At 67.9% G+C, this 230686-nt stretch carries 208 protein-coding genes, 6 tRNA genes and 4 riboswitches (2 of these 218 only partly in view); of the genes, 80 read left to right on the forward strand and 134 right to left on the reverse strand.

All coding sequences use genetic code 11. The annotated features are described in order from the left end of the window. Nucleotides 1-258 carry the 5' portion of a DUF3052 domain-containing protein gene (locus BM394_RS06355; protein ID WP_092975326.1) on the reverse strand. The gene continues 180 nt to the left of window position 1, outside the view, so 258 of the gene's 438 nt are visible here — the first part of the coding sequence; the start codon lies at nucleotides 256-258; the stop codon falls past the left edge of the window. 419 nt (nucleotides 259-677) lie between these two features. Here BM394_RS06355 and aceE point away from each other — a divergent pair, with 419 nt between their 5' ends. Continuing rightward, the gene (aceE, locus tag BM394_RS06360; RefSeq protein ID WP_217643388.1) at nucleotides 678-3455 is read left to right on the forward strand and encodes a pyruvate dehydrogenase (acetyl-transferring), homodimeric type; all 2778 of its coding nucleotides are present in this window, start codon (nucleotides 678-680) and stop codon (nucleotides 3453-3455) included. A gap of 67 nt (nucleotides 3456-3522) precedes the next feature. Here aceE and BM394_RS06365 read toward each other — a convergent pair whose 3' ends face one another. After that, the gene (locus BM394_RS06365; protein WP_092975332.1) at nucleotides 3523-4206 is read right to left on the reverse strand and encodes a nicotinamide mononucleotide transporter family protein; all 684 of its coding nucleotides are present in this window, start codon (nucleotides 4204-4206) and stop codon (nucleotides 3523-3525) included. A gap of 85 nt (nucleotides 4207-4291) precedes the next feature. Then, nucleotides 4292-4423, reverse strand: a riboswitch (FMN riboswitch). A gap of 265 nt (nucleotides 4424-4688) precedes the next feature. On the opposite strand from BM394_RS06365, the gene BM394_RS06370 reads away from it, so the two are divergent. The 7 genes from BM394_RS06370 to BM394_RS06400 all read left to right on the forward strand — a co-directional run bounded on the left by BM394_RS06370 (nucleotide 4689) and on the right by BM394_RS06400 (nucleotide 11503). Further along, nucleotides 4689-4952: a DUF3263 domain-containing protein gene (locus BM394_RS06370; protein ID WP_092975335.1), complete on the forward strand. Its 264-nt coding sequence runs from the start codon at nucleotides 4689-4691 to the stop codon at nucleotides 4950-4952. 78 nt (nucleotides 4953-5030) lie between these two features. Beyond that, nucleotides 5031-6260, forward strand: coding sequence for a PucR family transcriptional regulator (locus tag BM394_RS06375; RefSeq protein ID WP_175529993.1), 1230 nt, complete (start codon nucleotides 5031-5033; stop codon nucleotides 6258-6260). A gap of 212 nt (nucleotides 6261-6472) precedes the next feature. Then, nucleotides 6473-7420: an ACP S-malonyltransferase gene (locus BM394_RS06380; protein WP_165400577.1), complete on the forward strand. Its 948-nt coding sequence runs from the start codon at nucleotides 6473-6475 to the stop codon at nucleotides 7418-7420. After that, entirely contained in the window at nucleotides 7417-8400 is a 984-nt protein-coding gene (locus BM394_RS06385) for a beta-ketoacyl-ACP synthase III (RefSeq protein ID WP_092975341.1), read from the forward strand. Before BM394_RS06380 ends, BM394_RS06385 begins: the two co-directional genes overlap by 4 nt. A gap of 70 nt (nucleotides 8401-8470) precedes the next feature. After that, nucleotides 8471-8710 carry an acyl carrier protein gene (locus BM394_RS06390; RefSeq protein WP_092630548.1) on the forward strand — a complete coding sequence of 80 codons (240 nt, stop codon included), beginning with the start codon at nucleotides 8471-8473 and terminating at the stop codon, nucleotides 8708-8710. Next, on the forward strand, nucleotides 8707-9954 hold the full coding sequence (locus BM394_RS06395) for a beta-ketoacyl-[acyl-carrier-protein] synthase family protein (protein WP_092975344.1): 1248 nt from the start codon (nucleotides 8707-8709) through the stop codon (nucleotides 9952-9954). The genes BM394_RS06390 and BM394_RS06395 overlap by 4 nt, the downstream gene beginning before the upstream one ends. 109 nt (nucleotides 9955-10063) lie before the next feature. Beyond that, entirely contained in the window at nucleotides 10064-11503 is a 1440-nt protein-coding gene (locus BM394_RS06400) for an acyl-CoA carboxylase subunit beta (protein WP_092975347.1), read from the forward strand. A 203-nt stretch (nucleotides 11504-11706) separates the two neighbouring features. On the opposite strand, the gene BM394_RS06405 is transcribed toward BM394_RS06400, so the two are convergent. The 3 genes from BM394_RS06405 to BM394_RS06415 all read right to left on the reverse strand — a co-directional run bounded on the left by BM394_RS06405 (nucleotide 11707) and on the right by BM394_RS06415 (nucleotide 14340). Next, nucleotides 11707-12309 (reverse strand): hypothetical protein, encoded by a 603-nt coding sequence (locus BM394_RS06405; protein ID WP_092975350.1) that lies wholly within the window; start codon nucleotides 12307-12309, stop codon nucleotides 11707-11709. Nucleotides 12310-12481: 172 nt separating this feature from the next. Beyond that, on the reverse strand, nucleotides 12482-13120 hold the full coding sequence (locus BM394_RS06410; protein ID WP_092975353.1) for a response regulator: 639 nt from the start codon (nucleotides 13118-13120) through the stop codon (nucleotides 12482-12484). Beyond that, nucleotides 13117-14340, reverse strand: coding sequence for a sensor histidine kinase (locus BM394_RS06415; RefSeq protein ID WP_245780016.1), 1224 nt, complete (start codon nucleotides 14338-14340; stop codon nucleotides 13117-13119). The genes BM394_RS06410 and BM394_RS06415 overlap by 4 nt, the downstream gene beginning before the upstream one ends. Before the next feature lie 286 nt (nucleotides 14341-14626). Between BM394_RS06415 and BM394_RS06420 the strand changes: the two genes are divergently transcribed. Next, complete coding sequence (locus tag BM394_RS06420) at nucleotides 14627-15715, forward strand: ABC transporter permease (protein WP_092975356.1); 1089 nt, start codon at nucleotides 14627-14629, stop codon at nucleotides 15713-15715. Next, the gene (locus BM394_RS06425) at nucleotides 15712-16380 is read left to right on the forward strand and encodes an ABC transporter ATP-binding protein (protein ID WP_092929322.1); all 669 of its coding nucleotides are present in this window, start codon (nucleotides 15712-15714) and stop codon (nucleotides 16378-16380) included. Before BM394_RS06420 ends, BM394_RS06425 begins: the two co-directional genes overlap by 4 nt. Nucleotides 16381-16423: 43 nt before the next feature. Here the strand turns inward: BM394_RS06425 and BM394_RS06430 are convergent, their stop codons facing one another. The 5 genes from BM394_RS06430 to BM394_RS06450 all read right to left on the reverse strand — a co-directional run bounded on the left by BM394_RS06430 (nucleotide 16424) and on the right by BM394_RS06450 (nucleotide 21324). Beyond that, nucleotides 16424-16927: a DUF3145 domain-containing protein gene (locus BM394_RS06430; RefSeq protein ID WP_092975359.1), complete on the reverse strand. Its 504-nt coding sequence runs from the start codon at nucleotides 16925-16927 to the stop codon at nucleotides 16424-16426. 349 nt (nucleotides 16928-17276) lie between these two features. After that, nucleotides 17277-18740: a dihydrolipoyl dehydrogenase family protein gene (locus tag BM394_RS06435; RefSeq protein ID WP_092975362.1), complete on the reverse strand. Its 1464-nt coding sequence runs from the start codon at nucleotides 18738-18740 to the stop codon at nucleotides 17277-17279. 177 nt (nucleotides 18741-18917) lie between these two features. Continuing rightward, entirely contained in the window at nucleotides 18918-19526 is a 609-nt protein-coding gene (locus BM394_RS06440) for a hypothetical protein (protein WP_175529994.1), read from the reverse strand. 266 nt (nucleotides 19527-19792) lie between these two features. Then, nucleotides 19793-20836 (reverse strand): hypothetical protein, encoded by a 1044-nt coding sequence (locus BM394_RS06445; protein WP_092975365.1) that lies wholly within the window; start codon nucleotides 20834-20836, stop codon nucleotides 19793-19795. Further along, nucleotides 20833-21324: a SigE family RNA polymerase sigma factor gene (locus tag BM394_RS06450; protein ID WP_092975368.1), complete on the reverse strand. Its 492-nt coding sequence runs from the start codon at nucleotides 21322-21324 to the stop codon at nucleotides 20833-20835. The genes BM394_RS06445 and BM394_RS06450 overlap by 4 nt, the downstream gene beginning before the upstream one ends. Nucleotides 21325-21653: 329 nt before the next feature. Between BM394_RS06450 and BM394_RS06455 the strand changes: the two genes are divergently transcribed. From BM394_RS06455 to BM394_RS06475, 5 genes are all read left to right on the forward strand, one after another. After that, entirely contained in the window at nucleotides 21654-22481 is an 828-nt protein-coding gene (locus BM394_RS06455) for an LLM class F420-dependent oxidoreductase (protein ID WP_092975371.1), read from the forward strand. A gap of 446 nt (nucleotides 22482-22927) precedes the next feature. Beyond that, the gene (pobA, locus tag BM394_RS06460; RefSeq protein WP_092975374.1) at nucleotides 22928-24106 is read left to right on the forward strand and encodes a 4-hydroxybenzoate 3-monooxygenase; all 1179 of its coding nucleotides are present in this window, start codon (nucleotides 22928-22930) and stop codon (nucleotides 24104-24106) included. 768 nt (nucleotides 24107-24874) lie between these two features. Next, complete coding sequence (locus BM394_RS06465) at nucleotides 24875-25672, forward strand: sensor domain-containing protein (RefSeq protein ID WP_165400576.1); 798 nt, start codon at nucleotides 24875-24877, stop codon at nucleotides 25670-25672. A 112-nt stretch (nucleotides 25673-25784) separates the two neighbouring features. Next, complete coding sequence (locus BM394_RS06470; protein ID WP_207227181.1) at nucleotides 25785-26060, forward strand: ArsR/SmtB family transcription factor; 276 nt, start codon at nucleotides 25785-25787, stop codon at nucleotides 26058-26060. A 12-nt stretch (nucleotides 26061-26072) separates the two neighbouring features. Next, nucleotides 26073-26306 carry a hypothetical protein gene (locus tag BM394_RS06475; RefSeq protein ID WP_092929338.1) on the forward strand — a complete coding sequence of 78 codons (234 nt, stop codon included), beginning with the start codon at nucleotides 26073-26075 and terminating at the stop codon, nucleotides 26304-26306. A 149-nt stretch (nucleotides 26307-26455) separates the two neighbouring features. Here the strand turns inward: BM394_RS06475 and BM394_RS06480 are convergent. From BM394_RS06480 to dnaG, 6 genes are all read right to left on the reverse strand, one after another. Beyond that, nucleotides 26456-26533, reverse strand: a tRNA-Ile gene (locus BM394_RS06480). Nucleotides 26534-26685: 152 nt separating this feature from the next. Further along, complete coding sequence (locus BM394_RS06485) at nucleotides 26686-26898, reverse strand: hypothetical protein (RefSeq protein ID WP_092975383.1); 213 nt, start codon at nucleotides 26896-26898, stop codon at nucleotides 26686-26688. A gap of 593 nt (nucleotides 26899-27491) precedes the next feature. After that, nucleotides 27492-27563: transfer RNA gene (locus BM394_RS06490), tRNA-Asn, on the reverse strand. A 108-nt stretch (nucleotides 27564-27671) separates the two neighbouring features. Then, nucleotides 27672-28433, reverse strand: coding sequence for a trans-aconitate 2-methyltransferase (locus tag BM394_RS06495; RefSeq protein ID WP_092975387.1), 762 nt, complete (start codon nucleotides 28431-28433; stop codon nucleotides 27672-27674). An 81-nt stretch (nucleotides 28434-28514) separates the two neighbouring features. Further along, nucleotides 28515-29063, reverse strand: a complete 549-nt coding sequence (locus tag BM394_RS06500; protein WP_092975391.1) for a hypothetical protein — start codon at nucleotides 29061-29063, stop codon at nucleotides 28515-28517. Then, a complete protein-coding gene (gene dnaG, locus BM394_RS06505) occupies nucleotides 29060-30961 on the reverse strand; it encodes a DNA primase (RefSeq protein WP_092975394.1) in 1902 nt (633 codons plus the stop codon). The genes BM394_RS06500 and dnaG overlap by 4 nt, the downstream gene beginning before the upstream one ends. A 177-nt stretch (nucleotides 30962-31138) precedes the next feature. Between dnaG and sigJ the strand changes: the two genes are divergently transcribed. Further along, nucleotides 31139-32083, forward strand: a complete 945-nt coding sequence (gene sigJ / locus BM394_RS06510; protein WP_092976211.1) for an RNA polymerase sigma factor SigJ — start codon at nucleotides 31139-31141, stop codon at nucleotides 32081-32083. Between the two features lie 65 nt (nucleotides 32084-32148). Here sigJ and BM394_RS06515 read toward each other — a convergent pair whose 3' ends face one another. From BM394_RS06515 to BM394_RS06535, 5 genes are all read right to left on the reverse strand, one after another. Continuing rightward, complete coding sequence (locus tag BM394_RS06515) at nucleotides 32149-33285, reverse strand: serpin family protein (protein ID WP_092976213.1); 1137 nt, start codon at nucleotides 33283-33285, stop codon at nucleotides 32149-32151. A 146-nt stretch (nucleotides 33286-33431) separates the two neighbouring features. After that, on the reverse strand, nucleotides 33432-33626 hold the full coding sequence (locus tag BM394_RS06520; RefSeq protein ID WP_092923398.1) for a hypothetical protein: 195 nt from the start codon (nucleotides 33624-33626) through the stop codon (nucleotides 33432-33434). A 132-nt stretch (nucleotides 33627-33758) separates the two neighbouring features. Next, on the reverse strand, nucleotides 33759-35051 hold the full coding sequence (locus tag BM394_RS06525; protein ID WP_092975398.1) for a deoxyguanosinetriphosphate triphosphohydrolase: 1293 nt from the start codon (nucleotides 35049-35051) through the stop codon (nucleotides 33759-33761). Between the two features lie 81 nt (nucleotides 35052-35132). Beyond that, entirely contained in the window at nucleotides 35133-35798 is a 666-nt protein-coding gene (locus BM394_RS06530; protein WP_092975401.1) for a YdcF family protein, read from the reverse strand. Nucleotides 35799-35837: 39 nt separating this feature from the next. Continuing rightward, nucleotides 35838-37223 (reverse strand): glycine--tRNA ligase, encoded by a 1386-nt coding sequence (locus tag BM394_RS06535; protein ID WP_092976217.1) that lies wholly within the window; start codon nucleotides 37221-37223, stop codon nucleotides 35838-35840. Between the two features lie 353 nt (nucleotides 37224-37576). Between BM394_RS06535 and BM394_RS06540 the strand changes: the two genes are divergently transcribed. Continuing rightward, on the forward strand, nucleotides 37577-37954 hold the full coding sequence (locus tag BM394_RS06540; protein ID WP_092975404.1) for an ArsR/SmtB family transcription factor: 378 nt from the start codon (nucleotides 37577-37579) through the stop codon (nucleotides 37952-37954). A gap of 116 nt (nucleotides 37955-38070) precedes the next feature. Then, nucleotides 38071-38487: a Fur family transcriptional regulator gene (locus tag BM394_RS06545; protein WP_092975407.1), complete on the forward strand. Its 417-nt coding sequence runs from the start codon at nucleotides 38071-38073 to the stop codon at nucleotides 38485-38487. Nucleotides 38488-38638: 151 nt separating this feature from the next. On the opposite strand, the gene BM394_RS06550 is transcribed toward BM394_RS06545, so the two are convergent. The 5 genes from BM394_RS06550 to BM394_RS06570 form a co-directional block, all read right to left on the reverse strand. Further along, nucleotides 38639-39088 (reverse strand): hypothetical protein, encoded by a 450-nt coding sequence (locus tag BM394_RS06550; protein ID WP_092975410.1) that lies wholly within the window; start codon nucleotides 39086-39088, stop codon nucleotides 38639-38641. Next, a complete protein-coding gene (locus BM394_RS06555) occupies nucleotides 39088-39933 on the reverse strand; it encodes an isoprenyl transferase (RefSeq protein WP_092975413.1) in 846 nt (281 codons plus the stop codon). The genes BM394_RS06550 and BM394_RS06555 overlap by 1 nt, the downstream gene beginning before the upstream one ends. A gap of 73 nt (nucleotides 39934-40006) precedes the next feature. After that, nucleotides 40007-40615: a GNAT family N-acetyltransferase gene (locus BM394_RS06560; protein ID WP_245780018.1), complete on the reverse strand. Its 609-nt coding sequence runs from the start codon at nucleotides 40613-40615 to the stop codon at nucleotides 40007-40009. After that, a complete protein-coding gene (gene recO / locus BM394_RS06565) occupies nucleotides 40612-41520 on the reverse strand; it encodes a DNA repair protein RecO (RefSeq protein ID WP_092975416.1) in 909 nt (302 codons plus the stop codon). The genes BM394_RS06560 and recO overlap by 4 nt, the downstream gene beginning before the upstream one ends. Nucleotides 41521-41546: 26 nt before the next feature. Continuing rightward, nucleotides 41547-41909, reverse strand: coding sequence for a DUF2752 domain-containing protein (locus tag BM394_RS06570; protein ID WP_245780019.1), 363 nt, complete (start codon nucleotides 41907-41909; stop codon nucleotides 41547-41549). A 407-nt stretch (nucleotides 41910-42316) separates the two neighbouring features. On the opposite strand from BM394_RS06570, the gene BM394_RS06575 reads away from it, so the two are divergent. Next, nucleotides 42317-42817 carry a DUF4190 domain-containing protein gene (locus BM394_RS06575; RefSeq protein ID WP_092975419.1) on the forward strand — a complete coding sequence of 167 codons (501 nt, stop codon included), beginning with the start codon at nucleotides 42317-42319 and terminating at the stop codon, nucleotides 42815-42817. Nucleotides 42818-43144: 327 nt separating this feature from the next. Here the strand turns inward: BM394_RS06575 and era are convergent, their stop codons facing one another. Next, nucleotides 43145-44053: a GTPase Era gene (gene era / locus BM394_RS06580; protein ID WP_092975422.1), complete on the reverse strand. Its 909-nt coding sequence runs from the start codon at nucleotides 44051-44053 to the stop codon at nucleotides 43145-43147. Nucleotides 44054-44171: 118 nt separating this feature from the next. After that, nucleotides 44172-45947 carry a chloride channel protein gene (locus tag BM394_RS06585; RefSeq protein ID WP_092975425.1) on the reverse strand — a complete coding sequence of 592 codons (1776 nt, stop codon included), beginning with the start codon at nucleotides 45945-45947 and terminating at the stop codon, nucleotides 44172-44174. A gap of 54 nt (nucleotides 45948-46001) precedes the next feature. Between BM394_RS06585 and BM394_RS06590 the strand changes: the two genes are divergently transcribed. Next, nucleotides 46002-46502 (forward strand): MarR family winged helix-turn-helix transcriptional regulator, encoded by a 501-nt coding sequence (locus BM394_RS06590; protein ID WP_092923428.1) that lies wholly within the window; start codon nucleotides 46002-46004, stop codon nucleotides 46500-46502. A gap of 27 nt (nucleotides 46503-46529) precedes the next feature. On the opposite strand, the gene BM394_RS06595 is transcribed toward BM394_RS06590, so the two are convergent. The 9 genes from BM394_RS06595 to hemW all read right to left on the reverse strand — a co-directional run bounded on the left by BM394_RS06595 (nucleotide 46530) and on the right by hemW (nucleotide 55165). Further along, entirely contained in the window at nucleotides 46530-46895 is a 366-nt protein-coding gene (locus tag BM394_RS06595) for a cytidine deaminase (RefSeq protein WP_092975428.1), read from the reverse strand. Further along, nucleotides 46888-48204 (reverse strand): hemolysin family protein, encoded by a 1317-nt coding sequence (locus BM394_RS06600; RefSeq protein ID WP_175530014.1) that lies wholly within the window; start codon nucleotides 48202-48204, stop codon nucleotides 46888-46890. The genes BM394_RS06595 and BM394_RS06600 overlap by 8 nt, the downstream gene beginning before the upstream one ends. Nucleotides 48205-48233: 29 nt before the next feature. Next, nucleotides 48234-48800 carry an rRNA maturation RNase YbeY gene (ybeY, locus tag BM394_RS06605; protein WP_092923436.1) on the reverse strand — a complete coding sequence of 189 codons (567 nt, stop codon included), beginning with the start codon at nucleotides 48798-48800 and terminating at the stop codon, nucleotides 48234-48236. Next, the gene (locus BM394_RS06610; protein ID WP_092975434.1) at nucleotides 48797-49876 is read right to left on the reverse strand and encodes a PhoH family protein; all 1080 of its coding nucleotides are present in this window, start codon (nucleotides 49874-49876) and stop codon (nucleotides 48797-48799) included. Before BM394_RS06610 ends, ybeY begins: the two co-directional genes overlap by 4 nt. A gap of 155 nt (nucleotides 49877-50031) precedes the next feature. Next, nucleotides 50032-50382, reverse strand: coding sequence for a histidine triad nucleotide-binding protein (locus BM394_RS06615; protein WP_092975437.1), 351 nt, complete (start codon nucleotides 50380-50382; stop codon nucleotides 50032-50034). A 73-nt stretch (nucleotides 50383-50455) separates the two neighbouring features. Further along, a complete protein-coding gene (locus tag BM394_RS06620) occupies nucleotides 50456-51196 on the reverse strand; it encodes a 16S rRNA (uracil(1498)-N(3))-methyltransferase (RefSeq protein ID WP_092975440.1) in 741 nt (246 codons plus the stop codon). A 119-nt stretch (nucleotides 51197-51315) separates the two neighbouring features. Beyond that, nucleotides 51316-52494, reverse strand: a complete 1179-nt coding sequence (dnaJ, locus tag BM394_RS06625; protein ID WP_092975443.1) for a molecular chaperone DnaJ — start codon at nucleotides 52492-52494, stop codon at nucleotides 51316-51318. 91 nt (nucleotides 52495-52585) lie between these two features. Continuing rightward, complete coding sequence (gene hrcA, locus BM394_RS06630; protein WP_165400776.1) at nucleotides 52586-53611, reverse strand: heat-inducible transcriptional repressor HrcA; 1026 nt, start codon at nucleotides 53609-53611, stop codon at nucleotides 52586-52588. Between the two features lie 315 nt (nucleotides 53612-53926). Next, the gene (gene hemW, locus BM394_RS06635; protein ID WP_092975446.1) at nucleotides 53927-55165 is read right to left on the reverse strand and encodes a radical SAM family heme chaperone HemW; all 1239 of its coding nucleotides are present in this window, start codon (nucleotides 55163-55165) and stop codon (nucleotides 53927-53929) included. A 380-nt stretch (nucleotides 55166-55545) separates the two neighbouring features. Between hemW and BM394_RS23665 the strand changes: the two genes are divergently transcribed. The 7 genes from BM394_RS23665 to BM394_RS06665 all read left to right on the forward strand — a co-directional run bounded on the left by BM394_RS23665 (nucleotide 55546) and on the right by BM394_RS06665 (nucleotide 61709). Continuing rightward, nucleotides 55546-55641 (forward strand): putative leader peptide, encoded by a 96-nt coding sequence (locus BM394_RS23665; RefSeq protein WP_342752520.1) that lies wholly within the window; start codon nucleotides 55546-55548, stop codon nucleotides 55639-55641. A 235-nt stretch (nucleotides 55642-55876) separates the two neighbouring features. Further along, on the forward strand, nucleotides 55877-57589 hold the full coding sequence (locus BM394_RS06640; RefSeq protein WP_092975449.1) for a nitrite/sulfite reductase: 1713 nt from the start codon (nucleotides 55877-55879) through the stop codon (nucleotides 57587-57589). Then, nucleotides 57586-57777 (forward strand): eL43 family ribosomal protein, encoded by a 192-nt coding sequence (locus BM394_RS23670; RefSeq protein WP_092630667.1) that lies wholly within the window; start codon nucleotides 57586-57588, stop codon nucleotides 57775-57777. Before BM394_RS06640 ends, BM394_RS23670 begins: the two co-directional genes overlap by 4 nt. Further along, nucleotides 57774-58499 (forward strand): phosphoadenylyl-sulfate reductase, encoded by a 726-nt coding sequence (locus BM394_RS06650; protein WP_092923458.1) that lies wholly within the window; start codon nucleotides 57774-57776, stop codon nucleotides 58497-58499. The genes BM394_RS23670 and BM394_RS06650 overlap by 4 nt, the downstream gene beginning before the upstream one ends. Before the next feature lie 115 nt (nucleotides 58500-58614). Further along, on the forward strand, nucleotides 58615-59559 hold the full coding sequence (gene cysD / locus BM394_RS06655; RefSeq protein ID WP_175530015.1) for a sulfate adenylyltransferase subunit CysD: 945 nt from the start codon (nucleotides 58615-58617) through the stop codon (nucleotides 59557-59559). Beyond that, nucleotides 59559-60914: a sulfate adenylyltransferase subunit 1 gene (locus tag BM394_RS06660; protein ID WP_092975455.1), complete on the forward strand. Its 1356-nt coding sequence runs from the start codon at nucleotides 59559-59561 to the stop codon at nucleotides 60912-60914. The genes cysD and BM394_RS06660 overlap by 1 nt, the downstream gene beginning before the upstream one ends. Nucleotides 60915-60950: 36 nt before the next feature. Then, nucleotides 60951-61709: a sirohydrochlorin chelatase gene (locus tag BM394_RS06665; RefSeq protein ID WP_092975458.1), complete on the forward strand. Its 759-nt coding sequence runs from the start codon at nucleotides 60951-60953 to the stop codon at nucleotides 61707-61709. A 76-nt stretch (nucleotides 61710-61785) separates the two neighbouring features. Here the strand turns inward: BM394_RS06665 and BM394_RS06670 are convergent, their stop codons facing one another. Together BM394_RS06670 and BM394_RS06675 are read right to left on the reverse strand one after the other, a co-directional pair. After that, on the reverse strand, nucleotides 61786-62580 hold the full coding sequence (locus BM394_RS06670) for an FkbM family methyltransferase (RefSeq protein ID WP_245780021.1): 795 nt from the start codon (nucleotides 62578-62580) through the stop codon (nucleotides 61786-61788). A gap of 273 nt (nucleotides 62581-62853) precedes the next feature. Continuing rightward, a complete protein-coding gene (locus BM394_RS06675) occupies nucleotides 62854-63780 on the reverse strand; it encodes a DUF5818 domain-containing protein (RefSeq protein ID WP_092975461.1) in 927 nt (308 codons plus the stop codon). 699 nt (nucleotides 63781-64479) lie between these two features. On the opposite strand from BM394_RS06675, the gene BM394_RS06680 reads away from it, so the two are divergent. The 3 genes from BM394_RS06680 to BM394_RS22725 all read left to right on the forward strand — a co-directional run bounded on the left by BM394_RS06680 (nucleotide 64480) and on the right by BM394_RS22725 (nucleotide 72482). After that, nucleotides 64480-69723, forward strand: coding sequence for a type VII secretion system-associated protein (locus BM394_RS06680; protein ID WP_139235157.1), 5244 nt, complete (start codon nucleotides 64480-64482; stop codon nucleotides 69721-69723). Between the two features lie 24 nt (nucleotides 69724-69747). Further along, nucleotides 69748-72192 carry an ADP-ribosylglycohydrolase family protein gene (locus BM394_RS06685; protein ID WP_092975466.1) on the forward strand — a complete coding sequence of 815 codons (2445 nt, stop codon included), beginning with the start codon at nucleotides 69748-69750 and terminating at the stop codon, nucleotides 72190-72192. 146 nt (nucleotides 72193-72338) lie between these two features. Then, nucleotides 72339-72482: a hypothetical protein gene (locus BM394_RS22725; RefSeq protein WP_175529995.1), complete on the forward strand. Its 144-nt coding sequence runs from the start codon at nucleotides 72339-72341 to the stop codon at nucleotides 72480-72482. A 401-nt stretch (nucleotides 72483-72883) separates the two neighbouring features. On the opposite strand, the gene BM394_RS06690 is transcribed toward BM394_RS22725, so the two are convergent. Genes BM394_RS06690 through BM394_RS06700 form a run of 3 tightly spaced genes read right to left on the reverse strand, consistent with a single transcriptional unit; the run spans nucleotide 72884 to nucleotide 75191 of the window. Continuing rightward, nucleotides 72884-73780: an RHS repeat-associated core domain-containing protein gene (locus BM394_RS06690; protein ID WP_175529996.1), complete on the reverse strand. Its 897-nt coding sequence runs from the start codon at nucleotides 73778-73780 to the stop codon at nucleotides 72884-72886. Next, nucleotides 73777-74556: a nucleotidyl transferase AbiEii/AbiGii toxin family protein gene (locus BM394_RS06695; protein WP_092975472.1), complete on the reverse strand. Its 780-nt coding sequence runs from the start codon at nucleotides 74554-74556 to the stop codon at nucleotides 73777-73779. Before BM394_RS06695 ends, BM394_RS06690 begins: the two co-directional genes overlap by 4 nt. Before the next feature lie 2 nt (nucleotides 74557-74558). After that, nucleotides 74559-75191 carry a type IV toxin-antitoxin system AbiEi family antitoxin domain-containing protein gene (locus BM394_RS06700; RefSeq protein WP_245780022.1) on the reverse strand — a complete coding sequence of 211 codons (633 nt, stop codon included), beginning with the start codon at nucleotides 75189-75191 and terminating at the stop codon, nucleotides 74559-74561. 376 nt (nucleotides 75192-75567) lie between these two features. Between BM394_RS06700 and BM394_RS06710 the strand changes: the two genes are divergently transcribed. Continuing rightward, nucleotides 75568-75810, forward strand: coding sequence for a hypothetical protein (locus BM394_RS06710; protein ID WP_092975478.1), 243 nt, complete (start codon nucleotides 75568-75570; stop codon nucleotides 75808-75810). A gap of 48 nt (nucleotides 75811-75858) precedes the next feature. Here BM394_RS06710 and BM394_RS06715 read toward each other — a convergent pair whose 3' ends face one another. Further along, entirely contained in the window at nucleotides 75859-77088 is a 1230-nt protein-coding gene (locus tag BM394_RS06715; protein ID WP_092975481.1) for an RNA polymerase sigma factor, read from the reverse strand. Continuing rightward, a complete protein-coding gene (locus BM394_RS06720; RefSeq protein ID WP_092976232.1) occupies nucleotides 77085-77453 on the reverse strand; it encodes a YciI family protein in 369 nt (122 codons plus the stop codon). Before BM394_RS06720 ends, BM394_RS06715 begins: the two co-directional genes overlap by 4 nt. Before the next feature lie 241 nt (nucleotides 77454-77694). On the opposite strand from BM394_RS06720, the gene BM394_RS06725 reads away from it, so the two are divergent. Next, complete coding sequence (locus BM394_RS06725; RefSeq protein ID WP_092975484.1) at nucleotides 77695-78471, forward strand: enoyl-CoA hydratase-related protein; 777 nt, start codon at nucleotides 77695-77697, stop codon at nucleotides 78469-78471. A gap of 220 nt (nucleotides 78472-78691) precedes the next feature. Here BM394_RS06725 and BM394_RS06730 read toward each other — a convergent pair whose 3' ends face one another. The 6 genes from BM394_RS06730 to BM394_RS06765 form a co-directional block, all read right to left on the reverse strand. Further along, a complete protein-coding gene (locus BM394_RS06730) occupies nucleotides 78692-79030 on the reverse strand; it encodes a barstar family protein (protein WP_425427649.1) in 339 nt (112 codons plus the stop codon). Nucleotides 79031-79280: 250 nt separating this feature from the next. Then, a complete protein-coding gene (locus BM394_RS06735; protein WP_217643391.1) occupies nucleotides 79281-79559 on the reverse strand; it encodes a hypothetical protein in 279 nt (92 codons plus the stop codon). 439 nt (nucleotides 79560-79998) lie between these two features. Next, on the reverse strand, nucleotides 79999-80886 hold the full coding sequence (gene mmsB, locus BM394_RS06745) for a 3-hydroxyisobutyrate dehydrogenase (protein ID WP_092975490.1): 888 nt from the start codon (nucleotides 80884-80886) through the stop codon (nucleotides 79999-80001). 56 nt (nucleotides 80887-80942) lie between these two features. Next, a complete protein-coding gene (locus BM394_RS06750; protein ID WP_092975493.1) occupies nucleotides 80943-82001 on the reverse strand; it encodes an enoyl-CoA hydratase/isomerase family protein in 1059 nt (352 codons plus the stop codon). Continuing rightward, nucleotides 81998-83179, reverse strand: coding sequence for an acyl-CoA dehydrogenase family protein (locus BM394_RS06755; RefSeq protein ID WP_092975496.1), 1182 nt, complete (start codon nucleotides 83177-83179; stop codon nucleotides 81998-82000). Before BM394_RS06755 ends, BM394_RS06750 begins: the two co-directional genes overlap by 4 nt. A gap of 175 nt (nucleotides 83180-83354) precedes the next feature. Then, nucleotides 83355-84854 carry a CoA-acylating methylmalonate-semialdehyde dehydrogenase gene (locus BM394_RS06765; protein ID WP_092975502.1) on the reverse strand — a complete coding sequence of 500 codons (1500 nt, stop codon included), beginning with the start codon at nucleotides 84852-84854 and terminating at the stop codon, nucleotides 83355-83357. 307 nt (nucleotides 84855-85161) lie between these two features. Between BM394_RS06765 and BM394_RS06775 the strand changes: the two genes are divergently transcribed. Then, nucleotides 85162-85503: a type II toxin-antitoxin system PemK/MazF family toxin gene (locus BM394_RS06775; RefSeq protein ID WP_092975508.1), complete on the forward strand. Its 342-nt coding sequence runs from the start codon at nucleotides 85162-85164 to the stop codon at nucleotides 85501-85503. A gap of 40 nt (nucleotides 85504-85543) precedes the next feature. On the opposite strand, the gene BM394_RS06780 is transcribed toward BM394_RS06775, so the two are convergent. Together BM394_RS06780 and aceA are read right to left on the reverse strand one after the other, a co-directional pair. Beyond that, nucleotides 85544-86170 carry an MOSC domain-containing protein gene (locus tag BM394_RS06780; RefSeq protein ID WP_217643392.1) on the reverse strand — a complete coding sequence of 209 codons (627 nt, stop codon included), beginning with the start codon at nucleotides 86168-86170 and terminating at the stop codon, nucleotides 85544-85546. 461 nt (nucleotides 86171-86631) lie between these two features. Next, nucleotides 86632-87954, reverse strand: coding sequence for an isocitrate lyase (gene aceA / locus BM394_RS06785; protein ID WP_092630723.1), 1323 nt, complete (start codon nucleotides 87952-87954; stop codon nucleotides 86632-86634). A gap of 115 nt (nucleotides 87955-88069) precedes the next feature. Between aceA and BM394_RS06790 the strand changes: the two genes are divergently transcribed. Beyond that, complete coding sequence (locus tag BM394_RS06790; RefSeq protein WP_092923505.1) at nucleotides 88070-89545, forward strand: XRE family transcriptional regulator; 1476 nt, start codon at nucleotides 88070-88072, stop codon at nucleotides 89543-89545. A 332-nt stretch (nucleotides 89546-89877) separates the two neighbouring features. On the opposite strand, the gene BM394_RS06795 is transcribed toward BM394_RS06790, so the two are convergent. From BM394_RS06795 to BM394_RS06825, 7 genes are all read right to left on the reverse strand, one after another. After that, complete coding sequence (locus BM394_RS06795; protein WP_092975514.1) at nucleotides 89878-91527, reverse strand: BCCT family transporter; 1650 nt, start codon at nucleotides 91525-91527, stop codon at nucleotides 89878-89880. Between the two features lie 443 nt (nucleotides 91528-91970). After that, nucleotides 91971-92876 (reverse strand): LysR family transcriptional regulator, encoded by a 906-nt coding sequence (locus tag BM394_RS06800; RefSeq protein WP_092975517.1) that lies wholly within the window; start codon nucleotides 92874-92876, stop codon nucleotides 91971-91973. After that, nucleotides 92846-93853, reverse strand: a complete 1008-nt coding sequence (locus BM394_RS06805) for a formylglycine-generating enzyme family protein (protein WP_092975520.1) — start codon at nucleotides 93851-93853, stop codon at nucleotides 92846-92848. Before BM394_RS06805 ends, BM394_RS06800 begins: the two co-directional genes overlap by 31 nt. Then, a complete protein-coding gene (locus BM394_RS06810; RefSeq protein ID WP_092975523.1) occupies nucleotides 93846-96209 on the reverse strand; it encodes an arylsulfatase in 2364 nt (787 codons plus the stop codon). The genes BM394_RS06805 and BM394_RS06810 overlap by 8 nt, the downstream gene beginning before the upstream one ends. Nucleotides 96210-96736: 527 nt before the next feature. Next, complete coding sequence (locus BM394_RS06815; protein ID WP_092975526.1) at nucleotides 96737-97210, reverse strand: OsmC family protein; 474 nt, start codon at nucleotides 97208-97210, stop codon at nucleotides 96737-96739. Between the two features lie 223 nt (nucleotides 97211-97433). Then, the gene (lepA, locus tag BM394_RS06820) at nucleotides 97434-99296 is read right to left on the reverse strand and encodes a translation elongation factor 4 (protein ID WP_092923523.1); all 1863 of its coding nucleotides are present in this window, start codon (nucleotides 99294-99296) and stop codon (nucleotides 97434-97436) included. 176 nt (nucleotides 99297-99472) lie between these two features. Next, nucleotides 99473-99856 carry a VOC family protein gene (locus BM394_RS06825; RefSeq protein WP_092975529.1) on the reverse strand — a complete coding sequence of 128 codons (384 nt, stop codon included), beginning with the start codon at nucleotides 99854-99856 and terminating at the stop codon, nucleotides 99473-99475. Between the two features lie 208 nt (nucleotides 99857-100064). Here BM394_RS06825 and BM394_RS06830 point away from each other — a divergent pair, with 208 nt between their 5' ends. The 3 genes from BM394_RS06830 to rpsT all read left to right on the forward strand — a co-directional run bounded on the left by BM394_RS06830 (nucleotide 100065) and on the right by rpsT (nucleotide 101767). Beyond that, on the forward strand, nucleotides 100065-100982 hold the full coding sequence (locus BM394_RS06830) for an SPFH domain-containing protein (RefSeq protein WP_092975532.1): 918 nt from the start codon (nucleotides 100065-100067) through the stop codon (nucleotides 100980-100982). 9 nt (nucleotides 100983-100991) lie between these two features. Continuing rightward, nucleotides 100992-101198: a type II toxin-antitoxin system antitoxin gene (locus BM394_RS06835; RefSeq protein ID WP_092975536.1), complete on the forward strand. Its 207-nt coding sequence runs from the start codon at nucleotides 100992-100994 to the stop codon at nucleotides 101196-101198. Nucleotides 101199-101506: 308 nt separating this feature from the next. Then, a complete protein-coding gene (gene rpsT / locus BM394_RS06840) occupies nucleotides 101507-101767 on the forward strand; it encodes a 30S ribosomal protein S20 (RefSeq protein ID WP_092924347.1) in 261 nt (86 codons plus the stop codon). Between the two features lie 135 nt (nucleotides 101768-101902). Here rpsT and holA read toward each other — a convergent pair whose 3' ends face one another. Next, entirely contained in the window at nucleotides 101903-102883 is a 981-nt protein-coding gene (holA, locus tag BM394_RS06845; RefSeq protein WP_092976239.1) for a DNA polymerase III subunit delta, read from the reverse strand. Nucleotides 102884-102989: 106 nt separating this feature from the next. Next, a riboswitch (SAM riboswitch) is annotated at nucleotides 102990-103120 on the forward strand. Nucleotides 103121-103133: 13 nt separating this feature from the next. Here holA and thrC point away from each other — a divergent pair. Next, nucleotides 103134-104405, forward strand: a complete 1272-nt coding sequence (thrC, locus tag BM394_RS06850; RefSeq protein WP_092975539.1) for a threonine synthase — start codon at nucleotides 103134-103136, stop codon at nucleotides 104403-104405. Between the two features lie 272 nt (nucleotides 104406-104677). Here thrC and BM394_RS06855 read toward each other — a convergent pair whose 3' ends face one another. From BM394_RS06855 to BM394_RS06900, 9 genes are all read right to left on the reverse strand, one after another. Continuing rightward, nucleotides 104678-107059 carry a DNA internalization-related competence protein ComEC/Rec2 gene (locus BM394_RS06855; RefSeq protein WP_092976242.1) on the reverse strand — a complete coding sequence of 794 codons (2382 nt, stop codon included), beginning with the start codon at nucleotides 107057-107059 and terminating at the stop codon, nucleotides 104678-104680. Nucleotides 107060-107066: 7 nt separating this feature from the next. Then, nucleotides 107067-107918: a ComEA family DNA-binding protein gene (locus tag BM394_RS06860; protein ID WP_245780024.1), complete on the reverse strand. Its 852-nt coding sequence runs from the start codon at nucleotides 107916-107918 to the stop codon at nucleotides 107067-107069. Nucleotides 107919-108161: 243 nt separating this feature from the next. After that, nucleotides 108162-109076: a DegV family protein gene (locus tag BM394_RS06870; RefSeq protein WP_092975545.1), complete on the reverse strand. Its 915-nt coding sequence runs from the start codon at nucleotides 109074-109076 to the stop codon at nucleotides 108162-108164. Nucleotides 109077-109116: 40 nt separating this feature from the next. Beyond that, nucleotides 109117-109731 (reverse strand): histidine phosphatase family protein, encoded by a 615-nt coding sequence (locus BM394_RS06875; protein ID WP_092975548.1) that lies wholly within the window; start codon nucleotides 109729-109731, stop codon nucleotides 109117-109119. Further along, on the reverse strand, nucleotides 109728-110138 hold the full coding sequence (rsfS, locus tag BM394_RS06880) for a ribosome silencing factor (protein WP_092924353.1): 411 nt from the start codon (nucleotides 110136-110138) through the stop codon (nucleotides 109728-109730). Before rsfS ends, BM394_RS06875 begins: the two co-directional genes overlap by 4 nt. 175 nt (nucleotides 110139-110313) lie before the next feature. Continuing rightward, nucleotides 110314-110937: a nicotinate-nucleotide adenylyltransferase gene (nadD, locus tag BM394_RS06885; RefSeq protein ID WP_092975551.1), complete on the reverse strand. Its 624-nt coding sequence runs from the start codon at nucleotides 110935-110937 to the stop codon at nucleotides 110314-110316. A gap of 129 nt (nucleotides 110938-111066) precedes the next feature. Further along, nucleotides 111067-111288, reverse strand: coding sequence for a ferredoxin (locus BM394_RS06890; RefSeq protein WP_092976248.1), 222 nt, complete (start codon nucleotides 111286-111288; stop codon nucleotides 111067-111069). A gap of 128 nt (nucleotides 111289-111416) precedes the next feature. Beyond that, nucleotides 111417-112616: a cytochrome P450 gene (locus BM394_RS06895; protein ID WP_092975554.1), complete on the reverse strand. Its 1200-nt coding sequence runs from the start codon at nucleotides 112614-112616 to the stop codon at nucleotides 111417-111419. Between the two features lie 163 nt (nucleotides 112617-112779). Beyond that, nucleotides 112780-113403 carry a TetR/AcrR family transcriptional regulator gene (locus BM394_RS06900; protein ID WP_092975557.1) on the reverse strand — a complete coding sequence of 208 codons (624 nt, stop codon included), beginning with the start codon at nucleotides 113401-113403 and terminating at the stop codon, nucleotides 112780-112782. A gap of 300 nt (nucleotides 113404-113703) precedes the next feature. On the opposite strand from BM394_RS06900, the gene BM394_RS06905 reads away from it, so the two are divergent. Continuing rightward, on the forward strand, nucleotides 113704-115818 hold the full coding sequence (locus BM394_RS06905; protein ID WP_245780025.1) for a RecQ family ATP-dependent DNA helicase: 2115 nt from the start codon (nucleotides 113704-113706) through the stop codon (nucleotides 115816-115818). A 377-nt stretch (nucleotides 115819-116195) separates the two neighbouring features. Here BM394_RS06905 and proB read toward each other — a convergent pair whose 3' ends face one another. From proB to ndk, 11 genes are all read right to left on the reverse strand, one after another. Continuing rightward, nucleotides 116196-117332 (reverse strand): glutamate 5-kinase, encoded by a 1137-nt coding sequence (gene proB / locus BM394_RS06910; protein WP_092975564.1) that lies wholly within the window; start codon nucleotides 117330-117332, stop codon nucleotides 116196-116198. Continuing rightward, nucleotides 117329-118837, reverse strand: a complete 1509-nt coding sequence (obgE, locus tag BM394_RS06915; protein WP_092976252.1) for a GTPase ObgE — start codon at nucleotides 118835-118837, stop codon at nucleotides 117329-117331. The genes proB and obgE overlap by 4 nt, the downstream gene beginning before the upstream one ends. Nucleotides 118838-119004: 167 nt before the next feature. Next, on the reverse strand, nucleotides 119005-119262 hold the full coding sequence (gene rpmA, locus BM394_RS06920) for a 50S ribosomal protein L27 (protein ID WP_092923565.1): 258 nt from the start codon (nucleotides 119260-119262) through the stop codon (nucleotides 119005-119007). Nucleotides 119263-119276: 14 nt separating this feature from the next. Beyond that, nucleotides 119277-119585, reverse strand: coding sequence for a 50S ribosomal protein L21 (rplU, locus tag BM394_RS06925; RefSeq protein ID WP_092630791.1), 309 nt, complete (start codon nucleotides 119583-119585; stop codon nucleotides 119277-119279). A 291-nt stretch (nucleotides 119586-119876) separates the two neighbouring features. Continuing rightward, nucleotides 119877-120737, reverse strand: coding sequence for a hypothetical protein (locus BM394_RS22980; RefSeq protein ID WP_217643394.1), 861 nt, complete (start codon nucleotides 120735-120737; stop codon nucleotides 119877-119879). Next, on the reverse strand, nucleotides 120734-121297 hold the full coding sequence (locus tag BM394_RS06935; RefSeq protein ID WP_245780026.1) for a DUF6114 domain-containing protein: 564 nt from the start codon (nucleotides 121295-121297) through the stop codon (nucleotides 120734-120736). The genes BM394_RS22980 and BM394_RS06935 overlap by 4 nt, the downstream gene beginning before the upstream one ends. Before the next feature lie 103 nt (nucleotides 121298-121400). After that, complete coding sequence (locus tag BM394_RS06940; RefSeq protein ID WP_092975567.1) at nucleotides 121401-122033, reverse strand: DUF6230 family protein; 633 nt, start codon at nucleotides 122031-122033, stop codon at nucleotides 121401-121403. Nucleotides 122034-122291: 258 nt separating this feature from the next. Further along, nucleotides 122292-122483: a hypothetical protein gene (locus tag BM394_RS22340; protein WP_139235158.1), complete on the reverse strand. Its 192-nt coding sequence runs from the start codon at nucleotides 122481-122483 to the stop codon at nucleotides 122292-122294. A gap of 458 nt (nucleotides 122484-122941) precedes the next feature. Further along, nucleotides 122942-126229 (reverse strand): translation initiation factor IF-2 N-terminal domain-containing protein, encoded by a 3288-nt coding sequence (locus BM394_RS06945; RefSeq protein ID WP_092975569.1) that lies wholly within the window; start codon nucleotides 126227-126229, stop codon nucleotides 122942-122944. A 1004-nt stretch (nucleotides 126230-127233) separates the two neighbouring features. Continuing rightward, nucleotides 127234-127770, reverse strand: coding sequence for a GNAT family N-acetyltransferase (locus BM394_RS06955; protein ID WP_092975572.1), 537 nt, complete (start codon nucleotides 127768-127770; stop codon nucleotides 127234-127236). Continuing rightward, on the reverse strand, nucleotides 127767-128183 hold the full coding sequence (ndk, locus tag BM394_RS06960; RefSeq protein ID WP_092975575.1) for a nucleoside-diphosphate kinase: 417 nt from the start codon (nucleotides 128181-128183) through the stop codon (nucleotides 127767-127769). The genes BM394_RS06955 and ndk overlap by 4 nt, the downstream gene beginning before the upstream one ends. Nucleotides 128184-128393: 210 nt before the next feature. Between ndk and BM394_RS06965 the strand changes: the two genes are divergently transcribed. Beyond that, complete coding sequence (locus tag BM394_RS06965) at nucleotides 128394-129494, forward strand: zinc-binding dehydrogenase (RefSeq protein WP_092975578.1); 1101 nt, start codon at nucleotides 128394-128396, stop codon at nucleotides 129492-129494. Nucleotides 129495-129640: 146 nt separating this feature from the next. Here the strand turns inward: BM394_RS06965 and BM394_RS06970 are convergent, their stop codons facing one another. The 5 genes from BM394_RS06970 to BM394_RS06990 all read right to left on the reverse strand — a co-directional run bounded on the left by BM394_RS06970 (nucleotide 129641) and on the right by BM394_RS06990 (nucleotide 134963). After that, a complete protein-coding gene (locus BM394_RS06970; protein WP_092975581.1) occupies nucleotides 129641-130069 on the reverse strand; it encodes a type II toxin-antitoxin system VapC family toxin in 429 nt (142 codons plus the stop codon). Continuing rightward, complete coding sequence (locus BM394_RS06975; RefSeq protein WP_092975584.1) at nucleotides 130066-130323, reverse strand: ribbon-helix-helix protein, CopG family; 258 nt, start codon at nucleotides 130321-130323, stop codon at nucleotides 130066-130068. The genes BM394_RS06970 and BM394_RS06975 overlap by 4 nt, the downstream gene beginning before the upstream one ends. A 106-nt stretch (nucleotides 130324-130429) precedes the next feature. Further along, nucleotides 130430-130894, reverse strand: coding sequence for a DUF4233 domain-containing protein (locus BM394_RS06980; protein ID WP_245780027.1), 465 nt, complete (start codon nucleotides 130892-130894; stop codon nucleotides 130430-130432). After that, nucleotides 130891-132258: a bifunctional tetrahydrofolate synthase/dihydrofolate synthase gene (gene folC / locus BM394_RS06985; protein WP_092976260.1), complete on the reverse strand. Its 1368-nt coding sequence runs from the start codon at nucleotides 132256-132258 to the stop codon at nucleotides 130891-130893. Before folC ends, BM394_RS06980 begins: the two co-directional genes overlap by 4 nt. A gap of 56 nt (nucleotides 132259-132314) precedes the next feature. Then, complete coding sequence (locus BM394_RS06990) at nucleotides 132315-134963, reverse strand: valine--tRNA ligase (RefSeq protein WP_092975587.1); 2649 nt, start codon at nucleotides 134961-134963, stop codon at nucleotides 132315-132317. Between the two features lie 88 nt (nucleotides 134964-135051). On the opposite strand from BM394_RS06990, the gene BM394_RS06995 reads away from it, so the two are divergent. The 3 genes from BM394_RS06995 (at nucleotide 135052) to BM394_RS07005 (ending at nucleotide 136688) form a co-directional block, all read left to right on the forward strand. Beyond that, nucleotides 135052-135729: a maleylpyruvate isomerase family mycothiol-dependent enzyme gene (locus BM394_RS06995; protein ID WP_092975590.1), complete on the forward strand. Its 678-nt coding sequence runs from the start codon at nucleotides 135052-135054 to the stop codon at nucleotides 135727-135729. A gap of 144 nt (nucleotides 135730-135873) precedes the next feature. Then, a complete protein-coding gene (locus BM394_RS07000; protein ID WP_092975593.1) occupies nucleotides 135874-136335 on the forward strand; it encodes a DUF6247 family protein in 462 nt (153 codons plus the stop codon). Next, the gene (locus BM394_RS07005; RefSeq protein WP_092975596.1) at nucleotides 136335-136688 is read left to right on the forward strand and encodes a hypothetical protein; all 354 of its coding nucleotides are present in this window, start codon (nucleotides 136335-136337) and stop codon (nucleotides 136686-136688) included. Before BM394_RS07000 ends, BM394_RS07005 begins: the two co-directional genes overlap by 1 nt. Before the next feature lie 113 nt (nucleotides 136689-136801). On the opposite strand, the gene ribD is transcribed toward BM394_RS07005, so the two are convergent. From ribD to BM394_RS07030, 5 genes are all read right to left on the reverse strand, one after another. Continuing rightward, a complete protein-coding gene (gene ribD / locus BM394_RS07010) occupies nucleotides 136802-137620 on the reverse strand; it encodes a bifunctional diaminohydroxyphosphoribosylaminopyrimidine deaminase/5-amino-6-(5-phosphoribosylamino)uracil reductase RibD (protein WP_092976263.1) in 819 nt (272 codons plus the stop codon). Nucleotides 137621-138048: 428 nt separating this feature from the next. Then, the gene (locus BM394_RS07015) at nucleotides 138049-138258 is read right to left on the reverse strand and encodes a DUF397 domain-containing protein (protein WP_092975599.1); all 210 of its coding nucleotides are present in this window, start codon (nucleotides 138256-138258) and stop codon (nucleotides 138049-138051) included. Nucleotides 138259-138269: 11 nt separating this feature from the next. After that, entirely contained in the window at nucleotides 138270-138500 is a 231-nt protein-coding gene (locus tag BM394_RS07020; protein WP_342752651.1) for a DUF397 domain-containing protein, read from the reverse strand. Between the two features lie 3 nt (nucleotides 138501-138503). Then, a complete protein-coding gene (locus BM394_RS07025; protein ID WP_092975602.1) occupies nucleotides 138504-138728 on the reverse strand; it encodes a DUF397 domain-containing protein in 225 nt (74 codons plus the stop codon). Further along, nucleotides 138725-139630 (reverse strand): helix-turn-helix domain-containing protein, encoded by a 906-nt coding sequence (locus BM394_RS07030; protein ID WP_092975605.1) that lies wholly within the window; start codon nucleotides 139628-139630, stop codon nucleotides 138725-138727. Before BM394_RS07030 ends, BM394_RS07025 begins: the two co-directional genes overlap by 4 nt. Before the next feature lie 131 nt (nucleotides 139631-139761). On the opposite strand from BM394_RS07030, the gene BM394_RS07035 reads away from it, so the two are divergent. Together BM394_RS07035 and BM394_RS23915 are read left to right on the forward strand one after the other, a co-directional pair. After that, nucleotides 139762-140082 (forward strand): hypothetical protein, encoded by a 321-nt coding sequence (locus tag BM394_RS07035; protein WP_092975608.1) that lies wholly within the window; start codon nucleotides 139762-139764, stop codon nucleotides 140080-140082. Nucleotides 140083-140268: 186 nt separating this feature from the next. Beyond that, on the forward strand, nucleotides 140269-140586 hold the full coding sequence (locus tag BM394_RS23915; protein ID WP_092975611.1) for an Imm1 family immunity protein: 318 nt from the start codon (nucleotides 140269-140271) through the stop codon (nucleotides 140584-140586). Nucleotides 140587-140858: 272 nt separating this feature from the next. On the opposite strand, the gene BM394_RS07045 is transcribed toward BM394_RS23915, so the two are convergent. Beyond that, nucleotides 140859-141545, reverse strand: coding sequence for an AMIN-like domain-containing (lipo)protein (locus tag BM394_RS07045; RefSeq protein WP_139235159.1), 687 nt, complete (start codon nucleotides 141543-141545; stop codon nucleotides 140859-140861). A gap of 254 nt (nucleotides 141546-141799) precedes the next feature. Between BM394_RS07045 and BM394_RS07050 the strand changes: the two genes are divergently transcribed. From BM394_RS07050 to fdhD, 3 genes are all read left to right on the forward strand, one after another. Then, the gene (locus tag BM394_RS07050; RefSeq protein WP_092975617.1) at nucleotides 141800-142156 is read left to right on the forward strand and encodes a peptidoglycan-binding domain-containing protein; all 357 of its coding nucleotides are present in this window, start codon (nucleotides 141800-141802) and stop codon (nucleotides 142154-142156) included. Between the two features lie 280 nt (nucleotides 142157-142436). Next, complete coding sequence (locus tag BM394_RS22730) at nucleotides 142437-142796, forward strand: peptidoglycan-binding domain-containing protein (RefSeq protein ID WP_175529998.1); 360 nt, start codon at nucleotides 142437-142439, stop codon at nucleotides 142794-142796. Nucleotides 142797-142955: 159 nt separating this feature from the next. Beyond that, complete coding sequence (gene fdhD, locus BM394_RS07060; protein WP_092975620.1) at nucleotides 142956-143798, forward strand: formate dehydrogenase accessory sulfurtransferase FdhD; 843 nt, start codon at nucleotides 142956-142958, stop codon at nucleotides 143796-143798. A gap of 27 nt (nucleotides 143799-143825) precedes the next feature. Here fdhD and BM394_RS07065 read toward each other — a convergent pair whose 3' ends face one another. From BM394_RS07065 to tig, 5 genes are all read right to left on the reverse strand, one after another. Beyond that, nucleotides 143826-144455, reverse strand: coding sequence for an RBBP9/YdeN family alpha/beta hydrolase (locus BM394_RS07065; RefSeq protein ID WP_092976272.1), 630 nt, complete (start codon nucleotides 144453-144455; stop codon nucleotides 143826-143828). Nucleotides 144456-144884: 429 nt separating this feature from the next. After that, nucleotides 144885-146171 carry an ATP-dependent Clp protease ATP-binding subunit ClpX gene (gene clpX, locus BM394_RS07070; protein WP_092975623.1) on the reverse strand — a complete coding sequence of 429 codons (1287 nt, stop codon included), beginning with the start codon at nucleotides 146169-146171 and terminating at the stop codon, nucleotides 144885-144887. A 422-nt stretch (nucleotides 146172-146593) separates the two neighbouring features. Beyond that, nucleotides 146594-147226, reverse strand: coding sequence for an ATP-dependent Clp protease proteolytic subunit (locus BM394_RS07075; protein ID WP_092975626.1), 633 nt, complete (start codon nucleotides 147224-147226; stop codon nucleotides 146594-146596). A gap of 52 nt (nucleotides 147227-147278) precedes the next feature. Continuing rightward, a complete protein-coding gene (locus BM394_RS07080) occupies nucleotides 147279-147905 on the reverse strand; it encodes an ATP-dependent Clp protease proteolytic subunit (RefSeq protein ID WP_092630845.1) in 627 nt (208 codons plus the stop codon). A gap of 224 nt (nucleotides 147906-148129) precedes the next feature. Next, nucleotides 148130-149524 (reverse strand): trigger factor, encoded by a 1395-nt coding sequence (tig, locus tag BM394_RS07085; protein ID WP_092975629.1) that lies wholly within the window; start codon nucleotides 149522-149524, stop codon nucleotides 148130-148132. 189 nt (nucleotides 149525-149713) lie between these two features. On the opposite strand from tig, the gene BM394_RS07090 reads away from it, so the two are divergent. Next, nucleotides 149714-150646: a ferredoxin family protein gene (locus BM394_RS07090; RefSeq protein ID WP_092975632.1), complete on the forward strand. Its 933-nt coding sequence runs from the start codon at nucleotides 149714-149716 to the stop codon at nucleotides 150644-150646. A gap of 97 nt (nucleotides 150647-150743) precedes the next feature. Here the strand turns inward: BM394_RS07090 and BM394_RS07095 are convergent. Beyond that, nucleotides 150744-150817: transfer RNA gene (locus tag BM394_RS07095), tRNA-Pro, on the reverse strand. 164 nt (nucleotides 150818-150981) lie between these two features. Here BM394_RS07095 and BM394_RS07100 point away from each other — a divergent pair. The 3 genes from BM394_RS07100 to BM394_RS07110 all read left to right on the forward strand — a co-directional run bounded on the left by BM394_RS07100 (nucleotide 150982) and on the right by BM394_RS07110 (nucleotide 153568). Continuing rightward, nucleotides 150982-151053 (forward strand) — tRNA-Gly (locus tag BM394_RS07100). 323 nt (nucleotides 151054-151376) lie between these two features. After that, nucleotides 151377-152831: a DHA2 family efflux MFS transporter permease subunit gene (locus BM394_RS07105; protein ID WP_092975635.1), complete on the forward strand. Its 1455-nt coding sequence runs from the start codon at nucleotides 151377-151379 to the stop codon at nucleotides 152829-152831. A gap of 113 nt (nucleotides 152832-152944) precedes the next feature. Next, nucleotides 152945-153568 carry a 2'-5' RNA ligase family protein gene (locus BM394_RS07110; protein ID WP_092975638.1) on the forward strand — a complete coding sequence of 208 codons (624 nt, stop codon included), beginning with the start codon at nucleotides 152945-152947 and terminating at the stop codon, nucleotides 153566-153568. Between the two features lie 117 nt (nucleotides 153569-153685). Here the strand turns inward: BM394_RS07110 and BM394_RS07115 are convergent, their stop codons facing one another. Continuing rightward, on the reverse strand, nucleotides 153686-154492 hold the full coding sequence (locus BM394_RS07115) for an Fpg/Nei family DNA glycosylase (RefSeq protein WP_092976275.1): 807 nt from the start codon (nucleotides 154490-154492) through the stop codon (nucleotides 153686-153688). A 111-nt stretch (nucleotides 154493-154603) separates the two neighbouring features. Continuing rightward, the gene (locus tag BM394_RS07120) at nucleotides 154604-155074 is read right to left on the reverse strand and encodes a ribose-5-phosphate isomerase (RefSeq protein ID WP_092975641.1); all 471 of its coding nucleotides are present in this window, start codon (nucleotides 155072-155074) and stop codon (nucleotides 154604-154606) included. Nucleotides 155075-155178: 104 nt separating this feature from the next. Here BM394_RS07120 and BM394_RS07125 point away from each other — a divergent pair, with 104 nt between their 5' ends. Then, entirely contained in the window at nucleotides 155179-155880 is a 702-nt protein-coding gene (locus BM394_RS07125; RefSeq protein WP_245780028.1) for a 2-phosphosulfolactate phosphatase, read from the forward strand. 127 nt (nucleotides 155881-156007) lie between these two features. Here the strand turns inward: BM394_RS07125 and BM394_RS07130 are convergent, their stop codons facing one another. Beyond that, nucleotides 156008-156628 (reverse strand): mycothiol-dependent nitroreductase Rv2466c family protein, encoded by a 621-nt coding sequence (locus BM394_RS07130; protein ID WP_092976278.1) that lies wholly within the window; start codon nucleotides 156626-156628, stop codon nucleotides 156008-156010. A 320-nt stretch (nucleotides 156629-156948) separates the two neighbouring features. Between BM394_RS07130 and pepN the strand changes: the two genes are divergently transcribed. Together pepN and BM394_RS07140 are read left to right on the forward strand one after the other, a co-directional pair. Beyond that, nucleotides 156949-159522, forward strand: a complete 2574-nt coding sequence (gene pepN / locus BM394_RS07135; protein WP_092975647.1) for an aminopeptidase N — start codon at nucleotides 156949-156951, stop codon at nucleotides 159520-159522. A gap of 216 nt (nucleotides 159523-159738) precedes the next feature. After that, nucleotides 159739-160485, forward strand: coding sequence for a response regulator (locus BM394_RS07140; protein WP_092975650.1), 747 nt, complete (start codon nucleotides 159739-159741; stop codon nucleotides 160483-160485). Nucleotides 160486-160628: 143 nt separating this feature from the next. Here the strand turns inward: BM394_RS07140 and BM394_RS07145 are convergent, their stop codons facing one another. From BM394_RS07145 to BM394_RS07160, 3 genes are all read right to left on the reverse strand, one after another. Continuing rightward, complete coding sequence (locus tag BM394_RS07145) at nucleotides 160629-161135, reverse strand: DUF5130 family protein (RefSeq protein WP_092975653.1); 507 nt, start codon at nucleotides 161133-161135, stop codon at nucleotides 160629-160631. Next, on the reverse strand, nucleotides 161122-161370 hold the full coding sequence (gene ctaJ, locus BM394_RS07150) for an aa3-type cytochrome oxidase subunit CtaJ (RefSeq protein WP_092976281.1): 249 nt from the start codon (nucleotides 161368-161370) through the stop codon (nucleotides 161122-161124). Before ctaJ ends, BM394_RS07145 begins: the two co-directional genes overlap by 14 nt. A gap of 891 nt (nucleotides 161371-162261) precedes the next feature. Further along, nucleotides 162262-162912, reverse strand: coding sequence for an HNH endonuclease (locus BM394_RS07160; protein ID WP_342752652.1), 651 nt, complete (start codon nucleotides 162910-162912; stop codon nucleotides 162262-162264). A gap of 249 nt (nucleotides 162913-163161) precedes the next feature. Here BM394_RS07160 and BM394_RS07165 point away from each other — a divergent pair, with 249 nt between their 5' ends. The 5 genes from BM394_RS07165 (at nucleotide 163162) to BM394_RS07185 (ending at nucleotide 170085) form a co-directional block, all read left to right on the forward strand. Next, nucleotides 163162-165279, forward strand: coding sequence for a prolyl oligopeptidase family serine peptidase (locus tag BM394_RS07165; protein WP_245780030.1), 2118 nt, complete (start codon nucleotides 163162-163164; stop codon nucleotides 165277-165279). A 190-nt stretch (nucleotides 165280-165469) separates the two neighbouring features. Then, nucleotides 165470-166450: a mechanosensitive ion channel family protein gene (locus tag BM394_RS07170; protein WP_092975664.1), complete on the forward strand. Its 981-nt coding sequence runs from the start codon at nucleotides 165470-165472 to the stop codon at nucleotides 166448-166450. A 25-nt stretch (nucleotides 166451-166475) separates the two neighbouring features. Beyond that, nucleotides 166476-166859 carry a globin gene (locus tag BM394_RS07175; RefSeq protein ID WP_092975668.1) on the forward strand — a complete coding sequence of 128 codons (384 nt, stop codon included), beginning with the start codon at nucleotides 166476-166478 and terminating at the stop codon, nucleotides 166857-166859. Nucleotides 166860-167249: 390 nt separating this feature from the next. Continuing rightward, nucleotides 167250-168548: an alpha-amylase family glycosyl hydrolase gene (locus tag BM394_RS07180; protein ID WP_245780031.1), complete on the forward strand. Its 1299-nt coding sequence runs from the start codon at nucleotides 167250-167252 to the stop codon at nucleotides 168546-168548. A 292-nt stretch (nucleotides 168549-168840) separates the two neighbouring features. Further along, the gene (locus tag BM394_RS07185) at nucleotides 168841-170085 is read left to right on the forward strand and encodes an alpha-amylase family glycosyl hydrolase (protein ID WP_092975674.1); all 1245 of its coding nucleotides are present in this window, start codon (nucleotides 168841-168843) and stop codon (nucleotides 170083-170085) included. Nucleotides 170086-170141: 56 nt separating this feature from the next. Here the strand turns inward: BM394_RS07185 and BM394_RS07190 are convergent, their stop codons facing one another. The 6 genes from BM394_RS07190 to ssb all read right to left on the reverse strand — a co-directional run bounded on the left by BM394_RS07190 (nucleotide 170142) and on the right by ssb (nucleotide 181898). Next, entirely contained in the window at nucleotides 170142-170783 is a 642-nt protein-coding gene (locus tag BM394_RS07190; protein WP_092975677.1) for a DUF8185 domain-containing protein, read from the reverse strand. Beyond that, on the reverse strand, nucleotides 170776-171216 hold the full coding sequence (locus BM394_RS07195) for an acyl-CoA thioesterase (protein ID WP_092975680.1): 441 nt from the start codon (nucleotides 171214-171216) through the stop codon (nucleotides 170776-170778). The genes BM394_RS07190 and BM394_RS07195 overlap by 8 nt, the downstream gene beginning before the upstream one ends. A 191-nt stretch (nucleotides 171217-171407) precedes the next feature. Beyond that, nucleotides 171408-176399, reverse strand: coding sequence for an NAD-glutamate dehydrogenase (locus tag BM394_RS07200; RefSeq protein ID WP_092975683.1), 4992 nt, complete (start codon nucleotides 176397-176399; stop codon nucleotides 171408-171410). A gap of 169 nt (nucleotides 176400-176568) precedes the next feature. Then, nucleotides 176569-179382, reverse strand: a complete 2814-nt coding sequence (locus BM394_RS07205) for a hypothetical protein (RefSeq protein WP_092975686.1) — start codon at nucleotides 179380-179382, stop codon at nucleotides 176569-176571. 16 nt (nucleotides 179383-179398) lie between these two features. Next, nucleotides 179399-181075, reverse strand: coding sequence for an energy-dependent translational throttle protein EttA (ettA, locus tag BM394_RS07210; RefSeq protein WP_092975689.1), 1677 nt, complete (start codon nucleotides 181073-181075; stop codon nucleotides 179399-179401). A 253-nt stretch (nucleotides 181076-181328) separates the two neighbouring features. Next, the gene (ssb, locus tag BM394_RS07215; protein ID WP_245780033.1) at nucleotides 181329-181898 is read right to left on the reverse strand and encodes a single-stranded DNA-binding protein; all 570 of its coding nucleotides are present in this window, start codon (nucleotides 181896-181898) and stop codon (nucleotides 181329-181331) included. Between the two features lie 420 nt (nucleotides 181899-182318). Here ssb and BM394_RS07220 point away from each other — a divergent pair. Continuing rightward, nucleotides 182319-182392: transfer RNA gene (locus tag BM394_RS07220), tRNA-Arg, on the forward strand. Nucleotides 182393-183123: 731 nt separating this feature from the next. After that, entirely contained in the window at nucleotides 183124-183525 is a 402-nt protein-coding gene (locus tag BM394_RS07225; RefSeq protein WP_245780034.1) for a GNAT family N-acetyltransferase, read from the forward strand. 113 nt (nucleotides 183526-183638) lie between these two features. Here the strand turns inward: BM394_RS07225 and BM394_RS07230 are convergent, their stop codons facing one another. Both BM394_RS07230 and BM394_RS07235 read right to left on the reverse strand, forming a co-directional pair. After that, nucleotides 183639-184691, reverse strand: a complete 1053-nt coding sequence (locus BM394_RS07230; RefSeq protein ID WP_092975692.1) for a hypothetical protein — start codon at nucleotides 184689-184691, stop codon at nucleotides 183639-183641. Continuing rightward, the gene (locus BM394_RS07235) at nucleotides 184688-185038 is read right to left on the reverse strand and encodes a PadR family transcriptional regulator (protein WP_207227168.1); all 351 of its coding nucleotides are present in this window, start codon (nucleotides 185036-185038) and stop codon (nucleotides 184688-184690) included. Before BM394_RS07235 ends, BM394_RS07230 begins: the two co-directional genes overlap by 4 nt. Nucleotides 185039-185235: 197 nt before the next feature. Here BM394_RS07235 and BM394_RS07240 point away from each other — a divergent pair, with 197 nt between their 5' ends. Beyond that, entirely contained in the window at nucleotides 185236-185736 is a 501-nt protein-coding gene (locus BM394_RS07240) for a methylated-DNA--[protein]-cysteine S-methyltransferase (protein ID WP_092975698.1), read from the forward strand. Nucleotides 185737-185835: 99 nt separating this feature from the next. On the opposite strand, the gene BM394_RS07245 is transcribed toward BM394_RS07240, so the two are convergent. The 3 genes from BM394_RS07245 to BM394_RS07255 all read right to left on the reverse strand — a co-directional run bounded on the left by BM394_RS07245 (nucleotide 185836) and on the right by BM394_RS07255 (nucleotide 189134). Further along, entirely contained in the window at nucleotides 185836-186585 is a 750-nt protein-coding gene (locus tag BM394_RS07245; protein ID WP_217643396.1) for a GNAT family N-acetyltransferase, read from the reverse strand. 132 nt (nucleotides 186586-186717) lie between these two features. Beyond that, nucleotides 186718-187419, reverse strand: a complete 702-nt coding sequence (locus tag BM394_RS07250; protein ID WP_092975701.1) for a response regulator — start codon at nucleotides 187417-187419, stop codon at nucleotides 186718-186720. Next, on the reverse strand, nucleotides 187416-189134 hold the full coding sequence (locus BM394_RS07255; RefSeq protein ID WP_217643397.1) for an ATP-binding protein: 1719 nt from the start codon (nucleotides 189132-189134) through the stop codon (nucleotides 187416-187418). Before BM394_RS07255 ends, BM394_RS07250 begins: the two co-directional genes overlap by 4 nt. A 301-nt stretch (nucleotides 189135-189435) precedes the next feature. On the opposite strand from BM394_RS07255, the gene BM394_RS07260 reads away from it, so the two are divergent. The 3 genes from BM394_RS07260 to BM394_RS07270 are packed head-to-tail and all read left to right on the forward strand — an operon-like array spanning nucleotide 189436 to nucleotide 192493. Beyond that, complete coding sequence (locus tag BM394_RS07260) at nucleotides 189436-190425, forward strand: Bug family tripartite tricarboxylate transporter substrate binding protein (protein ID WP_092975704.1); 990 nt, start codon at nucleotides 189436-189438, stop codon at nucleotides 190423-190425. Continuing rightward, complete coding sequence (locus BM394_RS07265; RefSeq protein WP_092975707.1) at nucleotides 190422-190997, forward strand: tripartite tricarboxylate transporter TctB family protein; 576 nt, start codon at nucleotides 190422-190424, stop codon at nucleotides 190995-190997. Before BM394_RS07260 ends, BM394_RS07265 begins: the two co-directional genes overlap by 4 nt. After that, on the forward strand, nucleotides 190997-192493 hold the full coding sequence (locus BM394_RS07270; protein WP_092975710.1) for a tripartite tricarboxylate transporter permease: 1497 nt from the start codon (nucleotides 190997-190999) through the stop codon (nucleotides 192491-192493). Before BM394_RS07265 ends, BM394_RS07270 begins: the two co-directional genes overlap by 1 nt. A gap of 92 nt (nucleotides 192494-192585) precedes the next feature. On the opposite strand, the gene BM394_RS07275 is transcribed toward BM394_RS07270, so the two are convergent. Continuing rightward, nucleotides 192586-193578: an NAD-dependent epimerase/dehydratase family protein gene (locus tag BM394_RS07275; RefSeq protein ID WP_092975713.1), complete on the reverse strand. Its 993-nt coding sequence runs from the start codon at nucleotides 193576-193578 to the stop codon at nucleotides 192586-192588. A gap of 248 nt (nucleotides 193579-193826) precedes the next feature. Between BM394_RS07275 and BM394_RS07280 the strand changes: the two genes are divergently transcribed. After that, on the forward strand, nucleotides 193827-194456 hold the full coding sequence (locus BM394_RS07280; protein ID WP_092975716.1) for an HNH endonuclease family protein: 630 nt from the start codon (nucleotides 193827-193829) through the stop codon (nucleotides 194454-194456). A 145-nt stretch (nucleotides 194457-194601) separates the two neighbouring features. Here the strand turns inward: BM394_RS07280 and BM394_RS07285 are convergent, their stop codons facing one another. Then, the gene (locus BM394_RS07285; RefSeq protein WP_092975719.1) at nucleotides 194602-195693 is read right to left on the reverse strand and encodes a ribonucleotide-diphosphate reductase subunit beta; all 1092 of its coding nucleotides are present in this window, start codon (nucleotides 195691-195693) and stop codon (nucleotides 194602-194604) included. 167 nt (nucleotides 195694-195860) lie between these two features. Beyond that, nucleotides 195861-198356 (reverse strand): ribonucleoside-diphosphate reductase subunit alpha, encoded by a 2496-nt coding sequence (locus BM394_RS07290; RefSeq protein ID WP_217643398.1) that lies wholly within the window; start codon nucleotides 198354-198356, stop codon nucleotides 195861-195863. A 143-nt stretch (nucleotides 198357-198499) separates the two neighbouring features. After that, nucleotides 198500-198731, reverse strand: a riboswitch (cobalamin riboswitch). Nucleotides 198732-199042: 311 nt separating this feature from the next. Here BM394_RS07290 and BM394_RS07295 point away from each other — a divergent pair. Together BM394_RS07295 and BM394_RS22735 are read left to right on the forward strand one after the other, a co-directional pair. Beyond that, the gene (locus tag BM394_RS07295; RefSeq protein ID WP_175529999.1) at nucleotides 199043-199750 is read left to right on the forward strand and encodes an orotidine 5'-phosphate decarboxylase / HUMPS family protein; all 708 of its coding nucleotides are present in this window, start codon (nucleotides 199043-199045) and stop codon (nucleotides 199748-199750) included. A 28-nt stretch (nucleotides 199751-199778) separates the two neighbouring features. After that, nucleotides 199779-199925 (forward strand): hypothetical protein, encoded by a 147-nt coding sequence (locus BM394_RS22735; RefSeq protein WP_175530000.1) that lies wholly within the window; start codon nucleotides 199779-199781, stop codon nucleotides 199923-199925. Between the two features lie 121 nt (nucleotides 199926-200046). On the opposite strand, the gene BM394_RS07300 is transcribed toward BM394_RS22735, so the two are convergent. After that, nucleotides 200047-200829 carry a helix-turn-helix domain-containing protein gene (locus tag BM394_RS07300; RefSeq protein ID WP_092975725.1) on the reverse strand — a complete coding sequence of 261 codons (783 nt, stop codon included), beginning with the start codon at nucleotides 200827-200829 and terminating at the stop codon, nucleotides 200047-200049. Between the two features lie 208 nt (nucleotides 200830-201037). Between BM394_RS07300 and BM394_RS07305 the strand changes: the two genes are divergently transcribed. Continuing rightward, on the forward strand, nucleotides 201038-201874 hold the full coding sequence (locus BM394_RS07305) for an SAM-dependent methyltransferase (protein ID WP_245780035.1): 837 nt from the start codon (nucleotides 201038-201040) through the stop codon (nucleotides 201872-201874). A gap of 39 nt (nucleotides 201875-201913) precedes the next feature. Here BM394_RS07305 and BM394_RS07310 read toward each other — a convergent pair whose 3' ends face one another. From BM394_RS07310 to BM394_RS07325, 3 genes are all read right to left on the reverse strand, one after another. After that, nucleotides 201914-202915 carry an Acg family FMN-binding oxidoreductase gene (locus tag BM394_RS07310; protein ID WP_092975728.1) on the reverse strand — a complete coding sequence of 334 codons (1002 nt, stop codon included), beginning with the start codon at nucleotides 202913-202915 and terminating at the stop codon, nucleotides 201914-201916. 297 nt (nucleotides 202916-203212) lie between these two features. Then, nucleotides 203213-204151 (reverse strand): heme o synthase, encoded by a 939-nt coding sequence (locus tag BM394_RS07320; protein ID WP_092975734.1) that lies wholly within the window; start codon nucleotides 204149-204151, stop codon nucleotides 203213-203215. Continuing rightward, nucleotides 204148-204531, reverse strand: a complete 384-nt coding sequence (locus BM394_RS07325; protein ID WP_092975737.1) for a DUF3817 domain-containing protein — start codon at nucleotides 204529-204531, stop codon at nucleotides 204148-204150. Before BM394_RS07325 ends, BM394_RS07320 begins: the two co-directional genes overlap by 4 nt. 909 nt (nucleotides 204532-205440) lie before the next feature. Here BM394_RS07325 and BM394_RS07330 point away from each other — a divergent pair. The 5 genes from BM394_RS07330 (at nucleotide 205441) to BM394_RS07350 (ending at nucleotide 210305) form a co-directional block, all read left to right on the forward strand. Further along, nucleotides 205441-206520, forward strand: a complete 1080-nt coding sequence (locus BM394_RS07330) for a hypothetical protein (RefSeq protein ID WP_092975740.1) — start codon at nucleotides 205441-205443, stop codon at nucleotides 206518-206520. A 4-nt stretch (nucleotides 206521-206524) separates the two neighbouring features. After that, nucleotides 206525-207154 carry a hypothetical protein gene (locus BM394_RS07335; protein WP_092975743.1) on the forward strand — a complete coding sequence of 210 codons (630 nt, stop codon included), beginning with the start codon at nucleotides 206525-206527 and terminating at the stop codon, nucleotides 207152-207154. Nucleotides 207155-207326: 172 nt separating this feature from the next. After that, nucleotides 207327-208493: a hypothetical protein gene (locus BM394_RS07340; protein WP_175530001.1), complete on the forward strand. Its 1167-nt coding sequence runs from the start codon at nucleotides 207327-207329 to the stop codon at nucleotides 208491-208493. 116 nt (nucleotides 208494-208609) lie between these two features. Continuing rightward, nucleotides 208610-209092 (forward strand): hypothetical protein, encoded by a 483-nt coding sequence (locus BM394_RS07345; RefSeq protein ID WP_092975746.1) that lies wholly within the window; start codon nucleotides 208610-208612, stop codon nucleotides 209090-209092. Between the two features lie 73 nt (nucleotides 209093-209165). Then, the gene (locus tag BM394_RS07350) at nucleotides 209166-210305 is read left to right on the forward strand and encodes a polysaccharide pyruvyl transferase family protein (RefSeq protein WP_092975749.1); all 1140 of its coding nucleotides are present in this window, start codon (nucleotides 209166-209168) and stop codon (nucleotides 210303-210305) included. A gap of 312 nt (nucleotides 210306-210617) precedes the next feature. Here the strand turns inward: BM394_RS07350 and tenA are convergent, their stop codons facing one another. The 3 genes from tenA to BM394_RS07365 form a co-directional block, all read right to left on the reverse strand. Next, nucleotides 210618-211343 carry a thiaminase II gene (gene tenA / locus BM394_RS07355; protein ID WP_092975752.1) on the reverse strand — a complete coding sequence of 242 codons (726 nt, stop codon included), beginning with the start codon at nucleotides 211341-211343 and terminating at the stop codon, nucleotides 210618-210620. A gap of 46 nt (nucleotides 211344-211389) precedes the next feature. Further along, nucleotides 211390-212211, reverse strand: coding sequence for a bifunctional hydroxymethylpyrimidine kinase/phosphomethylpyrimidine kinase (gene thiD, locus BM394_RS07360; protein WP_092975755.1), 822 nt, complete (start codon nucleotides 212209-212211; stop codon nucleotides 211390-211392). Nucleotides 212212-212343: 132 nt separating this feature from the next. After that, nucleotides 212344-212442: riboswitch (TPP riboswitch) on the reverse strand. 93 nt (nucleotides 212443-212535) lie between these two features. Further along, nucleotides 212536-212778, reverse strand: a complete 243-nt coding sequence (locus BM394_RS07365) for a biotin/lipoyl attachment domain-containing protein (protein WP_092975759.1) — start codon at nucleotides 212776-212778, stop codon at nucleotides 212536-212538. Nucleotides 212779-213097: 319 nt separating this feature from the next. Here BM394_RS07365 and BM394_RS07370 point away from each other — a divergent pair, with 319 nt between their 5' ends. Further along, nucleotides 213098-213838, forward strand: a complete 741-nt coding sequence (locus BM394_RS07370; protein WP_092923760.1) for a hypothetical protein — start codon at nucleotides 213098-213100, stop codon at nucleotides 213836-213838. Between the two features lie 108 nt (nucleotides 213839-213946). Here BM394_RS07370 and BM394_RS07375 read toward each other — a convergent pair whose 3' ends face one another. After that, entirely contained in the window at nucleotides 213947-214351 is a 405-nt protein-coding gene (locus BM394_RS07375) for a hypothetical protein (RefSeq protein WP_092975763.1), read from the reverse strand. A 289-nt stretch (nucleotides 214352-214640) separates the two neighbouring features. Between BM394_RS07375 and BM394_RS07380 the strand changes: the two genes are divergently transcribed. The 3 genes from BM394_RS07380 to BM394_RS07390 all read left to right on the forward strand — a co-directional run bounded on the left by BM394_RS07380 (nucleotide 214641) and on the right by BM394_RS07390 (nucleotide 217220). After that, a complete protein-coding gene (locus tag BM394_RS07380) occupies nucleotides 214641-216182 on the forward strand; it encodes an AMP-binding protein (protein ID WP_217643415.1) in 1542 nt (513 codons plus the stop codon). A gap of 189 nt (nucleotides 216183-216371) precedes the next feature. Beyond that, a complete protein-coding gene (orn, locus tag BM394_RS07385; RefSeq protein WP_092975768.1) occupies nucleotides 216372-217019 on the forward strand; it encodes an oligoribonuclease in 648 nt (215 codons plus the stop codon). A 128-nt stretch (nucleotides 217020-217147) separates the two neighbouring features. After that, nucleotides 217148-217220, forward strand: a tRNA-His gene (locus tag BM394_RS07390). A gap of 209 nt (nucleotides 217221-217429) precedes the next feature. Here the strand turns inward: BM394_RS07390 and BM394_RS07395 are convergent. From BM394_RS07395 to BM394_RS07430, 8 genes are all read right to left on the reverse strand, one after another. Further along, nucleotides 217430-218467 (reverse strand): methionine synthase, encoded by a 1038-nt coding sequence (locus BM394_RS07395; RefSeq protein ID WP_092975771.1) that lies wholly within the window; start codon nucleotides 218465-218467, stop codon nucleotides 217430-217432. 305 nt (nucleotides 218468-218772) lie between these two features. After that, the gene (mnmA, locus tag BM394_RS07400; RefSeq protein WP_092975774.1) at nucleotides 218773-219861 is read right to left on the reverse strand and encodes a tRNA 2-thiouridine(34) synthase MnmA; all 1089 of its coding nucleotides are present in this window, start codon (nucleotides 219859-219861) and stop codon (nucleotides 218773-218775) included. Between the two features lie 2 nt (nucleotides 219862-219863). Further along, complete coding sequence (locus BM394_RS07405) at nucleotides 219864-221087, reverse strand: cysteine desulfurase family protein (protein WP_092975777.1); 1224 nt, start codon at nucleotides 221085-221087, stop codon at nucleotides 219864-219866. After that, nucleotides 221084-222487 (reverse strand): MFS transporter, encoded by a 1404-nt coding sequence (locus tag BM394_RS07410; protein ID WP_139235162.1) that lies wholly within the window; start codon nucleotides 222485-222487, stop codon nucleotides 221084-221086. The genes BM394_RS07405 and BM394_RS07410 overlap by 4 nt, the downstream gene beginning before the upstream one ends. Then, nucleotides 222402-223478 carry a lysophospholipid acyltransferase family protein gene (locus BM394_RS07415; protein ID WP_217643399.1) on the reverse strand — a complete coding sequence of 359 codons (1077 nt, stop codon included), beginning with the start codon at nucleotides 223476-223478 and terminating at the stop codon, nucleotides 222402-222404. The genes BM394_RS07410 and BM394_RS07415 overlap by 86 nt, the downstream gene beginning before the upstream one ends. Further along, on the reverse strand, nucleotides 223475-224260 hold the full coding sequence (locus tag BM394_RS07420; RefSeq protein ID WP_092975780.1) for a GNAT family N-acetyltransferase: 786 nt from the start codon (nucleotides 224258-224260) through the stop codon (nucleotides 223475-223477). The genes BM394_RS07415 and BM394_RS07420 overlap by 4 nt, the downstream gene beginning before the upstream one ends. A 184-nt stretch (nucleotides 224261-224444) precedes the next feature. Next, the gene (locus BM394_RS07425; protein ID WP_092923786.1) at nucleotides 224445-225404 is read right to left on the reverse strand and encodes an electron transfer flavoprotein subunit alpha/FixB family protein; all 960 of its coding nucleotides are present in this window, start codon (nucleotides 225402-225404) and stop codon (nucleotides 224445-224447) included. Between the two features lie 169 nt (nucleotides 225405-225573). Continuing rightward, nucleotides 225574-226356 carry an electron transfer flavoprotein subunit beta/FixA family protein gene (locus BM394_RS07430; protein ID WP_165400570.1) on the reverse strand — a complete coding sequence of 261 codons (783 nt, stop codon included), beginning with the start codon at nucleotides 226354-226356 and terminating at the stop codon, nucleotides 225574-225576. A 291-nt stretch (nucleotides 226357-226647) separates the two neighbouring features. Between BM394_RS07430 and BM394_RS07435 the strand changes: the two genes are divergently transcribed. Next, entirely contained in the window at nucleotides 226648-227487 is an 840-nt protein-coding gene (locus tag BM394_RS07435) for a DegV family protein (RefSeq protein WP_092975786.1), read from the forward strand. Nucleotides 227488-227665: 178 nt separating this feature from the next. On the opposite strand, the gene hrpA is transcribed toward BM394_RS07435, so the two are convergent. Further along, nucleotides 227666-230686 carry the 3' portion of an ATP-dependent RNA helicase HrpA gene (gene hrpA, locus BM394_RS07440; protein WP_092975789.1) on the reverse strand. The gene runs 939 nt beyond the window's last position, so only the last 3021 of its 3960 coding nucleotides appear in the window; its start codon lies beyond the right edge, outside the window — the gene reads right to left on this strand; its stop codon occupies nucleotides 227666-227668.

A 230686-nucleotide genomic window follows, 5' to 3' on the forward strand; every position in this document is an offset into this window, starting at 1 on the left:
GGCCAGCGGCGCCATGATGTCGAGAAGTGTGTCCGTGAGATCGCCGTCTTCGTCACGCCACCACAGCAAGACGACATCGACCACTTCGTCGGCATCCTCGTCGAGCAGTTCGCCTCCGCAACGCTGCTCGATCGCTTCTCGGACGGTGTCATCGACATCCTCGTCCCAGCCGATCTCCTGCACCACCATGTCTGGCTCGATATCGAGCTTCTCGGCGACGTCGGTTTCGTTCTTACCGGCGTCTTCCGCGGCGACCACGGCTTTCTCACTCCTCCAATTCTCATGTGCGCGGGTGGTTCACCCGACGCACGAGACAAGTTTGCACGATCTTGCCGTAAGCGAACACCGTCGACGGGCATCAACGCAACCGCAGATCGCACGATACGACGTATCAACACTGACAGTGACCGAACAGCGAACAGCATCCGCCCCCGCTTTCGGGGACGACACCGGCTTCCCGCGCGAGCGCGCGCCCGCGAAATCGAAGCGGTGTTCGCGTTGTCCGTTACGAGCCACGCCACGAGACTGACGGTACTACGGCCACCACACAACCCGGGTCGTGTTCGTACCGAGTGGTAACTGTGTCGGTTCGCATCCGTGCAGCACGATGGGAGACGATGAGGCTGCCGGATCGCGAGCCTCCGGCGAGCACGCGCACGACGTCCCCAGGAGACCCCTTGACCCCGCACAACAACGAGACCGGTGGCGCGAACTCCCCACAACGTGTGCGGGTGATTCGAAACGGTCTGGCTTCGCACATCCCGGACATCGCTCCGGAGGAGACCGAGGAATGGCTGGAGTCGTTCAACTCGGTGCTGTCCGTCGCGGGTAAGGAGCGTGCCCGGTACCTGATGCTGCGGCTGCTCCAGCGCGCGGGCGAGACCGGCGTGGGCGTGCCCTCGCTGACCGGTACCGACTACGTCAACACGATCCCGACCGAGCTGGAACCCTGGTTCCCCGGTGACGAGGAGACCGAGCGCCGCTACCGGGCCTGGATGCGCTGGAACGCCGCCATGATGGTGCATCGGGCCCAGCGCCCCGGCATCGGCGTGGGCGGGCACATCTCCTCCTTCGCCTCCTCCGCGAGTCTCTACGAGGTCGGGTTCAACTGGTTCTTCCGGGGCAAGGACGCTCCCGGCGGCGGTGACCACCTCTACATCCAGGGGCACGCCTCCCCCGGCATCTACGCGCGGGCCTTCCTGGAGGGACGTCTGTCCGCCGACCAGCTCGACGGGTTCCGCCAGGAGTACTCCCACGCCGGCCCGGGAGGCGGGCTGCCCTCCTACCCCCATCCGCGCCTGATGCCGGGGTTCTGGGAGTTCCCCACGGTGTCGATGGGCCTCTCGCCTATGAACGCGATCTTCCAGGCGAGGTTCGACCGGTATCTGCGCGACCGCGGCATCAAGGACACCAGCGACCAGCACGTCTGGGCGTTCCTGGGCGACGGCGAGATGAACGAGCCGGAGTCACGCGGCATGCTGCAGGTGGCGGCGAACGAGGGGCTGGACAACCTGACGTTCGTGGTCAACTGCAACCTCCAGCAGCTGGACGGCCCGGTCCGGGGCAACGGCAAGATCATCCAGGAGCTGGAGGCGTTCTTCCGCGGCGCCGGCTGGAACGTGATCAAGGTCGTCTGGGGACGCGAGTGGGACTCCCTGCTGCACGCCGACCGGGACGGCGCGCTGATCAACCTGATGAACACCACCCCGGACGGGGACTACCAGACCTACAAGGCCAACGACGGCGCGTTCGTGCGCGAGCACTTCTTCGGGCGGGACCCGCGCACCAAGGAGATGGTCAAGAACTTCACGGACGACCAGATCTGGGGCCTGCGCCGGGGTGGGCACGACTACCGCAAGCTCTACGCGGCCTACAAGGCGGCGATGGAGCACCACGGTCAGCCCACGGTCATCCTGGCCAAGACCATCAAGGGATACGGGCTCGGAGCCCACTTCGAGGGACGCAACGCCACGCACCAGATGAAGAAGCTGGCGTTGGACGACCTGAAGCTGTTCCGGGACAGCCTGCGCATCCCGATCTCGGACGCCCAGCTCGAGCAGGATCCCTACCTGCCGCCCTACTACCACCCCGGGGAGGACGCCCCGGAGATCCAGTACCTGCGACAGCGCCGGAGCAGGCTGGGCGGCTACCTGCCGGAACGCCGCACACCGGCCAAACCGCTGGTGCTGCCCGGCGACAAGGTCTACGACGTGGTGCGCCAGGGCTCGGGCAAGCAGGAAGTGGCGACCACGATGGCGTTCGTGCGGTTGCTCAAGGACCTCGCCAAGGATCCCGAGGTCGGACCGCGGCTGGTGCCGATCATTCCGGACGAGGCGCGCACCTTCGGGATGGACTCGATGTTCCCCTCCCAGAAGATCTACAACCCGGCGGGCCAGACCTACACCCCGGTGGATTACCAGCTGATGCTGGCCTACCGGGAGAGCGACCAGGGCCAGATCCTGCACGAGGGGATCAACGAGGCGGGCTCGGTCGCCTCGTTCACCGCGGCCGGAACGAGCTACGCCACCCACGGCGAACCGATGATCCCGGTCTACATCTTCTACTCGATGTTCGGGTTCCAGCGCACCGGCGACGGCCTCTGGGCGGCGGGCGATCAGATGGCGCGGGGTTTCCTGCTCGGAGCCACCGCGGGACGTACCACCCTGGTCGGCGAGGGGCTGCAGCACGCTGACGGCCACTCGCAGCTGCTGGCGGCCACCAATCCGGGAGTGGTCTCCTACGACCCCGCCTGGGCGTTCGAGCTCGCCCACATCGTCCGCGACGGACTGCGCCGGATGTACGGGGAACAGCCGGAGAACGTCTTCTACTACCTCACCGTCTACAACGAGCCCTACCAGCAGCCCGCCGAACCGGAGGGGATCGACGTCGACGGCCTGCTGCGCGGCCTGTACCGCTACAAGCGGGCCGAGAACGAGCAAGGCCCGAGGGCCCAGCTGCTGACCTCCGGGGTGGCCATGCCGGAGGTGCTGCGCGCACAGGAGATGCTCGCCACCGAGTGGGAGGTGGCGGCCGACGTGTGGTCGGCGACGTCCTGGACGGAACTCCGTCGTGAGGCGGAGGCGGTGGACCGGGACAACCTGCTTCATCCGGACGCCGAGCGGCGCGAGCCGTACGTCACCCGCGCACTGCGCCCCGCGGCGGGCCCGGTGGTGGCGGTCAGCGACTGGATGCGTGCGGTGCCGGATCTGATCCGCCCGTGGGTGCCGGGTGAGATGACCACGCTCGGCGCGGACGGCTTCGGCTTCTCCGACACTCGTCCGGCCGCGCGACGGGTCTTCCTGGTCGATGCCGAGTCCACCGTGGTGGCCACGCTCGCGGCACTGGCACGCCGCGGCGAGATCGACCAGTCGAGGGTGAGTGAGGCGGCCGCCCGCTACCGGATCGACGACGTGCGGGCGGCCGGTCCGCAGACCTCGGAGTCCGGCGACGCTTGAGCCGCGTGTGCACGGGCGGCGGTGCGGATCCGACCGCCGCCCGTGGTACCCACCGGAGCACGACGATTCACCCGACCTCGTGGCGGCCGACTCCACCCGCGGGCAGGGCTCCGTGCTCGGTTTCCGATCGGTCGCGATGCCGCCGGGCGGTGCGCCGCCAGCTGAACCAGCCGTGCAGCACCAGCGCCGCGAACACCAGGTAGATCGCCGCGCTGAACCAGAGACCCGACGCCAGCTGCAACGGCACGCTGACCGCGTCCACGGCCAGCCAGATCAGCCAGAACTCCAGCAGTCCCCGTCCCTGGGCCCAGAAGGCCACCACGGTGCCGACGAAGATCCAGGCATCCGGCCAGGGCGCCCAGGAGGCGTCCAGCACCCGCAGCAACGCGCCGAACACGGTGGACCCCAGCAGCAGCGCCGCCAGGAGGCTCCACCGCTCACCGGTCGTGCCACGGCGCACGATCACGCCGTGCACCGCGTCGCGGTGGCGGTACCAGGCAACCCAGCCGTACACCGAGATCAACATGATCACGACCTGCCGGAAGGCCATACCACCCAGCTCCGCGGCGGCGTAGACCGCGAACAGCAGCAGGGTGGCCAGGATCTGCACCGGCCACGTGGCCAGGGTGCGTCGCCGCGCGAGAAAGACCACCGCCAACGCACATATCTGACCGACCAGCTCCGCCCAGGAAATCGACTGCCCGAGAACGACGACACCGTTGCTGAGCAACCACTCGGCGATCGCCCGCACTGCCCACTCCTTCCGAGACGTCCTTCGGGGACGCGAAGGGCAGCGACACCGAGCCGCGCGGCGCCAGCGGCCGAACGCGGTCGGCGTGCGCTTCCTCCCATCCGGACTTTCACCGTCGGTTCCGGAGTTTCACCGGATCGGCCGGTCCACCAGGAGTGGAACACGGTTCGCGGACTCTCACCGCCGGTTCGGACTTTCACCGAGCCCCGGAGCGCACGTTTTGCTCTTCGCGATCAACAACAGCACTCCCGGGTCACTTCCACGATCGGACTGTGCGGTGGAACACGGCGAATCATTCGCGCTGTCGAGGTCACGTGCCCCCACGCGTAGACTGACGGCGGACCGGTGCACCGCGCCCACCCGGTGATCCGTCGTGGCGACGGCACGTGAGCCGCCGGAGAAGACCCCCACGCTTCACTCCGCCCGTGGAACTCACCGGGCCCGTGGAGCTCGCCCGCGTCTCGTCTCCAGGGAGAGTCAGGTTGAACGACACCGACCGAGCGATTCTCGCCTTCGAGAACGAGTGGTGGCGGCACTCGGGAACCAAGGAACGGCTCATCCAGGAGCGGTTCGGGCTCTCCGCCATCCGCTACTACCAACGGCTGAATCGGCTGCTGGACGACCCCGAGGCACTGGCCGCCTCCCCCGCCCTGGTCAACAGGTTGTTACGGGTGCGGGAGGGCCGAGCCTGGCAGCGGGAAGGGGCCGGCGGGACCGGCACGAGAGGCTCCGAAGCCCCTTCCTGACCGCTCTCCCGCGTCCGCCCCGGGAACGGGCCCACCTGACCACGTCGTGCGAACCGAGCGGTGTGCGAAGCTGGCGACATGGCGGGTGGCAGCGAACCGGAAGCCCACGACACGAACGTGTCGAGGACCGAACGCACCGAATTGTCGGGCAGGACCCTGCGCAAGCTGGAGCGTGCCTCCGGGGGTCTGGCCACCGCGAGTATCACCGCCATGGAGGATCGGCTGACGTGGTTCTCCCGGCTTCCCGCCGATCAGCGCTCCAACATACTGCTGGTGACCCAGACCGGGGTGTCCAACTTCGTCTCCTGGCTGCAGGACCCTTCCGAGTCCATCAGGCTCACCGCCGAGGCGTTCCGGGCGGCCCCAAGGGATCTGTCCCGGTGGATCAGCCTGCGCCAGACGCTGGAGATGGTGCGCACCGCCATCGACGTCTTCGAACAACAGCTTCCCGACCTGGCCGAGGACGAGCGGGAACGGATCCTGCTCACGGAGTCGATCCTGCGCTACACCCGGGAGATCGCGTTCGCCGCCGCGACCTCGTACGCGGCCGCGGCGGAAGCCCGCGGCGCCTGGGACGCGCGACTGGAAGCACTGGTGGTGGACGGGATCGTCCGGGGCGACACGGAGGAGTCGCTGCTCTCCCGCGCGGCGGCGCTGGGCTGGGAACCGTCCTCGGAGGCCACGGTGATGGTCGGTAGCGCGCCGTCGGACGACCCGCCGACGATCGTCTACCAGGTACGCAGCAGAGCCGCCCGCGCGGGCAGGTCGGTACTGCTCGTCGTGCAGGGCAGCAGACTGGTGGTGGTTTTCGGCGAGGCATCGGACGGACGCGCCGTGCGGGATCCGGCGAGCACCATCGCCGAGGCTTTCGAGGAGGGCCCGGTGGTGGTCGGGCCGACCGTGCCCAGTCTGGCCGAGGCGCACAGGTCGGCGGAGGACGCCATGTCGGGGCTGCGTGCCGTGGTCGCCTGGCCGGAGGCACCTCGACCGGTGGCTTCGGAGGATCTGCTTCCGGAGCGGGCGCTGGCGGGTGACCCGGAGGCGGAACGGCTGTTGGTGGAAACGATCGTGTCACCGCTGAACGAGGCGGGCGGCACGCTGCTGGAAACGCTGGACACCTACCTGGAGGTGGGAGGTGTGCTGGAGAGCTGCGCGCGGAAGCTGTACGTGCACCCCAACACGGTTCGCTACCGGTTGCGCCGGATATCCGAGGTGACCGGGCGCAGCCCGTCCAATCCGCGCGGGGCGCACACCCTGCGGGTGGCGCTCGGGGTGGGCAGACTGGCCAGGTCGCGCGGGGTGGGATGAGCCGCGCGGCGACGGGACCGGGGCCGCATTCGCCGCCGGGCGGAACGCACGGTTGATCCGGTTGTCACTCACCGGTCACAATCAACAAGGGGTGCCGTGACTGGTTAGCACCACCGATGGACACCCTTTGTAGGGTTTCCACAAAAAATCGACATTGACTTAGTTGATGTCAGCATCACGTCACCCCGGCTGCGACGTGTTCAGTGAAGAGTGTGATCGCGCTGCTAGCCCCCGGCCAGGGCGCCCAGACGCCCGGCATGCTCCAACCGTGGCTGGAACTGGACGGAACCGAGCGACGGCTGACCGAGTGGTCCGAGGCCACCGGTCTCGACCTCGTACGACTCGGCACCACGGCCGACGCCGAAGAGATCAAGGACACCGCTGTCACCCAACCACTCGTGGTGGCGAGCACGTTGCTCGCGGCGGAGGAGATGTGGCGACGCCACCCCGAGCTGCCACTCGACGCACCGGTGGCCGGGCACTCGGTGGGCGAGCTCGCGGCCGCGGCCATCGCGGGCGTGCTCAGCTTCGAGGACGCGATGTCGTTGGCGGCGATACGAGGCAGGGAAATGGCCGCCGCCTGCGCCGCGGAGCCGACCTCGATGTCGGCGGTTCTCGGTGGCGATCAGGACGAGGTGCTGGACCGGCTGGACCGGCTCGGACTGCGACCGGCCAACCGCAACGGCGCGGGCCAGATCGTCGCCGCGGGCCGCGAAGAGGCGCTGGCGGAGCTGGCCGAGAACCCGCCGGAGAACAGCAGGGTACGACCGCTGGCCGTGGCCGGTGCGTTCCACACCGAGTTCATGGCGCCCGCCCGGGAGGCGCTGCGGGTGCACGGGGACAAGCTTTCCGTATCGAACGCCGGACGTGCGATGCTGTCGAATGCCGACGGCATCGCGGTCACCGACGGGGACGAGATCCTGCACCGACTGGTCGAACAGGTCGTCCGGCCCGTGCGGTGGGACTCCTGCATGGCCACTCTCGGCGAGCTCGGCGTCACCGCCACGATCGAGTTCCCGCCGGCGGGAACCCTGTCGGGCATGATTCGCCGTGACCTCAAGGGCACCAAGACGGTGTCACTGAAAACCCCCGCCGACCTGGACAAGGTCGCGGAAGTACTGGCCGAACACGGCCGGGCCTACTCCGGGAGCGATTCGTGAGCAAACCTTCGACGTTGCGCCAGACCAGTGGCCCCGCGGCCACCCGGGTCCTCGGCTTCGGCAGCGCGCAGGGCAACCGGGTCGTCACGAACGACGACCTGACCCAGTACGTGGAGACCAACGACGAGTGGATCCAGCAACGGGTGGGGATCGTCAGCCGCAGGCTCGGCGAGGACGACCAGACGGTCGTGAGCATGGCGGTGGAGGCGGGTTCGAAGGCCGTCGCCGACGCGGGACTCTCCCCCACCGATGTGGATCAGGTCATCATCGCGACCTGCACCATGCCCGGCCCCATCCCGAACGCCGCGGCCCAGGTGGCCGACCGGATCGGGATAACGGCTCCCGGCGCGTTCGATCTCAACGCGGCCTGTGCGGGATTCTGCTACGCCCTCAGCACCGCCTCCGACTTCATCCGTGGTGGTTCGGCGCGCCGCGTGCTGGTGATCGGCGCCGAACGATTCCAGGAATGGCTGGACTGGGAGGACAGGGCCAACTGCATCATCTTCGCCGACGGCGCGGGCGCAGCGGTCGTGGGACCGGCCGAGGACCCGGCCATCGGCCCGGCCGCACTGGGCAGTGCCGGTGACATGGTCGACACCATCTACCTGCGGGAGAACCGCTACATCTACCAGGAGGGGCAGACCGTCTTCCGCTGGGCCACCTCGGAGGTGGCTCCGGTAGCCGCGCGAGCGGTGGAACAGGCGGGACTGCGGCTGTCCGATGTGGATGCCCTGGTCGCGCACCAGGCCAACCTGCGAATCGTCGAGGCCGTGGCGAAGAAACTGCGGCAACAGGGAGCCCGTGACGATCTCGTCGTGGCTCGTGACATCGTGCATTCCGGTAACACGTCGGCCGCCTCGATCCCACTTGCGATCGATCACATGCGATCGACAGGAGAGATCAACAGTGGTGACGTGCTGCTACTGGTCGGCTTCGGGGCGGGACTGTCCTACGGCGGCCAGGTGATCATTTGTCCGTGACCGGACGAAGAACCGGTCGGCACGCGCCGGCCGACGACGTCGAGCGAATCGAAGCAGGAAGGAAACGAACGTGACGAACGAGGAAATCACTTCAGGCCTGGCGAGCATCGTCGAAGAGGTCGCAGGGGTCGACGCTGAGGAAGTGTCCGTCGAGAAGTCCTTCGTCGACGACCTGGACATCGACTCGCTGTCCATGGTGGAGATCGCCGTCCAGGCCGAGGACAAGTTCGGGGTCAAGATCCCCGACGACGAACTGGCCAACCTCAAGACCGTGGGCGATGCGGTTGACTACATCGTCAAGAACGCATGACGACCAAGGACGTTGTGATCACCGGGATGGGCGCGACGACTCCGCTCGGCGGGGACGTCGCGTCCACCTGGGACGGTTTGCTGAACGGCGCCAGCGGTACCCGCACGATCGAAGCCGACTGGGTGGACACCTACGAGCTGCCCAGCCGGATCGCCGCTCCGCTGGCGGTGGAGCCCAACGAGGTGCTGCCCCGGGTCCGGCTGCGGCGCATGGACCGCTGCGAACAGATCGCTCTGATCGCGGCACACCAGGCGTGGAGTGACGCGGGTTTCGAGCTGCCCTCCGAGGAGGATCAGCCCGTCGATCCCGAGCGGCTCGGCGTCGCCATCGGGACCGGCATCGGCGGTCCCCTGACCCTGCTGGATCAGCACGAGACGTTGAAGTCCCAGGGGCTGCGCAAGGTCTCACCACTGACGGTTCCGATGCTCATGCCCAACGGGCCGGCCGCGCACGTGAGCCTGGAACTCAGGGCACGCGCCGGGGTGCACACCCCGGCCGCGGCGTGCGCCTCGGGTTCGGAGGGGCTGGCCACCGGGATGGACATGATCCGCTCCGGACGGGCCGACGTGGTCGTCGCGGGCGGAGCGGAAGCGTGCATCCACCCGATCACGGTGGCGGGCTTCGCGCAGTCGCGCACGCTGAGCACCCGCAACGACGAGCCGGAGCGGGCCTCCCGCCCGTTCGACGTCGACCGGGACGGTTTCGTCATGGGCGAGGGTGCCGGTGTCGTGGTGCTGGAGAGCGCCGAGCACGCGGCGGCGCGCGGGGCCCGGATCTACGGGCGGCTGGCCGGGGCGGGCATCACCGCCGACGCCTACCACATCACGGGCAGCCACCCCGACGGTCTCGGGCAGATCAACGCGATCAACACCGCCATCGGAACCGCCGGACTGTCGACCACGGACATCGGGCACGTCAACGCGCACGCCACCTCCACGGTGGTCGGCGACGTGGGTGAGGCCACCGCCGTCCGCAAGGCGTTGGGCGACGACGTGGTGCTGACAGCCCCGAAGGGTGCCCTGGGGCATCTCGTCGGCGGAGCGGGCGCGGTGGAGAGCATCGTCACGATCCTGTCGCTGTATCACGGCGTGGTTCCGGCGACCCGAAATCTGGAGAGCCCCGACCCCAAGGTCGAACTCGAAGTGATCTCGGGCGAACCACGCGAGTCGAACGCGGCGGCCGCGGTCAACGATTCCTTCGGGTTCGGTGGCCACAACGTCGCACTGGCATTCACCAGGAGTTGATGCCACCACGAGCGTGGCGGCCGACACTCCACCGACCACGTCACCGGCAACCAGGGTGACGACGATTCCCGAACCTGACACCGCCCCACTTTCGACATCGGAGAATCCCGTGACAGCAGTGGCGTCTCATTCCGAAACATCGGGGACAGACTGGGATCCCCGCGACCCCGAGCTGCGGTTGTCGCAGTTGCTGGACACCGATTCGATCGTCGCGCTGTACGAGCGGGACGACAGCGGAGTGTTGGCGGTGCGCGGCCGTATCGGCGGCTCACCCGTCATCGCCTACTGCACCGACGGAACGGTCAAGGGTGGGGCGATGGGCAGTGCGGGTTGTTCCCGCATCGTCGCCGCGATCGACACCGCCGTGGCCGAGGGATGCCCGGTGCTGGGCGTGTGGCACTCGGGGGGCGCGCGCCTGCCCGAGGGCGCCGAGGCACTGGACGCGGTCGGCCAGGTGTTCGCGGCGATGATCCGGGCCTCGGGACGCGTGCCCCAGATATCGGTGGTGCTGGGGCCCGCGGCGGGTGGTGCGGCCTACGGTCCGGCGCTGACGGACGTGGTCATCATGGCGCCGTCCGGACGGGTCTTCGTCACCGGTCCGGACGTGGTGCGCAGCGTGACCGGTGAGCAGATCGACCAGGAGGGGCTCGGTGGTGTGGATGCCCACGGCACCAAGTCGGGCGTGGTGCACGTGGTCGCCTCGGACGAGCCGGACGCTTACGAGCGTGCCCGTCGGGTGACCGGTCTGCTGGCCGACCAGGGCGATTTCGATCTCGACGCCGTCGAGGCCCGCGGTGAGGATCCGGGGGCGCTGCTGCCCGAGACGGCACGGCGGGCCTACGACGTCAAACCGGTGATCCGGCGAATTCTCGACACCGACGTCTCCGGGGGAGCCGTCTTCGAGGAACTGCAGGCCGAATGGGCACCGAACATGGTCACCGGCCTGGGCAGGCTCGGTGGACGGGCAGTGGGCGTACTGGCCAACAACCCGATCCGCAAGGGCGGCTGCCTGGACTCGCTGTCCGCCGAGAAAGCGGCCCGTTTCGTGCGGATGTGCGACGCGTTCGGTGTTCCCCTGGTCGTGTTGGTCGATGTTCCCGGCTATCTGCCGGGCGTGGACCAGGAATGGGGCGGGGTGGTGCGCCGGGGCGCCAAGCTGCTGCACGCCTTCGGCGAGGCGGTGGTTCCGAGTGTCACCCTGATAATGCGCAAGTCCTACGGCGGTGCCTACATCGCCATGAACGCCCGCTCGCTGGGAGCGGGCACCGTGCTGGCCTGGCCGGAGGCCGAGATCGCGGTGATGGGAGCCCGTGCTGCGGTGGGCGTGCTGCACCGCAAGGAGATCGCGGCCGCTCCCGAGGAGGAGCGGGAGGCGCTGCAGGACCGGCTGGCCGAGGAGCACCAGCGGGTCTCGGGCGGTGTCGACCGTGCCAAGGCGATCGGGGTGGTCGACGAGGTGATCGATCCCGTTGACACCCGAGCACGGCTGGCCGAGGCGCTGAACGAGGCCGAACCGCGACGCGGCGCCCACGGCAACATCCCACTGTGAGTTCTCGCCGAAGTTTTCCGGTCGGGTCGTCGAGCTACTCGCGCGGCGGGCTACCCCGCCGGCTCTCGTTCCGGGTTTCCCACCTCGGGAGGTAGCGACGACCCGCGCGGCGAACGGTGCGGATCAGTTCTCGGCACAGCGCTTCGACAGCGAACGGTGCGGATCAGTTCTCGGCACAGCGCTTCGACAGCGAACGGTGCGGATCAGTTCTCGGCACAGCGCTTCGACAGCGAACTGTCCGGCAGTCCCTGCCCCAGCCGTAATCCTTCCGAGTTGGGAACGATCCGGTAGACGACCCGCCAGCGCAGACACCCCGCGGGCATCGACTTCGGCGCGTCGGCGGGATCCTGCGTACTGATGAAGGACATGACCACCCGCATCGTGGCATCGGGGCCCGGCACGATCCGGTGGATCACGACCGTGCCGTCCTCGGTGCTGTGGTACTCGTCCTGCCACTGCTCATAGGGCTGGTTGATCCGCTTGGCGCGTACCACGGTGCTGCGCCACAGGTAGTACTTGTCCTTGTTGATCGAGTTGAAGTGACGTTGCAGCAGTCGCTGCACGGCCTCGGCGTCCGGATGCCGCCGGGCACCCTCGCTCAGGGCGACCCTTCGAGTTCCGGGAGGCTCGCCCTCCGGAGTGGGCGACGCGGAACTCTCGGGAGCCGATTCGACACGTTGCGCCACGCCACCGTAGACGTTCCGCGCGAACAAACCGGCGACGACCGCGCCGACCAGGGCCACCGCGGTCACGGGGAGCGCCCACAGCAACAGCCCTCGCTCGGAGGACACGGATTTCGACGGCACACCACGAGCGTGCCATACGGGGAAATCACCGCTCGATCCACACCGACACCGGCGGGAGCCTCCCGTGCGGAGAACCCCGCCCACGAAACGTCGAGCGGAACCACCGGGCGGCTCCGAGGTGGTGTCGATTTCTCGCGAAATCGCCGCGCCGCTTCGGCCCGGGAAAATCCGGTTACGGGGTGGGGCGGATGATGCCTCGCTGGATGGCGGTGGTGATCGCCGCGGTGCGGTTGTCCACCCCGAGCTTGTCGAAGATGTGCACCAGGTGTGTCTTGACGGTCGCCTCACTGATGAACAGCTCCCGGGAGAGCGCTCGGTTGGACAGTCCCTGTCCGAGCATCCGGAGTATCTCCACCTCGCGTGGACTCAACGCCTCCTCGGGACCGCGCAGCCTCTCGAACAGCCGGGCAGCGACGTTCGGGCCGAGTGCGGTTTCACCCCGCGCCGCCGAACGGACCGCCTGGGCCAGCTGCTCCGGCGGGGAGTCCTTGAGCATGTACCCTGTCGCCCCGGCCTCCACCGCGGCCAGAATGTCGGCGTCGGTGTCGTAGACGGTGAGCACCAGCACCGCGGGCGGCTCGGGCAGGGCCGTTATCCGCCCCGTGGCGGTGACGCCGTCCGTGCCACTCCCCATGCGCAGGTCCATCAGCACCACGTCCACGCTGGTGTCCGCGAGCACGTCCAGCGCCGCACGACCGTCGCCCGCTTCGGCCACCACCAGCATGTCGGAACGTTCGTCGAACATGGCGCGAAGACCGCGGCGGACGACGGGGTGGTCGTCGACCAGCAGCAACCGCAGCGGCTCGTTCACCGGCTCACCTCCTCGCGCAACGGAAGCCTGATCGCCACGACGGTTCCGCTGCCGGTGCTCTCCAGTTCGAACACACCGCCCAACCGCTCGATCCGCTCACGCAGCGATCGCAGTCCGAAGCCGCTGCCGTCCGGACGCGGAGCACGCGGAGACGCCGGGTCGAAACCGGCACCGTCGTCGTAGACGTCCAGCGTGACCTCGGTCCGCAGGTATCCGAGCGTGACGGTCGCCGAGTCGGCCCCGGCATGCTGCACCACGTTGGCCAGGCTCGCCTGAGCGGCGCGCAGCAGGGCCACCTCGTAGCCGGCAGGCAGGCCGAGAGCGGTTCCGTCGAGCCGCAACCGGCAACGCAGTCCGGACTCACGCTCGACGCGCTCGCACAGCCTGCGCAGCGCATCGGCGAGCCCGGCTTCGTTCAACGCGGGCGGGCCGAGCTCGCTGACCAGTCCGCGCGCCTCGGCGAGATTCTCGGAAGCGGTGTCGCGAGCCTCCACGAGATGACCGCGTGCGGTGTCGGCTCCGGCGGGCAACGCGGCCTCGGCGGCGCGCAGCAGCAGCACGACGCTGGAAAGTCCCTGCGCGATCGTGTCGTGGATCTCGCCCGCGAGACGTTCCCGCTCGGCGGCGACGCCCGCTTCGTGCTGGGAGACGGCCAGTTGGGAGCGTGTCCGTCGCAGGTCCTCGATCAGCAGACGACGTTGCTGACTCTCGCGGTGGACGGCCGCGTATCCCCAGGCCACGAGGACCGCGAATCCGGCCCCCAGGCTCGGCCCCAAGACCACGGCGACACTGAACTCGTCGGCGTGTGCCAGCTGGGTGGCGATCACGAGCCCGGTCACGACGACCACGGCCACGACGGCGTGCGGACCGCGCAACAGATGCATGTGCAGGAAGAACAGCGGGAAGGCTATCCAGGAGAAGTCCGGGCTGACAGCCAGCAGGGCGGCCCAGAGCGCCGTCACGCAGGCCAACCAGAGCAGGGCGGTCCGCCGGTTGTGGGCAACGCGACGAGGTAGCGCTCCCACGGCGTAGAGCACCGCCAGCGCGAGCGCCCCGAACAGCGCGAACATCATGACGCCCCGGGACTGGGCGGTGGCGAACAACCGGGCGACGGCGACCGCGAGAAGCAGGTAGAAACCCGCGTGCAGCGCCGTGCGAAGTACACGCAGCACCACGGAGTCACTGGGGTCGTGCCCGGTCAACGACTCGTTCCCTCCCACTCCGGCAGCTTAGCGGTTCGGTGCCCGACCCTGCCGGTTCGCGGGCGGCGGAGCACCGCTCGGGTGTGCCCCGGAAACCGCCCGGGGACTCCCGGAACCAGTCTCCACACGGCTGTCCGGCCGGGGCATCAATCGTTCGATTGACTTTCGCCTCGACCGAACGACACCCGGATATCGATCCCGATGTCGATGGCGGCGCGGGGCGGGTCGGCGAGAGTGGGTGACAGTCCCCGGCCCCGAGCGCCGGGGAGCGGTTCAGACACAACCACCAGGAGAGAAGTGACCCGTGTTCGTCGCCATCCGAGACATCCGCTTCGCCAAGGGGCGATTCGCGCTGATGGGTTCGGTCGTAGCGCTGATCACCCTGCTGATCGTGCTGCTCTCCGGACTCACTTCGGGGCTGGCCGATCGGTCGGTATCGGCCGTCAGGAACCTCCCCGCCACACATCTGGTGTTCGGTGGCGTGGGAGACGAACAACCGGAGAAGTCCTTCGCGGACAGCACCGTGACACCGCGACAACGCGCTGTCTGGGAGAACACGGCGGGCGTGCGGCGAGTGAGCCCGCTGGGAATAACGACCACCCGTATGGGAACCCCGAACGGCTCCGAGGCGAGCGCCACCGTGTTCGGGCTGCCACCGGACGCGCCCTCCGCACCGACAGGAACATCCGACTCGGCCGTGGTGATCAGCCGTTCCCTCGCCGAGGAACAGCGGTTGCACACCGGTGATCGACTGTCCACCGCCGCGGGTGATCTGCCGGTGAGGGCGATCACCTCGGACGAGTTCCACAGCCACACCCCGGTAATTTGGACCACATTGGACACTTGGCGGGAGCTGCGTACCGCGCGGAGCGCGGGAGCGGAAACGCCGCTCGCCACGGTCCTGAGCGTGGAGGCGGAACCGGACGCACGGCTGTCCGAGGCCGATTCGACCGCGAACACGCTCTCGGCGACCGTCGGGGACAGCCTGGAAGCCGTCGGATCGTTCTCGTCCGAGAACGGCTCGCTGCTGACGATGCGGCTGCTGCTGTACGCCATCTCGGCACTGGTGATCGGCGCGTTCCTGACCGTGTGGACGATTCAGCGCAGCGGTGACGTCGCGGTGCTCAAGGCACTCGGCGGTTCCACCGGGTACCTGCTGCGCGACGCGCTGGCCCAGTCGCTGATCGTGCTGCTGGCCGGGGCCGGTCTCGGCGGAGCGGCGGGTGTCGCGCTGGGCAGCGCGGCGGACGAGGTGGTGCCGTTCGAACTGACCGCGCGCACGACGCTGGTGCCGGTGCTGGTGATGATCGCGCTCGGCATGGTCGGAGCGGCGCTGGCAGTACGCCGCATAACTTCCGTGGAACCGCTGACAGCGTTGGGAGCTGGACGATGAGTCTGAGACTGCACGGGATCGGGCTGACCTATCCCGACGGGGAACGAACGGTGCACGCGCTGGACGAGGTCTCGTTGCGAGTCGACCCCGGCGAACTGCTGGCGGTGACCGGGCCTTCGGGCTCGGGCAAGTCGAGCCTGCTCGCCGTGGCTGCGGGTCTCGTCCGGCCCACGGCGGGTTCGGTCCACGTGGGCGAAACGGATATCACAGGTTTGAACGGTGCGGCGCTGAGCAGGCTGCGGCTGAACCGGATCGGAATCGTGTTCCAACAGCACAACCTCGTGGCATCGCTGACGGCGGTCGAACAGCTGCAGGTCACCGAGCACATGCGGGGACGTTCCGCGCGGAAGGCACGGGACAAGGCGGTTCAGCTGCTGGCCACGGTAGGGCTGTCGGGGAAGCAACACCGCAGGCCGAGCAGGCTCTCCGGCGGGGAGCGACAACGGGTCAACATCGCACGGGCGTTGACGGCCCGTCCCGAGGTGCTGCTGGTGGACGAGCCGACCGCCGCCCTGGATCAGGAGCGCGGCGCGCGAATCGTGGAACTGCTCCGGGACGTGACCCGGCAGTACGGTGTCGCCACCGTGCTGGTCACGCACGACACCCAGCACCTGGCGCAGACGGACCGGACCGTGGCGATACACGACGGAAAACTGTCGGGGTAAGGAGTTTCGCGCCCGGGCGTGGAACCGGGAGGACGCGACGACGTCAGCCGACACTGTGCAACCACTCGACGGGCGGCCCCTCACCCGCCCCCCGATACGGCTCCAACGCCTCGTCCCAGTTGGTCCCCAACAGCTCGGTCACACGATGTCGCATGCTGTCCACGTCCTGACAGTCGGCGACCAGGGTGCGCAGTTGGTCCTCGGCGACCACGATGTCGCCGTTCGCGCCGGTTCGGGCCCGCCACAGCCCCAGCTCCGGGACGTGGCAGAACCGTTCGCCGTCCGTCCCGGGTCCGGGATCCTCGGTGATTTCGAAACGCAGTATCGGCCAGGTGCACAACACCCCGGCCAACCGTGCGGCGGTTCCGGGCTCGGCGTACCAGATGTGCTCGGCGCGAAGCTCTCCGGGAGCGGCGGGCTGGGCGGTCCAGCGGAACCCGAGACGGGTATCGAGCACGCTCGCGATCGCCCACTCGACGTGCGGGCAGACCGCCCCGGGTGACGAGTGGATGTAGACGACACCGCTTGTATGGTCACACGTGCTCACTGCTGCCCTCCGCTTGTGCCACGAGGGACGTTCTTCCGCCACGACCTCGAAGCGAAGTACGACTCCGTCAGTCGATCACAAACGAGGGGCTTACGCACGCTTCGCCAAGAGGTACCTTCCCGCACGCAGATCCGTCCGCAGTGGACCTTCCTGGGTGCTCCTCCCCACCGGACGGAGTCGAAATCGCAGTTCGGAAGGCATCAACACGGTTTCGATCCGAGGTCTCGGAACCGGCGTAGCCGAGGATGCCCCGGACTGCCCGCGAAAGTCGATACCACTCGAAAGGGGACACTCGTGGCAAGTGTCGCTGCGCGGGCGGAATCCCGCGGTCCGCTCGGGGCGGTACGGTTCAGAGCCCGTAGCTCTCCAACAGCCGCAGCCAGACCTCGCTGAGGGTGGGAAACGCCGGTACCGCGTGCCACAGTCGTGCGAGCGGAACCTCGCCGACGATCGCGATCGTCGCAGCGTGCAGCAGCTCGGCGACGTCCTGGCCGACGAACACGGCACCCAACAGCACCTGGTGTCGTTCGTCGATCACGAATCGAGCCCTGCCCCGATAACCGTCGGCACGGAGCTCCGCGCCTGCCGAGGCCATGTCCAGTTCGATGGTTCGTACCCGGTGACCGTCCTGTTCGGCCCGCTCCGGGCTGTAGCCGATCTGGGCCACCGCGGGATCGGTGAAGATCACGGTGGGGACGGCGTGCCTGTTGGCCGAGGTCATGTAACGACCGAACGCATCGGTGGTGACGTGTCTGCCCGTGGCCCTGGCGACGACGACGTCCGCGACCACCCGCGCCGCGTACTTGGCCTGGTGCGTGAGCTGGGCCTGCCCGGTGACGTCCCCCGCGGCGTAGAGCCACCCCCCGGGAACCCCCCTGACCTCGCCGTGTTCGTTGACGTCCACGGCGCCTTCCTCGTGGAGCCCCACCGACTCCAGCCCGAGATGCCCGGTGGCGGCGCGACGACCGGTGGCGACCAACAACCGCTCGGCCGAGACCTCGGTACCGTCGGCGAGTTCCAGCGTCACGCTCCCCTCCGTACTCGACACCCCGTTGACCACGGCATCGGAGTACAGTCGCACCCCGTCGGCACGCAGCGCCGCCTCCAGCAGGTCCCCGGCGAAATCCGGGGCCGAAGGCAGCGGACGGGGACCGCTCTCGATCATCCGCACGTGCGTTCCCAACCGGGCCCAGGCCTGCGCGAGCTCCACCCCCACCACTCCGGCCCCCAGCACGGCCAGGCTCTCCGGAGCTCGCTCGGCGGAGGTGGCAGCACGCGAATCCCAGAAGTCGACCTGGTCGAGACCGGGAATCGGAGGACGGACGGGCACGCTCCCGGTCGCGAGCACGACCGCGTTGCCCGCGTAGAGCGAAAAGGTCGTGCCGTCCGGATCGCGCACCATGACCTCCCTGCTGCCCGCGAGCCACGCCGAACCGCGGAACAGGGCCACCCCGGCGTCGTGGACCCAGTCGACTTGTCTCCGGTCGTCCCACTGATCGACGAACGAATCGCGCCTGCGCAGGGTGCCGGAAACATCGATATCACCCGTGACGGCCTGCCGGGCCCCATCCACCCGACGAGCGGCGGTCACGGCGTGTCCGGAACGCAGCAGTGCCTTGCTGGGCATGCAGGCCCAGAAGGAGCACTCCCCGCCGACCCGTTCCCGCTCCACGAGAGCCACCGAGAGGCCACCCGCGGCGACCCGGCCCGCCACGTTCTCCCCGGCGGGACCGCCACCCACGACCACGACGTCGTACTCGTATCCACCGGACTCGGCAACGGCCTCACCGGACTCGGCACCTGTAGCAGCCATACTGGTCAGGGCAATACATCACGAGGACAACGGCAACCGGAAAGCCGTCCGGCCGGTCTGTCGTGGGCGCCTCCGACCGGTTCCGCCCCGGCTGCCGGAGCGGAACCACCGGGAGGAGCCGGGGCGGGACGAGAACCGATCGCCCGTCACGGACCGATCGTTGCCGCCCGTCGGCCCTCAACGGGACACCCTGCTCCACCCACCGACACCGGGAGTGTGGCCGCTGTCGTACTCGGTGGTCAGTATCCGAGGGGTGCGGGTCAGGTAGGGGTGGAACAACCGGAAGACCACGACAGCGGGCGCGTAGAGCGGCACGACCGCGGACAACGTGGCCGCCGTGACTCCGGCGCGGAACACGTCGGCAGGCAGCAACCGCGGATAGCGATCCACGAACCGACCGTTGGCGAGCGAGACCGCCCACAGCACGAACACGAAACCGGCCATGGCCCCCACCGCGATGATCACGGAGGGCTGGTAACCCAGCCGCTGCGATCCCAGCATGACAGCGATCCACCCCAACAACGCGGGCATCTGGCCACGCTCGGTGGTGGCCGCCCACAGCAGTCCACCGAAGACCGCGAGTACCACCCCGGCGTTCTCCCAGGCCCGTACCACCCGGCCACTCCAGGCGACGTCCGGGACACCGATCCGTTCCAACAGACCACGCCACACCTCCACGGCCGAGGGAGCGGCCTCCGGCGCCAAGAACTGTCCGCCGATCCAGCACAACGTCCACACCGAGACCACGAACGCGGCCAGACGTTGCCAGTACGGTCTGCTGCCCACGACACTGCACAACCTGAGTACTTCCCACCAGTGCGCCCACACGAGGGTGACACCTCCGCCGATCGAATTCGCTGCACCACGCTGATCGTCACCGCCCGCGGGGCGTCGGGTCCATTGCCCGATCGGCGGCGTGTCCGAACGCGTTGGGTAATCGGAACGGCCGTCTCATCGTCCGGCCGAGCATGCCGGGGTGCACCGGCACGACCAGCCGCGCTCACCCACCGCGCTGATCCACGCCCCGCCCGGTCACATCACCGAAGAACCCGTCACATCACCGAGGGAATCGGGGCACAGCCCCGGTGCGACGCACAACGCCCGGTGACGGAATCGACTCCCGTACCGTCGACCAGCCACATGTTCCCGGTAGTGGTCGACACCAACATCCGATCGGCGGCGTCCGTGGAGACACGTACGTCCTCGGTGGCACCGATCGGGTGATCGAGCCTGAAGTGGACTCCACCACCGATCCGACTGCCCGTCGTCGGGTCGATCGTGGTGATGCGGATGGCCTCGGTCACGGCACACTCGTCGGGCCGAAGCACGGCGAGTCCGGTCGACGTCCACGCCGTCCGGAGCGGTCCGCACCCCACCTCGAAGGTGTCGAGCCGAGCGGCGCTGTCGCCACCCGCGGGAATCACCCGCAGCGCCGGCGGCTCGCTGCTCGCCCGATCGCGCACGACGAGCGCCAGGCGTCCCGACCGGTCGAGTGCCAGATCCCGCACCACCAGGTCGGTCGGCAACGTGATCCGCCGAGTGGTGTTCCCCGAAACCAGCGAGACCCGATTTCCGCTCGCCACCGCGAGCCTGCCGTCGGCAGCGTCGATGGCGGTCACCTCGTCGCCGGGCACCACCCCACGCATCCGCCGAACCGTGCCGTCCGGGCCCACCCGCGACACCCCGCCGTCGGCGGTGGCCGCGTAGACGTGCTCCTCGCCCCTGGCCAGCGCCGCGACCTCGGTGCCCGGTCTGCCGAACTCGTGGTGCACCTCGCCGGTTTCCAGCATCACGGAAACGAGTGTTCCGTCGGCGAGCTGAGTGACGTAGCTGTCCGGGGCCGTCCCGGTCGGTACCGTCGGGGGACTCCGGTCGACGACGAACACGAGTGTCAGCAACAACGCGGCGGTGGTGGCGGCAACGGCTCCGGTCACCCCGAGGACCGTCCGCACTCCGGAACGCCTGCGACGTCCGGCCAGTACACGCGGCAGGGCCGTGGCGGACGGTTCCACATCGGCGACGAGCGCGTGCAGCCCATTACGCACCAGCTGCTCGTCGGAACTCCCGTCTGGGGCTGCGGTGTCCGACTCCGTCACACGCGCTCCCTCAGCAAACTCGACAATCGCGAGACCCCTCGGGAACAGTAGGCCTTGACCGCGCCCGGGGTCACTTTCATTATCTTCGCGGTGTAGGCCTCACTGAAGTCGGCGTAGTAACGCAGCACGACCGCTTCCCGCTGTCTGGGAGGCAGTCGGGCGATCGCGTCGGCCAGCACCGTGCGGTCGACACCGTGCACGCTCTCGTCCGGTCCGGACTCACGTTGTACCAGTCGGTGCTGATACTTCCGCGACACCTGCCGCCTGCGCAGCAGCGAACGGGACTTGTTGAGCACCGTCCGACGCAGGAAGGCCAACGCCTTGTCCCGGTCGCGCAGCCGAGCGCGGGAGTCGAACACCCGCATGAACGCGTCCTGCACCACGTCCTCCGCGGCCGATCCGTCATCGACGAGCAGCACGGCCATACGCAGCAGTCCGGAGTAGTGCTCGTGGTAGAGATCGGTCAGTTCGGCGGTCGAGTCATCCATGTGGAGCGGTCCGTTCGACCGTGCGACGGGGGCGACCTCGACCGAAGGACACCGAAAGGCACGACACGCGAGTCCGCCGTGCGGGTTCAACCGCGCGTAAATCCTTCCGACCGATCACCACGACGCCCTCTACCACACTCGAAAAACGGCGAACCCGACACCACGTCGGAGTGACACTGTGATCTTACCCGTCCGGGGAATACTGTCCGACAGTTGTCAGTGTTTCCACCCGACGACAGATGATGTGAGGTATATCCACGGATGCCCATCGTCATCCGGCACGACCTCTAGTTGGGAGAAGGGCGCGATCCGAGCGCCCGGTGAATCGTATGAAGTTCGGTATCTCCACATTCGTCACGGACGAAGGAATAGACCCGGCGGAGCTTGGCGAGGCCGCCGAACTGCGTGGTTTCGACGCACTGTTCCTCGCCGAGCACAGCCACATCCCCACGAGCAGGAAAACGCCCTATCCCGGCGGCGGTGACCTGCCGAGGCACTACTACCGGACCCTGGATCCGTTCGTGTGCCTCACCGCCGCCGCGGTGAACACCAGGCACCTGCTGTTGGGAACCGGAATCGCGCTGATGATCCAGCGGGACCCGATCCACACCGCCAAGGAGACGGCCAGCCTGGACCGCGTCTCGGGAGGCAGGGCGATCCTGGGTGTGGGGGCCGGTTGGAACCGCGAGGAGATGCGCAATCACGGCACCGATCCGGCTCACCGTGGTGCGCTGATGGACGAACGCATCCGCGCCATGAGGGCGCTGTGGACACAGGAGGAGGCGGAGTTCCACGGCGATCACGTGGACATCGAGTCCTCGTACTTCCGACCGAAACCGGTCCAGTCACCGCATCCCCCCATCTACGTCGGCGGGGAGAGCGAACGGTCGGTCGAACGCGTCGCCGAGTACGGCGGGGGCTGGCTCCCCCGATCGGGAGCCGAGAACCTGGCGAAACAGATCGAGCACGTCCGCGAACGCGCGGGATGGCGGGTTCCGGTGACGCTGTACTCGGCACCCGACGATCCCGCGGCTATCGAACAACACGCCCACGCGGGCGTGGACCGGATCCTGTTCTACCTTCCCACCGAGCCCCGTGACACCACGTTGCGTTACCTGGACCAGTTCGCCGAATCGGCCAGGAAATCACAGCGGTAGCGGTGTCCGAGCACGCCGAACCGGCCCGCGCCGATCCACCGGACTCGGGCGCGGAGCACGGTTCGGCATGCCCCAACGCTCCGACGAATTCCGAACAAAAACCTCAACGAGACTAAACCTCGTTTACCGAACGCCCCTACTCGTCACACCGCCCGCACGAACCGGCACTCGCCGCAGTCCGCACAATTTTCGACTCTACCGTGAACAAAAGCATCCTCGCAGCACAGTGGACACTAACCACCTCGGGTCGAACCAGAAGGATGATCATCGGCGAGTCATGACGAATTGAACGACGGCAGGCGGCACGACGAAAAGCCACCGATCGAACACGGTACGACGTAACGAGCTCACGCCACCCACGCTTCCACTGGACGGAAGCCCGCTGCCTCAATTCACCAACCGGGCTGAGAGGCTGAATCGAACGCAGCCTAGAAGGGGAGGTTGGAATGCGTACCCAGGTCGCGATCGTGGGAGCGGGTCCAGCGGGCATGCTGCTGTCTCATCTGTTGCACCTACGGGGAATCGAATCGATCGTGTTGGAGCGGCGCAGCCGCGAATACGTACAGCAACGGGTGCGTGCGGGAGTACTGGAACAGGGCACCGTCGACGTACTGCGGGAAGCGGACGTGGCCGAACGGCTGGACCGGCAGGGCCATCCGCACCACGGAGTGAACGTGCAGTTCGACGGGGAACGGTTGCGTATTCCGCTGTCCGAACTCACCGATGGGCGGAGCATCACCGTCTACGGTCAGCAGGAGGTCGTCAAGGATCTGGCTGATCGGCGTGAGCGTGACGGGGGCCAGGTCCACTACGAGGTCTCGGACGTCTCGATCGAGGGGCCCGACACCGAGCGACCGCTCGTGCGGTTCACGGCGAACGACGGGACGAACCACGAGATCCGGTGTGACTTCGTGGTCGGTTGCGACGGTTTCCACGGCGTCTCCCGGAACACGATTCCGCGCACGGTCCGTACCGACTACGAGCGTGTCTACCCGTTCGGTTGGCTCGGGATCCTCGCGGAAGTCGCGCCCTCCAGCGAGGAGCTGATCTACTCCAACCACGTCAACGGATTCGCCCTGCAGAGCCTGCGCTCACCGGAGCTGAGCAGGATGTACCTGCAGTGCGATCCCGACGATTCGATCGAGAACTGGTCCGACGAGCGGATCTGGGCCGAACTGCAGAACAGGCTGGGAGCGCCCGGTTGGGAACTGCGGGAAGGCCCCATCATCGACAAGAGCATCAGCGCGTTGCGCAGTTTCGTCACAGAGCCGATGAACTACGGCAGGCTGTTCCTGGCGGGCGACTCGGCACACATCGTGCCCCCGACCGGCGCGAAGGGACTGAACCTCGCCGTGGCCGACGTGGCACGGCTGGCGCGGGCCATGACCGACTTCTACAGCGGCAACGGCACCACCGGGCTCGACACCTACTCCGAGGACTGCCTGCGGCGCGTGTGGCGCGTGCAGCACTTCTCCTGGTGGATGACCTCGATGACCCACCGGTTCGACGGGCCGGACTCGGCCTTCGACCGGCGGCTGCAACGCTCGCAGTTCGACTATCTGCGGACCTCGAAAGCCGCGGCCACCACACTGGCGGAGAACTACGTGGGGCTTGCCTCGGTCTGACGGCCACGGCGACGACCGCGGCCACCCGACGCCGGGCCGCGGTCACCGCTCGGCGGAAACGCCCCGACCGAGCGGCTTCATCGGTCCCGCGACCACGCACCACTACCCGCACTTCGGACATTCGGGTGGTCCGCCCCCTTGCGGCGGGATGGTGGGACCACCGCACGTCGGACACATCGGTGACATAGCTCCTGCTCCCGACACACCTCCACACGGTTCACGACCACGAAGCTCCCGGTAAGGAACTCGATTTCGCGCCACCCCGATCCCGGGGAGGCGAGTACCGCGTCGCCCCGTGAAGCCGCGTGCCCGACGACATCCCGCCCGACACTGGACACGGGTGTACCGCCGGTGGCCGACGCGCCTCGGACCACTCCGCTCGACACACCGTGCTTCGCACGGGCTTTCCCCCTCACCGCTTCCTGCCGCACCCGGGCCACCGCTGTCGATCGACGACGTCCGCGTGGCAGGAGTGATATCGGTCGCCGGGACGGAAACCGTTCTCGGTTGAATCGGTACAGCATCCCGAAACGACGCCGACCATCGGGTATGTCACGCACAACACTCGCGGCGTGTTCACACCGCTCCCCCCGTTTCGATCTTATCCCCACCGCGACCTTTGACAGTCACATCCTCCGCCTGTCAGTATTTTCTTACACCTGGCAAAAAGTTCCAGCCGCCGAGGAGTGCGGAACGAAGTCCAGGACTGGGGCCGCGGGAACGAACCGAGACCGGCTGAACCTTCGATCGGAGTTCCGGGAGCTTTTCATGACCGATTCACGGGAGCATCGAGAAAGCGGCGGGCGGAGATGGCGGCCACTGCTGCTGTCCGGACGGCCGTGGGCGGCGACGGTCTACCTGTTGAGCTACTTCGTGGTCGGCACCCTGTTGTTCAGCCTGGTACTGACGAGCGTGTTGGTCGCCGCGGCCCTGAGCATCGTGGGGGTGGGACTCCCGCTGCTGGTAGCAGCGGCGGTGCTGATCCGGGGGTGCGCGGCGATCGAACGATGGCGCGCGCTGCTGGTGACGGATTTCGTGCCGGCCGTTCACCGCACGGTTCACGGCCGTGGAATCATGGCACAGCTCAGAACTAGGTGGTCGGATCCGGCCACTCTTCGCGCCTGCGGCTACCTGATCCTGATGTACGTGCCGTTGCTGATACTGGACACCGCGGTCGTGGCACTCTGGTTGTCCGTCGTCGGAATGGTGACGGTTCCACTGTGGTTCTGGGCGATTCCGCAGAACGGTGGCCACGGAGTGATGATCGGCTACCGACCGGAGGCGCCCGACACCACGAGTTTCGCCTTCGGCGACGGCTCGTTCGGACTGTGGATAGGGGATCTGCCCACCGCCCTGCTCGCGGCCGCGTTGTTCCTGGTCCTGGCCTTCGTCCTCGCACACCTGGTAGTGGCTGTCGCCGGGGCGCACGGCAGAGTGGTGCGCTCGCTGCTGGGGCCACCCACCGATCCGCTGGAGACCGCCAGGCGGGCACTGGACGAACCCGGTCCGCTCCACGGCGGGATACCTTCGGAAGCCGGAAGCCGCGGTGGTGTCGAGAACCGGTGAACGACATCCCCGTTCGGAGTACCCGCGAAGCAACGGGAAAATCGGTCCGACGCGAAACCGGCCGCGGGGGTGAAATCTGAACAGCGAGGAGCTGCTGAACTTCCTTTCCGCGGTGGGACACTCCCACCGGCTGCGCATCATCGCCGCGCTTTCCAACGGTCGGGTACACGTGAGCGAGCTCGCCCGCAATCTCGGGCTGTCCCGGCCGTTGCTGTACATGCACCTCGACCGGCTGGAGAAAGCGGGACTGGTGCGCGGCCGACTGGAACTTTCCCCCGACGGCAAGGCCATGAAGTATTTCGAACTCGTCGACTTCGGGCTACATCTGACACCGGAAACCGTCATAGCGGCTCTGGACGCCGACGAGCGGGAAACCAAGGACGAATGAAGGGATCGGAGCATGAGCGGCGCCGTGACTGCCATCCTGATCGTGCTGATCGCCGTCGGCGGACTCACGACAGGAGTCGTCACCTATTTCCGGCTGCAACGCCACCGGGCCGACGCCGTGGCCATGGCGAACTACCGCAAGCTCGCCGAGGAGGCAGTGGCTCGCCAGGAGGCGGTGGAGAACCGGCTGCGGGAACTCGACTCCAGACTCACGGAGATCGAGCGGATGCTGCGCAGCATCGACTGAGCGGATTTCGGCCGAGCGCTCCGAGCTCCCCGCGTCGAATCGCGAAATCACCGGAACAACGGAAGAGGCTCCGATCACGGATCGAAGTGTGGCAAAGATGTGGGGACGATCTCGGTTGGATCTCCCCACGTCTCGCTGCGCTGGGGTGCTGGTGGGACGGGTGGGACTTGAACCCACGACAAGACGAATTATGAGTTCGCTGCTCTGACCTGCTGAGCTACCGCCCCGTTACGGACGCTGCCGATCATACCGGCCACGTCCTCCAGTATGACCGCAGGGTCGGCCGGACGGTACCACCGGGACGAAAAGGGTCGGCGCACCACGGCGGTGCACCGACCCGGCGTTGTCGAACACTGGTCCGTTCTCAGCGAGCCCGTTCTCAGCGAGCGATGAAGGTCGCGATGTCGAATGATCCGGTCAGCTGGCCGACGACGACGATGCTGGCCAGCAGCGCCCCGACTCCAGCGACGGTCAGCACCGCGAGCATGACCAGGTAAACCATCGCTTTCAATGGTTTGGGCAGCCGCGTCACAGCCGAAAGATCCGGCATGGACAGCTGCCTAGGGTTCTTACCGATACCAGGTGCGGACATGATATCTCCCCCGTCCTCTGCGATCCCCTGTCATATTCCGCCGTCCCGGGGACGAAGAGCGGCGGAACCGCGTTGTGTATCAGCGGCAACGAATTCGATCGCGCTTTCAGCCTACCGAGGGCCGAAAATCGACCATGATCGCACGATGAAGCCTTGAGCTGCACAAACATGGAGTACGGCGTTTTCCGTACACTCCGATGATCGCCAACGGAGCATGGATCGTTACCGGAGCCTGACCTCGCCGACACCAAACCACACCTTCAGGTGAAATGTCGGTCTCGGCCATTCAGGACCACCACGCGCCGGGACGGCTCGCGGCTCCACCGGACCCGATGTGGCTCCACCGGACGCAGCGAAGCGCCCGATGGCGCACTCGACGAACGTCGGGCTTCGACTGCCGGTATCCGCTGTCATCGTACCGTGCGTGATCGGAACTATCGAGAAGATCGAACGGGTGATTCACGACAGCATTCCGAACGGACTCCCACTCCGGCCGTAATGTGTCGTGACGCACATTCGACGCGATACGCGGCAACATCCGGGACGACCGACGAAAAAAGCCCGAATCCGGTGAACGGATCGGGCTTTACCTGCTCCCCCGGCTGGACTCGAACCAGCAACCTTTCGGTTAACAGCCGAATGCTCTGCCATTGAGCTACGGAGGAATGTTTTGTTTTCCGCAACGCCGTCGCGCTGACAACGACAACTCTAGCGCATACCGCGAAGCCTTCGAACACCCCCTCCCCCTTGTACGGAAACACCTGGCCAGAAGCTCAATTTCGGTGAGCGACCAGGAAGATCCGCCGAAAGGGCAACCAGGTCGATCCGTCCGCGCGGGGCGGGTAGGCCTCCCGCAGCCGTGGGGCGAGTTCCGCGGTGAAACGCCGCCAACGGTGGTCGTCGAGCAGGGCGTGGATCGGGCGCAGCGCGGTTCCGGACAGCCAGGCCAGAACGGGGTCCTCGCCGTGGAGCCGATGGATATAGGTCGTTTCCCAGGCGTCGATCTCCACGTCGAACTCGGCCAACGCCTCCGCGTACTCGACGGGTCCGGATACCCGGTTCGGATCACGCGGAACCTCCCCGATCTCGGACCGCCACTCCGGTTCCGCGGCGAGCTGGTAGCAGATCCGGTGCGCCGGAGCGGCGAAGTTGCCGGGAAGCTGCATCCCGAAACAGGCTCCCGGTGGGAGTCGGGACAGCCATCTCTCGACCAGTTCGAGATGGCCCGGAATCCAATGCAACACCGCGTTGCAGACGACCACATCGGTATCGGATCTCGGCATCCACTCCCGGATGTCGGCGATCTCGGCGGGGACTCCGGACCGCACGGCGGCGGCGACCATCTCGGGCGAGGAGTCCAGTGCCTCCACCTCGGCGCCGGGCCAGCGCTCGGTCAGCAACGGGGTGAGGTTTCCCGCACCACACCCCAGATCGACCACGCGCCGCGCCGAGGGGGTGAGCATTCTCGCGAGCAGATCGCGCATCGGTCGCTCACGTTGCTCGGCGAAAGCCAGATACGTTCCCGGGTCCCACATTCACGACTCCGACCGAGAAGGAACAGTACGAACGTACTGTATCCACTCGCGCCGAACCGCGAAACACCGAACGGCGGGGGCTCACTCGCCGCTTTCGGCCACGCTCTCCAACCGACGTGCCACTTCCCGCGTGTACTCGACCAGAGCGGCCTCGTCCGTCCCCGGATCGGCCCTTACCTGCAGTACCGTGCCGTCCCGCCCGGGAACACCGCGACGCACGAACCGTGCCCCGCCCACATCGGGGAGTTCGCGGTACTGGGTGGATCGGATGGAGCGCGTCACCCTGCTGTGCACCACGTCCGGCAGCTTGCCCGCGGCGTTCAGTCGGAAATCACGACGAGGTCGGTCCCGGAGGAGCACCGCGCCGTCGACCCACTGCCACTCCTCGGCCTCGACGATCCCGATCACCCCGTCCTGCCAGCGCACATGGCTCAGCAGGTGCCAGCCGACCCGACGCGCACCGGACTCCTCCGGTAGCCACAGCCCGTGGTTGGTGGCCACCAGCGGCCCGTGCGTCCCGCTCGCGGTGGCCAGCACACGCTCCTCGCCCTCCAACTCGCCGTCGAACCCCGTGGGCAATTCGTGCGCACCGGTCAACAGCGCACGCACACGTCTGAGCAACGAAGTCATACGACACCGTCCGCGGCCTGTTGCTGCAACGATCTGTGATACTGCTCCAGCGCCACCAGGTCACCGAACAGCGCGTGGTACTCCTCGGCGTTCTCCAGCGGCGACAACCGCTGGACCCGCGATTTGATCTCGTCGATCTGGCGGGCCACCATCCGCTCGCGGAGCCTGGCGAGCACCCCACCCACGTAGCGGTGGTCCTGCTCGGACTTGGTGTCCGGCGTCTCCACCGCGAGCTGGGAGAGCAGCCTGGTGGACCCCTCGTCGGGGCACTGCGTCCGCACCGCTTCCACCAGGATCGAGCCGGACAGCCCCGACTGGGTGCCGCCCGCCTTGAGCAGTGCGGTGTGCAGCTTCGCATAACCGGACTCGGTGAATGCCTCCTCCGGCAGCGAGTCGTACACCGGTCCCGCCAGGGCGGGCATCTGCAGCGCTGCCTTCAGAGCCTCCCGCTGCGACCAACGCAGCTGATCGTGTCGTGGGGGACGTTCCGGCAATCGTTCCCCGGCCGGTTCCGACTCGGGGTCGGCACGCCGCTGCTTCTTCCCCCGACGGTTCCCGTTCGCGGTCTCGCCGGAGTACTCCCGCACCCGGCGCACTACCTGGTTCTCGTCGTTCCAACCGGTCCAGCCGGAGAGCTGCACGGCGTAGCCGTCCCTGCTCGCGGGATCCTTGATACGCGCCACCAGCGGTACGGTGCGCCGGAGCGCGGCGACCCGGCCGTCCACCGAGTCGAGGTCGTAGCCGTCGAGCAGGCTGCGGATGGCGAACTCGAAGAGCGGACGTCGCCGCGCGACCAGATCACGCACCGCGGCGTCCCCGCCGCGCTGTCGCAACTCGCAGGGGTCCTCCCCTCCCGGTGTGATGGCGACATAGGTCTGCGCGGCGAACCGCTGCTCGCCGTCGAACGCCTTCAGCGCCGCGTTCTGTCCCGCCTCGTCACCGTCGAAGGTGTAGATGACCTCCCCGCGGAAGGTGTCGTCGTCCATCATCAGCCGACGCAGCACGGAGATGTGCTCGTCACCGAAGGCGGTGCCGCAGGAGGCGACCGCCGTGGGAACCCCGGCGAGGTGCATCGCCATCACGTCCGTGTAGCCCTCCACCACCACGGTCTGGTGGCGCTTGGCTATCTCGCGTTTCGCGAGGTCGATGCCGAACAGCACCTGTGACTTGTTGAAGATCGGGGTGGCCGGGGTGTTGATGTACTTGGCCTCGATCGGATCGTCGTCGAAGATCCGCCGCGCCCCGAAGCCGACCACATCGCCACCGAGATCCTTCAACGGCCAGAGCAACCGGCGGTGGAACCGATCCATGGGGCCGTGCCTGCCTTCCCTGGACAGCCCCGCCTTGTAGAGTTCCTCGGCCTCGAATCCCTGGTTGAGCAGGTACTTGGTCAACCGGTCCCAGCCGCTCGGGGCGAAACCGCAGCCGAATCTGGTGGCCGCCTCCTCCCCGAACCCCCGTTCGGTGAGGAACTCGCGGGCCTGGTGCGCCTCCTCGGAACGCAGCCGCTCGGAATAGAAGGCGGCCGCGAGCCGGTTGGCCTCCACGAGCCGGGCTCTGGTGCCGGGTTCGCGACGACTCGTCGGGTTGCCGTCCTCGTAGCGCAGTCTTACGCCGGAACGGTCCGCGAGCCGCTCCACCGACTCGACGAAACCGAGGTGCTCGGTCTTCATCAGGAAGGCGATGACGTCGCCGCCCTCACCGCATCCGAAGCAGTGGAAGGTTCCGTGATTGGCGCGCACGTTGAAGGAGGGAGTCTTCTCCTCGTGGAACGGGCACAGCCCCTTGAACGCGTCCCCGCCGGAACGGCGCAACGCGACGTACTCACCGACGACATCGTCGATCCGGTTGCTCTCGCGTACTTCGGCGATGTCGCTTTCCCGGATTCGTCCCGCCACGAGCCCAGTCTAGATGCACGCGCTCACGGGAGCGGTGACGGTCGCGTCGCACCGGGGTGATGCGAGGTTCTACAGCGGCTCGAACCGTCGAGTACCGGTCGACGTCGGCAGGCACGGCGCACAACCGAAAAGGTTTCTCAGCAGGGCAACAGTGGATTGTTCGGGCACAATCGCGGTGTGCGATCGGTGGAGGAAGCTTTCACTGCGGAGTCGGGCAGTCGGCACGCGCGGCTGCTCGGTCTCGCCTATCGACTCACCGGCAGCATCACCGACGCGGAGGCGGTGCTGCGGCAGGCGCGCGTGCGGTTCGCCGGAGGCGGAGACGTGGCGGACTCGCCCGCTCACTGCCCGGACGACGGGCTGAGCGGCGCGGTGGGGGAACTGGCGGTGGATCGTGCGCTGTCGGGGGCGGCGCGCCGGGAGCACTACGTCGGCCCGTGGCTGCCCGAACCGATAGTCACACTGGAAGTACCGGCACGAACCACGGACCCGCTGGAGCGGATCACCCGCGCCGAGGACGTGCGCATGGCGGCGTTGCGGGTACTGCAGCAACTCACTCCGGAACAACGGATCGCACTGGTGCTGCACGAGAACTTCGAGGTTCCGTTCGAGGAGATAGCCGGAATGCTCGGCTGCACGGCCACGACCGCCGGGCAGTACGCCTCCCGCGCACGGCGAGTCATGAACGAGGCACGGCCACCCCGCCGCGTGCCCGCCACCGAGCAGCACGAACTCGTCGAGGCGATGCTCGCCGCGCTCGCGTCGGGGGACGAGTGGCGGCTGGCACGGTTGCTTCACCCGCACGTGAGCGTGCACGGCGACAGCGACGGCAAGGCCCGCACCGCGTTGCGACCGGTCCACGGGCGGGACAAGGTAACCCGTTTCCTGCTCAGCCTGATGCGCAAGTACCCGTCCCCCACTCCGTCGAACGTTCGATCGGTACTGGTCAACGGGGATCCGGGGTTGCTGCTTCCCGGAACCTCTAGCGGGGACGTCTTCCGCGATTCGGCGGCGGTGCGCGTGGTGGGGTTCGCGGTACGCGACGGGTGTGTCGCGGAGATCCACGACATCGTCAACCCGGACAAACTGACCAGGATCTCGTGCTCGCCCCCCTACGGCTGAGCCGCTGTCGGCGGTCGAAACCGGCGGGATGAGCGAGTCACGCCGGAGTTGGTGAGGCCCCGGGCTCAGCGAGGCCCACCGGGGTCGGTGATCCTTGCCAGGAAGTGAACGAACCCGCTCTGCCGGTGACGGAGCAGGAACAGGAACGGCCGATCCACCCGTACTCGCACGGGATCGTCGAACAACGAGGTCAACCGCATCATCACCGCGGTGGCGGCCGCTCCTTCCACACCGTGCTCGTCGACCCGTAGCACGGCCTCGTGCAGCGCGGTGGATACCCGCAGCGGCCGCGGGGTCAGGGGCGCGAAGTCCGCGGCGGGCGTGAACGCCCGGCGCACTCCCAAGGCCGCCAGCGGCTCGTCCAGCTCGCCGGAACCGGACACGGCGAAGCGCGGCAACCGGAGTTCGACCGGACACTCCTCGACCGCTTCGAGCAGCCGGAGCAGCGTGTCGTGGTCGAGCGCCGGTTCCGCGGTGGCCAGCTCCGCGTCGGGCAACAGCACGAACGCGTCGAAGCCTCCCTCCAGTCCCGCCCGAACGACCCGCCAACCGTGATGATGGGCGTAGCCGAGTCGAGCGCTCACACGCATGAGTGAGACAGGTTGTTCCCCTGCCGGAGTAAGGAACGAACCGGATCTCGTCTCGTTCGGATCGAAGACCTCCTGCCACGGCGCCTTCAGGTACAGCGCGTTGACCAGCGCCGCGACCGTGTCCGAGTTCACCGCTCCCGGTTTGACCAGCTCGGGGATCAACCGCCGGGTCACGTCCGCCACGTCCTGGTTGATCCGCTCCCGTGTCCGTTCCGGGGCGTCCCGGAACGGGGCGGTGCGAATCCCCGCGCCGAACCGCTGTTCGAGTGCCGCCGGGGAGTCCGTTTCGAGCGGTAGCCGCTCGTCGGCCCACAGCCGGTTGGCGACCGCGAGGGCGACGCTGTCCCGGGATTCGGCGCTGTCCCGGGATTCGGCGCTGTCCCGGGATTCGGCCTCGGGACGCGCTGCCGCGTTCAGCGATTCGACGAACTCCGGCTCCGCCGGATCCGTCCCCAGGGCCTCGACGACCTCGGCGCGGGTCCGTCCCCGCGTGATCTCCGCGAGCAGCCCCAGTGCCGTCGTCACCGAGTACGGGGACCAGCAGTGGTTCTCACGGGGGTCGGGGGCGAGCCGCCGGTGCAGCCACCACAGGAATCGCAACTCGGTGTTCACCACGACGCGGTACTCCGATCGGTCTCGCGAGGCGTTTACCGGAGGCGAGTCTGCCAGTGAGAGGCCGTACCGGGCGAGCTTTCGGAGGGATTCCGCCGAGTCCGACCGTCGGGCGGCCGAAGCGGCGAAGAGGCCGCGGGAGGCTACTACCCCAGCGTCTCCTCGATGTCGGCCAGCCCCATCAGGCGGAGCTCCTGGGCGATGTAGCCGGCCGCGCGTTCGGCGGCGGGATCCTGCCAGCGCAGATCCGTCACCCAGTCGGCGACATTGTCCGAGTTGATGTAGGGCTCGCCGTCGACGACGACCTTCTGGATGTGATGCCGGTTCACGTCGTTGGACATCGGGGCTCCTGGCGGCTTATCGGGGACTGCCGCAAATTTTCACACGAAAGTTGGAATCATGACCAGTTAAAATCACGCTGCGTATTAGCGTGCACCAACAAATGCGTTTTACGCTGCCTTGTCTGACATAGGTCACACTGAATAACCGGTTTTAGTCACCCAATGTGCATGCCAGGACACCGCTTGGGCGTCGGTGAACGAGGCCACCTGATCGAGCAAGGCACGCAGTCGCCCGCGGTCGTCGGAAGCGGCCTCCCAGGCGACCCGCGCCGCCGGAGTCAACGAGGCGGGAGCGGCCCGCGCCAGCACGTTGACCAACTCGGTGAGGATCCGACGCTGCGACTCCTGCAGCCGCAGCCGCTCCGGGTCGCTCATGACGTAGCGCAGTGCCATGGCCTTGAGTACCGCCACCTCGGCGGCCACCTCTTCCGGCACCACCAGCTCGGCCGCGTAACGCGTCAGCGGACCGGTCCCGAACTCCGACCTGGTGGCTCGTACCGCCGCGGCGACGAACCGCCCCACCAGCTCACTGGTCAGCCGCTTGAGCGCCACCTGCGCGGTGACCGAACCGTCGTAGTCGAGCACGGCCGCGAGAGCGGGGTTCGCCACCAGTTCGAAAGCCGCCGCCTCCAACGATCCGGTGTCCAGCGGTCGCTGCCCACGGAAGTACTTGTCCGCGATACGCAGGATCTCCCCACGCTCCTCGGGATCCAACAGAGCCCGCGGTGTGATCCGCCCGGTGTGCACCCCGTCCTCCAAGTCGTGCACCGAATAGGCGACGTCGTCGGCCCAGTCCATGATCTGGGCCTCCAGACAACGCGTCCGGGGAGGCGCTCCCCGCCGCAGCCACCGGAACACGGCCGAGTCCGACTCGTAGACCCCGAACTTGCCGTATCCGTCGTGCGACAGCGGCCACGGGTATTTCGTGGCGGCGTCCAGGCAGGCACGGGTGAGGTTGAGACCGCACTCGGTACCGTCCGGAGCCACCAGCTTGGGTTCGAGTCTGGTCAGGATCCGCAACGTCTGCGCGTTGCCCTCGAAACCACCGCAGTCCGCCGCGAGCTCCGCGAGCGCGTCTTCCCCGTTGTGGCCGAACGGCGGATGACCGATGTCGTGGGCCAACCCGGCGGTGTCCACCACGTCGGGGTCGGTTCCCAGCTCCACCGCGATGGCGCGACCGATCTGTGCGACCTCCAGGGAATGGGTGAGCCTCGTCCGGGGGACATCACCCTCACCGGGCCCCATCACCTGAGTCTTACCCGCGAGACGACGTAACGCGGCCGAGTGCAGCACGCGCGCACGATCACGTGCGAAGGGCGCACGCGGCAGCGGCTCCCCGCCGGCCGACTCGGAGACCTTGGGGGACTCGTCGACCAGCCGCTGTGAGTCGTGCTCGGTGTAGCCCGGCGGCCGGAGTGCGGACATCGACCACAGCCTACGGAACGGGTCCGACAACACGCCGCGAACGAGTCAGCGCGTCGGCGGTGGGCCGATGAACTCCTACCGCTACCCGAGTCCGTATCCGGTGACGTCCGCCGAGGCGTGCATGACGCGGTAGAACAACATCGCGGCCGCCTCGCGCAGGATGTAGGCGGTCCGCACGTCCTCGGTCGGGCCACTCCTGGTCGGCGAGACCATGGCCCGCAACCCCTGGTCCTCGGCCATGGTCCGGCACCGCCAGGAGTGCCAGGGGTCGCTGACGATCAGTGCCGAGTCCCAGTCGCGGCGCTCGGCGACCTCGGAGACGGCACGGATGCTGCGCAGCGTGTCGCTGCCGACCTCGGCCTCCACCACGGCTCCCGGCGGTACCCCTTGCTCGATCAACCACATGCTGCCCGCCTGGGCCTCCGTGTAGTTGTCACCGGCCTGGTTACCGCCGACAGTGACGATGTGCTCGGAGAGCCCACTCCGATAGAGCTCCAGCGCGTGCTCCAGCCTGCTGCGCAACACCGGGGAGGGATCCCCGTTGTACTGCGCGGCCCCGAGAACCACGATCATGTCGGCGCTGCGCCGATGATCGACGAGCGCTACCTGCCAGACCCGGAAAGCGGTGCCACCGAGCACCAGCGAGGCGACCAGCAGCGCACCGAGGAGTGCTCTGCCGATCCAGACGGTGATGCGCCCACGGCGCCGCGTCCGGCCGGTTTCGGGGTGATGGGTCACGTCACGCATCGTTGCAGATCCGCCACCGACGACGCGCGAGCCCCGGGATCAGCAACCGACCAGGCGAGCCGCCAGGTACGCCTCCAGTTTGTCGATGGCCACCCGCTCCTGCTCCATCGTGTCGCGTTCGCGCACCGTCACCGCGTGATCGGACAGCGAGTCGAAGTCGACCGTGACGCAGAACGGGGTACCGATCTCGTCGTGCCTGCGATAGCGCCTTCCGATGGCGCCCGCGTCGTCGAAGTCGATGTTCCAGTTGCGGCGCAGCGTGGCCGCGACGTCCCGCGCCTTCGGGGAGAGGTCGGCGTTCCGCGACAGCGGCAGCACCGCGACCTTGATCGGCGCCAGCCTGCGGTCGAGCTTGAGCACCACGCGCTTGTCCACCCCGCCCTTGGCGTTGGGGGCCTCGTCCTCGCGGTAGGCGTCGACCAGGAAGGCCATCATCGGCCTGCCGAGCCCGGCCGCGGGCTCGATCACGTAGGGGCGGTAGCGGGAGTTGCTGGTCTGGTCGAAGTACGACAGGTCCACGCCGGAATGATTGGAGTGGGTGGTCAGGTCGAAGTCCGTCCGGTTCGCGACGCCCTCCAGCTCACCCCACTCGCTGCCGCTGAAGCCGAAGCGGTACTCGATGTCGACGGTCCGCTTGGAGTAGTGCGAGAGCTTTTCCTTGGGGTGCTCGTAATGGCGGATGTTGTTCGGATCGATGCCGAGCCCGGTGTACCACTCGGTGCGGTTGGCGATCCAGTACTCGTGCCAGGACTCGTCCTCACCCGGCTCGACGAAGAACTCCATCTCCATCTGCTCGAACTCGCGGGTGCGGAAGATGAAGTTTCCGGGGGTCACCTCGTTGCGGAACGACTTGCCGACCTGGCCGATCCCGAACGGCGGTTTCTTGCGCGCCGTGGTCATCACGTTCAGGAAGTTGACGAAGATGCCCTGAGCCGTCTCCGGGCGCAGGTAGTGCAACCCCTCCTCCGAGTCGACAGGACCCAGGAAGGTCTTGAGCAGGCCGTTGAACATCTTCGGCTCGGTGAACTGGCCGCGGTTCCCGCAGTTCGGGCAGGGCACCTCGGAGAGGTCGCTGTCGTCGACGTCCTTGCCGGTACGCTCGGCGTACTCCTCGGCGAGCTGGTCGGAGCGGTGCCGGTGGTGACAGGCGGTGCACTCGACCAACGGATCCACGAACTCCTGCACGTGCCCGGACGCTTCCCAGACCTCGCGCGGCAGGATGACCGAGGAGTCCAGGCCGACGACGTCGTCCCGCCCCTGCACCATGCTGCGCCACCACTGGCGCTTGATGTTGTCCTTGAGCTCCACCCCGAGCGGCCCGTAATCCCATGCCGACCGGGTACCGCCGTAAATTTCGCCGCTCGGGTAGACGAAGCCACGACGCTTGCACAGATTCACGATCGTTTCGATCTGGTCGGTGGGCACGCTCACTCCACGCTTGTCGCTGGTTGCTCGGGCTCCGGCCGGAAATCGGTTCGGTACTCGACGAATCGGCCGGGCTGGTCCCGCGGATTCCCGACGGTGAGTTTCCCAGCGTACCGAGGCAGCATCGCGGGCGGCGCGGCCCCACCCCGCAGTGCCGACACCCGCGACCTCGGCTGCGCCCGCCGAAGTGGACGACGCCCGTAGGATGGACGGTGTTCCACGACCAACTCGCGACGAGGCGACGAAAGGACCCCTTCGGCCACGACACTGCGCCGCGTGTGCCTCGGAGGACTCGTACCGCCGTGACCGGCGGGCGGTCGGTCATCACGTGGTAGTGCCGCTGATCACCTCTCATGCGCAACGACGAAGAGCACTCCGGCGAACGAGCCGAACCGGCCACGGTCCCCGCCGGTGACCCGGAGACCCTTACCGAGGCGGGTGAGTTGCTGCGGGCACTGGCGGCGCCGGTGCGGATCGCCATCGTGCTGCAACTGCGCGCCGGCGAACGCTGTGTGCACGAACTCGTCGACGCGCTCGGCGTGGCCCAGCCGCTCATCAGCCAACATCTCCGGGTGCTGAAAACGGCTGGTGTGGTGCGTGGCCGCCGCAACGGGCGCGAGGTGGTCTACCGGCTGGTGGACGACCATCTGGCGCACATAGTCGTGGACGCCGTAGCCCACGCGGAAGAGGGTTCGGAGGACGAGAACGCCTCCACGGTGAACGCGCCCTAGTCGATGACACGATTCGACCGAGGGATCGTCGACCTCCCCTGAGCGGGGCTCCGCACGCCAGAACGAGAATCCACTTACAACCCCGTACACACACCCGAGCAGAAGACGGAGAAAGCGTGACCTCCAGCGAGCGTCCCTCGGCCGCGATCCCGGGTCTGCGGTCCACCAAGCAGCGGGCCGCGGTGTCGCGTCTACTCAGCGAGATCGACGATTTCCGCTCCGCGCAGGAGCTGCACGAGCAGCTGCGGAACCGCGGCGAAGGGATCGGGCTGACAACCGTCTACCGCACGCTGCAGTCGCTGGCCGACGCGGGTGAGATCGACGTGCTTCGCAGTGACTCCGGGGAAGCCGTCTACCGGAAGTGCTCCACCGACCACCACCACCATCTGGTCTGCCGGTACTGCGGCAGAACGGTCGAGGTGGCGGACCCCCCGGTGGAGGACTGGGCGGAACGGATCGCCATCGAGCACGGCTTCTCCGAGGTGGATCACACCGTCGAGATAATCGGCACCTGCTCCGAGTGCGGAGTCTGATATCCACCGGGCGGGCGACACCCGCCCGTCGCGGAACATGCCGGGAACCGGAGTCACGAACGGCCGCACACGGCCCCCGGAGAGCTCACTGGTCGGGCCCGTGCTCCCCGCCACCGGTTCGAGGGACCCCGCCACCGGATCGAGGTCCCGTTCAGCCGGGATCGCCGAACCCGGCCACCACCTCGGAGCCGAACGCCTCGGCGAGTTCCCCCCGCAGCTGCGACCCGCCGGAAATCACGAGCATCAGCAACGTGGCCAACGGCTCCTCCGCCATCCCGTCCGCGGGGAACGCATAGCGCAGCGTGAGATCCGTTCCACCCTCGGTGCGCACCACACCGAGCGTGCCGAACATGCCCTGGCCGGCGCGTTCGGCCACCCATCGAGCTATCGCGTCCTCCTGGGGCAGGTCCCAGGCGATTACGCAGGTCAGACTCAGCACGGTCAGCCCATCGGCGAGGCGCATCGCCTGCAACGCGCACGGCGTACCGGAGTGCAGGAAGGTCAGCGCGCCGTCGTCGTCGACCCGTACCTCGTAGTAGTTCTCCAGCGCGCGTTTGGCCACTGTCAGCAGATCGGCCGTCCCGGCGGCTTCACTCGACATCAATGTTGCTCCCCATCGGGCTCGGCCGAGCTCGAATCCGGCTCGGTTCGGTCCACCGCACCGCCGAATCGACGATCACGGCGCGCGTAAGCGGCACAGGCGTCCCAGAAGTGAGTGCGGTCCACGTCCGGGAACAGCGTGTCCTGAAAGACCATCTCGGCATAGGCGGACTGCCAGAGCATGAAGTTGGAGGTGCGGCGTTCCCCGGAGGGACGGATGAACAGATCCACATCCGGCATCTGGGGCTGGTACAGGTGGCGTGCCACCGTACGCTGGTCCACCTTGTCCGGATTGATCTTGCCCGCCGCGGCGAGTCTGGCGATCTCACGTGCCGAGTCACCGATCTCCGCGCGCCCGCCGTAGTTGACGCACATCGTCAGGTTCATGACCTGGTTCTCGGCGGTACGCCGCTCCGCGGCCCGCAGCTCGTCGACGACACTGCGCCAGAGTTTGGGACGCCGACCCGCCCAACGCACCCGCACACCGAGTTCGTCGAGCTCGTCCACCCTGCGGTGGATCACGTCCCGGTTGAAGCCCATCAGGAACTTGACCTCATCGGGGCTGCGTTTCCAGTTCTCGGTGGAGAAGGCGTACAGCGACAGCCACTGCACCCCCAGCTGGATCGCCCCGCGCGTCAGTTCCAGGACCACCGCCTCACCGCGTTTGTGCCCCTCGATACGCGGCAGACCGCGCTCGTTCGCCCACCTGCCGTTGCCGTCCATGACCACGGCGACGTGGTTGGGCACCAGCTCCGGTGGAAGCGAGGGGGGTTGTGCTCCGGAGGGATGCGGGTCGGGCGCCCGCACGTTCGGCGCTTCCCTGTCCCGCCCGCGGCGTCGCAGCATCGATGGGTCCCCTTCGTGGTCGCTGGGCCGAGTCCTTCCCGAACCGTCTCCCATTCTCGCGAACGCGACGGCACTACCCGCCCAGTGGTCGGCCGAACCGGATGGCGGGGCCGTCGTCCAACGGCAGGCGTGTCATCCCCATCGCACGGTAGAACGCGTGAGCGGCGGCATTGGTGGCCCGCACACCGAGCTGCACCCCCGGGGAACCGGCCTGTTCCAGCGCGGTGAACAGTGTGCGCAGCAGCACCGCACCCAGTCCGCTGCGGCGGGCTCCGGAAAGCACGTTGATGTGCAGGTGCGAAGGATAGCTCCCCGAGTCCGGCAGCAGCATTCGCAGCGGTCGATGCAGCAACAACCGCAAGTGCTCGTCGGCGTCGTCGGACCGTTCCTCGGCACCGGTGAGCGGATGACTGACCGCGAACGCCGGGCTCCACTCCCGCTGCCAGCGGTGGTAGAACTCGGTCGAGTCCAGCGCCGCCACCGCATAACCGAGCGGTTGTCCCGAGATCTCGGCCAGAAAGCACAGTCGCGGTTGCAGGGCGAGATAGGGCCCCGCGAAAACGTGGGCCATCAGCTCCGGGTCACGCAGGATGTGACGCGAGTGCTCCCCCGCGTCCCCCGTGGCCACACAGATCCGACGTACCGCCACGGCGTCCTCGGGACGACAGGGACGGACTATCACGAATCCCCCGATCCGGCGACGGAATCGTGCTGGGACGATCCGGACTGGGCCGACTGGGCAGCCCCGGTCGGAGTGTCGCGCTCGACCGAGTCCTCGACCCCGCTCGCGCGTTGCCGGATGAGCTCGGGCACGGGATTCGGCGATTCGTGCTCACGCACCTCTGGATCGGCCGCCGCGTGTCGCTCGACCAGGGGCAACGACCGCAACCGGTGCTCCAGATGCCATTGCAGGTGAGCGGCGACCAACCCGCTGGCCTCACCGCGCACGGACTCACCGGAGTCCTCCGCCACTGCCCACTCGCCGTTGAGCAGGGCGTTCAGCAGTCGGATCGTCGTGGCGGCCGGACGAACCGCGCCCGTGGGCCTGCACTCGGCGCAGACAGTGCCTCCCGCGGCCACGCTGAACGCCGGGTGTGGCCCGGCGAGACCGCAACGGGCGCATTCGCCCAACGCCGGTGACCACCCGGCGAACGCCATGGCCCGCAGCACGAAGGAGTCCAGCACCAACGAGGGATCCCGGTCTCTGCCGCTGAAGGCGCGCAGCGCCCCGACGGTGAGCAGGTACACGCGCAGCACCGGTTCGCGTTCCTCCGCGACGATGCGGTCGACGGTCTCCAACGCGGCGCAGGCCGTGGTGTAGCGCCGGTAGTCACCGACTATCCCCATCCCGAAGGCGTCCAGGGTCTGCACCTGGGTGATCACATCGAGCGTTCTTCCGGTGTGCAGCTGGACATCCACGTGTGCGAACGGTTCCAGCCTGGCGCCGAACCGGGAGCCGGTGCGACGCACCCCCTTGGCCACGGCGCGCACCTTGCCGTACCGCCGGGTCAGCAGCGTGACGATCCGGTCGGCCTCGCCGAGCTTGCCCACGCGCAGCACGACACCGACATCCCGATACAGGCTCACGTTCGCATCATCCCATCGCGGGGGACTCAGGTGGACAGCGTCGTCAGGGGCGGAACGGGAATGTTGCGGAGGATCGTCCACAGCAGCAGCCCCGCCCCCAGCAGGTACGCGCACGCCGCCCCGCCGCGGCCCGCGGGCCAGATCCGCCGTGTTCTGCCCAGCTCGAAACGTGCCGCCGCCACGAACAAGGACAGCGCCACCGGGGACAACACCAACAGTGCGAAGGCGTTGAAATCCAGGGCGAGCAACGGATCACCCGCCAGCAACGCCCGGAGCATGCGGGTGCCCCCGCACATGGGGCCGTCCAGTCCCAGCATCTTGAACGGGCACGGCGGCTCCACGGGTGAGATCAGCAACACCGCGGCGAGGACGCCGAGCCCGACGGCCACCGAAAGCGTACGGAGCGGCCCGAATCGACGGGACGCGGATCCGGTTCCCAAGAATCACCTCCGACGACTCCCCGGGCTGGGCACGCTTGTCCCACCTCGATGTCCGGCGAACGCGCGGGAGTCCGGCTCGCGGCCACGACCGTGGGGCACGAAGGGCTCCCCGCTTACGATTTCGGGGCGCTCACGGGAAAAGCGCCTCGGTACGGTTCTCGTACCGCACGATTTCTCCCACGGCGAGGAACCGCAAGGGTGGGGTGCCGCATCGAATCCGTACTACCCCGGCGGACGAGAATCCACTGCCGACGCCGACCGAGCAGGTCGTACCCACGGCTCAGCCGGTTCGGGACGGTGCGTCACTTCGGTCGTCCGGCGTGGTTGGATCTTGCCGACAACCCGGAAGGAGCAGCATGAGCGATCCGTACGACCCGAATCCGCACAATCCGCCGTCGGACAGCGGTGGCTTTCCCCATCCCTACCAGGGGTCGTACGGCGGGGGTGGTTATCCCGGTTACCAGCCGGGTCAACCGCACCCGCAGTACCAGCAGCACCCCCAATACCAGCAGTACCCCCAGTATCAGCAGTACCCGCCGGCCCAACCGGGCGGACCGGTTTATCTCACTGCGCAGCCTCCCCGGAACAACGGAATGGCGATCACCTCGATGGTGCTCTCGCTGTCGAGCATCCTGTTGACATGCATGTGGGGACTGGGGCTCATACCGGCGATCCTGGGCGTAGTGTTCGGGCACGTGGCCAAGAAACAGATCCGGCGCGACGGGACCGAGGGAGACGGCATGGCCACGGCCGGGCTGGTGGTCGGCTACTGCGTGCTCGGGCTGGCGCTCCTGGCGATCGTGCCGCTGATCTTGTTCGGCATCGCCACCATGCCGTTGATAGCGACAAACGCGTAGTGCGGAGAGCACCACTCGCGTCAGGACCAACACCATGACGGCTGGAGGCAGCACTCGCGGGACCGCTACTCGGCTGGATCATCACGACGCGCTGACCCTCGATGGCAGTGATCATCGCGAACCGGTCACCGCTACGACCCCGGACTCCGGCCCGCGAGAAACCAGTGGCGCCGGGCCTGAGTCGGACCCATCGCGAGGCGGCGGGCAGGTGGCGTATCGCCGCTGGATGTGCCCCGCCGCCCTGCTGTGGACCGGACTCACACACCGGAACGTTCCAACCCGGTCGAAGGTACGATCACGCGAGCCGAACGAGCTCGCGCCGCGACTCTAGAAGCCCAGCTTGCGCAGCTGCTTGGGATCGCGCTGCCATTCCTTGGCGACCTTCACCTGCAGATCCAGGTAAATCTTGCTGCCCAGCAGCGCCTGGATGTGCCGCCTGGCGGTCTCGCCGACCTCCTTGAGGCGTTCCCCGCTCCTACCGATCACGATGGCCTTCTGGCTGGAACGCTCCACGTACAGCGATGCGTAGATGTCCACCAGGTTGTCGTAGCCCTCCCTGGGGGCCATCTCGTCGATGGCCACCGCCAGTGAGTGCGGCAGTTCGTCACGCACCCCTTCCAGGGCCGACTCGCGGATGAGTTCGGAGATCAACGACTCCTCGGGCTCGTCGGTGATCTCGCCGTCCGGGTACAGCTGCGGTCCCTCCGGAACCTGCCGCACCAGCAGATCGGAGAGCACATCCATCTGGAACCGGTCCACCGCCGAGACCGGGACGATCTCGGTGAAGTCCATGAGTTCCTGCATGGCGACCAGTTGTTGGGCCACGCGTGGTCTGCTCACCACGTCGGTCTTGGTGACGACACCGATCACCGGGGTACGACGGGCCACCTTGGCGAGCTCCGCGGCGATGTGGCGATCGCCGGGACCGATCTTCTGGTCGGCGGGCACGCAGAAGCCGATGACATCGACCTCGGACCACGTTTCGTGCACCAGGTCGTTGAGTCGTTCTCCCAGCAGGGTCCGGGGACGGTGCAGTCCCGGCGTGTCCACGATGACCAACTGCGCGTCGGTCCGGTGCACGATCCCTCGGATCGCGTGCCGCGTGGTCTGCGGCTTGCTGGAGGTGATGGCCACCTTCGTGCCGACGAGCGCGTTGGTCAACGTCGACTTGCCGGCGTTGGGACGTCCCACGAAGCAGGCGAATCCGGATCGATGTGTTTCGCTTGAGCTGGTCACGGCTCTATTCTGACGTGCCCGCCATCCCACCGACGTGCGGGGAGCCCGGTCACCTCACCGCTACCCACGGCGGGTGGAGCCGAACGGGCCCCCGAGAGCACGTCCTTGAAAACCGTTCTCAGCCGCTGTTGGCGGTCGTCCCCATACAGCTCAACAGCGTTCGGTGGCTGATCCAACCGACCGGTTGGGTGCCCTGCTCCTCCAGCACGGGAGCGGCGGTCACCTCGACGGAGACCAGCGAGTCGAGCGCGTCGACGAGCTTGCTCCCGGAAACGATCGCCGGGGGAATCTCCAGCAGGTCGCCGACCTCGCCGTTGTCCACGGTGCCGTCCCCGAGCACTTCGGCCACGGCCCCCGCCGTGACACACCCCTTGTAGCGCCCTTCGTCGTCCAACACGGGCAGCACGGAGTCAGTGCTCTGGGCCAGCCGTCGCGCGGCTTCGGAGAGCCTGGTCCGCGTGGTCAACGTTTCCGGCAGCGGATCCATCACGTCGGCGACCGTGCGGTCCGGCAACCGACCACGCCGTTGCCTGGCGTCGAGGTCGATGCCGCGCCTGCTCAGCTTGGTGGTGTAGATCGTGTCCCTGCTGAGTGTTCTGCTGATCAACGTCGCGACCACGACGGCGAGCATCAGTGGCAGGATGATCGAGTACTGCCCGGTCAACTCGAACAGGATGATCACAGCCGTCATGGGTGCCCGTGCCGATCCGGCGAAGGCCGCCCCCATTCCGATGAGCCCGTAGGCTCCCGGCGATCCGGCGATCTCCGGGATCAGTCCGTGAGCGACCAGGCCGAACGCGGTGCCGCCCATGCCGCCGATGAACAGGGCGGGTGCGAACACGCCCCCGGATCCGCCGATACCGATGGTGAGGCTGGTGGCGATCATCTTGCCCAGCAGCAGTATCACCAGGAACCAGATGGCGTAGTTGCCGTTGATGGCGTTGCCCAGCACCGGATAGCCGACGCCGTACATCTGCGGCAGCACCAGCAACAGCAGGCCGAGGAACAACCCGCCGACGCCGGGACGCAGCCACTCCGGACCGCGCCATATTCGGTCGCAGAGGTCCTCTATGCGGTAGAGGACCTTGGAGAACAGCACCCCGGCGGCACCGATGAGCACGCCGAGCAGCGCGAACAGCAGGAATTCGCTCGGGTTCCGCAGGTGGAAGTCGGGCAGCGAGAGGAACGCCTCGTTGCCCATCACGGCACGTCCGATCACGCTGGCGGTGACACTGGACAGCACCACGGCGCCGAAGGACTCCACCGTGAAGTCGCGCAGGATGAGCTCCATCGCGAAGAACGGTCCCGCCATGGGGGCGTTGAACGTGGCGGCGATGCCGCCTGCCGCGCCGCAGGCGACCAGCACTCGCATTCTCCGCTCGGTGAGCCGCATGCCGCGTCCCATGGTCGAGCCGAGCGCGGACCCGATCTGCACGATCGGACCTTCCCTGCCGACTGATCCGCCACCACCGATGCACAGCGCCGAGGCCAGAGCCTTGACCAGACTGACCTGAGGTTTTATCCGGCCGCCGCGTTCCGATACGGCGTACATGACCTCGGGAACACCGTGTCCCTTGGCTTCGGGAGCGAACCAGTAGACCAGTGGGCCGTAGATGAGTCCCGCGATGGCGGGGACCAGCACCAGAAACCAGATTCCGAGGCCGGGCAACCAGGGGTGTGGCGCACCGGGCACGTCGGTGTATTCGGGACGTCCGGAGAACAGCTCGGTCGCGGACGTGATCAGCCACCGAAAGGCTATGGCGCCGAGCCCCGAACCGAGGCCGACCAGCAGTGCGAGGGCCATCAGGCCGCTGCCACGTTCGCGGAGCCAGATTCCGATCCGCCCACGTACCGCTACGGGCAGGGCTATCGATCGTTTTACGGCTTCCGCCATCACCGTTGCATGATGCAACTCTTGCCCTGTGCACGTCAATGTGAAAATGGCGACATGCGTAACGAAATGCCGCCGAACGGTGACGAGGTGGACGCGATCACCGAGGCGGTGCTGACCGCTTCCCGGTTACTGGTGGGAGTCTCGGCGAAATCGGTCGCCGCGGTTGCCGGGCCGATCACGCTGCCGCAGTTCCGACTGCTGGTGGCCCTCGGCTCGCGGGGCCCGTTGAAGCTGGTCTCGCTCGCGGAGATGCTGGGAGTGAATCCGTCCACGGCGACCAGAACGGTGGACAGGCTGGTCACAGCGGGGTGGGCGCAGCGCAACAGCAATCCCGAGTCCCGGCGGGAGATCACGGTCAGCCTCACCGAAGCGGGCCGCGACCTGGTGGATCGGGTTACCGAGTACCGCCGTAGCGAGATCTCGGCCATCGTCGAACGGATCCCGCACGAGGATCGCGCTGGGTTGGTGCGGGCGTTGCAGGCCTTCACCGAAGCGGGGGAGGAACCACCACCACGTGCCTCCCCCTACGACGCGGGACTGACCGAGTGGCGTTGAGCCACCGGCCGGCACCGGTCGGATTCGTCAGGTCCCTCGCGAGAGCTCGACGACCTCGCCGTCACCGCCCGCCCGGAACACCGGTGCCGTACTCGCCAGCTCCCGAACCGCCGCCACCGAGTCGGCATCCACTTCATCCGCCTCAGTGACAACGGCCGCCGCTTCCAGCTCCTCGGCCCCACTGGAGGTGGCGGCGGCCACCGCCACCTGCAACGCGGTCAGCCGCAGCGCGGTCAATCGCACGGTGCAGCCGGTGTAGGTTCTGCCGTCGGTGTCGCGCACGGCGGCGCCCTCCGCCGCGCCGATGCGCGCCCGCGCCGACCGCGCCAACGTCACGATCTTGCCGTCCTCGGGGTCGAGCCGCTCGGCCACGGTCTCGATGCGTTCAGCCATGTTGCGAATTCCTTTCGTCATCGGCGGTGTTGTGCCCGTTGGACTCACTCGCCCTGCGAACCAGCAACGCGTTGATCCGGATACGGCCGCGATGGTCCTTACCCCCTTCGGCACGCAACCGGAGTCCGGATATCTCGGCCTCGGCCCCGGGGAGGGGGACACGGCCGAGGCGCTGCGCGAGCAACCCGCCGACGGTCTCGACCTCGGAATCGTCGAGCTCCACCTCGAACAGGCTCGCGAGATCGGCCACCGGCAACCGTGAACTGACCCGAACCAGTTCCTCGTCGAGCCACTCGACCGGGCGGTGTTCCTCCCGGTCTGACTCGTCGGTGATCTCACCGACGATCTCCTCGATGATGTCCTCGATGGTCAGCAGTCCCGCCGTGCCGCCGTACTCGTCCACGGCTATAGCCATGTGACTGCGCGAGAGCTGCATCTCCTTGAGCAACTCGTCCAGCCGCTTGGAGTCCGGCACGAAACTGGCCTCCCGCATCAGCTCGGAGACCCGGACGCTCTCGGAATCGGAGGACTCGCCGCGCTCGGTGGTCATCCTGGCCAGTTCCTTGAGCGTGACGATCCCGACGATGTCGTCGACACTGTCACCGATCACGGGAATACGGGAGAAACCGGAACGCAGGGCGAGCGCCAGTGCCTGCCGGGGAGTCTTGACGCGCTCGATCCAGATCATCTCGGTGCGCGGCACCATCACCTCGCGTGCCGTGGTGTCGCCGAGCTCGAAGACCGAGTGGATCATCTCGCGCTCACCGGCGGCGACCACGCCGCGTTCCCCGGCCAGATCGACGAGTTCCCGCAGCTCCACTTCCGAGGAGAACGGCCCCTCACGGAAACCACGGCCGGGAGTGATGGCGTTTCCCACGAAAATCAGCAACCGCGTCAGCGGGTTGAGCAGACGGGCCAGCACGGCTACCGGTCCCGCCACCACGAGTCCCACCCCGTAGGGATGCTGGCGACCTATGGTTCGCGGTCCCACGCCGACGAGCACGTAGGAAACCACCAACATGATCAGCACGGCGAACAGCACCGACCAGCCGGGCGTGGCACTCACCTCGAGCACCATCACGGTTACCAGCACCGTCGCGGTGAGCTCGCAGGTCAACCGCAACAGCAGCAACAGGTTGACGTGCCTGGGGCGGTCGGCCAGCACCCTGGCGAACTGTGCCGCTCCGGCTCTTCCCTGCCGCAGTAGCTCCTCGACTCTGGCGTGCGAAGCCGTTCCGATGGCCGCGTCGGCAGCCGCGAACACACCGGCCGCCAACACCAACAACACGGCCCACACCAGCAGCGCCATGATTCCGGTGAACACTATGAGAAAGTCCGTTACCGTTCGGAATCGCCGTCGGCCGTGGCCTCCTGGGACTCGTCGAGCCCCACCACACCCAACACTCGTGAATCGGCGTCGCGTTGCTGTGCGGCGCGATCGGCCTCCGTCTTGGCCTCGCGGAACTCGGCGAGCAGCCGGTTCTGCAACGCGAACATCTCGCGTTCCTCCTCCGGCTCGGCGTGGTCGTAGCCGAGCAGATGCAGCACCCCGTGCACCGTGAGCAGGTAGAGTTCGTCCTCCATCCCGTGACCGGCCTTGCGCGCCTGATCCCTGGCGAACTCGGGACACAGCACGATGTCACCGAGCAGTCCCGGGCTGGTCTCGGTGGAGTCCTGCCCGCGTGGCGCCTCGTACTCCTCCATGGGGAACGCCATCACGTCGGTGGGACCGGACAGGTCCATCCAGCGTTCGTGCAGGTCGGCCATCACGTCGAGCTCGACCAGCACGATGGACAGCTCGGCCAACCTGCTCACACCCATGCGGTCCAGCGTGAAACGGGCAACGGAGACGATGGTGGTCTCGGGCACCCGTACGACGGACTCGTTGGCTATCTCGATACTCATGCCTGCTCGTGCGCCCGCCCCTCGGAGATTCGTGTCTTTCGGGCAGGATTGCCGCCCTCACCGTCCTGATGTTCCTGCCAACGGTCGTACGCGTTGACGATCTCACCGACCAGGCGATGCCGCACCACGTCCTGGCTGTCCAGGGTCGAGAACAGGATGTCGTCGATCCCCTCCAGGATCTCGCGGACGACCTTGAGTCCGCTGCGCTGACCACCGGGCAGGTCGATCTGCGTCACGTCACCGGTAACCACGATCTTGGAGCCGAACCCCAACCTGGTCAGAAACATCTTCATCTGTTCCGGCGTGGTGTTCTGCGCCTCGTCGAGGATGATGAAGGCGTCGTTGAGGGTACGTCCGCGCATGTAGGCCAACGGGGCGACCTCAATGGTTCCGGCCTGGGTCAGCCTGGGGACCGATTCGGGGTCGATCATGTCGTACAGCGCGTCGTAGAGCGGCCGCAGATAGGGATCGATCTTCTCGTAGAGACTTCCCGGCAGATACCCCAACCGCTCCCCGGCCTCCACGGCGGGCCGGATGAGGATGATGCGGTTGACCTCCTTGGCCTGCAGAGCCTGCACCGCCTTGGCCATCGCCAGATAGGTCTTGCCGGTTCCGGCCGGTCCGATGCCGAAGACGACCGTGTTCTCGTCGATGGCGTCGACGTACCGTTTCTGGTTGGCGGTCTTCGGACGGATACTGCGCCCGCGACGGGACAGCACGTCCATGGTCAGCACGTCACTGGGTGAGTCCCCGTTACTGGTGGAAAGCATCGTCACGCTGCGACGCACGATGTCGGGGGTGAGCTGGTTGCCCTTGGAAACCAGCTCGATGAGTTCGTCGAACACCCGCTCGGCGAACGCGACCTCGGTGGGCTCCCCGGAGATGCTCACCTCGTTGCCCCGTACGTGGACATCGGCGTCGAGTGCCTCCTCCGCGGTCCGAAGGTTCTCGTCCTTCGAGCCGAGCAGGGCGAGCACCGCCGTGTCGGGCACTGTTCGGGTGGACTGTGCCTTCTGGGGCTGGGACGACTCGTTTCCCGAACGAGCCGCCGCCCCGTCCGCTGCGGTTCCGGCCACGCTGTTACCGGCCTGCTTCCTGCGCTGAAGCGCGATTTCGGTACTGGATCCTGTCACTGTCAATGGTAGAGCAACGAACAACTGGATTAGCGCCGATGTTCGTTCTCCGGAACGCGCCGAGCACACCCCGCTGTCGGTGTGGTCAGGTCGACCGGTCAGGCCAACGGCCCCAACTGGCGTCCGCCGAGCAGGTGCAGATGCACGTGGAAGATGGTCTGCCCGGCATCGGAGTTGGTGTTGAACAGCAGGCGGTACCCCGATTCCGCGATCCCCTCGCTCTCGGCGATCCGACCCGCCACCCTGACGAGTTCGGACAACAGCTCCGGATCCGCCGCGGCCAGCTCGGCCACGTTGCGGTACCGCTCGCGGGGGACCACCAGCACGTGGACCGGCGCCTGCGGACTGATGTCGCGGATCGCGATCGTGCGCTCGTCGGTGTGCACGAAATCGGCGGGGATCTCGCCCGCGATCATCCGTTCGAACAGGGAGGGTTCGGTATCGGTCATGCCCGCGAGACTATCCATCGCCGATCACGCCGTGACCGGGTGCTCCGCTCGATCCCCGATCCCGACCCCCCGATCACCGCCAGCGGGGCGTGAGTGCGCCCAGCGCTCCGAGCGCCACGGCACCCGCGGTGGAGGCCCGCAGCACCTCGTGTCCCAGTCGGACCGGTCGGACCCCCGCCGCACGCAGTGTCGACAGCTCCTGATCGGTGATGCCGCCCTCCGGGCCGACGACCACGGCGATCTCACCGGCGGTGGGCAGCTCGACGTCGGCCAGTCCGAGCTCGGCGGACTCGTGCAGCACGAAAGCGGCCTCGCTGCCACGCAGCGTCTCCGCGACCTCCGAGGTGGAGCAGGGCTCGGTCACCGTGGGGATCCAGGCCCTGCGTGCCTGCTTGGCGGCCTGCAGCGCGGAATTGCGCCACCGCGCCAGTGCCTTGGCGCCACGAGGGCCGTCCTCCCAGCGCGCCACACAACGCTCGGCCCGCCAGGGAGTGACGAGATCGACCCCCGCCTCCGTGGCCAGTTCGACGGCGAGTTCACCACGGTCACCCTTGACCAGCGCCTGGACCAGCCGAACCCGGGGTTCGGCGGCGGGGACCCTGTCCCGCCGCACCACCTCCAGGTCCAGGGCGTCCCTGGCGACGTCGGTCACCAGACACTCGGCCACACCGCCCCGTCCGTCCGACAGCAACAGCCGGGCGCCGGAACGCATCCGGCGCACCGTGGCGGCGTGCTTGCCCTCGGGGCCGTCCAGCCGGGCGAGCTCGCCCGTGGGCAGCTCCTCGACCGAGAAGACCGGGAGGGTGGATGACATCGTGCTAACCCCTTCCGGGAGACGAGCCGAAACACGGTGGACGGCCAGGCCGCGCGGGAACCGCGTCCCGTTCCGGCCCCGCGAGAACGGGGCCGGGCGGAACCAGCGGTGTGGCGGAATCAGCGGTGACCGAAGCCTCGGAAGCGGGAGAAGATGCCGTTGCGATGCCCGTTGCCACCGGCGCTGACGGTGGGTTCGGGCTGCTCCTCCTCACGCACGGTGGCCAACTGCCGCAGCAGGTCGGCCTGGTCCTCGTCCAGTTTCGTCGGCACCCGCACATCCAGGTGAACGTGCAGGTCGCCGTGGCCGCTCACCCGTCCGTTGGAACGCAGCTTGGGCAACCCACGACCGTCGAGCACGTACTCGGTGCCCGGCTGCGTGCCGGGCTCGACCGTCAGCTCCTCCTCGTCCTCGAGGGTTCGGATGTTGACCACCGTGCCCAGCGCCGCCGCGGTCATGGGCACCTGGACGTGGCAGTGCAGATCGGCACCGTCGCGGACGAACCGCTCGTGTTGCAGTTCCTCGACCTCGACGAACAGGTCGCCGGCTGGACCACCGCCGGGGCCGACCTCGCCCTCACCGGCGAGCCGGACCCGCATCCCGTCACCGACACCGGCCGGGATCTTCACCGTGATGGTGCGCCGGGAACGCACCCGCCCGTCGCCACCGCACTGCTGGCAGGGATCCGTGATCACCTCACCGAAGCCGCGGCAGACAGGGCAGGGACGCGAGGTCATGACCTGCCCGAGGAAGGAGCGCTGCACCGACTGGATCTCGCCGCGGCCCTCACAGGTGTCACAGGTGGAGGGGGCGCTGCCCGCGCTGGAGCCGCCACCCTCACAGGTGTCACAGACGACAGCCGTGTCGACGGTGACATCGCGGTTGACTCCCTGGGCGCACTCCTCCAGCGTCAGCTCCAGCCGCAACAGGGCGTCGGATCCCTGCTGCATCCGGCTGCGCGGTCCACGTCCGGCGGCGCCGCCGGATCCGCCACCGAAGAACGCGTCCATGATGTCGCCGAGGCCGCCGAATCCGGCGAAGGGGTCACCACCGGCGCGACCGCCCGCGGCACCTCCCCCGCTGTCCATCGGGTCCCCGCCCAGGTCGACCATCTGGCGCTTCTGGGGATCCGAAAGAACTTCGTAAGCAGTGCTTACCTCTCGGAAGCGCTCCTGCGCGCCGTCCTCCTGGTTGACGTCGGGATGGAGTTCCCGCGCAAGCTTGCGGTAAGCCCGCTTGATCTGATCCTGGGTCGCGTCCTTCGATACCCCGAGGATCCCGTAGTAGTCCTTGGCCACCTTGTGCGCTCTTCCTCTGCTCGTCTAGCGGGTACATGCCGAAGAGTTCCGAAGGGCCGGTCGTGGCGCGCCACACGTGCCGACGCGGACGTCACCGCCCCGCCAGGATCTCTCCCACGTAGGACGCAACGGCACGAACCGCTGCCATCGTTCCCGGATAATCCATCCGAGTGGGGCCGACCACGCCCATCCCCCCCAGTACCGTCCCATGCGAACCGTAACCGGTGGAAACGACCGAGGTCGTCTGCATCTCCTCGGCCTCGTTCTCCATCCCGATACGAACCGTCACACCATCAGAGTCCCGTGCCGCCGCCAGCAGTCGCAGTACGACCACCTGCTCCTCGAGCGCTTCGAGCACCTGGCGCAACGACCCGGGGAAATCGGCGACGTTGCGGGTCAGATTGGGGGTTCCCCCGAGCACCATGCGCTCGTCGGGGTGTTCCACCAACGTCTCGATGAGCACCCCGCACACCCGGGACATGGTCTCCCGCAGCTCCGGGGGAGACTGCTCGGGGAGTTCGGCCACCGAAGCGGAGGCCTCGGCGAGCCGCTTGCCCGCCATCGCCGAGTTGAGCACGGTTCGCAGCCGCGACACGTCCTCCTCGCCGATGACGTCACCCAGGTCGACCATACGCTGATCGACCCGCCCGGTGTCGGTGATCAGCACCAGCATGAGCCGCGCCGAAGTGATGGTCACCACCTCGACGTGACGCACGGTGGACTGGGTCAGCGTGGGGTACTGCACCACGGCCACCTGCTGCGTGAGCTGGGCCAGCAGCCGGACACTCCGCCGCATCACGTCGTCGAGATCCAGCGCGCCCTCCAGGAAGGCGTGGATGGCACGGCGTTCCGGTGAGGTGAGCGGTTTGATCTCGTGCAGCCGGTCGACGAAGGTCCGGTACCCGTGGTCGGTGGGAATCCGTCCCGCGCTGGTGTGCGGCTGCGCGATGAGCCCTTCCTCCTCGAGCACGGCCATGTCGTTGCGTACCGTGGCACTGGACACACCCAGATTGTGCTGCTCGACGAGCGTCTTGGAACCGACCGGCTCGTTGGTGGACACGTAGTCGGCAACGATCGCGCGCAGCACCTCGAACCGGCGCTCGTCCGCATTCACCAGCGTCACCTCCTCGTTCGGCGCGCCCCGGAATGGACACGTCCGACTCGGCAGACACGCGTCCCGTGCCTGCGGTCCACCGTCCGAGTTTACGGTGTTTCGACCGCTGAGCCGAGGGCCACGAGGACGGTGGGGGCAGGCGGCGGTCGTGAGTGCCGCGAAACCCGCTCTCACCGGTGTTCGGGCCCGGACGGGCACCGTAAGCGCTCGACGTGGCCGGGCCGGTGACCGCTCCCGAGCGGCAGGCTCCCGACGGATCACCGTTCCCGGTGAACCACCGGACGCCGCACCTCCGAGACACGAGGACAGGTGTGGGTATCACCCGACGAGTCGACGGACCACCCCGTCGGCCAGCAGTCTGCCGCGATCGGTGAGCACGCAGCGTCCCGCACGCAACTCCTCGCCCCGCAGCAGGCCGTCGGTCACGGCGCGCCGGGCCTCGGCGACTCCCGCGTCGTCGAGCACCTCCGTGGCGAGTCCCTCCCGCAGCCGCAGTTCCAGCATGACGCGTTCGACGCGTCGGTCCTCCGCGTCGAGCACCTCTCGCCCCGCGGCAGGCGAGATCCCCTCTCCCAGGGCGGCCGCGTAACGGCTCGGGTACTTGAGATTCCACCACCGCACGCCACCGACGTGACTGTGCGCGCCGGGTCCCGCACCCCACCAGTCACCACCACGCCAGTAACCGATGTTGTGCGCGCAGCGTGCCGCTTCACCGGTGGCCCAGTTGGAGACCTCGTACCAGTCGAATCCGGCCTTGGAGAGAATCCCGTCGACGAGCTCGTAATCGGCGGCCAACACGTCCTCGTCCGGCATCGGCAGCTCGCCGCGGCGGACCCGCCGAGCCATGGCGGTGCCGTCCTCGACGATCAGGGAGTAGGCCGAGACGTGGTCCACCCCGGCTTCCAGCACCGCTTCCAACGACCCCCGTAGGTCGTCGGTGCTCTCGCCGGGGGTTCCGTAGATGAGGTCGAGACTGACGTGCTCGAACCCCGCCGCCATCGCCTCACCCGCGGCGGCGACGGCACGGCCCGGGGTGTGCTTGCGGTCCAGCACCCGCAGTACGTGTTCGGCCGCGGACTGCATCCCCAGTGAAACCCTGGTGTAGCCCGCCCCGAGCAGGGCGGTGAACAGCTCCGGGGAGGTGGACTCCGGATTGGCCTCGGTGGTGACCTCGGCGTTCGGGGCGAGCCCGAAGGAGGCACGTACCGCGTCGAGCACCTCGCCCAGCCCCTCGCCACCCAGCAGTGAGGGGGTCCCGCCGCCGACGAAGACGGTTTCGGCGCGGGGAACCGCACGGTTGCCCTCCCCCAGCACCCGGGCCCCGAGCTCCAGTTCGGCCTTGAGAGCTTCGAGCCAGCCGCGGAAGCTGCCACCACCGGCGAGCTCGTCGGCGGTGTAGGTGTTGAAGTCGCAGTAACCGCACCTGGTGGCGCAGAACGGCACGTGCACGTATATCCCGAACGGCCGCTGTCCCACGCCACGCAGCGCGGTAGCGGGCAGCGTGCCCTGTTGCGGTGGTTGTTCGCCGGTCGGTGGATGCGTGCTCACGACACACATTCTCCCAGCGGGCTTTCGAGGGCCGACAGGAGCGCGAACTCGGTCTCCTCGTCGCCAGCACCTCGTCGACCCGGTTCTCGGAGCCGTTTCCGCGGCTGAACCCGCCGCGGGTGGCCGGGGCACACGGAGGGGCCAGGCCGACCACCGATTCCGCCGACCCGCGGTGACCACGCGACGGCGATCGACTACAGTGCTCCGCGAGTGTGAGGTTGCTCCCACCGGAAGGGGACGGTATCCGCGACGGGCCGCGGGTATCACGCCGGGCACCCGCTGTGTGCGGGTCTGTTCGCTCACAGGACCCGCCAACGTACGGGTGACGCGCTGTCCCAGCATGCGGATGATCCTGGACCGCCCGATACGTGCGTGGCACGCTGACGACCATGGACGCGACCCCCACCGAGCTGCTGCTGGTCGCCCGGCGTTACCTGGATCTACGGCGGGTCTCCAGCGCGCTGTGCCGGAGCACGGACTGTTGAAGTTTCCCGTTCGCACCTGACGGGTGCTCGCTCGGCGAATCCGACGCGGTTTCCGCTTCCGGGGGCCCGGCGCCGAGTGGTCGCCCGCATCGGTCCGATCGGAGACTCCCGGTAGTTCCTGTCGCGTTTCGTGTCCGCATCCGATCCGATGTGTCGGCAACCGGATCGTGAGCGTTCTTTTTCCCGTAAAACTCTCGCGGCGTAGTCACGCCATGTCATCGCGGAGGTCGGACGAATGGTCCCCCCGACGGAAGCACCGAGCCCCACACAACGCCGCGCACCCGCACGTAAGGGCAAGGGCCGCGCGGAGGGCCAGTGGGCGCTCGGTTACCGCGAACCGCTGAACGGCAACGAGCAGTCCAAGAAGGACGACAACCCACTCAACGTCCGCGGTCGTATCGAGAACATCTACGCGCAGCGTGGTTTCGACTCCATCGACCCCTCCGACCTGCGCGGTCGGTTCCGCTGGTGGGGTCTCTACACGCAGCGCGCTCCCGGCATCCCGGGCGCCCGGACGGGAACCATCGAGCCGGAGCAGCTGGACGACTCGTACTTCATGCTGCGCATCAGGGTCGACGGCGGCGCGCTGACCACCGAGCAACTGCGGGTGATCGGTGAGATCTCGCAGACCTACGCCCGCGACACCGCCGACATCACCGACCGGCAGAACGTCCAGCTGCACTGGATCCGGGTGGAGGACATGCCCGCCATCTGGCAAAAGCTGGAGTCCGTCGGGCTGTACACCACCGAGGCCTGTGGTGACTGCCCCCGCGTCGTGCTCGGATCCCCGGTGGCGGGCATCGCCGCCGATGAGATCGTCGACGCCACCCCGGCGATCAGGGAGATCACCGAACGCTACATCGGTGACGAATCACTTTCGAACCTGCCGCGCAAGTTCAAGACAGCCATCTCGGGCTCCCCGCGCCAGGACGTGGTTCACGAGACGAACGACATCTCGTTGATCGGGGTCGAGCACCCCGAGCACGGCCCCGGCTTCGACCTGTGGGTCGGCGGTGGCCTGTCCACCAACCCCAAGCTCGCGGTACGCCTGGGAGCCTGGGTTCCGGTGGAGGAGGTCGCCGAGGTCTGGAACGCCGTTGTGCAGATCTTCCGCGACTACGGTTACCGCAGGCTGCGCAACCGGGCGAGGATGAAGTTCCTGGTGTCGGACTGGGGTGCCGAGAAGTTCCGCGAGGTGTTGGAGAACGAGTACCTCGGTCGCGCGCTCATCGACGGTCCGGAACCGCCGCTGCCGGACGGACCCCGTGACCACGTGGGGGTGCACGAGCAGGTCGACGGCAACTACTACGTCGGCGTGACCTCCGTGGCGGGCAGGGTCGACGGCTCCAAGCTGATCGAGGTCGCCAAGGCCGCCGAACGCGCGGGATCGCGCCGGATCCGCACCACCGTGGAGCAGAACCTGCTGGTGCTCGACGTCCCCGGCTCCGAGGTGGAGAACCTCGTCGGCGACATGGACCGGCTCGACCTGCGGGCACGGCCCTCGTCCTGGCGACGCAGCGTCATGGCGTGCACGGGAATCGAGTTCTGTAAGCTGGCGATCGTCGAGACGAAGAACCGTGCCATGGAGCTGGTCGAGGATCTGGAGCGCAGACTTGAGGACGTGCAGGGCGACATCGACAAACCCGTCACGGTCAACCTGAACGGCTGCCCTAACGCCTGCGCCCGCACCCAGGTCGCCGACATCGGCCTCAAGGGCCAGCTGGTGCAGGACGAGCAGGGCAACCAGGTCGAGGGCTTCCAGGTGCACCTGGGGGGCGGTCTCGGCAGGGACGCGGGCTTCGGACGCAAGATCCGGGGGCACAAGGTGACTTCCGCCGAGGTGGGTGACTACGTGGAACGCCTGGTGCGTCGTTACGTCGAGCAGCGCGGCGAGGACGAGACCTTCGCCGAGTGGACGAAACGCGTCGGTGACGAGGCGCTAACGTGAGTGGGGGGCGTTCGGCAGAACCGGGTCCCGAGGGCAGGGCCGTTCCGTTCTACTGCCCGTACTGCGGTGATGAGGAACTCACACCGGAGGCTGAACCCGTGGGCGCGTGGAAGTGTCAGGCGTGCCGTCGCGTGTTCACGGTGCGACTGGCCGGGTTGGCGTTGACAGAGGAGGACGAAGAACCATGACCACTGACAGCACCTCCCGAATCGGCTTTCGACGTGGTGACGACGAACTCCGCGCTCTGGCGGAGGACGCCTCCGAGCGACTCGCCGGCTCGAGCACATCGGAGGTACTCGACTGGGCCGCACGCACGTTCGGCGAGAACCTGATCATGGCCTCCAACATGGAGGACGCCTCGTTGATAGACCTGGTCTCGAAGGTCCAGCCAGGCGTGGACGTGCTGTTCCTGGAAACCGGCTACCACTTCGCCGAGACGCTCGGTACTCGCGACGCGGTCGCGCAGACCTACGACGTCAACATCATCAACGCGATGCCCGAACAGACGGTCGAACAGCAGGACGCCACCGAGGGGGCGAGGCTCTACGAACGGGACCCCGGCCGGTGCTGCCACCTGCGCAAGGTTCTTCCGCTGCGTAACACGCTGGCCCGCTACGAGGCCTGGATCACCGGTCTGCGACGCGTGGATTCGCCGAGCAGGGCCGACACTCCCCTCGTGACCTGGGACGAACGCAACAACCTCGTGAAGGTGAATCCGCTCGCGGCGTGGACCGACGAGGACATGGACAATTACATCGCCGAGCACAATGTGCTGGTGAACCCCCTGGTCCCCGCCGGCTTTCCCTCGATCGGGTGTCAGCCGTGCACCGCCAAGCCCGCACCGGGCGCGGACCGGCGCAGTGGCCGCTGGGCCGGTAGCACGAAGACGGAGTGCGGATTGCACGCCTAAGCCCGCGGACTCGGGAACTCCGGGGGAAAATGCCGGTACGACCGGCACCAGAACATCACCCGATGGGATGAACTGGTAACTGTGTAAGGGCACGCTGATGACGACGGAAGCGATCATGGATCAAAATCTCGACCTACCGGAAGATCCGGCGACATCCGAGGCACCACCACAAGTGGACAACCTCGATGCGCTGGAATCCGAGGCGATCCACATCTTCCGGGAGGTCGCTGGGGAGTTCGATCGCCCGGTGATCCTGTTCTCCGGAGGCAAGGATTCCACGGTGCTGCTGCACCTGGCACTGAAGGCGTTCCGGCCCGCCCCCGTGCCGTTCCCGCTGCTGCACGTGGACACCGGGCACAACTTCGAGGAAGTGCTGCGGTTCCGCGACGAGCTGGTCAGCCGCCACGATCTGCGACTGGTCGTGGCCAGGGTCCAGGACTGGATCGACGACGGCAGGCTCAGCGAACGGCCGGACGGTACCCGCAATCCGCTGCAGACGCAGCCACTGCTGGAGGCGATCGAGCAGAACCGCTTCGACGCCGTGTTCGGCGGCGGCAGGCGTGACGAGGAGCGTGCCCGCGCCAAGGAACGCGTCTTCAGCCTGCGCGACGCCTTCGGCCAGTGGGATCCCCGCAGGCAGCGCCCCGAGCTGTGGAACCTCTACAACGGCAAGCACCGTGCGGGCGAGCACATGCGGGTGTTCCCGCTGTCCAACTGGACCGAACTGGACGTGTGGCGCTACATCCAGCGCGAGAAGATCGAGCTCTCCAACCTCTACTACGCCCACCGCAGGGAAGTCTTCCATCGGGACGGCATGTGGCTGACCTCCGGCCCGTGGGGCGGGCCACGCGAGGGCGAGGAAGTCCACGAGAAGACGGTTCGCTACCGCACCATCGGGGACGGCTCGTGCACCGGCGCGGTGGAGTCCGAGGCGTACACGGTGGACGACGTGATCGCCGAGGTCGCCGCCAGCCACCTCACGGAGCGAGGAGCGACCCGAGCCGACGACAGGATGTCCGAGGCAGCCATGGAGGACCGTAAGCGGGAGGGCTACTTCTGATGAGCAACGAGACCGAAACCCTCACCCGGTTCGCTCCCGACAGCGGAACCGAAGTGGCACTTCCGGTGCACACCGACCTGTTGCGGCTGGCCACGGCGGGCTCGGTGGACGACGGCAAGAGCACGCTGGTGGGACGGCTGCTGCACGACACCAAATCGGTGCTGGCCGACCAGCTCGACGCGGTACACCGCGCCAGCGCCGACCGCGGACTGAGCACTCCGGACCTGTCGTTGCTGGTCGACGGGCTGCGCGCGGAGCGCGAGCAGGGCATCACCATCGATGTCGCCTACCGCTACTTCGCGACCGGCAAGCGCACTTTCGTGTTGGCCGACACCCCCGGCCACGTGCAGTACACCAGGAACACCGTCACCGGTGCCTCCACGGCGCAGCTCGCGGTGCTGCTGGTCGACGCCCGCAAGGGTGTGGTGGAGCAGACCAGGAGGCACGCCGCGGTACTGGCGTTGCTCGGCGTACCGCGACTGGTGCTGGCGATCAACAAGATCGACATGGTCGACTTCGACGAGTCGGTGCACACCGCCATAGCCCAGGACTTCGCACAGCACGCCAGGGCCCTGGGCTACTCCGACGAGGACGTGGTCACGGTCCCGGTGTCGGCACTGCACGGTGACAACGTCGTGGAACGTTCCGAGCGCACGCCCTGGTACGAGGGCCCCGCCCTGCTGGAGCACCTGGAAACGGTTCCGGTCGCTCCGGACCCGCACGACGTTCCGTTCCGGTTGCCGGTGCAGTACGTGATCCGGCCGCGTACCGCCGACCACCCGGACTACCGCGGTTACGCGGGGCAGGTCGCCGCGGGAGTGGTCAACGAGGGCGACGAGGTGGTGGTGCTCCCGAGCGGAGCGCGCAGCAGGGTCTCCATGGTGGACACCCCGGACGGCCGGGCGCAGAGCGCGGCGGCCGGACGTTCGATCACCGTGCTGCTGGAGGACGACCTGGACATCGCACGCGGCGACGTCATCGTCTCGGCCGAGGAACAGCCCCGGGTGACCGACGAGTTCGACGCCACGGTCTGCTGGCTCGCCGAGAAGCCCCTCTCGCCGAACGCGAAGGTGCTGATCAAGCACGGTGCCCGGACCGTGCAGGCCATGGCCACCGAACTGTCCACCCGCTTCGACGAGCAGGAACTGTCGAGCGTGGACGCCCCGGACAAGCTGGAGCTCAACGAGATCGGCAAGATCCGGTTCCGCACCTCGGAATCGTTGCCGATCGACGACTACGCGGACAGCAGGCGCACCGGTTCGTTCATCGTGCTCGATCCCTCCGACGGTTCCACGCTCGCGGCGGGCCTGATCGGTGTTCCGCTGGCCCCGCTGGCCTCGGCAGTGACTCGATGACGACCCCAGCGACTCGATGACGACCGGAGTTCCCGGATGAGCGCACCGTTGGTCGCGGTGGCGCACGGCAGTCGGGACCCACGTTCGGCAGCCACGATCCAGGGGCTGCTGGACGTGGTCCGCTCCGTCCGCCCCGAACTTGACGTACGAACCGCGTTCCTGGAGCTGTCCGCGCCACGGCTCGGCGACGTGCTCGACGCCGTGCACGCCGACGGCAACAGGCGGGCCGTCATCGTTCCGCTGTTGCTCGGCCACGCCTACCACGCGAGTGTGGACATCCCGAACGCGGCGCGGGAGGCCGAACGCCGCAATCCGCTGCTGCGGCTGTGCACGGCCGAAGTGCTCGGACCGGACCCCAGGTTGCGGCGGGCGGCGTGGCGGCGGCTGACCGAGAGCGGTGCCGATCCGGCCGATCCGGAACTCGGTGTCGTACTGGCCGGTGCGGGCTCGGCGCACGATTCCGCCAACGGGCTGGTCTCCGATGTGGCCGGAATCTGGCAGCGGCACAGTCGTTGGGCCGGTACCGTGGCGGCGTTCGCCGCCGCTGCCGAGCCCGACGTACCCGCCGCGCTGGAGCTGCTGCGTGCGCGGGGAGCACGGCGGTTCGCCGTCGGCTCGTGGTTCCTGGCTCCCGGCAGACTGCCCGACCGAGTGCTCGAACGGGCCACCGAACACGCCGAGCGCCCGCTGCTGGCGGACACGATGGGAGCGGCACCGGAACTGGCCGACCTGGTGATCGAGCGGTACGAGGCGGCACTGGCCGCCAGGCCCGGGTCGCTGGCACACGCCACTTGAGAGCGCACGGCGCCGCACCGCCCCACCGGCCCGGCGATTTCGCGAGAAATCGACGGCGGTGCGGTGTCGCGGGTGGTCAGACTCCCCGTCTCGTGGTGAAGAGATAGTTCCGCTTGCGAGTGGTCACCCTGTCGACAGGCACCCACCGTTCGGCGTGCCAGACGTACATGCCGTATCCCATCTCGCGGAGCCAACGGGTGACCTTGTCCGGTTCGAACCCGTATCTGGCCAGGTGGCGTTGTTCGATTTCCAGCAGCAGAGTCGGCTCGCAGTCCGCGAGCGTCCGTTCGGCGCCTTCCAGCACGAACGGTTCGTATCCCTCCACGTCGATCTTGAGGAAGTCCACGCGGTCGAGGCCGCGTGAGCGCCGCACCTGATCCACCGAGAGCACGTCGACGGTATGGGTTCGCACCCGCCGCGCCTCATCGTGCTCCCCGGCTGTGGCTCCTCGCTCGCCGATATAGGCGTGGCCGTGCACCGGGAAACCGAAGCGGTGGGGCACCACGAGCCCGCGTGGTTCCGTGCGACTCCCGAGCGCGGCACGAGTGGTCCGCAGCTGGGGCAGGTGGACGAGCCGTTGCAGCCCCGCGAGTATCCGATGTGGCTTACGCTGCGGTTCGAAGGAGTGCACCATCCCGTGCTCGCCGACCAGCGCTGCCAGTGAGAAGCTGTACATGCCGTAGGCCGCACCGACGTCGAAGCACACGTCACCGGTACCGACCACACCCGGCAGACCCCTCGTCTCGGGCTCGAACAACGATCCGGCCGAAGCCGTCCACAGCAGAGCGGCCAGCCGCGATCGACGCCGCTCCGAAGCCGCGCCTCCCTCGACAACACGTTTCCCCTCGGCCCGCTCGAACTGCCCCGACACGGAAACTCGCTTTCGGTAGGTATTCGATCACTGTCGCCGACCCGGCACGTCGCGGTTTCACTTTCCGCACCCGATCGATCACCCAACGTAGGATAATCGACGTGCCGAATCGCACCGCGAGGCGCGTGGAGCAGTAACAGGGCCGATACGGACAACCGGTCCGTATCGGCCCTCGGATCCGTCACAGCGGTACCGATCGGCTCTCCGGAGCGTGCGAACCGACGGGGAGATCCCGCCTCGTCCCGCTCTCTCGGAGCGCGCGGGAAATCTCGGTCAGGAGGCCGCGAAGGTCACCTCGCGTCCGGCGTCACGGCAGGTGTAGTCGTAGCCACCCAGCTCGCTGTCCGCCTCGGCCGCGGAGCACTCGAAACCGTTGCTGCGGTAGTCCTGCCCGAGCCGCCCTTCGGCGTCCGCCGCCACGTCACGGGCGGTGTCGCAGTCGACTCCGCTCGCCTCGATACCGAAGGCACCGTTGTCCGAGTTGGGAGTGAACGGCACGTCACCGCAGGAACGCGTGGCCGCGTACTCGGTGGAGACGGTGGTGTCACCGTTGACAACGACGATGTTGTCCCGCTGGACGACGCTCTGCGGGTGGATCGCCTCGCGGGGACCCACCACGCTGTTGCCGACGGCGATACGCGCGACGACGCGCTGACCGATTCGCAGTCCCACCGGTGCGGAGTAGACGCCGTCACCGTCCTTGTCGCGCAGCGCGACCGCACCCAGCTCGTCGATGTCGGCGACCTCGTCACGCGGGTTCGCACCGGGAGTTCCGAACAGGCCGTAGAACGTCGTGCTGCCGCTCACGGAGCCGTCGGTACGCACCCGGAAGTTCAGTCGCGTGGTACCGCGCTCGGGCAACGATTCACCGCGTGCGACCGGCTCCACCGTTCTGACCGCGAGCCGGTCGGTTTCCGAGGTCTTGCCGGAATCGCTCCCGGTCACCTTGACCCGTTCACCCGCGTAGGGCAGCAGCATCCCCGGCGCACCGGTGAGCCGGTAGCGCGTGCCGTCGCTTTCCGCCGTAAGGGCGTATCCCTGACCGCCGCGTACGAGCGTTCCGGTGGCACTGGTGAACAGCCCTGCCCCGCTCTGGCCGTTCCGGGGTGACTGCGCGTCGGATTTCTCCGCGGCGGCAGCGGTGCCCGCGCCACCCAGTACTGTCAACACGGCGGCGGCGATCGCGAAAGTCTTGCGCATCCTTGTCGAGCCACCTTTCGTTCGGGATAGCTTCGATGATCCTTTCGCCCCGGGAGACGTCGCGGTGGACTTCGGGTTGCCCCGAAACGGTCATCGATTCGTATCGAGTTGTAAGCACCCCGGGTACAGTGCCGACACCTCGGCTCTCGGGCGGGAGCGACCGACGGTCGACCCCGCCCGAGAGCCGAGGGGACCGCGACTCGGCCGATGCCCTGTGGTTCCCACCACGTGGCGAGACCGCCCAGACTGCCACTTCCGAAGAGGTTTCGCACCCGATCGGAGTAACGAAAGGCGCCCTGACTGGGCCTTTCGGAGCAATTCGGCCCCACCCGTCCCATCGACGGCGGAACCAGGAGCATGATTTCGGGAGCAGGAGTCGGAAGTGGCATCCGACGAGCGGGGAACGACAACTCCACGAAAGTCCGCTCCCCGTGAACCGGCCTCCGCCCACAGCGGAAGCGGTTAGCCGCATTACGAATCCGAACAATCACTCCTGGTGAACAGGAGATACCGAAATTCACTCCGTGAGATCATGAGACAGTAACGATTGTGCGGACACACACCGGAACCGATCGCTCAACGCGTCGCGTCCGATCGTCGTAGCCAGCCGAGTGCGCGTTCCGCCAGGTGGTCGCCGACCGGAAAATCGCAGGTCGAACCCTGCGCATCGACGAACCGGAAATGGGAAGCAGCGGGGAGATGAACAGTCAGCAACCGAGCCGACCGGTGATTACGCCCGCGATGCGGGAGCAGGCCGCGCAACAACCGAACAGCTGGCTCTACGTGGTGGATCCGATCTTCACCGATCCCAACGCGGAAGTCCCGCCCTGGGGGTTCATCGGCGGATTCCGAGTCGACGAGCACGGGGAGATCACCGCGGACTTCTCCCCGAACCCGAACTACCGCCCGTCTCCCGTGGCGTTGCGCCTTCCCGCCCCCACCAACGACGTGGAGCGGGCGCTGCAACTGACCACCACCGGCTACGCCCCCTCCCAGACGCTGCTCGGTTCCCTGCTGGAGGCCGAACTCATCCTGTTCGCCCAGCCGCAGGGGGAAGGACTGTTCACCTTCGAACACCCTTCGGGCCGCAATCAGCTGCAGGTCTTCACCTCGGAAGGTCATCTGCCGCAGAACTGGACCAGCTGGCAACGCATGACCGGCAGGTCACTCGCGGAGCTGCGTCCGCTCGGCACCGATATGCAGGTGAACCCCGCCAGCCCGAGCAAGGTGCGTGTTCCCTGCGAGGACCTGATCCAGGCGGCGGGCATCCCGCTGCGGACCAACGAGGGAGCATCGCGCAACGGTTCGGAGGCGACCACGGTGGTCACGGGGCTCGGAACCCGCCACCGGCCGGATCGGCCCGGAGGGACGACACAGTCGGCCCCGGTACAACCGTCCGCATCGCAGCGAGCCCCTGCCGCGGCAACGGCTCCCGAGGCACGACCGACCGGTGCACCGAACGTCGCGGCGGGGAGCACCGCGCCACCCGGAACCACGCCCGCACCTGCCGATACGAGTAACGGCGAAACCGGGAACGACGAAACCGGCCAACGCCTGCTCGGCAGCCTCCTCGCCGCCGCTGCCGGTGACGCGCTCGGCGCACCGGTGGAGTTCTACCCGTTGGAGCAGATCCGCAACCGGTACGGCAGCGCCGGGGTAACCGATTACGACCGGGACAACCAGCAAGGCGGCTCGTTCACCGACGACGGTCAGCTGATGCTGTTCGCGCTCGAGGGATTCGTCCGAGGTCACATCGCGGTGCGCCACGGGGTCGCGGAGACACCGCTTCCGGCCGTGCAGCTGGCATTGCAGCGCTGGCTGCACAGCCAGGGATATTCCTGGTCACGCGTGGCCGGGCCGTTCTCGGAGACCCATCCCGAACCGGACGGCTGGCTCGTGGAGCGGCCGGAGCTGTTCGCGGTGCGCTCGCCCGCCAGCGGCTCGATCAGCGCGCTGCGCGAGTTCGCGGCCTCGGGCAGGGCGGGCACGGTCGAGGAACCGCTGTACTATTCGGACACTCATGGCGCGGTGCTTCGCGGGGTCGGTGCCGCGCTGTGGTCGGACGACGCGGCGGAGATCTTCCGAACGGCCGCCTGCGCCGCCGCGCTGACCCACGGCGAGCCGGCCGGTTATCTGCCCGCGGGCACGTTCGCGCTCCTGCTGCGGGAACTGCTGTGGGAGACCCCGGTTCCGGAGGCACTCGCGCGGGCCCGGAGCGTACTCGACGAACACGCCGCTGGCTCGGCCACGGAGCGGGCGCTGGCCGCGGCGGTGAACCTGGCCGAGCACGGGCGTCCCACCCCGGAACGACTCAAGGACGTACTGGGCGGTGGCTGGACCGGCCCCGAGGCACTGTCGATCGCCGTCTGCGCCCTGCTGAGTACCGAAAGCCTCGCCGATGCCGTACTGCTGGCGGTCAACCACTCCGGCGACAGCGACTCCACGGGGGCGATCTGCGGCGCCCTGGCGGGCGCCCGGTACGGCAAGAGCGCCCTGCCGGGCACCTGGCTGCGTGACCTGCGGGGACGGGAGACGATCGAGATCCTGGGGCGGGACGCGCTGCTGGAGTTCGGCACCGAACCGCCGGACGATCCGACGTGGCGGCACCGCTATCCGGGCAGGCGGGACGGTTCCGAACTCGGATTCAGCACCGACTTTCCCGTGACGGTTCCCGACCACTCCGAACTGTCCACGGCGGAACAGCCGACCGCCGAGGACTCCCCTGTCGAGGAACCGGCAGAAAGCGCCGACGAGAACGCGGGTTCCTCGACGGAGGAGGCGAGCGAGGCCGAAGGACGTCCCGGTGCGGCGGACACGTCCCGGAAACCGGTGCTCGGCTGTCTGCTGGGTGGGGCGGTCGGTGACGCGCTGGGCTACCCGGTGGAGTTCGACTCGCTGCGCGCGATCCGTGACCGGTTCGGCCCCGAGGGGGTCACCGGCCTCGAACCGAGCGGAGCGGACACCGCTCCGATCAGTGACGACACCCAGTTGACGCTGTTCACGCTGGACGGACTCATCCGCGCCGGTCACAGCATGCGCCGTGGGTTGGCGACCGATCCGGTCGAGCTGGTGCAGCACTCCTACCAACGCTGGCTGCACACCCAGGGCTTCGAGAGTGATGAGGTCACCGGCCCCGGCTGCACCGAACCGGACGGTTGGCTGCTCACCCGGTCCGAGCTGTTCGACCGGCGAGCGCCGGGAACGACCTGCCTCGAGGCGCTGCGGGGATTCGCCGCGGGCGAGAGGCCCGGTTCGTCGCACAACCCGCTGAACGAGTCCAAGGGATGCGGCGCGGTCATGCGTGCCGCTCCGGCGGCACTGTGGTCGGCCGATGTGGACGAGGTGTTCCGGCTGGGCGCCGAGACGGGGATGCTGACCCACGGCCATCCCAGCGGGTATCTGCCCGCCGGGACGCTGGCCGTGTTGGTGCGTCGGTTGTTGGAGGGGGACACGCTGCGGCGGGCCCTCGACACCGCGTTGGCGCGACTGGCGACCTGGGACGGGCACGAGGAGACGACCGAGTGCCTGTTGCGGGCGGAGGAGCTGGTCTCGCTGGGCGAGCCAGGCCCCGAGGTGATCGAACAGCAGCTCGGCGGTGGCTGGGTGGGCGAAGAGGCACTCGCCATAGCTGTCTACGCCGCGCTGAGCCACCCCGACTCGTTCACCGACGCGGTGCTGTTGGCGGTCAACCACTCCGGCGACAGCGACTCCACCGGGGCGATCTGCGGCAATATCATGGGCAGCACGTCGCGGGTCGAGCGAATTCCCGCGGAATGGCTGGAATCGCTGGAACTGCGCGAGTCGATCGAGCGACTCGCGCGGGACGCGGAGCTCGAGTTCGGCGCTGAGACGCCACCCGAGCGGGACTGGGCGGAACGGTATCCGGTACCCGACGGTGAAAGGGTCGGTGTGGTGGCGCCGAGGTGGCCGCTGCGGGAACGGGCGCTGGCCACGGAGCCGGGAACAGGCGCGGCGGACGAGGCCGGACAGTCGAACGAGGCGGAGCACTCGAACGAGGCGGGAGCGTCGGAAGAACCCGCCGAGGAGACGGTCACGGCGGTGCCGAACGGGCACGGGAGCGAACCGGACGTGGCCGAGCAGGACGGCGGGAAACCGGACGCCGGGGAACAGCACGAGGAGGACGACCAGTCCACCGCGGACGTGGAAAGCACGGACGGACAACGGGACGCGGTCGGCTCCGAGAGCTCACCCGTGGACACGGCGGCCGTGGCGGACACGGCCGAGGAAGAGGCGGAGGGGGTGGCCACCGCGGCGGACTTCGCGAGCAGCGACCTCCCGGCCACGGACTCCGTCCCCGAACCGGAGCGGGACGCCACGCTGGAGGCCGACGCCGCATCGACGAGCGCGCGAACGGCGGAGTACCTGAACACGGCGGAGCACCACGCGGTGAACGGTGGGCCCCGCGGCACAGCGGACGACGAAACCGGGGAAGAGCACCGACAGCGGGCGGTGGGAGCGACCTCCGAGGAGACGTCCGGCCGGCCTGCCGGAGCCACCTCGGACGAACCGGTCGCGGCGTCCACTCCCTCCGAGACACCCGAGGCGCCCGGAACACCGAAGATGACGACAGCCGCACCGGCACCGGCACCGGAATCCGACGCTCCCGACGGAACCAGCTCACCGGGGGAATCGGCGGGAACGGAACTGTCCGCGGAGGAGACGCGGCTGCTGGCCGCTTGGCGCAAGCTCAGGGAGAGCCCCGAGGAGGTTCCCGACGAGCTCGCCGGGGAGCTCCGCGAACTCACCGCGCGGGCCTTCGGCGACGAACGGGCCGCGCTGCTGTTCGGTGAGCAGCCCGATGAATCCGCCGATTCCGGGGTACTGGTGCGGGAAACCCCGCTGAGCCTGGACCTCGAGGAGCGGCTGGCGGGTTGTGTGCTGGGAGCGGCCTGCGGTGACGCGTTCGGAGCGCCCTGGATGCTCGGGCGGGCGGACCGGTTGCGACGTCCGGAATCGATCGGGTTGGCCGAGGCGTTCGGGGGCAGCGGGCGTGGCACGGCGGCGACGCAGCAACTCGCCTTCGTGCTGGCGGGAACGATCCGCGCCGACCTGCTCGGACGCAAGAGCGGAACCGACTACGTGACCGACGTGCGGGAGGCGCTGCGGCACTGGGTCCGTACGCAGGGCGTGGCTATCGATCCGCCCGTCACGACCGACTGGCTCTCGCACTGTTCCGAGCTCAACGCCCAGCGCTTCCCCGATCACGCCGGGACGGCCGCGTTGGTCGAACCGCGTGACGAGGACGAGCTTCCCGGCCCGGCGGACCCGCCCAACGACTCGGCCGGATACCTGGCCACCGTGCGCGCGGCTCCGCTGGGGCTGCTGGCCGACGACACCGGCGCGGCCTTCACGCTCGGCGCGCGAACGGCCGTGCTCACCCACGGCGCTCCGGACGGCTATCTGCCGGCGGGTGCGCTCGCCGCGCTGAACCACGAGCTGCTGCGGGGAGCAACGCTGGCCGAGGCCGTGGCCGCCGTGCTGACCGAACTGGACAAGTACGACGGCTGCGAGAACACGGCGGACGCGCTCCGCTCGGCGGTTCGAGTGGCACGACGGGGAACACCGAGCGACTCGGCGCTGCGTTCGCTGGGAACGGGATGGCACGGCCCGAGTGCGCTGGGAATCGGTGTGCTGGCGGCCCTGTCGTACCCGGACTCCTGGCGCCGGGCCGTGGTGCTCGCGGCGAGTCACGCGGGTAACAGCGCCGCCACGGCGGCGGTCTGCGGTGCCGTGGTGGGGGTTTCCCGGGGGAGCAGCGCGCTGCCCGCGAAGTGGCTGGACCGGCTGGAGGTGCGCGAGATCGCGGACCGGCTGCTCGCCGACCGTCGAGGTGTCGCTGACATCGCACCGAACGGAAATCTTCCGGCCTGGGCACGCGCCTACATCACCGAAACCGAACGATCTTCATACCGTCAGCGGTAACGGCCCACGACGGGGCCCGCTAGGATGACGAACGCTTTGGACGAGAACACCCTGGAAGACGACGAGAAGCGATTACTGAACGCTCTTCGCGCACGCGAGAACTCGCGCCGGAAACGGGCGGAATCGGACGCGGCGGTTGATCCGACCACGTGGCTGGTGCGGAGCTGGCGGGAACTCGTGGCCGACCCGGCGGCAACGCCGCTCTGGGCCACCGGCCTGCGTTACCGGCTCGCCGAGGAGACCGCATCGACCGGGAAACCGGGCTCCGACGTCTCCGGGGGACTGTTCGACGTGGACGGTTTCGTGGCTCGCTCTCCCGGTCGGCTGCTGGGGATGCTCTACGGCGGCGCGCTCGGTGAGAGCGTCGCGCGGCAGGACAGCCGGGGCACGGAGCGCACCGCCGCCCTGCTGTGCGCGCTGGACGGGCTGATCCACGCCCACGCCGAACTGCGGGAACTCGGGCGGGCCGATCCGCTGCGAGCGGTGCTCGCGGGACAACAGCACTGGCTGCGCAGCCGGGGCGCCCCCGTGCATCCGTCCGCCGAGCGGCACGGATCCACGTCGCCCCGGCTGTCTCGGCCGGACGATCCGCTGCTGGTGGGGTCCGGCGGTGGCGACCCGGTGATGCTGACGGTGCTGGCTCGTCTCACGCCGGAGGAGACACCCGCGAGCCCGGAACACCCGGGCAACGACGTCGAGTCGGCGGCGGCCGTGCCGCTCGGCTCGATCGCCGCGCTGTGGGCCGAGGACGACCGGAGTGCTTTCCGGCTGGGATGCGAGATCGCCGCCGTCACGCACGGCGGGACGCGGGGTCATCTGCCCGCCGGGGTGCTCGCCGTCCTGGTGTTACGGCTGTTACGCGGCCACGGGCTCGCGGAGGCGGCGGAGCTCGCCATCGGGCTGTGCCCGGACCAGGACATCGCGGCGGAGCTGTCCGAAGCGGTGCGGCTGGCCGGTTTCCGACCGGCGGGCAGCCTGCCCAGTGCGGGGAACCTGGCGGCCGCGGCCGACGGCGGCACCGGCAGCGGGACGCTCGCGATCGCGCTGCGGGTGGCGTTGTCGGCCTCCGACGACTGCGCCGCGGCGATCGACGTCGCCGCCCGTCACGACGGGGACACCGCGACCTCGGCGATGCTGTGCGGTCAGCTGCTCGGCGCCCTGCACGGACCGGAGCGGATGAACCGCACCGGCGAGACCTCGCCGCGGATCGGGCCGCTGCTGGAACGCGTGACCGCCGCCGCCGTCGCCGAGTTCGGGCCTGCCCCGACCGATACCGCACCGCACGGGGAAGACCTTTCGGCGGAACCCTCGCTGCGGCCGGAGCTCGCCGAGCACGGTGGGAGCGGCGAGATGTCCGTCGCGGACTCGGCCGATTCGGCATGGCAACCGCGTTTCGTGCGGGCCGTGCTGGGGTGCGCCGTCGGGGAAGCACTGGGCGGGGCCGTCACGTCCGACAGCTGGCGCGAGATCAGGGACCGCTACGGCGAGGAGGGACTGCGGGAGTACGTACCGGCCGGTCATCCGTCGGGGCGGATCGGCAGTGACACCCAGCTGCTGCTGTTCACCCTGGAGGGCACGATCCGGGCAGGGGTGTCCCGCAGATCATTCGACGGGGTGCGGCGCCCCACGCGGCACGTGCAGCACGCCTATCAGCGATGGCTGCACACCCAGCACCTGAGCTGGCCCCGCGCGGCGGGCGAGTTCCTGTCCACCTCGTCCGAACCGGACGGCTGGCTGGTGGGGTTGCGCGGGCTGTTCCAGACCCGCAGCCCCGGCAGGACCATGATGCGCACGCTGATCGCCTTCGCGAAGGGGCAGCAGGCCATGGGCTCGCCGGAGGCGCCGATCAGCGACTCGGACGGCAGCAGCGCGCTGCTGCGGGCGGTCCCGGCGATGTTGTGGACGCCCCGAGCGGACGAGACCTTCCGGGTGGCCACCGAGACGGCGGCACTCACCCACGGCCACCCCACCGCCTGGCTGAGCGCGGGCACGCTGGGGGTGATCGTCTCGCGGCTGTCCCGGGGCGAGGTGCTCTCGGAATCCGTCGACGCGGCCATGACCGAGCTGGGGCGGCATCCGGAGCACGAGCCCGTGACGCGCAGGATCGATGCGGCACGCAAGCTCGCCGAGTCGGGCGTCGTCGAGCCGGAGCGGCTGGAGCGCACCCTCGGCACGGGTTTCAACGCGGCCGAGGCACTGGCGATCGGGCTGTACGCGGCGCTGGTGGCCGAGGGGGACTTCGCGGCCGGGCTGCGCACCGCCGTGAACCACTCCGGCAACAGCGGGGTTTGCGGCGCGGTGACGGGCACGCTGCTGGCGATGTCGGCGGACGAGGAGATCCCCGAGCACTGGACGCAGCAGCTCGAACTGGGTGAAACAGTCCGAGCGCTCGCCGAGGACGGCTGCCTGGAGTTCGGACCGAACCCGCCGGAGACCCCGGCGTGGTTCGAGCGTTATCCGAGTTCCTGAGCGGCGGGACTTTCCTGACTGGCAGGACTTTCCGGAGTGGACGCGGTCGCTGCCGTGTCGCGGTGGTGTCCCGCGGCTCACCGGAATCGGGCTGCCGCTCACGGGCGGATCAGTGGGAGAGCGAGACGAGAGGAGCGTTTTCAGCGATGCGACGAATGAACCGCGGAACGAACCAGATCTACTTCTTCCTGTTGTTCGCCGTAGGAGCGCTTTTCCCGCTGCTGGCGGAGTGGACGCTCGGGCTCTTCGCTTCAACCGGTGAGTGCGACACGCGGCTTGACCTGGAGTGAGGGCGCTTAGGCCGGTCCCATCGGGCAGGCACGACCTGCCAGGCAACAAGCCCGATCAGCGCCCTCATGAGAGCACCTAGTCAAGCCATTCCAAGCTGTTGCACTCACTTCTTGAGACCGCCCATTGCTATAGAAAAACTCGGAGCCTTGAAATTCTACACAAGACCCCAAGAATCTTTCTATTTGTCACTGTTTTTGTCTGCCAGCTGCATCAACCGCGAAGACACTATGAGCACTACGGAAAAAATTATGAGAATTATTTTTACTTTTCTTCCGGGGTCAGGGATATACAAAGCTACCAGGTAAGCCGCTACTCCACACAGACCGAGCCCCATCAAACAGCGACGTACGAATTTTTTCATCGAGCTCTATTATTGTTGATCTTATCTTTTCGGGAAGTTTCAACATGATTCATCTGTGGGCATGACGCTCCAATATAGGCTTATAGCGCCGAATCCTACAGTGAATGCTATTCCGGCTCCGACAGGGCCACCGGCCACAAGAGCGCCGGTTGCTATTCCTCCGAGCGTTGTCACCCTAGAACCGTAAGTCACTTGACTAGCGCAGGGCGCGAGCCCGGTGGGGTCCATCAGGTTGGTCGGATTGCATTGGGCGTAGGCGTAGAGGTTGGACTCCGACCTGCTTGGATCGGTCTGGGTGAACCGCTTGGTCTCGGTGTCGTAGTAACGATGGCCGAACATGTAGTCACCGGTGTCGAGCCGGTACCCGCCGGTGTAGCGGAACGGGTTCTCCTTGGCGGCTTCCCCCTTGGAAGTGGTCTCACCGTAGGTGCCGTACTCGTAACTACCCGCGATGGTGCCGTCCTCGGCCAGCAACGCCAGCACCGTGCCACGTTGATCGGTGATCGCGTTGTAGCGCGTGCCGTCCGACCCGACCTCGGTGATCAGTTTTCCGGAGGGGTCACGGAAGTAACCGGTGCGCTGCCCGTTGTCGGCGATGCTGGTGATCCCGACCGCGGTGTGGGTGAACACGTGTCGCACCGTGTCGCCGTCGGCGGTCTCGGTCAGGGAACGAGGCGTGGCCCGGTCCGTGGTGCCATAGCCGTACGAACCACTGCCGGATCCGTTGGAAGTGACGCGTTGCAGTGCGTCGTAGTCGTAGCTGTTGCCGGTGCCGTCGATGTTCCGGGACTGCAGCAGGGTGGTGTCCGAACCGTCCGACGCGGCGTAGGAGTAGCTCGTGTCGAACTTCGTGGCCCCGTCGGTGCCGGTGACCGTGATACCGGTCTGTCGCCCGGGTGCGGCTGGGTGTGTGACGCGTTGTCCGCGAGTGGTCACCGAGCATTTCCATCGTGGTTTTCCCGTGATGAGGCGTCGAGCCAGGCGTCGCGGACGTGGGCGAGGGCGGCGTGCGCGGTGATGTCGAGGTGGGTTTGCCCCGCGAGTTCTCGCTGCCACGTTTCCTCGTCGGGGGCGTGGGTGAAGAGTGCGTTCGACGGAGGCCTGTTGGTGGGGCCGAAGCGTGTGAACAGCTCCGCCGCCTCGGTGGTGATGGCCCCGAGACGGGCGAGCAGCCAGAGATCGTAGAGATCTCGGGAGGTGGCGCGGTGCGCCCAGGCGGTGGTTTTCCAGGCCGCGAAGGCGGCTGCGGTGGGCACACGCAGCGCGGCGGGTCCAGCGTCGCTGTAGCGCTGCACGAGCCGGCAGCGCTCGGTCGGCCAGGGCGCATAGCCGATGGAGCCCAGCAGCTGCACGCGCACGGTCGTGCCCTCGGGGGCGACGAGCACGGCGGGCGTCACATCGCGGACCGAGGTGAGTGCCGGTTGCCAGCGTAGCCCCGGAAATTCGCGCCGGGTCCCGCGAAGCAGGGTCGTCTCGAGCACGTCGGCCGTGCTGCTGCGACTGCTGCGAGCGATGAGGTCGATGTCTTCGGACAGCCGTCCCTCGGGGGCCAGCGTGCGGGAGAGTGCGGTGCCGCCGAAGAAGACGACCTCGTCGGCCAGCCGGTCACTGATGGCCGCGAGCAGGTGGGAGATGAGATGGTCCCGGCGCACCTGGGCGCGGGCCACGCCGAACTGCTCGGCGACGGCGGCTTCCTCCTGAGGATCGAGCATGGTCAGGCCGCTTCGAGTAGACGGGCAAGGCTGGCTTGGCGGCGCTGTCCGACTGCCAGTTCATCCAGCAGTCGACGATCACAACGGTCCAACAGATCGTGGGCGGCGGCACGGGCCTGCTCGGGCAGACCCCCCAGATCGGGGCGGGCGGCGAGATCGAGCACCGTCTGTTCGACCGTGGTGACCCACCCCTGGCCCAGCTCGCTGGTGTGGCGTTGCACGTCCAGGGCGGCTACGCGACGACGAACGAAACACACGGTGGCCTCGCGGTCGGCCAACCGCAACGTCGACCGGTGACGAGTGGCAGCCACGACCGCAACCCCCAGTGCCCGCGGGACGGCCCCGTGAACACGGGCGGCGGACAAGCCCATCAGCGCGACCGAGTCGATACCCACGTCAGCGACCGCGATACCCAGCGCGGCCGCCTCCAGCTCGGGAATCCAGCCCCGGTCGAGCTGATCATCGGGAACCACGGCGTAATAACCGGTCGCCAACCGGTGCAACGCTCCGGCACGGGCCAGCCGCGCGAACTCAGGACGCGGGTTGACATACACACCGGCAGCGTCGCGAGGCCGCAACACCCTGGAAGACCCCCGCAGCAGCAGTGAGGGCACGCGCGCCGTGATGTGTGCCATTACCGTCACCTCCGTAGGCTAACAGCCTACTCTCATGCCACGCACAAGTATATCTGCGCCACTGGTATCCTCGCGCTGGACCCAACCAGCGTGCGGCTTCAGCCAAAGCTCGGTGGCGCGGTCTGGCTGGTGTTGTCGCTGCGGCGGGCGAACCACACGATCGACCGGATCCCGCGTGAGGAACTCGACCAGGACCGCTCGGAAGATTCGGCGGACTCCGAGTCGTCGCTCTTCGGGGGCACGCTCCCCGTGTTCCGAACGCAGCGGTAACGCTCACCGGTTCGGAAGCGGCGCGGCGCCTCGGAACTCCCGGTCGCCGCACCGCTGTCCACGGACGGCTCGACGACAGGGCAACACGGCAGGAGCACTCCGAACGATGCGGCGAACGAATCGCGGAACGAACCAGATCCACCTCTTCCTGTTGATCGCCGTAGGAGCGCTCTTCCCGCTGCTGGCGGAGTGGACGCTCGGCCCCGTGGAAAAGGCGCCCTGGTGGTCGCTCATCGCGCTGGCGACGCTGCTGTTCGGATGCTTCTCCCTGATTTTCCTGGGCACCACCAAAGCGATCCAGCGCAAGAATCAGAGCAAGAACACAGCTCACCGGGAGAGCCGTGCATAACTCTCCGCATCGCCGAAGTACCACGACCGCCGAATCCGAGGTCAGTCCTCACTCATTCGTACCGGAGAGGCGTCGTAGCCGGTGTCTGAGGTGCTGTCGCTCGGCGAGATTGACGGTGGCGGCGATGGCTCGCCGGTAAGCGTTCGCCGCGTCCTCGGGTCTGTTGGCCTGCTCCAGTAGGTGGGCTCGTACGGCGTTGAGCCGGGGAAGGCGGGAATGCTCGGCTTCCAGCACATCGATCTGGGCGAGCGCGGTGTCGTTTCCGTCGACCATGGCCTGGGCAACGATGCGGTTGAGAGTGATCGTGGGGTTGCCGTGACCTGTCACGAGTTCGAGGACCCGGTAGAGCGCGAGGATCTCGTCCCAATCCGTTGTCGCGATGTCGGGGGCTTCGGCGTGCAGGGCCGCGATGCACGCCTGGAGCAGGTAAGGGCCTGGTTCGGCACCTGGAGCGGCTTGTTCGACGAGCTTGGTTCCCTCGTCGATCAGTTCCCGGTCCCACAACGTACGATCCTGCTCGTCGAACGGCTTGAGGTTTCCGTCCGGCCCTACTCTGGAGGGGTGGCGGGACTCGCTGAGCAGCATCAACGCGAGGAGCCCCGCGACCTCGGTGGACGCGGGGAGGCTGTGGCGAAGGAGCCGTGTCAGGTGAATCGCCTCCGCGGCGAGATCCGCGTCGCGGGGTGGTGCGCCGGTGGTTGTGTGGTGTGCCTCGGTGAACATCACGTAGAGCACGTCGAGCACGGCGGTGACGCGCTCCGCGGCGTGTTCGGGGGACGGGAGCGGCCGGCCGAGTTCGGAGACTCGCCGCTTGGCCCGTGTGATCCGTTGGGCGATGGTGCTCTCGGGGATCTGGTAGACATTGGCGATCTGTGCCGTGGTCAGTCCGGCGACGGCCCGTAGGGTCAACGCGACCTGTCCGGAGCGTGGCAGATCGGGGTGGCAGCACAACTGCAGCACCAGCAGCGAGTCGTCACGCTGGGCTGCCTCCGGCGACACGGGAGGATGCAACGACGCGGCACGCGTCTCGCGATGGCGACGCCGGGCGTCGCCGCGGGCGTGGTCGGCATAACGACGGCGGGCGGTCGCCGTGAGCCACCCCAGCGGGTCGTCCGGGAGCTGTGTCGGCCATCGCTGGTACGCGTGCAGGAGGGCCTCCTGGACGGCGTCTTCGCACAGGTCGAACCGGGCGCTGCCGTAGGTGCGCACCAACCGGGCGAGGGCCTGTCGCGTGAGTTCACGCCACAGCCCCTCGCCCGTCCGAGAATCGGCAGTCACCCGTCCCCCAGGTCGGCGAACATCACCGGACGTAGCTCGAGCGCGAGGCCGGGGATGTTCGCATCGGGGATCTGCTCGGCGAGCTCCACAGCTCGGGCCTCATCCGCGACATCGACGAGGTAGAAGCCTCCCATGAACTCCTTGCTCTCGACGAACGGCCCATCGGTCACCTCGGGCCCGTTCCCGGAGCTGCGAATGACCTTCGACTGACTGGGGTCGGCGAGGGCCTGAGTGGCGATGAACTCACCTCGCTCCTTGGCCTCGGCCATGAACGCGCCGTGTCCTTCCTGGAGCTGCCGCTGCTGCTCGTCGGTGAGCTGCTCCAGCACCGCCGGATCGACCTGCATCAGGATCAAGTACTTCACTGTTTCCTCCTCGGTAAGTGGACCACCCTTGTGGCGACTCACCAGAGGGTCGTCACCGACCCGGCGAACACGACACCACGCGATCAAAATTTTCATCCGGGAGTTTCCGCCACCGCGCACCGCCCCCGCCCGAGGGGTCGATCCCACGGTCGTGCTCCGGCTGACCCGCTCGGGAACGAGACCGGCTCGTTCGACGAGCACACCGTGGTGACACGCCACGAGTACGGCTAGGCTGCGGCGCATGGCTGACGAACTCGTGCATCACGAGGTAACCGGCGGGATCGCCACGATCACGCTGGACTCGCCGCACAACCGCAACGCGCTGTCCGCGCGGCTGCGCGGGGAGCTGCTGGCGGCGCTGCGGAACTCGATCGACGACGAGACGGTGCGGGTGATCCTGCTGACCCACACCGGCACCGTCTTCTGCGCGGGCATGGATCTCAAGGAGTCCCGTTCGGAGAGCGCGGAGAACCAGGGGATCAATGAGGTACCCGGCCTGCTGGAGTGCGTCCGGAACAGCCCGAAGCCGGTGGTGGCCAAACTGAGCGGCCCCGCGCGGGCCGGTGGCATCGGGATCGTGGCCGCCTGCGACATCGCGGTGGCCGCCGAGGACGCCACCTTCGCGTTCAGCGAGGTGCGGATCGGGGTCGTCCCCGCGGTGATCTCGGTGACCGTGCTGCCCAGACTGCACGCCAGGCAGGCCCACGAACTGTTCCTGACCGGGGAGACCTTCGACGCGAAGCGGGCCGAGGCGATCGGACTGCTCAACGCGGCGGTTCCGGAGTCGGAACTGGACAGCGCCGTGGAGCGCTACCTCGACATGCTGGCAAAGGGCGGACCGAACGCGATGGCGGCCACCAAGGCGATGCTGCGACAGCCCCGTCCGGACGACGTGGACAAGGACTTCGCCGACATGCTGCGGCTGTCCGCCGAGCACTTCGCGGGTGAGGAGGGCCAGGAGGGCATGCGGGCCTTCGCCGAGAAGCGCTCCCCCAACTGGGTCCCAAACCGGGACTGACCCCGCACGGGGACACCACAGGCCGAACTACCACCACGCCCGCGGGGCGAACCCCCCACCACTCACGCGGTCGGCACCGCCGCGGGTTCTCCCGTGCGGCTCTCGCGAGGAAGGCCCGACGTTGTGTAGGTCGCTACCCGATGTCGGGCCTCCCCGGAGCGAGAGCCGTGCCAGAGGTTCCGCCAACTGAGCACCCACGCAGCCGGAGCCGAGGAACCGGTCAGTCCGTAGTGCAGACGGCGCGGAACACTCGTTCGCCGGACTCCTGCGCCGCCGCCACCAGCACCGAACCGATACCGCGGTACGCCTTGGGATCGTGCTCGGCCAGCACCCGGTGACCGGACCAGATCAACACGTGCTCCCCGCTCGGGAGCCAGGACAGGTCGATCAGGCAGTCGTAGAGCGCGTCGAGATTGCGTCCGGCCCATTCCGGGAACGAGAGCTGGGCGGCGATCGCGCACAGCATCATGCGCTTGTTGACCAGCTCGCTGCCGTCGACCACATGGGGACAGGCCCCCGCCGAACGGACCTGCTCGACCGCCTGTGCGGTGGTGCCCACGACGGGCAGCGGGGCGGGCTCGACCACTGACGTGTCCTTCCTGGCGTGTCGCTTCAGGAAGCCTACCGCATTCATCATCATCAACCGTGCGATTCAATCCTGCCGGATCGGTGCCTGGAGTCCACGACGCTCACATTCCGTCGACGTACTGGCCCAACCAGCCGAGAACGACCAGTACGAGCAACAGCACCAGGGTGCCGGTGATCCGAGCGCGCGAACTCATCCACGCCTCCCCCGGAACGACACATGATCACGAAACACCGTGCCACTCCCGTTCGGAGCCGTCACGGTTCGAACTCGTCTCAGCGCCCGCGTGGCGCTCGTAGCTCTCCTTGCTGCGCAACGGAGGTTCGGCGTCGCGAATCCTGCTCGCCTTGGCCGAGATCTCGTCGACGATGCGGTCGACGAGTCGCGCCACCAACCAGCACAGCGGCACGAGAACCACCAGTACCAGCGCCACCTGGAACGGGTAGGGAAGCAGCACGAGCCACGACTCGACCCCGTCCCACAACGCGACCAGCTCGCCCATCACGGACCGTCAGCGTACTCCCGGGGTGGTTCCAGCGTGCGCCGGGCACCCCGGGTGACGGAACGGCCCGCGGCGCCGGGAATCACTGGACCGGTCCAGCCGGGTACTCCTGGATCGGACGTGAATCGGCTGCCGTACTCGGTCGCGTCGATTCCGACCAGACGCTCGCCCCTCACACCCGCGCCGAACTCCCACCACTCCCGTAGCCGAGCCCCGACCACCCTCGAAAGTCGCACTCCGACCACCCCCGCAGGCCGAGCTCCGGCCACTCTCACCACCGGCACCGCCGCGGGTTCTCCCGTGCGGCTCTCGCGAGGACGCCGGAGACGTTGTGTAGGTCGCTACCCGATGTCGCCGGACCCGCAGCGAGAGCCGTGCGAGAGGTTCCGCCACCCGCACCGCTATGCGGGCCGAACCGCGAACCCCGTGAGGGCCAAAGCTAGCTTTCGGAGTGGCGGCGGACGGACTCGATCACGGCGCTGAAGTCGTAACCCCCGCCGCCCTCCGAGTTGAACCGGTCGTAGATCCGCGCGGCCAACCGCCCCACCTCGGTGTCGGTGCCGCTCTGCTCGGCCGCCGAAACGGCGAGGTTGAGGTCCTTGAGCATCAGCGAGGCCGCGAAACCCGGTTCGTAGTCGTGATTCGCCCTGCTGGTCTCCACCATGCCCGGCACGGGGCAGTTGGTGGTCAGCGACCAGCTCTGTCCGGTGGACACGGAGGTCACGTCGTAGAGCGCCTGGTGCGGGAGTCCGAGTTTCTCCCCCAGCACGAACGCTTCGGCCGTGCCGAGCATGGCCGCCGCCAGCATGAGGTTGTTGCACATCTTGGTGACCTGGCCGTTGCCGTCGCCACCGCAGTGGATCACCTTCCGCGCCATGGGCTCCAGGAAGGGCTGCGCGGCCTGGTAGGCCCGCTCGGAGCCACCGACCATGAACGTCAACGTGCCCGCCTCGGCACCGGCCGTGCCACCGGAGACCGGGGCGTCTATCGCGTCCAGCCCCGCGGCCGCGGCCAGCTCGTGCGCCCTGCGCGAGTCGGCCACGTCCACGGTGGAGGAATCGACCAGCAGCGTGCCCGGCGCGACCGAGCCCAGCATCCCGTCGTAGCAGTCCAGCAGCTGCTTGCCCCCCGGCAACATCGTGATCACGGCGTCGGCGCCGGTAACCACCTCGGCCGCCGAGTCGACCGTGGTCACCCCGTTCGCCGCCGCGCGCTCGATCACTTCCGGCATCAGGTCGAAACCCCGCACGGTGTGGCCGGCGTTGACCAGGTTCGTCGACATCGGGCCGCCCATGTGCCCCAACCCGATGAATCCGATGACTGCCATGGTCGATTACCTTTCTCGCGATCCGACACTGTCACGAAAACCGGGGGACGGGGAGATCAGTCGGACAGACCGAGATCCCCGTTGGTGGGAGTGCGGAAGAACGCGGCGACGTGCTCCTCGCCCACGTCCTCCAGCTGGGCCGGGGACCAGGCCGGGTTACGGTCCTTGTCCACGAGGGTGGCGCGCACGCCCTCCAGGAAGTCGCCGCGGTGCACGCAGGCCAGCGAGACGCGGTACTCCTGGTCGAGCACTTCCTCCAGGGAGTTCAGCCGCGCGGCCGACCGCAGCGCGCGCAGCGTCACCTTCAGCGAGGTGGGCGACTTCGTGGCGATGGTCTCGGCCGCTTCGCCGGCCTCCGGCTCGCTCCGGGACCGGAGTTCGGTCAGGATTCCCTCCACGGACTCGGCCGCGTAGACCTCGTCGATCCAGCTCGCGGCGGCGCGCAGCCCGGACTCGGGAGCCACTGTGGCGTACTTGTCCAGCACGGCCGAGGCGTCTCCCTCGGTCAGGGCGTTGACCAGTTCGTCGAGTTCGGAACTGTCGACGTAGTGGTCGGCCAGCCCGCAGTGGATCGCGTCCGCACCGCTGACGGGAGCTCCGGTCAGCGCCATGTGGGTGCCGAGCTGCCCGGGGGCGCGGGAGAGCAGATAGGTGCCGCCGACGTCCGGGGCGAAGCCGATGCCGACCTCGGGCATGCCGACCTTGGAGCGCTCGGTGACCACGCGGTGCGAACCGTGTGCCGAGATGCCGACTCCGCCGCCCATGCAGATGCCGTCCATGATGCCGACGACCGGTTTGGGGTAGTGCGACAGCGCGGCGTTCATCCGGTACTCGGCTGCCCAGAACTCCTCGGTCCGTTCGGGCTCGCCCGCCTTGACCGCGTCGTACATGGCGCGGATGTCCCCGCCCGCGCACAGTCCGCGGTCCCCGGCGCCCTCGATGAGCACCGTGCGCACCCGGTCGTCGGCGCGCCACTCCTCCAGCGCGTCCAGTACCGAGGTGACCATCTCCATGGTCAGCGAGTTGAGGGCCTTCGGCCGGTTGAGCGTGATCCGGCCGAGGGATCCCTGCACGTCGAGCAGCACCTGCTGCTGTTCGGCGGCGTGAGTTGTCATTGGTCCGACTCCAACATTCCACGGGAAATGATCAATCGCATGATCTCGTTCGTGCCCTCCAGGATCTGATGCACCCGCAGGTCGCGAACGATCTTCTCCATGCCGTACTCGGCAAGGTATCCGTAACCTCCGTGGAGCTGAAGGGCTTCGTTGGCCACGTTGAATCCGCTGTCGGTGGCGAGCCGCTTGGCCATGGCGCAGAGTTTTGTCGCCTCGGGGTCCTTGGCGTCCAGCGCGGCGGCGGCGCGCCACAGCAGGGTGCGGGCGGCCTCCAGTTCGGTGGCCATGTCGGCCAGCTTGAATCGCAGCGCCTGGAAATCGCCGATCCTGCTTCCGAAGGCGGAGCGCTGCCCGACGTAGGCCAGTCCGCGTTCCAGTGCGGCGCGAGCTCCGCCGAGCGAGCAGGCACCGATGTTGAGTCTGCCGCCGTCCAGTCCGGACATGGCGATGCGGAAGCCGATGCCCTCCTCGCCGAGCCGGTTGCGCACCGGAACCCGCACGTCGGTGAACACGACCTGGCGGGTGGGTTGGGCGTTCCAGCCCATCTTGTCCTCTTCGGGGCCGAACGAGATGCCCTCGCTGGCACCGTCGACGACGAGGGCGGAGATACCGCCGGGGCCGGGCTCGCCGGTGCGGACCATCACCACGTAGACGCCGGAGTAGCCGCTTCCGGAGATGAACTGCTTGACCCCGTTGACCACGTACTCGTCGCCCTCGCGAACCGCCCTGGTGCGCAGCGCGGCCGCGTCCGAACCGGCGTCGGGTTCGGTGAGGCAGTAACTGCCCAGACTCCGCATGGCGCACAGCTCGGGCAGCCACTGTTCGCGTTGCCGCTGGTCGCCGAACGCGTCGATCATCCAGGCGACCATGTTGTGTATCGAGATGTAGGCCGCGATGGTGGGACAGCCGGTGGCCAGCTCCTCGAACACGAGGGCGGCGTCGAACCGGCTGAGCCCGGTGCCGCCGTACTGCTCGTCGACGTAGATCCCACCCATGCCGAGTTCGCCCGCCTCGGCCAGCACGTCCACGGGGAAGTGTTTCTCCCGGTCCCACCGCAGCGCGTTGGGGGCGATGCGTTCCGCGGCGAACTCGCCCGCCGTCTCCTTGAGCGCACGCTGGTCGTCGGTGAGCGCGAACGGGGATCGCGGTGTTTCGGAGGCGATCACGGAAGCGGTCATGTGGGACTCCTGCTCGATCGGGGACGCCGGATCGCGGCGTCGGGCCTCTCGCGGTGGCGGCACCACCGGTTCGCGGTCCGTGGTGGTCACACCGCCGGTGGGGTCACCACCGGCGGTGTGGACCGGTCGGCACGATGGCGCGGCGGACGGCCCACCGGCTCACCGGCGGAGCGGCTCAGTGCATGGTCGGGATCGTGAAGCTGGCCTCCTCCTTCCGACCGGAGGGCCAGCGCGAGGTCACGGTCTTGGTCCTGGTGTAGAACCGGATGGAGTCGGGGCCGTGCTGGTTGAGATCGCCGAATCCGGAACGCTTCCAGCCGCCGAAGGTGTGGTAGGCGATCGGCACCGGGATCGGCACGTTGATACCGACCATGCCGGTGTCCACGCGGCCCGCGAACTCGCGTGCGGCGTCGCCGTCCCTGGTGAAGATGGCGACACCGTTGCCGTACTGGTGTTGGCTGGGCAGCCGCAGCGCCTCCTCGTAGTCGGCGGCGCGGACCACCGAGAGCACGGGGCCGAAGATCTCCTCGTTGTAGATCCGCATGTCCGAGGTGACGTTGTCGAACAGCGAGGCACCGGTGAAGAAGCCGTTCTCGTGTTCGGGCATCCGGAAACCGCGGCCGTCCACCAGCAGGTCCGCGCCTTCCTCGACGCCGAGACCGATGTAGTCGTCGACCCGCTGCTTGGCGGCGGCCGTCACCAGCGGGCCGAAGTCGGCGGAGTCGTCGAAGCTGGTGCCGATCCGGAGTCCGTTGACTCGTTCGGTGAGCTTTTCCACCAGCGCCTCGGCCGTGGGTCGTCCGACGGGAACGGCCACCGAGATGGCCATGCAGCGCTCCCCCGCGGAGCCGTACCCGGCACCGACCAGGGCTTCCACCGCCTGGTCGAGGTCGGCGTCGGGCATGATGATCATGTGGTTCTTCGCGCCGCCGAAGCACTGCGCCCGCTTGCCGTGGGCGGTGGCCGTGGAGTGGATGTACTCGGCTATGTCGGAGGATCCGACGAAGCCGATCGCGGCCACGTCCTGGTGGGTCAGCAGCGCGTCCACCGCGGTCTTGTCGCCGTTGACCACGTTGAACACGCCGGGGGGCAGCCCCGCCTCGACGAACAGCTCGGCGAGCCGCAGCGGCACCGAGGGGTCGCGCTCGGAGGGCTTGAGCACGAAGGAGTTGCCGCAGGCGATGGCCGGGGCGGCCTTCCACAGCGGGATCATCGCCGGGAAGTTGAACGGGGTTATCCCCGCGGTCACCCCCAGTGGCTGGCGCATCGAGTAAACGTCGATGCCCGCGCCCGCGCCCTCGGTGTACTCCCCCTTGAGCAGGTGGGGAATGCCCGTGGCGAACTCGACGACCTCCAGGCCGCGCTGCACGTCGCCCTTGGCGTCGGGCACCGTCTTGCCGTGCTCGGAGGCCAGCAGCCGCGCCAGCGAGTCCAACTCCTCGCGGCACAGTTCGAGGAACCGCATCAGCACGCGTGCCCGGCGCTGGGGGTTCCAGTTCGCCCACTCGCGTTGCGCCTCGGCGGCGCCGCGCACGGCGGCGTCGACCTCTCCGGAGGAGGCCAGCGGCACCCTGGCCTGCACGCCTCCGGTGTTCGGATCGAACACGTCGTCGTGGTTACCGGAGGTCCCGGCGACGCGCTTGCCGTCGATGAAGTGCTCCAGCTCGGTGGTCATTCCGCTACGCACCCTTCCCTCGCACCGGTCGCCGACTCCCGCTATGCGCTTGGAAGCCAAACTTTTGGTAGTCCAATCATTGCCCCAATGCAACACATCACAACAGGGTGTGCTGCGTCACAACACGATTGTGTGAGGTCAACGGCCGAACCGGAAGGAAGCGCGGCACCATAGTCCCCGCACTTCGCCACGCGCACCGGCGGCACCCCGCCGACACGCGAGCAGCGGCAGCGGGGGAGGATCCGGCGGTGGAGCCGATTCACGAACCGTTCGCCACCTTGCCGAGCAAGGAGATCCGGGAGTTCACGTGACCGCCCAACCGATCAGTCCCGGTGACGTCTGGATCGTCGATCTCGATCCGGTGCACGACGAGGAACAGGCCGGGCAATGCCCGGTTCTCGTGGTCTCGTCGCGTTTCCACCTGGAATTGACCAACAGCGCGCTGGTCAACGCACTGCCGCTGACCGGCGAGGAACGGAGCGAGCGGTCGCAGCGCGTCCACGTGGCGGCCGCCGACAGCTGGGTCGCCACCGAGCGGGTACACACCGTGGCCGCGCGGAATCTCCGACGGTTCGCTCCGGAACTGGCCCCCACCGAGGAGGAACTCTCGGAGGTGCGGCGAGCACTCGCCCGCACACTCGACATCTGAGCCACGCACCAGCACAGCTAACCGCAAGCGGCGGAAACCTCTAACGAACCTTCGCCGCCCAGTACTCGGGCAGATCGGGCTCGGCCGCCGCCACGTGTTCGGCCAGTTCGGGCGTCGCGCGCCCCATCCGGAAGGCGAAGAGCTCGGCTATGGTCACACCGTGCTCCGGTCGGTACAGCACCTCGCGGGCATCGCCCGCCGTGATCTCCCCGGGCCGCTCCACCGCGAGATAGGCTCCGGGCCTGCCGTAGTCGGTGAAACGCTTGATCAGCCCCCGCATGTTCCAGAAGCCCGCGAAAACCCTGCAGGGAGTCCGCGGTCCGGTCACGCGCAGCACGGTCGTACCGATCCGCCAGCGCTCCCCGATAACCGCGTTGCCGCAGTCGCAGTCTTCCAGGGTCAGGTTCTCCCCGATATTGCCCGGTCGCAGTTCCCGCCCGGTCTCGCCGGACCAGTACCGCAGGTCCTCGATGTCGTAGGCGTAGACGGCCTGGAACCAGCGGCCGTGGTTGTCGGTGTCGCAGACCGTGTCCCCCTCGACCCCCGAGACGTCGACCCGCACCGGCCTTCGTGCCGGTCGCTTGTCGATCCCGCTGGCACCGATCCGCCCCGTCCACTCCCCCGTGCTGGCGGTGGCTGCGAGGTTGACCTCGTTCACGCGACTCACGGGGCCAGCCTATGCGTCGCACGACTCCCGATCGAGCGGAATTCGAAATCAACTCGGGATGCGGGAGACAGCCGTCGCTCGGCGAACCGACTGTCGGGCACGGAGCGCGGAGCGTATCCGGTTCCACCCGATGCCGGCGGGCACCGCGACGGGCCCGACACACAAGCATGGGCGGGAACCCACCGATCCGGGTTCCCGCCCACTCGCACCATCGCGATCATCACACCCCGCCACAGGGCCGCTGGTGCGTCTTGGTGAACGCCGCCGCAGGAGTACGGCGCTCACTGTCGTTGCCCTCCGCCGCGAGAACCGGAAGGCGCCTCACCGGGTCGCGGCGGAAGGGGTCTCGTGCCGTACCGCGGCTCACCACGGGCCGCGGCACGGCCACTCGACGTCGGGCCTGCCCGAGCGGTGGCCGGAAGGTTCGGGAAACCAGTCGACGACCGGCCCGGGAGGGCCCCTCAGAACTGCGCGGTCTCGGTGGACCCGGCCAGCGCGGTGGTCGAGGAGTCCGGGTTGACCGCCATGCTGATCTGGTCGAAGTAGCCGGTTCCGGCCTCGCGCTGGTGCTTGGTGGCCGTGTAGCCGTCCTTCTCCGCGGCGAACTCCCTGTCCTGCAGGTCGACGTAGGCCGTCATGTCCTCCGAGGCGTAGTTCTTCGCCAGGTCGAACATGCTGTAGTTCAGCGCGTGGAAACCGGCCAGCGTGATGAACTGGAACTTGTAACCCATCTGGCCGAGCTCACGCTGGAACTTGGCGATGGTGCTGTCGTCGAGGTTCTTGCGCCAGTTGAACGACGGCGAGCAGTTGTAGGCCAGCATCTTGTCGGGGTACTGGGCCTTGATGGACTCGGCGAACCGCTTGGCCACGTCCAGGTCCGGTGTGGAGGTCTCCATCCAGATCAGGTCGGAGTACGGCGCGTAGGCCAGCCCGCGGTCGATGCAGGGCTCGATGCCGTTGTTGACCTTGTAGAAGCCCTCCGAGGTGCGCTCACCGGTGACGTACTTCTGGTCACGCTCGTCGACGTCGCTGGTCAACAGGGTGGCTGCCTGCGCGTCGGTGCGGGCGACCACGAGGGAGGGAACCCCGGCGACGTCGGCGGCCAGCCGGGCGGAATTGAGGGTCTTGACGTGCTGGCTGGTGGGGATGAGCACCTTGCCACCGAGGTGGCCGCACTTCTTCTCGGAAGCGAGCTGGTCCTCCCAGTGCACACCGGCGGCGCCCGCCTGGATCATGCCCTTCATCAGCTCGTAGGCGTTGAGCACACCACCGAACCCGGCCTCGGCGTCGGCGACGATCGGGGCCAGCCAGTGCCGGTCCTCCTGCTCGACCTCGGTGGCCTCGGCGTCCAGCGCCTCGGCCCAGGCGACCTGGTCGGCGCGCTTGAGCGCGTTGTTGATCCGCCGAACCACCTGCGGGACCGAGTTGGCCGGGTACAGGCTCTGGTCCGGGTAGGTCTCACCGGCGAGGTTCGCGTCGGCGGCGACCTGCCAACCCGAGAGGTAGATGGCCTGGAGTCCGGCGCGGACCTGCTGGACGGCCTGGTTGCCGGTCAGCGCACCGAGCGCGTGGATGTAGTCGTTGTCGTGCAGCAGGTTCCAGAGCCGTTCGGCGCCCAGCCTGGCCAGGGTGTTGTCCTCCTGCACCGAGCCACGGAGTCGGATGACGTCACCAGCGGAGTAGGTGCGCTCGACGCCCTTCCAACGGGGGTTGGTCTCCCAGTCGCGCTGCAGATCCTTGGCGGCCTGCAGGGCCTGTTCACGGGTACCGGGCTGAGGGCTCATGGCTTTCACCTTCCGATCGCTTGCGGCCTGTTGATCCCAGTGTTGGTACTCGACCAAGAAAAAACGAGCCCCAATCCGGACAAAATTTTGTATTTTTTCTGCTAGGGTGAACTGCATGTCGGAGTTTACGGCTGAGTCGACGGAAGAACGCGGCACTTTTTCCAACGAGCAGGACCTGCTCGTCTTCGGGCAGCGGCTGCGCCACATGCGCAAGGCGGCCGGGTTGACCCTCTCCGAACTGGGACAACGGGTCGATCGGGCACCTTCGCAGCTCTCGCTGCTGGAGAACGGGCACCGCGAACCGAAGCTGTCGCTGCTGCGCTCGCTGGCCGTGGCGTTGAACAGCTCGGTGGACGAGCTGATGTCCAAGAAGCCGCCGAACCGGCGTGCCGAGCTGGAGATAGCCGTGGAGCAGGCACAGCTGGACCCGCTCTACCAACAGCTGGACGTGCCACCGCTGAAGATCGGCAAGCGGGTCCCCACCGAGGCGTTGGAACACGTGCTGGCGCTCTACGAGGAACTACGACGCAGGGAGACGAAGCGGGTGGCCACACCCGAGGAGGCCCGGGCCGCCAACGCGGAGCTGCGCGGCATGATGCGCGAACACGGCAACTACTTCCCCGAGATCGAGAAATCGGCGGGCGAGATCCTGCGGGGCGTCGGTTACCACGGGGGGCCGCTGTCCGAAGGGCTGATCCAGTCGATCGCCACGCATCTCGGGTACGGGCTTCGCTTCGTCACCGACCTGCCCCGTTCGGTGCGGTCGGTGACCGACCTGCGGCACAACCGGATCTTTTTGCGACGCGAATCGCTGGGAATGCACAGCCCCCGCACGATCCTGCTGCAGACCCTCGGGCACCTGAACCTGGGACACCGCCAGCCACGCGACTTCGCCGACTTCCTGCGGCAGCGTGTGGAGGCGAACTACTTCGCCGCCGCCGTGCTGATCCCCGAGAGCGCCGCGGTGAGCTACCTGCGCCAGGCCAAAGCGGACCGGGATCTGGCCGTGGAGGACCTGCGTGACGTGTTCTCGGTCTCCTACGAGATGGCCGCCCACCGGTTCACCAACCTCGCCACGCAGTACCTGGATCTGGTCTGCCACTTCGTGCGCAACGACGAGACCGGGATCATCTACAAGGCATACGCCAACGACGGGCTGGAGTTCCCCGCCGACCCCACCGGGGCGATCGAGGGGCAGCGGATGTGTCGGTACTGGGCCGGGCGGCAGGTGTTCGCCTCCGCGGACCGCTACTCCACCCACTACCAGTACACCGACAAACCCGGTGCCACCCACTGGTGTGTGGCGCACGTCGACCCGAGCAGGGGACGCGACTTCGCCATCACGCTCGGCGTTCCCTACACCGAGTCCCGGTGGTTCCGGGGGCGGGAGACCACGAACCACTCCAAGTCGGGCTGCCCGAACGGCGAGTGCTGCCAACGCCCGCCCGCGGAACTGGCCAATCGGTGGCAGGGCATGGTCTGGCCGTCGGCCCGGGCGCACTCCCACGTGCTGTCGGCGCTGCCCTCCGACACCTTTCCCGGGGTGGACGAGGCTGACGTCTACTCGTTCCTGGAAACCCACCAGGGTTGAACCCCGGTTCCGGAAACGGCGTGCCAGAAAAAGGACGCTCCTCCCGCCACCTGCGGGAGGAGCGTCCACAACGACGCGAAGCGCCGAGGGTCACGTGGCGACCCGACCGACTCGGCGTGGTGACCCATGCGTCGGAGCCGCGGGGAGGGAAATGCACGCGCCGGCTTCTGCCGACGACCTGCCCGCTGTCTCCTCGGCCCACAGCACACACGCCACCAATCCGAGCACGGTGACCCCTGGTCCGAAATACACGGTTACCGAAGGTGACGAACCGTTCCAGCTACACCGGCACCGGATCCGAACATCCGGGTAGCCGTGATCACCCGAGGTGGTCACGGAAGGTGCACTCGCTCGTCAGAATGTTCCTCGCGTTCGATCCGCCTGTTCCCGGAGTCGCTGCCCTCGGAGTCGCTGTCCCCGGGCTCGCCGCCCTCGGACTCGGTGGCTCGGCTGCACGAGGGTTCCACCGCGGGAGGAACGTGCTCCCCGGACAGGGTCTTGTAGAGGGACACGCAGATTCCGATCAGGAGGATCGCGAACGGTGTCCCGGTGAGCACCGAGGCCTTCTGCAGCGCACCGAGGCCACCGGAGACCAGCAGGACCGCCGCGACACCCGCCAGCAGGAGTCCCCAGAGAACTCGAACCCAGACCTTGGGGTTCGGGGAGCCGCCGGTGGAGAGTTCACCCAACACCACGGTGCCGGAGTCGGCACTGGCGACGAAGAACACCCACAGCACCACCAGCGTGATGATCGACAGGAGAATGGGTAGCGGGTACTGCTGGATGAAGACGAACATGCCCGCGGCCGGGCTCTGCGCCACGGTCTCGGCGATGGCGGAGGCCTGCCCGTCGCGAGCCAGCCGCAGCGCCGCTCCACCGAACACGGCGATCCAGATTATGCTGACGACACTGGGACCGAGGACGGTTGCCCCGACGAACTCGCGGATGCTTCGTCCGCGGGAGATGCGCGCCATGAACATTCCCACGTACGGGGCCCAGGCGATCCACCAGGACCAGTAGAAAACGGTCCAGCTCCCCAACCAATCCGTGTTCGGATCGAACGCGTCCAGCCGGAAGCTCATCGGGACTATGTTGGACAGGTAGTCACCGAGGCCTTCGGTGAGGACGTTGAGCTGTGTGACGGTCGGTCCGACGACGAAGTAGAAGACCAGCAGCAGCGGCGCGATGAGCATACTGATGTTGGCGAGCCACTTGATGCCGTGCTCGATCCGCGTCGTCGCCGACACCATGAACGCCGCCGTGGTGAGGCCGAGGACCACGAGGTGCACCAGCATCACAGTGGGCAACCCGAACGTCTGACCGAGCCCCGCCGTCAGCTGCAGTCCGGCCTGCCCGAGGGCCACGGCGATACCGAACACGACCGCCAGTACCGCCAGGATGTCGATCGTCTTCCCCACCGGACCGTCGACGCGGTCGCCCAACAAGGGCCGGAAAATGGCGCTTACCAGTGCCTTCTCACCTTTGCGGTGGGTGAAGTAAGCCACGGCCAGGCCGACGGTGGCGTAGATCGCCCAAGGGTGCAACGCCCAGTGGAAAAAGGAGTACTGCACTGCCACCCCGGCGGCCTCGTCCGAACCGGGCTCGGCAAGACCGAACGGCACGTTGACATAGTGCGACAGCGGTTCGGCCAGGCCCCAGAAGATGATGGAGGGACCCATGCCCGCCTGAAACATCATGGCGAACCAGGACAGCCGACCGAAATCGGGTCTGTCGTTCTTCTTCCCGAGTTTGATCCTGCCGTACCTGCTCAGCGCCAGGTAGATCACGAATACCAGGAACACGTTCGCCGCGAGCAGGAAGAACCAGCTCAGATCCGACACCACGTAGCCGAGAAGCCGATTGGTGACGGCCCCGAAGTTCTTCGGCGCCACCGCGCCCCACAGGACCACCAGCGCCGTGAGCGCGACGGAGACGAAGAAAACGACTCCGATCCCGGACCGATTCGTTTTTAACGTTTGCATGGAAACCACTATCTATAAGATTGGATACATGCGGACAAAGCGGATGACTTCAACACCTCGGAAGCAACAGCGCCCCGCGCGAGCAGTGAATTCGAGTCCGACAGAACTTCCGATCCCCGCACTGCCGACCCGGAATCCGATGTGAGCATAATCGAGCACAACCTCCCTTCCACTCCCGGTATTGCCCACCGACGAACAAACACGACCAGAATTACCGGAACATCCTTCCGCATCAGAATCGACAGTCGCTTCCCCACCGTCCAACGATTTCACCGAGCCAACCGAGACAGGTTTCGAAAAAACCCTCATTTCATCGAACCTCTCGGTTTCCGAAAGAGACGATTCCGAACCGAATCGTCTCGTCTTTCGAGGTGGGAACGATCCGTACCGCTCCGCGGTGCGCGGCGAACGAGGGCCGTTGGTCCGCGCCCCGCACCAGACCACTACTCCCGGGAGCGGTATCCCGGTCCACGTCGCACGAGTTCCTCCACCAGGCTCACGAACTCCGCCGCCGAGGGCGACAGCGGACCCCGGCGCCAGAAGAGCACCCCGCGCCGGATCACCCGGGGCCGCAGCGAGACGGTCACCGCGCCGCGCTCGGCGGCCTCCCGGGCCATCGACGCGGGCAGCAGCGTGGCCCCCGCTCCGGCCAGCACGCTGGGCACGATCATCGCCTGGTGGGCGGTCTCGACCGCCACGTGTGGACTGCTGCCCTGGGTTCCCACGGTGTTCTCGATGACCTCGCGGGGCGCGGTTCCCTTCGGAGTACTGACCCAGTCCAGCGCGGCGAGGTCGGCGGGCGTCAGCGCGGAACGTCCCGGATCGGCCGAAGCGGGCAGCACTGCCAGGAACTCCCGCCCCGGCAGCACCATGCTGCCGAGATCGTCCACCGTCTCCTCGGTCGAGTCGACCATGCCGAGCTCGCACTCGCCCGCCCGTACGGCGGCCGTGACATCGGATCCCAGCTCGGGATCCGTGATGCGCACGGCCACCTTCGGATGCACGCGCAGGAACGAACCGACCAGATCGGCCAGCGGATCCACGGCCAGGGTGGTCTGGGCGACGATGTCCAGCCTGCCGCCCGCGAGCCCCAGTACTCTGCGCACCGAGTCGGTGGCCGTGCTGAAGTCACGCATCACCTGCCGTGCCGGTTCCAGCAGCGCCTCGCCCGCCGGGGTCAGGCTCACTCCCTGTGCGAGCCGGTGGAACACCCTGCCGCCGAGCCGGTTCTCCAACGACGCGATCGCGTGCGACAGCGAGGGTTGCGCGACGCGCAGCGTCTGGGCCGCGGCCGTGAAACTGCCCTGGTCGGCAATGGTCAGGAAGTACTCGAGCTCCCTGCGTTCCATCCCGCCGCCTCCTGATCCTCGTCACTCGGCCACACGTCGCGGACGCACCGGAACCCGATGTTGCCGATGGACGAGTCAGGGGTGACTCCCTGACGCGCCGAAACCCGGTAACGCCGGCAGTAGGACTCGTGGCACAGGTAGGAACCGCCGCGCGCACTGCGCCGTTCCCCACTGTCGGGCCCCCTCGGGTTGATCCGGGTGTCCCGTGCCGGGAAGTCCGGATCGAACCGGTCGGCACACCACTCCCAAACGTTGCCGGTCGTGTTGTGCAGCCCGTAACCGTTCGGTTCGAAGGCGTCCACGGGGCAGGTTCCGTACCAGCCGTCCGAGCACTCGTTGCGCCCGGGGAACTCACCCTGCCAGACGTTCATCCGGTGCCGACCGGAAGGCTCCAGCTGTTCACCCCACGGAAAGGGGCTTCCCTCGAGCCCTCCCCTGGCCGCGTACTCCCACTCGGCCTCGGTCGGCAGCCGCAGCCCGGCCCAGTCGCAGTAGGCGAGCGCGTCCCGGAAGGACACGTGGGTGACCGGATGGTCCGGCCGGTCCCCGGCATCGGAGCCCGGCCCCTCCGGCCGCCACCAGTAGGCGCCCTCGACCTGGCGCCACCAGGGAGCGGCGGCGACTCCGCGCGTGGGTGGGAAGTCGTCCGGCAACAACCCGCCGAACACGAACGACCACCCCCAACGCTCGGCGTCGGTGCGGTAGGCGGTGGCGTCCACGAAGGCGGCGAAGTCGGCCACCGACACGGCTGTCGGGCTGATCCAGAACGGGTCGAGCCGCACCGTCCGCACCGGCCCCTCGCCGTCCTGCGGGTACGCCTCGTCCCGCTCGCTTCCCATCCGGAACTCGCCGCCGTCGAGCCGCACCAACCCCGCGGTGGAACCGGAGTGGACCCGGGTGCGTACCGTCTCCGTCCGCGGCGCACCGCTCGCGGTCCGCGTGGGTGCGCAGCAGTCTCCCGTTGTCGTGTCAGTCATGAGCCGCCCTGAACAGTTCGCGGTCACGTTCGCTGTCGCTGTCGCTGTGCAGATCGTCGCCGAGATCCACCCGCACGCTGTGCAGCGTGCCCGTGTAGGCGTTGTCCACCGGTGGGTAGTCGTCGGTGACCGGTGACGCACGGTCGACTCCGATGTCGAACGTCTCGTCGAAGGCGAAGTAGTACGGAATGGTGCCGCCCACCCGCTGCTGCCCGCGCTGCTCACCGTCGACGTGGAGGGTCGCGGTACCGCCCATGCCGACACCGCCGCCGTCGTAGGCGAAGTCCAACACGATCTCGTGCTCGCCGGTGGGGAGCGGTTCATCCGTGCTCACCCGGTAGACCTCGAGCCCGAAGTAGTTGTACGCGTAGCAGGCGCGCCCCCGGTGCACGTACAGCGACCAGCCGCCGAACCGTCCGCCCTGGGCCACCAGCACTCCGTCCGCACCGGACTCGGGGACCTCGATACGGGCGGTCAGGGTGTGCGAGCGGTTCTTGACGTTGGGCGCCGTCTCCTCGGTCAACCGCGAGGCGGAGGCGTGGAACGTGATCGACCGACGGTCGCCGTGCAGGTCGCGCCGCCCGGCCTCGCGCGGGTTCTCCCGCTCGGTCATGCGGTCGTCGAGGGGGAAGACGTTGTAACGACTGGCCTCCACCAGGAAAAGCTGTTGCAGTTCCCGGAGTTTGCCCGGGTGTTCCGCCGCGAGGTCGTGGGCCTGGCTCCAGTCCACATTGGTGTCGTAGAGCTCCCAGCGGTCGTCGTCGAAGTAGTGCCGGGTGCCGTCCTGCACCATGTCCCACGGGGTGCCGTGCCTGGTGACCGCCATCCAGCCGTCGTGGTAGATGCCCCGGTTGCCCACCATCTCGAAGTACTGGATCCGGCGGCGTTCCGCCGCCGAGGCGTCGTTGAAGCTGTAGAGCATGCTCGTGCCCTCGACCGGCTGCTGCGTGACCCCGTTGACCTCATCGGGCTGTGGGATCCCGGCCGCTTCTAGGACGGTGGGCAGCACGTCGATGACGTGGTGGAACTGGTCGCGGATACCACCGCGTTCGGCGATACCGCGTGGCCAGTGCACGATCATGCCGTCCCTGGTTCCGCCGAAGTGCGAGGCGACCTGTTTCGTCCACTGGTACGGCGTGTTCATCGCCAGCGCCCAGCCGACCGGATAGTGGGCGTGCGTGGTCGCGTCACCCAGTTCCTCCCGGTGGCGGTTGATCGTCTCGGCGTCGTCGGGGATACCGCTGGCGTGCCGGTGCTCGTTGAGCGTCCCACCGAGTCCGCCCTCCGCGGAGGCGCCGTTGTCGCCGAGGATGTAGACGAACAGGGTGTTGTCGAGTTCGCCCTGCTGCTCCAGCTCGTCGACGAGACGGCCGATCTGGTCGTCGGTGTGCTCGGCGAATCCCGCGTAGAGCTCCATCAACGAGGCGGCGGACTCCCTCTCCTGCTCGGACAGTTCGTCCCAGTGCGGCACGCCCTCGGCCCACGGGGCCAGTTCCGTTTCGGGGGGAACGACTCCCAGTTCCTTCTGTCGTTCCAGGGTGATCTCACGCTGCCGGTCCCAACCGTGGTCGAACCTGCCCCGGTACTTGTCGCGGTACTCCTTCGGAACGTGGTAGGGCGCGTGGGTCGCGCCGAAGGGGAGGTAGGCGAAGAAGGGGGTTTCGGGCTTGAGTGACTTCTGGTCGCGCACCCAGTCGATCGCACGGTCGACCAGGTCCTCGGAGAGGTGATAGCCGTCCTCCGGCCCACGGTCGGGTTCCACCGGTGTGGTGCCGTCGAACAGCACGGGGTACCAGTGGTTCATCTCCGCGCACACGAAGCCGTAGAACTTCTCGAAGCCCTCACCGGTGGGCCAGCGATCGAACGGACCCGCCACGCTGACGTCGCGCGCCGGGGTCTGGTGCCACTTGCCGAACGCCGCGGTGTTGTAGCCGTTACCCGCCAGGATCTGACCCATCGTTCCCGCGCTCAGCGGCCGTATCCCGTTGTAGCCCGGAGCGGCGCTGGCCATCTCGGTGGTGACTCCCATCCCCACCGAGTGGTGGTTGCGTCCGGTCAGCAGCGACTGCCGGGTCGGTGAGCACACCGCGGTCACGTGGAACCGCGTGTAGCGCAGCCCGCCCCCGGCCAGTCGATCGGCCGTGGGCATCTCGCACGGCCCGCCGAACGCGCTGGGAGCGCCGAAACCCATGTCGTCCAGCAGCACGACCACCACGTTGGGAGCCCCCTCGGGCGCGCTCGGCGGCTCCGGCGGGGAGAACGGTGGATCCTGCTCGCGGATGTCCAGCGATGACGCGTGCTGCCGAGTCGCTCCCCGGATCGGGAGACTCGTCCGCGACATCTCCGGATCACTCATGCCAGACCTCCTGAAATCGCAATGATCGGGACAGCGTCCGGTAGCCCACCGGTCGAAAACGAAAAACCGCGGGTGGCGGACGAGGATCGTCTTTGATCAATCACGCGCACCCGTGGGCACCAACCGACGATTTCACCGGATTACCGAACTCGTCGAAACCGCCGTTATTCGCTGGGGCATACTAGCCGACGGCGCCGGAAACGCAACCCCCGAGACACCGAAACGGCTCACCACACCGCCACGCGGAATCGAGGCCAACGAAAGATAAGCGCAGGTCACCACACAAATCAGACACTCGCCAGACAATTTTTGAATTAAAGACATAGACAGTATCTATAGGCAATAGCGAAAACGGCAGTGCGGGACAGGCGTCACACCAACCGAATATTTGTCGCCACCGGACAAGTAACCAACGAACCACGCTGAGTGCCCGAAGCGGAGTGATATCCCGCCGCTCCCGGGTGTCGATTTCGCGCGAAATCGACACCCGAGGTTCCGGGAAGAAGGCCGGATCGCCCCCGGTCCGATCAGCTCACCACGCGGATACCGGGCTCGTGACGGACCGGAAAGTTCACGGAATTGGCGATGAAGCACTTGCGGTGCGCCTGCTCGTGCAGTTTCTCGGCCCTGTCGCGCATCGACTCGCTCCGCACCGTCACCACCGGTCGCAGCACCACCTCGGTGAAACGACCTCCACCGCCCCGCTCCTCGGTCATGGTGCCGCGAGCCGCGTCGCGGTAGTCGGTGACCACGACGCCGGAGGAGGCACAGATCCCCAGATACCAGAGCATGTGGCACTGCGCGAGCGAGGCCACCAGCAGCTCCTCCGGGTTCAGCAGTTCCGGATCCCCGAGGAAGGCCGGATCGGCCGAGCCGCGCAGCGGCGCCTTGCCCACGACCTCGATCAGGTGCTCACGACCGTAGGAGTCGTACTCATCGGTACCGCTTCCACGGTTCCCGGTCCAGCGCACCACGGTCTCGTACTCGTGTCGTTCGGACATCGTTCCCTCGTTTCGACCCTCGACTGCGGCGAAGATCGATTCTAGGGAACACGGTCCGGTGTGGACTCGCCGTTTTCCCGGAACGCGCAACGGTTCGACGGGCTCCGACAGGCTGCAACGCCGGACGAGCACCGGAACCCGGGTGTGGAGAGGGCGGGAGGCTCCATCGAACGAGCCCGGCGAAAACCGGGGCGACAAGGCCCCGCCGCTACTTCCCGTCCGGCTACTTCTTGCCCTTGGAGTCTCCCTTGGAATCGTCCTTGGCGGACTCGTCGGTGGACAGCGCGGCCACGAACGCCTCCTGCGGCACCTCGACACGGCCGACCGTCTTCATCTTCTTCTTGCCTTCCTTCTGCTTCTCCAGCAGCTTGCGCTTACGGCTGATGTCACCGCCGTAGCACTTGGCGAGCACGTCCTTGCGCATGGCGCGAATCGTCTCGCGGGCGATGATCCGCGAACCCACGGCCGCCTGGATCGGCACCTCGAACTGCTGGCGTGGAATGAGCTCTCGGAGCTTGGAGGCCATCTTGGTGCCGTAGGAGTAGGCGTTGTCCTTGTGCACGATCGCGCTGAAGGCGTCCACCGCCTCGTGCTGCAGCAGGATGTCGACCTTGACCAGGTCCGAGGCCTGCGTGCCGGACTCCTCGTAGTCCATGGAAGCGTAGCCGCGGGTACGCGACTTGAGGTGGTCGAAGAAGTCGAACACGATCTCGGCCAACGGAATGGTGTAGCGGAGCTCGACGCGGCTCTCGGAGAGGTAGTCCATGCTGTCGAGCCGCCCGCGCCTGCTCTGGCACAGCTCCATGATCGCGCCGACGAACTCGGAGGGAGCGATCACGGTGCACTTCGCGATCGGCTCGCGCACTTCCTGGATCTTGCCCTCGGGCCAGTCCGAGGGGTTGGTGACCTCCAGTTCAGTGCCATCCTGCAGGGTGACGCCGTAGACCACGTTGGGAGCGGTGGAGATGAGATTGAGGTTGTACTCGCGCTCCAGTCGCGCCCTGGTGATCTCCAGGTGCAACAGCCCCAGGAAGCCGCAGCGGAAACCGAAACCGAGCGCACCGGAGGTCTCCGGTTCGTAGGTCAGCGCGGCGTCGTTGAGCAGCAGCTTGTCCAGCGCGTCACGCAGCACCGGATAGTCGGATCCCTCGATCGGGTAAAGCCCGGAGTAGACCATCGGGATCGGGTCACGGTAGCCGGGCAGTGGCTGCTCGGCACCGTTCTTGGCGAAGGTCACCGTGTCACCCACCCGGGACTGGCGGACGTCCTTGACACCGGTGATCAGGTAGCCGACCTCACCGACCCCGAGTCCCTCGGAGCGTTTCTGGTCGGGTGAGATGATGCCGACTTCGAGCAGCTCGTGGGTGGCTCCGGTCGACATCATCCGGATCTTCTCGCGCGGGGTGATGCTGCCGTCGACCACACGGATGTAGGTGATCACGCCCCGGTAGGTGTCGTAGACCGAGTCGAAGATCATCGCCCTGGCCGGCGAGTCGTGCTCGCCGACCGGCGCGGGAACGTTGAGCACCACGGCGTCGAGCACATCGGCGACACCCTCACCGCTCTTGGCCGAGACCCGCAGCACGTCGGACTCCGAGCAGCCGATGATGTGGGCCAGCTCCGCGGCGTAGTGGTCGGGGTCGGCGGCGGGAAGATCGATCTTGTTGAGCACGGGGATGATCTCCAGGTCGTGCTCCATGGCCAGGTAGAGGTTGGCCAGAGTCTGCGCCTCGATCCCCTGGGCGGCGTCCACCAGCAGGATCGCCCCCTCGCAAGCGGCGAGCGAGCGGCTGACCTCGTAGGTGAAGTCGACGTGGCCGGGGGTGTCGATCAGGTGCAGCACGTAGTCCTCACCGTCGACCTGCCACGGCAGTCGCACGTTCTGGGACTTGATCGTGATGCCGCGCTCGCGCTCCAGGTCCATCCGGTCGAGGTACTGGTCCCGGTACGCGCGCTCGTCGAGCACCTCGGTGAGCTGCAACACCCTGTCGGCCAACGTCGACTTGCCGTGGTCGATGTGGGCGATGATGCAGAAGTTCCTGATGCGTTCAGGAGACGTGAAGGTCGTGTCTGCGAAGGTGCTCACTGAAGTCTTCCTCGCGGGATGTCGACTCGCGTACGGGCAGGGCTGCGTGCCCATGGTCCCACGAAAGTGCGGAATACCCGACCCCAACCCGGAAGTACGACCGCACGGGATGCGTCGCGGCGGAGCGGGACGGGCGGCTGAACCGACCGCCCCGCCGGGGCCGCACCGACAGCGCGTCAGGGATGTTGCCGAACGTCACTGCGCAGCGGATGTTCGGGAGGCACCTCCACCAGCACGATCCGCATCCCGTCGGGGTCGGCGACGGTTCCCTCGATCAGCCCCCAGGGTTGCCGTTCCGGTTCGGCGAGCACCTCGACGCCGAGCTCGCGCAGTTCACGGACGCTCTCGGCGGCGTCGCGCACCTGCAGCCACAGCATCTGGTCCTCACTGGGGCCGCTGCTGCCGCTTCCGGACACTTCCAGCAGTCCCTGCCCGAGGAAGAACACCGTGCCACCGGGAAATTCGCGGTGGATCGCGAGCCCGAGCGTGTCGCGGTAGAACCGCACCGAGCGATCGTGGTCGCCGGGACGCAGGATCATCCTGCTGTTGAGAACCTCCATGCCCCCGTCCTACCCGATCGAGTAGGGATCCGCCGAGCAGCGACAACGCTCGCGTGGCGATTTCGCGCGAAATCCACGAGCGCCCCCCGCAGGTCTCCTACGAGCAACCGAGATCATCCGGCGATTTCGGGCTTTGCCCCCACACCGAAAAAGTGATATCACTATGATGTCTTCCAGAAATCACGAAACACGCCAGAGGAGGAACCGGATGGGCACCGAGGAAACCGGAACGGGAGTGGTGATGCCGGAGTCGGAGATCAGGGAACAGCCCGCGAGAAGAGCCCCGGGACTCCCGACGCTCGGACTGGGCGTCCTGCTGCTCCTCTTGGCCGCCGCGCTGGCAGCCCTCGGCGGAGTGACCTCCACCTGGTGGTTACTCGCGGCCGGGATCGTGTTGGAAGTCGCCACCCTGGTGAGCCTGGCCGGGCTGGTGACGGTCTCACCCGGCGAAGCACGGGTACTGCAGTTCCTCGGCCGCTACACGGGGACACTGCGCCAGGAGGGACTGCACTGGGTCAATCCGCTGACCACCGGCCGGACGCGCATCTCCACCCGGATCCGCAACCACGAGACCAGCGTGATGAAGGTCAACGACGCCGAGGGCAACCCCATCGAGATCGCCGCCGTGGTGGTCTGGCAGGTCGATGACACCGCACAGGCCTCCTTCAGCGTCGACGACTTCGTCGAGTTCGTGCAGACTCAGACGGAAACGGCCGTACGGCACATCGCGACCAACTACGCCTACGACACCAGGGGCGGACAGGAGTTCTCGCTGCGGGAGAACGCCGAGGAGATCACCGCCAAGCTCTCCAAGGAGATCGCCGACCGGGTTCACTCGGCGGGTGTGAAGGTCGTCGAGTCCAGGCTCACCCACCTCGCGTATGCTCCCGAGATCGCGCAGTCGATGCTGCAGCGCCAGCAGGCCGACGCGGTCGTGGCCGCACGGCAGCGCATCGTCGAGGGCGCGGTCGGCATGGTCGAGTCGGCGCTCGGTCAGCTGGCAGAAGACGAGATCGTGGAACTGGACGAGGAGCGCAAGGCGTCGATGGTCAGCAACCTGCTGGTCGTGCTCTGCGGTGACAAGGCGACCCAACCGGTGGTCAACACCGGCTCGCTGTACCAGTGAGGTAGTCGCGTGGCATCCCGCAAGAGCTTCCTGCTCCGCCTGGATCCGGCGGTACACGACGCGCTCGCGCGTTGGGCTGGCGACGAACTGCGCAGCACGAACGCGCAGATAGAGTTCCTGCTGCGCAAGGCGCTGCAGGATGCGGGCAGACTGCCGGGTGAGACCGGACGGCAGCGCGGCAGGGGAAGGCCCCGCAAGGACGACGACTCGGACTGAGCGACCACGACGGCACCCACCAGCGCTACTGGGTGTACGGGTGGGGACTCCTGGCCTCCTCATCGGGCGTCTCCAGCGGGCAGCGCCCTGACCAGCGGAACCGGGCGCGGCGGCGTGACGCGGTGTTGCTACGATGGTCGATCGCACCGCGCGGCATTTCCGACGTGGAGGAAGGCTGCCCGCGAACCGTCGTGCCGGAACCGCCGGTGAACCGGGAAACCCCGGTGAACCGAAGCGTTTCCCGACGGGGGCAGCGCCGTTCGAGCGCGGTCGCGACATTCGAGTCGATCAGCGAAAGAGGCGCAACAGTGGCCAACATCAAGTCCTCCAAGAAGCGAGTCCTGATCAACGAGCGCAACCGTCTTCGCAACAAGTCGGTCAAGACCTCGATGAAGACCGCGATGCGTCGGTTCCGCGAGGCCGCTGCCACCGGTGACAAGGAAAAGGCCGCCGAGATGGAGCGTGCCGCCACCCGCCTGGTCGACAAGGCCGCCAAGAAGGGCGTCATCCACCGCAACCAGGCGGCCAACAAGAAGTCCTCGATGGCCAGGCAGCTCAACCAGCTCTGATCGGACTCCCCGGACGGTCGACGGCGATCGGGAACCGTTCGGGAAACGCCGGTACACGGGCCTCTTCGCACGCCGCGGAGAGGCCCGTACGCCGTCTGCCCCCTCGCTGCCCGACGCCCCGCCCGACTTTCCAGCTCAGCCCTGGTTCCGGGAACTCCGGCTCGCGATCAACCCCAGCACCGCGCGTTCCAGGGCGTAGTCGGCATCGGCGGCCTGCCCCTTGACCTGGCCGTTGAGCGAAGCGACCAGCTGCATCGCCTCGGTCACTCCCGCAGCGTTCCAGCCCCGGGCCTGCGAGAGCGCCTTCTTGACCTTCCAGGCCGGCATACCGAGCTCCCGCGCGAGCCGGTACTGATCCCCGCCTCCGGCACTGGCCACTCGCCCGATGGTGCGCACGGCATCGGCCAACGCATCGGCGATCAGCACGTGCGGCACCCCCAGCTGCAGCGCCCAGCGCAACGCCTCCAAAGCGCCGGCCCGGTCCCCCATCACGGCCTTCTCCGCCACCACGAAGCCGGTGACCTCCGCCTTGCCCTGGTGGTAACGCCGTACCGCGGCCTCGTCGACCTTACCGTCGGTATCGGCGACCAGCTGGGACACCGAGGAGGACAACTCGCGCAGGTCGTTGCCCACCGTCTCCACGAGAGCGCTCACCGCGGCCGAGTCGATGCGTCCACCGGCCCTGGTGGCCTCCGCCCGGACGAAGCTCTCCCGCTCGGCGGGCCGCGTGATCCGGTTGCACTCGGTGACGGCGGCCCCCATACCGCGCAGCTCACCGGGGAGTTCCTTGGCGTGCTTTGCCCTGCCACCACCGTTGTGCAGCACCACGAGCACCACCCCTTCGGCCGGAGCGCGCGCGTGGCGGAGCACCGCCTCGGCGATCTCCTTGCTCGCGTCCTGCGCGCTGTCCAACGCGATCACGCGCCCCTCCGCGAACAACGAGGGACTCAGCATCTCGTCGAGTTCGGGAGGGGTGAGGTCACTCACCTTGGAACGACGTAGCTCGGCTTCGGGATCGGCCCGGCGAGCGGCGGCGAGGGATTCGGAAACAGCACGCTCGACCAGCAGTTCTTCGTCACCGAGCACGAGATGCAACGAGGCGGGAGCCGAGTTCATGGTCCGCATTCTCCCACTCGGGCCGACGGTCAACCCCGTCCCGGATGCTGGATCAAAGTGGTCGGATGACGGGTTCATGCCGTAGCGTTGCCGAAACAACTTGGATAGCTCATCCAGAGGGGCAGAGGGACCGGCCCGGCGAAGCCCCGGCAACCAGCGTCGGCACCGCGACCACGTTCGTGGCGCGGATCGACGAAAACGGTGCCAATTCCGACCCGCCAGCGGGACAGATGAGGGGAAGGACCTCGCGATGACAGCTGCCGCCCGAACACAGTCCGAGACGACCGACCGGAAGTTCGACCTCGGCCCCGCGGCCGAGCTCGTATCCAAGGAAGAGGGGCATCGGCAGCCCCTGGCTCCGGAGTTCGTCTGCCTGGAGGACTTCTCGCCGCTGGAAGTCGCCTACGACTTCGGCCGCGTGCGCAGGGAGGACATCGAGTCCGGCCCGCGCTCGATCTGGCGCTACAAGAACCTGCTGCCGGTTCCGTCCGATGTGGAGCGGCACCCGAACACCGATCCGGGCTGTACGAGGTTGGTCCGGGCCGACGCGCTCGCCAACGCGCTGGGCGTCAAACGCATCTGGATCAAGGACGACACGGGGAACCCCACCCACTCCTTCAAGGACCGGGTCGTGGCGGTGGCACTGGCGGCCGCGCGCGAGTTCGGCTTCAAGGTACTGGCGTGCCCCTCCACCGGTAACCTCGCCAACGCGGTGGGAGCGGCCGCGGCACGCGCGGGCTGGGACTCGGTGGTGCTCGTTCCCTCCTCGCTGGAACGCGCCAAGGTACTGATGACCGCCGTCTACGACGGCTCGCTGCTGGCCGTCGACGGCAACTACGACGATGTGAACCGCCTGGCCACCGAGCTGGCCGGGGAACACGAGGACTGGGCGTTCGTCAACGTCAACGTGCGGCCCTACTACTCGGAAGGGTCCAAGACCCTCGCCTTCGAGGTGGCCGAACAGCTCGGCTGGCGCATTCCGGAGCAGGTCGTGGTTCCCATCGCCTCCGGATCACAGCTCACCAAGGTCGACAAGGGCTTCCGCGAGCTCGGCGAGGTCGGGCTGGTGGAACAGAGTCCCTACCGGATCTTCGGTGCGCAGGCCACGGGCTGCTCCCCCGTCGCGGACGCCTACAAGCAGAACCACGACGTGGTGCAGCCGGTGCGGCCCGACACCATCGCGCGTTCGCTGGCGATCGGCGCCCCCGCCGACGGTCCGTACGTACTCGACACCGTGCGCCGCACCAACGGTGCGATCGAGGACGTCAGCGACGAGGAGGTCGTCGAGGGCATCCGGCTGCTGGCTCGCACGGAAGGCATCTTCGCCGAGACCGCGGGCGGCGTCACCGTGGCCACCACGAAGAAGCTGATCGAGTCCGGACAACTGGACCCGGACTCGGAGACGGTACTGATGATCACCGGCGACGGTCTCAAGACGATGGACTCGCTGCAGGAGCACGTCGGTCCGAAGGCCACCGTGGCGCCGAGTACCGAAGCAGTGGACGAGGCACTGAACCTCTGAAGGAACGGTGCCGCTGAGCGCCTTTCGCGCTCGGTCGGTTACCGGTCGCTGAGGCGGACGCTTGCCGCGTTGGGCCGCTCTTGAGTAGGCCGCTACGCGGCGAGCGGCCCTGCCTCGCAATCGAACCACCTCAGCGACCGGGGTTCTGCCGTTCCGAGCCTGCTGCCGGAGTTGTCGAAGCACTGCGTGGCGGAACCTCTCGCACCGCTCTCGCTGCGGGAGGCCCGACATCGGGTAGCGACCTCGGCCACATCCCGCCCCGGGATTGACGCTCAGTCGTCGGGGCGGAACGGGTCGCCGGTGCTGGCGGTCCGCATTCCGAGGTTTCCGCCCAGCACTGCGATGTCGCCACGACGATCGGTGCGGCGTACCACGGCCCCGAGGCCACGCAGCGTCGTGACGATCCCGTCACTGGGATGCCCGTAGTCGTTCCCGTGCCCCACGCTGATCAGCGCCACCCGTGGGGAGACCGCCCGGAGGAACTCGTCACTGGTGTACCGGGAACCGTGGTGCGGTACCTTGAGCACTTCCGCGTCCAGCCGAACACCCGCCGAGAGCAGCTCGCGCTGCCCGGCCAGTTCGATGTCGCCGGTCAGCAGTACCCGCCCTGCCGGGGTGTTCGCCCGCAGCACCACCGAGGCGTCGTTGACCCGTTCCGCCGCCACGGGCGCGGCGTCCCCTGCCGGTGCCAGCACCTCGATCGCCAGAGCGGGCCAGCGGATCAGCTGCCCCGCGGACAGCCGCACCAGGTGCGCGTCGTTGTCGCGCGCACGTCGTCGAACGTCGGTGTCCGACCAGCTGGACGGACGAGACGTTCCCGTAGCCACCGCATCGACCTCGCGTCCCACCAGCACTCCGGAGATGCCGGCGTAGTGATCGGCGTGCGGGTGGGTGAGCACCAGCAACGGCACGTGCCGCACCCCGAGGCGGTCGAGACACCGATCGACCAGGGCGGCGCTGGGACCGGTATCCACCACGACGGCGGAACCGCGTACTCCGGTGGCCAGTACCAGGCTGTCCCCCTGCCCGACGTCACAGGCCACGACGCCCCAACCGGTCACGGGCCAACCCCCGGGCCGCAGCCCGATCGTGACCAACAGCAGTAGCACGGACAGCAGCGAACCGCCCAACAACATCCTGCCGGTGCGGAACCGGAGCAGCAGCAGGATCGCGGCCACCAGGGCGACCACGAGCGGTACCCCCGGAGCCCCGGAAGGCAACGGGATCGTCGCCAGCGAGAAGCTCGCGGCACACCGGGCAACCAGCAGCACCCACTCCAGTTCCGGAACGGCCAGCAGCACCAGGAATTCCCCCAGCGGGGAGAACCAGGGAGCGAGCAGCGTCGCCATCACCCCGAGTACCGTGGCAGGCGCGATCACCGGATCGACCAGCACGTTCGCCACGACGCCGACGAGGCTGAACTCTCCGGAAAGGGCGACCACCAGCGGCGCGGTGGCCAGTTGCGCGGCGGCGGGCACCGCCAGCGCCTGGGCCAACCGGAGGGGCACCCCACGCCGCCGCAACCACCCCGACCATGTCGGGGCGAGCAGCACCAGGGCGGCCGTGGCCGCGACCGACAACGCGAACCCGGGGCTCACGGCCAGCTCGGGTTGCCACAACAGCAGCAGGATCACACAGCCCGCGAGCGCGGGCAGTGCCGTTCCGTTACGCCCCAGCGCGAGCGCGAGCAGCCCGAGCGCCCCCATGACGGCCGCCCGCAGCACACTGGGCTCGCCCCCGGCGAGAACCACGAATCCCGCCAGCGCTACCCCCGCGCAGCCCGCGGCCAAGAGCGGTGGAGCACGCATCGCGCGGAGCAGCAGCAGTACCGCACCGCAGACTATCGCCAGGTTCGCACCGGACACCGCGGTCAGATGGGTCAGCCCCGCCCTGCCGAAATCACGGCGGACCGTGTCGAGCAACCCGCTGGTGTCCCCCACCACCAGGCCGGGAAGCAGTCCTTCGGCGCGTGGGGAGAGTACGGACTCGGAAACGTCGCGCAGCCCCGCACGCAGCCGCTCGGCGAACCGTTGTGACACGGGCGGCCGAGTCACGTTCTCCGGCGGCTGGTGGACCGCGAGAACGATGACCAACAGATCGGCTCCACGCGGACGGAGCGCCGAACCGGTGGTGGTGGCTCGCTGTCCCCGCAACAGCTCGCCCCAGGATTCGGCGGGCACCAGCAACAGCACCGAACCGGACTCCGCGCGCCACCTCTCCCCCTGTCGTACCGCGCGGATCCAGGCACGCACCACCGACCGTTCCCCGAGCCCACCTCCGCCCCCGGCCGAGGCACCGCTCACGGGTGTGGGGCGTTCGGTGAGTTCGACACGCAGCCGTACGCTCTCTCCCCGGGAGGCGGTTTCCCGAAGCGGGTGATCCTCGAGGGGCCGCAATCGCACTGCCAGCCCGAAACCGGCGGTTCCCACCAGAACCGAGCACACGATCACCCCGATCGCCCATCTCCGGCCCGCGAGGAACAGGCACACCGCTGCGGTCGTGGCACAGCAGCACGCCAACAGGGCGGCGGCGACCCAACCGGTGTGCAACCCGACCAGCGTCGCGCCCCAGACTCCGAGCGCTGCCGGCACCAATCGGAGGTCCAGCGGGCGAGCCGCCGACGCGGCAGTGCCCGGGTCTGCCCGGTCGGTCATCACCACCTCACACCCGGACCAGATCGCGCAACCGCGAGAACCGCACCGTCCCGATCCCGTCGACCTCGCGAAGCTGGCTCACCGACTCGAATCCACCGTTCTCGGAACGCCAGCGCAGGATCGCCCCGGCAGTGACCGGACCGATGCCGGGCAGCTCCCGCAGCCGTTGTTCGTCGGCTCGGTTGAGATCCACCTTCGAGGACTCGTCGGCGGCGGTGGAGCCGTCCGGTGCCGGCTTCGAGGCGCGTGACGGTACCGGGACCCCGACGTAGAGCTGTTCCCCGTCGGACAGTTCCCGTGCCAGGTTCAACGCCAGGGTGTCCGTCTCGGGTAACGGACCTCCCGCAGCTCGCAGCGCGTCGGCGACACGGGATCCCGCCGCCAGTGTCACCAGACCCGGTTCGTGCACCCTGCCCACCACGCTGACCACCAGCTCGGCCTCGGAGGAGGAGGTAGCGGCCGCATCGGTCACCGCTGCCGGTCCCGGAGCGGGAATCCGAGTCGACGGAACCGCCGTGGTCCCGCCCTCGGAATCGCGGCCCACCAGCAGGACTGCGCAGCCGATCACCGCGGCGAGAACCACACCGAGGCATCCCGCTCGGCCCGGATCCAGCAGCACCTCGCGCGGTGTTCGGGGCAACCACCGCCGCGCCCGGTCCCCGGCCCCCGGCGTCTCACGGTTTTCCGTCGTCTCGGCGGTCTCCGCCGTATCGACCGCCGAGCGCGACTCGGAGGTTCCGTTCTCGGAACCCATCAGCTGCCGCAGCCGTCGACGGGCCGGGGAAAGCTCGTCAGTGGCCGCGGTGACGATTCGTTCCTCCGAAGGGGACGATCCGTCGGACCGGAAAAGATCGGGCATACCGGCGAAGCTAACCGGCGGTGCACCCGCCGGGAACACCGAAGAACGCCTTCGGTGGACAGCCGAGTGCGTTGTGGACAAACACGCACGCGGCGAGCCGCACGATACGAGGTGGAGCCGAGTGCCGCGAGGCGATGTGGAAAATCGGAACGCGCCGCGGGGCGCCGTGCCCGGATCGCTGCCCGGCCATACTTTTGGGTTCCGCCGAGCGAGCGTCCCGACAACCCGGGCGGAAAATTCCGATCAGTCGTCGAAAGGTGCGCTGCCGGTGGCAGCACTCCACCCGTCGGGCAACACGACGACCCCCACCGAGCCCGGTCCGATGTGGGCTCCGATGGTGGCTCCGACCTCGGAAACAACGCAGTCGGAGCACCCCGGCAGTCGCCCTCGGACATTTCGGGCGAGCGTCTCGGCCCGTCCCGGCGCCGCCAAGTGGTGGACGGCCAGCGCCGGTCGGCGCGGATCACCGGTGGGAGACTGCCGCGTGGACTCGGTCGTGGCCGCCTCGACGGCCAGTTGCTCCAGCCTTCGCACGGCCGCACTGGTGGTCCGCACCTTCTCGGCGGCGTCGATCACGCCGTCGTGCAGCCGCAGCAGCGGTTTGATCGCCAGCGCCGTTCCCAGCAGGGCGGAGGCGGTGCCGATGCGTCCGCCACGGCGCAGGTACTCCAGCGTCTGCACCGAGAACAGGATGGTCCCGCGTGCCGCGACGCGCTCGGCCGCTTCGGTGACCTCGTGCAATCCGGCGCCTCCCACGGCCAGCTCCGCGGCAGCCAGCACGGCGAATCCCAACCCCATGGCCACGGAGCGGGAATCGACCACGTTGATGACCGAGGGCGCCACTTCACGCGCGGCGGTACGAGCGGCATCCACCGTGCCGGAGAGTTCACCGGAGAGGTGGATCGAGAGCACACCCTCGGCTCCCGCGTCCAGCGCCGCGCGGTAGGCGGCGGCGAACTCGGCAACCGTCGCCCCCGAGGTGGTGACACGCCTGCCGCGGCGCAGCTGTTCGGTCAGGCGCCCCGGACCGAACGAGGTCTCGTCGCTGTACTGCTCGGCCTCCGTGCTCACGTGCAGCGGAACCACACGCACGCCGTAGTGCTCGACCCGTCGCGCGGGCAGGTACGCGGTCGAATCGGTGACCACGGCGACGCTCAACGCGGGCTCCGCCGAGAACCACGAGCGATCCGGGGGAGTGTCATTCGACGAACCCGCCGTTGTAGGTAGTCAGCCGCCAACCGTGCTTGCCGAGGGTGCTGCGGGAGAGCACGGCCCAACCGCAGTTGCCCACCCCGCCGAGGCTGGACCAGATCTCGGTCGGCCACCCCAGCAGTCTGGCGGTCAGCGCTGTTATCAGACCGCCGTGCGCGCACAGCAGCGCCGTGCCTTCCACGGCCTCGTCGAGTTCGCACACCACCTCGTAGGCGCGCTCGGCTACCGCCACCCTGGTTTCGCCGTCCGGTGGCGCGAAGGTCGGCTGGGTGCGCCACGTACCCATCGCCCCGGGCCACCCCTGCTCGACCTCGGCGCCGCTGAGTCCCTGCCACTGCCCGAGGTGGGTTTCGCGCAGCCGCTTGTCCAGCCGGACCTCCTGCCCGGTGACCTCGGCGAACGCCGCGGCTGTGGTGCTGGCACGACGCAGGTCCGAGCTCACCGCCGCTTCGGGCCCGAACCCCGCCACCAGCGGCGCGGTGCGTTTGGCCTGTTCCAGCCCGAGTTCGGTGAGCTCGGAATCGAGGTGCCCCTGGATACGCCCCGCCAGGTTGTAGTCCGTCTCGCCGTGCCGCCAGAGCACCAGCCGTTGCAGGGTCACGCTTGACTGCCCTCTTCGCTGTGCTGCTCGGCGGAGTCGTCGGGAGCACCGTCGTGGTCGAACTCGATGACCGGGCAGTCCTTCCAGAGCCGTTCCAGCTCGTAGAAGGCGCGCTCCTCGGAGTGCTGCACGTGCACGATGACGTCGACGAAATCGAGCAGCACCCAACGTCCTTCCCGGGTGCCCTCCCTGCGAACCGGTTTCGTCCCCGCGGCCCGCATCTTCTCCTCGATCGCTTCGACTATCGCTCCGACCTGCCGCTCGTTGGAAGCGGAGGCGATCACGAAGCAGTCGGTGATGATCAGTCGGTCGGACACGTCCAGCAGAAGCAGTTCCTCGGCCTTCTTGTCCGCAGCCGCCCGCGCGGCCACCAACGCCAAACTGCGGGCGTTCTCACTGGCTGCCACATCGCTCCTCTCGGTGGTCACGGTCTGCCACCCGTACTCCGAACGAGGATAACCGTCCCCCGCTCGACGGGCGGAATCCACCGGACCGTACCGGTCGCCGCGGGCGAGGTGCCGGACGAGTGGGAGAGGGCCGGACCGGTTGCCCGCCGCACGCGTAACGCTCGGCCCGGGCCGCCTACGGTCCCCACTCCTGCGCCGGTGACTGCCCGAAACGGCGGTAGAGACCTCGCTTGCTGATGTACTGGACTATTCCGTCCGGAACGAGGTACCAGACCGGCAGACCGGACGCGACGCGCTGCCTGCATCCGGTGGAGGAGATGGCCATGGCGGGGATCTCGACCAGGCTGACCGAACCACGCGGCAGGTGCTCGTCGTCCAGGGAGTACCCCGGACGTGTGACTCCGATGAAGTGCGCCAGATCGAACAGGTCGTCCACCCGGTGCCAGGAGAGGATCTGCTCCAGCGCGTCCGCCCCGGTTATGAAGTACAACTCCGCGTCGGGGTACTGCCGCCGCAGATCGGAGAGCGTGTCTATCGTGTAGGTCGGCCCGCTGCGGTCGATGTCGACCCTGCTGACCGAGAACCGCGGGTTGGAGGCGGTGGCGATCACCGTCATCAGGTAGCGGTCCTCGGCCGAGCTCACATCCTCGTGGCCCTTCTGCCAGGGCTGCCCGGTCGGCACGAACAGCACCTGCTCCATGCCGAACTGGGCCTGCACCTCACTCGCTGCGACGAGATGGCCGTGATGGACGGGGTCGAAGGTTCCCCCCATGACGCCGATTCGGCGAGGACGCGACATGGTGCCCCAGCATAGTCGCCACGCGACGGAAAGATCCCGGAAGGACGCCGTGCCGTGACTGACCCCACCGGGGACGGCGCACGATCACCCGCGGGTCGCGGCGTGAAACCCCTCGGCAAGGCGCCCCGGTCACGGCTCGGGTGCCAACGTGCGGCCGGACTGTGCGTCGCGAACGCGGATCGCCTCCACCGGGCAGGACTCGGCGGCGTCCACCACGTCGTCATCCGGTTCGGTGTCCGTTCGTAACGGGCGCGAGACACCGTCGACCAGCTGGAAGTGCTCCTCGGCGATGGCGGCGCACATTCCCGAGCCGATACACGTCTCGCCGTCGACCTCTACCTGCCAACTCATCCGATCACCTTTCACGTTTCCGGCGCTGACGTCACCGGTTCCGCGTGTTCGTCCCACGGCTCGTCCCCTGCCCGGAGAGTCCGACGGAAGGATCCGCCGGACTCCGGACGGCGGGCACCGTCACCGGATCACCAAGTCACCGGGAGATTTCTCGGTCCGCGCACCAGCATCCCGGTCTTCCAGGAGACATCCGGTTCGTCCACCGCGAGCCGCAGATCCTCGAAGTCCCGCAGCAACGTGCCCAACGCCACCTGCAGTTCCATCCGCGCCAACTGCGCTCCGAGGCAATGGTGCGGCCCGTGCCCGAAGCCGATGTGGGAGTTGGAGTCGCGTCGCAGGTCGAGCTGGTCGGCATCCTCGAAGACGGACTCGTCCCGATTGGCCGAAGCGAGGCTGGCCAGGACCGGCTCACCAGCGCGGATCAGTACACCACCGAGCTCGACGTCCTCCAGGGCATAACGTGGAAAGGCCGCGTTCACCCCCAGCGGGACGAACCGCATGAGTTCCTCGACGGCCGCGGGAATCCGTTCCGGATCGGCACGCAGCCAGTCGAGTTCCTCGGGATGTGTCAGCAGCACATAGACGAAGTTGGGGATCTGGGTGGCCGTGGTCTCGTGTCCGGCCACGAGCAGCCCCACCGAGAGGTCCAGCAGTTCGGTCTCGGAGAGTTTGTCCTGTTCGTCCCTCGCCTGGATCAGCGCGCTGAGCAGATCGTCGGCGGGATGCTCCCGCCGCTGCTCGACCAACCCGGCCATGTAGGCGCGCATCTGTCCGATGTAGTCGTTGACCTGCTGCTCGGACAGCTTGCTCGTGGACAGGAAGGCGTCCGACCAGACCCGGAAGTCGGTTCTGTCCTCGTAGGGAACCCCGAGGAGTTCGCAGATCACGGTGATCGGCAGCGGCAGCGCGAACTCCTCGACCAGATCCAGCGGGGGCCCGTCGCGCCGCATGGCCCGACTCAGGTCATCGGCGATCCGCTGTGCGCGGGGTCGCAGCTGCTCGACCCTGCGAGCGGTGAACGCCTTGGCCACCAGCTTGCGCAGCCTGGTGTGCTCCGGTGGATCCATGGTCAGGATGCCGGTCTGCTGCGGGATCGGGCGCGCGCGTGGCTCGTCCTTGTCCACCGTGGCCGCGCGGCTGAACCGCGGATCCGCGAAGACGGTGCGCACATCGGAGTATCTGGTGGCCAGCCATGCCGCTTCGCCGTAGGGAAGCTGCACCCGTGAGACCGGTTCCTGCTTGCGCAGTTCCGCGTAGAACGGGTCCAGGCGCAGCCTGTCGGGCGCGCTGAACGGATAGGTTCGCGGCGTCGGGTCGATGGTGGTCATGCTCGGCTCCCGCACACGAGACGACAAGTAAGCAACCGCTTACTATCCGCATAGTAAGAGCCCGGACCGTGCCACGCATTCCGCCGAACAGGTAACGGAAGCACCCATCGCCCGGAAGTACCCGCGCTCGGGAGTACACTCCGGAACGACCGGAGAACATCGGTCACTCGTCGTCGGAAGACGCGTTCCGCTCCAGGAGCAGCGGAACGGCACGCATCAGGTAGTCGACGATCACCTCGGGCGAGGCCTCGGCCAGCGGACTCTTGCGCAGTACGGATCGCATCATGCCCACACCGAAGAACCAGGCCAGCACGAGGTCGGCACGCAGCTCGGCATCGGGGGCGTCGGTGAGCGAGGCCAGCCGCTCCGAGTAGGAACCACCCAGCTCGTCGCGCAACAACGTGGCCGCCCGCTCGTCGCTGAGGGAGCGCAGCAGGGCCACCAGCGTGTGCTCGGCACCGGAACGCGTGTGCTCGGAGAGCACGCTCTCCAGGATGCGACGCGGTAACTCCGCCGCGGGGCCGTTCCGCAGCAGGGCCTCGCTGTTGTGACTGAGCACCTCGGCGAACAGTTCCTGCTTGGAACCGAAGTACCGGAACAACAGTGCCTGGTTGACCTCGGCACGCGCGGCGACCTCGCGGACCGTGGTCTGATCGAAACCGCGCTCGGCGAACAGTTCGCCCGCCGCGCGCAACAGCGCCGTCCTGGTCGCCGTCGGATCGCGCTTTCGCCGTGGCTGCCGGTCCTCGCACAAACCCGCCTCCCGAGACGGTGCCGACACGCTCATCCGATCACCGGAAGTAACTCACCGAACGCCGGAAATCGTGACACGGCCCACTACAACACAGGAGTGAGGCGAGGAACACTTCAGCAGTGTCCGATTCGTGGTCACCTCACACGGTCAGCCGTGCTTTTCGGTACCCTATCGCTCCGCTCGGTCGTCCGCCGCGTGTTCGACGGTCGTACGGCGTGCCCACGAGGCGCGTGGGTGTCGCGGGCGATCCGATGACACCCGAGAAGCCATCGGACGATGGACGGCAACCCACCCGTTAACCCGACGACAGCGGGTTTCGGTAAGAATCGGCCCGTGGACGAACAGGCGCTTCGAGAAATGGCCGAACAACACCTCCGTGCGCTGGCCGGACCGACGGCCACGCTGCGCGAGGACCAGTGGAGCGCCATCCGCGCCCTGGTGCTGGAGCGGCGTCGGGCCCTCGTGGTGCAGCGGACCGGTTGGGGCAAGTCAGCCGTCTACTTCGTGGCCACGGCCCTGCTGCGCGACCTGGGCGAAGGACCGACCGTCATCGTCTCCCCACTGCTGGCGCTGATGCGCAACCAGGTCGAGGCCGCCGCCGCTGCGGGGGTGCACGCCGCCACCATAAACTCGGCCAACCAGGAGGAGTGGGCCTCGATCGAGGAGGAAGTCGCCGTCGGCGATGTGGACGTACTGCTGGTCAGCCCGGAGCGACTGAACAACCCCGACTTCAGGGACAACGTACTGCCGGAACTCACCCGCAACACCGGTCTGGTGGTGGTCGACGAAGCCCACTGCATCTCCGACTGGGGGCACGACTTCCGGCCCGACTACCGCAGACTGCGGACCCTGCTGACCGAGCTGCCCGACGGGGTGCCGGTGCTGGCCACGACCGCCACCGCCAACGACCGGGTGGTGCACGACGTCTCCGAGCAGCTCGGGGTCACCGAGGATTCGGACGCTCCCAACACCCCGCTGGTGCTGCGCGGCTCGCTGGACCGCGAGAGCCTGCGGCTCGGCGTGGTCCCGCTGCACTCCACCCGGGAACGCCTGGCGTGGCTGGCCGACAACCTCGAACGACTTCCCGGTTCCGGGATCATCTACACCCTGACGGTGTCCACCGCTGCGGAGGTCGCGGACTTCCTGGGTGACCGCGGTTTCGCTGTCAGCTCGTACTCCGGGCGCACCGAGGCGAACGAGCGGGCCGCAGCGGAGTCGGCACTGCTGAACAACGAGGTCAAGGCACTGGTGGCGACCTCGGCACTGGGTATGGGCTTCGACAAACCGGACCTCGGTTTCGTGATACACCTGGGCGCACCCGCCTCCCCGATCGCCTACTACCAGCAGATCGGCCGCGCCGGGCGCGGTGTGGAACGAGCCGAGGTGGTGCTGCTGCCCGGTGACGAGGACCGTCGGATCTGGGACTACTTCACTTCACTGACCTTCCCCGGCGAGGACACCGTGCGCGCGGTACTGGCGACCCTGGAGAGCGCCGACAAACCGCTCGCCACCGCCGCGCTGGAACCGCACGTGGAGCTGAGCAGGTCCCGGCTGGAGATGGTGCTCAAAGTGCTCGATGTGGACGGCGCGGTGCGGCGCGTGAAGGGCGGCTGGACCAGCACCGGCGTCGAGTGGTCCTACGAGAGCGAACGTTACGAACGGATCGCGCGGCAGCGAGAGGTCGAACAACAGTCGATGCTGGAGTACCAGCGAACCACGAAGTGCCGCATGGAGTTCCTGCGTGCCGAGCTGGACGATCCCCACGCCGCACCGTGCGGACGTTGTGACAACTGCACCGGAACGGTCTACTCCACCGAGGTGAGCCCGGACACCTCCGAGTCCGCCCGGCAACGACTGGAACGCGCCGGGATCACGCTGAGCCCCCGCAAGATGTGGCCGAACGGGATGCGGGAGGTCGGGATCCCCGTCTCGGGCAAGATCCCACCGGCCGAACAGCACGAACCGGGACGTGCGCTCGGCAGGCTGAGCGACATCGGGTGGGGTGACAAGCTGCGCGAGCTGCTGCGTCCGGACACTTCCGATCGCGAGGTTCCGGAGGAGCTGGTGCAGGCCTGTGTACGGGTGCTCGCCGAATGGGAGTGGAAGGAACGACCGGTGGGGGTCGTGGCCGTGGGATCGTCCTCGCGACCGATGCTGGTTTCCGGGCTGGCGGAGCGCATCGCCACCATCGGCAGGCTACGGTTGCTCGGTCACGTGGCACACGATCCGACTCGGACACCGCGACGCAGTCACAACAGTGCACGGCGGCTGGCCGGGCTGTGGTCACGGTTCAGCCTGCCGGAGGAAGTCCCCCTCGCCGATCTCGGCGGGCCGGTGCTGCTGGTGGACGACTACGCCGACACCGGATGGACCCTCACCGTGGTGGCCCGCATGCTGCGCGAGTCCGGCGCGTCCGGGGTGCTCCCCCTGACCCTCGCCAGCACGTGAGGGGACTTTAGTCGGGCTCATCGCCGGAGATACTCAGGTAGCGGAACCTCCGACGGCGCCTTTGAGGGGCGCGGCGATTTCTCGCGAAATCGACGCCGCGGTGGTGTGGCTCCGGCTCCGTCAATTTCCCACGAAATCGCCGGGCCATCGACGCAAGGCTGAGCTCTCACCACGCCCGCAGGCCGAACCCCCTCGCAAGCCGGACTCCTACCACTTACGCAGTCGGCACCGCCGCGGGTTCTCCGGTGCGGCTCTCGCGAGGAAGGCCCGACGTTGTGTAGGCCGCTACCCGAAGTCGGGCCTCCCCGCAGCGAGAGCCGTGCCAGAGGTTCCGCCACCCGAACACGTACGCAAACCGAGATGACCGTACAAACACCTCAGGTGAGGGGGGCGAGGTCATCGGCGTGCACGACCTCACGCCGCTGTTCGAACGGCAGCTCGTGGCTGGAACGGCCGATCAGGTCGGGCAGCTCGGCGGCGTCGAAGCACACCACGCCGCGTGCCACCACCGCGCCGGAGGGTCCCGCCAGCTCGACGACGTCGCCGCCCTCGAACGCCCCCTCGACACCGGTGATACCGGCGCTCAGCAGGGAACGCCGTCGCCGCAGCACGGCGTCAACGGCTCCCTCGTCGAGGTGCAGCCTGCCCTGCGCTCCAGCTGCGTGTGCCAGCCAGAAACGTCGCGCCGACAACCGCGGTCCGGTCGCCGCGAACACGGTGCCCACGTCGGCCTTCCCGAGAGCGTCGCCGGCCAGGTCCGCCGAGGTGAGCAGGACGGGGATACCGGCCGAACAGGCCACCCGGGCGGCCTGCACCTTGGAGGCCATCCCGCCGGTCCCCAGCCCGGAGGCTCCGCTCGCCCCGACTGTGATCCCTTCCAGGTCCCGCGCCGCCGAGATCTCGCGAACCGGACCGGCCGCACCGTCACGCGGGTCGCCGTCGTAGAGCGCGTCGACGTCGGAGAGCAGCACCAGGGCGTCGGCACCGACGAGATGGGCCACCAGCGCGGCCAACCGGTCGTTGTCACCGAAGCGGATCTCGGCGGTGGCGACCGTGTCGTTCTCGTTGACCACCGGGACGGCACCGAGGTTCAACAACCGGTGCAGCGTGCGGTGCGCGTTGCGGTAGTGCGCCCTGCGGACGACGTCGTCGGCGGTCAGCAGTACCTGTCCCACGGTGAGTCGGAACCTCGCGAACGAGGCGGCGTAGGCGTGTGCCAGCGCCTGTTGCCCCACGCTGGCGGCAGCCTGCTGGGTGGCCAGATCCCTGGGCCGTTTCCCCAGCCCCAGCGGAGCGATTCCCGCCGCGATGGCTCCGGAGGAGACGAGCACGAGCTGACTGCCCTCCGCCATTCGTGCGGCGACGGTTTCCACCAGAGCCGTCAGACGGTTCTCGTCGAGACCGCCCTCGGCCGTGGTCAACGAGGAGGAACCGATCTTGACCACGACCCGGCGCGCCGCCGAGATCGCGTTCCGGGTCGGAGATGTCAGGGCGGCGAGTTCACCGGAACTCATAGCGAGTCGTCCTCGTCGTCGGAGTCCTCGATCGTGTCGTACTCGGCCATGGGGTGCCCGGACTCGTCGGTCGTCCCGGTACGTCGGGCACGTTTGGCGGCCTTGCGCTGGTCGGCCGAGGTTCGGGGCTGTCCCCCGGCACGAGTGGCACGCACGGCGGCGTTGCCCTCCGGGGTGGTTGGTTCCCAGTCGAAGGTGACCGAACCGATCGTGACCTGACTGCCGGGCTGGGCCCCCTGCCTGGCCAGTTCCTCCTCGACGCCGAGTTTGGCCAGCCTGTCGGACAGGTAGTCGACGGCCTCCTCGTTGTCGAAGCTGGTCTGCATCACCCACCGCTCGGGCTTGTCCCCCCGCACCACGTAGGCGTCGGGCTCTTCGGGATCGGCTTCCACGGTGAAACCCCCGCTGTCGACGGCCTTCGGCCGCACCGTCGGGCGGCTGGGCTCGGGGGCGGGCAGGCTCGCCCGGAACCGCTCCACTTCCTCGGCCAGGGCGAAGCGCAGTTCCCGGAGCCCGTCGTGGGTGGCGGTGGAGACCTCGAACACCGGCCAACCGCGTTCGCGCACCTGCTCGTGAACCAGATCGGCCATGGCGCGGCCGTCGGGGATGTCCATCTTGTTCAGCACGATCAGTCGCGGTCGTTCGGCGAGGTCAACCGCGCCCTGCTCCTCGCTCAGGGCAGGGGTGTAGCGATCCAGCTCGCTTTCCAGCGCGTCGATGTCGGAGAGCGGGTCGCGCTCGGGATCGAAACTCGCGCAGTCGACCACGTGGACCAGCACCGCGCACCGTTCGAGATGCCGCAGGAACTCCAGCCCGAGGCCGCGTCCCTCGCTGGCACCGGGAATGAGCCCGGGAACATCGGCGACGGTGAAGACCTTGTCGTCCGCGCTCACCACACCCAGGTTGGGGGTCAGCGTGGTGAACGGGTATTCGGCGATGCGGGGTTTGGCGGCGGAAAGCACCGACACCAGGGAGGACTTGCCGGCCGAGGGGAACCCGACCAGCCCAACGTCGGCTACCGACTTCAGCTCCAGCACCACGTCCTGCCGCTGGCCGGGCTCGCCCAGCAGCGCGAAGCCGGGAGCCTTGCGGGCCCTGGAGATGAGCGCGGCGTTGCCCAGTCCGCCTCGGCCGCCACTGGCGACCACGAACCTGGTGCCCTCACCGACGAGGTCGGCCAGTACCTCCCCGTCGGGAGTGGAGACGACGGTTCCCTCCGGAACCGGCAGTTCCAGGTCCGCACCGGCGGCGCCGTTGCGCATACTGCCGCGGCCCTGGGTACCGCGGGTCGCGGTGACGTGCGGACGGTAGTGGAAGTCCAGCAGGGTGTGCACCCCGGAGTCCACCACGAGCGTGACGTCACCACCCTTGCCCCCGTTGCCGCCGTCCGGCCCCCCCAGTGGCTTGAACTTCTCCCGGTGGATCGAGGCGCAACCATTACCTCCGTCACCTGCGGCGACATGAATCGTCACGCGATCGACGAAGCGCGACACGAAAACCTCCAGGACCGGGGAGAAACCAAGCGAGGGGCGGGTCACGGTGCACGGACCGGACCCGCCCCTCGCGGAAAACAAGTGTGTGCCCGAAAGCGGATCGCCCTACCGGAGTCGATCACCTCGTGCGAGGGAGTCCGGTCCGGGAGTTCCCGCTCGGGGCACGTGGCGAAGCCGGTTCAGGCCTCGCTCGGTACGACGTTGACAAACTTCCGGCCGCGCCTGCGCGCGAACTCCACCGAGCCGGCCGAGAGTGCGAACAGCGTGTCGTCGCCGCCGCGCCCCACGTTGCCGCCGGGGTGGAACTTGGTACCGCGCTGCCGCACCAGGATCTCGCCTGCGTTTACCTTCTGGCCGCCGAAACGCTTCACTCCCAGGAATTTGGGATTCGAGTCACGGCCGTTCCGAGAGTTGGACGCGCCCTTCTTGGTTGACATGTATTCTCACGCCCTCACTTGGTGATGCCGGTGACCTCGACGCGGGTCAGCTTCTGCCGATGTCCCAGCCGCTTGTGATAGCCGGTCTTGTTCTTGAACTTGTGGATCCGGATCTTGGGACCCTTGGTCTGCTCGACCAGCTTGCCGGTCACCGAGACCTTCCGCAGCGCTTCGGCGTCGGCGGTGACTTCGGAGCCGTCGACGACCATCAGCGCCGGGAGGGTGACCTCGGAACCCTGCTCGCCCTCGAGCTTCTCAACCTCGACGACGTCCCCGACGGCCACTTTGTACTGTTTGCCGCCGGTCTTGACGATCGCGTACATGAGTCGGAAGTCTCCTGCTGCTCGGTTTCGCTAGTTCACCAGTCTGCGACGGACGCCCTCCCCGGCTGTCCGGAGATCCCAGTACGCCGACCAGGCGGCGTCACAGGGGGTTCTCGCCACAGCGACGAAGCTGACCCTGCCGGGTGAGCCCCATTCGGATGAGCCCCGTCTCCTACAGGCGTGGAACCCCTGCCGCCCGTCCGGCGGCGAGAATTTCCCGCTTATCATACAGTCCGACATCCGGCGCCCCGCCGCAGGGGCCGAACCGTGCCGAGCCGGTGGGACAGTCGATCATTCCAGGGTTATCCCCGCACCCGGTATGAACAGTTTACCGCCACTGAGCTCGGCGTTGCGCACCACCGCGTCGCTGAACGTCAGCTCGGGCAGTTCCAGGAAGCCGAGATCCACGTCGGGCAGCAGGAACGCCTCGGGCGACATCTCCACGGGGACCAGCGGATAGCCGACCACGTTGAGCGTGCCGGTCAGTTTCTGGGTGTAGAGCTCGATGGGACCCTCGGTGATGGTCGACACCGACCCCGGGTCCGCCGCCACCCGGGCCACCTTGCCGTTGCCCAGGTCACCACGCTGCACGAGGTCGCGTATCAGCAGCTCGTCGACGGTGAAGTGCATCGTGCGCACCTGCTCACCAGCGACTTCCCGCATGACGAAACCGTGGTAGTGCACCCCGCGCAGCGTCAGGGAGCTCGCGGTCAGCGTCCAGCTGCGCCCCGGGCCCGGGCGTACGTCCGGGGATTGCTCCGAGGCGAGCGGGAGCCGGGTGTCCCCGTTCTCGGAAGGGGATGCCGTGGCACCGGTCTCCGTGGAAGCCGGGGGCGAGGAGCTCGTCCCGGTCTCCGTGGAAGATGCCTCTGATGCCGGGGGGACCGTGGATTCCGGAGACGCGGTTCCCTCCGGAGCAGCGGTGGTTTCCGGCCCTGCGGACGGTGAACCGGGTTCGCTCGGCGCCGCTTCCGAGCCCGACGGCTGCGGCTGTTGTGCCGCCACGAGAGCGGGCCGGGTCAACCCGCCCGCGCTTCCCAGCACCACCAGCCCGGCGAGCAGCGCGGCCACGGCGCCGACACGGGGATGAGGGGGCACCAGTCCCGACACTCGCCTCGGGCCGCCCCGCCGGGTTCGCTGTTCCTCCCTCACTTGTCTCCTTCGCCGATTCTCGTCGCCTCGGCCAACTCTGCCGTCTCCCCGCCGCGTGACCCGTTCTCCCGAGGAACCGGGGAGGGCTTGTACGCGGCAGGCCCCCGCCGACCACGCTCGGAGCGTTCGGAGTGGTCAGCGGTGGCTTCGCGGGTTTCGCGTCCCGGCGCGCGCCGGGGCGACCAGGCGATCGCGAGCGAGGAGCCGATCACCCCCAGCGTCGTTCCGACCAGGAAGGACCCGAGATTGACGACCACCAACGCGACCAAGGACAGCAACAGCGCCACGATGCCCGCGGACAACCGCCACTCGGGACGGATCCAGAACGACAGAGCACAGGCGATCATCACCACTCCGATCACCAGAGCGGAGATACCGGCCGTCGTACGCAGTGACACCTCGATATCGCCGAACTTCAACGAGGCGTAGGGCGGATACAACAGCAGCAGGGCCGCGAGCAGGGTGAACAGCCCACCCCAGAAGGGTCTCGTGCGACGCCAGCGCCGGAATCCGGCCAGTACGGCCGGGACACCGCCACGGTTGCCGATGGTTCCTCTCATCGTTGGTCCTCCCTCCCGGTGCGACCGAGCCGTGGGCCCGTTCCTTCTTCCCGAGCGGACGCGAGGCCGCCCGCCGCGTAATCAGAAGCGGTCCACCCCGTGATCAGAAGCAGGGGTGATGACCGGGTTTGGTCGTGATCTCGACGTCCCGGAGATTGAGCGTGGAGGCGGTGGTCGACCACGCCTGCTGCCGCAGACCGTCGATCCGCGCACCGGTGGCCTGGATACCGAACGCTCCAGGAGAACCGCCCACGCCCTCGGGGCCGAGGTCCAGCTGGGAAGCGTCCCTGCCGATCTGCACGTTGTTGAGGGTGAGGTCACCGTTGACCTTCTCCACTCCGAGCACGAGGCGCTGCGCCTCCATACCGCCGGGCGCCTCGATGCGGACAGTGGCATCACCGATCCCGGGCAGATCTTCCACCACGAAGGACTGGCAGAAATCACTCAGCTCGGCGTGCTTGAACGCGTTGACCAACACGGGGTGGTTCTTCTCGCCGGATCCCTTGTCATAGGCGCCGAATTGGGCCACTCCCTCGGCCACCAATTTGTCGGCCGACGCTTTGTAGGTGACTCCCGACACGGCGAAGTTGGCGGCCATCGCCCCCTTGGAAAGACCGGTCAGCATCAACGCGATCGCGGAAAAACTTCCGAGCAACACCAGCGCGAAGACGCGCCACCGGGTGCGCCCGTTGGACGCGTTGCCGTCATCGGTTTCGATCTCGCGATTCGCCGCCATGTATTCACCTCGGTGTGTGCGGTACTTGATCAGACAGTCCCCACCGGAGCGTTGCGACACAGAACACAGTGAGTGACCTGTATTACTCTTACCGAGGAGTAACCATAGACGGAAATCACAGCGAACACCATACCGTGACACTAAACACGAATGATTTTCGTGAAGTTAGTCACGCTCTGCCACTGTACGTGTCCAGGCGAACCGGCAAGGCCGCCACCCGAAACAACGATCTCGCTACGAGAATCTCGCACGAAAGAATCAGACGGAACCGATCAAGCTGTCCGCGCCCCACACGATTGAGTGGATATCGATCGCGAAGCGGAGGAAATCGAACACGGCGGCCGTCATCACCGAAGAGTTCGGCGAAGTCGAAGACGCGATCTCAACCGCCGCGAAAAACCGAAATCGGCCGGGACGGCGAAAGTCACGCACCGGGAGCGGTGTCGCCATGTCCCGGAAACCGTTTCCCGATTCGGGAAGAACCAACACCCGCGACGTGCCGAACGGGCAGATCGAACTCCACGCGCGATAAACGAAATATCGGACCTGCCCGAAAGGGCCGTCCGAACACCGCGGGTGTTTCCGCGGCACCGTCCAACGGCCGGTGGCTACCGGCGAACCGAACACCGGCTCGCAGACGTTCTCAGACGTGCCCGACCACCGAAGGACGCCCCTTGAGTCGGCCCATCGTCGGCCTCGGGTCGGCGCCCGGACGGTAACGGGCACGCGACGTGGTGGTGGGGCTCCCGCCTCGCCTTCTCCCGGGGAAGGACCGACGTGGTACAGCTGTCCACTCGATGTCGGTCCCACCCTGCGAGCGCGGGCGGGAAGGTCCGCCAACCGGGTGTCCCGGCGAACCGGGACGACAACACTCCGCTACGACCCGTCACGAAACGACCGGGTCGGTTTCACTCCGACTCGGAGCCCGTCCCCGCCGCCGCGGGAGGTCCGGCCGCACGTCCGGCCGCACGCCGGGACGAACGTTGTACCGGACCGGCGGAAACCGCCGTGGAACTCGTGGAGCCGGCGGGTTCGGAGACGTTGCCCTCGGTCCGCTCCGCGGGATCCAGCACGACAGGCTGTGGGGCCGTGCCGGTGATACCGGTCGGCCTGCTGGCCTTGCGTCTGCCCCGCTGAGCCGGTTCGGTTTCGTGCTGAGCGGCCTTGTCCGAAGTGGCGCCGTCCGCTCCGAGCTTGCCGGCGGCTGGCTCGGCAGCGGCGGCCCGCTGAGCCACCGGGGCCGACGAGGTCTCCGGAGCAGCCGAGGACTCCGACGAGCGCGCACTTCCGTTGGAAGCCGGTTCGGCAGCCGACTTGGCAGGCTGCTCGGCCACCACCTCCTTGGGGGCCTCGGCGGTCCGACGCACCGCCTGATCCGCGTTGCCCGAACCGTTCTGACGTCGCTGACGTCGACGGGAACGGGAGTCGGATCCGTTGTCACCGTCGGCACGGGTGGTCTCGCTCTCGGCCGCCGGGGTCTCCGCCCGAGCGGATTCCGTCACCTCACCGGTGCTCTCGGCCTGCTGACCCGACTTGTTGCGCTGCTTACCGCGGCGGGAGCCGCTCGTGGCCGTGACGTGCTGACTGTGATCGATCGGTTCCGTGGAAACAAGGACACCGCGCCCACGGCAGTGCTCACAGGTACTGCTGTAGGCCTCCAGCAGACCCGTACCGACCCGCTTGCGGGTCATCTGCACCAGACCGAGCGAGGTCACCTCGGCGACCTGATGCCGGGTCCGGTCCCGGCCGAGGCACTCGGTCAACCTGCGCAGCACCAGATCACGGTTGGCCTCCAGGACCATGTCGATGAAGTCGATGACGATGATGCCACCGATGTCGCGCAACCTGAGCTGACGCACGATCTCCTCGGCGGCCTCCAGGTTGTTGCGGGTCACCGTCTCCTCGAGATTTCCGCCGGAACCGGTGAACTTGCCGGTGTTGACGTCGATGACGGTCATCGCCTCGGTGCGGTCGACCACCAAGTATCCCCCGGAAGGCAACCAGACCTTGCGGTCGAGGGCCTTGGAGATCTGCTCGTCGATCCGGTACTCGGTGAAGACGTCCTTGGTGCCGACGTGCTTGCTCAGCCGGGTCAACAGATCCGGTGCCACGTGCTTGACGTAGGCCTCGATCGTTTCCCACGCCTGGCCGCCCTGCACCGCCAGCGAGGAGAAGTCCTCGGTGAACAGGTCCCGAACCACCTTGATCAGCAGGTCCGGTTCGGCGTAGAGCAGCTGCGGGGCCTGCGCTCCGGAGGACTCGGCCTTGTCCCGGATGTCCTCCCACTGCGCCTGCAGCCGACGGACGTCCCGGTCCAGCGCCTGCTCGCTGGTTCCTTCCGAGGCGGTGCGGATGATCACGCCCGAGTCCTCGGGGACGATCCGCTTGAGGATGTCCTTGAGCCGCTTGCGCTCGTTGTCCGGCAGTTTGCGGCTGATACCGGTGGCACCGCCGCCCGGCACGTACACCAGGAAACGTCCCGGAAGGCTGACCTGGGTGGTCAGCCTGGCGCCCTTGTGCCCCAGCGGATCCTTGGTGACCTGCACCAGCACGCTGTCTCCCGTGGAGAGGGCCTGCTCGATCCGGCGGGACTTGCCGGCCAGCCCGGCGGATTCCCAGTCGACCTCACCGGCGTAGAGCACCGCGTTACGGCCCCTGCCGATGTCGACGAACGCGGCCTCCATGCTCGGCAGCACGTTCTGCACGCGCCCCAGGTAGACGTTACCGACCAGTGAGCCACTGCCGGAGGAGGTCACGAAGTTCTCGACCAGGACGTCGTCCTCCAGGACGGCGACCTGGGTCTGTCCCTCGTTCTCACGCACGACCATCTTGCGGTCGACCGACTCCCTGCGTGCCAGGAACTCGGACTCGGACAGCACCGGAGCACGTTTGCGGCCCGCTTCCCTGCCGTCCCTGCGCCGCTGGCGCTTGGCCTCCAGCCGGGTGGAGCCCTTGACGGAGCGGACCTCGTCCTCCGCGTCCTGCCGGGAATTGTCGGGCGCGGTCTCGCGCACGTGCACGACGGTGTTCGGCGGATCGTCGTCCCGGCTGGCCACGTTCTCGGACTCACCCGAGGACTTGCGGCGCCTGCGTCGTCTGCGCTTGCTGCCGGCGCCACCACTGCCGGAGTCGGTGTCCTCGTCCACCGCATCGGAACGTTCGGCTTCCCGCTCGCTCGTCTCGGCCGGTTCCTCCGAGCCGGAGCCACGGGATCCCCCGCTCCGCTGACCGCTGGGCTTGTTCTCACCCTCCGCGGACTTGTCCTTCTTGTCCTTCTTGCTCTTCTTGTCCTTCTTGGGCCCCCGGGACGATTTCTCGACGTTGTCCGGTTCGGCCGTGGTCGCGGCTTCCGCGCCGGACTCGGAACCCGAGCCCTCGGAGTCGGCGGAACTCTCGGAGTCGCCCTCGCCGCCGCGCCCACGCCCACGACCACGCCTGCCCCGACGCCGCCGACGGCGCGTGGCGACGCTCTCGGACTGCTCCTCCTCCGAAGGCGTCCCGTCGTCGGAGTCCGAGGAGGGCTCCGCTGCCTCCGCCACGGCCTCGGTGGCGGATTCCGCGGATTCCGACCGCGATGACGAGCCCGTCTCGGACGGAGCCAGGAACATCGCCTGCGGGGCCGCGAAGGCCGGCGCGAACGCACTGTTGTCCGAAGTATCGTCGCCGGTGGCGGCGACCCCGTCGGAACCGCTGTCCCTACCCGTCCGCACCTCGTCGGAGGCGGTGCCGCTCTTCACTGCCGCATCCTCACCGCTGTCGGTTGCCGCCCCCTGGTCCGTCGTCGACGTGCCCGTGGCGGACCGCGCCTCGGACGCACTCGACTGCCGGGAACCGGAACCACCCGCCGAATGGCCGCCCCCGGCGTCCGACGTCGTGACCCGCTCGTCGGTGGCCCGCTGTTCGGACTTCCCCTCCGACTCGGACTGGATCCGGTCCGGACGCAACGAGCGCACCACGTTGAGCGCGACATCCCGGGTGATATTGGACTGCGCACTGCGCACGGACTCACCGAGTTCACCGAGTGTGGCTATGACCTCGCGGCTGGTGGCCCCCAGCATCTTGGCCAGCGCGTGTACCCGCAGCTTGGCGGGCATCTCGAAAGTCCGGTGAGCGGATTCGCCCTGTGCCCGCTCTTGCTGCTCCGATGTAGCCGAAGATCCGCTGGAGTTACCAGCGGACGTCTCCCTGTTCAACATTCAGCTCCTTCGCCCCCGGGCGCGTCCGACGCGGACGCGGCCGCACGAGGGTCTGCATACGTTCGCTGCCCTCCGCCACTGGTGGCGGTAATTCTGTTCGCTCCCCCTGCTTCCCTGGTCCGAACCCAGGAACCGCACGGTGGGTCGACGGCGCCCCCGCCGAAATCCGTCACCCTAGGGTGAGATCCACCTGTCGAGATCCGGCCGCCGCCCTGTCCTCGGACAGCGGTTCGGCGATCGCGCCTCCTCCGTCGGGCCGACCCTGCGCCAACCGTGTGGCTCGCGCAACCCCCGGCACGGGCGAGTCGGCGACGACGCGAAGGGCGTCGAGTACGTCGTCGGGTCGCACGACCGGAGTAGCATGCCGTACGACCATTACGATTATCCCATATTGTCTCGCGCGATCCGGGCAATCGTCCGTCTGTGGGGCGTCAACCGAAAAACGGTCACGCACCGCGTTCAACCGAACACCTCGCCCGGAAAAACCGTGGATCGGCAGACCACCACCGTGCCACGGGTTTCACAACACGTCGCCACTCGTGACGACATACTTCCACCGCCGCTCGGCTACCCGCTGCGACGGCCGGGAAACCGGTACCCGTGAGCGGACCGGTGGGGTACCGACCGGCGCACGGAGCCGGGTAACGCGTGCTCGAAAGTACGCGCCGGATCACGATGCGAGACGAACCGTGACTGATCACGTCCGAAGCTCCGGTCGAGAGCTATCCGCGGCGCCACGGCCGCGGCCTGGTAGTGACTCAGCGTTTCCTCCGTAGTCCGATCGAAGGTCCGCCCCGCCGAAACCGCTCGGGAGGCACCCCGCACCCTACAGCCTAGGCCGGGGGCACACGGCCGCTTCGAAAGCAGCGTTTCGGACGGTTTCCGGAGGCGTTCGAACCGCGAGGACCCGGCGGCCCCACAGCGGATCCGAAACCGACCACTCCGCCACAACCGAGGGGCCGTCCCCGCACGGTGGGACGGACCAGGTCGCTCGGAACGTCCGGTCAGAGGTCGCGAGTCAACCAGACCTCGTCCCTCGAATCACCTTCCCCCACGAGCAACGAACCGGGCCAGCGACCACGCTCGGTCCAACCCCGCTCGGTGTAGAAGCCCTCGGAGTCGGGGGCCGAACGCATCCGCAGCTGCAACCGGGTGATCCCCAGCGCACGGGCGTGCGACTCGGCGGCGTCCAGCAGCTGTGCACCGATGCCACGCTCGACCACCTGCGGATCGACCAGCAACCACTCCAGCTCGGCCCGGTGCCGCTCCACCGGGAGTTCTCCCGGCCGCAGCACCACCGCACCGGCGAGGGTGTGCTGCTTGCCCGCCGTGAGCACGTGGCGTCGTTTCGGCCTGGTGGAAGCGTCGTCGACGATCGCCTGCGCGGTCGTGGTCAGCGTCTCCAACTCGGCATCCGCGGTGAAACCGGTGGCACCGCCTGCCACGGTGACCCGCCCCAGCAGATCGGCCAGTGCCTGCGCCAGCTCGGGATGCGGCTGGTCCACCCGATGGGGGCCGCTGATGAACTCCGCTTCGGTCATGCCGACAGGTCCGGGAACCACAGCTTGAGTTCGCGCTCGGCCGACTCGGCGGAGTCGGAACCGTGCACCAGGTTGTACTGCACTTCCAGCCCGTAGTCGCCGCGCAGACTGCCCGCCTCGGCCTTCTCCACCGGGTCGGTGCCGCCCGCGAGCTGCCGGAAAGCGGCGACGGCCTTGGGGCCCTCCACAACGGCGGCCACCACGGGCCCCGACATGATGAACTCCAGCAGCGAACCGAAGAAAGGCTTGCCGTCGTGCTCGGCGTAGTGCTGCTCGGCGAGTTGTTGGTCGACCTGGCGCATTTCGAGCGCGACCAGCTTGAGCCCCTTGCGCTCGATTCGGCTGATCACCTCACCGACCAGGCCTCGCTCGACGCCATCGGGTTTGACGAGGACGAGAGTGCGCTCGCTCAACGGGTGTTCTCCTTGGTTTGCTGGGGCCGTCGCGGGCCCGGCCGACAACGGTCGATGCTTACGTTGTCAAGGGTATTCGCAACCGGTGCGCTACCGATGGGGTGGGTAGCTCCCCCCACTGTCAAGTCTGGTCCGCGATTCGTTCGCACGATAGCTTCTGGTCAAGCATACCGACCGGCTGGTCTGTCGCCGAGTGATGAGGAGCCCCGCATGCGCGCCGCCGTACACACCGCAGCGAACGAACCGCTGCGGATCGAGGAGATCGAAGCAGAGCGTCCCGCCGAGGGTGAGGTTGCCATCGACGTGACTTCCTGCGGTGCGTGCCACTCGGACCTGCACGTGCTGAAGGGCGAGTTGCCGTTTCCCACCCCCGCGGTGCTCGGCCACGAGGTCGCCGGGGTGATCAGCGAGCTGGGAAGTTCGGTCAGCGGTCTGGAGGTCGGTGACCGCGTGGTCACCAGCTTCATCATGCCGTGCGGCAGATGCGCGCAGTGCGCGGCGGGCAACGAGGAGATCTGCCTGGAGTTCTTCGCCTACAACCGCGCCAAGGGGCAGCTCTACGACGGGCGGACCAGGCTCTCGCGCGGCGACGGTGAACCTGTGTGGATGTACTCGATGGGTGGGCTGGCCCAACGCGCGGTCACCCCCGCCACCTCGGTGTACCGGGTGCCGGACGGGGTGGAGCTTACGGACGTGGCGGCTGTCGGCTGTTCGACCATGACCGCCTACGGGGCGCTGCGGCACGCCGCCGACGTGCGGGTGGGCGACACGGTGGCCGTGGTCGCTGCCGGAGGCGTGGGATCGGCGCTGATCCAGCTGGCGCGGGTCTTCGGGGCCGCCGAGATCATCGCGGTGGACGTCGCGGCGGAGAAGTTGGAGGCGGCTCGGGAGCTCGGCGCCACCAGCACGGTCAACTCGACCGAGACGGACCCGGCGACGGCGGTCCGCGAACTCACCGGTGGACGCGGTGTGGACGTCGCCTTCGAGGCGCTGGGCTCGTCCCGGACCTTCGAGGTGGCGCGGGACTCGGTGGTCGAGGGCGGTCAGGTCGTCGTGGTGGGCATCGCGCCGCCCGGTGACATGGGAGAGCTGAACCTGGGCACCATCGCCCGACGCAAACTGCAGGTCAAGGGCTCCTACGGCGCCAAACCCCGCAGGGACATGCCGGTGCTGCTGGATCTGGTGGCCCGTGGACTGCTGCGGCCGCAGGACGCGATCAGCGAGCACTACCCGCTGGAGCGGGCGGCCGAGGCATTCGCCGCGCTGGACCGGGGGGAGATCCGCGGGAGGGCCGTGATCGACGTGGCGTAATGATTACTTCGGCGTCTCGGGAGCTTGGCGGGGTGGTCGAAGTGGCGGAACCTCTCGTACGGCTCTCGCTGCGGCGAAGCCCGAGATCGAGTAGTTACTGCGGGAGGGGTTCGCCATCGAGGTCTGCGACACCCGTGAGGAGAGCTTCAGCCCAGCGGGTGGCGCCAGCGGAGTCCGGGGTAGCGGGCGAACCCGCGATCGGCGGTGATCCATTCGCAGCCGTGCTCGATGGCGATGGCTGCGAGGTAAGCGTCCGGAACGAGGTTCCCCTTGGCCTCGGCCTTGCGACACAGCTCGGTGAAGATCTCCCAGTGGCGCGGGCCGGGTTCGGCGGGGACGAAAGCGGGCGCGGAACGGATGGTGGCAACCATGTCGAGCGCCGACTCGACCGACAGTGGACGATCGAAGATCTTCTTGTTCGTCACGATCCGCACGTACCCACTGAACACCAGCGAAGGTATCGCCAGCGGTACCGGGCCGTTCAGCGCCTCCTGCAGCCAACGATAGTACTCGGGTTGCTCGGCGAATGAGACGTTCTGCGAGTTGACCAGAACGTTCACGTCACAAGCGATCAATCCTGGTTCTCCATCATTTCGAGCAGCGCGGCGTTGTCGTTCAGGTCGACGCCGGGACGCACTCCGCCGAGATCATAGGTCGGCAGCGTGAATTCGGACCCGGTGTCACTGCTCATGCGGGCGTACTGTAGCTCGGCGAAACGAAGGTCCTGTTCGATCAGCGCGCTGACCGTGGTCTGCTGCTCGAGAGCACGCGACTTGAGCTCACCGAGCAGCTGTTCGTCTATCGTGATCGTCGTCCTCGTAGTGCTCATACATCCAAGCATAACCAGCATGCACACTGATGCGCATCGCTCGAACGAGCGAGATCCGAGGAAGGCCGTCGGACGAATCCCTGGGGCGGCACGACCGCGAGCGGCCTCACTCCGGCGGCGGGTAGCCGGGCGGGTGGCCGAGCTGGTCGGCCAACCGCCCCTCCCGCATCCGCTTGGCCACGTCGTGCCGCACGTACAGGATGTAGCCCCAGATGAGCGCGAAGACCACTCCCATGATCCCCACCGCCGGGTGCACGAAGTAGCAGCCGATCAGGCACAGCTGCAGCGCCAGCGCCACACCGAGCCCCCACCGGCGGCCCTGCACCCCGCTCGCCGCCAGCAGCAGCACGGTCAGCACCGCGACCACGACGAACCCGGCGCTGCTCACTCCCGCCCCGAGCTGCCAGACCACCGGCAGCGCCAGGCCGAACACGATGAACTCCAGCACCAGCGTGCCCGCCATGATGCCGCGCAGCCCCTTCCAGGGATCGCGCACCTCGGGCGGCGCCTCGGGAAGTCCCGAGGAACGCCGCCCGGATTCCTCGCCGGGGGAATCACGCTGGTCGCTCACGTGGGCTCCTTGCCGAACAGGGCGCGGGCCTCGCCCGCGGTGACCACCGAACCGGTGATCACGATTCCCGCCCCCGAGATGGACTCGCTCGGATCGGTGGTGTGCTCGGCGAGGCTGATCGCCGAGGCGACCGCGTCGTCCAGCCTCGGCTCGGTGTGCACCCGATCCCTGCCGAACAGTTCCTCGGCCAGCACCGCCAGATCGTCCGGGTCCATGGACCGAGGCGCGGAGTTGCGGGTGACGACGAGTTCCTCGAACACCGGTTCCAGTTCCGCCAGGATACCCCTGGCGTCCTTGTCGGCCATGACACCGACCACGCCGATCAGCCGCCGGAACGAGAACTCGGAACTGACGGCGTCGGCCAGCGCACGCGCGCCGTGGGGATTGTGCGCGGCGTCGACCAGCACGCTGGGGGCGGAGCGCACCCGCTCCAGCCTGCCGGGAGTGATCACCTCGGCGAAGGCGTCCCTGACCTGCTCGATGTCGAGCTGGCGCTCCGAACCGGCGCCGAAGAACGCCTCCACGGCGGCCAGCGCCAGCGCCGCGTTGTGCGCCTGGTGCTCACCGTGCACGGGCAGGAAAACGTCCTCGTAGACGCCGCCCAGCCCCTGCAGCCGCAGCATCTGGCCGCCGACGGCCACGGAGCGCTCCAGCACGCCGAACTCGTGGCCCGCGCGGGCCACGGTGGCGTCGACCTCGGCCACCCGTCGCAGGATCGGCTCCTGCGCCTCGGGGGTCTGCGAGGCCAGCACCACCACCGAACCCTCCTTGATGATTCCCGCCTTCTCCTCGGCGATGTCCGCCACGTCGTTGCCGAGGTACTCGGCGTGGTCCAGCGAGATCGGGCACAGCACCGCGACCTGGGCGTCGGCGACGTTGGTGGCGTCCCAGCCGCCTCCCATGCCGACCTCCAGCACGGCCGTCTCCACCGGGGCCTCGGCGAAGGCGGCGAAGGCCATGCCGGTCAGCACCTCGAACTTGCTCATCGGGACCTCGCTGTTGGAGTCCACGATGGACACGTACGGCGCGATGTCGCGGTAGGCCTCGACGTAGCCGGCCGGGCTGATCGGGGCGCCGTCGATGCTGATGCGCTCGGTGACCAGCTGCAGGTGCGGGCTGCTGTAGCGCCCGACCCGCAGGCCGATGCGGCTCAGCAGCGCGTCGACCATGCGGGCGGTGGAGGATTTGCCGTTGGTCCCCCCTACGTGTACGACCGGGTAGCCACGCTGCGGCTCGGCGAGCAGATCGGTCAGCGCCCTGATCCGGTCCAGCGTGGGCTCGATCTTGGTTTCGGGCCAGCGCTCGTTGAGCTCGGACTCGACGACCCGCAGTTCCTGCAGGTTGCCGGGCTCGGAGTCGGCCACCAATTCACTCTCCTCCCAGGTGCGGCCGTCCCGCTCGACGGCCGCACCGGACACGGTCACGCCCCCGGAAGCGATTCCAGCCGGGTGTTGATTCGTTCGATCTCGGCGAGCGCGTTGGCGCGCCGCGTACGGATCTTCTCCACGACCTCGTCGGGTGCCTTCTCGGTGAACGAGGGATTGTTCAGTTTCTGCTCGGTACCGGCGAGTTCCTTCTCGGCGGCCTCGAGGTCCTTGTTCAGGCGCTTGCGCTCCGCCGCGACGTCCACCGCCCCCGACAGGTCCAGCCGCACGGCCACGTCGCCGCCGGCCAGGCCGACCTTCAGCTCCGAGGACGCGTTGAAGTTCTCCCCCGGTTCGGTGAGCTTGACCAGCGCACGGATCGCCGCCTCGTGCTCGGCGATGCCGACTTCGGACAGCCCCTCCAGTTCGGCCGCGACCTTCTGATTGGGTTTGACCCCCTGATCAGCCCGGAACCTGCGTATCTCGGTGACCAGCGAGCGAACCGCGTCGATCCGCTCGGCCGCCGCGGTGTCGGCCGGGTGCCGTGTCGGGGTGGGCCAGTCGGCGATGACGACCGACTCCCGACCGGTCAGCGCCGTCCACAGCGCCTCGGTCACGAACGGGATCGTGGGGTGCAGCAGCCGCAGCAGGACGTCGAGCACGTGGCCGAGCACCTCTCGGGTGGCCTCGGCGCGCCGCCCGCCCTCGTCCAGCTGGACCTTGGAAAGCTCCACGTACCAGTCGCAGAACTCGTCCCAGGTGAAGTGGTAGAGCGCCTCGACCGACTTGGCGAACTGGAAGTCCTCCAGCAGCTCGTCCACCTCGGTGACCAACGCGTCCGCCCGGTCCAGGATCCAGCGATCGGCGTCGGTGAGCTCGGCGCGGTCCGGCAGCCGCTCGGGGACGTGGGCGTCCTTGCCGAGGGCGAACTTGGTGGCGTTGAACAGCTTGGTAACGAAGCTGCGCGCCCCGGCGACCCACTCGTCGCTCATCGGGGCGTCGGCGCCGGGGTTGGCTCCCCTGGCGAGCGTGAACCGCACGGCGTCGGTGCCGTAGGTCTCGATCCACTGCAACGGGTCCACGGTGTTGCCGGAGGACTTCGACATCTTCTTGCCGTGCTTGTCCCGCACGATGCCGTGCAGCGCGATCCTGCGGAACGGCACGGCCTGCTCCGGCTCGCGGTCGGACATGCCGTAGAGCCCCAGCATCATCATCCGCGCCACCCAGAAGAACAGGATGTCGTAGCCGGTGACCAGCACGCTGGTGGGGTAGAACTTGCGCAGGTCGGCGGTGTCGTCCGGCCACCCCAGGGTGGAGAACGGCCACAGCCCGGAGGAGAACCAGGTGTCGAGCACGTCCTCGTCCTGGTGCCACCCCTCGCCGGTGGGCGGCTGCTCGTCCGGGCCGACGCAGACGACCTCGCCTCCCGGCCCGTACCAGATGGGGATGCGGTGGCCCCACCACATCTGCCTGGAGATGGCCCAGTCGTGCAGGTTGTCGATCCAGTCGAAGTAGCGCTTGGCCAGTTCGGGCGGGTGCACCTCGACCCGGCCGTCGCGCACCGCGTCCCCGGCGGCCTTCGCCAGCGGGCCGACCTTGACGAACCACTGCATGGAGAGCCGCGGCTCGATGGGCTCCTTGGAGCGCGAGCTGTGGCCCACGCTGTGGGTGTAGGGGCGCTTCTCCGCGACGATGCGGTCCTGCTCGCGCAGGGCCTCCCGCACGGCGACGCGGGCCTCGAACCGGTCCATGCCGTCGAACCGGGTGCCGGTTCCGGCGATGCGCCCGCGTTCGTCCATGATCGTCGGCATGGGCAGGTCGTGCCTGCGGCCGATCTCGAAGTCGTTGGGGTCGTGCGCCGGGGTCACCTTGACGGCGCCGCTGCCGAACTCCGGATCGACGTGCTCGTCGGCCACGATCGGGATCCCGCGTCCGGTCAGCGGGAGCTCGATCTCGGTACCGATCAGGTGGCGGTAGCGCTCGTCGTCGGGATGCACCGCGACCGCCGTGTCACCGAGCATGGTCTCCACCCGGGTGGTGGCCACCTCGAGCGCCGAGTCCCCGTCGCCGTAGCGCATGGTGACGAGCTCGCCCTCGACCTCGCGGTGTTCGACCTCGATGTCGGAGATGGCGGTACGCATCTCCGGCGACCAGTTGACCAGCTGTTCGGCGCGGTAGATCAGCCCGTCGTCGTAGAGCCGCTTGAACATCGTGTCGACGGCGCGGGAGAGTCCGGAGTCCATGGTGAACCGCTCGCGGGTCCAGTCCACCCCGTCACCGAGGTGACGCATCTGGGACAGGATCGAACCGCCGTGCTGTTCCTTCCACTGCCAGACCCGTTCCAGGAAGCCCTCCCGGCCGAGCTCGCGGTGGTCGATGCCCTCCTGCTGCAGCTGTCGTTCGACCAGCGCCTGCACCGCGATGCTGGCGTGGTCCATGCCGGGCAGCCAGAGAGCCTCGTAGCCCTGCATCCTGCGGCGTCGCGTGAGCAGATCCATCAGGGTGTGCTCGAACGCGTGACCGATGTGCAGGCTGCCGGTGACGTTCGGCGGGGGGATGACGATCGAGAACGGCGGGCGGTCGCTGTCCGCGTCAGCGGTGAAGTATCCGGCGTCTACCCAGCGCTGATACAGCTCGGCCTCTACGTCGGCCGGGTTCCAGGTCGACGGAAGTTCACGGGGCTGTGCTGGGCTGGTCTGTGTCACACCGGGATTCTACGAACCCCGTCGGGCATCCTTGTACGGTGCTAGGCTTCAACGGCGGAACCGAGCGTGGGAAGGCGGCCTGCGAACCATGGACGAAGCCGGTCTCGACCCGGTCCGGGAGGGTCACCACAGACTGCTTGACCTGGTCAGCGAGCTGGAGACCAGCGATCTCCGCGAACCCTCCGGGTTGCCCGGGTGGTCGCGCGCCCACGTGGTGGCGCACCTCGCCCACAACGCGATCGCACTGGCGAACATGACCAGCGCCGCCGGGCGCGGCGAGCTGGTCGACCCGTATCCGGACGGTGACCGCGACGAGGCGATCGAGCGCGACGCCGCGCAGGACGCGATCGGGCTGGTGCAGCAGACCGCAACCGCCCACGCGCAGCTGGAGATCGTCTGGGACTCGGTGTCCGAGCAGGACTGGCAGCGGCCGGTGCGGCTCCGCGACGGCACGGTGGCGGGCCTGGTGTCGTGCCGGTGGCGCGAACTGGAGATCCACATCGTGGACCTGGACCTGGGGCACACCGAGCTGGAGTGGTCGCCGGAGTTCTGCGAGCACACCATCGACTTCCTGCTGCCCCGACTGGAGGGCAGCGGGGTCGTGCTCGCTCCCAGCGACCTGGAGCGCACCTGGGAGATCGGCGACTCCCCGACACGGAAGATCGAGGGATCCGGCGCCTCACTGGCGTGCTGGCTGGCGGGCCGGACCCCGCAGCGGCTCCCGAGCGGCGACGGACCGCTGCCCGAGCTGGGTCCCTGGCCATGACCGCTCCCCTGGCCGTGAGCCGCGCGGCGATTTCGCGGGAAATTTACGCCCGGCCGCAAGCGCGACTCCCCGCCGCTCCGGACTCTCGCCGCTCGATCGTGGCCACAACTTGCCGCGAGTTCAGAATTAATTCATAATTCGAATGTGACTACCGAAGTTCAGTGGAGCGAACTGCAACGCGATCCGCGTTCCGTGGCGGAACGTGCCGAGCAGGGGGCAGTTCGAGTCCGTAGAAGAGGCCGGGCACCGTTACTGCTGTTGCAGGAGGAGGACGTGGCGGTGGCAACCGAGGGCGCGGCCACCGCGGCGCGGGCGATGCGCAGCATGCTGCACCACCTGGACTCCGCCGGGATCGCCGAGATGCTCGCCGAGACCTTTCCGTGGACCGATGTACTGCCGGAAGAGGATCGCCACCGGTTCGCCACCGAGTTCACCAGGGCGTTCGAGACGGCTGCCGAACTCGAACGCTGGAACGTGCTCGCTCAGACCATCCGCGAGTGGCGCGCCACGGCGGCCGTGCACGCCGATCCCGAGCTGCACCGCGCTCTTTCCGATCCGCTGGAGGAGGACCACGGTGCCGTTCCGCCTCCCGAGACCGAGCATTGATGCCCGCCAAACGAAACGACCGAGTCGCACCACCTGGCAGGCCAGGAGGTTGGGAACCTCGATTCGCTACCACCGACGCCGCGAAGGGTTGGGAAGAGCTGTGTCGCCAGGCCCGATCCAACACCTGGGAAGCCTGGATAGTTCTGACCGAACTCCCGACCGAACCGGAGAACCCGGCACGCCAGCACAGACTGCGGGGGGCGCTGGGACACCGCAAGATCGGACAACGAGAGCTGGCGCAGTGGCAGTACGAAGTCACCGCGAGCGGCAGAATCTGGTACTGCCTCGATCCGGAGAGCCGGATCGTATGGGTCGTCCACGCGGGAACCGGGCATCCGAGCATCACCGACTGAACTCTTCCGGGCAGTCGAACAGCGGCTTTTCGTCCGACCACGCGGCGATTTCGCGAGAAATTTACGTCCCTTCGGCCGCAGAGCTGCCGTCAACGATGCGAGAGCAGCTATGCCTAGGTCGTGTTCGCGTTGTTTCTGGTCAGGGACAGCCGAAGTCCGTCGTTCAGGCGTGAGAGCCGGGTCAGTCGGTAACCGTCGGGCAGGTTCGGAAGGTGCGCCGTCTCGTGCGGCCTGTGGGCCTCGACGTGGTCGATCAGACCGGCATCGAGATACGGCCGGACTGCCGCGCTGTCCGCAACCAGGCCGACAGCTCGGGCGCCTTCGTGATGGAGCGCGGCAAGGGCCTGATGCGGATCAGTCGGCAGCGTGGACAGCGACCTGGGGGCGAGCCATTCGGTAGCGGCCGTGGTCGTGTCGTCGTGGACGAGCGTGTCGATCTCGCCCGGCAGGACCGCGGCATCTCCTGTCAGACTTCCCTCCCGAGTGAGGCAACAGCCCCAGGTGAGCACCGGGCGCTGCCGCTCCAGCGCGGCCAACCACGGGCCGAGCACCAAGTGGGCTTCCTCGACGAGCAAGCCCTCAACCACGTCGATCCCGGCCTCGCGTAGCAGGGCGGACCCGCCGCGTCCTCGGGAGGTCGGGTCCAGGACAGCGATGACCACACGGGCGATGCCCGCCTCGATCAGCGCCCGATGACAGGGCGGGGTACGCCCGTGGTGGCAGCACGGTTCCAGCGTGACCACGGCGGTCCCACCATCGGCGGCGCTTCCCGCCTGCGCGAGGGCGTGGGCCTCGGCGTGCGACTCGCCTTTCCGACGATGCCACCCCTGCCCGACCAACCGCCCGTCACCGTCGAGCACCACGCACCCCACCGGAGGATTCGGACTGGTCGTGCCGCATCCCCACGCCGACAGCGCGATCGCGTGACGCATCGCGCGAGTCTCGACCTCAGCCGTGGTGATCCTCATGAAGCTGGTCTAGCAGATCAGTGGAGTGTTACTGGGAAATGCTGCCAGTTCATCGCCTCCAGTTGGGCGATCATGGGCAGCTCGACGGCTTCTTCCTCACTGGGCAACCCCACGATCACTGATTCACTCCACGATCGGATTCGACTTCGCGAGTGATCCTAACTCGCAACCACGACACGATGGGGTGAGACGGTGACGAAGAGTCACCCCCGATGGATCACAGGTCGCCTCGTCAGTACCGTTCCTCGTCACGCATCATTCGGACGAGTTGCCCACTGTCGTGGTCCTGCCGTGTCCGGCCACACGGTGGCGGGATCGGCCCTTCGACAGTGGACACCTCGAACTCCTCGCCTCTTCCGGGCTCCGGCAGCGACTCCGGAAAGGCGATACGTCTACGCTTCGCCACGGACACTCGCCAGGAAGGACCGCCAGTGAGCGGCAGGGACCGCGAGCACACCCGCTTCGGGCGACTTCGAATCCCGCACAGCGGTAAAACCTGCGCCAAAAGCAACTTCGACGCAGTTGCCGCCGCCAGGTCCACCGCTACCGGAGCGGCTGCTCTTGCGCCATGACAGACCGGTTGAACCCTGCACTTCGAGCATCCTCGGCTCCCTCAGCTGCCGTACTCGTAACGATCACTGTGCAATCCGCTCAAGAAAGATCGCCATTGAGCGGCGGACACCGCGAGTACTACCGCATCGGACGACTTCGAGTCCCGCACTGCGGCGAAACCTTCGCCAAAGGCAACCTCGACACAGGTGGTACCACCGTTGCTCCCACCGGTGGAGTAACTGCTCTTACGCCAAACAAGACCAGCCGAGTTCCGCGTTCTAAGCACCACCACTCCTCAGCTACCGCTTCCGTAGTGACCACTGTGCACCTTGTCCAAGAAGGATCGCCACTGCACAGCCGGAACCGCGAGCACGCCCGCATCGGGTGATTTGGAGTCCCGCACAGCGGTGAAATCTTTGCCGAAGGCGACCTCGACGCAGTTGCCGCCGCCGGTGCCTCCGCCCCCGGAACGGCTGCTCTTTCGCCATGCTGTCAACAAGGAGTTCTCGATGTCGCTCACTGGTGTGTCTCCTTCGAGTGCGGACTACAGCGAAGTATCGCCTGCTCAATCCTCTTACGTGAATCGTCCGCGGAAAGTGCCTGTTCGGTAAGGGTACCGAAGCGCAAGGTGTAAGATCTCACGTCATCACGATCCTCTATGTAGACAGCACGTCCAGGGCCTTCCGAGTAACCGATATCCGGCATCGGTGCTGGTGGCGTGAGCACCGAGAAAGGCCCTTCCAAAGCGGGACTCGCCCCGGAACTCTTCGGTAGTACCTGCAAGGTGACGTTCGTCCGCTCGGCTACCTCGTTGAGATGGACAAGTTGAGCACGCATAACGGCGAGCGGGCCTACGGGCCTGTCGAGCAGAGCTTCATCGATGATCGTGTGCAACTGCGGCGGATGGGCACGCTCCAACACACGCTGACGTGCTACGCGGGCAGTCACCCGGCGCTCTACTTCATCTTCGGTGAGGCCAGGATTGACGCTGCTAATGATGGCTCGTGCGTACTCGGGAGTCTGTAGCAAGCCGGGGACCAGCAGGGTTTCGAACTGTCGTAGGGCGACGAGTTCACCTTCCATGTTGAAGAAGGTCTGAAAGTCCTCCGGAAGGTTCTTACGAATGTCAACAGACCATCCTCGTGTACGCGCCGTAGTAGCGAGCTCAAGCAACCAGTCACGAACCGAACTGTCAGCCACCCCGTAGAGATCCAGCAGCTGTTCCACCTCACGAGCTTTGATCCCTTGCGCACTGTTTTCGATACGGGACAGCTTCGGTCGTGACCACTTACCCGGCATCTTCCGCAGTTCGGCGATCACCTGATCGTGGGTGAAGCCTGCCTCCTCACGAGCTCTGCGCAGTGTCTCGGCGAGTTGCCATCGTCGAACCATCGAGCCCGTTGCCTGAGCCTCATGTGTCATCGCAGCCTCACGTTTCAACCGCCTTCGTCCGTTCGAGTGTTCATGTGGACGTTCACTTTTAAAAACGGACGTCCACATGCACGCTAACTGTTGCACGCAGTGTTAGTACAGATACAGAGCGGGAGATTGCGATGCTATCCGGATCCGATGAGAGCACGAGGCACTCCTCGCAAGAGGTCACGGCAGAAACGGACAAAACCACATTGCTGGCGGAATCCATAGACCTCGAATGCTGCCCGAAGGTGTTCGCCCTACTGGAGAGAACTGACCCCGACTCTGGCGAGCTGGAGCTGTACGCCTGGGGTGTGGAAGTGGGTGGGAGCGCCAACGTGTTCCGGGCCGACGGCCACGTGCTTGCTCACTGCGGCTCGGCCGAAGGGGCGCGACGCATGTTCGGCATCATCCGCGACGTCGTACTGGTCTGGCCCGAGAAAACCAACCTGACCGAGTGAAAATCGGCGGGAGCGCCTTACGCACCGAGAGTCCGACCCCTACGAAGAAACCGGACCACCCGGCGGCGCTGAAACAGCGGAGACCGCCGGGTTGGTTCACCGGTAACCAGCCCCGGATTCGGCACGCGAAGCAGAACGAGCGGAACCGACGGTAATCTAGGGACATCGAGGCGACATGATCAGCGCATTCATCGAACGTGTTCCCACCCGACTCGTTGCCGATACGTCCGACGAACTCGAACGCGTAATCGAAAAACTGCTGTCGGGTCCAGACGACTGTCCGGCGCGCTCAACTACATCCGGACCGACGGAACGACGATCGAGTCCTGGGAAGCCTCCGGTTCCGAGCACAGCCCGGGGCTGCTGTACTCGACCCACAGCGGCAGCCGGTTCAACACCGACGCCGCTCTCCCGGTGGACACCATCGCACGAGCAGTCCGCGAATTCGCGGAAAGCGGCACAAGGCCAACATGCGTGACCTGGCGTCAGGGAACACTCGTCTGAAACGCGAGCCGAGAAAGACGAGTCGTTCCCGGAACGACTACCGGTCGTCGGTCCCACACCTCAACAGACAGATCGATGTCATCGGGTAGCCGCCGAGCCTACCCGGCAACAAGCCCGATGAGTGCCCTCACAAAATCCCCTGGCCAAGCACTTCCGAAGTCTTGCGCTCATCCCAGGATCGACCCCAGTAACGGATCCGGTCGGCAACGGCGTCCAGTAAGACTGCGTAGCGGACGCTTTCCGAGCACGCCGTGATCCGCGAACAGCCCCCTTCAGGAACAGTCGGCTGCGTCGATCTCCACGACGAGGGCGGTGTCGACCTCGCGGACGTCGTACTCGGGCTGGGTGGGCGCGCCGTGGCAGCTGGTGACACCGATCGCGGCTTCCTGCACCTTCTCGAAACCGCCCAGGTAACGCACCTCGGCCACAGTGGGCAGCTCGGGCTCGATCGCCTCGCGCAGCTCACCACCCGCGGTGGCGTGCGTGAACGTCACCCCGAGGAAGTTCTGCCCGGACATCTCCACCGGTTCGCCCGAGCCGGGAGCCTTCGGATAACCGTCGAGGTACTTCACCCGGTAACTCGGCAACTCGCTGCTGCCACCGACACCGCCGAAGCGGAAGACGACCCGCGCGGAAGCACCCTCTCCCTCCTGGACCTCCACACCGGTCAGCTCGGCGAAATCCCCACCGGCTCCGGAATTCGGCCCGTCACCCGAACCGCTCGAACCACCGGAGTCCGCGGCCGTGGAACGGCCGTCGGAAAAGCTGTCGACGACATCGGTGGCGGTACTTTCCGCGCTGTCACCGTCCGAGCTCACGCTGCCTGCCTCGGTGGAGCCGCTGGTCTCGGCATCCGTGACTCCTGAAGAGGACGCCGAGTCCGAGGCGCATCCGGCCAGCGGCAGCACCAGTGCCGCCGCCGCGCCCGTCAGCAGCATCCGTGCACCACGACGTCGCATCTCCCTCACCCTTCCAAGTGATCTCACCGCGTCGCTCTGACATTCCGTGGGACGCCCGATCGTTCCGACAGGTTGCGAGCGAGCCGGGAGAACTACGCCTCGACACCGAGGACTATCGGTTACGACTCGCCCCGCCCCGAACGCGTCGAATAGGCCGAACGGCGGAGCCGCTCCGACACCCCGCTCGCTAGAGTTCGAGTCCGCTCGACTGATCGTCAGTACCGAGCGGAATCTCGACTTCACTGGGAGAACCGATGAGACGAATCCTGTCGCTCGCGATCATGCTGCCGCTGTTGATTCTCGCACCCGCCACCGCCACCGCCGCCGCGCAAAGCTCCGAGGAGTCCCGGCAGAGCGCTGCTCGGATGACAGCCGTCGCGCAGTGCCCGCCCACCTTTTCACGTGGCGACAACGCCGAGATGATCGTCGCGTTGCAGCGCGCTTTGAACGACTACTCCTACGAGGTCAAGGGGCCGGACCTGTTCGTGGACGGTGCCTACGGCCCCAAGACCGAGGCAGCGGTAATCAACTTCCAGAGCTGGTACGGCCTGCAGGTCGACGGGATCACCGGCCCCGAGACCTGGGGACAGCTCGGTTTCTGCACCTGGTGATCAGTGCGCCGGGAGCGTTCCGCACGAACGCTCCCGGCGAGCTCCCCGCAGCGTCCGCCCGGCCTGCCTCGGACACGCCGGGGGAACGATGCGGGAATCGTCACGAAAACCGCGAGCACGGTTCCGGACCCCAACGGCACTGAAACCCACGTCGGGAGAAATCAGCACCCCGGTTTTAGGCCGAACGGCGGAGCCGCTCCGACACCCCGCTCGCTAGAGTTCTGGTCCGCTCGACTGATCGTCAGTACCGAGCGGAATCTCGACTTCACTGGGAGAACCGATGAGACGAATCCTGTCGCTCGCGATCATGCTGCCGCTATTACTCCTCGCCCCCGCCACCGCCACTGCGGCCACGTCCGCGCAGAGCTCCGAGACCGCCCAGCAGAGCACTGCTCGACTGGCAGTAGCGGCGCAGTGTCCAGACACCCTCTCGCGCGGTGACTACGGCGAGATGGTCGTGGCGCTGCAGAGCACGCTGAACAACTATCCGTACGAGGTCACCGGCCCGGACCTGGTCCCGGACGGTATCTACGGTCCGAAGACCGAAGCGGCGGTGATCAACTTCCAGAGCTGGTACGGACTGCAGGTCGACGGGATCACCGGCCCCGAGACCTGGGGACAACTCGGCTCCTGCTGGTGATCAGTGCGCCGGGAGCGTTCCGCACGAACGCTCCCGGTGAACTCCCCCGCAGCGTCCGCCCGGCCTGCCTCGGACACGCCGCGTGAACGACGTGGGAGTTATGCTGTGCCTCCACGACGCCGGTGACGACTCGGAGAGCTGGCTGGGAGGCCCACCCGCATGGGACGGATCACGGTACGCAGGCCGGTGCGGCGCATCGGCCCGAACGGCGAGACCACCCGCCCCGACACGTTGGCCGCCGAGGAGCCGCTGGAGATCCGGCTGGACGGCAAACCACTGACCGTGACCATGCGCACCCCCGGTCACGACGTGGAACTCACCCACGGTTTCCTGCTGACCGAGAGCGTCATCACCGCGCGGGACGACGTCACGGCGGCGCGCTACTGCGACAGCCCCGGTCCCGACGGTCGCAACACCTACAACGTGCTCGACGTCCAGCTGGCTCCCCACGTCCCCCGGCCGGACAACTCGGTGGAGCGCAACTTCTACACCACCTCGTCCTGCGGAGTCTGCGGCAAGGCCGCACTCGACGCGGTGCGGCTCCGCAGCGCGCACCCGCCGGAATCCGACGACTCCCGCGTCAGCACGGAAACGCTGGTCGAGCTGCCGGAGAAACTGCGGGCGGCGCAACGCGTGTTCGACACCACCGGTGGGCTGCACGGCTCGGGACTGTTCGACACGGGGGGCGAACTGTTGGCGGCCCGGGAGGACGTGGGCAGGCACAACGCGGTGGACAAGGTACTCGGCCGGGCACTGCTGGACGGCCGCACACCACTGCGGGGGCACGTGCTGATGCTGTCGGGCCGCGCTTCGTTCGAACTGGTGCAGAAGGCCGCGATGGCGGGCATTCCGACGATCGCGGCCGTTTCCGCACCCTCGTCGCTGGCAGCCGAGCTGGCCGAGGAACAGGGCATCACCCTGATCGGTTTCCTGCGCGGCTCCTCGATGAACGTCTACACCCGACCGGACAGGCTGTCGGGAACCGGATCACCCGAAGAGTGAGCCCGACAGCTCCGAGAGCGGGACCACTCACACCAGGCGGAACGTGCTCGGGGCCGCTCCTCCGGTCTGGGGTGGCGTCTCGAACCTGTCCGCCACCGGCGTCGTGCCGTGCGAGACCCAGCGCAGCACCGCCGGCCAGGGGCCGTAGCCCGCGTCGGTGTTGAGGTGTTCGCCGTCCGGGATCACGTCCAGCGCTACCCGCATGGTCTCGGCCAGGTAATGCCCGTCCTGCACGGACAGGTAGGGATCGCCGGAACCGACCACCAGCCGCGTGGTGCCCGCCGCCCTGCGCAAGGCGTGCGCGTCGACCGGATAGGGGGCGATGCCGTGGACATCGGGATGGCGCCAGTCCGGTCCGGGCGGTGCGACCAGCAGCACCCGGTCGGCGCGGCGCGCGGTGCCGTGGATGCTCGCGGCGTGGTGCAGCCACAGCGCCGCCCCACAGGAATGCGCGGCCACCACCAGCTCGGACTCCGCGGGAACGTCCTCCAGCCGCGAACGGAGCACGGCCAACCATTCCTGCAGCACCGGTTGGTCCTGTTTGGGCAACCGCGGCATCTCGCAGGTCACGCCCAGTTCGCCCAGCCGTCCACTGAGCCACTGCTGCCAGTGCCACGGCCCCGAACCGCCGAACCCGTGCACCAGCAGGACATGCATCTCACTCACCGTGTTCCCCTCCCGACATCGGCAATCACGATGGTCGGCACCATGATTGCCCATCGGGGGACATTACGCGCGCGGTACACGCGGAGGGGAACACCATCCGGCTAACCGGGACTTTCTTCAGCTCGGTTGCCGTAGCTGCGCGGGTGGCGGAACCTCTGGCACGGCTCTCGCTACGGGTGCCCCGACATCGAGTAGTCACTACACAACGTCGGGACCGTCCTCGCGAGAGCCGCACCGGAGACCCCGCGGCGGTGCCGACTGCGAGGGTGGTCGGAGCTCGGCATCGCGGCGAGCGGCCCGGCCTCGCGATGCATCCGACTCACGCACCGGAGTCCCATGCGCTGCTTAACCGCATGCTCCCGACTCGACAGGCGGCCCGACAATTTCGCGAGAAATTGACGCCACGCCCGGGGCGAGAACTCAGGCGGACTTCTCGCGGCGCTCGTGGCGGTTGCTCTCGCGGGCGACGATCGTGGGATTGACGTTCTCGTCGACCGTCTTCTCGGTGATGACGACCTTGGCCACGTCGGACCGGCTGGGAATGTCGTACATCACCGGCAGCAGCACCTCTTCCAGGATCGCCCGCAGTCCACGGGCGCCGGTGCCGCGCACGATCGCCAGGTCCGCGATGGACTCCAACGCGGCCTGGGTGAACTCCAGCTCCACACCGTCCAGGTCGAACAGCCGGGTGTACTGCTTGATCAGCGCGTTGCGCGGTTCGGTCAGGATCTTGACCAGCGCGTCCTTGTCCAGGTTCGAAACGCTGGCGACGGTGGGGAGCCTGCCGATGAACTCCGGAATGAGACCGTACTTGATCAGGTCCTCCGGCAGCACCTCGCCGAAGTGGTCCGCCGATTCGATCTCGGCCTTGGAACGCAGGTCCGCGCCGAAGCCCACGCTGTGCTTGCCGACCCGGTCCTCGACGATGTCCTCCAGACCACCGAACGCACCGGCGACGATGAACAGCACGTTCGTGGTGTCGATCTGGATGAACTCCTGGTGCGGATGCTTGCGGCCACCCTGCGGCGGGACGCTGGCCGTGGTCCCCTCCAGGATCTTGAGCAGCGCCTGCTGCACGCCCTCGCCGGAGACGTCCCTGGTGATCGAGGGGTTCTCGCTCTTGCGGGCGATCTTGTCGACCTCGTCGATGTAGACGATGCCCTTCTCGGCCTGCTTGACGTCGTAGTCGGCGGCCTGGATCAGCTTGAGCAGGATGTTCTCGACGTCCTCACCCACGTAGCCCGCCTCGGTCAGGGCGGTTGCGTCGGCGATGGCGAAGGGCACGTTGAGCATCTTGGCCAACGTCTGCGCCAGGTAGGTCTTGCCGCAGCCGGTGGGGCCGAGCATGAGGATGTTGGACTTGGCGAGTTCGACTTTCTCGTCCTTGCCCTCCCGGGATCCCTGCTGCTCACCGGCCTGGATGCGCTTGTAGTGGTTGTAGACGGCCACCGAGAGGTTGCGCTTGGCGCTGGACTGGCCGATCACGTACTGGTCGAGGAAGTCGTGGATCTCACCCGGCTTGGGGAGCTCGTCGAGCTTGACCTCGCCCGATTCGGCGAGCTCCTCCTCGATGATCTCGTTGCAGAGGTCGATGCACTCGTCACAGATGTACACGCCGGGGCCGGCGATGAGTTTTTTCACCTGCTTCTGGCTCTTCCCGCAGAAGGAGCACTTCAGCAGGTCGCCGCCGTCACCGATACGTGCCATGCCGCTGACCTCGTCCCCTCCGGCACGCAGCCGCGTGCGCGCCTAACCTGTTTTCACCGTCGGTTCCGCATTCGACGGTACCCGCCATTTCGACCCCGCGGGGTGGATCACGGTCCCGAATTCGTTCGTCCGTCCGAGATCGTTCCCCGTCCGGGAGGGGCACGGGGCACCGCCTGATCAACACCTTGCCTCGCCGGACCGAGCACGTCGAAAACATCGACACGCTCGGCGTGTCGGCGACTTCACACCTGGTTGACCACTCGGTCCGCCGACCGGCGCGACTCGACCTCCCGCGGAGCGCATCGGGCCGGGCCGGAACCACATCCGCCGTCCCGTGGCCCACACCGGCCCACTCGAGCGCCGAGAACACCCCGGTCGACACGGACCGACACACCAACCCGAGAAACGGGCCGGCCTCGCTCTCAGGACTTCTTCGCCGAGAGCTTGCGGTACGGCATGACCTCGTCGATCAGGCCGTACTCCTTGGCCTGGTCGGCGGTCAGGATCAGATCCCGCTCGACGTCCTTGTGGATCTGCTCCTGCGAGCGCCCGGTGTGCACCGACAGCGTGGCCTCCATCTGGTTCCGCATGCGCTGCACCTCGTTGGACTGGATCTCCAGGTCGGAGACCTGCCCGTAGATCCCCTCGGTGGCGGGCTGGTGGATCAGCGCACGCGCGTTCGGCAGCGCCATCCGCTTACCGGGAGTACCGGCGGCGAGCAGCACGGCCGCGGCCGAGGCGGCCTGGCCGAGGCAGGCCGTGCGGATGTCGGGCCGCACGTACTGCATCGTGTCGTAGATCGCCATCAGCGCGGTGAACGACCCGCCCGGCGAGTTGATGTAGAGCTGGATCTCGCGGTCGGGATCATCGGACTCCAGGTACAGCAGCTGGGCCATGATGTCGTTGGCCGAGACGTCGTCGACCTGGACCCCGAGGAAAACGATCCGTTCCTCGAACAGCTTCTGGTAGGGGTTCGACTCCTTGACCCCGTAGGCCGTGCGCTCGACGAACGACGGCACCATGTACCGGGATTGGGGGAGCTGGAATGAGCTCACTGGGGTGACTCCTCGTGACTGTGATGCCGGCAGGGCTCGGTGGTTCGTAGGATCAGCTGCTCGGCAGGTTGGCACGGTTGGCGATGTGGTCCACGAAGCCGTACTCGAGCGCCTCGTCGGCGGTGAACCAGCGGTCACGGTCGGAATCCTCGGTGATCTTCTCGACCGTCTGGCCGGTCTGCTCGGCGATGAGCTGGGCCATCTCCCGCTTCTGCCTGGAGAACACATCGGCCTGGATCGCGATGTCCGAGGCCGTACCGCCCAGACCGGCCGAGGGCTGGTGCATCAGCACCCGCGCGTGCGGCAGGGCGAACCGCTTGCCCTTGGCGCCCGCGGAGAGCAGGAACTGCCCCATCGAAGCGGCGAAGCCCATCGCCACTGTCGCCACGTCCGGCTTGATGAGCTGCATCGTGTCGTAGATGGCCATTCCGGAGGGAACCGAGCCACCGGGCGAGTTGATGTAGAGGGCGATGTCGCGTTCCGGGTCCTCGGCCGCCAACAGCAGCATCTGCGAGCAGATCTGGTTGGCGATGGTGTCCTCCACCTGGGACCCGAGGACGATGATGCGTTCCCGCAGCAGCCGCTCGTAGACCGAGTCGTTGAGTGAAAGCCCGTTGCTACCGGTCCGCATCTGCGGTGACTGCGCGTCGAACGCCGGAACAGTCTGTTGCTGGGTCACGTCTCCCTGCCTTCTTCCACAATGGACCCGGTAAGCGCTTCGTCGAACCGGGCCCGCCTGAAGTATTGCCCGTTACCGGGGTGCCGGAGTCCGGGTGATCCGTTACAACCGACCCTAACGAACGTGGGCGGCACCAGCTTCCCGGTGCCGCCCACGTTCGCTGAGAGCTTGTTAACCGAGTCGGGATCGTCGTCGGATCCGACCGGCGCTCCACCACCTGTCGCTCACTGCGCGGTGGTGCGCTCCTCCTCGTCGGCTACCGCACCCTCGACCTGCTCCGGCTGCTCCTGGTCCTCGTCCTGGGTCCCCAGCAGCTCGTCCATGTCCAGCTGCTCGCCCGCCGAGTCGGTGACCGTCGCCTGCCGAACAACGGAGAACAGGGCCTTGCTGCGCCGGATGTCGGAGTAGATGCGGCCCAGCTGCCCGGACTGCTGGATCTGCTGGACGTACTGGTCCGGGCTGATGCCGGACTGCTGCGCCTGGTAGATGATGCGCTCGGTGAGCTCGTTGTCCGAGACCGAGAGCTCTTCGCTGTCGGCGATGGTGTCCAGCACCAGCTGGGTCTTGACCGCCTCCTCGGCTTCCTCGCGCGTCTCGGCGTCGAAGTCCTCGCGGGTCTTGCCCTGCTCCCGCAGCGACTCGGCGAAGCGCTCCTCGTCGTGGTCGTAGGGGTGGACCGCGTCGTGCTCGCGGATCTCGACCTCGGACTGCACGACGCTCTCCGGCAGCGGAACCTCGACCTTCTCCAGCAGGGACTCCAGGACCTTGTCCCGGGCCTGCATGCCCTGCTGCATCCGCTTGACCCGGCCGAGCCGCTCGCGCAGATCGGCGATCAGCTCGTCGATGGTGTCGAACTCGCTGGCCATCTGGGCGAACTCGTCGTCGGCCTCGGGGAGCTGGCGCTCCTTGACCGAGTTCAGCGTGACCTCGACCTCGGCCTCGCGGTTGGCGTACTCCCCCGCCACCAGCGTGGTGGTGAAGTGCTTGGTCTCGCCCTCGCTCGCGCCGATCAACGCCTCGTCGATGCCCTCGACGAGCTCATCCGAACCGATCTCGTAGGACAGGCCACTGGTCTGGGCGTCCTCGACCTGCTCACCGTCGACGGTGGCCGAGAGGTCGATGCTGACGTAGTCACCGTTGGCGGCGGGACGATCAACCCCGGTCAACGTCCCGAAACGGGCACGCAGCTCGTCCAGCTGTTCCTGGACGTCCTGCTCGGTGACCTCCTGGTCGTCCACGCTGACCTGGATGTCGTCGTAGGCGGGAACGGTCAGTTCCGGCCGTACGTCGACCTCGGCGGAGAACTCGATCTGCTCGCCGTCGGCGATGTTGGTGACCTCGATCTCCGGGCGACCCAGTGTCTGGACCTCGTTGCTGGTGACGGCCTCCGTGTACTTGGAGGGAACGGCCTCGTTGACGACCTCGTCGAGCACGGGTCCACGGCCGATCCGGCTCTCCAGCACCTTGGCCGGAACCTTGCCGGGACGGAAGCCGGGGATCCGGACCTGCTTGGCCAGTTCCTTGTACGCGCGGTCGAAGTTCGGCTTGAGCTCGTCGAACGGCACCTCGACGTTGAGCCGTACGCGCGTCGGGCTCAGGTGCTCGACGGTGCTCTTCACGTGGTCTCCTCGTGCGAACGTGCTTGAAAGACTCCCGGCCTCCTTGGGCTTCCCACGGCTGTCACCACGGGAAACACTTTCCGTGCCGGGCTGACCTCCGATTCTATGGCCTGAGCTCACGGGGGGCCGTTCCGGGTACCGACCCGCCCGAGCGGGCGAATTACGACACCCTCGTGCTTGAGTGGAAACGTGCAGGATCCACGGGAACAAGCCGGCGCGGCGCCGCGGACGTGCGCGGCGTGGTCCGAGACCCTCTCGGAGCCCCTGGCCGGCACCGCGGCGGTGGCGGCCAGCTGGTTGTGCCTGGAACAGCCGGGACCCTGGGGCGGGGACGCGCTGGTGCGGAGCCACCTGGATCCCGACATCGGAGCCCGACTGGCCGAGCGTGCCGCCGACACCGGGGTACGGGTCCAGCTCATCCGCAAACCGGGCAGACACCCGGACACCGGGGTGGACGCGCCGCGCACCGTTTACTTCGCCCACACCCGCCCCGGGGCGAGTTGGCTGCGCCGTACGGAACTGACCGACCCGGCGGAACTGCTCGACCTCGACTTCCGGGCCTTCGCCCGCGGCGAACACTGCGGCTGGGGAGTCCCGACCACCGAGCCGGTACTGCTGGTGTGCACCAACGGACGCCGTGATCAGTGCTGCGCGCTGCGCGGGATCTCCCTGCTGCGCGAGATGGGACCGCGACACGAGGGCAAGCTGTGGGAAACCACACACACCGGCGGTCACCGGTTCGCGCCCACAGGGGTGGTGCTGCCCTCGGGCTACAACTACGGGCGCCTCACGCCGCACGGCGTGGACGCGGTGCTCTCCGCCGCCACGGCCGGCAAGATGACAACGACACACTGCAGAGGGCGCTCCGCGTTCTCACAGCGCGCCCAGGTGGCCGAACTGGCGCTGCGCGAGAACCTGGGTGAACACGCCGGGGAAGCGCTGACCGTGGCTTCGGAAGCCGACGAGGAAGTGGTGCTGCGGCACCGCGACGGGCGCCGCTGGAGCATCCGACTGCGCGAGATCACGCTGTCACCGCCGCGCCCGAACAGCTGCGGCAAGTCTCCGGCGCAGGCAGGCACCTGGACCGCCGAGCGGATCCGCCTGCTGCCGGATCCGGAGTGAGCCGGGCTCGGAAACGACGGATTCCCGCCGCTCGGGACGAACCTCGGAGTTCGAGACGAACAGGGCCGGACATCCACCCGGATATCCGGCCCGAACGTCGGGGTGGCGGGATTTGAACCCACGGCCCCTCGCACCCAAAGCGAGTGCGCTACCAAGCTGCGCCACACCCCGATGACCCCACCGGAACGACTCCACCAGGAGAATTCCCACGAAAGGGGTCCTTCGCGTGCACTCTATCGCTGTTGGCTAGAATACGGCACACGTGGTCGTCGAGATCGGCGGGACCCCCGGGGATCACCCACGGGGATCGACTGTTGTAGTATCGGTGGCGCACTGCGGGTGTAGCTCAATGGTTAGAGCCCCAGCCTTCCAAGCTGGTTATGCGGGTTCGATTCCCGTCACCCGCTCGGTCTGTCGAATCGGTGGTCATCCGCGCCGCGGGTGACCACCGATTTTCATGGCAGGCGCGGGTTTTCACGGCAGGCTCGGGCATCCTCGGATCCGGTCGCGTCCCGGTACGACCGTCGAATCATCGTGCGGCTCCGTCATCCGAGGAGCACCGCGCCGGACACGACGCCGACCCAACGGCGGCCCCCGAGGAATCGGGTTGGCCCGCGGCGCGCGGTGCGCGCATCCTGAACGTTCGCTCACGCACCCCGGTCGACGCGTCCCAGCGTTCCGCGCCGGGATGCCGCGCGTTCCACTCGACACTTACGGAGGCGATGCGCCGTTGCGACGGCTCGAGTACAAGTGGCTCGTCGGGATAACTTTCGTACTGGCACTGGTCATGCAGATCCTGGACATGACCATCCTCAACGTCGCGCTGGCGACACTGGGAAAACGGTTCGACGTCGACGCCGGAACCCTGCAGTGGGTACTGACGGCCTACATGATCAGCCTGGCGGTGTTCATCCCCTCCTCGGGCTGGATCTCCGACCGATTCGGCAGCAAACGAACATTCCAGTTCGCCGTGATCATGTTCACCGGGGCTTCCGTCGTCTGCGGCGCGGCCCCCGGGATCAAAACGCTGATCGCCGCGAGATTCCTGCAGGGAATCGGGGGCGGCATGCTGGTCCCGGTAGGGCAGGCGATGCTCTTCCGGGCGTTCCCGGCCGACGAGCGCGCCAAGGCCTCCGCGATTCTGGCCATCCCGATCACCGCCGCACCGGCGCTGGGACCGCTGCTCGGTGGGACGTTGATCGAGGTGGCCAGCTGGCGGTGGATCTTCTTCATCAACGTTCCGGTGGGCGCGCTGGCGCTGTTGTGCTCGATCCTGTTCCTGGTGGAGGAACGGGGACAGCGCCCGGGACGTTTCGACCTGCCCGGCTTCCTGCTCGCGGGCAGCGGGCTGGCCGTGCTGCTGTTCGGGCTGGACCGGGCCGCGCAGGACGGTTGGACCGACCCCGCGGTGTGGGCCTGCCTGCTGCTGGCCGTGGTACTGATCTGCGGGCTCGTGTGGCGGGAGCTCCGGGCGGCCGAACCGATGCTGGATCTGCGGCTGCTCGGCAACCGGATCTTCGGAGCCGGTAACGTACTGCTGCTGTGTCAGACGGGTGCGATGTTCGGGGTGCTGTTCCTCATCCCGCTGTACTTGCAGAACCTGCGTGGTGCCTCCGCGTTACAGGCCGGCGCGATCCTGATGCCCCAGGCACTGTCCATGCTGCTGGTCACCCAGGTGATCAGCAGGATCTACGGTCGAGTGGGGCCACGACGTCTGGTGGCGGGTGGATTCGCGATGCTGCTGATCAGCACCGCCACCCTGCAGTGGCTGAGCCTTTCCGTCTCGCTGTGGGCCGTGGTCGGTTCGCTGTTGCTGCTCGGCGCGTCGATGGGGTTGTTGATGACTCCGCTACAGACAGCCGCGTTCGCACAGATGAGCTCGGCGGCCATGGGGCAGGCGACCTCGTTGTTCAACGTGAGTCGCCAAGTGGCCACGGCACTGGCCACGGCCGTGGTAGCCAGTGCGCTGGTGATGTTCACCGAGGCGGCCACGAGTGGGTTGAGTTCACCCGATCCGGGGGAACTGGCGCGGGCGCAGCTGAGCGGTTTCCACGGTGCCTTCCTGGTACCGGTGGTCTTCGGTGCGCTCGGACTGCTGCTGACCTTGCTGGTACGCGACTCGGACGCGGTGGCCACACTCGATCAACAGGGGAAGGCGCGGCGGGAGAGATCCTCGGTGAACTGACACGGCTCCGGACCGCCCCGCGCCCGGGAGGCAGACTTGCCTCGTAGACAACCGAACGCCGTCAGAGCAGTCCCGCACCGTCGCGGACGGTGCATCGTCTGGGAGTGACCCACATGCCGCACGCAGATCAGGTCCGCAAACACGCACGCTGGCGCCAGGGGTGGTCCTCCGGCCGTAGCAGCCTGGCCTGGCTGCTACCGCTCGGTGACCAGCCGGAGCTGCGGAGACTGGCCAATCAGTACCAGTACTCGCTGCGCGATCTGCCCGGTTTCGACCCCGTACCACTGGAGTGGATGCACATCCTGCTGCAGGAGAACGGATTTCACGACGAAGCCCCGCAGGGACGTGTGGCGGCACTGCTGGAGGCGGCACGCGAGCGGCTGTCCTCCTTCGCCGCGCTCTCGTTGTCGTTCCACAGCGGGCTGGTGCTCCCGGAGGCGCTGGCGCTGCCCGCCGAGCCGCAGGCCACGCTGACGGACCTGCGGACACGGCTACGTGAGGCCACCGCGACGGTGGTGGGAGCGGATCTCGCCGGGGAGCCCGAGGAGATCGACCAGCACGTGAGCCTCGCCTTTTCCACGGCAGACGGACCAGCGGTCTTCGCGAAGGCGACGCTCGACGCGACCAGCGCCGAACCGGCCACGGTGCGGGTGCCCAGCATCTCGCTGGTACGGCTGAACCGGGATCACGCCTGCAACGAGTGGGAGGTTCTCGGCGAGGTCCAACTGTCCGGTTGACGGATCCGGCCGTACGGCTCCCCCAGCCGTACGGCCGTACCAGTGGTTCGCGACGAGCGCCCCGGCTTCGGCGCCATCGGGGATCCGGATCGGGTGGGTCGGTCGTCCTGCCAGCCGTCACTCACCCTGGCAGCCGGGGCACCAGTAGAGCTTGCGCCCGAGCAGCTCCGTCATGGCGATCGGGGTGGTGCACACCAGGCAGGGAGCGCCGGCGCGCCGGTAGACGTAGACCTCACCACCGTGACGATCGTTCCTGGGCTGTCTACCGGTCATCTCGGGCGAGTGCTGTTCCCGAACGGTGTCGATGCGCCCGGTACGGACTCCGTCGGACATCAATTCGACCAGGTCGTCCCAGAGTGCGTCCCAGCACCGCCGGGACAGCGCGTTGCCCGGCGACCGGGGTGGGATCCCCTGCCGGAACAACACCTCGGCCCGGTAGGCGTTGCCCACCCCGGCCAGCACGGACTGATCCAGCAGCAGCGCCGCGATACCGGAGCGCGAGCGCGTCACGCGCTGCCAGGCGGTCTCGGGATCGGCGTCCGAACGCAACGGATCCGGTCCCAGCCGGGCGAGCAGCTCCGTCAACTCCTCCTCGGTGAGCAGTTCGCAGGCGGTGGGACCACGCAGATCGGTTCCGTGCGTGGGACCGACCAGGCGCATGCGGACCTTGCCGCGCGGCTGTTCGAGCGGCACGGGCGCCTCGGTGAACTTGCCGTAAAGCCCCAGGTGAACATGCACCACCCGATCCGGGGCGTAGTGGTGCCAGAGGTGTTTGCCGTGGGCCCCCGCGTCACGGAAGGTGACGCCGTCGAGCACCTCGGCGGCGGTGAAACGTCCCTGCGGACTGGTCACCCGGACCGGGTTTCCCGCGAACCGACGCCGATGCAGCTCGGCGAGCCGATGCACGATGTGTCCTTCCGGCACGACACCTCCATCCACGACCACCCTGCCGGCATCCACGACCACCCTGCCGGCGCCGACCGCCGCGGGGCCGCGGAACAGGGCTGCCCGTCTGACCGGCGGTGGCGGCGGGGATCACTGCTCGGGAAGGGCTGGGGGCTCGCCGGTACGTTCGTAGTCGGCCAGCATGTCGATCCGGCGCTGGTGCCTGCCGCCCTCGAACTCGGTGGTCAGGAAGGTGTCGACTATCCCCTCGACCTCGTCGAGGCTGTGCATCCTGGCACCGATGCCCGCGAGCAGGGCGTTGTTGTGCTGCCGGGAGAGCTTCGCCGTGTCCTGGTTCCAGACCAGCGCGGCCCGCGCTCCGGGAACCTTGTTGGCCGCGATCTGCTCCCCGTTGCCGGAGCCCCCGATGACCAGACCGAGGCTGCCGGCGTCGGCGACCACGCGGCGCGCGGCCTCGACGCAGAACGGTGGGTAGTCGTCCTCGGCGTCGTAGACGGCGGGACCCACGTCGACCACCTCGTAACCGAGACGGTCGAGTCGTTCGACCAGGTGTGACTTCAATTCGAGACCGGCGTGATCGGAACCAAGATAGACGCGCACACGTGTAGTCTGCCAAACCGCTCCACGCGCATTACTCACCCGGTCAAGGGACAGAAATGCCATACGAACAAGCGACATCACCGACCGCACAGTCCGATCACACGGTGAGGTTCGAATGGGGGACGGCGGGCCTTCGCTCCCTCGGGGAGCAGTGTGCCGTGCTGCTGGTGGTGGACGTGCTCTCCTTCGCCACGACAGTGGACGTGACCACGGCCGCGGGCGCCCACGTGCTTCCGCTCCCCTACCGGGACGACCGAGCCGGTGACGCCGCGTCGGCGGCCGGAGCGGTGCTCGCCGGTGACCGGGGCGGCGGCGGGTACTCGTTGAGCCCGACCTCGCTGGTGAGCGCGCCCGCCGGCACACTCGTCGGACTGCCCTCACCCAACGGGGCCACGCTGTGTTCGGAGGCGGCCGGATTGGGCGCGGTGGTGTTCACCGGCTGCCTGCGCAATGCCGCCGCGGTCGCGGCGGCAGCGGGTTCGGCTGCCCACAACGGTCCCGTCGGCGTGATCGCCGCCGGTGAACGCCACACCGACGGTTCACCGCGCTTCGCGGCGGAGGACCTGCTCGGGGCCGGGGCGATAATCTCGGCACTGCCCGTGCCCGCGTCCGCTCGTTCGGTCGAGGCGAACCTGGCCGCGCGAGCCTACGAGACCTCCGACGACCCCGCGCGAAATGTACGGGAGTGCGTCTCCGGCCGTGAACTGGCCGAATGGGGCTACCGAGCGGACGTCGAGCTGGCACTCGCGCGGAACGCCAGCTCGACAGCGCCCCGGCTGCACGCGGGAGTGTTCAGCCACCACTGACCGTTCCGACGACACCGGAGCGGGGGCCCACCAGGAACCGCGACCGGTGGGCGAGGACCGGGAGCGCGGACAGCGGCGGAGCGTCCGGACGATCCCGCCCCGAAAACCGCGAGCAGTCGAACCGGGATCAGTCGAACCGGGGATTCTCCGTCCGGGTGCGCTTGAGCTCGAAGAAGTACGGGTAACCCGCCAACGTGCGCGCGGCGTCGAACAACTCGCCCGCCTGCTCGCCGCGCGGAATGCGGGTCGTGATCGGGCCGAAGAACGCCACGCCGTCCACGTGGATCGTCGGTGTGCCCACCTCGTCGCCCACCGGGTCCATCCCCGCGTGGTGGCTGGCACGCAGCCGCTCGTCGTACTCGTCGGTGGTCGCCGCCTTGGCGAGCGTGTCGGGCAGCCCGACCTCCGCCAGGGACTCGGCGATCACCCGGTCGAAGTCCTTGTCACCGTTGTCGTGGAACCGCGTTCCCATCGCGGTGTAGAGCGGGGACAACACCTCGTTGCCGTGGTGCTCGGCGGCGGCGATGGCGACTCGGACGGGCTTCCAGGCCCGCTGCATCATCTCGTCGTACTGGTCCCCCAGTTCACGCTCCGCGTTGAGCACGGAAAGGCTCATGACGCGGAACCGCAGGTCGATGTCACGAACCTTCTCGACCTCGAGGATCCACCGGGACGAGACCCAGGCGAACGGACAGATCGGGTCGAAGTAGAAGTGGACTTGCGGGTTCTGCGGGCTGTCGGTGCTCATCAACACGCCTTCCACGATCACGTGTGGTCACGATTCCGGTTGGTCAACCACCCGAGGGGCCATCGTGTTCCCGGCCGCCGTGGATTCGCGGATGTGGGAGCGCACACCGGACACGATTTCCGCTCGTACCTCCCTGATCGAAGTTCTCGGTCGGGTTGGTGGGTCGCCCGCTCGGCGGAACCTCTGGCCGACTCTCCGTCCGGGAGGCCCGACATCGGGTAGCGAGTGCCGGAGCGTGATTTCATTCCGGCATGATTGTTTCCGGGCAACGCGTGACCCGCGGCCCGGCTCCCATCCGACGACGATCAACGAGGTGATCCGTGGCTCCGCCGAACCTGACCCGCCAACAGGCAGAGCAGCGCGCCGAACTGCTGCGCGTGCACTCCTACGCGATCGAGCTCGACCTGTCCGACGGCGCGGGCGGGGAGAACGTGGAGGTCTTCGGATCGAAGACGACCGTGCGGTTCACCGCCCGGCAGGGCGCCACCACGTGGATCGATCTGATGGCCGCGCGGGTGCACCAGGCCTCCCTCAACGGCGTGGACCTGGATCTGTCCGACTACGACGAGGAAACGGGGATCGCGCTCCCCGACCTGGCGGAGCAGAACGAGCTGGTCGTACGCGCCGACTGCTACTACACCAACACCGGTGAGGGGCTGCACCGTTTCGTCGATCCCGTGGACGGCGGGGTGTATCTCTACAGCCAGTTCGAGACGGCCGACGCCAAACGGATGTTCGCCTGCTTCGACCAGCCCGACCTCAAGGCGAGTTTCCAGCTGACGGTGACGACGCCGAGCACGTGGCGGGTCGTTTCGAACTCCCCGGGCGCGATCACCGCTTCCAGCGAGACCCGCGTCACGCACACCTTCGAGGCCACGCCCCCGATCTCCACCTACCTGGTGGCGCTGGTGGCGGGCCCCTACGCGGAGTGGCGCGACGTCTACAGCGGCCCGGAGGGCGAGATCCCGCTCGGGCTCTACTGCCGTGCCTCGCTGGCCGAGCACCTGGACCCCGAGCGACTGTTCACCGAGACCAAGCAGGGATTCGGCTTCTACCAGCGGGCGTTCGGCGTGCCCTACCCGTTCGCCAAGTACGACCAGTGCTTCGTGCCCGAGTTCAACGCGGGTGCCATGGAGAACGCGGGCTGCGTGACCTTCCTGGAGGACTACGTCTTCAGGTCGAGGGTCACCGGGTACTTCTACGAACGCCGCGCCGAAACGGTGCTGCACGAGATGGCGCACATGTGGTTCGGCGACCTGGTCACCATGCGCTGGTGGGACGACCTCTGGCTGAACGAGTCCTTCGCGACCTGGGCCAGCGTGCTCGCGCAGTCCTCGGCCACCGAGTACACCCACGCCTGGACGACCTTCGCGAACGTGGAGAAGTCCTGGGCCTACCGGCAGGACCAGCTGCCCTCCACGCACCCGGTGGCAGCCGACATCGAGGACCTGCAGGCCGTCGAGGTCAACTTCGACGGGATCACCTACGCCAAGGGCGCCTCGGTGCTCAAACAGCTGGTGTCCTACGTGGGGCTGGAGAACTTCCTCAGCGGGTTGAAGATCTACTTCGACAGGCACGCCTGGGGCAACGCACGGCTCTCCGACCTGCTCACCGCGCTCGAGGAGGCGTCGGGGCGGGACCTGTCGTGGTGGAGCGCGCAGTGGTTGGAAACCACGGGGCTCAACACGGTGCGCCCCGAGTTCGAGACCGACGAGCGGGACCGCTTCACCGAGTTCACGGTGCTGCAGGGACCCGCGAGTCCGGGCGAGGGCGAGTACCGCACGCACCGCATCGCGGTGGGCGTCTACGACGACGACCCCACCACGGGCAAGCTGGTCCGCACGCACCGGGTCGAGCTCGACATCTCCGGTGAGCGCACCGACGCCCCCGAGCTCGTCGGAGTACCGCGCGGCAAGCTCGTGCTGGTCAACGACGACGACCTGAGCTACTGCACGATGCGGCTGGACTCACGGTCGCTGGCCACCCTGGTGGAGCGGATCGCCGACATCGACCAGTCGTTGCCGCGCGCGTTGGGCTGGTCGACCGCCTGGGAAATGACCAGGGACGCGGAGCTGCGGGCGCGCGACTTCGTCAGCCTCGTGCTCGGCAAGGACAGCGACGGCGGCATCGGAGGCGAATCCGAGATCGGCGTGGTGCAGCGGGTCCTGATGCAGGCGCGCACGGCACTGGGTGCCTATGCCGATCCCGGTTGGCAGCCGGAGGGGTGGCAGCGCTACACGGATCGGCTGCTGGAGCTGGCACGTGCCGCCCGGCCCGGTTCGGACAACCAGCTCGCCTTCGTCAACGCGTTGACGGCCGCGAAGCTCGACGAGGACAAGCTCACGTTGCTGCGCGGTTGGCTCGACGGTTCGCGGGTGCTGGAAGGATTGGTGGTGGACACCGACCTGCGCTGGCAACTGCTGCACGCCCTGGTGGCACACGGCGCTGCGGACGAGTCCGAGATCGACGCGGAGCTGGCAGCGGACTCCACCGCCACCGGCAGGCGGCGCGCGGAGCGCGCGCGTGCGCTCGTGCCCACCCCCGAGGCCAAGGAACGGGCGTGGCAGCGAGCCGTGCACGACGACGAACTGCCCAACGCCATCAACGAAGCGATCATCTCCGGGTTCCAGCATCCCGCCCAGCACGAGCTGTTGCTCCCCTACGTGCGGCGTTACTTCGACGAGATCGACGAGGTGTGGCAACGGCGCTCCAGCGAGCGGGCACAGCCGACGGTGATGGGGCTGTTCCCCTCCTGGTCCGTGGATCCCGGGACGGTCGAGGCCGCGGACACCTGGCTCGCCGGAGAACACCCCTCGGCCCTGCGTCGCCTGGTCTCGGAGGGCCGTGCCGGTTTGGTGCGCGCGCTGGCGGCGCGCGAGTTCGACCGCTCCTGAGCGGAAGCAAGCACGGGTGGCCGGGCCCGCGAAGCCTCCTTCACCGGCCCGGCCACCCGATTTCCGGTGCGAGGACACGCCGCTGCCCGCTCCCCACCGGACGGCACCGCCACGAGCACGCCCTTCCGGGTGGCATCCGGCGAAGATCACCCAGTCGCAGGATCACCGCGCGTAGGCTTGTGATCGCGCACCGTCCAACACGTCGTGGAGCGGCCGATGCCCGAGCTGATAACCGCCATCGCCACGCTGTTGTGGCCGCTGATCACCCTGCTGGTGCTGCTGCTGTTCCGACAGGCGATCGGAAGAGTGCTGCGTACCGCCGAGAAACGCGAGCTGGAGTTCGAGGTGGGCGGGCAGCGGCTCACCTTCCACGAGCTCAACGATCAACAGAACGAGATGATCCAGGACCTGCAGCGGCAACTCAGCATCCTGAGCAGTCGACTGGACGAGCGGGAAGCGGTGCCGGCGGGCACGGTCCCGGGCAGGGGCGGGGACGGGGCGAGCACGCCCGAGGAACCCTCCGGGTGGGAACTGGACGGCGATCCCGAGTCGGCCGAGCTGCCCCCGGTACAGGCACCGGTGGGTCCGGAACCGTTCGCCGTGCTGTGGGTCACCGATCGCGCCCAGAGCCACGCGCTGCTCGTGGAGCAGCTCCGCAACAACGGGGTACGGGTGACGATCACGGCCACCACGTCGGAGGCGGTGGCCGAAGTGTCCAAACGGCCCTACCGCGTGGTGGTTTCGGACATGGCCCGCAAGGAGGACGGGCAGTGGATCACGGACGCGGGCCTGGCGCTACTGCGCGAGCTGCGCGACCTGGGCATGGAGATACCGGTGATCGTCTTCGGCACGCAGCGCGGGCAGCTGCAACACGCCAACCAGGCTCGCCAGCTGGGCGCCGTGGCCACCACGTCGTCGTCCTACGAGATGTTCCGACACTTCCAGAACTTCGGACTGCTCTGAGCGTTCCCCGCCGTCACCGGGACTGGATCGTGATCGGGTGTTTCGGCACACCCCGGGTGTTCCGGCGAGTCCGCCGCCGGAACACCCGGAGCCGCGGCCCGAAGCCCTTCCAGTGGAAATCGGGGCCTTCCGTGGAAACCGGGTCAGTGATGCTCACCTTCGGTTTCGAACTCGGTTCCGGCCGCGTCGGAGAGCATCCGCAACGCGCTGATGAGTCCGTCGATCAGGTCACCCTCCTTGAAGGAGGCGACCATGTTCATCACGGCCAGGTTGCAAGTGCGGTCGGGTACCCGCCGATAGGCCTGTTCGCCGGTGACGATTTCCAGACAACGCTGGGCGGGCGAGACGGCGATGAGCACACCGCGCGATGCGCGGCCGCCCAGGCCGGCGTGGATCTGCTCGGCACGATCACGGGTCCGCTCCCCCAGCCCACCGAGGTAGATCGCGAATTCGAGCCCGGTCGTGCGGGTGGAAAGTGTCAACGCCTCATCCAACCGCGCGAGCTCTCCCGGGGAGAACGGCAGTTTCGGGCGCTCCGGCTCGATACGGCGCGCGATCGACAGCCGACCACCCGCGGTAAGAGCGTGTCCCGCCTCGAGTTCGGCCGGGTTCACGTCCGCCGCTGTTCGGGTCATCTCACCAGTTGCCACGAGCGCCTCCCCTTGCGGTACCGGTCTCCGACTCGGACTCCGCGTGTTCGGTAGGTGGGCTGCTGGGGCTCACACCGGCAGGGTTCGCCACCCACAGCACCGACGGGAAGTTCCACTCCCCGTTGGGGCGGTAACGGGCACGGAACAGTCTCGGCCACAGCACCATCAACATGACGAGGCCGTAGACAGCCGCCGGTATCACGGCCAAGACGAGTACGGTCTGCACGACAGTCACACCAGCACGGTATCCGATTTCCCCCACTAGCGGTCGACTACCTGTGCTTCCTGCCTCACCCACTGGGAAAACCTCGCCCTGTTCCCGGCACAACCGGTCCGTGACGCCGTGAAGTAATCGCGCGGTCACGAAATACACACCACGACCGACACCATTCCTTGCCCCCGGGCATCTTCGGTGCTGCTTTCGCCCCATTCGGAACCGCCATTCGGAGCCGAACCGGACGGCCGCTCGGAGGGGTCGAGTTGGCGGCTTGTACCGGACAGTTTCCGATTCTAGATTTCACCTGTATGGATCTTGCGTAATTGATCGCATCCATGACAGGAGCAGTTCCGAACACGTGAGGAAACAATGATGACCATCGAAACCGGGAACAGCGGCGCCAATTCGATCTTTCCGTGTGACGGATTCATCTCGCATGAATACGCTGCGTACACGAAACAGGTGATCCGAACCGGGACCGGGACCGGAAACCGGCTCCGGACTGGGGTGCGAATCAGTGGCAGGGAAGGCGTGCGGATCAGCGGACGCACCGGGGTGCGGATCAGCGGCAGGAGCGGCGTGCGAATCAGCGGACGCGCGGGAGTACGGATCAGCTCCCTGGGCGGGGTGCGGATCAGCGGCCGTCATCGAGGAGTACGGATCAGCGGCAGCCACGACTCCCGCGAGGCGGACTCCGGCGCGGGCGTGCGGATCAGCGGCAGCACCGGAACGGGCGGAGCGAGCGAACGCCGACCTGTCACGCCGCGCTGCGCCGAGCGGCGCTGCGCCGAGCGGCGAAGGGGCGGGTGGCAACCGCTCGCACCGGCGGGAGGCACACCGCGACCCGGGCAGAGCCGCGGTGCTCATGGGGACGGGCCGAACATCGAGAACGACGGCCCGCCTCACCGTTCAGTGTGATGCGACCTCGCCGAGATAGGGCAACCACATCGGATCGGGGTCGCTCGCGCCGGCCAACAGCCGCCAGTGCCTGCCGCGCGGCGCCTTCGGCGTCTCCGGAAGGCGCCACCCCAGCTCACGAAGCGTCCGATCGGCCTTTCGATGATTACACCGCGTACAACAGGCCACACAGTTCTCCCAGCTGTGTGCACCACCCCTGCTCCGAGGAACCACATGATCGATGGTCTCCGCACGAACGCCGCAGTAAACACAGCGATGGTTGTCCCGCAACATCAAGGCGGAACGGGACAGCGGAACCCGCCCGCGATAGGGAACGTGCACGAACCGGCTCAGTCTGATTACCGAGGGAACCTCGATGCTGTGCGTCGCCGAATGCAACATCGATCCAGCGGAATCACCGTGCACCACTTCGGCCTTGCCGCAGACGATCAACACGATCGCCCTGCGCACGGGCAGTGCGGTCAACGGTTCGAACGTCGTGTTCAGTAGTAGGACCCGCCGCTTCGGCCAAGCGCCCACGCCCTCCGATCTGTCGGCGGAGGCCGACAGCCGGTGACCCCGCTTACGTCCGGCAGGACGCGCGGGGGCGCGGGGCGGCGCCGCCTTCGGAGCGCCGCACGGGATCGGTTTTCGGTCGGGCACTCGACCACCTCCACCGTGTATGTGCATCAGTCGAACACAGAACCCGCCCGGAACGCACGTGTGATCCGCGCCGCACGACCGACCGGATATCGAAAATTCGACGACGAGAAGGCAACACGATCGGAAATGTACGGTTATCCGTGGCGACGAGGCCACTCCGATCATTCGGAACCAATCGATTCGGCACGCCACCGACCGCCCGTGTCATGTGAACGGACGAACGTTTTCGATACCCGTATCGTCCAGGGAGTGAACGAGGTTCAGTCATTGCCGGAGTCATATCCGAACGCGCATCGCACGGACACGATGGAAACGCCGCACGGGCTCGAGGTGCGCGATCCCTACCGCTGGCTGGAGGACCCTTCGGACCCGGCCTGCGAGGCGTGGTCACGTGAGCAGGACCGGCTCACCGACGCGTGGCTGCGCGGCCTGCCCCGGCGCGAGGAGATCGCCGAGCGGCTGAGCGCACTGCTGCGCACCGGGTCGGTGTCGGCGCCGGTGTGGCGCAACGGCCGCTCGTTCTTCACCAGACGGGAGAGCGACCAGGAGTTCCCGGTGCTGTTCGTGCGTGAACCGAGCGGAACGGTCCGACAACTGCTCGACGTGACCGAACTCGATCCGTCCGGGCTGACGACGCTGGACCGGTGGACTCCCAGTCCGGAAGGGGACCGACTCGCCTACCAGGTCTCGAGCGGCGGGGACGAGGAGTCGCTGCTGCACGTGCTGGACGTGACCACGGGCGAACTGCTGGAAGGTCCCATCGACCGGTGCCGCTACTCCTCGGTGGCCTGGCTTCCCGGCGGTGCCGAGTTCTACTACGTCCGCAGGATCGCCCCCGAGCTGGTCCCCGAGGACGAGCGACAGTTCCACCGCCGGGTGTGGCTGCACCGGGTGGGAAGCGACCCGGACGAGGACGTGCTGGTCCACGGCGAACAGCTGCATCACACCTACTTCTACTCCGTGAGCCTGTCCCCGGACGGTAGCTGGCTGCTGGTGCACGGCAGTCCGGGAACGGCACGTCGTGATTCGCTGTGGATAGCGGACCTGCGAAACGGTGAGCGCGTTCCCGAGCTGCGACGCGTGTTGGACGACGAGCAGGGCGTGCGGGCGAGCGCTCGGGTGGAACCGGACGGGTGGATGTACATCCGCACCACGCTGGACGCCCCGCGCGGCAGGCTCTGCGTCGCCGATCCGGACCGTCCGGACCCGACCGACTGGACGGAGCTGATCCCGGAGGATCCGGAATCGGTGCTGGAGACCTCGCGTTGGCTCGACAGCACGGGGTCGGATCCACGGCTGGCCGTGTTGCGCACCGCACACGCGGTCTCCGAACTGACACTGCACGACGCGGGCACCGGCGAGCTCCGTCGTGCGGTGCCGTTGCCCGGCACCGGCCAGGTGACCACGGTGAACACGGTGGACACCCGGACCACGACCGGACGTGACCGCATCTGGCTCGGCTGGACCGATTTCGCCACTCCACCGTGCGTGTACTCGTACTCGGTGGCCACGGACGAGACGGAGGCGGTGGAACACGCCCCCGGCCAGGAGGCCGTACCGGAGATAACCAGCACCCAGCTGAGTTACAGCTCGGCGGACGGCACCACGGTACGGATGTTCGTGCTTGCTCCCGCCACACCACCGCCCGGGCCACTGCCCACGCTGCTGACGGGGTACGGCGGTTTCGCACTGTCCAGGGAACCCGCCTACACCCCCAACGCGCTGGCGTGGGTAGCCGCTGGCGGCGTGTGGGCGTTGCCCTCGTTGCGCGGTGGTGCCGAGGAAGGGGAACAGTGGCACCGAGCGGGCATGCGGGAGAACAAACAACGCGTTTTCGACGACTTCCACGCCGCGGCCGAGCACCTGATCGAGCGGGGCTGGACCACCTCGGACCAGCTGGCCATCAGCGGTGGCTCCAACGGCGGGCTGCTCGTGGGGGCGGCGCTGACGCAACGCCCCGAGCTGTACCGGGCAGTGGTCTGCTCGGCGCCGCTGCTGGACATGGTGCGCTACGAGAAGTTCCTGCTCGGCAGATTGTGGAGCGAGGAGTACGGCAGCGCCGAGAATCCCGAGGAACTCGAATGGTTGCTGTCCTACTCGCCGTATCACAACATCGACGAGGCCACCGAGTACCCGGCGGTGCTGCTGTCGGTGTTCGAGTCGGACAGCCGGGTCGATCCGATGCACGCACGCAAGATGTGCGCGGCACTGCAGCACGCGACGAGTTCACCACCGGACAAACGCCCCGTACTGCTCCGGCGCGAGACGGAGGTGGGGCATTCGGCACGTTCGGTCTCCCGTAGTGTGGGCATGGCGACCGACCATTTCGCGTTTCTCGCGGAAGCCACCGGACTCATCCGGAAGTAGCAGGTCAGCGGCGGGTGCTTCACAGGAGCACCCGCGCTCGCATCGTGGACGGCGGGGCGTTCACGAAGCTCGCTCGACAACGCCGGGCGCACCGGCCCACCCGTCGGATCGCCGAAGCGCACGTGTGGGAGGCCCCACTCGTACGCCGACCGTGAAGAACTTTCCAACGTCCGCGTGGAGCCCCGAAACCATGACGACCACGTTGCCCCTGGCACAGTCCCACTGCTCGGACGATTCGAGCCGATGGTGCGAGACCGTCTTCGACTGGACCAGCAACGCGTGGCTGGCCAACTACTCGGAGATGCTGATCGCCACCCCGCTGCGGATTCTGCTGATCGTCGTGGTGGCGTTTTTGACTCGCTACATCCTGCACCGGATCATCACCAGGCTCAGCCGCACCAACGGCGAGGCACCGAAGCTGCTGCAGCCACTGCGGGAACGGCGTGGCGAGGCGGTATCGGGCGAGACGCTGGCCGAGCAGCGGAGCCAGCGAGCACGAACACTGGGCTCGGTGCTGAAGTCGGTGATCAGCTTCGTGGTCTTCGTGTTCGCGGGTTTCTACGTGCTGCGACAGTTCGGCGTGGATCTGGCACCGTTGATCGCCTCGGCCGGAATCGTCGGTGTCGCGCTGGGGTTCGGCGCGCAGAACCTGGTGCGCGACTTCCTGTCCGGCATGTTCATGATGATCGAGGACCAGTACGGGGTCGGCGACTGGGTGGACCTCGGTGAGGCCGGCGGTACCGTGGAGACGGTGGGACTGCGAGTCACCACGCTGCGCGACATCAACGGCACCGTCTGGTACGTGCGCAACGGCGAGATCCTGCGGGTCGGCAACTCCAGTCAGGGCTACGCGGTCGCGGTGGTGGATCTGCCCGTGGCACACAGCAGTGACGTGGCGCGCGCGCAGGAGGTGGCGCAGTCGGTCGCGGCCTCGGCGGCACAACTGGAACCGCTCTCCAAGGACGTACTGGAGAAGCCGGAGATGCTCGGTATCAACCAGATCACCTCGGATACGATCACGCTGCGGTTGACCGCCAAGGTGCGTCCGGGACAGCAGTGGGCCGTGCAGCGCCTGCTCCGCGCCGAGATCAAGCGGGCCTACGACGAGGCGGACATCAAGCCGCCCTACCCGGCTGGGCGCTTGATGCCGGAACCAGGCGAACAGCAGTGACGTCGAAGCCTCCCGAGGAGGGCATGTGAGCACTCCGGAAACCTTCTACGACGAGGTAGGTGGCGAGGCCACCTTCCGAGCCATCGTGGCCCGCTTCTACGAGGAGGTCGCCAAGGACGAGCTGCTCAGACCGCTGTACCCGGAGGAGGATCTCAGCGGCGCCGAGCAACGGCTGCGCCTGTTCCTGATGCAGTACTGGGGCGGCCCGCAGACCTACTCGGAGCAGCGCGGGCACCCTCGACTGCGGATGCGGCACGCCCCCTTCAAGATCGGACTCGCCGAGCGTGACGCCTGGCTGCGCTGCATGCGAATCGCCCTGGACGAGGTGGAGCTGACGCGGCAACAGCGTGACCGGCTCTGGCAGTACTTCGAGATGGCCGCACACAGCATGGTCAACTCGTGGTTCTGACCTCGTGGTTCCGACTCCGCGTCGGCACGAGGCGGTCGACCAGCTCACCGTTTGTTCCGGGCGAACACCCGGTCGGCTCAGGACCGTCCACCACCCCACGACCTCGCTGCGTATCCTGATCAGGCGTGCTCGGTCGCCTCCGCTTCGAAGTGATCGGTCCTTTCGGGCAGGTCCACACCGGACCGCCGTTCTCCGGTGATCTCCCCAGCGACGACGGGCGGCGGTGGGAGTGCTGGAATACCCGGCACGACACCGCGGCAGAGTTCGCGGTATTACGGTTATCGACAACATCGACACCGGAGACCGGCGTCGCAGCCGGCGTCCGGGCGCATCGGCCTCGTCGCCGGACACTCGGCTACGGTGGCCGGACGCAGTTAAGGGGTGACCACTGTGCGCCGCTGGACAGAACAAGACGCCCCCGCCCAGGAGCGGCTTCCCTGGTGGTGGGACGCGACGCACTACGCGATCGACGTCCGACTGTTCGCGGATTCCGACGGTGACGGTGTCGGCGATCTGGACGGGTTGCGCAACCGGCTGGGGTATCTCGAACTGCTCGGCATCGACACGGTGTGGCTCACCGGGGTCGCGATGACCGGTGTGGGTCCCAACATCGGTGAACCGCGGCAGGCCGCCGCGATCCTGGAGTCGTTCGAACACCTGACCACGGCCGCCCACGACTGCGATCTGCGGGTTACCCTCGACATCGGTGCGGACATCTCCGATCTCCGGCAGCCCCGGGCGCAGCAGGAGCTGGTCCGCACGCTGCGATTCTGGACCGACCGGGGGGTCGACGGTTTCCGCCTCGCCCTCTCCCGTCGTGGTGCGTACTCCGGTGGCCCCGACGCCGAGGGGCTGGATCCGGAGACCTCCCGCGCCATCAGGGCGGCGCTGGCGGAGGAGTCGGACAGGCTGATCGGCTCTCTGGTGGAGGAGCAGCAGTCCAGCCGGGGGGTGTGGGACGTCGATTTCAACCGATCCCTCGCGGAGGCGGAGTTCGAGGCGGGTGAGATCCGGGAGGCGATCAGCAAGGAACTGGCCGCCTGCCGGGAGTTCGGAACGCGCCCCGGCTGGATGGTTTCCGGCCGGAGCACCCCGCGACAGGTCACCCGGTACGGCGGTGGTGAACTCGGTCGTGCGCGTGCGCAGGCGATGTCACTGGTGACGCTGGCGCTGCCCGGAGTCGTGTGCATCGACAGCGGGGAGGAGCTCGGGCTGCCCGAGGTCATCGACTCCGACGCCGAGAAACGCCCCGGCGAACTCGTCGGTGCGCGGGTGCCGATGCCGTGGGAGGGCAACGAGCCACCGTACGGCTTCAGTGCGACCCCGACCTCCTGTCTACCGGTACCGGCCGACTGGCGGGAGCTCACGGTCGAGGCACAGTTGGAGAGCGCGGATTCCACCCTGTCGCTGTACCGTCAGGAACTGGAACTGAAACGCACCGCTCCCGCGGAAGCCGGTGTCGGCGAGAGCTCCGGCACCGCGGGGCTCTTCGACGAGGACACCGTGGAATGGTACGGAGCCCCGAGCGGCTGCCTGGCGTTCCGACGGGGCGTGGGCGGAGTGATCTGCGCGCTGAACACCTCGGAGCAACGGGTGCCACTCCCCCCGGGAGAGCTCCTCCTTTCCAGCACTCCGCTGGTGGACGGGCAGCTACCGCCGAACTCGGCGGTGTGGCTGACCGCGAACTGACCGGGTTCGCCCGCGGTATCGACGACCGGTGCGGTGCTCGCCGACGCGTCGGCGCCGAGACACCACACCGGTGGCTCGCACCGCCACGGGTCCCGCGACCGGTCTCGGGACCGCTGGTTTCGGGGTCACCGGTTCCGGTCACGCCGGAAGTGTGGCGCGGGGAAACCGTGGTGCGTGGACGACGGACAACGGCTAGACGCCTCGTTCGATCCGACGAGATTTCAAGATCCACTCGATCGTGGTCCCGTCGACATCGCTGCGACGGGGAAACTCAGTGACAGGATGGGCCACCGTGGGCTTGAGCGAATTGAGCCGCGAAGACTCGACGGCGGGGCGTGGCTGGTGGGAAGACCGAATCTTTTACCGTATCGATGTCCGGGCGTTCAGCGACTCCGATGCCGACGGGGTCGGTGATCTGGAGGGTGTTCGGGACAGACTCGGGTACTTGGAACTGATCGGTATCGACGCCATCTGGTTGACCGGTGTGCTGGCTTCACCCGTGGGGCGCCCCGGGCAAGGGCGGGACGTGGATCCGTTGGTAGGCACCCTGAGCTCGTTGGAAACGCTGCTGGCCGAAGCACACGCGGCGGGGATGCGGGTGACGTTGGACCTCGCCGTGGACGGCACGGAGATCGTTCACAGCGAGAACCAACGGGAACTGGCGGAATCGCTGCGGTTCTGGAGCGGGCACGGCGTCGACGGGTTCCGTGTCGCCGCACTACCGGGCATCACCGGCCCGATCGACGAGTCCACGCACCGGATCGTGCGAATGATCCGCTCGGTGCTCGACGAACGGGAATCGGTCATGCTCGGCGGCCTGGTCAACGGCTGGCGCACCGGACTCGGCGATCTCGTGGAGCTGGACCTCGGCGTGGACCTGCGATTCAGCCTGACCCAGTTCGACGCCACCGAGATACGCCGGATCGTGGACACCGTGCTGACGGACTCGGACAACAACGCGGGAACACCGGTATGGACGCTGTCCACATGGGAGAACCCGCGCCCGACCACCCGATTCGGGGGTGGTGCGCACGGCCTGGCACGCGCACGGGCGATGGCGTTGGTCCAGTTCGCGCTGCCGGGGTCGGTCGGAGTGGACAACGGAACGGAACTGGGTCTGCCGGAATCCGAGAAGCCGGACCGCACGAGCAGCCACCCCGCCCGCGGCCCGATCCCCTGGGAAGGAACACAACCGCCGTTCGGTTTCTCCGCCGCGCCCGGCAACTGGTGGCCCACCCCACCCAGCTGGGCCGCCAGCACCGTGGAGGCGCAGTTGGAGGACCCGTTGTCGACGCTGTCGCTGCACCGCAACGCGATGGAACTGCGACGCCGCCACGAGATCGCGCACCGCACCACGGTGCGCTGGTACGGCGCGCCGCGCGGCTGTCTGGCGTTTCGCTGCGACCGTGCCGGCCTGACCTGCGCGCTGAACGCTTCCGGCACGAGCGTGCCGAAACCGCCGGGCACGGTCGTGCTGTGCAGCGGATCGTTGGAGGGCGAACTCATCCCGCCGAACACGGCGGTGTGGCTGACCTGAGTCGGCCGGGAGGTTCCGCCGAGCGCACGACCCGGCAACCCGGCCGAAGACTTCAATCAGGTCAGCAAGGGCAGCAGAGCGTACCGCCGTCGAACCACGGCCCCGAACCGGGAGTCGATGCGAAGCCACGTCTCGGTGGCGCTGACTCGTACGATCTCCTCCTCCGGAGGATCACTGGCCAGAAAACCCATCCCGGTCAGCACGAACAAGCAGCGCAACGGAACTTTGACCTGCAGCCCCGAACCGCTGACGGTGAACACTTCCTGATCCATCAGCGAAGCGGGCGGGGTGCCCTTCGGCCCCACGTTCTGCCTGGCGACACCGACCCCCTGCTCGGCGACCTCACCGACCACCCTGGCCGGTAGGTCGTCCACGTGCCGCCACCCCTCCGGAGGAGGCAGCTCGGAGCGCCACAGCAGGTCCCGCTCCGGGCCGGGATCCATCACCGGCCCGTTGGAAACCGTCAAGGCGGCCAACAACTCGTTGCCCGAGACGCTCACGTCGGCGGGTTCGACCTCACCACCCACCGAACGAGTGCACAGCGCGTCGAACGGGGTGGCCGACCAGACGTCGATCCGTTCGGCGTCGGACCTGTTCCGCAACCGCACGACCGCCTGACCGTCCAGCCGCACGGCACGGGCCACGAACGCGCTCAGGTCGTCACGTTCGACCGAACCGGGCATTCGCAGTTCAGGCAATTCGCTGCTCCTCGTTCACGAGCGGATCGAGTACCCACTCCGCGAGGAACGAACGCTCACCCTCGGTGAGGCGACGCGGACGTCCGGCTCGCAGATCGTAGGGAACCATCATGGTCTCGGCAGTGGCCACCGAATCGTCACCACCCGCGGCGACAGCGTAGTCGACCACGAACGAGGCCGTGCGCAACTCGCGCACCGACATGCGCACCTGCACGGCTCCCATGCGGTATTCCACCGGAGAGCGGTAGTCGACCGATAACCGGGCCACCACCATTCCCTCCGCCATGCCGCCGTGGCCCCGCCGTTCCGCTTCGTTGAAGAGCAGCCCCGCACGGGCCTCCTCGAGCAGCGTCACGGTTCTGGCATGGTTCACGTGCCCGAAAGCGTCCATATCGGACCACCGCAGGGGCACTTCGGTGACGTAGGCTCCCACCTTTTGCCTTCCTTAGCGCACAGCCGAACAACAGGGGCCGGACAACGACCGCGCTGCCGGGTCCCCCGGTTACACCGTACGCGGCCACGGTACGGAACCGGATCCGACGAACGGCCCACCGCCTGCCGGGCAGAGCGGGAGGCCCCTCGGGCCGGTCGGCGGGTGAACGAACCGACCCGAGGGGAAAGCCCTCAACGCACCATGCTGCGCAGCTGCCTGGCCGCCACGGACAGCGTCGCCAGGTCCTGACGCCCCGAATGCCTGATCTCCTCCAACGAGGCCCTGGCCCGTCCGATGCGGGAGGCGTTGGCCGACTCCCACTGGGCGATCTTGTTCTCGGGGTGCTCCTCCGGATCGCTGCTACGCAGCACATCCACCGCGATGGCGCGCAGCGAGGCGTACAGGTCGTCACGCAGCGCCAGCCGCGCCAGCGCGTGCCACCGGTTGCCACGCTCCAGCTCGGCGACCGACACCAGCATCCGCTCCATGTCGAGGTACTCCCACAGCGCGTAGTAGAGCTCCGCGCTCTCGCGGGGACTGCGTTCGGCCACGATGCCCGCGTCCCGCTCCGCCAACTCCGCTATCTCGGTGATGTCCAGCAGTGCGAACGTGTCCAGCAAGGTGCTGACACGCCGTGCGGTCCGCTTCGGCACGCCCCGATTCACGAGTCGGTCGGTCTCGGTCGCGGCGTTGGCCGCGGCCCGCCCGTGCAACATCTCCCACACCGACTCGGCCAACCGGGTCACCACGGGACGGAAGCGATGTATCTCGGCGCCGATGGCCAACGGCTGCGGACGGTTGGAGAGCAGCCACCTGGAGGCCCGGTCCAGCAGGCGACGGGTCTCCAGAACCATGGAGTCGACGACATCGATGGGAACCGTGCCGTGCAGCTGTTCGATCTCCTCCCACAGCGCGGGGAGATCGTAAACGCCGGTCACCACTTCGAAGGCACGTACCGCGTCGGTGGTGTCGGCGCTCATCTCCTCCGACAGGCGGTACGCGTAGGAAATGCCCGCACCGTCGACCACTTCGTTGACCAGCAGGGTCGTGGTGATCTCACGGTGCAGCGGGTGCTGGCGCACCGCCTGGCCGTACTGCCCGCGCAGCGGACGCGGGAAGTACTCGGGCAACCGCGAGGCGAAGGCTTCCGTGTCGGGCAGGTCGCTGGCCAGCACGTCCTGCTTCAGCGCGAGTTTGACGTGTCCCATCAGGGTCGCCAGCTCCGGCGAGGTGAGACCGTCGTCTGCCTTCTCGAGCTCCCGGAACTGCGCCGGGGTCGGCAACGCCTCCAGTTCACGGTCCAGTCCGGTGCGCTTCTCCAGTTCGGCGACCTGCCTGGCGTGCACCGACAGCATCGGCGCCGCGTGCGAGCGGGAAGTGCCGAGCACGGCGTTCTGGCGATAGTTGTCCGCCAGCACCAGCTCGGAGACCTCCTCGGTCATCTCCCGCAACAACTGGTTGCGTCGGTCCCGATCCAGCCGCCCGTCGGCGACCAGCTGGTCCAGCAGCACCTTGATGTTGACCTCGTGGTCCGAGCAGTCGACGCCCGCCGAGTTGTCCAGCGCGTCGGTGTTGACCTTGCCACCGTCGCGGGCGAACTCGATACGCCCGAGTTGGGTCATCCCGAGGTTGCCGCCCTCACCGACCACGCGGGCCCGCAGGTCGGCACCGTCCACCCGCACCGGATCATTGGCCTTGTCCCCCACCTCGCCGTGGGTCTCGGTGCTGGCCTTGACGTAGGTACCGATGCCACCGTTCCACAGCAGGTCCACGGGCGCCCGCAGGATCGCTCTGATCAGTTCGGCCGGCGCCAACCGGGCGACGTCGTCGTCGATCCCGAGCGCGGCGCGGATCTCGGGGTTGAGCGGGATCGACTTGGCGGAACGCGGCCAGACACCGCCGCCCTCGCTGATCACGTCGCGATCGTAGTCGTCCCATGTGGAGCGTGACATGGCGAACAGCCGGGAGCGCTCGGCGAACGATGCGGCGGGGTCCGGAGTCGGGTCGATGAAGACGTGCATGTGGTTGAAGGCGGCCACCAAGCGGATGTGCTCGGAAAGCAGCATCCCGTTGCCGAAAACGTCACCACCCATGTCGCCGACTCCGACGACGCTGAACTCCTCGCGCTGCGTGTCGGTGCCGAGTTCACGGAAATGCCGTTTGACGCTCTCCCAGGCTCCCTTGGCCGTGATGCCCATGGCCTTGTGGTCGTAACCGACCGACCCGCCGGAGGCGAAGGCGTCGCCCAACCAGAAGCCGTAGGACTCGGCGACCTCGTTGGCGATGTCGGAGAACGTCGCGGTCCCCTTGTCGGCCGCGACCACCAGGTAGGTGTCCTCGGCGTCGTGTCGGACCACGCGGGCCGGGCCGACCACCTGCCCGTTGACCAGGTTGTCGGTCAGATCGAGCATGCCGGAGATGAACATGCGGTAGCACGCGACCCCCTCGTCACGGACCGCTTCCCGGTCGGCCGCGGGGTCTCCGGTCGATGCGGGCTGGCGCTTCAGGACGAACCCGCCCTTGGCCCCCACCGGCACGATCACCGCGTTCTTGACCGCCTGCGCCTTGGCCAGTCCCAGGATCTCGGTGCGGAAGTCCTCGCGACGGTCGGACCAGCGAAGTCCACCACGCGCCACCGAGCCGAACCTGAGGTGCACTCCTTCGAAGCGGGGGGAGTACACGAAGATCTCGTACTGCGGCCGCGGCTCGGGCAGGCCGGGAATCTCCTGCGGTTCCAGTTTGAACGACAGGAAGGAACGGGACCGGGACCGCTCGTCCTCGACGAAGTAATTGGTGCGCAGCGTGGCCCGGATCAGTCCGAGGTAGGCACGCAGGATGCGATCGGCGTCCAGGCTGGTGACCTCGTCGACGGCTCGTTCGGCGGCGTCGACCAGTTCCTGTTCCCTGGAGAACCGCAGCGTCTCCGCGATACCCGGATCGAAGCGCGTCTCGAACAGCCTGATCAGTCGCACGGTGATCGACTCGTGCGTGATCAGCGCGTCCTCGATGTAGTCCTGGCTGTAGGCCACTCCGACCTGTCGCAGATACTTGGCGTAGGCACGCAGCACCGCGGTCTGCCGCCAGGTGAGCCCGGCCCGCAGCACCAGTGAGTTGAACCTGTCGACCTCGGCGTCGTTCTGCCAGGCGGCACGGAATGCCTCCTCGAACCGCTCCCGGAGTGTGTCGATCCGTTCGCCGTCGGACGGATCGAACACCCCCCGCCCGGGACGCAGTCCGAAGTCGAAGATCCAGCGGACGGTGTCGTCGTCCGGGGAGATCTCGTAGGGCCGTTCGTCGACGACCTCCACCCCCATGCTCTGCAGCACCGGAAGCACCCTGGACAACGTCACCCGCTCGGTGAGGAACATCTTGAAACGACGGTCGCCCGGCCCGGCGTCACGTGGCGTGTAGAACGACATCGCGAGGTCACCGGGGCTGGAGAGCGTCTCCAGCCTGCGCAGATCGACCAGACCGTCGGAGGCCTCGAAGTCCTCCTTGTACGCCTCGGGGAAGGCCGCCGCGTAGCGCAGCCCGACCTCGCTGATGGCCTCGGAGCCGAACGAGACGAGACGACCGTCCCGACGCGCCTCCGTGCGGTCCCCCGTGCGTTCCGACTCGACCTGTTCGACCATGTCGTCGTCCCAGGTGCGGATGGCTTCGCTGAGCCGACGCTGCACCCGATTGACATCGGGGTCGAGCCTGCTTCCCGGTTCGGTGTGCACCACGAAATGCACTCGGGCCAGCGCGGACTCACCCACCCGGGTGCTGTACTCCAGACCCGTTCCTCCCAGCTCCGCCAGCAGCACTTCCTGCATCGCCAGTCGGGAGCGGGTCGTGTATCGGTCACGCGGCAGGTAAACCAGGCACGAGAAGAACCGACCGTAGGGATCGCGCCGCAGGAAGGGCTTGAGCTTGCGGCGTTCCGCGAGTGCGAGCACCCCGGTGATGATCTCCAGCAGTGTGTCGGAGCCGGTGGCGAACAACTCCGTACGCGGATAGCTCTGGATCTCCTCGAGCATGCGCTGCCCGGAGTAGGACTCCAACGGAAAACCCGCACGATGGATCACTTCACGGGCCCGGCGGGCTATAACCGGTATTTCCAGTACGTTCTCGTGCAATGCGGTGGTGGTGAACAGACCGATGAAACGGTGCTCACCGGACATCCCGCCGTCGGAGTCGAAGGTTTTGACACCCACGTAGAACGGATGCCCGGCACGATGCACGGATGAGTTCGCGTTCGCCTGGGTAAGCACCAGCAACTCGTCGTTCGGGGACTCGACGAGTGTGTCCGGAGCGGCGGACAGGGTCCGGACCACACCGTTGTCGGACCGCAACACACCGAGACCGGACGCGAGCGCCGGTCGCAGTGTCGGCCCGTCGGAGTCCTCGTCGCGCACCACCTCGTCGTGGCGGTACCCCAGGAAGGTGAAATGCCCTTCGGTCAACCAGCGCAGCAGGGCGGCGGCATCGGTGGCCTGTTCCACGGCAGGTTGGGAACCGTCCCGCTCCAGCGAGTCCGCGAGCTCGCGGGCGGTCTCGTGCATGCGGTCGGTGTCCTCGACGACCTCGCGCACGTCGGTCAACACCCGCAACAGGCCGTTCTCCAGCTCGGTTATCCGATCCGGGTCGGCCAGTCTGTCGATCTCGAGGAACATCCACGACTCGGCCAGGGCGTCGTCGGGCGGGTTCGAGGGGTCCGCGCCGGGCAACACCTCACGCAGTTCACCGGTGACGTCCCTGCGCACCACCACGATGGGATGAACCACGCGTTGCACCTGCGCACCGGCGCGCGACAACTCGGCGATCACCGAATCGACCAGATAGGGCATGTCGTCGGTGACGAGCTGGACCACCGAGGCGGGGCTGTACCAGCCCTCGACGGCGCGGGTCGGGTTGAATATCCGCACCATGGCACGGCCGGGCGCACGGTGCGCGGCTAGCTCGTAGTGCGAGTGCAGCGCACCGGCGAGATCGTCCGGCTCCTCGCTCACGACTTCCTCGGCCGGGACGTGGCGGTAGTAAGTACGTAGCAGGTGGGCCAGTTCCGGGGCCGTTCGCACGGCTCGCTCCACCAGGCTCGTCAGATACTCGGGACCTACCGCACCCGGGTCGGACGTCCGCGGTGTCCGCTCTCCGTTCGGCACGGTGTGCTCGGTACTCAACTGTCCGGATTCAGAGGTCATCGTCACGCAGCTCCACAACTAGCGGCACCTCGTTGTGCCAACAAGACCACCCTAGAGTGCTCGACGGCGTGATCGGTGACGGGCTGAACAGATCAAGTGGAACCGGATTTCAGGGACTCATCCCACCCACGTCGAAACCACCACACGTGAACACGACGGACGAGCTCGATCAACGGATCCGAGGAGTCCAGCTGTACGACTCGCCGGGCTCGGTCTCTCCCGCCGCGTGTCGTCTACGTCCTCGGAACGCGGTGTCATCCGTTCCCGTACGGGCCGTCGGCTCGTCCTCGACACTCATCTCGGGATCACCGGAACGCCGAGAGCGTCGCGCGGCCGTGGAATTCGCGCCGGAAGGGGCCTCCGGAGCTTCGGGAGGGGTCTGCGGTGCCCTCGCCGTGGCGGACTGCCCGGCACTGGCGGTGTCGTCGTCGGCCCGGTTGCCGTTGCGGTAGGCCACCAGCGCTTCCGCGAGCAGATCGGCCAGTCCCGCCTGCCCCGCACCGGACTCGGTGCTGTCGGAAACGTCCATCCCGGAGAAGTCCCTGATCAACTCTCTGCTCTGCTCCAGCAGGTGCTCCGGGACCGGGGGGTGGGAACTCGTATCCCGCGAGGTGTCCTCGGAATCAGCGCCCCGCTCGGGGGAAGTTTCCGAGCCGCCGCTGCCGGCCGGTGCCGTCGATTCGGCCGGTTCCCCGGACGCGGCCGGTTCCGGTGGTTCCGCACGGCGACGGCGTCCTCCGGACCGGGCGGTGGTCGCGGACTCCGGGCCGTTCCCGGTCTCCCCGGTGACTTCGGCGGCGCCCGCGGAACGACTCCGACGCTGGCGGGGCGTGCCCCTGCCCTCCGCTTCGAGCGCGGCCCGGATCTCGTCCAGCGAACGACCGTGCGACCGCCGCGCCGGTGGTTCCTCGGTTTCGGCCGGTTCCGCTCGTCGCCTGCCCCCTGTGGTGCCTGACTCGGGCGGGGCTGACTCGGGCGGGGCTGACTCGGAGGGACCGGTCGTGGCGTGCTCGTGAAGCGGCTCGGAGCCGGGGCCCGACGAGGAATCAGCGGCACGGGGAAGGTGGGGCTCGACCGATTCGGTCGTGCCACCCGGTTGCGGGTCGGACATGGGCCAAGCCTTGTCCCCGACCGCGTGCTCACCGACGTCCTCCCCCGGGGGCTCCGAGTCCGGAAAACTCGGCACGACCGGCATTATCGCGGTCACGTCCTCGTCGCGGGAGGACGACGGGAAACCGCTTCCCGAGCCGACTCCAGGACCGGTGCCCGACTCCGTGGCGGTCCTGTCGAACCCGGTTTCAGTCGGGTTCTCGGTGGGAAAGTCGATGTCCTCCCGTCCGCCGTGTTCACGAGGTGGGCGGTGAGCATCCGGCTCACCCTGCCGGGCGGTGTCGCTCACCGCTCCCGACGGCTCGAACACACCCGGCGGTGCGGGATCGGCCGAGACGCCGGTGTCGGCAGGCGCAACAGACCCGGCAGGGGTGTGCGGATGCGGATCGGTTGCGCCGTGCTCCTCGGCTCCGTCCGGCGCCCGATGCCGCCTGCCCGGGGCGGTTCCACCCGCCGTGACGACCTCGCCGAGGGCGACATCGGAACGGTGCGCGGCAGTGTCGTCCCCCTCGCCGGAAGAACGGCGATCACCGGTCTCGGTGCCCTCGTGCTGGTGCGGCACGGTCGCGGAGTCCCGAGTACTCGGTGCCCCACCCGACAGCAGGGTGTTCATCAACCGCCGAGCCTGTTGCCGGGTGTCCGGGTCCTCCGTCACGGGCGCCGTGTCGCCCGCCGTGGGACTCAACGGACCCCGTGGCGGATGTTCGACGGTGTGACCGTGCCGGTCGTAATCGTGCCGGTCGTGCCGGTCGTAATCGTCCCGGCCGTAGTCCTGCCCACCGTGTTCGGACTGCTGCCGCGGGATCGCGGAGTTCGGCGCAGGGAACTCCTCCAGCAGGCGCAGCCTGGCCCGTTCGACGGTTCTGCGCCAGTGATGGTCGGCCGAGTAGGCATCGCGAACGCAACGCAACGCCTCGGGAAGGTCGGAGGACTTCTCGTGCAACGCGGACAACGTATTCAGTACCGCGGCCTGCAGATCGAACAGCTCGTGCCTGCGCCCACCGTCGAGGGCCTCTCGCAACGACTCGAACGCGGCCGAATGCTGCCCCGAGGGCACGTACACCCTGGTCGCCACCGCGAGTCGCAGCCAACCGACCGGGGCCGCGGCGGCGGCCCGGAGCGGCTGCCGCACGATCTCGGACGCACACCGCAACGCCTCGGCCTGCTTGCCCAGATCCAGCAGCGACTGCGCCTGTTCGAGCACCAGCCCGGCACGGACCTCCCCACTGTCGGCGGCCGGGTCACCGAGACGTTCCAGGAAGTCGAGGCCCGCCGCGGCGGACTCGATCGCGAGCGCGAACTCACCGTTACCGCGATAGTGGGCCGCCCGCGCACCCGCCACCCTGGCACGGAGCAACCGCGTGGTGTCCTGGTCCTCGGTCGACTCGGCGGCGTAGAGCCGGTCGGCCTCGTCCAGCGCCTCGACACGCTCCGCCGCGCGACGGTGCATCGGCAGCGCACCACACAGCTCGACCAGTGCGTGCGCGCGCAGCCGCGCCGGAACACGCTCCAGCTCCAGCAACGGATGCAGCACACGCAACGCGACATCGGGACTGCCGCTGCCACGGGCGCAGCAAGCCAGTTCGACCCGCAGATCGCCGAGCGGTTCCGCCGAGCCCGCGCGCTCGGCGTCCCGAAAGGCCCCGAGCGCGCGTTCGGTGGCGGTGACCGAACGTCCCAAGCGGTTCTCGGCGAAAAGCGCGATCGCCTCCGCCCGGAGTCGCTGTTCGGTGTCACCGGCCTGTCGGGAAGTGGCAGTCGCGCGGTTGGCGAACAACAGTGCCAGCTCCGGAACCCGCCAGCACAGTTGCCGAGCGGATTCCAGTAGTTCGTGGCCGGGGCTGCTTATCCGCGAACCGCGCTCCCTCGCCAAGTCGACTCTCCGATCCTCAGCCGCGGGTCAGTTTCCGATGGGTAACCCGGTGCGGACGTGCGGCCTCGGCGCCCAACCGGTCGATCTTGTTGTTCTCGTACCCCTCGAAGTTACCTTCGAACCAGAACCACTTGGCCGGATTCTCTTCATCACCCTCCCAAGCGAGGATGTGGGTGGCCACCCGGTCGAGGAACCACCTGTCGTGGGAAATCACCACGGCACAGCCGGGGAATTCCTGCAGCGCGTTCTCCAATGAGGACAACGTCTCCACGTCCAGGTCGTTGGTGGGCTCGTCCAGCAGCAGCGTGTTCCCACCCTGCTTGAGCGTCAACGCGAGATTCAACCGGTTGCGCTCACCACCGGAGAGCACCCCGGCCGGTTTCTGCTGGTCGGCGCCCTTGAAACCGAAGGCACTCACGTAGGCGCGCGAAGGCATCTCGACCTGGCCGACCTGGATGTGGTCCAACCCGTCCGAGACGACTTCCCAGACGTTCTTGTTGGGGTCGATACCGGAGCGGTTCTGGTCCACATAGCTGAGCTTGACCGTGTCGCCGACCCGCACCTGACCGCTGTCCGGCTCCTCGAGCCCGACGATGGTCTTGAACAGGGTCGTCTTACCGACACCGTTGGGGCCGATGACTCCCACGATGCCGTTGGGCGGCAACGTGAACGAGAGCCTGTCGATGAGCAGATTGCCCTCGAAGCCCTTGCTCATCTCGTTGGCCTCGACCACGAGATTGCCCAGGCGCGGCCCCGGCGGAATCTGGATCTCCTCGAAATCCATCTTCTTGGTCTTCTCGGCCTCGGCCGCCATCTCCTCGTAGCGATCCAGCCGCGAACGCGACTTCTTCTGTCGCGCCTTGGTGTTGGAACGCACCCACTCCAGCTCGTCCTTGAGGCGCTTCTGCAGCTTGGCGTCCCGCTTGCCCTGCACGGCCAACCGCTCGGACTTCTTCTGCAGATAGGTCGAGTAGTTGCCCTCGTACGGGTACGTATTGCCGCGATCGAGTTCGAGGATCCAGCCGGCCACGTTGTCCAGGAAGTAGCGGTCGTGGGTCACGGCCAGCACGGCGCCGGAGTAGTTGGACAGGAACTGCTCCAGCCAATTCACGCTCTCGGCGTCCAGGTGGTTGGTGGGCTCGTCCAGCAGCAACAGGTCGGGCCTGCTCAGCAGCAGTTTGCACAGCGCGACCCTGCGACGCTCACCGCCGGAGAGGTAACGAACCTCGGCTTCGGGAGGTGGGCAGCGCAGGGCGTCCATCGCCTGCTCCAGTTGCGAGTCCAACTCCCATGCCTCGGCGTGGTCGAGCTCCTCCTGGAGCTTGCCCATCTCGGCCATGAGCTCGTCGGTGTAATCGGTGGCGAGCTGCTCGGCGATGGCGTTGAAGCGGTCCAGCTTCTCCTTGATCTCGCCAACGCCCTCCTCGACGTTGCCGAGTACGGTTTTCTCCTCGTTCAGCGGGGGCTCCTGCTGCAGGATGCCCACCGTGTAACCGGGGGAAAGGAAGGCCTCACCGTTGTTCGGGTGGTCGAGTCCGGCCATGATGCGCAGCACGCTCGACTTCCCGGCCCCGTTCGGCCCCACCACACCGATCTTGGCACCGGGGTAGAACTGGATAGTCGCGTTCTCCAGTATCATCTTGTCCCCGTGCGTTTTGCGCACATTCTTCATGGTGTAGATGAACTCGGCCATGCCTCCGATCGTAGATGTGCGGGAGCGCGTGGTCCGCACTGCATCCGCACGGTGTGCACCTCCCGTGACGAGCCCGCGGCGCGTGGCTACCGCGCCCCCACCGGCGCGGTCGGGAGTTTCGCTTCCATCGCGCGGGAACATGTCTTGCGCACCGGCGAACCGGCAACGGACGTGATCGTGGCACGGCGCCGGGCGGCGCGGAAACCGGATCGCAGCCGCCCGGCGGACCGTAGCGTCGTTACCCGCTGTGCCGTCAGGCGCCGATCGCCTGCGTGGAGGTGTCCTCGGCGGTTCGTGGACAGGGTGGTGCGGCCCGGAAGCAGTCACGAGCGGAAGCCGCGCCGGCCCCGGCGGTTTCCCCGTCGGTGTCATCCGCCGCGGTGCGGGAGTCGTGCAGCACGTCGAGCCCCACCGCACCGGCTTCGACCTCCGCGGTGGTTCGACGCTGCCCGTCGGTTTCGTACTCCTTGGTGCGCAGTCTTCCGGTCACGAGTACCGAATCGCCCTTCTCCAGGGCCTGAACCACCCCTTGGGCGAGCTGCTTCCAGCAGTGGACCGTGGCGTGTACCCGATCACCGTCGACCCAGCGCTGGTTCGCGCGGTCGAAGCGACGGGCGATGCTGACCATGCGGAAACTCGCCACACGATTGCCGTGTCTGGTCTCGCGGGTCTTCGGGGCACTGAGAACTTCACCGACAAGAGTGACAGCGGTTTCATACATGAGTTCCTGCCCTTCCACCACTTCGAGTGGTCTCGTCTCGGTTCGATGGCGCCGTGCGGCGCTGTACTCACCCTGCACGAGAACGAACACACTGAGCGACAAGACAATTACAATATGTGTAAAAACGGTAACCATGTGGACAATTCGCGAGAAGGTTCCCTGCGGTGGTGGCCGACAACATCGCGCGACTCCACCCGAACGAGCGAGAATCGAAGCAGGCAGACGTCATGAGATAACGACTCGATTTCGCGTAAGCGCAGCGGATAGAGTCGTACGCGAAGCGCGACTACGATGTCCGTGATGGGTCGTTGTCGCTGCGCAGGTCGCTACCAAGCTACCCGCGGCAGGAAAACGAACAAGATTCAGACAACTGGGATCAACCACTCGGGATTATGATCGGCTTGCCATTCGATACCGTCTCGGCAACAGCTCCCGTGTGGGTTCTTCGTAAAGCAAGGGGAACCGTTAGTCTGCTTGGCGCGACACGACACGCGCCGTGAGCGCGCGCTCGGTGTCGCTCGAGCCCTCGTAGCTCAGACGGATAGAGCAAGAGACTTCTAATCTCTAGGTCGCAGGTTCGAATCCTGCCGGGGGCGCCTAGCGAACCAGCCGGTTGACCTGCAACGGGGAACCGAATCCTCGGCGTAGCTTGGTCGTGCTGATCTGCCGTGCGTGGCAGATGTGGGACTTTCGTGGTGCGAGTTCCCACCGGACTCGCATCCCGCTCAGCTCAGTGCACCAATGTTGCACCGAGGGGTAACACCCACGTGAGTTGATCGCTGGGCCATCGTGATCGTGGTGTGGCCGAGCGCCTCGAATCGCCCGGACCGGGGCCGTTGCCGGCGAGGCCTCCCATCACGGCTGCGCCATGTCCGATGCCGATTACCGTCCCCCATTCGACAAGCCCCCGCGTGATCGCACTCAGTTCGATGTCAACAAGCACATCTCGTGTGAAGCGAAGCAACACAGTTCGCGAGTGCGACAGAATTCGGCCCGCTGCACAACGTTGACAGCACACGAAAGACGCCTCGACCTCCGGCAGAGAGCCCGAAGGACGGAGCGTTTTCGTGGTTACAGCACCCAGTGATCGTGGCTGTCGGGTTAGTCGATCCCGCACTATTGGCCGAAAACTCGTGTGACCACCCATGGAAGGTGCCCTATCGTGTGGGCGTGTCAGCGTTACTGTTCCCGGACCCTCCGCTCTCCGACGACGCCGTGGCATTGCGATCCTGGAGCACCTCCGACGCGCGGCAGTGGTTCGACGGCTTCTCCGACCCGTTGTGCCTGCACTTCTCCTGGCCGCTGGTGGAGCCGTTCGATCGCACACGTGCGGCAGAACCTGACCGGGTACGAGGAAATGCGGCTCCGCGGGGAGGCGGTCAACTTCGCCGTGGTCGAGGCCACCGACCACGAACTCGTCCTGGGAGGCGCCTCGGTCTACGAAGTCGCCCTCGACCAGGGGCGCGCGGCGGCCGGTTCCTGGCTCGCGCCCCATGCGCGGGGGCACGGCCTGGCCACGCGGACGCTGAACCTGTTGGTGGGTTGGGTATTCGACCACCTGGAGTTGGAACGCTTGGAACTGACCTGTGGTCCGGACAACATCGCCTCCCAGCGGGTGGCCGAGCGGTGCGGCTTCACACACGAGGGGGTGCTGCGCTCGCACCTCCCCTTTCGGGGCAGCCGCCGCGACAGCGTGCTGTTCAGTCTGTTGCCCGGTGAACGGCTGTAGCCGGGGAGCAACCGGTTTTCCGGTGGGCGGCCGGTCGCTCCAATATGGGCCGGTGGCTCGGACCAGTCCCGAGCCCCGAGCACACCCGCTCCACGTTTGTCCCCGAGAGTCGATCAGCACTCGGTCACACCGACCTCATCCGCACGACCGCCGGATGGTGTGCGGGCGGCGGTGACAGCCAGGACCCCGCAGCACAGGCCGAGTACCGCCAACGGCACGAGCACGGAGAGCACCGGCACCACTTCCGTAATCCCGAAGGCGACGAACAGCGTCGCGTGTTCCAGCAGGAACAGCGCACCGACCAGCGCCAGCGCGGCCGACCAGGAGTTCGGAACACGCCCGGGGGAACGAAGTCGTACGACCAGAGTGAACACGGCGACCACTAGCAGGCCACAGACCCGCGGTCCCGCCACCACCACGGGCGGAACGAGCCATCCCAGCAGTACGAGAATCAAGGCGGCGAGAACCCCTATCGGCAACGCGAGCGACCACGGTTTCCGCGCGGGCTCGGGCGCGTCGCGGTGGAAACCGAGGAACACGCACACGACGGGCAGCCAGATTCCGACTCCCATGATCACACTGGTGAGAGGCGTGGCCGGGGTGTCGCCCGTGGGAATCATCGACAGCAGCGAAGGCAGCAGCGCGACACCCGAACAGAGCATGCCCGCACGGCGCTTCCCCAGCACCAGCAAGAGATACGCGGGCACCCACGCCAGGTTCGGCAGCAGGTTCAGGAAGATGTACCCACTGGACGGGAACAGCAGCGTGGTGGGGTCCGCGAACGCCGTGCCGCCCCGAAGCTGGACGTGCACCAGGCTGCCCACCGAGACGACTGCCAGCACGGCGCGCACGAGCAGCGCGAGCAGCGCGATGGTGCGAACGGTGTCGCCCCGCACACGAGCCGCGCTCGGTGCTCCGACCCCGCCGAAGCGGGTTCGGACCGCGAGCCCCGCCACGGCGAGGAACTCACGCCAGTCCGGCCAGCCGTACTCACCACGCAGGTCCTCGTCATCGTCCCAGTCGTCCTGCTCGTCGTCCGCTCCTCCGCTGTGCCTCGCCGCATCGGCGAGCAGGAAGACGTCCACCATCTCCTCCTCGCGATCGGCGCGGTACCAGCTCGGCAGCAGCCGCAGCAGACGTCGGTAGCGCTGTTCCAGTCGCGTCATGCCGTACCACCCGATTCCGGCAGCAGTCCCCGGGTCCGCAACCGCTCGGTGGCCGCCCGCACGACCTCGGAGCGACGAGCGGTCTCACCGGCCAGTGTGGTCAGTCCGTTGTCGGTGATGCGGTAGTACCGACGCAACCGGCCGTTGTGGACCCGCTCGCTGTCGAGCTCCGCGAGTCCGTCGGCGCACAACCGGTCGAGCACCCCGTAGAGGGTGCCCACCCGCAGCACGACCCGCTGCCGCGAGAGCTCGCTCACCGCACGCACGATCCCGTAGCCGTGCAAGGCTCCATCGGCCAGCACGGTCAGCACCAGGAACGACTGCTCGGACATGGCTCGCCGTGTCATGTGAACATCATATATCGTAAACCGATATATAGCGAACAGCGAAACCCCGCATTCACCGAGAGCAGGGAGGAAGCCGCACGCGAGCTCGCGGAGCGCGGACCAGAAACACGTCGAACGAAACGACGAACAACCGACACACCCGCCGCGCTTAGACTCGTGGCGCACGCACCAGCGGATAAGGTTTCGAGGACCACGACATGAGCACGAGACACACGGTGATCGACTCACCGGTGGGTGAGCTGACCGTCGTGGCCGAGAACGAGCACCTGGTCGGGCTGCACTTCGAGGGCCGCGAGCACAAGAACCCGGCGACGACGCTCGGCCCCCGCGCCGATGGGGACTTCCGGCACACGGAACAGCAGCTGTGTGAGTACTTCGCGGGGGAACGCACCCGGTTCGACCTTCCGCTGGCTTTCCACGGCGACGAGTTCGAACAGCGGGTCTGGCGGCTGATCGCCGAGATCGGCTACGGCGAGACGCGCAGCTACGGCGAACTGGCCCGCGAACTCGGCAATCCGGGCCTGTCCCGGGCCGTGGGAACCGCGACCGGACGCAATCCCATAGCGGTGATCGTGCCCTGCCACCGCGTGGTCGGCGCCGACGGCAGCCTGACCGGCTTCGGCGGCGGGCTGGACCGCAAGCGCTTTCTGCTGCGGCTGGAGGAACCGCCCGCCGAAGTGGCGGGCAGGTTGTTCTGAGGCGGACTCTTCCGATGAATCCCGTCGGGAAGCTGATACCCGACCGGGAACCAGCCCGCCCCGATAAAACCAAAGCCTTCGCGGGCTTTCCCGAATCCCTCAGCCGAGGAGCCGCACCGAGCTGACGTCGGCGACCCGGCGGTAGCCCAGCCGCTCGTAGACGTCGATCGCCCGAGCGTTGTCCACGGTCACCCCCAGCGCGACCTCGCCGAACTCGTCGAGCAGTGCGCGGGTCATCGCGGCGGTCAGATCGCTTCCCAAGCCGCGACCACCGTAGGCCGGATCGACGGTGATCTTGGCGAGGAAGCCGACGCCGTTGATACTCCGATCGGCGCCGCAGGCGACGAGCCGGTCACCGTCGCGGATGCCGAACCACCGGCGAATGCCCGAGGCGCGAGGGTTCGCCCCGGTGGCCGGATGTCCCTCCCGCAGCAACCGCTCGACCCGCTCGCTCTCGCCGTTCGGCAGCACCTCGACCGCCGACTCGCCGTGCCGCCGCTCGGGCGCGACTTCGGCCGTGAGGAAGTACCAGTCCTCCAGCCGGGAGACGGACAGCCGCTCGTCGCCGTCCTCGCCCGACAGCAGCGGCAGCCGAACGGAGTCGACCGAGTCGAGCAGTCCCGCCTTCCGGAGTTCGACGAGCAGTTCGAGGGCCGCGCGCGGTCGGCCGCGCAGCGAGAGCGAACCGGGCTGCCACGGAATGCGGGTGAACCAGGCGACGGCATCATCGGTCGCGTAACCGACCGTTTCCTCGGCCACGGTCATGCGGGTGTAGGTGTCGGCACCGGCCACGGTGAGCAGTTCGGCTGCTCCGGTGAGGTGGCGGACCGTCGCCGCGGACGATGTCATGCCGACGATCCTGACAGAGCCGCACGGCCGCCGTGCGAGCGTGTCCGAAAGACGCCGGAAGCTCCGGAAGACCGGAGACTCCAGAAACTCCGTAGGCTTCAGAAACACCGCGGATCGCGGGAGACCGGAAACTCACGGGGCGCCGCGCCCGCTCGCCCACTGATACCGGTGCTCGGGTCTGCCCGCCGAGCCGTACCGCAGGTGCAGCGTGATCCTGCCGGTGGTGGCGAAGTGATCGAGGTAGCGTCGGGCGCTGACCCGGGACAGGCCCGCGTTGTTGGCGACCTCGGAGGCGGACAGGTCGGTCGCGGCCGAGCGCAGCGTGTCGAGCACCAGGCGCGCGGTGACCGCGGAGAGCCCCTTGGGCAACTCCTCGGGAACGGTTTTCCGGGGTTCGGAGGCCCGCAGCTTGCCGTATACCCGGTCCACGTCGGCCTGCTCGGCCTCGTCGACCGCATCGAGTTCGTGCTGGGCCTCGGCGTAGCCGTTCAGCCGTTCCCGCAGCTCCCGGAACGGGAAGGGTTTGAGCAGGTAGTGCACCGCCCCGCCCTGCATGGCGGCCTTGACCGTCTCCACGTCCCGCACCGCGGTGATCACCAGGACGTCGAGCGGGTGGGCGTTGCCCCGCAGCCGCTGCAACACCCGCACCCCGGATTCGTCCGGCAGGTACAGGTCCAGCAGCACCAGGTCCGGAAGCAGCCGTTCGCTCATGGTCAGTGCCTCGTGGGCGGTGTGGGCCACGCCCACCGCCTCGAATCCGGCCATGCTCTCGACCAGTTTGCGGTGGTTGTCCGCGACCCGGACGTCGTCGTCGACCACGAGAACTCGGATCATCGGGGGCTCCAGTGGGAGGACTGACGACCGGTCCGGGTCGGTTGCCGGTGATTTTCGGGGGCTCCGCCCGGCTCCCCCGTTTCGACGACGTCACCCACCACCGGCAGCGACGCGGTGAAGACCGCGCCGTCGTCGTTGTCGGCGCGCACCCAACCTCCCCGGTTTCGGCAGGTCTGTCGGACCAGGGCCAGCCCCAGCCCACCGGTGCCGCCCTGTTGGGCCACCTTGGTGGTGAAGCCCGCGCGGAACACCTCGTCGGCCAGTTCGGGGGCGATGCCCGCACCGGAGTCGCCGACCTCGATGCGGGTGACGGCGACACCGTCCGTTTCCTCCGACAGCAGCGACACCCGTACCCGCCCGGATCCCGCCAGTGACTCCAACGCGTTGTCGATGAGGTTGCCCACCACCAGTATCAGGTCGTCCCTGGCCGTGGTGGAGGGCAGGGCATCCAGGTCGGTGTCGGTGCCGAGCACGAACTCCGCTCCCCGCTCTGCGGCGGCGGCCGATTTCGCCAGCAGCAGGGCCGCGACGGCGGCGTCGCGCACCCGGGTGGTGAGGTCCTCGGTGAATCGCCCGTGGGAGGCGCTGAGCTCGTCGACGAAACTGCGCGCCTGCTCGTACTCGCCGAGTTCGAGCAGGCCGGAAATGGTGTGGATGCGGTTGGAGAACTCGTGCGCCTGGGCCCGGAGCGCGTCGGTGGTGGTCCGCGCCCCGTCGAGCTCCTGGGCGAGCTGGTCGAGCTGGGTGCGGTCGCGCAGGGTGACCACCGAGCCACCCTCGGTGCTGTCCAGCCGAACCGGCATCCGGTTCAGCGCCAGTACCCTGCCCCGCCGCAGCACGATCTGATCGGTGCCGTCGGCCTGCCCGGCCAGTACCTCGTGCAACCGCTCCGGCAGTTCGAGCTCGTCGAGGTATCGCCCCTCCGCGTCCGGTGGCAGCCCGAGCAACCGGTGTGCCTCGTCGTTGACCAGGGTGATCCTTCCGGAGGGATCGAAGGCGACAACCCCCTCCTTGAGGGCGTGCAGCATGGCCATGCGGTGTTCGACCAGGCTGCCGATCTCGTCCGCGGCCATGCCGAAGGTCATCCGGCGCATCCTGCGGAACACGAGATAGGTGCCGAGCCCACCCAGCACCACCAGCGTCAGCACGGTTCCCAGCAGTTCGGGAAGGCTCTGCGAGACCTCCTCGCTGACCGTCGAGACGGGCACTCCGACGGAGACGACGCCGATCACCGTTCCCGACTCGTCGAGCACCGGCACCTTGGCCCGCATGGAACGTCCGGTGGTGCCGGTCTGGATCCCGGTCCAGACGTTGCCCGCCAGCGCCGGGGCGGCGTCGGTGGAAAGTTGGTGGCCGATGCGCTCGGGTTCGGGGTGCGAGTAGCGGATCTGGCGCCTGTTGGCGACGACGATGAAGGAGGCGCCGGTGGCCCGGCGGATTCGTTCGGCGAGCGGCGCGATGGTGTTCTCGGGGTGCGGATCGTCGAAGGCGTCGCGCACCGTGTGCAGCGTGGCGACCGACTCGGCGATGGCCAGCACGCGCTGCGCGTACTGCTCGTCGAGCTCTGCGCGGGTGTTGCGCCACCAGAACAAGCCGCTGGCCACGAGCGCGAGCACGACCAGCACCAGCTGCAGCGCGAAGAACTGGCCCGCCAGCGGCCAGCGGCGCGCGGGCCCGCGGTCGCGCGTGGTGTTGCCCTCGGCGATGACGTCCACCCCTCCGGCTGTCGACGACCGTACGACGGTAACGGCAGCGCAGTGCGCCGGAAAACCACAGCGGGGAGGTGGCCGGGAAATCGGGCGGTCCCGTGACCACAACGACCATTACTGCGTTTATGAACACCACATTTCCACCGAACGGGTGTGACCCACATCCTGTGATCCACGACTCGTAACGTGCTGTTCATCCGGCGGTATCGCCGTACACGGGTTCCGCGCCGGTGCGCCCGGCCGCGAGAACCGGGACAGCGGGACGCGGAGTCGACGTGAACGATCCGGATTTCGCAGGGAAGAAACCATGACAGGACGACTGATCCTGCGCGTGACCGCCGCGGTCCTGGGCGTGGTCGTCGTGGGGGCGGGCCTGACCGACGCCCACACGAAGGCCTCCGGTGGGAAAGACCCCCGGGACAAGCTGCAGCTGATGGCCCCCGCCGATCCGGGCGGAGGCTGGGACACCGTGGCCAGGGAGATCCAGAGCTCGGTGGACGCCCACGGTCTCTCGCGCGCCACCGAGGTTCTCAACGTGCCCGGCGCCGGCGGCACCATCGGGCTCTCCCGGTTGGCGAACCAGTCCGGCAAGGGCAACAAGCTGATGATGAGCGGGGCGGTGATGACCGGCGCGGTCCAGACCACCGACTCCGCCACGACGCTGGACGACGTCACCCCGATCGCGCGACTGGCCGACGACTACGAGGTCGTGGTGGTGCCGAAGGACTCGCCGTTCCGCACGGTGGAGGACCTCATGTCGGCCTGGCGAGCCGAGCCGCGCTCGGTCGCGATCGGCGGCGGTTCGGCGGGCGGTACGGACCACCTGTTCGCGGGGATGCTGCTGCGCGCCGCCGGGATGAAGACCTCCGAACTCAACTATATCGCCTACGCGGGCGGCGGTGAGGTCGTCACGGGGCTGCTCGACGGCGGACTCGACGTCGGGGTCTCCAGCTACGCGGAGTTCGCCGGGCAGATCGAGGCGGGCAAACTGCGTGCGCTCGGGGTATCCGCCAAGCGCCCCTTGGAAGGGGTCGACATTCCGACCTTCGTCGAACAGGACGTGGACGCCTCGTTGGCCAACTGGCGCGGAGTCGTCGCCCCGCCGGAGCTGTCGGATGCCCAACGCGCGGAGCTGGAAAAGATCGTCACAACCGTGCACGGGAGCGAGCAGTGGCAGGACGCGGTGGAACGCAACGGCTGGAAGGACACCTTCCAGACCGGTGAGGAGTTCCGGTCCTTCCTGGAGTCCGAGACGGCGCGCATCAAACGAATCAGCGAGGAGCTGGGCCTGTCATGACCACATTCGTGCAACGAACCGCTTCGCGGCAGCGGGGCGGCGCGAGCGCTTCCGGTTCGTTCTGGACCGGGCGCAGTGAACTGTTCGTGGGCGTACTGGTCGGCGCGATCGGTGGTTTCCTGCTGCTGCGGACCGCGATGATGGACGTGCCCTCCTCGGTCAGCTTCCTCGGCCCCCGGTTCTTCCCGGCGGTGGTCGGCACGCTGCTGGTGGTGTTGGGGGTTTCGCTGGCCGTGCGGGTGGCGCTGCCCGGACGTCGCGCCTCCGTCACGGACACGACCGCGACGGAGGAGCAGACCGCCGCGGAAGCCGACGCGGCCGGAGCGCGCAGCGACTGGAAACCGTTGCTGCTGACCGCGGGAACCCTCGTGGCGCATCTGGCGCTGCTGCGAACCGCGGGGTGGATCGTGGCGGGAGCCCTGCTGTTCTGGGGTGTCTCCTGCGCGTTGGGAAGCAAGCACAAACTGCGTGACCTGGGGATATCGGTGATCGTTTCGTCCGCCGTGCAACTGGCGTTCTCAGCCGGGCTGGAGCTGTCCCTGCCCTCCGGGCTGCTGCTGGAGGTGCTGTGATGGAAACGCTGTCGCTGCTGCTCGACGGGTTCGGCTCGGCTCTCACTCCCGTCAACCTGCTGCTGTGCCTGGCCGGTGTGGTGCTGGGAACGGTCGTGGGCGTGCTGCCGGGACTCGGCACCGCCATGGCGATCGCCCTGCTGGTGCCGGTCACGTTCCAATTGGACCCCACCGGCGCCTTCATCATGTTCGCCGGGGTCTACTTCGGAGGCCAGTTCGGTGGGGCGACCACCGCGATCCTGTTGAACACCCCGGGGCAGAGCTCCTCGATGGCCACGGCGTTCGAGGGCTTTCCGATGGCCAGGAACCGCAGGGCACCGCAGGCACTGGCCACGGCCGTGCTCGGTTCGTTCCTCGCCAGCATCGTGGCCGTGACGCTCGTGGTGTTCTTCTCGCCGCTGATGGTCGACCTCGCGGTCGGGTTCGGTCCTCCCGAGTACTTCGCGCTGACCGTGCTGGCCTTTCTCGCGACCTCGGCCGTCGTGGCGGGCGACGTGCTGCGCGGCCTGAGCGGACTGGGACTCGGGCTGGCCCTGGCGATGGTGGGTATCGACGAGCAGAGCGGTGCGGTCCGGTTCACGCTGGGGAGCCCGCGGCTGTTGGACGGGATCAGCATCATCGTGGTGACGGTGGGGCTGCTGGCGATCGGTGAGGTGCTGTACGTGGCCTCCCGCGCGCGGCGGAATCCCGCCACCGAGACGGTCGCCTCGGGCAGGCCGTGGCTGAGCAGACGGGACCTGGGCCGCTCCTGGCGGCCGTGGTTGCGTGGCACCGCACTGGGTCTCCCCTTCGGCGTGATCCCGGCGGGTGGTGCGGAGATACCGACGTTCCTGTCCTACGGGACCGAGAAGACGCTGTCCCGCCGTCGTGGCGACGACGAGTTCGGCCGGGGCGCCATCGAGGGCGTGGCCGGTCCGGAGGCGGCCAACAACGCGACCACGGCCACCTCGCTGGTGCCGCTGCTGGGGCTGGGGCTGCCCACCTCGGCCACCGCGGCGATCATGCTCGGCGCGTTCCAGCAGTACGGGATGCGTCCCGGGCCACTGCTGTTCACTCAGGAGGCCGACCTGGTGTGGGCACTGCTGGCGAGCCTGTTCATCGGCAGCGTCATGCTGCTGTTGCTGAACCTGCCGTTCGCTCCGGTGTGGGCGAAGCTGCTGCGGATCCCGCGCAACTACCTCTACGCCGGGATCGTCGTGTTCGCCACCCTCGGGGTCTACACCGCGAGGTCCTCGCTGTTCGACGTGCTGCTGCTCTACGTGGTGGGAGCGCTCGGTTTCCTGCTGCGCCGCTACGGCTTCCCGGTCGCGCCGGTGTTGATCGGCGTGATCCTGGGGCCGCTCGCGGAGACCTCGATACGGCGGGCGATGGCGATGAGCCGGGGAGACGTGGGAGTGCTGTTCGCCAGCCCCTTCGCCGTGGGGATCTACGCGATCCTGCTGGTGGCGGTGGTCGGCTCCACCGTGCTGCGGGTGCGGCGCGCGCGGGCGGCCTGACGAGGATTTTCGGGAGGTGCGTTTCCGGAACACTGCCCCGGAAACGCACCTCCCGGTTCACGAACGAAATCACTGCCTGCCGGAGCAGCGGATCAGCACAACAGTTCGGCCTCCACTGCCGGTGTGAGACCGGACTTGCGCGGGCGATGCAGTCCGCGTGCCCGTTCCTCGGCCAACGCGGCCCGCACAGTGTCGGCCAGTGGCCTGGTAACCAACCCGTCGGCCGCTGCCGGTGTTGGGTCGTGCGTGACGACGCCGTAGTGCGAACTCGGCGCCCACAGCGGCAATGAGCGCGGTCCTTCCCAGTGCACTATTCCCCCCTCGAGCAGTTTCTCCGGCGCGACCGGCACCGGCTCTACGTCGGCGGTTCCGGCGAGTTCCGCGATCTCGCTCAGCACGGAGCCGAGCGTGCGGATCGGCCCGACGGCGTCGTGGGTCCCGGTGATACCCCGCTCCCCCGCGGTCACGATCCACTCGGCCAGATCACGCACGTCGAGGTGCTGGATCGGCTGCTCAGGAGCATCCGGAACGACCACTCGCCCGCCCCGCGCGAAGCGGGCGGGCCAGTAACCGAACCGATCCATGTTGTCACCGGGACCGGTGATCAGTCCCGGACGCACCACCAGGGTCCGCTCCCCGACGGCCTCGTACACGGCGTTCTCCGAGGCGACTTTTATGCCGCCGTAGATTTCCGGGGTGAGTTGTCCTCCAGCCGACCGCCGAGGCTCGGTGACCGGTTCCAGCAGCGCGCCATCGGTCTTCTGATGCTGGGTCGCGGTGTCGGCATAAACATTGATCGTGGAGACGAAGGTCCAGTGACCGGTGGTTTCGGCCAGTGCCCGCAGTGCGTCCCGCACCCAGTCGAGATCGTGGGTGGCGACGTCGATCACGGCGTCGAACCGGGCACCGGCGAGCCGCTCGATCGCGCCGGGCTCGTCCCGGTCCAGTGGGACCAGCTCAGCTCCTGCGGGTACCGTCCCAGAAGCTCCCCGAGCCGCACAGCTGACTTCGTGACCCCGCCGGACCGCTTCGGTCGCGATCGCGTGGGAGACGAACACAGTCCCACCGAGCACCAGAATCCGCATGTGTCCAACATGGCCCACGGGATCCGATTTCTCCAGATGAATCGCTGCTGGCGAAAACCAGTTGCTCGGGCTGTCCGTCTCGGAGCGGATCGAAGTTGTGGCAGCGAGGTTGGTGGTCCGTCCGATGCGGAATTCACCACGGACGGCCTCTCGAAATCATCGGTTCTTCACCGCGGTATTGACCGGTGTTGACCCTCGCTTGTCACGCTGCTGTGGTCGGCTCACCCCAGCACGTGAGGAGAACGGCCGTGCGACGTCTTTCGATCGCGTTGATCACCGCGTTATCCGCGGGGACACTACTGCTCGCCTCGGCGGGAACCGCCGCCGCATATCCACCCGACCCGCCCGGCGAATCCACCGCGCGGCAGCAGCTCGCCGAGCTCGCGGTGAGCGCGGAGGGCTCGATGAGCGGCTATGACCGGGACAGGTTCCCGCACTGGTCGAGCCAGTCGGGCAACTGTGACACCCGGGAGACCGTGCTGCGGCGGGACGGCAGCGGCGTCACCGTCGGCTCGGACTGCTACCCGGACTCGGGGAGCTGGTACAGCGTCTACGACCAACGGTGGGTGAGCGACCCCAGCGAGGTGCACATCGACCACGTGGTCCCGCTCGCCGAGTCCTGGCGCTCCGGCACCGCGAGCTGGAGCGACGCGAAGCGGGAGGACTTCGCCAACGACCTGGACACCCAGCAGCTGATCGCGGTGTCGGGCACCTCCAACATGACCAAGAGCGACGACGACCCTGCCGCGTGGCAGCCCTCCAACACCGGTTACCACTGCGTGTACGCGCGCAGCTGGATCAACGTGAAGCACGTCTGGGGTCTGAGCGTCGACTCGGCCGAGCAGAACGCGCTGTCGAACATGCTCGACAACTGCTGATCGGGGTTTTCCGGTCGGTCCGACGTTTCCGGCTCCGGCAAGACCCGCGCCGATCGGTCAACAGCACGGGAGAACGTCAGCGAGGTAACGGCCGGAACCGTCGGGCATCCCGACCCGGCGGTTCCGGCCGCGCGGCGAGGTCCGGTCAGTCCCACTCCAGCGCCGCTCCGGACTGGTACTCGGTCACCCGCGTCTCGAAGAAGTTCTTCTCCTTCTTCAGATCGACGGCCTCCGACATCCAGGGGAACGGGTTCTCGGTCTCGGCGAACACCGGTTCCAGACCCAGCTGGTCACAGCGGCGATTGGTGATGAAGTGCATGTACTCGGTGCACAGTTCGGCGTTGAGCCCGAGCATGCCTCGCGGCATGGTCTCGCGACCGTAGGCGACCTCAAGCTCACAGGCCTCGGTCAGCATCGTACGCACTTCCTCCTGGAACTCCGGGGTCCACAGCCACGGATTCTCCAGCTTGATCCGGTTGATGCAGTCGATCCCGAAATTGAGGTGGATCGACTCGTCCCGGAGGATGTACTGGTACTGCTCGGCGATGCCGACCATCTTGTTCCTGCGCCCCAGCGACAGGATCTGCGCGAAGCCGGTGTAGAACCACATCCCCTCGAAGATCACGTAGAACGCCACCAGGTCCCGCAGGAACGCCCGGTCGGCCTCGGGTGTGCCGGTGGCGAAGTCGGGGTTCTCCAGGTTCCTGGTGTAGCGCAGCGCCCAGGAGTCCTTGTCCGAGATGGACGGGACCTCGCGGTACATGTTGAACAGCTCGCCCTCGTCGAGCCCCAGGCTCTCGCAGATGTACTGGAAGGTGTGGGTGTGCACCGCCTCCTCGAACGCCTGCCGAAGCAGGTACTGCCTGCACTCGGGGTTGGTGATGTGCCGGTACACCGCCAGCACCACGTTGTTGGCGACCAGGGACTCGGCGGTGGCGAAGAAGCCGAGGTTGCGCTTGAGCATCAACCGCTCGTCGTCGGTGAGCCCGTCCGGGGACTTCCACAGCGCGATGTCGGCCTGCATGGAGACCTCGGTGGGCATCCAGTGGTTGTTGCACCCGGCCAGGTACTTGTCCCAGGCCCAGCCGTACTTCAGCGGCAACAGCTGGTTGACGTCGGCGCGGGAATTGATCATCGCCTTGTCGGCCGCGTCGACCCGGGAGCCGGAACGGTCGATCTCCCCGAGTCCGCTGGTGTCGGGGCTGACGGCGGTTTCCGGCACGTTCAACGAGGTCATACTGGTTTCCGGTCCTCCCGTGCTTGATCGCGGCGGAGCTGTTCGGTCCGCTCGCGGGCCCGGCGTTCCGGCCGAGCGCTTCGGAACTTCTGGGGTAGCTGGGTGCTGTTTCTCGGACGGTCGTTTCCCGCCGCGTTCTCCGGAGGTCGTACTCCCGGAGAACGAGGTCACTGGCAGACCTCGCACTCGGGGTCCTCCACCGCGCAGGCCGCCTCGTCGGAAGAATTCGCCGCGTCGAAGGACGTATCGGCCGGGAGCACGGTGGGTGATACGGCGTTGAGCTTTCCGTCGGTGCCGCGCAGCGTGCTCTTCTCCACGTCCGAGGCGCTGCTGGAGCGCAGGTAGTAGGTGGTCTTGAGCCCTTTGCGCCAGGCGTCGCGGTACTGCCGGTCGAGCTCGCGCCCGCTCGGCCGCGCGAGGTACAGGTTCAGCGACTGTGCCTGATCGATCCACTTCTGCCTGCGCGCCGCGGCCTCGATGAGCCGGTCCGAACCGATCTCGAATGCCGTGGCGTAGAGCTCCTTGAACTCCGCCGGGATCCGCTCGATCGGCCCGAGCGCACCGTCGTGGTATTTCAGGTCGGCCACCATGCGCCGGTCCCACAACCCCGCCCGCTTCAGGTCGGCGACCAGGTGCGGGTTGATCACCGTGAAATCGCCGGACATGTTCGACTTGACGTAGAGGTTGCGGTAGAGCGGTTCGACGGACTGCCCGACACCGCAGATGTTGGAGATCGTGGCGGTGGGGGCGATCGCCATCACGTTGGAGTTGCGCATCCCCTGCCGCCGCACCTTCTCCCGCAGCGGCTGCCAGTCCAGCGTCGAGGAGGTCGACAGCTCCACGTCACCGTCGCGTTCACGCCGCAGCAGCTCCAGCGAGTCCAGCGGCAGGATGCCCCGGCTCCACAACGAGCCCTCGAACGATTCGTAGCGGCCGCGTTCGGCGGCCAGCTCCGCGGACGCGGAGATCGCGTGATAACTGATCTCCTCCATGCTGTGGTCGGCGAACTCCACGGCCCGCTGCGAGGACATCGGGATCCGACGCTCGAACAGGGCATCGGTCAACCCCATCACCCCCAGCCCGACCGGTCGGTGCCGCGTGTTCGAGTCGCGTGCCTCCGGAATCGTGTAGAAGTTGATGTCTATGACGTTGTCGAGCATGCGCACGGCGGTTCGTGTGGTGCGTTCCAGCCGCTCGCGATCGATGCCGTCGGCGGTGACGTGGTTCGCCAGGTTGATCGACCCCAGATTGCACACCGCCACCTCGTCCCGGTCGGTGTTGAGCGTGATCTCGGTGCACAGGTTGGAGGAGTGCACCACACCGGCGTGCTGCTGCGGGGAACGCAGGTTGCAGGGATCCTTGAAGGTGATCCACGGATGCCCGGTCTCGAACAGCATGGTCAGCATCCGGCGCCACAGGTCCACGGCGGAGACCCTGCGGTGAACTCTCAGCTCACCGCGCTCGGCGGCGCGTTCGCACTCGCGGTAGCGCTCGGCGAACTCCGTGCCGTACAGGTCGTGCAGGTCGCCTACCTCGTCCGGGGAGAACAACGTCCAGGTGCCGTCGGCCTCGACACGACGCAGGAACTCGTCGGGAACCCAGTTCGCCGTGTTCATGTCGTGGGTGCGCCTGCGGTCGTCACCGGTGTTCTTGCGCAGGTCGAGGAACTCCTCGACGTCGATGTGCCAGGTCTCCAGGTAGGCGCACACCGCGCCCTTGCGCTTGCCGCCCTGGTTGACCGCCACCGCCGTGTCGTTGGCGATCTTGAGGAACGGCACGACACCCTGGGACCGCCCGTTGGTGCCGTTGATGTGGGCACCGATACCGCGTACCGGTGTCCAGTCGTTGCCCAGTCCTCCGGCGTACTTCGACAGTTTGGCGTTGTTGCCGATCGAGTGGAAGATGTGGCGCAGGTCGTCGTCCACGGTGGTCAGAAAGCAGGATGACAGCTGGGGACGGGTGGTTCCGGCGTTGAACAGGGTCGGCGTGGAGCACATGAAGTCCATCGCCGACAGCAGCTCGTAGAACTCCACGGCACGGCGACCGCGATCGTCCTCCTCCAGCGCGAGCCCCATGGCGACCCGCATGAAGAACGCCTGCGGCAGCTCATAGCGCACTCCCCGCTCGTGCAGCAGGTAGCGGTCGTAGAGCGTGCGCAGCCCGAGGAAGTCGAACAGCGTGTCCCGCTCCGGACGCAGCGCGGCGCCGAGCTCCTCGAGGTCGAACTCGCCGAGCCGGGGATCGAGTTGGCCGTTTCCGATGCCGTGCCGCACGTAGCGGACGAAGTAGTCCGGATAGCGCTGTCGCATCTCCTCCTGGTCGGCCTCCCGCTGCTGCCCCTCCAGGAAGCTGAGGGCTTCGCGACGCAGCTCGTCCAGCAACAGCCGAGCCGTGACCCGCGAGTAGTTCGGTTCGGCTTCGACGAGCGTGCGGGCTGCCATGATCAACGCGGTCGCGAGTTCGTCGGGCGAGATGCCGTCGTAGAGATTGCGCCGCGCTTCGCGCAACACGTGCTCGGCGGACACGTCCGCCAACCCGGCACAGGCCTGTTCCACCACTGTGGACACCCTGTCCCAGTTCAGTGGTTCCGGTTCCCCGGTCGGGCCGCTGACACGGACGTCGGGGGCGGCGGAAGACACGACAGCGTTGGAAGCTCGAGTCACCGTGCACTCTCCTCGCGAGTTCGAACCGATGCCCGGACCGGGCGGGAACACACGAGGTCCGCGGGACACGGCACCGGATTCCGGGGCACGCGTCCGGCCGAGTTCGCGCGGACCCTCCCTCGAGGTCGCGGACGGCGCGCACGGTCGTGCGCGCATCGACGGCAGGTCTTCGGACTCACGGGCTTCCGGCGGCTCGACCGCCGGTCCTGATAACCGTCGCTTCCCGGACCGGTGGCGTCCAGTGCGTTTCCCACCCTGGGGTGGCACGGCGTTCGTTCCCGTTTACCGCTGCGGGGCAGTCCCGGACTCGCACCGGGTTCCCTGTTGGCACACCGAATCTTTCGAATCCGGTGAACCGCCGACAGCAACACACTACATGTTGACCCAATGGATCTACGCTACCCCCACATGGGTTACCGAGCTTTCGTCGTCGGCTGCTGAAAAACGGAAATCAACGAGCAGCGGACGGACCACATCGGACGCTGTCCCGACAGGCCCGGCCGCGAGGGAGCGGCTCCAACGAGCTGGAGGACCGCGCGGCCGGTCCACCGAGGTGACACCCGGCGCGGACCGATCCGGCCGTTTCGCGGGACGAAACGGCCGCTCGCCGAACCGGACTGCGGATTCCTAGCGTTATCCGCGAACCAGCCGCCGGACGGCGGACGAACGGCGCTCCGGGAGTCACAGTGTCCAGCGAAAGCCGAACGGAACCCCCACCCGCTTCCGGGACTTCCCCACGCGAAAGACCGCTGCTGCGACTCGCGTTCGACTTCGTGGACAGTTCCGAGGCGGCACGGATCCTCTCCGCAACCGCTCCGCTGATCGACATCGCCGAGGTCGGGACCTCGATGCTGAAGACCGAGGGCGTGTGGGCGATCGAACGTGTTCGGCGAGCGATTCCGGGAACGGACTTGCTGGTCGACGCGAAAACCATGGACGACGCCGCCTACGAGGCGGGACTGGTCTTCGAGGCCGGAGCCGACCTGACCACGGTCTGCGCCGGTGCCGCCGACGCGACCGTCACCGGTGTCGTGGCCGAGGCCCGTCGTCACCGACGAGCGGTGGTCGGCGACCTGGTCGGGGCCAGAGCCACCCCGCACCGGCTGAGCCGGTTGTCGGAACTCGGCGTCGATTTCATAGGGGTGCACAACGGCTCGGACGAACGAGCGAACAGCGCCGATCTGGCCACTCAGCTGCGGACGTGCGAATCCTTGGGAATCGGCAACATTCAGCTCTCCGGGGGAATTTCACCCGAATCGGTGCGGGCGTTGCACACGGGCACCCCGGCGATCCTGGTCGTCGGCGGCTACGTCCTCGACTCGACCGAGCCGTGTGACGCCGTACGACGGATCCGGAAAGCGATGCACGAGCGATTCGGGGGAACGGATTCATGAGCGGCCGAACGCTCGTGCCGGTGCCACCATGCTGCTCTACGGTGGGGCGGTTTTTCCCGGAACGTTCCGCGCCCTGCGTGCCGAAGCGCCGATCGACGGGCTGGGGGTGGGCAGGTCGGGGCGTGACACCGCCGTGTTGCGCGACATTCTCGACGAGGTGGCCACGTGCGCCTGACGGAACATCCCGTCGTGATCGCGAGGAGTGCACCGCACCGGGGCCTCCCGCCTCTCTCGCGGACCGTCCCCGCAGCCTCGGCGGATCCCGCCACCCCGGAGGACTTCGTTGGGCGGATCCTTCAACAACGGCTCGTCGAACCGGTGGGCAGTAGTTTCGCGGCGTCGTGTGCGGCCTGCCTGAGCAATGTCGCCGTGTGCGGGACGTTGTGCACCCGGGCGGCGGGACCTGTCATCGCCAGCACGGCCACCGGACGCCTGATCCGATCCAGCACGGCAGCGGCGAGTTCGACCCGCCCGTGACAGGATCGTTCCACCAACAGCCCGGTCCTGCGGATCTCGGCGAACTGGGACGAGGACCGACTTCGGACGCACTCCCCGCGATCACCGATCACCTCGTGCGGTACCGAATCAGGCGAGAACGCCGACAGCACCTTGGTCGCAGCTCCGTGGTGTTCGACTGCTCCGCCAGCCGTTCCGATCGGATTCCCGGTACCGCGCCCCTGGACGCGGTGCAGCACGACGACATCGCCACCACGCGGCACCGCCAGTTCCACCGGAAGTCGTGCGGCACAGTAGAGCTCGACCATGACCGGGGACAGTCGCTCGCGCAGCAGTCGTGACTCGGTGCCGGCGGTGAGATCACGCGCGAGGCGTCGCAGTTCGACACCGGGATAGTAGACGTGTTCGGACTCGTGCGCGAAACGCAGCCGTCGCATCGTGCGCAGTGTGCGGTGGACGCTCGGTTTCGGGATACCGAGCGATCGGGAGAGCTCCGAAACCCCCACTCCCTCGGGACGAAGCGTCAATTCGCGCAACAACAGCAGGGCGCGGGCGAGGCTGCCGTTGGCCTCCGGCCCGGGCTCCGTCTCGTCGTCGTGTTTCGGTCGCACCGGTCTGCTCATCGCTATACCCGCTTTCGGAGGGCGGTATTCGCCCGTCGGCAGCAATGGAACAGTTCCGGTTTAGCGGGCGATGCTGACACGGCGTTGACAGCGGAGTGACCGGCCTTCGGTTCCACTGCTGTGGCACGGGGTGTTCAACGGTCGGAAGGCGTAACGTTGCTCGTGATCACGGCGACCCGAACGTGGCAGCACTCCGGAGGAAGCGCGGATGGACCAGCACGAGGACCCTCGGGAATCGGTTCCGTTCAGCTCGTTCGCTCCCCCGCCGGGGGAAGCGCGGACGGACCGTCCGAACGCGGCCCGGATGTACGACTACTACCTGGGTGGATCCACCAACTTCGCGGTGGACCGCGAAGCGGCCGAGGCCGGATCGGCCGCGATGCCGCACGCTCGCGAGTACGCGCGGGCCAACCGGGCCTTCCTCGGCCGCGCGGTCGCGTACCTGTCCGCGCGGGGGATCGACCAGTTCCTGGACCTGGGCTCGGGCATTCCGACCGTCGGCAACGTGCACGAAGTGGCCCAGTCGCTCGATCCGACGGCCCGGGTGGCCTACGTCGATCACGAACCGGTGGCGGTGGCACACGCACAGCGGCTGCTCGCCGAGTACTCCGACGTGACGATCACGTTGGCCGATGTCCGGGATCCCCAGGCGGTGCTCACCGCTCCCGGCGTGGCGGGACTGCTGGACTTCGCTCGCCCCGTGGGAGTGCTGGCGGTCGCGGTGCTGCCGTTCGTGCCGGAGCAGCGGGCCGCACGGGAGATGATCGCCGCCTACCGCGAGGCGTGTGTGGCGGGAAGCCATCTGGTTCTCTCACACATCTCCGCGATATCGGCCACCGAACGGCAGGTCGCCGACGCCGAGGAGGTCATGGCCCGCACGCCGACACCTGTCAGATGGCGCCCTCCGCACGAGATAACCGAGCTGATGGGGGCTACGAGCTGGTGGAACCCGGACTCGTACCGCTGCCGAACTGGAATCCGCAGGGCACGGTCGCCCGTGAGGAGATCGAGGTCTCGAACGCCTACGGCGCGGTGGGCAGGCTGACACGTTGAGCGACGGACCGACACCGGACAGGTACGCCACTCAGAAACGGCGCTGAGTCGGGACCGGAACGGGATAGCCGAACCTGAGCAACGCGTGCGGAGGTCCCGGAAGTCCGAGCCGGTCCAGCAGTCCCGCGCGCACCTCGGTGAGGTTGAGCGGTTGTGTGATGACCGAGGCCGCCAGCCCCAGACTGGTGGCGGTGAGCCAGGCGAACTGCATGGCCTCACCGGCACGGAAGTGCGCGGCGGGATCGTCGGTGCTGGTGGTCAGCACCATGATCGACTCGTTCGCGATCCACTCGGCGAGATGTCGTTCGTCTGGGAGTCTGCTGCTCGGTCCGACGAGCCCGACGGCGGCTACTCCCCCGTTACCGAGATCCTCGGAAGCGATGCCACCTCCCGGATCCACACCGCCCTGACCGTCCACCAGCCACATGGCCAGTTCCCGTTGGTAGTGACGGTCCTTGCGGTGCACCCGGGCCGCGTAACCCAAGATCTCCGCAAGGGTCCGCGCCTCCTCGAGGCCGGTTATCCAGCGGGCGTGGACCTCGGCGGAGTTTCCCGCCGCCAGCAGCGCCTCTCTCGCCACGTGGGGGAGCTGCTGTTCGTGGAACGGCTTGCGGTAGCTGGTGCGCCGGGTGATCGCCCGGAAGCGCTGTCCTTCGGAAACCGACGGCTGTTGCCGATGCGTGGCCTTGACGGTGGCGACCAGCCGGGGATCGTCGGATTCGTTCTCCTCCGGCCACCGTCGCACCAGGGCCGCCCAGCCGAGCGCGCGCACCCCGAGGAACAGGTTGGTCACCGCCGCACCGCAGGAGAGTCGCCGATCCCTGCCTTCCGGATCGTGCTGCTCGAGTGCCACGTCGGGTCGCTCGCGCAGCAACGCCGTGCGGTCACTCGTCGTCAGTTCCCAGGGCTGGGTGTTGTGCACCGAGGGTGCCCGGGCGACCGCGTCCTCCAGGCTGTGGACCTCTTCGGGTGACCAGCCCTGTTCGGTTGTGGAAGTACCGGCTCGTCGCCGGTGCGGTCTGAGCCAACTCATGGTCGAACCCCTGCGACACGAGTGTGCGCGCTCGCCGCGGTATCGCGATGGATCGGCACTCGTGGCGGCCGAAGTGCCGAGCGGGATCACCGAGCGCGAGAGGGCCGGATATCGAAATCCCCGGGCTCACTATGCCGCCGTGCCGGGAAAGACGCAGGCCGAGTGGCGGAGCACGGCGGAGTTCGACGGATATATGTCCGAAACGCGGCAGCGCACGTGGTGCCGCGCCACGGTACGTGAAAGCACGGACGACAACCCGGACCGGCTCCCCGGCGGGAAGACCGCCCGGGCTCGGGATCATCCGAGCACGGGCAGCCCGATCGCGGCGTCGACGGCCAGGGCCAGGAACAGCCCGCTGAGGTAGCTGTTCGACAGGTGGAACAGCCGCATCGGGTTGACGCCGCGACCGCGGCGCACCCCCTGGTGCAGCCGCTGTGCCACTACCAGGAACACCGCACCGATCGCCACGGCGCAGCCGACGTAGATCCAGCTGGTGACCGGGATCAGCAGCAGCGTGCTCGCCACGGTGGCCCAGGAGTAGGCCAGGATGCGCGCCGAGACCTGCCGCGGGGTCGCCACGACGGGAAGCATCGGCACGCCCGCCCGCTCGTAGTCCGCGCGGTACTTCATCGCCAGTGACCAGAAATGCGGCGGTGTCCAGAGGAAAACCACGGCGAACATCACCACCGCGGGCCACTCCACGGTTCCGGAGACGGCCGCCCAGCCGACCAGGACCGGCATGCAGCCGGCGGCGCCGCCCCAGACGATGTTCTGCGAGGTGCGTCGTTTGAGCACCAGCGTGTAGATGAAGACGTAGAACAGGGTGGCCGACAGCGCGAGCACCGCCGCCAACAGGTTCGCCCCCGCCCACAGCACGGCGAACGAGGCCACGCTCAGCACGACCCCGAACACCAGGGCATGAGTGCGCGGCACGCGGTAGCTGACCAACGGGCGGGACTTGGTGCGGTCCATGACCGCGTCGATGTCCGAGTCGGCGACGCAGTTGAGCGTGTTCGCGCTGCCCGCGGCCATCGCTCCCCCGACCAGGGTGACCAGCACGAGCAGCAACGAGGGGATGCCGCGTTCGGCCAGGAACATGGCCGGAATCGTGGTGATCAGCAGTAGCTCTATGACGCGCGGCTTGGTCAGTGCCAGATAGGCGCTGAGCACTCCGCGCGCTCCGACGCGGCCGGTGGACCTCTCGCCGTCCCCGGTGGATCGTGTCGCGGTCGTCATGTCTGCGCCGACCCGGTCTGCTGGGTTGTCCCGGCCGCGGGACCGTACTTTGCTGTGCTCCACACGCGGAACCACTGAACCACCTTGTGCTCGGCGAAGAAGGCACCGAAGGGAATCGTCCCGGCCAACAGGACCAGGATCATGGGCCCGATGGGGACCCGCAACAGCCGGGTGATCAACAGTGCCAACACCAGATAGACCATGTACAGCCAACCGTGGGCGATTCCGATGACGGTGGTGGCGGTCTCACCGACGTGTTGCACGTCGGTGCCGCTCGGCCACCCGTACTTGCCCACCATTGCCACGCACAGTGCGATCAGCAGCACGGCCGTCACATACGCCATGACCCGGTAACCGGTCAGCAGAACACTCGGCTTCACGACAACTCCCTCAATCCCGCCTCGTGCCTCCACCACGACCGCGGCGGCGATGTCCGTCCCGTTCGTGGGCCGATGGATCGGCTGCCGTCGTGGCACGCGGATGAGGCGGGCCACCGTGGCTGCCCGTCGTTGAAGACCGTACGCCACGGCTCACAGCGACTTGCGACTACCTGACACCGACAGTGGTCTCGGCCACGTCGGGCGGGAACAACGGCGCTCCGAACCGCGCGGTTCACGCGAGGCGCGGGACGCCCACCAGGGCGGAACACCGCGAGCGTCCGGAGGGCGACTCCGCGCAGCAGCAGCCGCCCCACGAGCGTCCACCCGGTGAGCGACTACCCCGTGAGCTACCACCCGAGGTGCCGTGCCGCTGCGAGCGAGCGGCGAACCGGCGCGGTCTCCCCCGCTACCGAACGTCGCCGACTCGGTACTCCTCGGCCACGAGCTCGTAGGAACGCGACTCGGCATTCCGATCGGTGACGTTCGCCGTGATCATCAGCTCGTCGGCCCCGCTGGTGACTCGGAGTCCGGCGAAGGGTTCCGCCCTCCGGCACACCCGCCGAACCCGATGTTGCTCCCGTGCGACCTTCCGGGTCGATGGTGTGGTTCACACCACTCTTCCACGCCCCCCGCTCCCGAAGGGAGCGGATTGGGCGGGCCGGGTCCGGAATCCACCGGCCTACCACTTCCGCACGTTTCACGAACATTCTTCCGATCTGTTTCGTATCCATACCGACTTCGCGCGCGATAGTCGCGCATCGCACCACAAAAACGAATTGCTTTCATTCAACGATACGTCTCGCTCGTTCGAGTGAGAACGCGGACGTGCGCATCAAGCATGCGCCGGAAAATCCGTCACTCCGCTTAGGATCACCAGCAGCACAGTGTCGAGCGGAAGTGCGGTGGACCATGGAAGACGAGGCCATCGTTCCCCTTAGGCCGGGGTTCGACAACGAGTTCCGCGGATTCAACCGAAAACAGGTTCTGGAACACATCGAACTACTGGAGGACCAGATCCGGATCCTGGTCACGGACAGGGACGAGGCGATCCGGCTCAACGAGGACCAGCGGCGCATCACCGACGAGACGCGCAGGCAGATGGAAGAAACCGCCGGTGAGTTGAAACGGGTGCAGAACGCCGATACGGGGCAGCCCTACATCACCGCGCGGATGCAGCACATGCTGAACATGGCGGAGGAAGAAGCCACCGCCATTCGTGAGCACGCCAATCGTGAGGCCGAGACGATCCGCGGCGTCGCCGAGACCGATGCCGAACGCATCCGGAACGAGGCGGAGAACCGCGCGGCCGAACTGCGTCAGGAGTGTTCGGAGCTCGTCGACGACCTCGAGGAACGCAGAAAACGTCTCGACGAGGAGCACGCTTCGCGCTCCGCCCAGGTCGAGGCGAGGGCCGAGCAGCTCAAGCAGTCCTACCGCAGTACCTACGAAGAGGCCCTGACAGCCGCGCGCAGGGACGCCGACGAGCTGCTCCAGAACACTCGTCAACGCTGCGGCGACCTGGAGGAGGACGCCCGCCGCAGGCACAGCGAGCTCATGGGTGAGCTGCGTTCCCGCGCCGAACAGCTGGAGGACCTGCGCAGCAGGTTGGTGCAGAACATGGACGCGGTGGCCACCTTCGTCGGGCAACAACGCGACGTGCTCAGCGAACAACCCCGACCGCTGTTGATCGTCGAACAGCCCCAGCGGGAGCAGGCCCCCTCGTACGCCACCCCCGGTGGCGAGGCAACCGGCGAGGCACGTGAAGCGCTCTCCCCCGCCGAACCGGAAATGCCCCGGGAATCGTCGGTGGAGGAACGCATCCCGTTCCAGCCGGACCAACAGGCCGCGGAGACCGGCAACCGTCCGATCCCCGTGAACCCCGTCACCGAGGACGATCCGGTACACGACGAAGTCCCCGTGCTGAACAGGGCTAACCCCCTGGGCACGGACGGCGAGAACCATCCCCACTCGGTCGACTACGGACACTGATTCGATGACTGCTGAGCTGATCCCGTGGGCTCCGGCCGGATGGCACCTGCTCCGGCTGGGGCTCGCGGTGCTTTCCGGAGTCCTGCTCACGGCGCTTCCGGCCACGATCCTGCTCGTTCGAGCACGACGACGGCAACAACGGTTGCGCAGGCAACTGGCCAGACTGACCACCTCGACGGCCCTGTTGAGCGGGCCAGGGCGCAACGGACAACCGAGACGGGTCGGAACGGGAGTTCCCCAGGAGGACGAGGCGGAGCACGCCGAGTCCCCCGAGGCGGGCGCGGCGGAACCGGGTGACAGAGCGGACCCGGCACGGGACGAGGAATCCCGGAACCGGCCGGTCGCGCCTTCCGGTGTGGACGCCCCCACCGAACCCGACGCGACGGCCGGAACCGATGTGCCGGAGCGATCCGCCCGAACCGAACAACCCACGACCGCCGAGAACCCGACCACCGGGAACTTCGGTGCCGAGACGCACTTCGGCAGCGAGGAGAGCGCGGAACGGTTCCGCCGGGAGTACATCCAACCGATGGACGACAGCAAACAGCGGTTGGAGGAACTGCGCATGAGCCTGACCGGCGAACTGCGTATGGAGGAGAACGGGCATTCGGGCAACGGACAGCAACAGCGGTAGCGCCGGGGACACCCGACGGCGACCGGAACTCCCACCAGTCACGGCACGCCGGTAAGCACCACTCCCCTCGTGGTGGGACCGGCGATCCCACGTCTCGATCCGATACGGCAACCCAACTCTCGACCATCATCGAGCCGACCCCGCAGGGCAGTCGCGGACAGGAGGATTCGACATGGAAGACGCCGCCGACGCCGTGGTGCCGCTCCGGCCCGGGTTCGACGTCGGGTTCCGCGGATTTCAACGAGAGCAGGTACTGGAGCATCTCGAGGTACTGGAGAACCAGCTCGAACTGGTGACCATAGACCGCAACGAGGCGGCTCGACTGAACTCGGATCTGCGCGAGCTCTACGACCGGACCCGCCAGGAGCTGGCCGAGACACAGCAACGCCTGCACCACGTGGAATCCTCGGAAACGGGCCTGCCCGCCGCGTCCCAGCGGGTGCGGGAGATGCTGGAGCTGGCCGAGGAGGAACTGCGGGCCATCCGCGAACAGGCCGGACACGAGGCGGAAGTGATCCGAGGTTCCGCGGAGAGCGAGGCGAACCGGCTGATCGAGCAGGCCGAGAACACCGCGGGCGAGCTGCACGGGCAGTGCGAACGGCTGCTCGCCGAGATAGAACGCCGCCACGAACGGTTGCACCGCGACCGGGCACGACAGCTCAACGAGCTGCGGGAGCGGGAACAGCGGATGCGCCGATCCGTCCGGGACGCCTACAAGTCGCTGATGAGCGCGGCCCGGCGGGACGCGGCCGAGCTCGTGGAACGAACCCGCCGCGAATGCGGCAGGCAGGAAGCCGAGGCGGAACGACACAGGCGGGAGACCCTGGAGGAAATCACCCGGCACCGCACGGAGCTGGAGTCGCTGCGTGACCACGTGCTGAACACGCTCGACACAGCCAGCGACACCATCGGTGCCTCCGCGGTCTCACTGCGCAAAACGCCGGACCGGGGCGAAGCCCCGACGCCGGACGAGGCCGGGCAGCAGGGGACGGAGCGGCACGACGACGCTTCCGGTCAGGGGGAGCGGGAAACGGCCGAAGCCGCCCCGGAGTCGGAAGTGCCCCGTTTCGTCACCTCCCCCACTTCGATCCCGGTACAGCTGACTCCGATCCTCCCCGAAGCGGAGGACGGGACGCCGGAACAGGCCTCGGGCACCGACGGCTCCGCACCGGAAACCTCGGTGATGGCGAGCACCCCTGGCCCCCGCGTGAGTGAGTACGAGTACGAGCCCCCGGCGGAACAGTCGGATGCGGTGGTACCCCATGAGGAGGGGATCACCACCGTCACCGGCACGGTTCCCGGATCGCTGGAAGAGCAGGATCCCGCCGGTCGGAACTGAACCGGGACGACCGGAGGAAACGGCCCCGAACGACTGCCCGGTTGACGGGCACGGTGAAGGCAGTCCCGAAACAGGTGAAGGCAGCACCGAAACAGCAGAGAGGAGCACCCGCGACGATGGCGCTGGCACAGCTCACCTTCCCGGCGATCGATCTGCTCGCACTAACCTTCCTGGCCGGTTTCGGTGTGGCCACCTTGGTGTTCGTGCCGCTGTTGCGGCGCGAACACCGTCGCGGCAACCGAGCCGCGACCAGATCCCGGCGACAGGCCCGAGTGGTGAGCGACGCACTTCAGGCGAGCACGACGCCGGCGAGCACACCGGCCTCCCCGCCATCGACCGCACCGTCAACCGCACTTTCGACCGCCCCGGAGAATCGGCCTCGAAACGTGGACGAGGAGACCGATCCGGAGTCGACCCTGCCGGACAGCGAGGAGGCGGCGCGCTCCGGAACCACCGACGAGGCCGATCTCGGCACCGGGCGCTCGTCCACCGCCCGCCGGAGCGAGCGGATCGAACTGTGCGCCGCCAAACACCGGGTACGATTCGGGCAGGCGAAAGCTCGACTGCTGACGATCAGCGACGAACTCGAACTCCACTGACCAAGGGCACCGCGGAACTGCTCCGAAGCCGTTCGCTATCCTTACTCCAACGCTGACCGGCCGAGGAGTACGTTTGACCGCCCCTTCACCGGAACGGGAAACCGTGTACCTGGTCGGCACCACCGGCCACCCCAACTACGGCGACGAGCACATCGCCGCCTGCTGGCTACGCCACCTGGCACACCAGGCACCCGACTCGGAGGTCTGGCTGGACTGCCCCAATCCCGGGCCGAGCGAGGTGTTGCTGGGAACGTTGCATCCGAACGTGCGGTTCACCGACACCCTGTGGCGGCTCTGCTGGCACGCCGACTCGCGGGAACCGTGGGAGGTGGCCTCGTTCGTGCGCCAGGCGATCCACGATCCCGGGAGAGCACCCCGCTGGGTCGCGGGCGTGGTCGCGGCCGTTCGGGCGGACGTGGTGCACGTCATCGGTGGTGGCTACATCAACGGGATCTGGCCGCACCACCTCGGGTTGCTCGCGGCGGCCGTGGCGATCGGAGAACGCTCCGGTGCGCGGCTGGCGATGACCGGGCAGGGCCTGACGCCGCTGCCCGGCGAGGCGAGGCAGCTGTTGAGTGCGTTGGCGAGGCGGTTCGACGTGGTGGACGTGCGGGACACGCCCTCGCTGGACGCGCTGGCCAACGTGCCGGAAGTCACCGCCACCGGCGACGACCTGTTCTTCGGGATCACGCCCCACATGTACCGGCAGGACGACTGCCCCGAGGTCATGGTCTGCGTACAGTCCGACCTGTTGAGCATGAGCCGGGCCGCGCTGGCCGGTTTCGTGCTCGAAACCCTGCGGCGCTGGAAAACCCCCTCCGAACGCATCGGGTTCGTGGAGGGGATGCCGCTGGTGGATCGCGAGATCTACACACTGCTGCGACACGAGCTGCCCGACGCCCGCTTCTACCCGTTCTCCGACATCATGGATTCGGGACTGCCCGCCACCGCCGAACAGCGGTGGCTGTCCACCCGGTTCCACACGCACCTGGTCGCGGCGGCGACGGGAGCGGCCGGAACCGCGGTGGCGATCGATGCCGACTACTACACCAGCAAGCACGGTTCACTGATCGCCAGCGGCTCCGGTTGGTCGCTGAACACGGATCTGAGTACCTCGATAGCCACGGAACCGACCGGTGGGTTCGACCTCGGCACGCTGGATTCGCTTCGCTCGGCCAAGAAAGAGCTCGCCGCCAAGATCTACTTCCAGTAGAGCCCTGACGGCTCGGTCCCCGCAGCTACTCACTCGGCGGAACCTCTGGCACGGCTCTCGTTCCGGGGAGGCCCGACATCGGGTAGCGACCTGCACAACGTCGGGCCTTCCTCGCGAGAACCGCACCGGAGAGCCCGCGGCGGTGCCGACTGCCGGGGTGGTCGGAGTGCGGCCCGCGGGAGTGGTGGGAGTGCGGCTACTCGTCGGTGCTGGCGGCGCGGCGATTTCGCGAGAAATCGACGCCGCACCGAAGAACCCCACCGAGCAACGGCTTGAACGGGAACCCGACCCCACCGGCTCCGGGTGAGCGCGTCAGTCGTGCGGCTCGGGCAGCCATGCCGCGGTGGGCCAGCTCTCGGTCTCCCACGCGCTGTTCCAGAACAGCCATTCGTACTCGCTGCACCGCACGAAGGCGGTGAGCATGCGTCGCCGCGTGTGCTCGTCGGTTCCCGCGGCGAGCCTGTCGGTGAGTTCCCTGGCGCCGAGTACCGCGTTGGCGAACTCCTCGTCGGCATAGGTGGCGATCCACCGGCCATAGGGGTGCCCGGCCGTCGTCCCGGTGCTCTCCAGAATCGTGCTGCCCACGTGCTGGTACACCCAGAAACAGGGCAGCAGCGCGGCGACCAGCACCGGATAGGGCTCGCTCAGCGCGGTGGCACGCAGGTAGGAGGTGTAGGCCAGGCACGTCGGCGAGGTCTGGATACCCGCCATCTCGTCCTCGGTGAGACCGAGCTGTTCGATGTAACCGGCGTGCAGCTTGCGCTCCTCGGCCAGCGCTCCGTGTGCGCTGCCCGCCAGAAAAGCCGCGTCTGCGGGCTCGTCGGCCCTGCTCGCGGCGGCGGCCAGTGCCTGCGCGAAGCCGAACAGGTAGCGCGAGTCCTGCACGATGTAGAACGCGAACCGGTCCCGTGGCAGGCTGCCGTCGGCCAGTGCCGTGTTGAACGGGTGGTGCACGATCGCACGTTGCAGTTCGGCGGTGTAGGCCCAGGCTTCGGCGCAGAAACCGCCTGGGACGGGATCGGGAAGGCGGTAGCTCATGTCTTTCCTCAGCTTCGGCGGCTCGACGTGGCGCGGACGGAGTTGTTCAGCTGCGTGGCGTGCTCTCAGCCGGCCACCAGCGGTAGAAGTGGTGCACCGGGCCGTGTCCCTGTCCGACGTCGAGCAGGTCGGCCGCGCGCAGCGCACCGGTGAGGTAGTCCTTGGCCTCGCGCACGGCGGTGGACCAGTCTCGTCCCAGGGCGCGCAGTGCCGCCGTGGCGGCCGACAGGGTGCATCCCGTGCCGTGGTCGTTCTTCGTCAGCACGCGCTCGTGCGACAACAGTTCGACACCGCTCGCGGTGCGCAGCACGTCCACGCTGGATTCACCGCCCAGGTGACCACCCTTCAGCAGCACCCGCTCGACTCCCAGCCCGGCCAGCCGATCGGCCTGGGCGGACATCCCCTCGGTACCGGTCGTCTCCGACACACCGAGCAGGTCCGCCGCTTCGGGCAGGTTGGGTGTGATCAGGTCAACGTGGGGCAGTAACTCGTCCCGCAACGCACGGACGGCGTCGGCGGCGAGCAACCGGTCGCCGCTCTTGGCGACCATCACCGGGTCCAGCACGACCTCGCGTGCCGAGTACTCGGACAACACCCCGGCCACGGTTCGGATGATGTCCGTGTCCGAGAGCATCCCGATCTTGACCGCGTCGACCCGCACGTCGTCGAACAGGGTCCGTAGCTGATCGGCCACGAAGTCCGCGGGGATCTCCCGGACCGAGGAGACTCCCGTGGTGGTCTGGGCCACGAGCGCCGTGGTAACCGCCATACCGTAGGTGCCGTGGGCGGAGAAAGCCTTCAGATCGGCCTGGATGCCCGCTCCCCCGCTGGGATCGGTACCGGCGATCGTGAGCACGTTCGGAATCACTGCTGCCCCTCTCACGGCTGGACGAGCACGGGGGCACGGCGACGACGTACGTGGTTCGTCCGGAACGGCCGCACACCGCTCCGGGAACAGCTGGAACCGCCCGGCAACCGGGCGTGACGGCACACGTACGAGCCGACAACACCGCGACGTCCCTCCGCTAGTGCGAACTAGTTCAGGTTCGACGGGTCTCTCTCAGCCCGGCCGAACGGCCGGGCACCCCGCGTCACTGGCCGGAGGCGGGTCGTTCGTTCCCACTCCGGCGAACCTCAAGATAGCAGCGGCGGTCAACGCCGAACCGAACAACGCCGCACCCGTTCGACTCCGCTACTCGATCAGGCCGACCGGAAACCCCGGCAGCAGCGCTTCACCCTGCCGCACCTGCTGGTGCAGCGTTCCGGTGGCCAGGGAGTGCACCCGGTCCTTCCTGCCTTCGGCACGTACCTCCGCCAACGGCTGCCCGGCCCTCACTCGACTGCCGTCCGCAGCCAACCACCGGACGAGCACGCCCCTGGCGGTTTCCGGTATACGACCGCCCGGCTGTTCGGCGCAGTACAGCAACTCCGTCATCCACTGCCTCCGACTCGGCCAACGCGCGGTGTGTTCCCCGATCGGTCGCTGCCCGACCGGCCCGCGGGTATCTTCGAAAGGTGCAGCCTCCAAAACGCGCGGTCCCGGACGCAACACCGTGCGGACTCGTGTCGCGGAACGCGGACGGCGGCGGGAACGATAACCGCGTGGGCCGGATCGGGACACCACCGAAAAAACCGAACGGGCCCCACATCGTGGAACGACATCCGGCGAGTTATGTCACACCGAGGGCCGCGGCTCCCGCACAGCCACTCCGGGATCGTGAGGCCACGGACGACGGCGGACTAGAGTTGGGGCAATGAACAGCACTACCGAAGTACTCAGCAGCACGCGCGCCCGGCAGAACCCGGGGCAGGACCCGGCCGCGGTCTGGGAACCGCTGGCGGGGCTCGCCGAAGCGGCCGCGGCGACCGCGAGTGGCTCCACCACGGTCGCGATCAACCGCGGTTTCGACCGCAAGGCGCGGGAGCGTGCCCGAGCGCTGCGGCAGCTGCTCGACGAGCGCGGGGTGCGGGCCACCGAGATCACCCCGGCACCGGACAGCGAGGAACTGCTCGCCGACAGCAGTGTCGACTCGGTGATCAACCTGGTGGGCACGGGGTCCTGGCAGCCCTACCGACTCGCCGCCAAGGAACGTGCGGCACTGCTGGCACCGCGTCCGGAGGAAGGCGAGCCGGGCGAGAGCCTGCGGCGCGACGTGATCGCGATGAACCGGCAGGACTCCCGCAGGGACGCCGCACTGAGCAGGGTCGTGGTGCTTCCGGAGAACGCGACGGAAGGCAGCCTCACGCTCAACCGTGGCGGTGAGCCGCTGTCCATCCCCGGTGGGCAGGTCGCGATCACGCTGCACGAGGGGCAGCTGGACGTCCGCATCGAGGGACCGGACTACTCCGAGCAGCACTTCACCGCGGACCGGTTGAGCCTGGAGACGCACGGTGGTCCGCACCGCTTGATCCGCGACGAGATGCCGATCGCGGAGTTCGAGGGCTCGCTGGATTTCGTCTGCGAGCGGGAAGGTCTGGTCGTTCGCTCGGTCTGACCACCGCCCGTTCCCCCCGGCGTCTCCGGGACCTGCCGGAGCGCGCCGAGGAACCGGTTCTCGTGCCACGAGCCGCCTGTTCCGGTCGTGGCGAGTTGTCCGAAGCTCTCAACGTCCCCGTCCGCTGGCGAGCCGAACACCGAGTGTGGCCACCCCGGCGACGGCGAGCGCCGGAACCGCCAGCGCCAGTGGCGCGAGTGTCCCGGGCGCGAGGGCGTTGTGGAGACTCCAGAGCGCGATGCACATCGCCGCACATGCCGCCAGGAACGCGGTGACCGTCAACAACCGACGACGGCGCGGGAGTTCACGAAGTCTCGCGCGGGCGTGGGAGGGAAGTCGGCCCACGGTCACCGCGATCGGCAGCACGGCCGCCGCCAGGATCAGCAGTCCGAGGACCGAATCGGCTCGCCTCGGCGAGTCGCCGAGTCCGACCAGCAGGCCCAGTGTTCCGACGGCCAGGATCAGCAGGGCCCGGTCGAGCACTCGCCACAGCCGCGTGTCGTAACCGCTCACCCCGGTGAGTGTGCCAGTCGATCCGAAGATCTGGACATTCCTGACGCTTCTCCCCTTCCTTGCTGACGCCACACAAGGCATTATCTACTCACGAGTAGCTAGAGTTGTGAGGTGTCGCGTGACGAGTGAACGGACCCCTGAGAGCCGGTCTCGGAGCCCGTTGCCAGGGGCAGCCGGTGAACGCCGAACCGAGCGAGCCGAGCAGGGCGCGGTATCCCGATGGTTCGCACGACGGGCGCCGGTACTGCTCGACGCCCTTACCCTGATCAGGCAGGGTGTCGTCCGCCCGATGCGTCCGGACAGGCTGCTGCGGATCGCGATGGCCTACCGACGTTGGGGGATCGCGATTCCGCTCGGATACGCGGTGGGCGCGATACGCCACCCCGACCGGCCCGCCGTGATCGACGAGCGCGGCGCGCTGAGCTTCGCCGAAGTGGAGCAGCGCACCACCCGACTGGCGAACGGGCTGCGCGAGTACGGGGTGGAATCCGGCTCCAGGGTGGCGATCCTGTGCCGGAACCATCACGGCTTCGTCGAGGGCCTGCTGGCGGCGAGCAAACTGGGTGCCGATTCCGTGCTGCTCAACACCGGCATGAGCTCCGAGCAGATGTCGGCCGTACTGGCCGAGCAGAGCGTGGCCGTGGTGATCTCCGACTCCGAGTTCACCGAAGGGCTGCGACTACCGGACGGCGTGGAACTGCTCGTGAGCTGGACGGAGAGCACGACGAGCGACACCACGCTGGAACAGCTGATCGGACGCTCCCCCGCGACTCCGCTGCCCAAGCGCCCCAGGCACGGCCGGATGATCGTGCTGACTTCCGGAACCACCGGCACACCCAAGGGGGCGCGACGTCCCGATCCGCCGAACCTCAGCCCGGCGACGACGATCATGTCCAGGGTGCCGCTGCGCAGCGGTGAACGAATGCTGGTCTGCGCCCCGATGTTCCACACCTGGGGGCTGGCCGCGTTCCAGCTGGGAACGGTGCTCGGAGCCACCCTGGTGCTGCGCAGGGGATTCGATCCGCAGCAAACTCTCGCCGCGCTGCAGCGGCATCGCTGCGGCGCGATGTTCGCGGTGCCGGTGATGCTGCAACGAATCCTGGAACTGCCCGAGCGACAGCGGCGCAACTACGACCACCGCCAGCTGCGGATCGTCGCCTGCAGTGGTTCGGCACTGTCCGGCACACTCGCCACCGAGTTCCAACGGGCCTTCGGACCGGTGCTGTACAACTTCTACGGCTCCACCGAGGCGTCCTGGGTGAGCATCGCGAATCCGCGGGACCTGCGCACCGCCCCCGGCACGGCGGGCAAACCGCCCCGCGGCACGACGCTGCGGATCCTGGACGAGTCCGGATCCCCGGTGGCGGCCGGCGAGACCGGTGGTGTCCACGTCGGCAACGACATGCTGTTCGAGGGATACACCAACGGCAAGGAGGTCCGGCGAACGAACGGGTTGATGCCCACCGGCGATCTCGGCTACCTCGATCAGGAGGGTCGACTGTTCATCGTCGGGCGAACCGACGACATGATCGTCTCGGGCGGGGAGAACGTCTACCCCAAGGAGACCGAGGACGTCATCGCCTCCTTCGAGGAAGTCCGCGAGGTCGCGGTCACCGGAGTCGAGGACCCGAAGCACGGGCAGCGGTTGGCTGCCTTCGTGGTGCCGCACGAAGGCCACGAGTTGGACGAGGACACCGTTCGTGAGCGGGTGAAGGAGAAGCTTTCCACGTTCGCCCGCCCTCGTGACGTGGTGTTCCTGGACGAACTCCCCCGCAACGCCACCGGCAAGGTGGTCCCGAACCGGCTGCCCTTCCGGGACACGTCCGGGTAGAGCTCCGTCGACCCCGCGCAGCCGGGAACTCCGGGGTGGTGAGACCGCTCGTGCGGCGATCGCTCCGGGAGGTCCGACGTCAGTGGTCCACCACGCCACGTCGGGCCTCCCGCGCCGCGGGAAGCCGTGGCGGTGACGACGCACCAGCGGTTTCGCGTGCACCCACCGTGGCGCGTTAGGCTGACCCCGGTGAACGATCGTCTAGTGTGGATCGACTGTGAAATGACCGGGCTGGAGCTCGGCAAGGACGCGTTGATCGAGATCGCCGCCCTGGTCACCGATGCCGACCTCAACATCCTCGGCGAAGGCGTGGACATCGTGATCCACGCCGACGAGGAGACGCTGCGAACCATGCCGGAGGTCGTGCGGGAGATGCACGACCACTCCGGGCTGACCGAGGAGGTACGCCGCTCCACGGTCACGCTCGCCCAGGCCGAGCAGCGGGTGCTGGAGTACCTGCGGGAGCACGTGCCGAACGGGCGGTCCGCACCGCTCGCGGGGAACTCGATCGCCACCGACCGCGGTTTCATCGCCAGGGACATGCCGGAACTCGACCAGTACCTGCACTACCGCATGGTGGACGTCTCCTCCGTCAAGGAGCTGTGCCGCCGGTGGTACCCGCGTATCTACTACGCCCAGCCGGAGAAAGGGCTGGCGCACCGGGCACTGGCGGACGTGCGGGAGTCGATCCGGGAGCTGGCCTACTACCGGCGCACAGCGTTCGTCCCGCATCCGGGTCCTTCCAGCGAACAGGCACAGGAGATAGCTGACGAGCTGCTCGCCGAGGAGCAGGTCGGCGGTACGGAACGGGCGAAGCGGCGTCTCGAAGAGGAATGAGCTTCGCTCCATCCGGTTGCGCAGCGAAATCGGGAACGCGATCGGCAAAAGGGGATCCCGTTGCGAGCCCGAGAACCGGCCACGCTAGGATGGGATCCGTTGCCCGGTGATGAGACCGGGTGAGCACGGTGGGTGTAGCTCAGGCGGTAGAGCACTGGGTTGTGGTCCCAGGAGTCGCGGGTTCGAATCCCGTCACTCACCCCGCAGAAGGCGGTCCCGATATCGGTTTCCGGTGTCGGGACCGCCGTTTTCGTATCGGGCGGCGTTCACGGGGACCGTCCGCACGACGTACACCGGACCGGGGTGTGCCCCATCACTCCCCCGGTCCGGGCTTCACCCGGCAGCTCACGATCGGCCCCTCGCGGACCGCGTTCCTCGGGCGCCGGTTCCGGGATGTCAGTTCCGGGCCGTCAGTCCTGTGCGAAGCGCTCGGGAAGCATCCTGCCCAATCTGCCGGTGAGTTCCAGCACGCGGCGCGCCCAGCCCGGTGAGGCCGCCGCCAGACCGCACGTCGGCGTGGGAACCACCTGTTCGGCGAGGACCCGCTCGGAAAAGCCCAGCTTGGTCACGAAGGTGCGTACCGGCTCGACCAGTTCGCGCAGTTCCGGCTCGCGCCGGGGCTCGATGGTGGGGACCATGCCCAGCAGCACGGGAAGCCCGGCGTCGAAGACCTCGCCGACCTCTTCGGCGAACTCCTCGGAGCAGGACTCCAGCGTCCCGGCGTCCAGGCTCAGCGCCCCGACACCGGCTCGGCGCGACAACCGCACGGGGGGCCGTGCCGCGCAGCAGTGCACGATCACCGGTCGTGCCACGGCTTCCCCCAACCGCTCGATGGTGTGTTCGAGCAGCCGCTGCACCTCGGGCTCCGGGAACGCGGGGACGGTTCCATAGCCGGAGGGAGTGGGCAGATCACCGGAGAGCACGGCGGGCAACGTCGGTTCGTCCAGCTGCAGCAGTACCCGCCCACCGGTGCGTTCGGCGACCAGCGCGGCGTGCTCGCGAACCCCTTCCACCAGCGCTTCGGTGAAGTCGCGCAACGCGCCGTGGTCGGTCAGCACGCGGTGTCCGCGCTCCAGTTCGATACCCGAGGCCAGCGTCCAGGGCCCGGCGACCTGAAGCTTGATCAGCCGGGGTTCGGTGTCCGCGGCGGTGACTTCCTCCAGCGCGTCGAGATCCCAGCGCAGCAGATCCACCGCCCGGCGCTGGTCGCGTCCCGGGGTACGAGCGACCCGGTAACCGGACGGCACGACCTCGACAGCCAGGTCGGGCAGCATTCCGGCGGTACGCCCCAGCATGTCACCACCCACGCCACGAGCGGGCAGTTCCGGCATCGGGGTCAGGTCGGGCAGTTCTCCCGCCACGATCCGTGCGGTTTCCAGCGGGTCGGTACCGGGCATGGAACCGATGGCGGTCGCGGTACCGGATTTCCAGGGCTGTCGCTGCGTCACGCGACCATTCTCGCAACGGACCCTCCGCCGACAGCCACACGGGAAGTGGGGCGTCCGTTCCGGGTTGTTCCCGGCAGAGACTCGTCATCCGTGATTCTCGCACCAGCCGAGTGGACTCGGGCCGCCCAATCTCGCGTAGAGATCACCATCCACGCAATCGGCACCGCCGCGGGTTCTCGCGTGCGGCTCTCGCGAGGACTGTCCCGACGTTGTGTAGTAACTACCCGATGTCGGGGCACCCGCAGCGAGAGCCGTGCGCGAGGTTCCGCCACGCAACCACCCTGGCCAACCGGGCAGTGAACCGTTTATCGAGTAGCGGAGATCTTGGCGCTGCCGAGCACGAGATCACCCGCCTCCTCGGGCCGGTAGAGCACCACCGACTGCCCGGGAGCCACGCCGCGCATCGGTTCGTGAAGCCGCACCCGAACCCCCTCTTCGGTCGTCTCGGCCACGGCACGACAGGTCTCACCGTGTGCACGGATCTGGGCCACGCACTCGGTCGGACCGTCGATGGGGCTCTCGGAGGGCCAGATCGGCCGATCCGCGTCGATCTCGGTCACCGAGAGTCGTTCCGCCGAACCGACCTCGACCGTGCCGGAAACCGGCTCCAGCGAGAGCACGTAACGCGGCCGTCCGTCGGCGGCGGGTTTGTCGATGCCGAGCCCCTTGCGCTGTCCCACGGTGAAACCGTGCACACCGGAGTGCTCGGCGAGCACCTCGCCCGAGTCGGCGTCGACCATCTCGCCCGGCCGCTCACCCAGCTTGGAGTCCAGGAACTTCTCGGTGGCGCCGTCCGCGATGAAGCAGATGTCGTGGCTGTCCGGTTTTCGCGCCACCGCGAGATCGCGCCGCTCCGCCTCCTCGCGCACCTCCGACTTCAGCGAGTGCCCCAGCGGGAACATCGCGTGCCGCAGCTGTTGCGGGGTCAGCGAAGCGAGCACGTAGGACTGGTCCTTGTCCTCGTCCCTGCTGCGGCGCAGTTCCGGAGCTCCCGACTCCTGCGAGAGCCTGGCGTAGTGCCCCGTCGAGACGGCGTCGAAGCCGAGCGCGACGGCCTTCTCCAGCAACGCCTCGAACTTGATCTTCTCGTTGCAGGTCATGCACGGGTTGGGGGTACGTCCCGCGGCGTACTCGCCCACGAAGGTCTCGATGACCTCCTCGCTGAACCGCTCGGCGAAGTCCCAGACGTAGAACGGGATCCCCAGAATGTCCGCGGCACGTCGCGCGTCGCGGGAGTCCTCCACGGTGCAACAGCCGCGGGCTCCCGTTCGCAACGTCCCCGGTTTGGCGGACAGCGCCAAGTGCACGCCGGTGACGTCGTGCCCCGCGTCCACAGCTCGGGCGGCAGCCACCGCCGAATCCACACCGCCGCTCATCGCCGCGAGTACTCGCACCCTCACACCTCCGTAGGCGCGGTGGCCGATTCCACCGAAGTCTTGCTCAAACCGGAGAGCCCTGCGCCACGGGCCCGCCGCACGGCCGGTTCCAGCGCGTCCAGGAACGCACGGACGTCCTCGCGGGTCGAGTCGTGTCCGAGCGAGAGCCGCAGCGACCCCCGTGCGACCCGCACGTCGGCGCCCATCGCCAACAATACGTGGCTGGGTTCGGCGACACCGGCGGTGCACGCGGATCCGGTGGAGCACTCGATGCCGTTGGCGTCGAGCAGCATCAACAGGCTGTCCCCTTCACAGCCGGGGAAGGTGAAGTGCGCGTTCCCCGGCAACCGGCCGCCCTCGACGGTACCCGGATCGCCGTTGAGCACCGCGTCCGGCACGGCCGAACGCACCCCCTCGACGAGTTCGTCGCGCAGGGCCGCGAGCTCCGCCGCGTGGTGTTCCCGGCGGTCGACCGCCTCGCGCAGCGCACTGGCAAGAGCCAGCACGGCCGGCGTGTCCAGCGTGCCGGAACGGACCTCGCGTTCCTGCCCTCCCCCGTGCAGCAGCGGCGTGCAGGTGACGTCCCTGCCCAGCACCAGCACCCCGACGCCGTAGGGACCACCGATCTTGTGCCCGGTCATCGTCAGCGCCGACACCCCGGAGGACTCGAAGTCCACGGGCAGCGTCTCCACGGCCTGGACGGCGTCGGTGTGCAGCGGTATGCCGTACCGGACGGCCACATCCGCCAGCTCCGGGATCGGGTTGACCGTGCCGACCTCGTTGTTGGCCCACATCACGGTGGCGAGCGCGACCTCGTCCGGGGCCCGACGAACCGCCTCCTCCAGCACTTCGGGAGTCACCCTGCCGTACGAGTCGACCTCCAGCCAGGTGACCTCGGCTCCCTCGTGCTCGGCCAGCCACTCCACGGTGTCGAGCACCGCGTGATGCTCCACGGCGGAGGCGAGCACCCGACGACGCCGCGGATCGGCGTCCCTGCGGCCCCAGAAGATGCCCTTCACCGCGAGGTTGTCGCTCTCGGTGCCGCCACCGGTGAACAGCACCTCGGAGGGGCGAGCGCCGAGGGCGGCCGCGATGTCCTCGCGGGACTCCTCCACGGCACGACGAGCTCGTCTGCCGGAGGTGTGCAGGGACGAGGCGTTGCCCAGCGTGGCGAGCGCCTCGGTCATGACCTCGATCGCGCCCGCACGCATCGGGGTGGTTGCCGCGTGGTCCAGGTACGTCATCGCCCGTCCAGGATAATCCCTCTGGAACGCGCCACCAGGCGCGCACCCAGCGAGCCCGTCAGCATCAGCAGCCCCGCGAGCACGACCACTCCCAGGGTCGGCTCCCGGGTGCTGGCCAGCAGGTTCACCAGCGCCCCTCCCAGGCCGACCAGCAGTGCCTGCCCGAGCATGTCGGAGATCTGCAACGCGGCCGAGTTGAACCCTCGTTCGGCCTGGTCCGAGAGCCCCAGCACCCGTACCGCCGTGCTGGCGACGGATATCCCCATACCGGCACCCGCGATCGACCAGAACACGAAGATCGCCCGGTCCGCTCCCCATTCCGGGGCCAGCAGCGCCACGCCGAGCACGCCCACGACCACCAGCACGAATCCGGACGCCACCAGGTGCTCCCTGCTGAAGCGCCCCTGCCTGCCCTGCCAGAACGAGCCCAACGACCAGCCCAGCGAGGCCACGGTCAGCGGAATTCCGGCCAACATCGCCGAATAGCCGTGCACGACGGTCAGCACCAGCGGGATGAATGCCTCCGCGGTGAAGAAGACACCGGCCAGCAGCCCGCGCGCCAGCACCATGACCGGGATGCCCGGGCGTGCCGAGAGCGTCCCGGTGGGCAGCAGGACCCGCACGCAACCCCACAGCGAGGCGATCGCCGCCACGCCGAGGACCGCCGAGAGCACCGAGGGATGGTCGGCACTCCAGTTGAGCACCACCGTGGCGAGCCCGGCGCCGAGCGCCGCGGGCACCAGCCCCGGTCTCGCCGTGGGCAACGCCTCGGGGCCGCTCCCGGCGCGCCTGATGGTGGGGACGAGCAGGACTGCACCGAGCAGCACGAACGGTGCCAGCCCGAGAAAGACCCACCGCCAGTGCAGCTGTTCGGTGATCAACCCCGCCAGTGCGGGGCCGAGCAGTGAGGGAAGAACCCAGGCCGCGGACATCGCGCCGAATGCCCTGGGGTGATGCCGCTGGGGGTAGACCCTGGCGATCATCACGTACAGCGGCACGGCGACGCTGCCGCCACCCAGTCCCTGCATGGCACGGGCGAGCAGCAGCACGGGCATGTTCGGCGCCGACCCGGCGAGCAGTAGTCCCGCCGCGAACAGGGGCAGCGCGAGCAGCAGCGGCAGGGCGGGCCCGTGCCGGTCGGCGAGTCGGCCCGCGAAGACGGTCCCGACCGCGCTGGCGGCCATGAACAGGGTGAACGCCCAGGAGTACCACCGCTGTCCGTCCAGTTCGGAGGCTATGGTGGGCAGTGCCGTCGCCACCCCCATCGCCTCGAAGGCGACCAGCGTGACCACCAGCAGCAGGCCGATGGTGAAGTTACGGTACCGCGGTGCCCACAGTGGACTCTCGGGCTCCGGGTCCGTCGCGGCGGTCGTTTCGCGGGGGTCGTTCCGATCGGTCACCGCACGATGCTGCGACTTCCACCGCGGTGCAAGTCCAGTGGTTTCCGGCGGGACGTGGCTCACACGCTTCGGTGACGACCCGGGCGCAGTAGGAGGCCAGCTCCCGCCGTGCGGCGGGATTGTCGCGCCGTACGGCGGCGTAGCCGCTGATTCCCGGCCGTCCCGGATCACTCGCGGAAGCGCCGAGTGCGACCGAATCGCGTCCGCGGTCGAACCGCACCGGCGAAGCGGTGGCCGTGGCACGTGGTGAGGGCAGCGGGATCAGCTCCACGACGAGGCCACGCACCGCCAGCACCTCGCGCAGCGAACCCAGCAGGGTGTCCTCGCCGAGGAACGCGGCGACGGTGGTGGGTTCCCCGCTCGCCAGTTCGTACCGCAGTGCCACGGGTCGTACCGGGGCGCCCGCGTCCAACGCCGCCTGGAAGACGGCGGGACGGTACCGCCCGGACGCACGACCGCAACGGGTCGTGCCTTCCGGGAACGCACCGACCACGTAGCCGTGGCGCAGCGCCTCGGTGACGGAACCGATCGCGGCGGGAAGCCCGCTGGGACGGTTCCTGTCGATGAACAGCGTCCCCGCACGCACCGCGAGCATCCCGAGCAACGGCCAGTCGCGCACCTCGGCCTTGGCCAACAGGCGCATGGGACACACCGCCTGCAGCGCGAGCACGTCCAACCAGGACACGTGGTTGGACACCACCAGCGCTCCCGCGCCCTCCCCCGCCCGGGATGGCGGAACTCCGCGCACTCGCAGCCGCACACCGAGGGCGGCGAGAACGCCGGTGAACCACGTTCGGGCGGCGGTGCGACGCAGGCTTTCGGACAGCACCGGCATCGCCGAGGCGAGCAGTACCCCGTACAGCAGCAGCACCGCCACCGCCAGCACCCGGCGGAGTCGGCAGGCGAACGTGGCGCGGGGCAGCGTCCGCCGGTGGGGCAGGCAGTGCGTGTCGCACGGCGAGTTCGGTGTCCAGGTGTCGGCCCCGTTCACGACTCCCCCAGGAAGCGGTCGAGGTATCGCCGGTCGATCTCGTGCGAGTCCAGCAGCACGAAGAAGTCCGCGACGCCGAACTCCGGGTCGTGGGCGGGCGGGCCGCACACTCGGGCTCCCAACCGCAGATACCCGCGCAGCAGCGGTGGCAACCGGACACGATCCGGAGCGGGCACGACTCGGGTGGGCCAGGGCCGGTAAGGCCGAACCCGGTGGGAGCGGGAGGCGTAGTGGCGGCGGCGAACCGTCTGCCAAACGCCGGCGGCCGATGTTCCGCCGTCCCGCAGCGACACCGAGGCGCACCCCGCGAGCCAACGATGGCCGTGCAGCAGCAGGTACCGAGCGATACCGGCCCAGATCAGACCTATCACCGCCCCGGTGCGGTGGTCCGGGTGCACGCAGGAACGCCCGGTTTCCACCAGGTCCGAGCGCAGCGGGGCCAAGGCGGTGAGGTCGAACTCGTCGTCGGAGTAGAGCCGCCCCGCGGCGAGGGCGTGCCGGGGCGGCAGCATCCGGTAGGTACCGACGATCTCGCCCGAGCGTGGCGCTCGTACCACGAGGTGATCGCAGAACTCGTCGAAACGGTCGGTCTCGATCCCGTCCCCGTCCTGGTGGAGCAGGGCCCCCATCTCCGTGGCGAACACCCGGTGGCGCAGCCGCTGGGCGGCTCGAATCTCGGCTGGTTCCCTGGTCAGAAGCAATGAGTAGCGGTCGGCCCCGCTCCGGTCCCGCCCGTCGGTGACGGCCAGCAACGTGGCATCGGATCGCGCTGTTTCGGCCATGTCCGCAGATGTAGCCGGGTCCGTGCGACCACCGGTAGTGGCGCCGGATGGACGCGACGAGAACTTCGGTTGAATGACCGGTACCCGAGGCCCATCGGAGCTCGGGAGGGGCCGAAAGCGTTCGGGGGCGGAGGAGACCGGCCGGTCTCCTCCGCCCCCGAGGACGCCGTGGAACGAGCGGTCGTCAGCCCTTGCGGTTGCCGACCTCCTCGGTCAACTGCGGGGCCACCTTGAACAGGTCACCGACGACACCGAAGTCGGCGATCTCGAAGATCGGTGCCTCGGCGTCCTTGTTGACGGCCACGATGGTCTTGGAGGTCTGCATCCCGGCGCGGTGCTGGATGGCGCCGGAGATCCCCAACGCGAGGTAGAGCTGCGGGGAGACCGTCTTGCCGGTCTGACCGACCTGGAACTGGGCGGGGTAGTAACCCGAGTCGACCGCGGCGCGCGAGGCACCGACGGCGGCGCCGAGGGAATCCGCGAGCTTCTCGATCACCTCGAAGCTCTCCGCGCTGCCGACACCACGGCCACCCGAAACCACCACGTTGGCCTCGGTCAGCTCGGGACGGTCCCCCGATTCCGCGGGCTGCCTGCCGGTGACGGCACCGGACTTGCCCGCGTCGGTGCCCGGAACCTCGACGGATTCACGCGCACCGCCACCGTCCAGCGTCTCCGGCTCGACGCTGCCCGGCAGCATCGACACCACCGGAGCACCGGAAGCGGCCTTGGCCCTTGCCTGGTACGACCCGCCGAACAGCGAGTAGTCGGCCACCCCGTCGGAATCGATGTCGGCGACCTCGGACAGCAGCCCGCTGCCGGTACGCACCGCCAGCCTGCCCGCGATCTCCTTGCCGTCGACGCTGGCCGCCAGCAGCACCGCCGCGGGGGAGACGCGCTCGACGAGGCTCGACAGCACGTCGACCTGCGGCGTGACCAGGTAGTTGTCGATGTCGGCCGATTCCGCCGTGTAAACCTTGGCGGCACCGGCCGAAGCCAGCGCATCGGCGATCTTGTCGGTGGCACCGGGGCCACCGGTGACCACCGCGGCGGGCTCGCCGAGTCGGCGGGCCACCGTGAGCATCTCGTACGTAACCTTCTTGACCTCGCCACCCGCGTGGTCGACGAGGACCAAAACCTCAGACATGGATAACGCCCTTCTCAAACGCGACCGAAGCCGAAACACACCACGACTCGAAACGATCCGGCCTTGTCACGACCAACCGCGAACGACCGAGGATCGTCGTGCGAGCGCCGGAACGCGGCACCCGGCCGGAAAACCCAGCGGAGCCGAATCCCCCTGTGGTGAGGAACTCTCAGACGAGGTTCTTGCCCGACAGGAACTCGACGATGCGGGTGCCGCCGTCGCCCTCGTCGGTGACCTGCTGGCCTGCTTCCTTCGGCGGCGCGGGCGCGGACGAGACCATCTGCGTCAGCGCGCCGGACAGTCCGACCTCCTCGGCCTCGATACCGGCGTCGGCCAGCGCCAGCGTGGAAACCGGCTTCTTCTTCGCGGCCATGATGCCCTTGAACGAGGGGTACCGCGGTTCGTTGATCTTCTCGGTGACGCTGACCACGGTGGGAAGCTCGGCGCGCACACTGGTCACCCCGGCGTCGGTCTCACGTTCGATCGAGACCGTCGAGCCCTCGACCGACAGCGAACGCGCGTAGGTCAGCTGCGGCCAGCCCAGCAGTTCGGCCAGCATCGCGGGCACGGCACCGCTGCGTCCGTCCGTGGACTCGTTACCAGCGATGATCATGTCCACCGAATCCAGCGTGCCGATCACCTTGGCCAGCGCCTTGGCCGTACCGACCGCGTCGGTACCGTGCAGCGCCTCATCCGTGAGGTGCACGGCCTTGTCGGCACCCATCGACAACGCCTTGCGGATCGCGTCGGACGCACCATCGGGGCCCATGCACAGCACGGTCACTTCCCCGCCGTGGGCCTCCTTGGCCAGCAACGCCTCCTCAACGGCCCGCTCGTTGATCTCATCCAACACCACATCGGCGGATGCCCGATCCAACGTGTGGTCCGAGTCGGACAACTTGCGCTCGGACCACGTGTCCGGCACCTGCTTCACCAGGACGACAATATTCATGGGCCCTCTCCGACCTCCTGCGGACTGTTGACGGCTTCCTGGCTGAGTAGTCCCGGCGCGGCATGTCCCCGGGAAGGTTGACCTTGCCACGTAGCCCCGTGAAAAGCACAGTGACGCCAACCACCATGGATGTTACCGGCCGGTAGCCCCAGCGTAACCCGGATACGAGGGTGACGGTACTCACTCCGCGGCGGCTTTCCACGGCGGGGCACCGAACAGCGGGGCGACCACGCGCGACTCCCTCAATACGGGGCATTCATACGAAAAGGTGATCAACGCTAGCCTGAAAGTATGAATCGACGCGTCGCCATCGTTACGGACTCCACCGCATCGATCCCCGCCGGTCTGGCCGAGGAGCTGGGCATCACGGTCGTGCAGCTGGACCTGACCATCGACGGGAAAAGCGACGACGAACGACGCGTCCCGCACGACAGACTCGCCGAGGCGATGCGATCGGGACTAACGGTGACCACCGCCGCTCCGCCGGCCCCCGCTTTCTTCTGGAACTACGCGGACGCCGTCAGCGAGGGCGTCGAGGCGATCGTCTCGGTGCACCTTTCCAGCGGTCTCTCGGCAACCTGTGAAGCGGCACGCGCCGCGGCGGCCGAGGTCAGCGTGCCGGTGCACGTGATCGACTCCGGAATGTGCGGACTGGGACTCGGCCTGCCGGTGATCGCCGCGGCCGAGGCGGCCGCACGGGGAGCCGACGTGCACGCGGTGCTGGACCTGCTGCAACGGCGGCTGAACGGCACCACGGAGATGGTCTACGTCGACACCCTGGAGTACCTACGGCGCAGCGGACGGGTCAGCGGTGGGCAGGCCACCCTCGCACGGGCACTGTCGATCAAACCACTGCTGGTGATGCGCGACGGCGAACTGCACGAGATGGCCAAGGGAATCGGACCGGAACGGGTGCTGCGCAAAGCAGTGGAGCAGGCGACACGGACGGAATCCGGAAGGGTCGACTTCGCCACGGAGCACTTTCAGGCCCCCGAACGCGCCAAGTGGGTGCTGGAAAAGCTCAACCGCGGGTTGTCACCGCAGCGGGAACCGCTGCTGGAGGAGACCAGCGCGATCATCGGCGCGCACGCGGGCCCCGGAGCAGTGGGAATCACGATCACACCCGCGTGATGGCGGAGTTCGGCCCTCACCGTGGGGAACCGGCCGGGTGGCGGAACCTCCGGGGGTGCCTCGCCGCGGGTGCCCCGACATCGGGTAGCGACCTACACAACGTCGGGCCGTCCTCGCGAGAGCCGCACGAGAGGTTCCGCTACCCGCCCGGTTTCCCAGGACAAGCGGTCATAGTTCGCTAGGGTTGGAGCTTGTCCATGGCCCGGTGTATCCGCTTCTCCGATACCGAGTGCGGCGTTCCCAGTTCCTGCGCGAAGAAACTCACCCGCAGTTCTTCGATCATCCAACCGATCGACCAGAGCTGCTCGCCCACCGGTTTGCCCTCACCCACGGAGTCGAGCATCTCCTGGTAGCGCTGTTCCACGCCGCGTACCCGTTCCATCAGATCGCGATCCCGGCCGGGATGCTGTGCGACCTTGCGCAACCGGTAGGAGACGGCTTCGAGGTAGCGCCGCAGGTCGGCCAACCGCCACCACCCCGTGTCGGTGACGAAACCGGGGTAGATCAGGTTGGACAGCTGGGTACGGATGTCCTCAGCGGCGTCGGCGGAAAGCGAGCGTGTGCCGTCCAGTTCGGCCTCGACCCGCTGTTGGGTGGTAAGCACCTGTTCCACGGTGGACAGCACTCGCGCGGAGGTCTCGTTCAGCCCCTCACGCACCTGCCGCACCACGGTGTCGAAGGCGTCCTGGTCCGCGGGCACTCCCCCGGCTCGGTCGATGAGCGCGTCCGCGGCGCAGGCGATGCAGTCCTCGAAGAGGGTCTCGGGATCCCCGTGCGGACTACGGCCGAACACCAGCTTCGCCGAGTTCGTCAGCTGCCGCCGCAGGAACTTCACCGGTGAGGGCAGGTTCAGCAGCACCAATCGGCGGGCGCCACGACGTTGCTGGTCGCGTTGTTCGGCGACCGTGTCGAAAGCGCGAATGCCGACGCTGTCCCCCTCGTCGACCAACGCCGGGTAGGCCTTGACCACCTGACCGTGCCGCTGCCGCTCGAAAGTGCCGGGAATCTTGCCGAAGTCCCACTCCCGCAGCCCGTGCCGTTCGATGCTTTCCGCCGCCGCCGATATCTCGGCCCGCAGCCGGGGGCGCAGTCGTTCGGAGAGTTCCTCGAGGTCCTTGCCCTCGGCGAGGATGCGTTCCTCGCCGCTGTGCTCGTCGCCCTCCACCACTCGGAAGGTCATCCGCAGGTGGTCGGGGATCCGCCGCGGATCCCAGGCGTCGAGCGGAACGTTGACCCCGGTCATGCGACGCAGCTCGGTGGACAGCGCTTCGAGCAGCGGACCGTCGTACGGTCGCAGCCGCGCGAGCAGCGCCCTGACGTGGTCGGGAACCGGCACGAACTCACGTCGCCACTGCTTGGGCAGTGCCTTGAGCAGCGCCGTGACCAGTTCCTCCCGGAGCCCGGGGATCTGCCAGTCGAAACCGGCGGGGCTGAGCTGGTTGAGCACGGCCACCGGCACGTGCACGGTCACCCCGTCGGCGTCACTGCCGGGCTCGAACTGGTAGCTCAGCCGCAGCCGGTGCCTGCCCTGCTGCCAGAAGTCCGGGTAGTCGGTGTCGGTCACGCTCGCGGAGGTCTCGTTGAACAGCAACGACCTCGGGAAGGTGAGCAGGTCGGGCTGCTGGCGCCGGACCTTCTTCCACCAGGTGTCGAAGTGGCGGGCGGAAACCACCTCGGCACCGACCCGCTGGTCGTAGAAGTCGTAGAGCGCGTCGTCGTCCACGACGATGTCGCGGCGTCGGGCGCGCTGTTCCAGCTCCTCGACCTCCGCGAGCAGCGCGCGGTTGGTGTGGAAGAACTCGTGGCGGGTGTCCCAGTCGCCCTCGACCAGTGCGTGCCGGATGAACAGCTCGCGGCAGAGTTCGGGTTCGACCCGGCCGTAGTTGACCTTGCGGCCCGCCACGAGCGGAACGCCGTAGAGCGTCACTCGTTCATAGGCCATCACCGCGCCCTTGTCCTTCTCCCAGTGCGGCTCGCTGTAGTGCCGCTTGACCAGGTGCCCCGCCAGCCGCTCGATCCAGGCGGGTTCCACCTTCGCGACGGTGCGCGCCCAGAGCCTGGAGGTCTCCACCAGTTCGGCCGCCATGACCCACTGCGGCTGCTTCTTGAACAGCGCCGAGCCGGGGAAGATCGCGAACTTCGCACCCCGCGCACCCAGGTACTCGGTGCCGGAGCGGCGGTTGGAACCGGACTTGCGCTCGGTGTCCTTCAACCCGATGTGCGAGAGCAGCCCGGCCAGCAGCGACTGGTGCACCCGGTCCTCGTCGGCGGGTTCGTCGTTGATCGAGATGCCGAGCGAGTTGACCATCTGCCGCAGCTGGCTGTAGAGGTCCTGCCACTCCCGCACCCGGATGTAGTTCAGGTACTCGTTGCGGCACATTCGCCGGAACTGGTTGCCGGAGAGCTCCTTGCGCTGCTCACGCAGGTACTGCCAGAGATTGAGGTAGGCGAGGAAGTCGGACTGCTTGTTGTTGAACCTGGCGTGCTGCTGATCGGCGGCCTGCTGGTGCTCCGCGGGACGTTCCCTGGGGTCCTGGATCGACAGTCCGGCCGCCACGACCATCGTCTCGTGCACGCACCCGTTCGTCTCGGCCTCGACGATCATCCTGGCCAGCCTCGGGTCGATCGGCAGCTGCGCCAGCTTCGAGCCGACCTTGGTCAGCCGCTGGTTGTCCTGCTTGCCCCGCTTGGTGGACTGCTCCAGCGCCCCCAACTCGTGCAGCAGGTTCACCCCGTCGGTGATCTGCCGCCGGTCGGGGGGTTCCACGAACGGGAACGAGGCCACCTCGCCCAGCCCCAGCGAGGTCATCCGCAGGATCACCGAGGCGAGGTTCGTGCGCAGGATCTCCGGATCGGTGAACTCCTGCCGGGCCAGGAAGTCCTCCTCGGAGTACAGCCGGACGCAGATCCCCTCGGACTCGCGACCGCAGCGCCCCTTGCGCTGGTTGGCCGAAGCCTGCGAGACGGGCTCGATGGGCAGCCGCTGGACCCTGGTCCGGAAGCTGTAGCGGGAGATCCGCGCGGTGCCGGGATCGATGACGTACTTGATGCCCGGCACGGTCAACGAGGTCTCGGCGACGTTGGTGGCGAGCACGATGCGCCGCGTGGAGTGCCGCTGGAAAACGCGCTGCTGTTCGGCCGAGGACAGCCGCGCGTACAGCGGAAGCACCTCGGTTCGAGGCGGTTTGCGCTGTTCCAG

Source organism: Actinopolyspora lacussalsi subsp. righensis (genome assembly GCF_900116555.1).
Lineage (GTDB): Bacteria > Actinomycetota > Actinomycetes > Mycobacteriales > Pseudonocardiaceae > Actinopolyspora > Actinopolyspora lacussalsi.

What these genes read in the sequence shown, in the direction of transcription:
- BM394_RS06795 (WP_092975514.1), bottom strand. Translation starts at nt 91,527, where the DNA reads ATGCAAACGTTAAAAACGAATCGGTCCGGGATCGGAGTCGTTTTCTTC.
- BM394_RS07345 (WP_092975746.1), top strand. Translation starts at nt 208,610, where the DNA reads ATGGCGCTGGCACAGCTCACCTTCCCGGCGATCGATCTGCTCGCACTA.
- BM394_RS06540 (WP_092975404.1), top strand. Translation starts at nt 37,577, where the DNA reads ATGCGCAACGACGAAGAGCACTCCGGCGAACGAGCCGAACCGGCCACG.
- BM394_RS06860 (WP_245780024.1), bottom strand. Translation starts at nt 107,918, where the DNA reads ATGCCCGATCTTTTCCGGTCCGACGGATCGTCCCCTTCGGAGGAACGA.
- BM394_RS06805 (WP_092975520.1), bottom strand. Translation starts at nt 93,853, where the DNA reads ATGACTGACACGACAACGGGAGACTGCTGCGCACCCACGCGGACCGCG.
- BM394_RS07050 (WP_092975617.1), top strand. Translation starts at nt 141,800, where the DNA reads ATGAGACGAATCCTGTCGCTCGCGATCATGCTGCCGCTGTTGATTCTC.
- BM394_RS07015 (WP_092975599.1), bottom strand. Translation starts at nt 138,258, where the DNA reads ATGCTCGAAGTGCAGGGTTCAACCGGTCTGTCATGGCGCAAGAGCAGC.
- BM394_RS06975 (WP_092975584.1), bottom strand. Translation starts at nt 130,323, where the DNA reads ATGAGCACTACGAGGACGACGATCACGATAGACGAACAGCTGCTCGGT.
- BM394_RS07245 (WP_217643396.1), bottom strand. Translation starts at nt 186,585, where the DNA reads ATGACATCGTCCGCGGCGACGGTCCGCCACCTCACCGGAGCAGCCGAA.
- BM394_RS06755 (WP_092975496.1), bottom strand. Translation starts at nt 83,179, where the DNA reads ATGACCGCTTCCGTGATCGCCTCCGAAACACCGCGATCCCCGTTCGCG.
- BM394_RS07130 (WP_092976278.1), bottom strand. Translation starts at nt 156,628, where the DNA reads ATGAGCACCGACAGCCCGCAGAACCCGCAAGTCCACTTCTACTTCGAC.
- BM394_RS07170 (WP_092975664.1), top strand. Translation starts at nt 165,470, where the DNA reads ATGACGACCACGTTGCCCCTGGCACAGTCCCACTGCTCGGACGATTCG.
- BM394_RS06575 (WP_092975419.1), top strand. Translation starts at nt 42,317, where the DNA reads ATGAGCGATCCGTACGACCCGAATCCGCACAATCCGCCGTCGGACAGC.
- BM394_RS06800 (WP_092975517.1), bottom strand. Translation starts at nt 92,876, where the DNA reads ATGGAACGCAGGGAGCTCGAGTACTTCCTGACCATTGCCGACCAGGGC.
- BM394_RS06475 (WP_092929338.1), top strand. Translation starts at nt 26,073, where the DNA reads ATGAGCGGCGCCGTGACTGCCATCCTGATCGTGCTGATCGCCGTCGGC.
- BM394_RS06555 (WP_092975413.1), bottom strand. Translation starts at nt 39,933, where the DNA reads ATGCTGCGACGCCGCGGGCGGGACAGGGAAGCGCCGAACGTGCGGGCG.
- BM394_RS06725 (WP_092975484.1), top strand. Translation starts at nt 77,695, where the DNA reads ATGGCTGACGAACTCGTGCATCACGAGGTAACCGGCGGGATCGCCACG.
- BM394_RS07235 (WP_207227168.1), bottom strand. Translation starts at nt 185,038, where the DNA reads ATGACACGGCGAGCCATGTCCGAGCAGTCGTTCCTGGTGCTGACCGTG.
- BM394_RS06640 (WP_092975449.1), top strand. Translation starts at nt 55,877, where the DNA reads ATGGTCCCCCCGACGGAAGCACCGAGCCCCACACAACGCCGCGCACCC.
- BM394_RS07140 (WP_092975650.1), top strand. Translation starts at nt 159,739, where the DNA reads ATGCCCGAGCTGATAACCGCCATCGCCACGCTGTTGTGGCCGCTGATC.
- BM394_RS06700 (WP_245780022.1), bottom strand. Translation starts at nt 75,191, where the DNA reads ATGGCACACATCACGGCGCGCGTGCCCTCACTGCTGCTGCGGGGGTCT.
- BM394_RS06855 (WP_092976242.1), bottom strand. Translation starts at nt 107,059, where the DNA reads ATGACCGACCGGGCAGACCCGGGCACTGCCGCGTCGGCGGCTCGCCCG.
- BM394_RS06940 (WP_092975567.1), bottom strand. Translation starts at nt 122,033, where the DNA reads ATGGCGGCGAATCGCGAGATCGAAACCGATGACGGCAACGCGTCCAAC.
- BM394_RS07035 (WP_092975608.1), top strand. Translation starts at nt 139,762, where the DNA reads ATGCTATCCGGATCCGATGAGAGCACGAGGCACTCCTCGCAAGAGGTC.
- BM394_RS06520 (WP_092923398.1), bottom strand. Translation starts at nt 33,626, where the DNA reads ATGTCCAACGACGTGAACCGGCATCACATCCAGAAGGTCGTCGTCGAC.
- BM394_RS06695 (WP_092975472.1), bottom strand. Translation starts at nt 74,556, where the DNA reads ATGCTCGATCCTCAGGAGGAAGCCGCCGTCGCCGAGCAGTTCGGCGTG.
- BM394_RS07230 (WP_092975692.1), bottom strand. Translation starts at nt 184,691, where the DNA reads ATGACGCGACTGGAACAGCGCTACCGACGTCTGCTGCGGCTGCTGCCG.
- BM394_RS07430 (WP_165400570.1), bottom strand. Translation starts at nt 226,356, where the DNA reads ATGAATATTGTCGTCCTGGTGAAGCAGGTGCCGGACACGTGGTCCGAG.
- tenA (WP_092975752.1), bottom strand. Translation starts at nt 211,343, where the DNA reads ATGAGCTACCGCCTTCCCGATCCCGTCCCAGGCGGTTTCTGCGCCGAA.
- BM394_RS06585 (WP_092975425.1), bottom strand. Translation starts at nt 45,947, where the DNA reads ATGGCGGAAGCCGTAAAACGATCGATAGCCCTGCCCGTAGCGGTACGT.
- BM394_RS06550 (WP_092975410.1), bottom strand. Translation starts at nt 39,088, where the DNA reads ATGTCGAGTGAAGCCGCCGGGACGGCCGATCTGCTGACAGTGGCCAAA.
- ettA (WP_092975689.1), bottom strand. Translation starts at nt 181,075, where the DNA reads ATGGCCGAGTTCATCTACACCATGAAGAATGTGCGCAAAACGCACGGG.
- rplU (WP_092630791.1), bottom strand. Translation starts at nt 119,585, where the DNA reads ATGTACGCGATCGTCAAGACCGGCGGCAAACAGTACAAAGTGGCCGTC.
- BM394_RS07030 (WP_092975605.1), bottom strand. Translation starts at nt 139,630, where the DNA reads ATGACACATGAGGCTCAGGCAACGGGCTCGATGGTTCGACGATGGCAA.
- BM394_RS07420 (WP_092975780.1), bottom strand. Translation starts at nt 224,260, where the DNA reads ATGGCCGAAACAGCGCGATCCGATGCCACGTTGCTGGCCGTCACCGAC.
- BM394_RS06435 (WP_092975362.1), bottom strand. Translation starts at nt 18,740, where the DNA reads ATGGCTGCTACAGGTGCCGAGTCCGGTGAGGCCGTTGCCGAGTCCGGT.
- BM394_RS06790 (WP_092923505.1), top strand. Translation starts at nt 88,070, where the DNA reads ATGTCGGAGTTTACGGCTGAGTCGACGGAAGAACGCGGCACTTTTTCC.
- BM394_RS06890 (WP_092976248.1), bottom strand. Translation starts at nt 111,288, where the DNA reads ATGAGTTGGCAGGTAGAGGTCGACGGCGAGACGTGTATCGGCTCGGGA.
- BM394_RS06600 (WP_175530014.1), bottom strand. Translation starts at nt 48,204, where the DNA reads ATGGCGCTGCTGGTGTGGGCCGTGTTGTTGGTGTTGGCGGCCGGTGTG.
- BM394_RS07425 (WP_092923786.1), bottom strand. Translation starts at nt 225,404, where the DNA reads ATGTCTGAGGTTTTGGTCCTCGTCGACCACGCGGGTGGCGAGGTCAAG.
- BM394_RS06815 (WP_092975526.1), bottom strand. Translation starts at nt 97,210, where the DNA reads ATGTCCGAACGACACGAGTACGAGACCGTGGTGCGCTGGACCGGGAAC.
- BM394_RS06895 (WP_092975554.1), bottom strand. Translation starts at nt 112,616, where the DNA reads ATGACCACCATCGACCCGACGCCGCGAACCTATCCGTTCAGCGCGCCC.
- BM394_RS07405 (WP_092975777.1), bottom strand. Translation starts at nt 221,087, where the DNA reads ATGACGTACCTGGACCACGCGGCAACCACCCCGATGCGTGCGGGCGCG.
- BM394_RS07110 (WP_092975638.1), top strand. Translation starts at nt 152,945, where the DNA reads ATGCCGCACGCAGATCAGGTCCGCAAACACGCACGCTGGCGCCAGGGG.
- BM394_RS06375 (WP_175529993.1), top strand. Translation starts at nt 5,031, where the DNA reads ATGGCGGGTGGCAGCGAACCGGAAGCCCACGACACGAACGTGTCGAGG.
- mmsB (WP_092975490.1), bottom strand. Translation starts at nt 80,886, where the DNA reads ATGGCAGTCATCGGATTCATCGGGTTGGGGCACATGGGCGGCCCGATG.
- hemW (WP_092975446.1), bottom strand. Translation starts at nt 55,165, where the DNA reads ATGTGTGTCGTGAGCACGCATCCACCGACCGGCGAACAACCACCGCAA.
- BM394_RS06685 (WP_092975466.1), top strand. Translation starts at nt 69,748, where the DNA reads ATGACGAACGCTTTGGACGAGAACACCCTGGAAGACGACGAGAAGCGA.
- BM394_RS07320 (WP_092975734.1), bottom strand. Translation starts at nt 204,151, where the DNA reads ATGACGACCGCGACACGATCCACCGGGGACGGCGAGAGGTCCACCGGC.
- BM394_RS06735 (WP_217643391.1), bottom strand. Translation starts at nt 79,559, where the DNA reads ATGGGCGAGCTGGTCGCGTTGTGGGACGGGGTCGAGTCGTGGCTCGTG.
- BM394_RS07275 (WP_092975713.1), bottom strand. Translation starts at nt 193,578, where the DNA reads ATGCGGATTCTGGTGCTCGGTGGGACTGTGTTCGTCTCCCACGCGATC.
- ribD (WP_092976263.1), bottom strand. Translation starts at nt 137,620, where the DNA reads ATGCGTCACGCGATCGCGCTGTCGGCGTGGGGATGCGGCACGACCAGT.
- BM394_RS06485 (WP_092975383.1), bottom strand. Translation starts at nt 26,898, where the DNA reads ATGTCCGCACCTGGTATCGGTAAGAACCCTAGGCAGCTGTCCATGCCG.
- BM394_RS07365 (WP_092975759.1), bottom strand. Translation starts at nt 212,778, where the DNA reads ATGACGGAGTTGCTGTACTGCGCCGAACAGCCGGGCGGTCGTATACCG.
- BM394_RS06495 (WP_092975387.1), bottom strand. Translation starts at nt 28,433, where the DNA reads ATGTGGGACCCGGGAACGTATCTGGCTTTCGCCGAGCAACGTGAGCGA.
- BM394_RS22735 (WP_175530000.1), top strand. Translation starts at nt 199,779, where the DNA reads ATGCTGCTCTACGGTGGGGCGGTTTTTCCCGGAACGTTCCGCGCCCTG.
- BM394_RS06965 (WP_092975578.1), top strand. Translation starts at nt 128,394, where the DNA reads ATGCGCGCCGCCGTACACACCGCAGCGAACGAACCGCTGCGGATCGAG.
- nadD (WP_092975551.1), bottom strand. Translation starts at nt 110,937, where the DNA reads ATGTCGCGTCCTCGCCGAATCGGCGTCATGGGGGGAACCTTCGACCCC.
- BM394_RS06900 (WP_092975557.1), bottom strand. Translation starts at nt 113,403, where the DNA reads ATGAGCGTGTCGGCACCGTCTCGGGAGGCGGGTTTGTGCGAGGACCGG.
- BM394_RS06680 (WP_139235157.1), top strand. Translation starts at nt 64,480, where the DNA reads ATGAACAGTCAGCAACCGAGCCGACCGGTGATTACGCCCGCGATGCGG.
- rpmA (WP_092923565.1), bottom strand. Translation starts at nt 119,262, where the DNA reads ATGTCAACCAAGAAGGGCGCGTCCAACTCTCGGAACGGCCGTGACTCG.
- BM394_RS06955 (WP_092975572.1), bottom strand. Translation starts at nt 127,770, where the DNA reads ATGACCGAAGCGGAGTTCATCAGCGGCCCCCATCGGGTGGACCAGCCG.
- BM394_RS22730 (WP_175529998.1), top strand. Translation starts at nt 142,437, where the DNA reads ATGAGACGAATCCTGTCGCTCGCGATCATGCTGCCGCTATTACTCCTC.
- BM394_RS06650 (WP_092923458.1), top strand. Translation starts at nt 57,774, where the DNA reads ATGACCACTGACAGCACCTCCCGAATCGGCTTTCGACGTGGTGACGAC.
- BM394_RS07335 (WP_092975743.1), top strand. Translation starts at nt 206,525, where the DNA reads ATGACTGCTGAGCTGATCCCGTGGGCTCCGGCCGGATGGCACCTGCTC.
- BM394_RS07300 (WP_092975725.1), bottom strand. Translation starts at nt 200,829, where the DNA reads ATGAGCAGACCGGTGCGACCGAAACACGACGACGAGACGGAGCCCGGG.
- BM394_RS06450 (WP_092975368.1), bottom strand. Translation starts at nt 21,324, where the DNA reads ATGGATGACTCGACCGCCGAACTGACCGATCTCTACCACGAGCACTAC.
- BM394_RS07330 (WP_092975740.1), top strand. Translation starts at nt 205,441, where the DNA reads ATGGAAGACGAGGCCATCGTTCCCCTTAGGCCGGGGTTCGACAACGAG.
- BM394_RS06665 (WP_092975458.1), top strand. Translation starts at nt 60,951, where the DNA reads ATGAGCGCACCGTTGGTCGCGGTGGCGCACGGCAGTCGGGACCCACGT.
- BM394_RS07260 (WP_092975704.1), top strand. Translation starts at nt 189,436, where the DNA reads ATGACAGGACGACTGATCCTGCGCGTGACCGCCGCGGTCCTGGGCGTG.
- BM394_RS07240 (WP_092975698.1), top strand. Translation starts at nt 185,236, where the DNA reads ATGAGCACGAGACACACGGTGATCGACTCACCGGTGGGTGAGCTGACC.
- pobA (WP_092975374.1), top strand. Translation starts at nt 22,928, where the DNA reads ATGCGTACCCAGGTCGCGATCGTGGGAGCGGGTCCAGCGGGCATGCTG.
- BM394_RS07285 (WP_092975719.1), bottom strand. Translation starts at nt 195,693, where the DNA reads ATGACCTCGTTGAACGTGCCGGAAACCGCCGTCAGCCCCGACACCAGC.
- BM394_RS07340 (WP_175530001.1), top strand. Translation starts at nt 207,327, where the DNA reads ATGGAAGACGCCGCCGACGCCGTGGTGCCGCTCCGGCCCGGGTTCGAC.
- proB (WP_092975564.1), bottom strand. Translation starts at nt 117,332, where the DNA reads ATGAGTTCCGGTGAACTCGCCGCCCTGACATCTCCGACCCGGAACGCG.
- BM394_RS07200 (WP_092975683.1), bottom strand. Translation starts at nt 176,399, where the DNA reads ATGACCTCTGAATCCGGACAGTTGAGTACCGAGCACACCGTGCCGAAC.
- BM394_RS06750 (WP_092975493.1), bottom strand. Translation starts at nt 82,001, where the DNA reads ATGACAACTCACGCCGCCGAACAGCAGCAGGTGCTGCTCGACGTGCAG.
- BM394_RS06810 (WP_092975523.1), bottom strand. Translation starts at nt 96,209, where the DNA reads ATGAGTGATCCGGAGATGTCGCGGACGAGTCTCCCGATCCGGGGAGCG.
- BM394_RS07265 (WP_092975707.1), top strand. Translation starts at nt 190,422, where the DNA reads ATGACCACATTCGTGCAACGAACCGCTTCGCGGCAGCGGGGCGGCGCG.
- BM394_RS06945 (WP_092975569.1), bottom strand. Translation starts at nt 126,229, where the DNA reads ATGTTGAACAGGGAGACGTCCGCTGGTAACTCCAGCGGATCTTCGGCT.
- BM394_RS23665 (WP_342752520.1), top strand. Translation starts at nt 55,546, where the DNA reads ATGGACGCGACCCCCACCGAGCTGCTGCTGGTCGCCCGGCGTTACCTG.
- BM394_RS06595 (WP_092975428.1), bottom strand. Translation starts at nt 46,895, where the DNA reads ATGGCTGAACGCATCGAGACCGTGGCCGAGCGGCTCGACCCCGAGGAC.
- thrC (WP_092975539.1), top strand. Translation starts at nt 103,134, where the DNA reads ATGACAGCTGCCGCCCGAACACAGTCCGAGACGACCGACCGGAAGTTC.
- BM394_RS06590 (WP_092923428.1), top strand. Translation starts at nt 46,002, where the DNA reads ATGCGTAACGAAATGCCGCCGAACGGTGACGAGGTGGACGCGATCACC.
- BM394_RS06620 (WP_092975440.1), bottom strand. Translation starts at nt 51,196, where the DNA reads ATGTCATCCACCCTCCCGGTCTTCTCGGTCGAGGAGCTGCCCACGGGC.
- BM394_RS06675 (WP_092975461.1), bottom strand. Translation starts at nt 63,780, where the DNA reads ATGCGCAAGACTTTCGCGATCGCCGCCGCCGTGTTGACAGTACTGGGT.
- BM394_RS22340 (WP_139235158.1), bottom strand. Translation starts at nt 122,483, where the DNA reads ATGGCGACACCGCTCCCGGTGCGTGACTTTCGCCGTCCCGGCCGATTT.
- BM394_RS06425 (WP_092929322.1), top strand. Translation starts at nt 15,712, where the DNA reads ATGAGTCTGAGACTGCACGGGATCGGGCTGACCTATCCCGACGGGGAA.
- BM394_RS06525 (WP_092975398.1), bottom strand. Translation starts at nt 35,051, where the DNA reads ATGTCCGCACTCCGGCCGCCGGGCTACACCGAGCACGACTCACAGCGG.
- BM394_RS07065 (WP_092976272.1), bottom strand. Translation starts at nt 144,455, where the DNA reads ATGCATGTCCTGCTGGTGCACGGGTTCGGCGGTTCGGGGCCGTGGCAC.
- BM394_RS06995 (WP_092975590.1), top strand. Translation starts at nt 135,052, where the DNA reads ATGGACGAAGCCGGTCTCGACCCGGTCCGGGAGGGTCACCACAGACTG.
- BM394_RS07305 (WP_245780035.1), top strand. Translation starts at nt 201,038, where the DNA reads ATGGACCAGCACGAGGACCCTCGGGAATCGGTTCCGTTCAGCTCGTTC.
- holA (WP_092976239.1), bottom strand. Translation starts at nt 102,883, where the DNA reads ATGAACTCGGCTCCCGCCTCGTTGCATCTCGTGCTCGGTGACGAAGAA.
- BM394_RS06830 (WP_092975532.1), top strand. Translation starts at nt 100,065, where the DNA reads ATGGGCACCGAGGAAACCGGAACGGGAGTGGTGATGCCGGAGTCGGAG.
- aceA (WP_092630723.1), bottom strand. Translation starts at nt 87,954, where the DNA reads ATGAGCCCTCAGCCCGGTACCCGTGAACAGGCCCTGCAGGCCGCCAAG.
- BM394_RS06660 (WP_092975455.1), top strand. Translation starts at nt 59,559, where the DNA reads ATGAGCAACGAGACCGAAACCCTCACCCGGTTCGCTCCCGACAGCGGA.
- ybeY (WP_092923436.1), bottom strand. Translation starts at nt 48,800, where the DNA reads ATGAGTATCGAGATAGCCAACGAGTCCGTCGTACGGGTGCCCGAGACC.
- BM394_RS07045 (WP_139235159.1), bottom strand. Translation starts at nt 141,545, where the DNA reads ATGCGACGTCGTGGTGCACGGATGCTGCTGACGGGCGCGGCGGCGGCA.
- BM394_RS07250 (WP_092975701.1), bottom strand. Translation starts at nt 187,419, where the DNA reads ATGATCCGAGTTCTCGTGGTCGACGACGACGTCCGGGTCGCGGACAAC.
- BM394_RS07370 (WP_092923760.1), top strand. Translation starts at nt 213,098, where the DNA reads ATGAACAGCACTACCGAAGTACTCAGCAGCACGCGCGCCCGGCAGAAC.
- BM394_RS07380 (WP_217643415.1), top strand. Translation starts at nt 214,641, where the DNA reads ATGCGTCCGGACAGGCTGCTGCGGATCGCGATGGCCTACCGACGTTGG.
- BM394_RS06710 (WP_092975478.1), top strand. Translation starts at nt 75,568, where the DNA reads ATGCGGCGAACGAATCGCGGAACGAACCAGATCCACCTCTTCCTGTTG.
- BM394_RS07435 (WP_092975786.1), top strand. Translation starts at nt 226,648, where the DNA reads ATGAATCGACGCGTCGCCATCGTTACGGACTCCACCGCATCGATCCCC.
- BM394_RS06395 (WP_092975344.1), top strand. Translation starts at nt 8,707, where the DNA reads ATGACGACCAAGGACGTTGTGATCACCGGGATGGGCGCGACGACTCCG.
- clpX (WP_092975623.1), bottom strand. Translation starts at nt 146,171, where the DNA reads ATGGCACGTATCGGTGACGGCGGCGACCTGCTGAAGTGCTCCTTCTGC.
- BM394_RS06615 (WP_092975437.1), bottom strand. Translation starts at nt 50,382, where the DNA reads ATGACCGATACCGAACCCTCCCTGTTCGAACGGATGATCGCGGGCGAG.
- BM394_RS07310 (WP_092975728.1), bottom strand. Translation starts at nt 202,915, where the DNA reads ATGAGTTGGCTCAGACCGCACCGGCGACGAGCCGGTACTTCCACAACC.
- BM394_RS06500 (WP_092975391.1), bottom strand. Translation starts at nt 29,063, where the DNA reads ATGACTTCGTTGCTCAGACGTGTGCGTGCGCTGTTGACCGGTGCGCAC.
- BM394_RS06455 (WP_092975371.1), top strand. Translation starts at nt 21,654, where the DNA reads ATGAAGTTCGGTATCTCCACATTCGTCACGGACGAAGGAATAGACCCG.
- BM394_RS06530 (WP_092975401.1), bottom strand. Translation starts at nt 35,798, where the DNA reads ATGCGTGACGTGACCCATCACCCCGAAACCGGCCGGACGCGGCGCCGT.
- BM394_RS06465 (WP_165400576.1), top strand. Translation starts at nt 24,875, where the DNA reads ATGACCGATTCACGGGAGCATCGAGAAAGCGGCGGGCGGAGATGGCGG.
- BM394_RS22725 (WP_175529995.1), top strand. Translation starts at nt 72,339, where the DNA reads ATGCGACGAATGAACCGCGGAACGAACCAGATCTACTTCTTCCTGTTG.
- cysD (WP_175530015.1), top strand. Translation starts at nt 58,615, where the DNA reads ATGGATCAAAATCTCGACCTACCGGAAGATCCGGCGACATCCGAGGCA.
- BM394_RS06935 (WP_245780026.1), bottom strand. Translation starts at nt 121,297, where the DNA reads ATGAGAGGAACCATCGGCAACCGTGGCGGTGTCCCGGCCGTACTGGCC.
- BM394_RS06825 (WP_092975529.1), bottom strand. Translation starts at nt 99,856, where the DNA reads ATGGAGGTTCTCAACAGCAGGATGATCCTGCGTCCCGGCGACCACGAT.
- fdhD (WP_092975620.1), top strand. Translation starts at nt 142,956, where the DNA reads ATGGGACGGATCACGGTACGCAGGCCGGTGCGGCGCATCGGCCCGAAC.
- BM394_RS07005 (WP_092975596.1), top strand. Translation starts at nt 136,335, where the DNA reads ATGCCCGCCAAACGAAACGACCGAGTCGCACCACCTGGCAGGCCAGGA.
- BM394_RS07270 (WP_092975710.1), top strand. Translation starts at nt 190,997, where the DNA reads ATGGAAACGCTGTCGCTGCTGCTCGACGGGTTCGGCTCGGCTCTCACT.
- BM394_RS06765 (WP_092975502.1), bottom strand. Translation starts at nt 84,854, where the DNA reads ATGACCACCGAGCTGGAGCACTTCATCGACGGCAAGCGCGTCGCCGGG.